The 225,354-nt window shown below is 64.2% G+C and carries 213 protein-coding genes, 1 tRNA gene and 7 pseudogenes (2 of these 221 only partly in view); 150 read left to right on the forward strand and 71 right to left on the reverse strand.

Annotated features, from left to right (window positions below):
* Positions 1–993, reverse strand: partial view of an ATP-binding protein gene (locus ACNJYB_RS16385; protein WP_439374881.1) — the 5' portion only. It extends 747 nt beyond the left edge of the window; 993 of the gene's 1,740 nt are visible here — the first part of the coding sequence; the start codon lies at positions 991–993; its stop codon lies beyond the left edge, outside the window.
* 430 nt (positions 994–1,423) lie between these two features.
* Here ACNJYB_RS16385 and ACNJYB_RS16390 point away from each other — a divergent pair, with 430 nt between their 5' ends.
* The gene (locus ACNJYB_RS16390) at positions 1,424–2,389 is read left to right on the forward strand and encodes a catechol 2,3-dioxygenase (protein ID WP_439374882.1); all 966 of its coding nucleotides are present in this window, start codon (positions 1,424–1,426) and stop codon (positions 2,387–2,389) included.
* A 209-nt stretch (positions 2,390–2,598) separates the two neighbouring features.
* On the opposite strand, the gene ACNJYB_RS16395 is transcribed toward ACNJYB_RS16390, so the two are convergent.
* Positions 2,599–6,120: a molybdopterin cofactor-binding domain-containing protein gene (locus ACNJYB_RS16395; protein WP_439374883.1), complete on the reverse strand. Its 3,522-nt coding sequence runs from the start codon at positions 6,118–6,120 to the stop codon at positions 2,599–2,601.
* The gene (locus ACNJYB_RS16400) at positions 6,120–6,602 is read right to left on the reverse strand and encodes a (2Fe-2S)-binding protein (RefSeq protein WP_439374884.1); all 483 of its coding nucleotides are present in this window, start codon (positions 6,600–6,602) and stop codon (positions 6,120–6,122) included. Before ACNJYB_RS16400 ends, ACNJYB_RS16395 begins: the two co-directional genes overlap by 1 nt.
* Positions 6,603–6,842: 240 nt before the next feature.
* Here ACNJYB_RS16400 and ACNJYB_RS16405 point away from each other — a divergent pair, with 240 nt between their 5' ends.
* From ACNJYB_RS16405 to ACNJYB_RS16440, 8 genes are all read left to right on the forward strand, one after another.
* Positions 6,843–8,300 (forward strand): 6-hydroxynicotinate reductase, encoded by a 1,458-nt coding sequence (locus ACNJYB_RS16405; RefSeq protein WP_439374885.1) that lies wholly within the window; start codon positions 6,843–6,845, stop codon positions 8,298–8,300.
* A complete protein-coding gene (locus ACNJYB_RS16410) occupies positions 8,297–9,193 on the forward strand; it encodes a UPF0280 family protein (protein ID WP_439374886.1) in 897 nt (298 codons plus the stop codon). Before ACNJYB_RS16405 ends, ACNJYB_RS16410 begins: the two co-directional genes overlap by 4 nt.
* A 15-nt stretch (positions 9,194–9,208) precedes the next feature.
* A complete protein-coding gene (locus ACNJYB_RS16415) occupies positions 9,209–9,793 on the forward strand; it encodes an amino acid synthesis family protein (RefSeq protein WP_439374887.1) in 585 nt (194 codons plus the stop codon).
* A gap of 79 nt (positions 9,794–9,872) precedes the next feature.
* Positions 9,873–11,075, forward strand: a complete 1,203-nt coding sequence (locus ACNJYB_RS16420) for an ABC transporter substrate-binding protein (RefSeq protein WP_439374888.1) — start codon at positions 9,873–9,875, stop codon at positions 11,073–11,075.
* A 199-nt stretch (positions 11,076–11,274) separates the two neighbouring features.
* Positions 11,275–13,164, forward strand: a complete 1,890-nt coding sequence (locus ACNJYB_RS16425) for an ABC transporter permease (protein ID WP_439374889.1) — start codon at positions 11,275–11,277, stop codon at positions 13,162–13,164.
* Entirely contained in the window at positions 13,161–13,952 is a 792-nt protein-coding gene (locus ACNJYB_RS16430) for an ABC transporter ATP-binding protein (RefSeq protein WP_439374890.1), read from the forward strand. Before ACNJYB_RS16425 ends, ACNJYB_RS16430 begins: the two co-directional genes overlap by 4 nt.
* On the forward strand, positions 13,949–14,653 hold the full coding sequence (locus ACNJYB_RS16435; protein WP_439374891.1) for an ABC transporter ATP-binding protein: 705 nt from the start codon (positions 13,949–13,951) through the stop codon (positions 14,651–14,653). Before ACNJYB_RS16430 ends, ACNJYB_RS16435 begins: the two co-directional genes overlap by 4 nt.
* A 25-nt stretch (positions 14,654–14,678) precedes the next feature.
* On the forward strand, positions 14,679–15,134 hold the full coding sequence (locus ACNJYB_RS16440) for a MarR family winged helix-turn-helix transcriptional regulator (protein ID WP_439374892.1): 456 nt from the start codon (positions 14,679–14,681) through the stop codon (positions 15,132–15,134).
* Positions 15,135–15,280: 146 nt separating this feature from the next.
* Here ACNJYB_RS16440 and ACNJYB_RS16445 read toward each other — a convergent pair whose 3' ends face one another.
* On the reverse strand, positions 15,281–16,477 hold the full coding sequence (locus ACNJYB_RS16445; RefSeq protein WP_439374893.1) for an amidohydrolase family protein: 1,197 nt from the start codon (positions 16,475–16,477) through the stop codon (positions 15,281–15,283).
* A 157-nt stretch (positions 16,478–16,634) separates the two neighbouring features.
* On the opposite strand from ACNJYB_RS16445, the gene ACNJYB_RS16450 reads away from it, so the two are divergent.
* The 7 genes from ACNJYB_RS16450 to ACNJYB_RS16480 all read left to right on the forward strand — a co-directional run bounded on the left by ACNJYB_RS16450 (position 16,635) and on the right by ACNJYB_RS16480 (position 20,298).
* A complete protein-coding gene (locus ACNJYB_RS16450; RefSeq protein ID WP_439374894.1) occupies positions 16,635–17,408 on the forward strand; it encodes a ferredoxin--NADP reductase in 774 nt (257 codons plus the stop codon).
* 106 nt (positions 17,409–17,514) lie between these two features.
* Complete coding sequence (locus ACNJYB_RS16455) at positions 17,515–17,841, forward strand: hypothetical protein (protein WP_439374895.1); 327 nt, start codon at positions 17,515–17,517, stop codon at positions 17,839–17,841.
* An 88-nt stretch (positions 17,842–17,929) separates the two neighbouring features.
* Entirely contained in the window at positions 17,930–19,201 is a 1,272-nt protein-coding gene (locus ACNJYB_RS16460) for a cytochrome P450 (RefSeq protein ID WP_439374896.1), read from the forward strand.
* A gap of 138 nt (positions 19,202–19,339) precedes the next feature.
* Complete coding sequence (locus ACNJYB_RS16465; protein ID WP_439375574.1) at positions 19,340–19,525, forward strand: hypothetical protein; 186 nt, start codon at positions 19,340–19,342, stop codon at positions 19,523–19,525.
* Between the two features lie 15 nt (positions 19,526–19,540).
* Positions 19,541–19,741 carry a hypothetical protein gene (locus ACNJYB_RS16470; protein ID WP_439374897.1) on the forward strand — a complete coding sequence of 67 codons (201 nt, stop codon included), beginning with the start codon at positions 19,541–19,543 and terminating at the stop codon, positions 19,739–19,741.
* Between the two features lie 16 nt (positions 19,742–19,757).
* Entirely contained in the window at positions 19,758–20,021 is a 264-nt protein-coding gene (locus ACNJYB_RS16475) for a hypothetical protein (RefSeq protein ID WP_439374898.1), read from the forward strand.
* Positions 20,022–20,055: 34 nt separating this feature from the next.
* A complete protein-coding gene (locus ACNJYB_RS16480; RefSeq protein WP_439374899.1) occupies positions 20,056–20,298 on the forward strand; it encodes a hypothetical protein in 243 nt (80 codons plus the stop codon).
* A gap of 34 nt (positions 20,299–20,332) precedes the next feature.
* Here ACNJYB_RS16480 and ACNJYB_RS16485 read toward each other — a convergent pair whose 3' ends face one another.
* Complete coding sequence (locus tag ACNJYB_RS16485) at positions 20,333–21,583, reverse strand: DUF763 domain-containing protein (RefSeq protein WP_439374900.1); 1,251 nt, start codon at positions 21,581–21,583, stop codon at positions 20,333–20,335.
* 126 nt (positions 21,584–21,709) lie between these two features.
* Here ACNJYB_RS16485 and ACNJYB_RS16490 point away from each other — a divergent pair, with 126 nt between their 5' ends.
* Positions 21,710–22,855 (forward strand): mechanosensitive ion channel family protein, encoded by a 1,146-nt coding sequence (locus tag ACNJYB_RS16490; RefSeq protein WP_439374901.1) that lies wholly within the window; start codon positions 21,710–21,712, stop codon positions 22,853–22,855.
* 114 nt (positions 22,856–22,969) lie between these two features.
* Here ACNJYB_RS16490 and ACNJYB_RS16495 read toward each other — a convergent pair whose 3' ends face one another.
* Positions 22,970–23,950 carry a tripartite tricarboxylate transporter substrate binding protein gene (locus ACNJYB_RS16495; protein WP_439374902.1) on the reverse strand — a complete coding sequence of 327 codons (981 nt, stop codon included), beginning with the start codon at positions 23,948–23,950 and terminating at the stop codon, positions 22,970–22,972.
* A 114-nt stretch (positions 23,951–24,064) separates the two neighbouring features.
* Between ACNJYB_RS16495 and ACNJYB_RS16500 the strand changes: the two genes are divergently transcribed.
* The 6 genes from ACNJYB_RS16500 (at position 24,065) to ACNJYB_RS16525 (ending at position 28,969) form a co-directional block, all read left to right on the forward strand.
* Positions 24,065–24,775 (forward strand): TetR/AcrR family transcriptional regulator, encoded by a 711-nt coding sequence (locus ACNJYB_RS16500; protein ID WP_439374903.1) that lies wholly within the window; start codon positions 24,065–24,067, stop codon positions 24,773–24,775.
* 30 nt (positions 24,776–24,805) lie between these two features.
* Positions 24,806–25,690: an amidohydrolase family protein gene (locus ACNJYB_RS16505; RefSeq protein ID WP_439374904.1), complete on the forward strand. Its 885-nt coding sequence runs from the start codon at positions 24,806–24,808 to the stop codon at positions 25,688–25,690.
* A 65-nt stretch (positions 25,691–25,755) separates the two neighbouring features.
* A complete protein-coding gene (locus tag ACNJYB_RS16510; RefSeq protein WP_439374905.1) occupies positions 25,756–26,469 on the forward strand; it encodes a PIG-L deacetylase family protein in 714 nt (237 codons plus the stop codon).
* The gene (locus ACNJYB_RS16515) at positions 26,466–27,149 is read left to right on the forward strand and encodes a 4-carboxy-4-hydroxy-2-oxoadipate aldolase/oxaloacetate decarboxylase (protein ID WP_439374906.1); all 684 of its coding nucleotides are present in this window, start codon (positions 26,466–26,468) and stop codon (positions 27,147–27,149) included. The genes ACNJYB_RS16510 and ACNJYB_RS16515 overlap by 4 nt, the downstream gene beginning before the upstream one ends.
* Positions 27,150–27,176: 27 nt before the next feature.
* Entirely contained in the window at positions 27,177–28,046 is an 870-nt protein-coding gene (locus ACNJYB_RS16520) for a hypothetical protein (RefSeq protein WP_439374907.1), read from the forward strand.
* Entirely contained in the window at positions 28,046–28,969 is a 924-nt protein-coding gene (locus tag ACNJYB_RS16525; protein WP_439374908.1) for a DUF1932 domain-containing protein, read from the forward strand. Before ACNJYB_RS16520 ends, ACNJYB_RS16525 begins: the two co-directional genes overlap by 1 nt.
* A gap of 12 nt (positions 28,970–28,981) precedes the next feature.
* On the opposite strand, the gene ACNJYB_RS16530 is transcribed toward ACNJYB_RS16525, so the two are convergent.
* Positions 28,982–29,299 (reverse strand): hypothetical protein, encoded by a 318-nt coding sequence (locus ACNJYB_RS16530; protein ID WP_439374909.1) that lies wholly within the window; start codon positions 29,297–29,299, stop codon positions 28,982–28,984.
* Between the two features lie 193 nt (positions 29,300–29,492).
* Entirely contained in the window at positions 29,493–30,734 is a 1,242-nt protein-coding gene (locus tag ACNJYB_RS16535; RefSeq protein ID WP_439374910.1) for an amidohydrolase family protein, read from the reverse strand.
* A gap of 149 nt (positions 30,735–30,883) precedes the next feature.
* Between ACNJYB_RS16535 and ACNJYB_RS16540 the strand changes: the two genes are divergently transcribed.
* Positions 30,884–31,300: a nuclear transport factor 2 family protein gene (locus tag ACNJYB_RS16540; RefSeq protein WP_439374911.1), complete on the forward strand. Its 417-nt coding sequence runs from the start codon at positions 30,884–30,886 to the stop codon at positions 31,298–31,300.
* Here ACNJYB_RS16540 and ACNJYB_RS16545 read toward each other — a convergent pair.
* Positions 31,297–32,055, reverse strand: a complete 759-nt coding sequence (locus ACNJYB_RS16545) for a GntR family transcriptional regulator (RefSeq protein WP_439374912.1) — start codon at positions 32,053–32,055, stop codon at positions 31,297–31,299. The two genes, ACNJYB_RS16540 and ACNJYB_RS16545, sit on opposite strands and share 4 nt — an antisense overlap.
* Positions 32,056–32,163: 108 nt before the next feature.
* Here ACNJYB_RS16545 and ACNJYB_RS16550 point away from each other — a divergent pair, with 108 nt between their 5' ends.
* The 6 genes from ACNJYB_RS16550 (at position 32,164) to ACNJYB_RS16575 (ending at position 37,328) form a co-directional block, all read left to right on the forward strand.
* Positions 32,164–32,517, forward strand: a complete 354-nt coding sequence (locus ACNJYB_RS16550; RefSeq protein ID WP_439374913.1) for a hypothetical protein — start codon at positions 32,164–32,166, stop codon at positions 32,515–32,517.
* Positions 32,518–32,658: 141 nt separating this feature from the next.
* Positions 32,659–33,567 (forward strand): amino acid ABC transporter substrate-binding protein, encoded by a 909-nt coding sequence (locus tag ACNJYB_RS16555; protein ID WP_439374914.1) that lies wholly within the window; start codon positions 32,659–32,661, stop codon positions 33,565–33,567.
* Positions 33,568–33,707: 140 nt separating this feature from the next.
* A complete protein-coding gene (locus tag ACNJYB_RS16560; protein ID WP_439374915.1) occupies positions 33,708–34,211 on the forward strand; it encodes a MarR family winged helix-turn-helix transcriptional regulator in 504 nt (167 codons plus the stop codon).
* A 2-nt stretch (positions 34,212–34,213) separates the two neighbouring features.
* On the forward strand, positions 34,214–36,262 hold the full coding sequence (locus ACNJYB_RS16565; RefSeq protein WP_439374916.1) for an FUSC family protein: 2,049 nt from the start codon (positions 34,214–34,216) through the stop codon (positions 36,260–36,262).
* Positions 36,259–36,465 carry a DUF1656 domain-containing protein gene (locus tag ACNJYB_RS16570; protein WP_211409282.1) on the forward strand — a complete coding sequence of 69 codons (207 nt, stop codon included), beginning with the start codon at positions 36,259–36,261 and terminating at the stop codon, positions 36,463–36,465. The genes ACNJYB_RS16565 and ACNJYB_RS16570 overlap by 4 nt, the downstream gene beginning before the upstream one ends.
* Positions 36,462–37,328 carry an efflux RND transporter periplasmic adaptor subunit gene (locus ACNJYB_RS16575; protein WP_439374917.1) on the forward strand — a complete coding sequence of 289 codons (867 nt, stop codon included), beginning with the start codon at positions 36,462–36,464 and terminating at the stop codon, positions 37,326–37,328. The genes ACNJYB_RS16570 and ACNJYB_RS16575 overlap by 4 nt, the downstream gene beginning before the upstream one ends.
* 745 nt (positions 37,329–38,073) lie before the next feature.
* Here ACNJYB_RS16575 and ACNJYB_RS16580 read toward each other — a convergent pair.
* The 3 genes from ACNJYB_RS16580 to ACNJYB_RS16590 all read right to left on the reverse strand — a co-directional run bounded on the left by ACNJYB_RS16580 (position 38,074) and on the right by ACNJYB_RS16590 (position 41,073).
* On the reverse strand, positions 38,074–38,196 hold the full coding sequence (locus tag ACNJYB_RS16580) for a hypothetical protein (RefSeq protein ID WP_439374918.1): 123 nt from the start codon (positions 38,194–38,196) through the stop codon (positions 38,074–38,076).
* 30 nt (positions 38,197–38,226) lie between these two features.
* Positions 38,227–39,345, reverse strand: a complete 1,119-nt coding sequence (locus ACNJYB_RS16585; RefSeq protein WP_439374919.1) for a glycoside hydrolase family 172 protein — start codon at positions 39,343–39,345, stop codon at positions 38,227–38,229.
* A gap of 102 nt (positions 39,346–39,447) precedes the next feature.
* Positions 39,448–41,073, reverse strand: coding sequence for a long-chain fatty acid--CoA ligase (locus ACNJYB_RS16590; RefSeq protein ID WP_439374920.1), 1,626 nt, complete (start codon positions 41,071–41,073; stop codon positions 39,448–39,450).
* Positions 41,074–41,253: 180 nt separating this feature from the next.
* Here ACNJYB_RS16590 and ACNJYB_RS16595 point away from each other — a divergent pair, with 180 nt between their 5' ends.
* The 6 genes from ACNJYB_RS16595 to ACNJYB_RS16620 all read left to right on the forward strand — a co-directional run bounded on the left by ACNJYB_RS16595 (position 41,254) and on the right by ACNJYB_RS16620 (position 46,486).
* Entirely contained in the window at positions 41,254–43,098 is a 1,845-nt protein-coding gene (locus ACNJYB_RS16595) for a flavin-containing monooxygenase (protein WP_439374921.1), read from the forward strand.
* 5 nt (positions 43,099–43,103) lie between these two features.
* Complete coding sequence (locus tag ACNJYB_RS16600) at positions 43,104–43,907, forward strand: shikimate dehydrogenase family protein (protein WP_439375575.1); 804 nt, start codon at positions 43,104–43,106, stop codon at positions 43,905–43,907.
* Between the two features lie 119 nt (positions 43,908–44,026).
* Entirely contained in the window at positions 44,027–44,842 is an 816-nt protein-coding gene (locus ACNJYB_RS16605) for a lytic murein transglycosylase (RefSeq protein WP_439374922.1), read from the forward strand.
* 151 nt (positions 44,843–44,993) lie between these two features.
* Positions 44,994–45,215, forward strand: a complete 222-nt coding sequence (locus ACNJYB_RS16610; protein WP_008137329.1) for a hypothetical protein — start codon at positions 44,994–44,996, stop codon at positions 45,213–45,215.
* Positions 45,216–45,227: 12 nt separating this feature from the next.
* Positions 45,228–45,650, forward strand: a complete 423-nt coding sequence (locus ACNJYB_RS16615; protein WP_439374923.1) for a hypothetical protein — start codon at positions 45,228–45,230, stop codon at positions 45,648–45,650.
* 389 nt (positions 45,651–46,039) lie between these two features.
* The gene (locus tag ACNJYB_RS16620; protein ID WP_439374924.1) at positions 46,040–46,486 is read left to right on the forward strand and encodes a MaoC family dehydratase; all 447 of its coding nucleotides are present in this window, start codon (positions 46,040–46,042) and stop codon (positions 46,484–46,486) included.
* A 164-nt stretch (positions 46,487–46,650) separates the two neighbouring features.
* Here the strand turns inward: ACNJYB_RS16620 and ACNJYB_RS16625 are convergent, their stop codons facing one another.
* Positions 46,651–49,851, reverse strand: coding sequence for an efflux RND transporter permease subunit (locus ACNJYB_RS16625; protein WP_439374925.1), 3,201 nt, complete (start codon positions 49,849–49,851; stop codon positions 46,651–46,653).
* 140 nt (positions 49,852–49,991) lie between these two features.
* On the reverse strand, positions 49,992–51,233 hold the full coding sequence (locus ACNJYB_RS16630) for an efflux RND transporter periplasmic adaptor subunit (RefSeq protein ID WP_439374926.1): 1,242 nt from the start codon (positions 51,231–51,233) through the stop codon (positions 49,992–49,994).
* Between the two features lie 200 nt (positions 51,234–51,433).
* On the opposite strand from ACNJYB_RS16630, the gene ACNJYB_RS16635 reads away from it, so the two are divergent.
* The 25 genes from ACNJYB_RS16635 (at position 51,434) to ACNJYB_RS16755 (ending at position 72,743) form a co-directional block, all read left to right on the forward strand.
* Positions 51,434–52,036 (forward strand): TetR/AcrR family transcriptional regulator, encoded by a 603-nt coding sequence (locus ACNJYB_RS16635; protein WP_439374927.1) that lies wholly within the window; start codon positions 51,434–51,436, stop codon positions 52,034–52,036.
* A gap of 640 nt (positions 52,037–52,676) precedes the next feature.
* Entirely contained in the window at positions 52,677–54,791 is a 2,115-nt protein-coding gene (locus ACNJYB_RS16640) for a methyl-accepting chemotaxis protein (RefSeq protein WP_439375576.1), read from the forward strand.
* Between the two features lie 288 nt (positions 54,792–55,079).
* Positions 55,080–56,297 carry an MFS transporter gene (locus ACNJYB_RS16645; protein WP_439374928.1) on the forward strand — a complete coding sequence of 406 codons (1,218 nt, stop codon included), beginning with the start codon at positions 55,080–55,082 and terminating at the stop codon, positions 56,295–56,297.
* 15 nt (positions 56,298–56,312) lie between these two features.
* Entirely contained in the window at positions 56,313–57,710 is a 1,398-nt protein-coding gene (gene guaD / locus ACNJYB_RS16650; RefSeq protein WP_439374929.1) for a guanine deaminase, read from the forward strand.
* Between the two features lie 11 nt (positions 57,711–57,721).
* On the forward strand, positions 57,722–58,705 hold the full coding sequence (locus ACNJYB_RS16655; protein WP_439374930.1) for an antibiotic biosynthesis monooxygenase: 984 nt from the start codon (positions 57,722–57,724) through the stop codon (positions 58,703–58,705).
* 52 nt (positions 58,706–58,757) lie between these two features.
* Positions 58,758–59,660, forward strand: coding sequence for a ribonuclease Z (rnz, locus tag ACNJYB_RS16660; RefSeq protein WP_439374931.1), 903 nt, complete (start codon positions 58,758–58,760; stop codon positions 59,658–59,660).
* Between the two features lie 404 nt (positions 59,661–60,064).
* A tRNA-Gln gene (locus ACNJYB_RS16665) sits at positions 60,065–60,138 on the forward strand.
* Positions 60,139–60,371: 233 nt separating this feature from the next.
* A complete protein-coding gene (locus ACNJYB_RS16670; RefSeq protein ID WP_439374932.1) occupies positions 60,372–61,619 on the forward strand; it encodes a phage portal protein in 1,248 nt (415 codons plus the stop codon).
* Positions 61,619–62,296: a hypothetical protein gene (locus tag ACNJYB_RS16675; RefSeq protein ID WP_439374933.1), complete on the forward strand. Its 678-nt coding sequence runs from the start codon at positions 61,619–61,621 to the stop codon at positions 62,294–62,296. The genes ACNJYB_RS16670 and ACNJYB_RS16675 overlap by 1 nt, the downstream gene beginning before the upstream one ends.
* Positions 62,296–62,613 carry a gene transfer agent family protein gene (locus tag ACNJYB_RS16680; RefSeq protein ID WP_439374934.1) on the forward strand — a complete coding sequence of 106 codons (318 nt, stop codon included), beginning with the start codon at positions 62,296–62,298 and terminating at the stop codon, positions 62,611–62,613. Before ACNJYB_RS16675 ends, ACNJYB_RS16680 begins: the two co-directional genes overlap by 1 nt.
* A complete protein-coding gene (locus ACNJYB_RS16685; protein WP_439374935.1) occupies positions 62,606–63,097 on the forward strand; it encodes an HK97 family phage prohead protease in 492 nt (163 codons plus the stop codon). Before ACNJYB_RS16680 ends, ACNJYB_RS16685 begins: the two co-directional genes overlap by 8 nt.
* A 29-nt stretch (positions 63,098–63,126) precedes the next feature.
* Positions 63,127–64,260, forward strand: a complete 1,134-nt coding sequence (locus ACNJYB_RS16690; protein ID WP_439374936.1) for a phage major capsid protein — start codon at positions 63,127–63,129, stop codon at positions 64,258–64,260.
* Between the two features lie 13 nt (positions 64,261–64,273).
* Positions 64,274–64,849: a hypothetical protein gene (locus ACNJYB_RS16695; protein WP_439374937.1), complete on the forward strand. Its 576-nt coding sequence runs from the start codon at positions 64,274–64,276 to the stop codon at positions 64,847–64,849.
* A complete protein-coding gene (locus tag ACNJYB_RS16700) occupies positions 64,849–65,190 on the forward strand; it encodes an HNH endonuclease (RefSeq protein WP_439374938.1) in 342 nt (113 codons plus the stop codon). Before ACNJYB_RS16695 ends, ACNJYB_RS16700 begins: the two co-directional genes overlap by 1 nt.
* Positions 65,187–65,519 (forward strand): hypothetical protein, encoded by a 333-nt coding sequence (locus ACNJYB_RS16705; RefSeq protein WP_439374939.1) that lies wholly within the window; start codon positions 65,187–65,189, stop codon positions 65,517–65,519. Before ACNJYB_RS16700 ends, ACNJYB_RS16705 begins: the two co-directional genes overlap by 4 nt.
* A gap of 17 nt (positions 65,520–65,536) precedes the next feature.
* Positions 65,537–65,824, forward strand: a complete 288-nt coding sequence (locus ACNJYB_RS16710; protein WP_439374940.1) for a head-tail connector protein — start codon at positions 65,537–65,539, stop codon at positions 65,822–65,824.
* A 1-nt stretch (position 65,825) separates the two neighbouring features.
* On the forward strand, positions 65,826–66,248 hold the full coding sequence (locus ACNJYB_RS16715; protein WP_439374941.1) for a DUF3168 domain-containing protein: 423 nt from the start codon (positions 65,826–65,828) through the stop codon (positions 66,246–66,248).
* A complete protein-coding gene (locus ACNJYB_RS16720; protein WP_439374942.1) occupies positions 66,245–66,562 on the forward strand; it encodes a phage head closure protein in 318 nt (105 codons plus the stop codon). Before ACNJYB_RS16715 ends, ACNJYB_RS16720 begins: the two co-directional genes overlap by 4 nt.
* A complete protein-coding gene (locus ACNJYB_RS16725) occupies positions 66,559–66,846 on the forward strand; it encodes an HNH endonuclease (protein ID WP_439374943.1) in 288 nt (95 codons plus the stop codon). Before ACNJYB_RS16720 ends, ACNJYB_RS16725 begins: the two co-directional genes overlap by 4 nt.
* On the forward strand, positions 66,843–67,217 hold the full coding sequence (locus ACNJYB_RS16730) for a phage terminase small subunit P27 family (RefSeq protein ID WP_439374944.1): 375 nt from the start codon (positions 66,843–66,845) through the stop codon (positions 67,215–67,217). Before ACNJYB_RS16725 ends, ACNJYB_RS16730 begins: the two co-directional genes overlap by 4 nt.
* Positions 67,195–68,802, forward strand: a complete 1,608-nt coding sequence (locus ACNJYB_RS16735; RefSeq protein ID WP_439374945.1) for a terminase large subunit — start codon at positions 67,195–67,197, stop codon at positions 68,800–68,802. Before ACNJYB_RS16730 ends, ACNJYB_RS16735 begins: the two co-directional genes overlap by 23 nt.
* A gap of 3 nt (positions 68,803–68,805) precedes the next feature.
* Positions 68,806–69,210 (forward strand): hypothetical protein, encoded by a 405-nt coding sequence (locus tag ACNJYB_RS16740; protein WP_439374946.1) that lies wholly within the window; start codon positions 68,806–68,808, stop codon positions 69,208–69,210.
* On the forward strand, positions 69,203–69,529 hold the full coding sequence (locus ACNJYB_RS16745) for a gene transfer agent family protein (RefSeq protein ID WP_439374947.1): 327 nt from the start codon (positions 69,203–69,205) through the stop codon (positions 69,527–69,529). Before ACNJYB_RS16740 ends, ACNJYB_RS16745 begins: the two co-directional genes overlap by 8 nt.
* Entirely contained in the window at positions 69,526–71,790 is a 2,265-nt protein-coding gene (locus tag ACNJYB_RS16750) for a hypothetical protein (protein WP_439374948.1), read from the forward strand. The genes ACNJYB_RS16745 and ACNJYB_RS16750 overlap by 4 nt, the downstream gene beginning before the upstream one ends.
* Positions 71,791–71,942: 152 nt before the next feature.
* Positions 71,943–72,743 carry a hypothetical protein gene (locus ACNJYB_RS16755; protein ID WP_439374949.1) on the forward strand — a complete coding sequence of 267 codons (801 nt, stop codon included), beginning with the start codon at positions 71,943–71,945 and terminating at the stop codon, positions 72,741–72,743.
* A 124-nt stretch (positions 72,744–72,867) separates the two neighbouring features.
* On the opposite strand, the gene ACNJYB_RS16760 is transcribed toward ACNJYB_RS16755, so the two are convergent.
* Positions 72,868–73,695, reverse strand: a complete 828-nt coding sequence (locus ACNJYB_RS16760) for a DUF3800 domain-containing protein (protein ID WP_439374950.1) — start codon at positions 73,693–73,695, stop codon at positions 72,868–72,870.
* A 235-nt stretch (positions 73,696–73,930) separates the two neighbouring features.
* Here ACNJYB_RS16760 and ACNJYB_RS16765 point away from each other — a divergent pair, with 235 nt between their 5' ends.
* Both ACNJYB_RS16765 and ACNJYB_RS16770 read left to right on the forward strand, forming a co-directional pair.
* Complete coding sequence (locus ACNJYB_RS16765) at positions 73,931–74,176, forward strand: hypothetical protein (protein ID WP_439374951.1); 246 nt, start codon at positions 73,931–73,933, stop codon at positions 74,174–74,176.
* 89 nt (positions 74,177–74,265) lie between these two features.
* Positions 74,266–75,888, forward strand: a complete 1,623-nt coding sequence (locus ACNJYB_RS16770) for a GIY-YIG nuclease family protein (protein ID WP_439374952.1) — start codon at positions 74,266–74,268, stop codon at positions 75,886–75,888.
* On the opposite strand, the gene ACNJYB_RS16775 is transcribed toward ACNJYB_RS16770, so the two are convergent.
* A complete protein-coding gene (locus ACNJYB_RS16775; RefSeq protein WP_439374953.1) occupies positions 75,881–77,683 on the reverse strand; it encodes a DUF6538 domain-containing protein in 1,803 nt (600 codons plus the stop codon). The two genes, ACNJYB_RS16770 and ACNJYB_RS16775, sit on opposite strands and share 8 nt — an antisense overlap.
* Before the next feature lie 287 nt (positions 77,684–77,970).
* On the opposite strand from ACNJYB_RS16775, the gene ACNJYB_RS16780 reads away from it, so the two are divergent.
* The 6 genes from ACNJYB_RS16780 (at position 77,971) to ACNJYB_RS16805 (ending at position 83,302) form a co-directional block, all read left to right on the forward strand.
* Complete coding sequence (locus ACNJYB_RS16780) at positions 77,971–78,333, forward strand: DUF1428 domain-containing protein (RefSeq protein ID WP_439374954.1); 363 nt, start codon at positions 77,971–77,973, stop codon at positions 78,331–78,333.
* 332 nt (positions 78,334–78,665) lie between these two features.
* Complete coding sequence (locus ACNJYB_RS16785) at positions 78,666–79,919, forward strand: ABC transporter substrate-binding protein (protein WP_439374955.1); 1,254 nt, start codon at positions 78,666–78,668, stop codon at positions 79,917–79,919.
* Positions 79,920–79,979: 60 nt separating this feature from the next.
* Positions 79,980–80,843, forward strand: coding sequence for a branched-chain amino acid ABC transporter permease (locus ACNJYB_RS16790; protein WP_212337636.1), 864 nt, complete (start codon positions 79,980–79,982; stop codon positions 80,841–80,843).
* Positions 80,843–81,829, forward strand: coding sequence for a branched-chain amino acid ABC transporter permease (locus tag ACNJYB_RS16795; RefSeq protein WP_439374956.1), 987 nt, complete (start codon positions 80,843–80,845; stop codon positions 81,827–81,829). The genes ACNJYB_RS16790 and ACNJYB_RS16795 overlap by 1 nt, the downstream gene beginning before the upstream one ends.
* Positions 81,819–82,586 (forward strand): ABC transporter ATP-binding protein, encoded by a 768-nt coding sequence (locus tag ACNJYB_RS16800; RefSeq protein WP_439374957.1) that lies wholly within the window; start codon positions 81,819–81,821, stop codon positions 82,584–82,586. The genes ACNJYB_RS16795 and ACNJYB_RS16800 overlap by 11 nt, the downstream gene beginning before the upstream one ends.
* Positions 82,583–83,302 carry an ABC transporter ATP-binding protein gene (locus tag ACNJYB_RS16805; RefSeq protein WP_439374958.1) on the forward strand — a complete coding sequence of 240 codons (720 nt, stop codon included), beginning with the start codon at positions 82,583–82,585 and terminating at the stop codon, positions 83,300–83,302. Before ACNJYB_RS16800 ends, ACNJYB_RS16805 begins: the two co-directional genes overlap by 4 nt.
* A gap of 50 nt (positions 83,303–83,352) precedes the next feature.
* On the opposite strand, the pseudogene ACNJYB_RS16810 reads toward ACNJYB_RS16805, so the two are convergent.
* The 3 genes and pseudogenes from ACNJYB_RS16810 to ACNJYB_RS16820 form a co-directional block, all read right to left on the reverse strand.
* A pseudogene (locus ACNJYB_RS16810) lies at positions 83,353–83,852 on the reverse strand (invasion associated locus B family protein).
* Complete coding sequence (locus tag ACNJYB_RS16815; protein WP_439374959.1) at positions 83,743–86,889, reverse strand: efflux RND transporter permease subunit; 3,147 nt, start codon at positions 86,887–86,889, stop codon at positions 83,743–83,745. Before ACNJYB_RS16815 ends, ACNJYB_RS16810 begins: the two are co-directional and overlap by 110 nt.
* A complete protein-coding gene (locus ACNJYB_RS16820) occupies positions 86,886–88,058 on the reverse strand; it encodes an efflux RND transporter periplasmic adaptor subunit (RefSeq protein ID WP_439374960.1) in 1,173 nt (390 codons plus the stop codon). The genes ACNJYB_RS16815 and ACNJYB_RS16820 overlap by 4 nt, the downstream gene beginning before the upstream one ends.
* Before the next feature lie 390 nt (positions 88,059–88,448).
* On the opposite strand from ACNJYB_RS16820, the gene ACNJYB_RS16825 reads away from it, so the two are divergent.
* From ACNJYB_RS16825 to ACNJYB_RS16850, 6 genes are all read left to right on the forward strand, one after another.
* Positions 88,449–88,688, forward strand: coding sequence for a hypothetical protein (locus ACNJYB_RS16825; protein ID WP_097661111.1), 240 nt, complete (start codon positions 88,449–88,451; stop codon positions 88,686–88,688).
* A gap of 227 nt (positions 88,689–88,915) precedes the next feature.
* Positions 88,916–91,450: a TonB-dependent receptor gene (locus tag ACNJYB_RS16830; RefSeq protein ID WP_439375577.1), complete on the forward strand. Its 2,535-nt coding sequence runs from the start codon at positions 88,916–88,918 to the stop codon at positions 91,448–91,450.
* A 19-nt stretch (positions 91,451–91,469) separates the two neighbouring features.
* Positions 91,470–92,159: a Fe2+-dependent dioxygenase gene (locus ACNJYB_RS16835; RefSeq protein WP_439374961.1), complete on the forward strand. Its 690-nt coding sequence runs from the start codon at positions 91,470–91,472 to the stop codon at positions 92,157–92,159.
* Complete coding sequence (gene exbB, locus ACNJYB_RS16840) at positions 92,156–93,148, forward strand: tonB-system energizer ExbB (RefSeq protein WP_439374962.1); 993 nt, start codon at positions 92,156–92,158, stop codon at positions 93,146–93,148. Before ACNJYB_RS16835 ends, exbB begins: the two co-directional genes overlap by 4 nt.
* 3 nt (positions 93,149–93,151) lie before the next feature.
* Positions 93,152–93,616, forward strand: coding sequence for a TonB system transport protein ExbD (exbD, locus tag ACNJYB_RS16845; protein WP_439374963.1), 465 nt, complete (start codon positions 93,152–93,154; stop codon positions 93,614–93,616).
* Positions 93,617–93,624: 8 nt separating this feature from the next.
* Positions 93,625–94,452, forward strand: coding sequence for a TonB family protein (locus tag ACNJYB_RS16850; protein ID WP_439374964.1), 828 nt, complete (start codon positions 93,625–93,627; stop codon positions 94,450–94,452).
* Here the strand turns inward: ACNJYB_RS16850 and ACNJYB_RS16855 are convergent.
* The 7 genes from ACNJYB_RS16855 to ACNJYB_RS16885 all read right to left on the reverse strand — a co-directional run bounded on the left by ACNJYB_RS16855 (position 94,440) and on the right by ACNJYB_RS16885 (position 100,983).
* Positions 94,440–94,862 carry a hypothetical protein gene (locus ACNJYB_RS16855; protein WP_439375578.1) on the reverse strand — a complete coding sequence of 141 codons (423 nt, stop codon included), beginning with the start codon at positions 94,860–94,862 and terminating at the stop codon, positions 94,440–94,442. The genes ACNJYB_RS16850 and ACNJYB_RS16855 overlap by 13 nt on opposite strands.
* Before the next feature lie 63 nt (positions 94,863–94,925).
* Positions 94,926–95,606, reverse strand: coding sequence for a site-2 protease family protein (locus tag ACNJYB_RS16860; RefSeq protein ID WP_439374965.1), 681 nt, complete (start codon positions 95,604–95,606; stop codon positions 94,926–94,928).
* A gap of 149 nt (positions 95,607–95,755) precedes the next feature.
* Positions 95,756–96,148: a GFA family protein gene (locus ACNJYB_RS16865; RefSeq protein ID WP_439374966.1), complete on the reverse strand. Its 393-nt coding sequence runs from the start codon at positions 96,146–96,148 to the stop codon at positions 95,756–95,758.
* A 7-nt stretch (positions 96,149–96,155) separates the two neighbouring features.
* Positions 96,156–96,902, reverse strand: a complete 747-nt coding sequence (locus ACNJYB_RS16870) for an SDR family NAD(P)-dependent oxidoreductase (RefSeq protein ID WP_439374967.1) — start codon at positions 96,900–96,902, stop codon at positions 96,156–96,158.
* Between the two features lie 121 nt (positions 96,903–97,023).
* On the reverse strand, positions 97,024–97,755 hold the full coding sequence (locus ACNJYB_RS16875; RefSeq protein WP_439374968.1) for an SDR family oxidoreductase: 732 nt from the start codon (positions 97,753–97,755) through the stop codon (positions 97,024–97,026).
* A 162-nt stretch (positions 97,756–97,917) separates the two neighbouring features.
* Positions 97,918–99,744, reverse strand: a complete 1,827-nt coding sequence (locus ACNJYB_RS16880; protein WP_439374969.1) for an IlvD/Edd family dehydratase — start codon at positions 99,742–99,744, stop codon at positions 97,918–97,920.
* Between the two features lie 138 nt (positions 99,745–99,882).
* Positions 99,883–100,983 carry a LacI family DNA-binding transcriptional regulator gene (locus ACNJYB_RS16885; protein ID WP_439374970.1) on the reverse strand — a complete coding sequence of 367 codons (1,101 nt, stop codon included), beginning with the start codon at positions 100,981–100,983 and terminating at the stop codon, positions 99,883–99,885.
* A gap of 206 nt (positions 100,984–101,189) precedes the next feature.
* Here ACNJYB_RS16885 and ACNJYB_RS16890 point away from each other — a divergent pair, with 206 nt between their 5' ends.
* The 14 genes and pseudogenes from ACNJYB_RS16890 to ACNJYB_RS16955 all read left to right on the forward strand — a co-directional run bounded on the left by ACNJYB_RS16890 (position 101,190) and on the right by ACNJYB_RS16955 (position 114,051).
* On the forward strand, positions 101,190–102,257 hold the full coding sequence (locus ACNJYB_RS16890; RefSeq protein WP_018645714.1) for an ABC transporter ATP-binding protein: 1,068 nt from the start codon (positions 101,190–101,192) through the stop codon (positions 102,255–102,257).
* Positions 102,258–102,309: 52 nt separating this feature from the next.
* On the forward strand, positions 102,310–103,629 hold the full coding sequence (locus tag ACNJYB_RS16895) for an ABC transporter substrate-binding protein (RefSeq protein WP_439374971.1): 1,320 nt from the start codon (positions 102,310–102,312) through the stop codon (positions 103,627–103,629).
* 101 nt (positions 103,630–103,730) lie between these two features.
* Positions 103,731–104,648 carry a carbohydrate ABC transporter permease gene (locus ACNJYB_RS16900; RefSeq protein WP_439375579.1) on the forward strand — a complete coding sequence of 306 codons (918 nt, stop codon included), beginning with the start codon at positions 103,731–103,733 and terminating at the stop codon, positions 104,646–104,648.
* A complete protein-coding gene (locus ACNJYB_RS16905; RefSeq protein WP_439374972.1) occupies positions 104,641–105,567 on the forward strand; it encodes a carbohydrate ABC transporter permease in 927 nt (308 codons plus the stop codon). Before ACNJYB_RS16900 ends, ACNJYB_RS16905 begins: the two co-directional genes overlap by 8 nt.
* Positions 105,568–105,633: 66 nt before the next feature.
* The gene (gene denD / locus ACNJYB_RS16910) at positions 105,634–106,620 is read left to right on the forward strand and encodes a D-erythronate dehydrogenase (RefSeq protein WP_439374973.1); all 987 of its coding nucleotides are present in this window, start codon (positions 105,634–105,636) and stop codon (positions 106,618–106,620) included.
* A 29-nt stretch (positions 106,621–106,649) separates the two neighbouring features.
* On the forward strand, positions 106,650–107,624 hold the full coding sequence (locus ACNJYB_RS16915) for a sugar kinase (protein WP_439374974.1): 975 nt from the start codon (positions 106,650–106,652) through the stop codon (positions 107,622–107,624).
* A 9-nt stretch (positions 107,625–107,633) separates the two neighbouring features.
* On the forward strand, positions 107,634–108,284 hold the full coding sequence (eda, locus tag ACNJYB_RS16920) for a bifunctional 4-hydroxy-2-oxoglutarate aldolase/2-dehydro-3-deoxy-phosphogluconate aldolase (protein WP_439374975.1): 651 nt from the start codon (positions 107,634–107,636) through the stop codon (positions 108,282–108,284).
* A 59-nt stretch (positions 108,285–108,343) separates the two neighbouring features.
* Positions 108,344–109,513 carry an acetyl-CoA acetyltransferase gene (locus ACNJYB_RS16925; RefSeq protein WP_439374976.1) on the forward strand — a complete coding sequence of 390 codons (1,170 nt, stop codon included), beginning with the start codon at positions 108,344–108,346 and terminating at the stop codon, positions 109,511–109,513.
* A 125-nt stretch (positions 109,514–109,638) separates the two neighbouring features.
* Positions 109,639–109,845, forward strand: a complete 207-nt coding sequence (locus ACNJYB_RS16930; protein WP_018645722.1) for a hypothetical protein — start codon at positions 109,639–109,641, stop codon at positions 109,843–109,845.
* Between the two features lie 126 nt (positions 109,846–109,971).
* Positions 109,972–111,171: a CaiB/BaiF CoA transferase family protein gene (locus tag ACNJYB_RS16935; RefSeq protein ID WP_439374977.1), complete on the forward strand. Its 1,200-nt coding sequence runs from the start codon at positions 109,972–109,974 to the stop codon at positions 111,169–111,171.
* 24 nt (positions 111,172–111,195) lie between these two features.
* Positions 111,196–112,331, forward strand: a pseudogene (locus ACNJYB_RS16940) (thiolase family protein).
* On the forward strand, positions 112,328–112,687 hold the full coding sequence (locus ACNJYB_RS16945) for a Zn-ribbon domain-containing OB-fold protein (RefSeq protein ID WP_439374978.1): 360 nt from the start codon (positions 112,328–112,330) through the stop codon (positions 112,685–112,687). The pseudogene ACNJYB_RS16940 and the gene ACNJYB_RS16945 overlap by 4 nt, the downstream one beginning before the upstream one ends.
* Before the next feature lie 507 nt (positions 112,688–113,194).
* Positions 113,195–113,722, forward strand: coding sequence for a carboxymuconolactone decarboxylase family protein (locus ACNJYB_RS16950; protein ID WP_439374979.1), 528 nt, complete (start codon positions 113,195–113,197; stop codon positions 113,720–113,722).
* Positions 113,723–113,748: 26 nt separating this feature from the next.
* Positions 113,749–114,051 (forward strand): nucleoside triphosphate pyrophosphohydrolase family protein, encoded by a 303-nt coding sequence (locus ACNJYB_RS16955; protein WP_439374980.1) that lies wholly within the window; start codon positions 113,749–113,751, stop codon positions 114,049–114,051.
* A gap of 201 nt (positions 114,052–114,252) precedes the next feature.
* On the opposite strand, the gene glsA is transcribed toward ACNJYB_RS16955, so the two are convergent.
* From glsA to ACNJYB_RS16975, 4 genes are all read right to left on the reverse strand, one after another.
* Complete coding sequence (gene glsA / locus ACNJYB_RS16960; protein ID WP_439374981.1) at positions 114,253–116,100, reverse strand: glutaminase A; 1,848 nt, start codon at positions 116,098–116,100, stop codon at positions 114,253–114,255.
* 21 nt (positions 116,101–116,121) lie between these two features.
* Positions 116,122–118,335: a TRAP transporter permease gene (locus tag ACNJYB_RS16965; RefSeq protein WP_439374982.1), complete on the reverse strand. Its 2,214-nt coding sequence runs from the start codon at positions 118,333–118,335 to the stop codon at positions 116,122–116,124.
* A 235-nt stretch (positions 118,336–118,570) separates the two neighbouring features.
* Positions 118,571–119,737: a TAXI family TRAP transporter solute-binding subunit gene (locus ACNJYB_RS16970; protein WP_439374983.1), complete on the reverse strand. Its 1,167-nt coding sequence runs from the start codon at positions 119,735–119,737 to the stop codon at positions 118,571–118,573.
* Positions 119,738–119,903: 166 nt separating this feature from the next.
* Complete coding sequence (locus ACNJYB_RS16975) at positions 119,904–120,125, reverse strand: biotin/lipoyl-containing protein (protein ID WP_014495968.1); 222 nt, start codon at positions 120,123–120,125, stop codon at positions 119,904–119,906.
* A gap of 94 nt (positions 120,126–120,219) precedes the next feature.
* Between ACNJYB_RS16975 and ACNJYB_RS16980 the strand changes: the two genes are divergently transcribed.
* From ACNJYB_RS16980 to ACNJYB_RS17005, 6 genes are all read left to right on the forward strand, one after another.
* The gene (locus ACNJYB_RS16980) at positions 120,220–121,194 is read left to right on the forward strand and encodes an IclR family transcriptional regulator (RefSeq protein ID WP_439374984.1); all 975 of its coding nucleotides are present in this window, start codon (positions 120,220–120,222) and stop codon (positions 121,192–121,194) included.
* A complete protein-coding gene (locus tag ACNJYB_RS16985; RefSeq protein ID WP_439374985.1) occupies positions 121,124–122,683 on the forward strand; it encodes an acyl-CoA carboxylase subunit beta in 1,560 nt (519 codons plus the stop codon). Before ACNJYB_RS16980 ends, ACNJYB_RS16985 begins: the two co-directional genes overlap by 71 nt.
* A gap of 581 nt (positions 122,684–123,264) precedes the next feature.
* Positions 123,265–124,644, forward strand: coding sequence for a group II intron reverse transcriptase/maturase (gene ltrA, locus ACNJYB_RS16990; RefSeq protein ID WP_439368145.1), 1,380 nt, complete (start codon positions 123,265–123,267; stop codon positions 124,642–124,644).
* Between the two features lie 445 nt (positions 124,645–125,089).
* Positions 125,090–126,517 carry a TadE/TadG family type IV pilus assembly protein gene (locus ACNJYB_RS16995; protein WP_439374986.1) on the forward strand — a complete coding sequence of 476 codons (1,428 nt, stop codon included), beginning with the start codon at positions 125,090–125,092 and terminating at the stop codon, positions 126,515–126,517.
* 12 nt (positions 126,518–126,529) lie between these two features.
* Complete coding sequence (locus ACNJYB_RS17000; protein ID WP_439374987.1) at positions 126,530–127,090, forward strand: TadE/TadG family type IV pilus assembly protein; 561 nt, start codon at positions 126,530–126,532, stop codon at positions 127,088–127,090.
* On the forward strand, positions 127,090–127,755 hold the full coding sequence (locus ACNJYB_RS17005) for a TadE/TadG family type IV pilus assembly protein (RefSeq protein WP_439374988.1): 666 nt from the start codon (positions 127,090–127,092) through the stop codon (positions 127,753–127,755). Before ACNJYB_RS17000 ends, ACNJYB_RS17005 begins: the two co-directional genes overlap by 1 nt.
* A gap of 197 nt (positions 127,756–127,952) precedes the next feature.
* Here the strand turns inward: ACNJYB_RS17005 and ACNJYB_RS17010 are convergent, their stop codons facing one another.
* The 3 genes from ACNJYB_RS17010 to ACNJYB_RS17020 form a co-directional block, all read right to left on the reverse strand.
* Entirely contained in the window at positions 127,953–129,248 is a 1,296-nt protein-coding gene (locus tag ACNJYB_RS17010) for an MFS transporter (protein ID WP_439374989.1), read from the reverse strand.
* 125 nt (positions 129,249–129,373) lie between these two features.
* Positions 129,374–130,570 carry an acetyl-CoA C-acyltransferase gene (locus tag ACNJYB_RS17015; RefSeq protein WP_439374990.1) on the reverse strand — a complete coding sequence of 399 codons (1,197 nt, stop codon included), beginning with the start codon at positions 130,568–130,570 and terminating at the stop codon, positions 129,374–129,376.
* A gap of 319 nt (positions 130,571–130,889) precedes the next feature.
* The gene (locus ACNJYB_RS17020) at positions 130,890–131,660 is read right to left on the reverse strand and encodes an enoyl-CoA hydratase (protein ID WP_439374991.1); all 771 of its coding nucleotides are present in this window, start codon (positions 131,658–131,660) and stop codon (positions 130,890–130,892) included.
* A gap of 156 nt (positions 131,661–131,816) precedes the next feature.
* On the opposite strand from ACNJYB_RS17020, the gene ACNJYB_RS17025 reads away from it, so the two are divergent.
* Complete coding sequence (locus ACNJYB_RS17025; RefSeq protein ID WP_439374992.1) at positions 131,817–132,344, forward strand: PaaI family thioesterase; 528 nt, start codon at positions 131,817–131,819, stop codon at positions 132,342–132,344.
* A gap of 70 nt (positions 132,345–132,414) precedes the next feature.
* Positions 132,415–133,035 carry a TetR/AcrR family transcriptional regulator gene (locus tag ACNJYB_RS17030; RefSeq protein ID WP_439374993.1) on the forward strand — a complete coding sequence of 207 codons (621 nt, stop codon included), beginning with the start codon at positions 132,415–132,417 and terminating at the stop codon, positions 133,033–133,035.
* A gap of 133 nt (positions 133,036–133,168) precedes the next feature.
* On the opposite strand, the gene ACNJYB_RS17035 is transcribed toward ACNJYB_RS17030, so the two are convergent.
* Positions 133,169–134,077 (reverse strand): LysR family transcriptional regulator, encoded by a 909-nt coding sequence (locus ACNJYB_RS17035; RefSeq protein ID WP_439374994.1) that lies wholly within the window; start codon positions 134,075–134,077, stop codon positions 133,169–133,171.
* A 102-nt stretch (positions 134,078–134,179) separates the two neighbouring features.
* On the opposite strand from ACNJYB_RS17035, the gene ACNJYB_RS17040 reads away from it, so the two are divergent.
* The 9 genes and pseudogenes from ACNJYB_RS17040 to ACNJYB_RS17080 form a co-directional block, all read left to right on the forward strand.
* A complete protein-coding gene (locus ACNJYB_RS17040; protein WP_439374995.1) occupies positions 134,180–135,676 on the forward strand; it encodes a CoA-acylating methylmalonate-semialdehyde dehydrogenase in 1,497 nt (498 codons plus the stop codon).
* A 120-nt stretch (positions 135,677–135,796) separates the two neighbouring features.
* Positions 135,797–136,942: an isobutyryl-CoA dehydrogenase gene (locus tag ACNJYB_RS17045; RefSeq protein WP_439374996.1), complete on the forward strand. Its 1,146-nt coding sequence runs from the start codon at positions 135,797–135,799 to the stop codon at positions 136,940–136,942.
* Positions 136,939–138,006, forward strand: a complete 1,068-nt coding sequence (locus tag ACNJYB_RS17050) for an enoyl-CoA hydratase/isomerase family protein (RefSeq protein ID WP_439374997.1) — start codon at positions 136,939–136,941, stop codon at positions 138,004–138,006. Before ACNJYB_RS17045 ends, ACNJYB_RS17050 begins: the two co-directional genes overlap by 4 nt.
* Before the next feature lie 26 nt (positions 138,007–138,032).
* Positions 138,033–138,920, forward strand: coding sequence for a 3-hydroxyisobutyrate dehydrogenase (gene mmsB, locus ACNJYB_RS17055; RefSeq protein WP_439374998.1), 888 nt, complete (start codon positions 138,033–138,035; stop codon positions 138,918–138,920).
* 131 nt (positions 138,921–139,051) lie between these two features.
* Positions 139,052–140,770, forward strand: a complete 1,719-nt coding sequence (locus ACNJYB_RS17060; RefSeq protein WP_439375580.1) for an AMP-binding protein — start codon at positions 139,052–139,054, stop codon at positions 140,768–140,770.
* Positions 140,771–141,250 (forward strand): MaoC family dehydratase, encoded by a 480-nt coding sequence (locus ACNJYB_RS17065; protein ID WP_027543107.1) that lies wholly within the window; start codon positions 140,771–140,773, stop codon positions 141,248–141,250.
* A 218-nt stretch (positions 141,251–141,468) separates the two neighbouring features.
* Positions 141,469–142,386 (forward strand): SDR family NAD(P)-dependent oxidoreductase, encoded by a 918-nt coding sequence (locus ACNJYB_RS17070; protein ID WP_439374999.1) that lies wholly within the window; start codon positions 141,469–141,471, stop codon positions 142,384–142,386.
* 38 nt (positions 142,387–142,424) lie between these two features.
* Positions 142,425–143,600, forward strand: coding sequence for an NAD(P)/FAD-dependent oxidoreductase (locus ACNJYB_RS17075; RefSeq protein ID WP_439375000.1), 1,176 nt, complete (start codon positions 142,425–142,427; stop codon positions 143,598–143,600).
* Positions 143,601–144,322: 722 nt separating this feature from the next.
* Positions 144,323–145,058 (forward strand): annotated as a pseudogene (locus ACNJYB_RS17080) (reverse transcriptase domain-containing protein); the annotation flags it as partial.
* On the opposite strand, the gene ACNJYB_RS17085 reads toward ACNJYB_RS17080, so the two are convergent.
* From ACNJYB_RS17085 to ACNJYB_RS17100, 4 genes are all read right to left on the reverse strand, one after another.
* Positions 145,005–145,451, reverse strand: a complete 447-nt coding sequence (locus tag ACNJYB_RS17085; protein WP_439375001.1) for a hypothetical protein — start codon at positions 145,449–145,451, stop codon at positions 145,005–145,007. The pseudogene ACNJYB_RS17080 and the gene ACNJYB_RS17085 overlap by 54 nt on opposite strands.
* A gap of 246 nt (positions 145,452–145,697) precedes the next feature.
* A complete protein-coding gene (locus ACNJYB_RS17090) occupies positions 145,698–146,777 on the reverse strand; it encodes a D-TA family PLP-dependent enzyme (protein WP_439375002.1) in 1,080 nt (359 codons plus the stop codon).
* A gap of 64 nt (positions 146,778–146,841) precedes the next feature.
* Positions 146,842–148,653 carry an ABC-F family ATP-binding cassette domain-containing protein gene (locus ACNJYB_RS17095; protein WP_439375003.1) on the reverse strand — a complete coding sequence of 604 codons (1,812 nt, stop codon included), beginning with the start codon at positions 148,651–148,653 and terminating at the stop codon, positions 146,842–146,844.
* Positions 148,654–148,655: 2 nt separating this feature from the next.
* Positions 148,656–149,147 carry a YaiI/YqxD family protein gene (locus tag ACNJYB_RS17100; RefSeq protein WP_439375004.1) on the reverse strand — a complete coding sequence of 164 codons (492 nt, stop codon included), beginning with the start codon at positions 149,145–149,147 and terminating at the stop codon, positions 148,656–148,658.
* Positions 149,148–149,254: 107 nt separating this feature from the next.
* On the opposite strand from ACNJYB_RS17100, the gene ACNJYB_RS17105 reads away from it, so the two are divergent.
* Together ACNJYB_RS17105 and ACNJYB_RS17110 are read left to right on the forward strand one after the other, a co-directional pair.
* Positions 149,255–150,055, forward strand: a complete 801-nt coding sequence (locus ACNJYB_RS17105) for a hypothetical protein (protein ID WP_439375005.1) — start codon at positions 149,255–149,257, stop codon at positions 150,053–150,055.
* 18 nt (positions 150,056–150,073) lie between these two features.
* Positions 150,074–151,498 carry a DUF5107 domain-containing protein gene (locus tag ACNJYB_RS17110; protein WP_439375006.1) on the forward strand — a complete coding sequence of 475 codons (1,425 nt, stop codon included), beginning with the start codon at positions 150,074–150,076 and terminating at the stop codon, positions 151,496–151,498.
* A gap of 54 nt (positions 151,499–151,552) precedes the next feature.
* Here the strand turns inward: ACNJYB_RS17110 and ACNJYB_RS17115 are convergent, their stop codons facing one another.
* Positions 151,553–153,925 carry a xanthine dehydrogenase family protein molybdopterin-binding subunit gene (locus ACNJYB_RS17115; protein ID WP_439375007.1) on the reverse strand — a complete coding sequence of 791 codons (2,373 nt, stop codon included), beginning with the start codon at positions 153,923–153,925 and terminating at the stop codon, positions 151,553–151,555.
* Positions 153,926–154,138: 213 nt separating this feature from the next.
* Here ACNJYB_RS17115 and ACNJYB_RS17120 point away from each other — a divergent pair, with 213 nt between their 5' ends.
* Positions 154,139–155,212 (forward strand): Ppx/GppA phosphatase family protein, encoded by a 1,074-nt coding sequence (locus tag ACNJYB_RS17120; protein WP_439375008.1) that lies wholly within the window; start codon positions 154,139–154,141, stop codon positions 155,210–155,212.
* A 1-nt stretch (position 155,213) separates the two neighbouring features.
* Entirely contained in the window at positions 155,214–155,900 is a 687-nt protein-coding gene (locus tag ACNJYB_RS17125; protein ID WP_439375009.1) for an RlmE family RNA methyltransferase, read from the forward strand.
* A gap of 52 nt (positions 155,901–155,952) precedes the next feature.
* Here the strand turns inward: ACNJYB_RS17125 and ACNJYB_RS17130 are convergent, their stop codons facing one another.
* Positions 155,953–157,443: an MFS transporter gene (locus tag ACNJYB_RS17130; protein ID WP_439375010.1), complete on the reverse strand. Its 1,491-nt coding sequence runs from the start codon at positions 157,441–157,443 to the stop codon at positions 155,953–155,955.
* A 456-nt stretch (positions 157,444–157,899) separates the two neighbouring features.
* Here ACNJYB_RS17130 and guaB point away from each other — a divergent pair, with 456 nt between their 5' ends.
* The 3 genes from guaB to ACNJYB_RS17145 all read left to right on the forward strand — a co-directional run bounded on the left by guaB (position 157,900) and on the right by ACNJYB_RS17145 (position 161,143).
* Positions 157,900–159,393: an IMP dehydrogenase gene (gene guaB / locus ACNJYB_RS17135; RefSeq protein ID WP_439375011.1), complete on the forward strand. Its 1,494-nt coding sequence runs from the start codon at positions 157,900–157,902 to the stop codon at positions 159,391–159,393.
* A 283-nt stretch (positions 159,394–159,676) separates the two neighbouring features.
* Positions 159,677–160,699: an NADP-dependent oxidoreductase gene (locus ACNJYB_RS17140; protein ID WP_439375012.1), complete on the forward strand. Its 1,023-nt coding sequence runs from the start codon at positions 159,677–159,679 to the stop codon at positions 160,697–160,699.
* 150 nt (positions 160,700–160,849) lie between these two features.
* The gene (locus ACNJYB_RS17145) at positions 160,850–161,143 is read left to right on the forward strand and encodes a hypothetical protein (protein ID WP_439375013.1); all 294 of its coding nucleotides are present in this window, start codon (positions 160,850–160,852) and stop codon (positions 161,141–161,143) included.
* Positions 161,144–161,152: 9 nt separating this feature from the next.
* Here the strand turns inward: ACNJYB_RS17145 and ACNJYB_RS17150 are convergent, their stop codons facing one another.
* The 10 genes and pseudogenes from ACNJYB_RS17150 to ACNJYB_RS17195 all read right to left on the reverse strand — a co-directional run.
* On the reverse strand, positions 161,153–162,217 hold the full coding sequence (locus ACNJYB_RS17150; protein ID WP_439375014.1) for a LacI family DNA-binding transcriptional regulator: 1,065 nt from the start codon (positions 162,215–162,217) through the stop codon (positions 161,153–161,155).
* 41 nt (positions 162,218–162,258) lie between these two features.
* Positions 162,259–163,287 (reverse strand): succinylglutamate desuccinylase/aspartoacylase family protein, encoded by a 1,029-nt coding sequence (locus ACNJYB_RS17155; RefSeq protein ID WP_439375015.1) that lies wholly within the window; start codon positions 163,285–163,287, stop codon positions 162,259–162,261.
* 119 nt (positions 163,288–163,406) lie between these two features.
* Positions 163,407–163,772: a RidA family protein gene (locus ACNJYB_RS17160; RefSeq protein ID WP_439375016.1), complete on the reverse strand. Its 366-nt coding sequence runs from the start codon at positions 163,770–163,772 to the stop codon at positions 163,407–163,409.
* A 54-nt stretch (positions 163,773–163,826) separates the two neighbouring features.
* Positions 163,827–164,624 (reverse strand): transporter substrate-binding domain-containing protein, encoded by a 798-nt coding sequence (locus tag ACNJYB_RS17165; protein WP_439375017.1) that lies wholly within the window; start codon positions 164,622–164,624, stop codon positions 163,827–163,829.
* 40 nt (positions 164,625–164,664) lie between these two features.
* Positions 164,665–165,393 (reverse strand): amino acid ABC transporter ATP-binding protein, encoded by a 729-nt coding sequence (locus tag ACNJYB_RS17170; RefSeq protein ID WP_439375018.1) that lies wholly within the window; start codon positions 165,391–165,393, stop codon positions 164,665–164,667.
* A complete protein-coding gene (locus tag ACNJYB_RS17175; RefSeq protein WP_439375019.1) occupies positions 165,380–166,030 on the reverse strand; it encodes an amino acid ABC transporter permease in 651 nt (216 codons plus the stop codon). Before ACNJYB_RS17175 ends, ACNJYB_RS17170 begins: the two co-directional genes overlap by 14 nt.
* Before the next feature lie 10 nt (positions 166,031–166,040).
* Entirely contained in the window at positions 166,041–166,700 is a 660-nt protein-coding gene (locus ACNJYB_RS17180) for an amino acid ABC transporter permease (protein WP_439375020.1), read from the reverse strand.
* A gap of 8 nt (positions 166,701–166,708) precedes the next feature.
* A complete protein-coding gene (locus ACNJYB_RS17185) occupies positions 166,709–168,004 on the reverse strand; it encodes an alanine racemase (RefSeq protein WP_439375021.1) in 1,296 nt (431 codons plus the stop codon).
* 140 nt (positions 168,005–168,144) lie between these two features.
* Positions 168,145–168,987: a metallophosphoesterase family protein gene (locus ACNJYB_RS17190; protein WP_439375022.1), complete on the reverse strand. Its 843-nt coding sequence runs from the start codon at positions 168,985–168,987 to the stop codon at positions 168,145–168,147.
* A 70-nt stretch (positions 168,988–169,057) separates the two neighbouring features.
* Positions 169,058–169,156: pseudogene (locus ACNJYB_RS17195) on the reverse strand (acriflavin resistance protein); the annotation flags it as partial.
* Positions 169,157–169,261: 105 nt separating this feature from the next.
* On the opposite strand from ACNJYB_RS17195, the gene ACNJYB_RS17200 reads away from it, so the two are divergent.
* Positions 169,262–169,684: an MAPEG family protein gene (locus tag ACNJYB_RS17200; RefSeq protein ID WP_439375023.1), complete on the forward strand. Its 423-nt coding sequence runs from the start codon at positions 169,262–169,264 to the stop codon at positions 169,682–169,684.
* Positions 169,685–169,719: 35 nt separating this feature from the next.
* Positions 169,720–171,018: an RsmB/NOP family class I SAM-dependent RNA methyltransferase gene (locus ACNJYB_RS17205; protein WP_439375024.1), complete on the forward strand. Its 1,299-nt coding sequence runs from the start codon at positions 169,720–169,722 to the stop codon at positions 171,016–171,018.
* Between the two features lie 214 nt (positions 171,019–171,232).
* Here ACNJYB_RS17205 and ACNJYB_RS17210 read toward each other — a convergent pair whose 3' ends face one another.
* The 3 genes from ACNJYB_RS17210 to ACNJYB_RS17220 form a co-directional block, all read right to left on the reverse strand.
* The gene (locus ACNJYB_RS17210; RefSeq protein WP_084805523.1) at positions 171,233–171,442 is read right to left on the reverse strand and encodes a cold-shock protein; all 210 of its coding nucleotides are present in this window, start codon (positions 171,440–171,442) and stop codon (positions 171,233–171,235) included.
* Positions 171,443–171,708: 266 nt separating this feature from the next.
* Positions 171,709–172,041: a DHCW motif cupin fold protein gene (locus ACNJYB_RS17215; protein WP_439375025.1), complete on the reverse strand. Its 333-nt coding sequence runs from the start codon at positions 172,039–172,041 to the stop codon at positions 171,709–171,711.
* Between the two features lie 215 nt (positions 172,042–172,256).
* Positions 172,257–172,628, reverse strand: a complete 372-nt coding sequence (locus ACNJYB_RS17220) for a nuclear transport factor 2 family protein (protein WP_439375026.1) — start codon at positions 172,626–172,628, stop codon at positions 172,257–172,259.
* Between the two features lie 150 nt (positions 172,629–172,778).
* On the opposite strand from ACNJYB_RS17220, the gene guaA reads away from it, so the two are divergent.
* Entirely contained in the window at positions 172,779–174,377 is a 1,599-nt protein-coding gene (gene guaA, locus ACNJYB_RS17225) for a glutamine-hydrolyzing GMP synthase (RefSeq protein ID WP_439375581.1), read from the forward strand.
* Positions 174,378–174,520: 143 nt separating this feature from the next.
* Here the strand turns inward: guaA and ACNJYB_RS17230 are convergent.
* Positions 174,521–175,022, reverse strand: a pseudogene (locus ACNJYB_RS17230) (peptide deformylase).
* Positions 175,023–175,099: 77 nt separating this feature from the next.
* On the opposite strand from ACNJYB_RS17230, the gene ACNJYB_RS17235 reads away from it, so the two are divergent.
* From ACNJYB_RS17235 to ltrA (ACNJYB_RS17245), 3 genes are all read left to right on the forward strand, one after another.
* Positions 175,100–175,684: a TetR/AcrR family transcriptional regulator gene (locus ACNJYB_RS17235; protein WP_439375027.1), complete on the forward strand. Its 585-nt coding sequence runs from the start codon at positions 175,100–175,102 to the stop codon at positions 175,682–175,684.
* A gap of 102 nt (positions 175,685–175,786) precedes the next feature.
* Positions 175,787–176,374 carry a DUF308 domain-containing protein gene (locus tag ACNJYB_RS17240; protein ID WP_439375028.1) on the forward strand — a complete coding sequence of 196 codons (588 nt, stop codon included), beginning with the start codon at positions 175,787–175,789 and terminating at the stop codon, positions 176,372–176,374.
* A 557-nt stretch (positions 176,375–176,931) separates the two neighbouring features.
* Complete coding sequence (gene ltrA, locus ACNJYB_RS17245) at positions 176,932–178,311, forward strand: group II intron reverse transcriptase/maturase (protein ID WP_439368749.1); 1,380 nt, start codon at positions 176,932–176,934, stop codon at positions 178,309–178,311.
* A 185-nt stretch (positions 178,312–178,496) separates the two neighbouring features.
* Here the strand turns inward: ltrA (ACNJYB_RS17245) and ACNJYB_RS17250 are convergent, their stop codons facing one another.
* Positions 178,497–179,093 (reverse strand): phasin family protein, encoded by a 597-nt coding sequence (locus ACNJYB_RS17250; protein ID WP_439375029.1) that lies wholly within the window; start codon positions 179,091–179,093, stop codon positions 178,497–178,499.
* A 234-nt stretch (positions 179,094–179,327) separates the two neighbouring features.
* Here ACNJYB_RS17250 and ACNJYB_RS17255 point away from each other — a divergent pair, with 234 nt between their 5' ends.
* The 3 genes from ACNJYB_RS17255 (at position 179,328) to ACNJYB_RS17265 (ending at position 183,465) form a co-directional block, all read left to right on the forward strand.
* A complete protein-coding gene (locus ACNJYB_RS17255; RefSeq protein ID WP_439375030.1) occupies positions 179,328–180,269 on the forward strand; it encodes an alpha/beta fold hydrolase in 942 nt (313 codons plus the stop codon).
* 407 nt (positions 180,270–180,676) lie between these two features.
* Complete coding sequence (locus tag ACNJYB_RS17260) at positions 180,677–182,464, forward strand: vanadium-dependent haloperoxidase (RefSeq protein ID WP_439375031.1); 1,788 nt, start codon at positions 180,677–180,679, stop codon at positions 182,462–182,464.
* A gap of 575 nt (positions 182,465–183,039) precedes the next feature.
* Positions 183,040–183,465 carry a hypothetical protein gene (locus ACNJYB_RS17265; RefSeq protein ID WP_439375032.1) on the forward strand — a complete coding sequence of 142 codons (426 nt, stop codon included), beginning with the start codon at positions 183,040–183,042 and terminating at the stop codon, positions 183,463–183,465.
* Positions 183,466–183,687: 222 nt separating this feature from the next.
* Here ACNJYB_RS17265 and ACNJYB_RS17270 read toward each other — a convergent pair whose 3' ends face one another.
* Together ACNJYB_RS17270 and ACNJYB_RS17275 are read right to left on the reverse strand one after the other, a co-directional pair.
* Entirely contained in the window at positions 183,688–184,674 is a 987-nt protein-coding gene (locus ACNJYB_RS17270; protein WP_439375033.1) for a VOC family protein, read from the reverse strand.
* A gap of 497 nt (positions 184,675–185,171) precedes the next feature.
* The gene (locus ACNJYB_RS17275; protein ID WP_439375582.1) at positions 185,172–186,401 is read right to left on the reverse strand and encodes an ABC transporter substrate-binding protein; all 1,230 of its coding nucleotides are present in this window, start codon (positions 186,399–186,401) and stop codon (positions 185,172–185,174) included.
* Between the two features lie 1,137 nt (positions 186,402–187,538).
* On the opposite strand from ACNJYB_RS17275, the gene ACNJYB_RS17280 reads away from it, so the two are divergent.
* Positions 187,539–188,714 (forward strand): OpgC family protein, encoded by a 1,176-nt coding sequence (locus ACNJYB_RS17280; RefSeq protein ID WP_439375034.1) that lies wholly within the window; start codon positions 187,539–187,541, stop codon positions 188,712–188,714.
* Between the two features lie 194 nt (positions 188,715–188,908).
* Here ACNJYB_RS17280 and ACNJYB_RS17285 read toward each other — a convergent pair whose 3' ends face one another.
* A complete protein-coding gene (locus ACNJYB_RS17285; RefSeq protein WP_439375035.1) occupies positions 188,909–189,922 on the reverse strand; it encodes an AraC family transcriptional regulator in 1,014 nt (337 codons plus the stop codon).
* Between the two features lie 846 nt (positions 189,923–190,768).
* On the opposite strand from ACNJYB_RS17285, the gene ACNJYB_RS17290 reads away from it, so the two are divergent.
* Positions 190,769–190,960 carry a hypothetical protein gene (locus ACNJYB_RS17290; RefSeq protein WP_439375036.1) on the forward strand — a complete coding sequence of 64 codons (192 nt, stop codon included), beginning with the start codon at positions 190,769–190,771 and terminating at the stop codon, positions 190,958–190,960.
* 92 nt (positions 190,961–191,052) lie between these two features.
* Here ACNJYB_RS17290 and ACNJYB_RS17295 read toward each other — a convergent pair.
* Positions 191,053–191,488 (reverse strand): annotated as a pseudogene (locus tag ACNJYB_RS17295) (cupin domain-containing protein).
* Positions 191,489–191,719: 231 nt separating this feature from the next.
* Between ACNJYB_RS17295 and ACNJYB_RS17300 the strand changes: the two are divergent.
* Positions 191,720–191,998 (forward strand): annotated as a pseudogene (locus ACNJYB_RS17300) (helicase-related protein); the annotation flags it as partial.
* Positions 191,999–192,280: 282 nt separating this feature from the next.
* Positions 192,281–193,501, forward strand: a complete 1,221-nt coding sequence (locus tag ACNJYB_RS17305; protein WP_439375037.1) for an MFS transporter — start codon at positions 192,281–192,283, stop codon at positions 193,499–193,501.
* Positions 193,502–193,644: 143 nt separating this feature from the next.
* On the opposite strand, the gene ACNJYB_RS17310 is transcribed toward ACNJYB_RS17305, so the two are convergent.
* The 3 genes from ACNJYB_RS17310 to ACNJYB_RS17320 form a co-directional block, all read right to left on the reverse strand.
* Positions 193,645–194,517, reverse strand: a complete 873-nt coding sequence (locus tag ACNJYB_RS17310) for a bifunctional helix-turn-helix transcriptional regulator/GNAT family N-acetyltransferase (protein ID WP_439375038.1) — start codon at positions 194,515–194,517, stop codon at positions 193,645–193,647.
* A 52-nt stretch (positions 194,518–194,569) separates the two neighbouring features.
* On the reverse strand, positions 194,570–194,983 hold the full coding sequence (locus tag ACNJYB_RS17315; protein WP_439375039.1) for a cupin domain-containing protein: 414 nt from the start codon (positions 194,981–194,983) through the stop codon (positions 194,570–194,572).
* A 76-nt stretch (positions 194,984–195,059) separates the two neighbouring features.
* Positions 195,060–195,461: an Ohr family peroxiredoxin gene (locus ACNJYB_RS17320; RefSeq protein ID WP_439375040.1), complete on the reverse strand. Its 402-nt coding sequence runs from the start codon at positions 195,459–195,461 to the stop codon at positions 195,060–195,062.
* Positions 195,462–195,604: 143 nt separating this feature from the next.
* Here ACNJYB_RS17320 and ACNJYB_RS17325 point away from each other — a divergent pair, with 143 nt between their 5' ends.
* The 7 genes from ACNJYB_RS17325 to ACNJYB_RS17355 all read left to right on the forward strand — a co-directional run bounded on the left by ACNJYB_RS17325 (position 195,605) and on the right by ACNJYB_RS17355 (position 201,856).
* On the forward strand, positions 195,605–196,057 hold the full coding sequence (locus tag ACNJYB_RS17325; protein WP_439375041.1) for a MarR family winged helix-turn-helix transcriptional regulator: 453 nt from the start codon (positions 195,605–195,607) through the stop codon (positions 196,055–196,057).
* Between the two features lie 79 nt (positions 196,058–196,136).
* Complete coding sequence (locus ACNJYB_RS17330) at positions 196,137–196,847, forward strand: hypothetical protein (RefSeq protein WP_439375042.1); 711 nt, start codon at positions 196,137–196,139, stop codon at positions 196,845–196,847.
* Between the two features lie 144 nt (positions 196,848–196,991).
* Complete coding sequence (locus ACNJYB_RS17335; protein WP_439375043.1) at positions 196,992–198,659, forward strand: acetolactate synthase large subunit; 1,668 nt, start codon at positions 196,992–196,994, stop codon at positions 198,657–198,659.
* Between the two features lie 208 nt (positions 198,660–198,867).
* The gene (locus tag ACNJYB_RS17340; RefSeq protein WP_018646107.1) at positions 198,868–199,215 is read left to right on the forward strand and encodes a Lin0512 family protein; all 348 of its coding nucleotides are present in this window, start codon (positions 198,868–198,870) and stop codon (positions 199,213–199,215) included.
* A 4-nt stretch (positions 199,216–199,219) separates the two neighbouring features.
* On the forward strand, positions 199,220–199,912 hold the full coding sequence (locus tag ACNJYB_RS17345) for a GNAT family N-acetyltransferase (RefSeq protein ID WP_439375044.1): 693 nt from the start codon (positions 199,220–199,222) through the stop codon (positions 199,910–199,912).
* Positions 199,913–199,986: 74 nt separating this feature from the next.
* Entirely contained in the window at positions 199,987–201,171 is a 1,185-nt protein-coding gene (locus tag ACNJYB_RS17350; protein ID WP_439375045.1) for a serine hydrolase domain-containing protein, read from the forward strand.
* 19 nt (positions 201,172–201,190) lie between these two features.
* A complete protein-coding gene (locus ACNJYB_RS17355) occupies positions 201,191–201,856 on the forward strand; it encodes a DUF429 domain-containing protein (protein WP_439375046.1) in 666 nt (221 codons plus the stop codon).
* A gap of 42 nt (positions 201,857–201,898) precedes the next feature.
* On the opposite strand, the gene ACNJYB_RS17360 is transcribed toward ACNJYB_RS17355, so the two are convergent.
* Positions 201,899–202,072, reverse strand: coding sequence for a hypothetical protein (locus tag ACNJYB_RS17360; RefSeq protein ID WP_439375047.1), 174 nt, complete (start codon positions 202,070–202,072; stop codon positions 201,899–201,901).
* 163 nt (positions 202,073–202,235) lie between these two features.
* On the opposite strand from ACNJYB_RS17360, the gene ACNJYB_RS17365 reads away from it, so the two are divergent.
* Both ACNJYB_RS17365 and ACNJYB_RS17370 read left to right on the forward strand, forming a co-directional pair.
* Positions 202,236–202,382 (forward strand): hypothetical protein, encoded by a 147-nt coding sequence (locus ACNJYB_RS17365; protein ID WP_439375048.1) that lies wholly within the window; start codon positions 202,236–202,238, stop codon positions 202,380–202,382.
* Between the two features lie 87 nt (positions 202,383–202,469).
* A complete protein-coding gene (locus ACNJYB_RS17370; protein WP_439375049.1) occupies positions 202,470–203,174 on the forward strand; it encodes a glutathione S-transferase family protein in 705 nt (234 codons plus the stop codon).
* Between the two features lie 163 nt (positions 203,175–203,337).
* On the opposite strand, the gene ACNJYB_RS17375 is transcribed toward ACNJYB_RS17370, so the two are convergent.
* On the reverse strand, positions 203,338–203,709 hold the full coding sequence (locus tag ACNJYB_RS17375; protein ID WP_439375583.1) for a tRNA-binding protein: 372 nt from the start codon (positions 203,707–203,709) through the stop codon (positions 203,338–203,340).
* Positions 203,710–203,814: 105 nt separating this feature from the next.
* Between ACNJYB_RS17375 and ACNJYB_RS17380 the strand changes: the two genes are divergently transcribed.
* A complete protein-coding gene (locus tag ACNJYB_RS17380; protein WP_439375050.1) occupies positions 203,815–204,168 on the forward strand; it encodes an ArsC family reductase in 354 nt (117 codons plus the stop codon).
* Between the two features lie 20 nt (positions 204,169–204,188).
* Here the strand turns inward: ACNJYB_RS17380 and ACNJYB_RS17385 are convergent, their stop codons facing one another.
* Positions 204,189–204,863 carry a PAS domain-containing protein gene (locus tag ACNJYB_RS17385; protein WP_439375051.1) on the reverse strand — a complete coding sequence of 225 codons (675 nt, stop codon included), beginning with the start codon at positions 204,861–204,863 and terminating at the stop codon, positions 204,189–204,191.
* Positions 204,864–205,173: 310 nt separating this feature from the next.
* On the opposite strand from ACNJYB_RS17385, the gene ACNJYB_RS17390 reads away from it, so the two are divergent.
* The 7 genes from ACNJYB_RS17390 (at position 205,174) to ACNJYB_RS17420 (ending at position 211,655) form a co-directional block, all read left to right on the forward strand.
* The gene (locus ACNJYB_RS17390) at positions 205,174–205,929 is read left to right on the forward strand and encodes an ABC transporter ATP-binding protein (protein ID WP_008551999.1); all 756 of its coding nucleotides are present in this window, start codon (positions 205,174–205,176) and stop codon (positions 205,927–205,929) included.
* Positions 205,922–206,668, forward strand: a complete 747-nt coding sequence (locus ACNJYB_RS17395; RefSeq protein WP_439375052.1) for an ABC transporter ATP-binding protein — start codon at positions 205,922–205,924, stop codon at positions 206,666–206,668. Before ACNJYB_RS17390 ends, ACNJYB_RS17395 begins: the two co-directional genes overlap by 8 nt.
* A 36-nt stretch (positions 206,669–206,704) precedes the next feature.
* Positions 206,705–207,928 carry an ABC transporter substrate-binding protein gene (locus tag ACNJYB_RS17400; protein ID WP_439375053.1) on the forward strand — a complete coding sequence of 408 codons (1,224 nt, stop codon included), beginning with the start codon at positions 206,705–206,707 and terminating at the stop codon, positions 207,926–207,928.
* Between the two features lie 72 nt (positions 207,929–208,000).
* Entirely contained in the window at positions 208,001–208,864 is an 864-nt protein-coding gene (locus ACNJYB_RS17405; RefSeq protein WP_008551982.1) for a branched-chain amino acid ABC transporter permease, read from the forward strand.
* Between the two features lies 1 nt (position 208,865).
* Positions 208,866–209,834, forward strand: a complete 969-nt coding sequence (locus ACNJYB_RS17410; RefSeq protein ID WP_439375054.1) for a branched-chain amino acid ABC transporter permease — start codon at positions 208,866–208,868, stop codon at positions 209,832–209,834.
* Between the two features lie 156 nt (positions 209,835–209,990).
* Complete coding sequence (locus ACNJYB_RS17415) at positions 209,991–210,635, forward strand: DUF47 domain-containing protein (protein WP_439375055.1); 645 nt, start codon at positions 209,991–209,993, stop codon at positions 210,633–210,635.
* 12 nt (positions 210,636–210,647) lie between these two features.
* Entirely contained in the window at positions 210,648–211,655 is a 1,008-nt protein-coding gene (locus ACNJYB_RS17420; RefSeq protein ID WP_439375056.1) for an inorganic phosphate transporter, read from the forward strand.
* On the opposite strand, the gene sugE is transcribed toward ACNJYB_RS17420, so the two are convergent.
* Positions 211,648–211,962 (reverse strand): quaternary ammonium compound efflux SMR transporter SugE, encoded by a 315-nt coding sequence (gene sugE, locus ACNJYB_RS17425; RefSeq protein ID WP_439375057.1) that lies wholly within the window; start codon positions 211,960–211,962, stop codon positions 211,648–211,650. The genes ACNJYB_RS17420 and sugE overlap by 8 nt on opposite strands.
* Positions 211,963–212,121: 159 nt before the next feature.
* Here sugE and ACNJYB_RS17430 point away from each other — a divergent pair, with 159 nt between their 5' ends.
* The 7 genes from ACNJYB_RS17430 (at position 212,122) to der (ending at position 219,821) form a co-directional block, all read left to right on the forward strand.
* Positions 212,122–213,744 (forward strand): peptide chain release factor 3, encoded by a 1,623-nt coding sequence (locus ACNJYB_RS17430; protein ID WP_439375058.1) that lies wholly within the window; start codon positions 212,122–212,124, stop codon positions 213,742–213,744.
* Positions 213,745–213,954: 210 nt separating this feature from the next.
* Positions 213,955–214,533, forward strand: coding sequence for a hypothetical protein (locus tag ACNJYB_RS17435; RefSeq protein WP_439375059.1), 579 nt, complete (start codon positions 213,955–213,957; stop codon positions 214,531–214,533).
* Positions 214,534–214,726: 193 nt separating this feature from the next.
* Entirely contained in the window at positions 214,727–215,311 is a 585-nt protein-coding gene (locus ACNJYB_RS17440) for an NnrU family protein (protein ID WP_439375060.1), read from the forward strand.
* 69 nt (positions 215,312–215,380) lie between these two features.
* Positions 215,381–216,973, forward strand: coding sequence for a class I adenylate-forming enzyme family protein (locus tag ACNJYB_RS17445; RefSeq protein ID WP_439375061.1), 1,593 nt, complete (start codon positions 215,381–215,383; stop codon positions 216,971–216,973).
* Between the two features lie 167 nt (positions 216,974–217,140).
* Complete coding sequence (locus ACNJYB_RS17450) at positions 217,141–217,794, forward strand: tetratricopeptide repeat protein (RefSeq protein WP_439375062.1); 654 nt, start codon at positions 217,141–217,143, stop codon at positions 217,792–217,794.
* 43 nt (positions 217,795–217,837) lie between these two features.
* The gene (locus ACNJYB_RS17455; protein WP_439375063.1) at positions 217,838–218,389 is read left to right on the forward strand and encodes a hypothetical protein; all 552 of its coding nucleotides are present in this window, start codon (positions 217,838–217,840) and stop codon (positions 218,387–218,389) included.
* A gap of 49 nt (positions 218,390–218,438) precedes the next feature.
* Positions 218,439–219,821, forward strand: coding sequence for a ribosome biogenesis GTPase Der (gene der, locus ACNJYB_RS17460; protein WP_439375064.1), 1,383 nt, complete (start codon positions 218,439–218,441; stop codon positions 219,819–219,821).
* Positions 219,822–219,950: 129 nt separating this feature from the next.
* Here the strand turns inward: der and ACNJYB_RS17465 are convergent, their stop codons facing one another.
* The 5 genes from ACNJYB_RS17465 to ACNJYB_RS17485 all read right to left on the reverse strand — a co-directional run.
* Positions 219,951–221,174 carry an ABC transporter substrate-binding protein gene (locus ACNJYB_RS17465; RefSeq protein WP_439375065.1) on the reverse strand — a complete coding sequence of 408 codons (1,224 nt, stop codon included), beginning with the start codon at positions 221,172–221,174 and terminating at the stop codon, positions 219,951–219,953.
* A gap of 268 nt (positions 221,175–221,442) precedes the next feature.
* Positions 221,443–222,591, reverse strand: a complete 1,149-nt coding sequence (locus tag ACNJYB_RS17470; RefSeq protein ID WP_439375066.1) for a hypothetical protein — start codon at positions 222,589–222,591, stop codon at positions 221,443–221,445.
* Positions 222,592–222,667: 76 nt separating this feature from the next.
* Complete coding sequence (locus tag ACNJYB_RS17475) at positions 222,668–223,408, reverse strand: SDR family NAD(P)-dependent oxidoreductase (RefSeq protein ID WP_439375067.1); 741 nt, start codon at positions 223,406–223,408, stop codon at positions 222,668–222,670.
* Positions 223,409–223,545: 137 nt separating this feature from the next.
* Positions 223,546–225,069, reverse strand: a complete 1,524-nt coding sequence (gene purF, locus ACNJYB_RS17480; RefSeq protein ID WP_439375068.1) for an amidophosphoribosyltransferase — start codon at positions 225,067–225,069, stop codon at positions 223,546–223,548.
* Positions 225,070–225,097: 28 nt separating this feature from the next.
* Positions 225,098–225,354, reverse strand: partial view of a CvpA family protein gene (locus ACNJYB_RS17485; RefSeq protein WP_011086837.1) — the 3' portion only. 373 nt of this gene lie beyond the right edge of the window; 257 of the gene's 630 nt are visible here — the last part of the coding sequence; the start codon falls outside the window, past its right edge; the stop codon is at positions 225,098–225,100.

The raw sequence follows: 225,354 nt of genomic DNA on the forward strand, positions 1-225,354 counted from the left end.
ATGGCTGATCACCTCGGCCATGGTGTCGCCGCCGACGTTGGCGTTGTCGAACATGAAGGCGTAGCGCGGGTCGTTACGCACGGCGTCGATGCGCGAGATCAGCTTGTGATAGATGATGCGCGAGGAGCGGTTCTCCAGCTTGCCCATGCGCTCGTCGATCAGCGAGACCAGGTCGACCAGGCGGTACGGCACCGGCGTGTCGACGGTGTAGCCGACCTGCTTGGGATCGATGCGCTTCAGACCGATGCGGTCGGCGTTCTGGTACTGGGTGTAGACGCCCTTGGCTATCGGGATCACCTCGGCGAGGATGTCGAGCTCCTCCGGCACGCCGGGGCGGCCCGCGAACAGCACGTCGACGATTTCCTCGAAGTTGAACAGCCAGAACGGCAGCTTCAGATTCCGCGGGTTCAGCACCAGCGCGCGGTCGCCGAAGCAGCGTCCATATTCGTTGTGGACGTCGAGCAGGAAGATGCGCAGGTTCGGCCGCGCCTTCAGTATCTCGTTGAGCAGCAGCGAGACGCCGGTGGACTTGCCGACGCCGGTCGAGCCCAGCACGGCGAAATGCTTGGACAGCATTTCCTCGACGTCGACATAGGCGACGACGGAGCGGTCCTGCTGGAGGAAGCCGACATTGATCTGGTCCGATCCGTTCGGCGCGTAGATCGTGCGCAGCTCCTGGCTCGTGATCAGTTCGACCGCGTCGCCGATGGTGGGATAATTGGTGACGCCGCGCTGGAATTTGGCCTTGTCGGCGGCGTTGAGGATCTCGCCGAGCAGGTCGACCGAGGCGATCGCGATGTAATTGTCCGAGCTCGACAGATTCTCGCAGGAGACCTCGGTGATCATCGCGACGATGACCGAGCTGGCGCAGCGAATGCTGACGAAGCGGCCGACGGTAGCCCGAACCTCCGAGATCGGCATCTGGCTGGTCGCCAGAAGCCCGACGCGGGCGAGCGACCCACGTACCGAAATCACGCGTCCAAAGGATGTCACGATGAATGAATCCGGCAAGAGCGAGGAATTTGTTCCAGACTATGCGCGGCCGTGGCTGGACAAACGGTTAAACGGCGGATGCGCCGGCTCCGTTAAATCCGCGGTAATTCGGTCTGAAGCCCTGTTGCAAATGCATCTTCATGGACGAAATCGCCGAGAAAACGCGGCAATTCCCGGCCGTTGGAGGCGAGGCGGCCTTTAAGGAAGATTTTACCATTCGGGCAGGCTGCCGTCCTGTAGCGAGACATGCGCCGGGCGCCATTCGCACAGAGGGTATTGTTTGATTTGTTGACGGGACCTAATCATTTGTACATTAGTACAAATGATTCGTCACCTTGGCGCCGCGCGGAAACCGTGTCCCGCGTCTCAATCGCGCCGTCGGTCAGGCGGAACGCAGCCACGCCTTACTGGACAAGCCTTGGAGGAAATCATGCAGCCGGAACCGATCCTCGATCTCGCCCATCTCGGCCACTTGGAACTGCTGACGCCGAAGCCGGACCAGAGCCTGAAGTTCTTCGTCGACGTGATGGGGATGACCGTCAGCGGGCAGAAGGGCGAGTCGGTCTATCTGCGCGGATGGGACGATTACGAGCGCTATTCGCTCAAGCTCACGGCGTCGAAGACGTCAGGCATGGAGCACATGGCGCTGCGCGCGCGCAGCCCGCAGGCGCTGGAGCGCCGCGTCGCGGCGCTGAAAGGATCCGGCTTCGACATCGGCTGGATCGACGGCGACATGGGGCAGGGGCCGACCTTCCGCTGCCGCGACCCCGACGGCCACATCGTCGAGCTCTACTACGAGACCGAATGGTATCAGGCGCCGCCGGAGCTGAAGCCCGCGCTGAAGAACCAGGCGCAACGCTTTCCCGCTCGCGGCGTCAATGTCCGCCGCCTCGATCACCTCAACTGTCTTGCCGTCGACATCAAGGCCAACCGCGAGTTCTTCGAAAACTATCTCGGCTGCCGGCTCACCGAGCAGATCGTTCTCAACGACGGCCGCGAGGCGGCGATGTGGCTGACGATGTCGAACAAGAGCTACGACTTCGCCTATTCGCTCGATCATTCCGGCACGCCCGGCCGCTTCCACCACGTCACCTACGCGCTCGACAGCCGCGAGGAGATCCTTCGCGCCGCCGATATTTTCCTCGAGAACGGCGTCCATATCGAGACCGGCCCGCACAAGCACGCGATCCAGCAGACCTTCTTCCTCTATGTCTACGAGCCCGGCGGCAACCGCGTCGAGGTCGCCAATGCCGGCGCGCGCCTCATCCTCGCGCCCGACTGGAAGCCGATCGTGTGGACCGAAGAGGAGCGCAAGAAGGGCCAGGCCTGGGGATTGAAGACGATCGAGTCCTTCCACACCCACGGCACGCCGCCGGTGGAAAATAAGCACGGGTGAGCTTTAGCATGTGAGCTTGGTGGAGTCCGAGCAAGCGCCTCGTCCTTCGAGACGACCGCTTCGCGGTCTCCTCAGGATGAGGCCAAGCGGTAGCTTTGCCTATCCAACTGCTGCCACGCACTCCGTCCTCGTCCTGAGGGCCCGCCGCAGGCGGGCGTCTCGAAGGATGGCCGCAGGCGAGCTTCCAGACATGTCTTCTTAGTCTTGTCTTAGTGGGTAGACGCCCGCACGCGTGCGATCGTCTCGCGCACGCCGGTCCAGGCCGGCTTGTCGGGTGCGAACTGTTGGCGCAGGAACGTGACGAGCTCCTCGACCTGTGCGTCGCTCATGCTGTTCCGGAAGGCCGGCATGTAGCCGAGGTCGCTCGAGGCGGGCTCGGCAATGCCGTGCAGGATCACCTGCACGAGATTGTCCGACGTCGGGCTGTGCAGATTGCTGTTGAGCGCGAGCGAGGGACGGCTGCCGAACAGCGGCAGGCCGCCGACCTCATGGCACACGGCGCAGGCGCCTTGATAGAGGCGCGCGCTCGTGGAGGAGGCGACGGTGACCTGCGTCGCCCGTTCCAGCCGTGCCGCAAGCGCGTCCGGCGTCTCGGCCGCGGCGTCGTTGAACGAGTTGAGATAGACCGCCATCGCACGGATGTCCTGGTCCGGCAGGGCTTTGAGATCCCTGACAACAGGTGCCATTGGGCCGGCCGCGACGCCGTGATGGCGTGAATGGCCGGTGCGCAAATAGGCGTATAGCTCGTCCTCGTTCCATGGAATCGGCGCGTGCGAGAGCGAGGTCAGTGGCGGCGCTTCCCAGCCCTCGGCAAAACCGCCGGCGAGATAGGAGTTGCGCTGCTCGGCGCCGAGTGCGTTGCGCGGTGAATGGCAGCCGCTGCAATGGCCGAGACCCTCGACGAGATAGGCGCCGCGATTCCACGCCTCGGATTTTGTCGGATCGGGCTTGAATTCGCTCGCCCCGTGGAACAGCGCATTCCAGCCCGCGAGCAGCGGGCGGAGGTTGAACGGGAAGGCGAGCGAGTTGGCGGGCGCTGACGCGCGCACCGCGGGCTGGGTCATCAGATACGCGTAGAGCGCCTGCATGTCGGCATCGCTGGTCTTCGCGAAATGCGTGTAGGGGAAGGCGGGATAGAGCTGCCGTCCGTCGCGGTGCAAGCCATCGCGCATGGCGCGCTCGAAGGCGGGATAGGACCAGGCACCGATGCCGGTCTCGACGTCGGGCGTGATGTTGGTTGAATAGATCGTGCCGAACGGCGTCGCAAGTGCCCGTCCGCCGGCATTGGACACGCCGCCAATGTTGGTGTGGCACTCCGCGCAATTGCCGAGCGCGGCAAGCTGCTCTCCGCGCGCGATCGTCGCTGCGGAATAGACCGATGCATCGGGCCGCGCGATCGGCGCAATGGCGCGCGCGGGCAGAAGCGCGGCGGCGATACCGATTGCGGCGGTACATAAGGCGGCGATCGTTGTGAAAATGCCGACACGTTTGGCGAACGGATTCTCCCAGATGCGCGACGGTGGTGGCGTGGCGGGAGCACGGAGCGCCTGCGGCGCAGGCGACGCTTCGCCGTGCAATCCCCTGAGGATGCGCTCCGGCGTAAATGGCGGTTCGCGGAAGCGCACGCCGGTGGCATCGAAGATCGCATTGGCGATCGCCGCGGCACTCGGCACGGACGCGGACTCGCCGACGCCGAGTGGCGGCTGGTCCGGCCGCGGTAGCATCAAGACGTCGATCTTGGGCACGTCGGGGAAGGGGATGATCGGATAGGCGCCCCATTCGCGCGCCGCCACCGCACCGCGCTCGAACGAGACCTCTTCCGTCAGCGCGCGGCTGGTGGACTGGATGACGTTGCCGTGGATCTGGTGGCGCACGCCGTCCGGATTGATCATCAATCCGGAATCCTGCCCGGCGACGACGCGCGTGACGCTGACATCGCCCGTCGTCTTGTTCACCGCGACGTCGGCGATCCAGGCCGACCACGCCGCGCCGTAGCCGGGAAACTTGCTATGGACGTAGAGCGCATAGGCAAAGCCGCGGCCGTGCACGACCTCGCCATCCTTCTCCTCGCGAACCGGTCGCGGCGTCCAGCCCGCGCGTTCGGCCACTGCATTGACGAGATCGACCGCGCGCGGGTCTTTCAGATAGCGCAGGCGATATGCGATCGGATCGACGCCGGCCTCGGTCGCGGCCTCGTCGATATAGGATTCATGGGCAAAGGTGTTCGGCAGCGCCGAGACGCCGCGAAACCATGAGGCGCGCACGATCGGCGCCATGTCGTGGGCGATGACGCGCATGTGGTCGTAATCGTAAGGCGGGATCGCGGTGCGGTCGCCCATCTGGAGCACGGCGGGATCGGGCGCGATGCGGCCGGTCAGCAGCAGCGCGAGCGTCGGTGCGGCGTTCGAGGGATAGCGCGTGGCGAGATCGTAGGCAGCGATGCCGCCGTCGGCATCGAGCCCACCATTGACGTCGATCAGCTGCGCGGTGCCCTTGGGCTCCCAGGCATGCTCCTGCTCGCGCGTCAGCTGCACGCGCACGGGCCGGCCGACCGCGCGCGAGAGCAGCAATGCGTCGGCTGTGACGTCGTCGGCGCAATTGCGGCCATAGCAGCCCGCCGCCTCCAAGCGGATCACCTCGATCTCGTTCTCGGGGCGCTCGATCAGCAGCGCCAGATCGCTGCGCAGCACATGCGGGTTCTGCGTGCCCGACCAGACGCGGATATTGCCGTCCTGAAAATCGGCAACGGCGCAGGACGGGCCGATCGAGGCGTGCATCTGATATGGCCAGACGTAAGTGCGCTGCATCGGCTTGGCCGCGCCGGCAATGGCAGCATCGACGTTGCCCTTGTCGATCAGCGTGCGCGGTGTCGAGGGATTGGCGCGCAGCGCGGTCTCGACGTCGGCTAAATCGGTGAGGGCGGGCGTCGGCTTCCAGCTCAGCTTGAGCTGTTCGGCGGCGCGAATCGCATTCTCCTCGCGCTCGGCAACGACACCGACGAAATCGCCGATGTGCACGACGGCGACGATGCCGGGAATGTCGCGCACCGAGGATCCATCGACCGCGATCAGGCTGGTGCCGACGAACGGGCCGGCATCGACGCCGGCATAGGGCGGGCGTACCACGCGGCCGTGCAGCATACCGGGCAGGCGGACATCGTGGACGAAGGTCAATTCGCCCGTTGCCTTGGCCGGCAGGTCGACCCGCGGTACGGATTGGCCGACGATCGCGTAATCGCCAACAGGCTTCACGATGACGTCGTCTTCGAGCTCGAGCCGGATCTCCTCGCCGCCGATCAGCTCGCCGTAGCTGACGCTGCGATTGCGTCCGCGCACGAGGCCGTCCTCGATCTCGAGGTCGGCGGCCGGCAGTTCCAGCCGCTCGGCCGCGCGTGCGACCAGGAAGTGCCGCGCCTGCGCTGCGGCCTTGCGCAGGGGAACCGCGGTGATTTGGATGGTCTCGCTGGCGATCGTCGCGCCCTGGTTCGGCACCACGGCCGTGTCGCCGAGCACGACCACGACGCGCGTAAAGGAGACGTCGAGCTCCTCGGCGACGATCTGGCCCAGCGCGGTGCGGATGCCGGTGCCGAGATCGACATGGCCGTTATAGGCGGTGACCGAGCCGTCCGCGGTGATGCGGACGAAGGTCTCGGATGTGATCTCGTCCACGCTGCGGGCGACGACGAGCGAACCCGATGGCCGCTCTGCTCCGTTCGAAACAGGGGAGGCCATCAATCTGCGGCCTCGGTGAGCTGGTCCGATGCGCGCATCACGGCGCGCAGGATCTCGACATGCGTGCCGCAGCGGCAGAGATTATAGCGCAGCGCCGCCAGCGCCTCCTGCTCGGTCGGACGCGGGTTGATCGCGAGCAGCGCCTTGGTGGTCATGATCATGCCGTTGAGGCAGTAGCCGCATTGTGCGGCCTGCTCGTCGATGAAGGCCTGCTGCACGACATCAGGCTTGTCGCTGGTGCCGAGGCCTTCGAGCGTCACGATGTCGCGCCCGGCGCAGCCGCCGACCGGAATCACGCAGGAGCGCGCAGCTTGGCCGTCGATCAGGACAGTACAGGTGCCGCATTCGCCGAGACCGCAACCATACTTCGGGCCGTTGAGTGCGAGATCGTTGCGCAGCACATAGAGCAGCGGCGTCTGGCGCTCTGCAGTGACCTCGTGGATCCTGCCGTTCACGGTGAGGCGGATCGGTGTTTGCGTCATCCCTGGTCCCAAGCCCGCAAAAATTCGACGTCGCGACGATACCGTTTGTACACAAACGTGCAAGCCGTGCATGCCGCACTGCAGCGCGAATGCCTTCTTTGTGGACAGAGCCGATAGGCAAATGAGGTTTTATGCGGCAGCGGCATCTTTTGCGCTGCACCGCCGCTTGACAGCCCCGGGGCACCGCGCGCAACATCGTTCGTATACGAATGATAACGACGTCTCCGCTGGCTTTTCGACATGGTGATGGAAACAACGAGCGCTGCCACCGACAAGATCCGCTGCGATGCCTGTCCGGTGATGTGCTACATCAAGCCGGGCGCGGCGGGCGCCTGCGACCGCTATGCCAACCACCAGGGCAAGCTGGTTCGCGTCGATCCTCATGTGATCCTGGAGCGCACCGTCTCGCATGGCGGCAAGCTCGTTCCGTTCAGCCGCACGGAAGACTGGGACGGCAAGATCGTCCATGAGCCCTCGACCTTCGTCACCGCGATCGGCGCGGGCACCACCTATCCCGACTACAAGCCGGCGCCGTTCATCGTCTCCGCGGAGGTCGACGGCGTCGACATGGTGACCGTGGTCACCGAGGGCATCTTCTCCTATTGCGGCATCAAGGTGAAGATCGACACCGACCGCTATCTCGGACCCGAGACCGCGACCGTGCGCGCGCAGGGCGAGGCGGTCGGCCATGTCACCACCAGCGAATACGGCTCGCAGATGCTGTCGCTCGGCGGCGTGCATCATCTGACCGGCGGCTCCAAGAAGGAGGGCCGTGTCACCTGCGACACGCTGATGGATCTCGCCAATTGCAAGGCGGTGGAGCTGACCATCGACGGCGGCGCGACCGTAATGGTGCAGGCCGGCCAGCCGCCGATCGTCAACGGCGTGAAAGAAGAGCGCATGCGCGTCGGCTGCGGCTCGGCGACGATCGGCATGTTCGCCAAGCAATGGCACGGCAAGGTGGATGAGGTCGTCGTGGTCGACGACCACATCACCGGCGTGCTTTCGGAGCATCAGGCAGGAAAACTGCTCGACATCGCCGATACCGGCATCAAGATGAAGGGCCGCCGCTCGACACCCGGCCGCTACTTCCAGGTGGCGGATCCCGGCACGGGCTGGGGCGGCACCAACATTTCCGATCCGCTCTCGATCCTGGGGCCCTTCGACAAGAAGGAGGCGAAGGCGGGGTTGACCATGCTGATGGTGTCCACGACCGGCGAGCATTCGTCCTATTACGTGCTCGACGAGGCCTTGAATCCGGTCGAGACCGAGATGCCTGCCGACCTCAAATTCTCCGTCGAGCGCATCAAGGAGAATTGCGAGCCGGCGCTGTGCACCGTGCTGTTCATGGCCGGAGCCGGAGGCTCGCTGCGTGCCGGCGTCACGGACAATCCGGTGCGGCTGACGCGTTCGGTGAAGGACGCGCTGACGCGCGTCACCAGCGGCGGTGCGCCGGTCTATGTCTGGCCGGGTGGCGGCATCACCTACATGGTCGACGTGACGCAGATGCCGGCTGGCGCGTTCGGCTATGTACCCACGCCCGCGCTGGTTGCGCCGATCGAGTTCACGATGAAGCTGACGGACTATGCCGCGCTGGGCGGACACATGGACTACGTCAAGCCGCTCTCCGAGGTGCAGAACGGCGACGATGTCCGTCAGCTGCCCTGGCAGAACCCGATCCCGGGACCTCGGGCATGACAAGGCTCCCGCAAATCGCATTGCTGGCTGATGGTCGGCGGCTGCATTTGCAGGATGGGCCGATTGATCTGATCGTCGAGGCGAGGGGGCGCGCGGACGCCGTGCGTGCGGCCTATGAGGCTGCGGCGCAGCGTTTCACGGGGCTGCTCGACGAGCTCTGTGCGGAACTACCGGGACTGCGCGCGGCGGCCGAGGAGAAGACCTCGCTGAAGGGCGTTGTCGCGCGCCGCATGCACGCCGCTGTCGCGCCCTATGCCTCCGGTTGCTTCGTTACGCCGATGGCTGCCGTAGCCGGTAGCGTGGCGGAGGAGATTCTGGGCGCAATGCTTGGCGCCGCGGAGTTCGACCAGGCCTATGTCAACAATGGCGGCGATATCGCGCTGCATCTCGGCAAGGGCGAGCATTTTTCGGTGGGCCTGATGGACCGGCCGGATCGTGGCGGCGTGATGCGGAGGGTGAGGGTCGACGCGGATGATCCGGTGCGCGGGATCGCGACCAGTGGACGGCATGGCCGCAGCTTTTCGCTCGGCATTGCCGACGCTGTGACGGTGCTTGCGGTGAAAGCGTCGCAGGCCGATGCGGCCGCCACTGTCATCGCCAATGCCGTCGATCTGCCCGGACATCCCGCCATCATCCGCAAGCCCGCGAGCGAGCTTCAGCCCGACAGCGATCTCGGCGCGCGTCTCGTCACCCGCCATGTCGGCGAATTGTCTCACAATGAGATCGCAGCCGCGCTGGAATCTGGCGCGGAATGTGCACGGCGATTGTTCGATCGCGGACTGATCGAGGGGGCTGTGCTCAGGCTTTGTGGTGATATGCTTGTGATCGGAACCAAGGATATAGAAGAGCAACGACCGCGACCGCTCGTGCTGGAGAACGCGGTCGATGGTTGAACAGGGAAGCGAAACATGAGCGCGATCATCCGCAAGATCGTCACCGTCGTCGAAGAGACGCAGATGGAGATGGGCCGCCAGGTCTCGCCGCCGACGCGGCGCGCCGCCGCGATCGCCGTGATCGAAAATCCCTTTGCCGGAAGATACGTTGAAGATCTCTCGCCGCTGATTGCGATCGGCGAGGAGCTCGGCGAACTCCTGTCCAAACGCGCGGTGGCGGCGCTCGGCATCGAGGGCGCGAAAGCACAAAGCTATGGCAAGGCCGCAGCGGTCGGCGAGAACGGCGAGCTCGAGCATGCCGCCGCCATCCTTCACCCCAAGATGGGCGCGCCGGTGCGCAAGGTTCTGGGCAAGGGCGCTGCACTGATCCCCTCGTCGAAGAAGCGCAGCGGGCCAGGCACGACGCTCGATATTCCGCTCGGGCACAAGGACGCCGCCTTCGTGCGCAGCCATTTCGACGGCATGGAGGTGCAGATCAACGATGCGCCGCGCGCCAACGAGATCATGGTCGCGGTCGCCGTGACCGACAGCGGCCGTCCGCTGCCGCGCGTGGGCGGGCTGACGGTTGCGGAAGTCAAGGGCGAAGACGGCCTGAGATAGGGGCATGATCCGGAAAAGTGGAAGCCGGTCTTCCGATAAGATCATGCTCAGGAAAGCGAGTTCAAAATTGGAGGTTGGGATGCGAGCAAGAAATTACTTCGTCGGCGCGGCCTTGGCGCTTCTGGCCGGCGGTATGGCCCATTCGGCCGTGGCGCAGGACATCAAGATCGGCGAGATCAACAGCTACTCGCTGCTGCCGGCATTCACCGAGCCCTATCGCAAGGGCTGGCAGCTCGCGGTGGAAGAGATCAACGCGGCCGGCGGCATCAACGGCAAGAAGCTCGTCGTCGTCTCCAAGGACGACGGCGGCAAGCCGGCTGATGCGCAGACCGCAGCCAACGAGCTCGTCTCCAGCGAAGGCGTTGCAATGCTGACCGGCACGTTCCTGTCGAACATCGGCCTCGCGGTCAGCGATTTCGCCAACCAGAAGAAGGTGTTCTTCCTCGCGGCCGAGCCGCTGACGGATGCGGTGACCTGGTCCAAGGGCAACAAGTACACGTTCCGCCTGCGCCCCTCCAACTACATGCAGGCCGCGATGCTGGTGGAGGCGGCGGCCAAGCTGCCCGCAAAACGCTGGGCGACGATCGCGCCGAACTACGAGTACGGCCAGTCGGCGGTTGCGGTGTTCAAGAAGCTGATGTCGGAGAAGCGCCCGGACATCCAGTGGGTCGACGAGCAGTGGCCGCCGCAGGGCAAGATCGATGCGGGTCCGGTGGTGCAGGCGGTTGCCGCGGCCAATCCCGAGGCGATCCTCAACGTCACCTTCGGCGCCGACCTCGTCAAGCTCGTGCGCGAAGGCAACACCCGCGGCCTGTTCAAGGGGCGCGAGGTCGTCTCCTTCCTGACCGGAGAGCCCGAATATCTCGATCCGCTCAAGGACGAGACGCCCGAGGGCTGGATCGTGACCGGCTATCCCTGGTACTCGATCAAGACCCCCGAGCATGATGCGTTCCTCAAGGCGTACCAGGCCAAGTACAACGACTATCCGCGCCTCGGCTCGATCGTCGGCTACCAGACCATCAAGTCGGCGGCCGCCATTCTCGCGAAAGCCGGCTCGACCGATCCGGAGAAGCTGATTGCCGCGGCTGAAGGTCTTTCGATGGGCTCGCCCTTCGGCGAGATCACTTTCCGCAAGATCGATCACCAGTCGACGCTCGGCGCCTATGTCGGCAAGACCGCGCTGAAGGACGGCAAGGGCGTGATGGTGGACTCGTCCTACAAGAAGGGCGCGGACTATCTGCCCAGCGACGCCGAAATCGAGAAGCTGCGGCCGAAGGATTGATGTCTTCCTCTCCCTCGCCCCGCTTGCGGGGAGAGGGGCGGGGTGAGGGGGAGCCTCCGCGAGGGAGGTGACAGTGAGCCCTGCGGAGACTCCCCCTCACCCGAATTTGCGCGTTGCGCAAACTCGACCTCTCCCTGCAAGCGGGGGAGGTGAACCAAGCCTCGCATGCCGCGGCATGCAAACCTAACCCGGACCGAAGATGGCCTTTTACATCGTACAGTTTCTCACCGGTCTCGCCAGCGCAGCGTCGCTGTTCCTGGTGGCGTCGGGCCTGTCGATCATCTTCGGCGTGACGCGGATCGTGAATTTCGCGCACGGCGCCTTCTACATGATCGGCGCCTACATCGCCTTCACACTGACGGAGCGCCTCTCCGGCGCGTTCGGGTTCTGGTGCAGCATCGTGCTGGCCGCGCTGGCGGTGGCCTTGATCGGCGTGCTGGTCGAGATGGTGCTGCTGCGCCGCATCTATCATGCGCCCGAACTATTCCAGCTGCTCGCGACCTTCGGCCTCACCTTGATGGTCGAGGATCTCGTCGTGCTGATCTGGGGACCCGACGATCTCGTCGGCCGCCGCGCGCCAGGCTTCAAGGGCGCCATCGATTTCTTCGGCCAGAACATCCCGAGCTATGACCTGTTCCTGATCGTGCTCGGCCCGGTCGTGCTCGGCATTCTCTGGCTGCTGTTCCAGCGCACGCGCTGGGGCGTGCTGGTGCGCGCGGCGACGCAGGACCGCGGCATGGTCGCAGCGCTCGGCGTCAATCAGAAATGGCTGTTCACATCGGTGTTCGCGGTCGGCGTCTTCCTCGCCGCCCTCGGCGGCGCGCTCCAGATTCCGCGCGATGCCGTGCATCACGCCATGGACCTGCGCATCATCGTCGAGGTGTTCGTCGTGGTCGTGATCGGCGGCCTCGGCAGCATCGTCGGCGCCTTCGTCGCCGCGGTTCTGGTCTCCGAGCTCAACGCCTTCGGCATCCTGATCTTCCCGAAGATCTCCATCATCCTGGTCTTCCTGGTGATGGCGGTGGTGCTGATCGTGCGGCCCTGGGGCCTGTTCGGCAAGCCGGAGGCGGCGGCGCGCAAGACGCCGGGTCTGACCGTCAATCCCTGGCGTCCGCTGACGTCGAACGAGCGGCTGGCCTCGCTCGCGGCGCTCGTCATCGCGGCGACGCTGCCGCTGTTCGCCGGCAACTACGCGCTCACCGTCGGTTCGGAGATCGCGATCTTCGTGATCTTCGCCGTCTCCTTGCATTTCCTGATGTCGGTCGGCGGGCTCGCCTCGTTCGGCCACGCCGCCTATTTCGGCCTCGGCGCCTACGGCATCGCCTTCCTCGCCAAGATGGCGGGGCTGCCGATGATCGTGTGCCTGCTTCTCGGGCCGCTGCTCGGCTGCATGGGCGCCGCGGTGTTCGGCTTCTTCGCCGTGCAGCTCTCCGGCGTCTATTTCGCGATGCTGACGCTGGCCTTCGCGCAGATCGTCTGGTCGATCGCGTTCCAATGGGTGAGCGTCACGGGCGGCGACAACGGCATTCTCGGCGTGTGGCCCGAAAAATGGGCCGCGAGCCCGTCGCATTTCTACTGGCTGGCTCTTGGCGTCGCCGCGCTCTTCACGATCGCGCTGCGGGTCATGGTGTTCTCGCCATTCGGCTATGCGCTCCGCGCCACGCGCGACTCGGCGCTGCGCAGCGAGGCCATCGGCATCGACGCCAAGCGCATCCAGTGGACCGCTTTCGTGATCGCGGGCACCACCGCCGGCATCGGCGGCGCGCTTTTCGCCTATCTCAAGGGCAGCGTCTTCCCCGACAACCTCGGCATATCGCTCTCGGTCGATGCGCTGGTCATGGTGCTGCTCGGCGGGGTCGAGACCGTATCGGGCGCGGTGATCGGCGCCATCGTCTACAAGGCGTTGAACATCTGGCTGGTCAGCCAGACTGATCTGTCAAAACTCGTGCTCGGCGGCTTCATCGTGCTGATCGTCGTCGTCTTCCCCAAAGGCATCGTCGGCATGCTGGAGATGCTGGCGCAGCGCCGCAGGAAGTCATCGCCGCCGGGATCCCCCTTGCTTGCCAAGCCGATCGAGTCCGCCGAATGAGCGTTGCACCCCCACTTCTCGCGGTCGAAGGCCTGACCAAATCCTATGGCGGCATCCATGCCGTGCGGGGCGTGTCGTTCTCGCTGCGCGCCGGCGAGATCCTGGCGCTGATCGGTCCGAACGGCGCGGGCAAGAGCACCTGCTTCGACATGCTCAACGGCCAGAACAAGCCTGACAGCGGGCATGTCCGCCTGCTCGGCGAAGAGACGACGGGCAAGAAGCCGCGCGAGATCTGGCGGATGGGCGTCGGGCGTACCTTCCAGATCACCGCGACCTTCGCCACCATGACCGTGCGTGAGAACGTCCAGGTCGCGCTGATCTCGCACGGGAAGCAGCTGTATAATGTCTTCGGCTCGGCGCCGAATTTCGACCGCGGCGAGGCCGGGCGGCTGCTCGAGCTGGTCGGCATGGGCGGCTACGCCGATCGTCCCTGCGGCGAACTCGCCTATGGCGACCTCAAGCGGCTCGAGCTCGCGGTCGCGCTCGCCAATGAGCCAAAGCTGCTGCTGATGGACGAGCCGACCGCCGGCATGGCGCCGCGCGAGCGCGTCGACCTGATGCGGCTGACCGCGCAGATCGCGCGTGAGAAGTCGATCGGCGTGCTTTTCACCGAGCACGACATGGACGTGGTGTTCGAGCATGCCGACCGCATCATCGTGCTCAACCGCGGCACGCTGATCGCCGAGGGGGCGCCAGCCGAAGTGCGCGGCAATCCGCAGGTGCAGGCGGTCTATCTCGGCGAAGGCCTCGTCTACGATGCCCGCCATCGCGAGGGGACCTCGGCATGAAGCTCACGGTGCAGGACCTCAACAGCCATTACGGCCCGGCGCATATCCTGTTCGACATCGGCTTCGAGGTCGGCGAGGGCGAGGTGGTGGCGCTGCTGGGACGCAACGGCGCCGGCAAGTCGACGACGTTCCGCTCGATCGTCGGCCTTGTCGCGCAGCGCTCCGGCCGCATCATGTTCGAGGGCAAGGACGTCTCGGCCAAGCCGACCCACGAGATCGTGCGCGAGGGCCTCGGCTACGTGCCGGAGGAGCGGCGCATCTTCACCGACCTGACGGTGGAAGAAAACCTCGAAGTCGGCCGGCAGCCGAAGCGGCCCAACGCGCCGCACTGGACGCGCGAAAAACTGTTCACGCTGTTTCCCAATCTCGGCGAGATGAAGAACCGCCCGGGCGGCCGCATGAGTGGCGGCGAGCAGCAGATGCTGACCATCGCGCGCACGCTGATGGGTAATCCGTCGCTGGTGCTGCTCGACGAGCCCTCGGAGGGCCTGTCGCCGAAGATCGTGGAACAGATGGTCGATGCCATCCTGACCATGAAGAAGGAGGGGGTCAGCATCGTCGTCTCCGAGCAGAACTTGCATTTCGCGCGGTTGATCTCCGATCGCGCCTACATCATCGAGCGCGGCCGCATCTGCTTCGGCGGTACCATGGCCGAGCTCGACGCGCGTCCGGACATCCGCGACGCGCATCTGTCGTTGTGAAGGCAAGGGGAAGGGCAGCGGGGGGATGGCGAGAAGCGTCGCGGCGAAGAAGAACGTCAAACCGGCAAAGCCGCCTTACGTGCTCGACGAGCAGGTCGGTTTCATCCTGCGCCAGGTCTGGCAGCGTCACAGCTCGATCTTCTCCCGAGACATAGGCACCAACCTGACGCCGACGCAATGGGCGGCGCTGTCAAAACTCGCCGAGACCGGGCCGTGCTCGCAGAACCAGCTCGGCCGGCTGACGGCGATGGACGTCGCCACCATCAAGGGCGTGATTGACCGGCTGACGGCGCGGGGCCTGACCGAGACCAGCCAGGATCCAGAGGACGGTCGCCGCCTGCTGGTCAGCCTGACCCGGGCCGGCCAGCAGCTCGCCGAGAAGCTCGCACCCAATGCGCTGGCGATCACCCGCGAGACGCTGGCCCCGCTCGATGCCAAGGAGCGCGAGACGCTGATGGCGCTGCTCAATAAGCTGAGGTGATCTCCGTTCTGTCACCGTCACCCTGAGGTGGCCGCCCCTCGAAGGGCGACGGCCCGGATGTGGCAGCTCGGTCGTTCATCCTTCGGGCCGGCCTTGCTTTGCAAGGCGAGCACCTCAGGATGGCGGGGCGGGCATTTGTGCGGTGACTACTTCGTCACCACCTCCGGCACCTTGCCGGCCGGGGGCGTATTGCGGCTGCGCTGGGTGCGCACGATGCCGTCGATGATGGTCATGCCGATGCCGGGGAGGTCGCCGAGCTGGACGCTCTCCAGGATGTTCTTGCCGGGCGAGTGCTGGGCCTTGTCCATGATGACGAAATCCGCGGAGCGGCCGACTTCAATGAGGCCGCAATCGAGCTGCCGCATCCGCGCGGTGTTGCCGGTGGCAAGGCAGAACGCGAGTTCGGCCGGCAGGTCGCCGAGCGAGGACAGCATCGAGACTATGCGCAGAATGCCGAGCGGCTGCACGCCGGAGCCGGCAGGCGCATCGGTGCCGAGGATGACGCGGTGCAGGTCGCCCATCTCGCGCGCGGTGCGCAACGTGAACAGGGCGGAGCGCTCGTTGCCGTTATGCACGAGCTCGAGGCCGCGCTTGCAGCCCTCGCAGATGCAGCGGATCTGGTCGTCGGGCAGCGCGGTGTGGCCGCCATTGATGTGGCCGACGACGTCGGTGTCGGCCTCCAGCACCACGTCCTTGTCGATCAGGCCCGAGCCGGGAATCGAGGGGCCGCCGGTGTGGATGGTGCTCTGGATGCCGTATTTGCGCGCCCAGCCGACCATTTTCCGAGCGGTGGGGCCGTCCTTGACGCCGCCGAGGCCGACCTCGCCGAGCAGCTTGACGCCGTTGGAGGCCATCTCCTTGAAGTCCTCCTCGACCATCTCGCATTCGATCACCGGCGCGCCGGCGTGAACCTTCACGCCGCCGGGACGCAAGGTCCAGAACGCGCGCTGGGCGAACACGGCCATCGCCTTGAGGCCGACGATGTCACGGGGCCGGCCGGGCATGTGCACTTCGCCGGCCGAGATCATGGTGGTGACGCCGCCATGCAGGTAGCTGTCGATCCAGTTGATCTGGTTCTGCCGCGGCGTCCAGTCACCGGCGACGGGGTGGACGTGGCTGTCGATCAGGCCCGGCGCCACGGTGGTGCCGTTAGCGTCGACGATCGTGGTGGCGCCTTCGGTGTTGCAGTCCTTGTAGCGGCCGATCGCGGTGATCTTGCCGTTCTCGGCGACGATGGTGTCGCCGTCCAGGATCGGCTTTTCCAGCGCGCCGGACAGGATCAGGCCGATATTCCGGATCACCAGCTTCGAGGGTCCGGTGGCCTGCGGTGCGTCATGCGCCATGGAAGGGGCTCCTTATTCGTAACTGCAACGCTTCCGATCTTGGGCAGCCTTGACCGCGGGATCAAGCCGGATTATTCATTTGCATACGAATGATCGTGTACAAACGACGCATAGCTGACCGCCTCGGAACCGCACGGAAGCGAAACGGAAGGGTGAGATGAGCAATTTCAATCAGGAAAGCGTTTTGAGCGTCCACCACTGGACCGACACGCTGTTCTCCTTCAAGACCACCCGCAGCCCGACCTTCCGCTTCCGCAACGGCGAATTCACCATGATCGGGCTCAAGGTCGGCGAGAAGCCGCTGCTGCGGGCCTACAGCGTCGCCAGCGCCAATTATGAGGACACGCTGGAGTTCTTCTCGATCAAGGTGCCGGACGGTCCGCTGACCTCGCGCCTCCAGCATCTGAAGGAAGGCGACGAGATCATCGTCAGCCGTAAGGCCACTGGTACGCTCGTCATCGACAACCTGGAGGAGGGGCGCAACCTCTACCTCATCGGCACGGGCACCGGCCTCGCGCCGTTTCTCAGCGTGATCAAGGACCCCGAGACCTATGAGCGGTTCGAGAAGGTCGTGCTGCTGCACGGCTGCCGCCACGTCAAGGAGCTCGCCTATGGCGAGATGATCACCGAGCATCTGCCGAAGGATGAACTGCTCGGCGAGTACATCCGCGACCAGCTGATCTACTACCCGACCGTGACGCGCGATCCCTTCCGTAACCGCGGCCGCATCACCGACCTCATTACGTCAGGCAAGCTGTTCACCGACATCGGCCTGCCGGTGCTGGAAGCCGCCCACGACCGCGTCATGATCTGCGGCAGCCCGGCGCTCGTGGCGGATACCCGCGTGCTGCTCGGCGAGCGCGGCTTCATCGAGGGCAATCACGGCGAGCCGGCCCAGTTCGTGGTCGAAAAGGCCTTTGCCGAGCGCTGATCACAGGATTCCGGCCAGATAAGACCGTATTTTCGCCGCGTGGCGCCCGTTGCGGCGCCGATTCGGCGCACGATACTATGTGGGACCGAATCAGCGGAGTTCCCACATGGTTGCGGACAGCGACAGCAACATCGCCTGGCACCGGGTTCAGTTGAAGAAGAACCGTGCCGAGTTGAAGGCGCTCGAAACCGCACGCTTCACGATGGGCGAGATCGCCTCGTCGAAGCGGAACGGCCAGACCCAGAAGACAATCGCGGAACTCAAGCGCAAGATCGCGCAGTCCGAGCGCGCCATCGCCGATCACGACAAGCGCACGCGTCGACCGCTTGGCACCGACCTGCAAAGCCTCAGCAACGGCAGCTGGAGCCATTGGGACTCCTACACCAACCGGCAGCAACGCAAGACCGGCCAGCGTTCGCCCGGACGCGGATAAACTCTCTTTGTCCTTCCGCCGGTTCCGGCTCTTGCACGCCGCCGCGCGCACACCATCTGGTTGAGGCGCCAACCACAACGGTGATCCCATGACGCCGCGCCTCGATTTCACCAGCGAGGCCTTCTTCCGCGATCCACCCAAGGCGATTGCGACGTTGCGCGCATGCGGCCCGGTGGTCGCGACGCGCTTTCCCCTGGTCGGCGAGGTCTGGATCACCACCACGCATGACGCCACGGCAGAGGTCCTGAAGGACAGCACCACCTTCACGCTGCGCAAGGAGGATGGCGACGTCGCGGGTCCGCGCTGGTGGATGCCAAAATATGTGAAGACCATCGCCAACAACATGCTGACGATGGACGAGCCGGATCACACGCGGCTGCGCAGCATCGTCGATGAAGCGTTTCGCCGCCGTGCCATCGTGGCGATGGAGCCGCGCATTCGCGCCATTGCGGACGGGCTTGCGGCCGAACTGTTCGCCGGCGGCAGCCCCGCCGATCTCGTGCAGCGGTATGCCCGCCTGCTGCCGCTGGCGGTCATCTGCGAGCTACTAGGCCTGCCGGCCGCCGATCGCCCAAGGTTCATCGCCTGGGCGAATTCAATGTCGTCTCTCACGAATGCCCTCAGCTTCTTTCGATTGCTGTTCGCGTTCCGCAAGATGCGGCGCTATCTCGAAGAGCAGTTGCAGATTGCGCGCGCGCAGGGCGGTGAGGGACTGATCGCCGAGCTGGTCCAGGTCGAGCGCGAAGGTGGCCGGATCACGCCGGACGAGATGGTTTCGATGGTGTTCCTGCTGCTCGCTGCGGGCTCGGAAACCACCACGCATCTCATCAGCGGTTCGGCCTATGAACTTCTTAAGGATCCGGCCTTGCGCGACTGGCTGGAGGAAGACTCCGGCCGCATCGGTCTCGCCGTCGAGGAGTTCCTGCGCTTCGTCTCGCCGGTGCAATTCTCCAAGCCGCGCTATGTACGGCGGGATACCGAGCTTGCGGGCGTGCGGCTGAAGAAGGGCGACCGTGTGATGGTCATGCTCGCCGCCGCGAACATGGATCCGGCGGTGCACGACCAGCCGGAACGGCTCGACCTTGCACGCAAGCCGAACCGCCACATGTCGTTCGGGACGGGAATTCATTTCTGCCTCGGCCATCAGCTCGCGCGTATCGAAGCGGCCTGCGCGCTCGCGGCGCTGCTGGAACGATGGCCCATCCTTGGTCTTGCCATCGATCCCGCGCAGGTTCGGTGGCGCAGGCGCCCGGGCCTGCGTGCGATCGCGAAGCTTCCTGTCGTCGCCGTCGGTGGTGGAACGCCAATTACGGCGTCAGATGACGAACGATTCGATCGTTCGCTTGCCGCAGCGAACTGACGGTTGCGCTTCTTCGGAAAATCGTCGCCGGTTGCGATCAGCCAGGAACGGTCTGCGGTTCTTCCTGTTGTCAGCGAGACCTCGGAAGCGGCGATGAGTTCCTTGGCGCTGCTTTCTTCTTTGCAGGAGAGAGGGATCATGACCAGCAAGATGCCACCTGTTCCACCAGAGAACCAGAGCCGGAAGGGAACTGGCGATAGCAAGCAGACGTCGGCCGATCAGACTCCGCACGGCCAGCACCGCGCGCAGAACCCGGACCAGCAGGGCCAGCAAGGCAACATCAAGCAGAACACCACCAATCAGGGTTATCAGCAGGACCGCTGAGAAGGACGACGTTTCATGTCGACATCCACCAAGACACCGAACAGCATCCGGCAGGGCGGACCGGGCGCATCGCACGAGAACGCAAAGGCGCCGCTGGAGATCAAGAAGCCTCCTGCCGACGATCCACAGCGAAGCCATAGCCGCGTCTCGGGTGGCGGAGGCGAGCACGACTCCCATCACACGCACGACAAGGCCGGCAAGGGCGGAGGCGGGTGAAGACCGGAGACCCATCATGCAAGGCAAAAAGACCCACGAGCAGCAGGTCCGCATTCTCGAGCGCAAGCCTGATCTCCCCGACGCACGAGAGCTGGATCAGGCGCTGGCAGGTAATCCCGTAGACGCGGCCGCTCACCACGCGCGGGCGGAGGCGCGACAGAGCGAATTTCCCGTGAGCCGGGGTGGTCTCAATCAGGAGAGCGACCACAACAAGCACAACAATCCCGGACAGAGCGGCCACAAGCCGCCGAAGCCGACGCCGGCGCAGCAGAAGCACTGAAGCTTCACAAGATAACCGCAACAGGAGAGATCGAATGCCAGGTGGGAATGGCAGCAAAACGCATTTCAGGTCCGGCATGCATGGCAAGGGTGACGGCACCGGAGCCATGACGGAGGTACCCAAGGACAAGATCGGCGACAACATGGTGCTGTCCAACCGCGACAAGAAACAGCATTCGGACATTCGCGGCATGGACAGCAAATCCATTCAGACCGAACAGTATCAGGATCATGCGGCCAACCGGCTCGACGAAGGGCCGGGGACCGACGAGAGCTGAGAAGGGGGCCTCCCGACCAACTGCGGACCGGTGTTCAGCCGGTCCGCTTTTGTGTCGGCGCAAGCTCGCGCTCCCAGCCGAACACGGAGCGACCGTCGAGATCGGGCGAGGCCGCACGTTCGCCTGCGATGAACGACTCCACCGGCGGTCCACTCGCGGTCCGCTCCAGCCGCCGCGCCTGGTCGTCAAGGCGCCTGATCGCCTGCATCTCTTCCTCGCGCCCGAGCTTTGCGTTCTGAATCGCACCTTTCAGCACGCGGATGGTCTCGTCATAGACCTTGATCGGGACGGGGTAGGGATGCCGGTCCTTGCCGCCATGGGCGAGCGAGAAGCGCGCGGGATCCGTGAAGCGGTACGGCGCGCCGTGCACGACTTCGGCCACCATCGCCAGCGAGCGTACCGTGCGCGCGCCGACGCCGGGCGTCAGCAGCAGTTCCGGGAAGTCGACCGGACCGCGCTCTGCGGCGGCGGCGAGTGTGCCGTGCAGGCGCCGCGCGAACACGTCCTTGGGCCTGACGTCGTGATGCGCGGGCATGATCAGATGCGGCAGCATCGCCTGCGCGGGCTCGGGCGCCGTTCCGGTGAGCCGCTCGAATTCGGAGACGATGCGATCGGGGCCGAGATCGGAGAGCAGCTCGAGCTGCGCGGTGCGCGAGACGTCGGCGCGGTGGTCGGTGAGATTGACGATCTCGCCCTGCTGCGGGCCGTCGATCGCGCTGTGGGGCGCATCGACAAAGCTCTTCAGCGCCTCGGAATGCCAATGATAGCGGCGGGCCTGGCGCTTGTCGCCGTTCATGCCCTGCTGCACCACGGTCCACTTGCCCTCAGTGGTGACGAAGAAGCCGTGGAGATAGAGATCGAAACCGTCCTGCACCGCGGCGCTGTCGACCTTGGCCACCAGACGGCTGGCGCGAGTCAGCTCTAAGCCATCGAAGCCGATGCGGTCGCCGAGCTGCAACAGCTCGTCCGGCGTCTTGCGCGAATGCTGGCCGCGGCCGCCGCAGACATAGATGCCGAGCTCGTCCTGGAGCGGGCCAAGCCCGCGCTTCAGCGCGCCGATCACCGCCGTGGTGATCCCGGAGGAGTGCCAATCCATCCCCATCACCGCGCCGAACGACTGGAACCAGAACGGATGCGAGAGGCGCTGAAGGAATGCATCGCGTCCATAATGATGAACGACCGCCTGGGTCACGATCGCGCCGAGCGTTGCCATGCGGCTCGCGAGCCACGGCGGAACCCGTCCGGTGTGGAGAGGAAGGTCGGCGCTGCCGGTTCGTCTGGTCATGCGAACCACAAACTAGCGCAGGTCGGCGACAGTTGCACCAGCGGAATGCTGCGTTGCACGAGGCGGGGGAGCGAAGCCGGCCCGGGGGGCGTTGAGCGCTGACGCGAATTCAAGACGGGGACAGCAATGAATTGGCAGGCTCTCATGGCCGACATCGACAAGATGCTCGGGTGGATACCATCATGGTTCATCGGTCTCGGCCTGGTCGCCGGGGCGATGCTGCTTGCCCTGTCGTTTTATCGATTTGCCGTTTGGCTGCTGAAACGCGCTTTCGGGAGCCGATTTCCGCTTCTGAGCGTGTTCATGGAGCGCACCTCCGGTCCGGCCCAGCTGGCGCTGTGTCTTGCCGCCGTCGCCCTGGTCCTGCCGCTCGCGCCGCTCGACGACACCATTCGTATGCCACTCACGCGCCTGTTCGTCGTCGCCTTCATCGCGTTGATCGGCTGGATCTCGATCCGCGTCGTGGACATGAGCGCGGCGCGCTATTTGCAAAATTTTCGGGATGTCACCGAGAATTTCGTCGCGCGCAAGCACGTCACGCAGGTGCGCGTGTTCAAGCGCGTCACCGACACCATCATCGTCATCATCACGATATCAACAGCGCTGATGACGTTCGATTCGGTGAGGCAATATGGCGTCAGCCTGTTCGCCTCCGCGGGCGCTGCCGGTATCATCGTCGGTCTTGCCGCGCGGCCGCTGCTCAGCAACCTGATCGCCGGCTTGCAGATCGCGATCACCCAGCCGATCCGGATCGAGGATGCCGTGATCATCGAGAACGAGTGGGGCTGGGTCGAGGACATCGCATCGACCTATGTGGTGATCCGGCTCTGGGACTGGCGCCGCATGGTGGTGCCGCTGTCCTACTTCATCGAAAAGCCGTTCCAGAACTGGACCCGCGACACCGCCTCCCTGATCGGCGTCATCGCGCTCCATGTCGACTATCGCGCCGACGTGCCGCGCATCCGGCGCTGGCTGGAGGAGGCGGTGAAGGAGTCCAAGCTCTGGGACGGCGCCGTCGTCAATCTCCAGGTGATCGACGCGGATTCACGTACCATCGAGCTGCGCGCGCTGGTCAGCGCGCGGAATGCGCCGCAGTCCTGGGACCTGCGCTGCGAGATTCGAGAGAAGCTGATCGCCTTCATCCGTGACGAGATGCCGGAAGCGCTGCCGCGCGAACGCGCGATCCTGATGCCGCAAGGAGGGGACGACGATATCGAAGTCCTGCAGCAATCTATCGCACCGGAGAAAATGCGGGCGAGCGCCCACAATTGACCGGTGCGGTGCTGCGTTTACGAGCCTCGGTCGCGCCGCCAGGCCAACTGCGGCTGTCACCGCGAGCAGGGCGATGTGCGCAGGCGTGCGGACAAGGTCTTTATCTGAAGACCCCTACTGCGCGCGGATGTTGGCGGCCTTCAGCACCGGCTCCCATTTGGTTGCCTCGGCACGCATGTAGGCGTCAAAATCCCTGGCGGAGGAGCCGACGGGGGCTGCGCCGATCTTGGCGAGCGTCGACAGCACGTTTGGGTCGTGCAGCGCGGCCTTGAGGTCGGTCTCGAGCTTCGCGACAATCTCCGGCGGCATCTTGGCCGGACCCAGCACGCCCCACCAGACCGAGACGTCGTAGCCAGGCACGCCGGCCTCGGCGATGGTCGGAACATCTGGCAGCGCCTTGGAACGCTCGGCCGAGGTCACCGCGAGCGCGCGCACCGGGCCGCCTTCGAGCTGACCGATGGCTTCCGCGAGCGGATTGATGCTGAGTGGGATCTCGCCCGCGATCACGGCCGTCAGCGCCGGCGCGCCGCCCTTGTAGGGGATCGCGACGATCTTGGTGCCGGACATGTATTTGAGCAGCTCGCCGGCGAGATGCGCCGAAGTGCCGTTGCCGGACATGCCATAGGAGAGCTTGTCCGGATCCTTCTTGGCGGCGGCGAGGAGATCGTCGAGCGTCTTGTAAGGGCTGTCCTTGGCCACGACGATTGCGAGCGGGGAGCAGGCGACTTCGGTGATCGCGGTGAAATCCCTGAACGTGTCGTAGGGCACGCTCGGATAGATGAACTGGTTGAGCGGATGGCCGCTGGCGACCAGGATCAGCGTGTAGCCGTCAGGCGCAGCCTGCGCCAGCGTTTGCGAGGCGACGATGCCGCCGGCGCCGGGACGATTGTCGATCACCGGCTGCTGGCCCCAGGTCTTGGCCAGCGCCTGGCCGAGGGTACGCGCGAGCAGGTCGACCGCGCCGCCGGCCGCATAGGGCACCAGGATGTGGACCGGCTTGCTCGGATAAGTGTCCACAGCCTGCGCGGCGCTCGCCGCCAGCAGCATGCCTGCACCGACCGCGAGCCGACCGATTGTCGTGTTCAAACCCAGCATTCCCAGCACTCCTTGGGGCATTCCGTCCCCTGACGGCAGTCTATCGTCCGCTCCGGACGATGCCCATGGTTCTTGTTGACGAGACCTGATCTTTTGTACGATAGTACAAATCACATGGTACGCAAGCCCACCAGCAAGGAAACGGTCCGCAAGCCGAACATGCGCGAGGCGATCCTCGCCGCGGCCGAGGAACTGTTCGCCACCAACGGCTTCAATGCCGTCTCAGTGCGCGACATCGCACAGGCGGCCGGGGCCAATCCCGGCAGCGTCACCTATCATTTCAAGACCAAGGACAGCCTGCTGCTGGAGATCTACCGGCGCCATTGCGGGCCGATGAACCTGCGCCGCTCCGAACTGCTCGCCGCCGCAAAACGCGTGCGCGATCTCCAGGACCGGCTGGAGGCGATCGTGCGCGCCTATGTGGTGCCGGCCTTCACCTCGGGCAGCGATCTCGCCGGCGGGGGCGCGCGCTTCACGCGGCTGCGCGCGGTGATGTCGGCCGAGGGCAACGAAGTCGCGCGAAAGATCATCGCGCAGACCTTTGACGACACCAGTCACGCCTTCATCGATGCGGTCCACGAGAGCCTGCCGCACATTCCGCGCACCGACATCGTCTGGCGCAGCCATTTCCTGCTCGGTGCACTCTATTACTCGCTGGTGACGCCGGACCGCGTCTCGCGCCTGTCGCGCGGCGAGGCCGACGGCAGCGATCCTGCCAATGCCATCGAGCAATTGGTGCAGGCCACCGTAGCCGGCTTCCAGGCGCCTGCACTCGATCAGGCCGCGCCGGCGCGGCGGCGGCCGGCCGTCAGCAGCAAGACTTGAACCAAACAGTCTCGCTCGGCGATTCAAGTGATGACGATGATGTACACGCCGACCATTCCGCCGCCCGACCCAGATACGCGCGCGCCGAAGTTCAAGCTGCCAAAGCGGTCCTGCGACGCGCACTGCCACATCTTCGGGCCCGGCTGGAAATACCCTTTCGCGCCGGAACGCTCCTACACGCCGCCCGACGCGCCACTGGGCGACTTTCGCGCGCTGCACGCCAAGCTCGGCGTGGAGCGCGCGGTCATCGTCAATGCCAGCGTGCATGGCACCGACAACACGGTGGCGCTCGATGCGATCGCTGAGAGCAACGGCGCCTATCGCGCGGTCGCCAATATTGACGACACCATCACCGACCGCGAGCTGCGCATCCTGCACGAGGGCGGCTTCCGCGGCTGCCGCTTCAATTTCGTCCGCCATCTCGGCGGCGTGCCCGACAAGCGCGTGTTCGACCGCATCATCGCGATGGTCGCCCCGCTCGGCTGGCACATCGACCTGCATTTCGACGCGATCGACCTGCCTGAATATGCCGACATGCTGACCAGGGTGCCGCTGAGCTACACCATCGACCATATGGGCCGGGTGAAGGCGGCGGACGGGCTCGATCAGCTCCCGTTCAGGATCCTGATCGAGTTGATGCAGCGCGACGAGAAGTGCTGGGTGAAGATCTGCGGCTCGGAGCGGGTGTCCTCGGCCGGTCCGCCATTCACGGACGCGGTGCCGTTCGCACGCAAGATTGTCGAGACTGCCCCCGACCGAGTCATCTGGGGCACCGACTGGCCGCATCCCAACGTCAAGGTGATGCCGAATGACGGCGATCTCGTCGATTTGATCCCGCTGTTCGCGCCGGAGCCGGAGTTCCAGCAAAAAATCCTCATCGAGAATCCGGCGCGCCTGTTCGAGTTCGAGGGGTGACGACGATTGCGCGATCGACAAGCTGTGCGGACATGCGTTGTGGACGCAACGAAAAGGAGTAGCCCATGAAAACAGGTCTCGTCGTCACCGCCCATCCCGGCGATTTCGTCTGGCGCGCCGGCGGCGCCATCGCGCTGCACGCGAAGAAGGGCTATCGCATGAAGATCGTGTGCCTGTCCTTCGGCGAGCGCGGCGAGAGCCAGTTCGCGTGGAAGGAAAAGGGCGCGACGCTGGAATCGGTCAAGGCCGGCCGCAAGGACGAGGCGGAGCGGGCGGCGAAGCTGTTAGGTGCCGAGATCGAGTTCTTCGACTGCGGCGACTATCCCCTGAAGCTGACCGAGGCGCATTTCGACCGCATGGTCGACATCTACCGCGAACTCAACCCGAGCTTCGTGCTGACGCACGCGCTGGAGGACCCCTATAATTTCGACCACCCGAACGCTGCGCATTTCGCCCAGGAGACGCGCGTGGTCGCGCAGGCGATGGGCCACAAGCCCGGCGCGCAGTACAAATATTCCGCGCCGCCGGTGTTCCTGTTCGAGCCGCACCAGCCCGAGCAGTGCAACTACAAGCCGGACCTGCTGCTCAAGATCGACGAGGTCTGGGCGCAGAAGTACGAAGCGTTCCAGATCCTCGCCGCGCAGAAGCACCTGTGGGGTTATTACGAGCGTGTCGCGCTCAACCGCGGCATCCAGGGCAGCCGCAATACCGGCGTGGCCATGACCTATGGCGAGGCCTATCAGCGCCTGTTCCCGACCGTCGCGGAGGAGCTGGCATGAAGCCCGTCGTCGTCCGCAATATTGAGCGAGCCGATCCCGCCGGGATGGCGGAGTACGGCGTCTCGACCGTGCACGAGGCCTATGGCCGCTTCGGCCTCATGAAGCCTTATCTGCGTCCGGTCTGGGCGGGTGCGTCGATCGCCGGCCCCGCCGTCACCGTGCTGGCACAGCCCGGCGACAACTGGATGATCCATGTCGCCGTCGAGCAGTGCAGGAAGGGCGACATCCTCGTCGTCGGCTGCACCACCGACAATACCGACGGCATGTTCGGCGAGCTGCTCGCGACCTCGCTTCAGGCGCGCGGCGTGCAGGGGCTGATCATCGATGCCGGCTGCCGCGACGTCAAAGCGCTGCATGAGATGAACTTTCCGGTGTGGTCGCGCGCCGTCTCGGCCAAGGGCACGGTGAAGGCCACGCTCGGCTCGGTCAACGTCCCCGTGGTCTGCGCCGGCGTCAATGTCGATCCCGGCGATCTCGTCGTCGCCGATGACGACGGTGTCGTCGTGGTGCCGAAGCGCTATGCGGCCGAGGTCGCCGAGAAGGCCAGGAAGCGCAACGCGGATGAAGGCGGCAAACGCAAGCGCCTCGCCTCGGGCGAGCTCGGCCTCGACATGTACAGCATGCGCGAGGCGCTGGCCAAGGCAGGCCTCGTCCATGTCGACAATCCCGAGGACGTCTGAGCGAAACAAGAGAAGCGGAGCGGGCGGATGAATCGTCTCAAGCTGAAGGCCGTGCTCGGCAGTCATCCTCATGTGCAGGCGGTGAAGAGCGGCGCGCTTTGTTCCGACCTCTTCGACCTCGACTTCATCGAATACACGCCGACCAACACCGCGTTCAAGCGGATGGTGCGCGAGCAGGCGTTTGACGTCTGCGAGATGGCGATCGTCACCTATCTGATGGCGAAAGCGCACGGCAAGCCGCTGGTAATGCTGCCGGCGACCATGATGGGCCGCTTCCAGCATTCCTATGCGCTCTATAGTCCCGCGCATGGGACGCTCGTGCCCTCCGATCTGGAAGGCAAGCGCGTCGGCGTCCGCTCGTTCACGACCACGACGGGCGCATGGATCAGGGGCATCCTGGCCAACGACTGCGGCGTCGATCTCGACAAGATCAAATGGGTCACGTTCGAGGATCCGCACGTCGCCGAATATGTCGACAGCACCGAGCGCGCGCCGCAGGACAAGAAGATCCTGCAGATGCTGCTCGACGGCGAGCTCGACGCCGTGCTCGGCGAGACCTCTGACAATCCCAGGCTGAAACCGCTGTTTCCCGATCCGGCCGCGGAGGCTGCCAAGTGGTATGCCCGTCGCGGCGTCGTTCCGGTCAACCATCTCGTTGTCGTGACCGAGCAACTCGCGAAATCGCGCCCCGACGTGGTCGCGGGCGTCTATGATCTGCTCCGGCGGAACAAGGAGCAGGCGGGGCCTGTGGCGACGCCCGACCTCGTTCCGTTCGGGATCGAGGCCAACAGGAAACCGCTCGAGCTGATCATCGACTACGCATTCCAGCAGGCGCTGATCCCGCGCCGCTATGCGGTCGAAGAACTGTTCGATGAGACGACGCGAGGATTGAATTGATGGCGGGTAATCCCAGGCGCTGGCAGATCGGGCTGGTCGGCTATGGCGAGGTCGGCAGGATTCTGGCCGAGGATCTGCGCCAGCAGGACATCAAGGTGTCAGCCTATGACATCAAGCTCGGTGGCGCGCAGGGCACGCCGCTAAGGGAGCATGGGGCGAGGTTCGGCGTGACGCTCGCGGCGTCTCATGCCGAGTTGACGGCGAAGTCCGACTTCATCATCTCCGCCGTCACGGCGAGCCAGGCCGTGCCGGTGGCAAAGGCCTGCGCGGCCGCGATCAACCAGGGCACCTGGTTCCTCGACTTCAACTCGGCCTCTCCCGGCGCCAAGCAGCGCGCCGCCGCACTGATCGACGGCGCGGCCGGACGATATGTCGAGGGCGCGGTGATGACCTCGGTGCCGCCGCACCGAATCAAGGTGCCGCTGCTGCTCGGCGGGCCAGGCGCGAAGGAACTGGAGCCGCTGCTGAACGCGATCGGCTTTGCGGCGAAGGTTGCCAGCGACAAGCTAGGGGTGTCCTCGGCGGTGAAGATGTGCCGCAGCATCATGATCAAGGGCCTCGAGGCCATGGTCATCGAGAGCTTTACGACCGCGCGCGCCTATGGTGTCGAAGATGCCGTGCTGGCGTCACTCACCGAGACATTCCCCGCCATCGACTGGGAGAAGCAGGGCGCCTATTTCTTCCAGCGCGTGATCGAGCACGGCCGCCGCCGGGCCGAGGAGGTGCGCGAGGTTGCGGAGACTGTGCGCGAGGCGGGACTGACGCCGTGGTCGGCGCAGGGCACGGCCGAGCGTCAGGCCTGGGTGGCTGATCTTGCCGATGAGGGGCTGTTCGGACCCAAGGGGACCAAGGAGTTCGCCCGCAGCGCGGACTGGCGCACCGAAGCGGATCGGATCCTGGCGAAGATCAATCGCGCGAAATAGGGCGGCTCCGGTTCAGGAACTCGCCGCGCAACAGCCATTGAGCTCGTCGCGGGCGCGGTCGATCAAATCCATCAGGCTTTTGGCTTCACGGACGACTTCGGTCGTGTGCTCAGTGCGGAACTCGGCGAGGATCATGCGAATGCACTTGTCGGCGGTCTCGAGCGTCCACAGCATGCGCGCCATCTCGTCCTCGGTGCGGATCGCCGCGGTATCGAGGCCCGACAGGACTTGGCCGATGCCGTTCAGCCGCTTGATGGCGGTCTCGGCGGGCGGCGTCCCGGCCCGAACAGAATGAGACTTGATGCTGCTGAATGCGTCGAACACGTCCATGCTTCCCGGTTGAATGCGGTCATCAGTGCGGCCTGGCCATGACCGGCACCGCGGGACTTGCAATGCACGCACCTATCGGGAATCGGGGAGCATCTACTATCCGGAAGAGTACCGGATTCGGAATTTTGGAGCTCTGGGCGGTAACATCGGACGTAATCCGGCTCCTTGCAATGCAGATATGCGTTGGAAGCGTTCACGGGCCTGGGCGGAAGAGCGTGGCCCGCTGCCGCGTAAAGGTCTGCCGGCCGCCTCTAAAGCCCATCATGACGTCAGGCAGCTCGGCGATGGCGAATCGGCCGTCCCTGGTATCAAGCACGATCAGATCGGCGGGATTGCCGACCTTGATGCCGTAGTCGCCGAGATTCATCAACCGCGCCGGCAGGTCCGTGACGAGGTCGAGGCAGATGTCGAAGTCGCTGACCGAGGCGTGCGCGACGTTGGCGTAGAAGTTCGCCATCCGCAGCAGCGAGGCGTCGCCAAACGGCGTGAAGGGATTGAGCACGTTGTTGGTCGCAACCGAGCACAGCACGCCGTCGCCGGCGAGCTTGTGGGCGAGCGTCAGCCCGCGCGGCGCATTGTGGGTGGCTTCGCGGCCCATCAGATAGAGATCGGTCGCTGGCAGAACGGTGACGGCAACGCCGGCCTTCGCCAACTGCGCCGTGGCAGCTTTCATCCGCTCCGGCGGCAATGCCGAGAGTTTCGTGGCATGGCCGATCGCGACGCGTCCCCCGTAGTTGCGGCGCTCGGTCTGGCGGCAGACTTCGTCGAGATGCCACCATGAGGGGTCGAGGTCGAAATCGAGATGGAGGTCGACATCGACGTCGAACTGCTCAGCGAGGTCGAAAATGCCCGCGAGATGGGCGTTTGGGTCAGTGTCCATGTAAGGGCAGCCGCCGATGACCTCGCCGCCGTCGCGCAGCGCCTGGATCAGCAGCTCCTCACTGCCGGGATCGTTGGTCAGGCCTTCCTGCGGGAAGACGCAGAGTTCGAGGTCGATCGCCCAGGCGTAGTCGCGCTTGAGCGCCTTGACCGCCTCGAAGCCGCGCAAGCCGATGCGCGGGTCAATTTCAACATGGGTGCGCATCCGCGTCGTGCCGTGCACGATGGCGCGCTCGAGCACTTTTGCGCCGCGCGCGTAGACGTCCTCGAAGGTAAAATCCTTCTTCATGCCGGCCACGGCGCGGATGGCCTCCGAGACGCTGCCGTGGTCGTGCCCGCAGCGGCCGAGGAGGCAGGCCTTGTCGAGATGGATGTGGCTATCGACGAAGCCGGGCAGGGCGAGGTGCCCGCCGAGGTCGACCTCGACGCCGTCGCAGGCCAGCTTGGGCTCGATCGCGGCGATGCGTCCGCCCTTCACGCCGATGTCGACGGGTGCGGCGGAAGAGCGCAACAGCGTGTTGCGGAAGATCAGGTCGAAGGCGGCTTGGGTGGTCATGGCGTCGGGTTTAGGTGTGGCAGCCTAGCGGAAGCTGTGGGAGCGGGCAGCTCCAGATTGTGGGCGACCAATACGTCGAATTGTCCAAAAAATATGCATGCACTTTGAGGTCTGGATTGTAGAATGCCGTGACCCCGGAGAACCCAACGATGTCCGCTCCTGTCAAAGCCGAACGCCCGATGACCGACGCCGAGATCGTGGAGGCTTACCTGACCGCTTCGATGATACCCGATCCCGATGCCGCCGCGGCCTATATGAAGCCGGGCACGCTGATCACGTTCACCGGCGGGCGCGAGTTCGATCATCCGCGCGGGCCGACCGGCTTCAATGCCAAGCGCTATCGGTGGGTGAAGAAGAAGATGGCCCGGTTCGACGTGTGTCCGGGCGCAGATGAGACCGTGGTCTACAGCGTGGGCACGCTCTATGGCGAGTGGATCGACGGCACGCCGTTCGAGGGCAACCGCTATGTCGACCGCTTCGTCGTGAGAGACGGCCAGATCGTGAAGATGGACGTGTGGAACGATAGCGCCGAGCGCATTCTGGTTCAGCGCGGAATTGAAGCCTAACCGCGCCTCGCGACTTTCGGCAGCTTGACCACGCGGTCGCTCGTCACTTCCTCCGCATACGGCGCGAGAATATCGAGGAGATCGCGGGCGCGCTGCGGGGTGGGGGCCACCAGCGCGCGATTGGCCACGGAATCCAGGTGATGATGCATCAAGTCCATCACCTTGGCCTCGTTCCCCTTGGCGAGCGCCGAGATGATGGCACGGTGCTCGTTGATGCCGCATTCGGTGGAATGCGGCCGGCTGTAGAGCGACAGCGTCAGGCAGCAGCGATAGGCGACCTCGCTGACGTAGCGCACCAGGATCGGGCTGTTCGTCATGTGCGCGAGCAGGATGTGGAATTCGGTGGCGAGCCGGATCGAGACCGCGTCCGTGCCGCCGAGGGCGCGATCCTCGGCGTCGACATGGGCGTTCAGCTCGGCAATCTGCGTCTTGGTCAGCTTGCCCGCGAGCTGGCGGACGACGAGACGCTCGAGCTCGATGCGGATGTCGAAGGCATCGCGCGCCTCCTGCCAGCTCGGCGTCGCCACCACCGCGATCCGGTTACGGCGCAGTTCGACCAGGCCTTCGGCGGCGAGCTGTCCCAGCGCATGACGGGCAATGGTGCGGCTGACGCCAAAGCGCTCGCCAAGTGCATCCTCCGGCAGCTTGGCGCCGGGCTCGAGCGCTTGCTCGATGATGGCGCGCCGGAGCGCGCGGCAGATCACGCTGACCTTGTCCGACGATTCGGAAGTCTTGCTGCTTGCGCGCGCCGCCATCGGCGAATCCTGTAGGGGTGACACCATTCCTTAGCACAGGCTCGCGCCAATTCCGCGCTCCAATTGCATGCAGTTTGGCGCCCGGACTGCCTAAATCGAATCCGGCCATTGGGTGCGACGTTTCACCAGGCCGTTGGTTTCGCGGGCCGTGAAGGCTGGCATTCAGCTGGCTTGCACTTTTGGGGTGATGTGCATGCAAGCCAATATCAGTTTGACGGCCAGCCCGTTCCCGAAGGTGCTGCCGCGACCGCCATCGAGCTGTCCGAGGGTGGCGACTTTTTCGCACTGGTCGGCCCGTCCGGATGCGCGCTCGTCGTCGAGGGCTATCAACTCGCCCGCGCGCCGAGAGTTGCGGGCGATGTACCGCGCCAACTCGGCAAGCTCGAAGGCTTCCAGCTTGTGTGGCAGCCCTTGTCGGATCGGCTCGGCGGCTGGTTCGAGCAGCAGCTGAGCTGTGAATGAGGCGGCGGTCCTCGACCGGATCTAGCTAAAAAGGCGATAGCTGGTAAACCCTGCCTCGTCTGGCGCCCGCTGCATTGATGCGTTATCAGCTCCGCGATTGCGTCTCGACACCGGTCGATGACCCCCTTGAGGAGCCCTCCGATGCGTCTTCCCATCATTGTTCTGGCCGTGACATGTCTTGCCGGCGCAGCCTCAGCCGAAGACCTCACGGGCACGCTCCAGAAGGTGAAGGAGACCCGGAAGATCACGCTGGGCTACCAGGAGGCCTCGGTCCCGTTCAGCTATCTCGACGGCAACCAGAAACCGGTCGGCTTTGCCATGGATATCTGCCTCAGGATCGTCGAGGCCATGAAGAAGCAGCTCGGCATGCCCGACATTTCGGTCGAGACTCTCGCGGTGACGTCGTCGAACCGCATCCCGCTGATGGTCAACGGCACGCTCGACCTGCATTGCTCGGCGACGACGAACAACGCGGACCGCCAGAAGCAGGTCGCCTTCACCAACACGCATTTCCTCAGCGCGACCCGATTCGCGGCCAGGAAAGCCGCGAAGATCAACACCATCGACGATCTCAAGGGCAAGGCGGTCACGGCAGTGGCCGGCTCGGTCAACCTGACCCAGCTCGCCAAGGTCAATACCGAGCGCAATCTCGGCATCAACATCATGCCGGCCAAGGACCAGGCCGAGGCCTTCCTGCTGCTGGAGACCGACCGCGCCCAGGCCTACGCGCTCGACGACGTCCAGCTCGCGGTCGCGATCGCGCGCTCGAAGGAGCCGCAATCGTTCATGATCAGCGAGGAGGCCTTCTCCAAGCCCGAGCCCTACGGCATCATGCTGCGGCGGGAGGATGCACCATTCAAGGCACTGGTGGATCGTGCAACGGCAGAGCTCTATGCGAGCCCGGAAATCGAGGCGCTCTACAGGAAGTGGCTGGAATCGCCAACGCCGCCCAACGGCCTCAACTACAACGTCCCGATGTCGCCGGCCTTGCGCAACGCTTTCAAGAAGCCGAGCTCCAGCGCCGATCCTGACGTTTACGTGGTGAATTGAGGCGAGCGCGATCGCGGGCGGCGTGCCGCCTGGCGGCACGCCGGCGTTCGGGAATTCCACCAGAATCCGCCGAGACCTTGTCGCCATTTCGTGATCGGCTCATGATTGCGAGTTATTAGATAGCATCCTATCTAATTTGAATGGCTCCCTCGCAGGCTCACATCCACGCCGAAATCGCCCGGCTGATCGCGCGTCTCGGGCGGATGTGGCGGCGCGAATCGGATTCTGCGCTGTCCGAGCACGGCTTGTCCTATGCCACCGCGATTCCGCTGCTGGTGCTGTCGCGCCAGGGCGAGAATGTCCGCCAAGGCGTGCTCGCGGACGAGCTCGGCATCGAGGGGCCGTCGCTGGTGCGCCTGATCGACCTGCTCCAGGCCGACGGCCTGGTCGAACGCCGCGAGGATCCCACCGATCGTCGTGCCAAAACGCTACATTCGACAAAAGCGGGCGTGGCCAAGGTCGAGGAGACCAAACGGGTGCTGCGCCGGGTACGGGCCAGCCTCCTGAAGGATATCGGCCCCGAGGAACTTGCGATAACATTCGAGACTCTTCGGCGCATCGAACAGCGGGCCAGTCGCTTGCAAGACCTCAAGACCGGTCTTGAGAAGACTGGTCCCGAGAAGACTGGTCCCGAGGCGAAATAGCCATGCGCGAAGACGAGCCGTTCCTGGTCCGCCACGCGGACCTCATTTTTGCTTTGAAGACGTTCGCCGCGTCGATGCTGGCGCTCGTCATCGCGCTGGCGATGGATTTGCCACGGCCTTATTGGGCAATGGCGACCGTCTACATCACCTCGCAGCCGCTGGCGGGGGCCACCAGCTCGAAGGCGTTCTTCCGCGTCATGGGCACGCTGGTCGGCGCCGTCATGACGGTGGCGCTGGTGCCGAACCTGATCGACGCGCCGGAACTGCTCTGCCTTGCCATCGCGCTCTGGGTCGGGCTTTGCCTCTATCTGTCGCTGCTCGATGGGACGCCGCGCAGCTACGTCTTCATGCTGGCCGGATACACGGTGGCGCTGATCGGTTTTCCGGCGGTCTCCGAGCCCGGTGCCATCTTCGACACCGCGGTGGCAAGGCTCGAGGAGATCTCGCTCGGCATCATCTGTGCAAGCCTGGTCTCCACCATCGTCTTTCCCCGCAGCGTCGCGCCGGCGGTCGCCCACCGCGTCGATAGTTGGCTGGCGGACGCGCGCCGCCTTAGCCAGGTCGTGCTGTTGCGGCAAGGTACTGCCGAGACCCGCCGCGGCAAGCGCCTCAAGCTTGCGACCGACATCGTCGAGATCGACACGCTCTCCACCCATCTTGCCTATGACCGCTTGACCGACCGCAACGCGGTGACGGGCCTTGGCGAAATCCGGCTCCGGATGTTGACGCTGCTGCCGGTTATCGCCTCGATCGAGGATCGACTGGCCGCCCTGGGCGAAGAAGCCCTGGGCCGGCAGCCCGAGCTGAAGCGGCTGCTGGAGGATCTGGCGCAATGGGTCGTGAGCGACGTCGGTGCACGGCAACCGGCCGAGCGGATCCGCGCCGCAATTGCGGAGCAGCAGGCGGTACTCGATGACAGCGCTGACTGGGAACGGATCATCACGACAAGTCTGCTGTTGCGGTTGCGCGAACTCGTCGATCTCTCGCGCGATTGCCGCGAGCTGACCGAGGCGATCGCCGACAACCGCAACGTCTCGACGCTTGAACTGGCTTTCCATTCCGAGGCCGGCGCCGCGCCGGTGCGCCACAGGGATCGCGGCCTCGCGTTGTGGTCGGCAGCCGGAGCGGCCGCGGCCATCCTGATCTGCTGCGCATTCTGGATCGGCACCGGCTGGCCGGACGGCGCCTCGGCGCCGATGATGGCGGCGGTCGCCTGCTCGTTCTTCGCCGCGCAGGACGAGCCGGCGCGCTTCATCCGCAGCTTCGGCCTGTGGTCGCTGGTCGCGATCGTCGTCGTCGCGATCTACCTGTTCGCACTGGTGCCCGCGATCTCCCATCTCGAGGTCCTGGTCCTCGCGCTGGCGCCGACCTTCCTGCTCTATGGCTTCCTGATCAGCCGGCCGGCGACGGCGGGCGCAGGCATGGCGCTCGCGGCGAACACCGCGACGCTGCTGGCAATTCAGTCGACCTACAACGCGGATTTTGCCGCCTATGCCAATTCCGCGGTCGCCTTCTTCGTCGGCGTTCTCATCGCCGAGATCGTGACCAGGATCGCGCGTGGGGTGGGCGCGGAGTGGATTGCCAACCGCCTGGTGCTGTCGAACTGGAAGACGCTTGCGGTCGCAGCCGAACGCCGCGGCGGGCGCGACCGAGCGGAGTTCGCCGGCCTCATGCTGCACCGGCTCGGGCTGCTGGTGCAGCGTATCGCCTTTCTCTCGGAGAGCGACCGGCGCGACGCCGACAGTCTGGTCCAGCTCCGCATCGGCATCAACATCATCGACCTGCGCCGCGCCCGCTACGGCCTTGCGGCATCCACCATTGCCGTCATCGACGACATGCTCGATCAGCTCGCCATGGCCTGCCGCAGCTACGCGGGTAACGGGATGCCGGCCCAGCTGCTGACGAGCGTCGACCGGGCACTGGTCCAGGCGGTGAAGGATCCCAATGACAGTGCGCGCGAAGACGCCCTGATCGGTCTCGTGGGCATCCGCCGTGGCCTGTTTCCGGACGCGCCGGCCTACCGGCCGCGCGCAGAAAGTGTTGCGGCATGAGATATGTGATCGACATCTACGGTGTGCTGGTGCCGGCGCTACTGCTCTGGATCATCGTCGCCTACGTCCTGAGCGCGCTACTGCGCCGGCTGATGCAGCGCTTCGACCTCTACCGGCTGGTGTGGCACCGCGCGCTTTTCGATTTCGCGATTTTCGTCTGCCTGCTCGGCGGCGTCGTCTATCTCTCGGAGTACCTCACATGAAGGGCAATCTTGCCTTGTTCGGTCGCATTGCGCTGACCGTCCTTGCCGTCGTCGCCGCGCTCGTCGTCGGCCGCGAGCTCTGGGTCTACTACATGGAGTCGCCCTGGACCCGCGACGGCCGCGTGCGCGCCGATGTGGTCCAGGTTGCTCCTGATGTCTCCGGCTTCGTCACCGAGGTGCTGGTCAAGGACAACCAGAAGGTCGGTCGCGGCGACGTTCTGTTCCGGATCGATCGGGAGCGCTTTGCGCTGGCGCTGCGGCAGGCCGATGCATCGGTGGCCGGTCATCAGGCCACGCTCGACCAGGCCAATGCCGATCTGAAACGCTACAGCACGCTGACGACCGATGCAGTCTCGCAGCAGAAGCAGGAGCAGGTCCTGGCCACCCAGCTCCAGGCCAAGGCTGCCTTCGATGCGGCCGTCGCCGATCGCGCCGTGGCGCAGCTCAACCTCGATCGCAGCGAGATCCGTGCCTCCGTCAACGGCGTGATCACCAACATGGATTTGCGCCCCGGCGCCTACGTCACCGCGGGCAAGGGCGTGATGGCGCTGGTCGACACCGACACGCTGCATGTCGAAGGCTATTTCGAGGAGACCAAGCTCGCGCGCATCCGCGTCGGCGACAGGGTCCAGGTCCGCCTGATGGGCGAGAAGACCACCCTCGCGGGTCACGTCGAGAGCATCGCCGCCGGTATCGAGGACCGCGACCGTGCGGAAGGCGCGAGCCTTCTCGCCAACGTCAACCCGACGTTCAGCTGGGTGCGGCTCGCCCAGCGCGTGCCGGTGCGGATTGCGCTCGACCCGAAGCCCGAAGCCTTGTCACTGGTGGCGGGGCGTTCCGCGACGGTAGAGGTATTGGACTAACGCAGCGAGCGGCTGATCGTGCTTGGGCTGGGGAAAACCGGCAACAAGCGTTTCAATGCCAAACCGTAACGCTAATCCTGACTCGCTTGTGTTGAGTCGGGGGACTGTATGGGCGTTTGGTTTTTAGTCCTGGCAGCCTGTGTCGTGGGCGCGTTGCTCCTCTTGGCGTTCTGCCGATAGCGCCGATAGCAGATGCAATTGTTGCTGCGAAGCATCAGCGAGCCGCGGAATAGCGGTTCCAGAGCAATGGTTTTTGACTGTGCATGGATGAACGCGTTCACTTCCGGGATCGGAGGCGGACGTGAGCTGGTTGTTTGTGTTTCTCATTGCCGCAAGCGCAGTCGTTCTGATCGCCCATGCGATTGACGCGATGCGTTCTTGAAAGGGCCTTTGATTCGGTTTCGTCGGTAGCTCGGTAAGCGCCGAAATGTTCCGAGGCGGGCAAGCATCAATTTGAGGAACCTGGCCCTGCGAGCCAAGGTTGTCACAGCAGGAGGAATACGATCATGCTTGCGTTCTATCTGCCGTTCATCATTTTCGGGGCGATCTTCGAAGCGATTTCGAATCAGAATGTATCTGCGCCGATCCAGGAGCCGCCAAGCTTCGACTAAACCCCCTGCGCCAAAGCGAGGCGTATTCGAGGTTGGTGAGCCCGGCGCCGTGGCTGGACTGCGGCAGGAACAGATTCCGGAGGCCTTCGGCACGGGCCAGCGGCTTCAGCTCCCTCGACGACGGGATAGACTTTTCACGGACCGAGCTCCTCCGCCTCGCGATAGAACCGTTCCTCGTTCGGATAGATGTGCCGGTCCATGAAGCTCTCGAGCTTGCGCTTGAGTTCGACGACCTTGGGCGACATCGAATAGAGCATCTTTCGTCCCCTTGACCGGGTAGGGCGGGCCTACGCGATTTCGAGATAGTCGGGGCCGGGAAGTGTCGGGAAGGGTGCCGTCGGGAGCGTCTGGTACCAGAATGCGACCGAGGCGATGTCGTCCTGCAACGGAAGATATTTTCCGTCCCTCGCGCCAGGCAGCCAGCCCAGCGCCTGGATGGTCACGCGCAGATCGCTGCGGAAGCGCACGGGATCGGGGATGTGCCAGCGATAGAGGCCAAAGCGCTGCTGCGATCTGTAGACGCCGTCGGGGCGGATCACCTGCGGCAGGCCAGCATAGGGCGTGGTGAATTCCTGGTAGCGCGATTGCTGGAACGGGGCCTGGCCGGCATGGGCGACATGGGGATCGAAATTGTAGGCGCCGCAGAAGTAATCCTCGGTGCCGGTGCCGCAGATGGTCGGGAACGCGCCGTCGCCGTCGATGAAGAACTTGATCTCGCCTTCGCCCCACCAGCCGTTGTTGTGGACGCCCCAGGCCATGTAGGTGCCGACATAATGGCCCGCGCCCCTGGCGCCATCGAGGATGGTGTAGACCTCCTTGTAAGCCAGCGGGTTGGTGCGACGGAATTGCGCATGGAAATAGGCGCAGTCCTCAGGCACGTCGGTCAGCGTGTAGTTGATCTGGTAATAGATGGTGAGTGCTTCATCGCTGCGGTTCTCCAGCGTGAACCGCGCGCGCTTGCGGAACGGCATCTCCCAGTAGCAGTTGAAGGCGCGGCCGGGATTGACGCAGACGGCGAGCGAGGAGACCTGGGCGAACTCCTCCCAGCCGCAGGTAAAGAAATCGCCGGCCGGACATTCCACGCTCGGCTGCTGCTGGTCATCCCAGTAGATGCGCAGGATCGAGTGGCGCAGGCGTCCGCGTGCCAGCGTCATCCAGATCTGCTGGATCGCCCCCTGGCCCTCGATGTCGGCGAGGGTGAAGGTCGTACCGGGCTCGATGACGACGTAAGGAGAGATCTTCCAGCCCTGGCCGAGATCGCGGGCCTGGCGCGCGGCGGGGCCGTCGACCGACATGCCGCCCTTGCCCTTCTCGCCGGTGAAATTCTCCGGGCTGATCGAGCGCGTCAGCGCATTCGAGAGGCGCGACAGATTGCCGAGATGCATGCCCAGTCCGGAAAACGTCATGATGTCCTCGATCCAAGGTGAGCGAGGCCTTGCTATATCGCTCCCGAACTGACCAAAACATGAAGACCGCACGCAGAATTGTCCGCACGCGGTCGAGGGGCGTCATGCGACGCGATATTCCTTGAACTTCTCGCGCAGCGCCGATTTCAGCACCTTGCCGGTGCCGGTCATCGGGAATTCGTCGAGGAATTCGACGGCATCCGGCAGCCACCAGCTCGCGATCCTCGGGCGCATGTGGTCGAGCAGCGTCTTGCCGTCGACGGTCGCGCCCTTCTTGCGGACGACGAGGAGCAGGGGGCGCTCCTGCCATTTCTCGTGCGCGATGGCGACCACGGCGGCCTGCAGCACGTCGGGGTGAGACAGGGCGATATCCTCGAGCTGGATCGAGGAGATCCACTCGCCGCCGGACTTGATCACGTCCTTGGAGCGGTCGGTGAGGGTGACGTGGCCCTGCGGGTCGATCACGGCCATGTCGCCGGTCATCAGCCAGCCGTCGCTGTCGAGGCCTTCATCGAGCTTCATGTAGCCCGACGCGACCCAGGGACCGCGGGCCCGCAGATGGCCGACGGTCTTGCCGTCGCGCGGCAGCTCAACGCCGGCATCGTCGACGATGCGCAAGGCCGTGCCGAAACAGGCGCGGCCCGAGACCTGGCGCCGGTCGAATTTCTCCTTCTCGCTGAGATGCTCCGAGCCGGGCCGCAGGCCCGGCATCGAGCAGCCCAGCGCCTCGGTCATGCCCCAGGCCTGGATGTAGTCGACATCGTACTCGCGCTTGAGCTTCTCGACCATCGCGCGCGGCGGGGCTGAGCCCGACGACAACGTTGCGCGCAGCGTCGTGAACTTGTTGCCGGTGCGCCCGAGCCAGTCGAGCAGGATCAGCCAGAAGCTCGGCACGCCCGCCGAGAGCGTTACCTTCTCGCCTTCCAGCAGTTCGTAGAGCTTGTCGGGCTCGTAGTTGCGGCCGGGCAGCACCAGCTTGGAGCCGGTATAGGGCGCGGTGAACGGCATGTTCCAGCCATTGCCGTGAAACAGCGGCGCCATCGGCATCATCACCTCGCGCACGCCTTCAACGTGGCCCGGCAGGAAGTCGAAATTGCAGCAGGTCATGGTCTGCAGGATCGCGGCGCGGTGCGAATAGATCACGCCCTTGGGATTGCCCGTCGTGCCCGAGGTGTAGCAGATGGTGGAGGCGGACTTTTCGTCGAACTCCGGCCAGGCGAAGCCGGCCTCGTCTTCCTTCTCCAGCAATTCCTCGTAGCAATGCACGTTGGCAAGCGTCGTCTCCGGCATCCGCTCGCGCGCGGACATCACGACATAGGCCTCGACCGTCTTCAGCTGCGGCGCGATCGCCTCGATGATCGGCAGCGTGGCACGGTCGATGAACAGCAGCCGGTCTTCGGCGTGGTTGATGATGTAGACGAGTTGCTCGGGAAACAGCCTCGGATTGACGGTGTGCAGCACGTAGCCCATGCCCGGTGCCGCATAGAACATCTCGAAATGGCGGTGGGTATTCCAGGCCAGCGTGCCGACGCGATCGCCTTGCGTCATGCCGAACCGCTTTAAGGCCAGGGCCATGCGCTTGATGCGGGGATGGGCGTCGGCATAAGTATAGCGGTGGATGTCGCCCTCGATCTCGCGCGCGACGATTTCCGCTTCGCCGTGATAATCGGCGGCGTACTGGATCAGGCCGCTGATCAGCAGCGGCATGTCCATCATCAATCCCTGCATGGCCTCCTCCGGATTTGCCACGTCGCCGCATGGCGTAGGCTTGTGATTTGCGCGGAGGGTAGCGGAACGTCACGCGGCGTTCACGCAAAAAACAGCTGCCGTGATTGCATGCATCTCTTTTTCAGGGCTAACGTGCGGTTGAGCTGCCTTGCGAAGCAGCATCCGCCGTGGAGAGAACGAATGTCAGCGGAAAGACACAAGACCGGCACGGCCGGCGAGCCTACGCTCGATATTTCCGCGCTCCGCGCGCGCTATCGCGACGAGCGCGACCGCCGTCTGCGCGCCGAGGGCAAAGCCCAGTACGTCGAGGTCACCGGCGAATTCGGCCGCTATCTCGACGATCCCTGGGCCGATCCGGGCTTTGTGCGCGAGCCTGTCAGCGAACAGACCGAGGTGCTCATCGTCGGTGGCGGTTTTGGCGGCCTGCTCTGTGGTGCGCGTCTGCGCGAAGCAGGCATCGTGGATTTTCGTATCGTGGAAAAGGCCGCCGATTTCGGCGGCACCTGGTACTGGAATCGCTACCCTGGAGCGGCCTGCGATACCGAGAGCTATATCTATTTGCCGCTCCTGGAGGAGACCGGCTACATGCCGGTGCGCAAATATGCGCGAGCGCCCGAGATCTATGAGCATTCCCGCCGTATCGGCCGTCACTTCTCGCTCTATGGGCGCGCGCTGTTTCAGACCGTGATCTCGCGCATGACCTGGCAGGAGCAGGAGGCGCGTTGGCTGGTCGAGACAGATCGTGGCGACCGCATCCGCGCGCGCTTCGTCATTCTCGCCGGCGGACCGCTGAGCCGTCCGAAGCTGCCGGGCATCCCCGGCATCGAGACGTTCAGAGGCAACAGCTTCCACACCAGCCGGTGGGACTACGCCTACACCGGCGGCAGCGCCGAGGGCGGCCTGACTGGACTCGCCGACAAGCGCGTCGGCATCATCGGCACCGGCGCCACCGCCGTGCAATGCGTGCCTCATCTCGGCCGCTCCGCGAAGAAACTCTACGTCTTCCAGCGCACGCCCTCCGCGATCGGCGTGCGCGATGACCGTCCGACGGATCGAGCCTGGGCGGACAGCCTCAAGCCGGGCTGGCAGCGCGAGCGCATGGACAATTTCACTGCCGTGATCTCGGGCGAGCCGTTCGAGCAGGACCTGGTGCAGGACGGCTGGACCGGCCTGCTCGGCGAGATCCTGCTGGCGCCGCGCCGGCAACCGCAGCCGATGACCTCGATGGAGGAGGCGCTGAAGGTCATCGAGCAGGCCGACTACCGGAAGATGGAAGAGATCCGCGCCCGCGTCGACGCGGTGGTGAAGGACGAAGCAGCCGCGGCCGCGCTGAAGCCCTGGTACAAGGCGTTCTGCAAGCGGCCGTGCTTCCACGACGAATATCTCGACACTTTTAATCAACCCAATGTGCATCTCGTCGACACCAAAGGGCAGGGCGTCGAGCACATCACGGAGAATGCCGTCGTCGTCGACGGCAAGGCCTACGAGCTCGACTGCCTGATCTATGCCAGCGGCTTCGAGGTCGGCACCGATTACGCGCGCCGCATGGGGTTCGAGGTCTACGGCCGCGATGGCACCAGCCTGTCCGAGCGCTGGCGCGACGGCGTCAAGACGATGCACGGCTTCTACAGCCGCGGTTTTCCGAACTGCTTCCTCATCGTCACGGTGCAGGCCGGCCAGAGCGCCAACTTCCCGCACATCATCGACGAGCAGTCGCAGCACATCGCCTATGTCATCGACCAGGCGCGCCAGCGCGGCGCCAGGACGCTGGAGCCCACCGTCGCCGCCGAGAACGCCTGGGTCGAGGAGGTGGTCAAGGCCGCGATCGGCCGCCAGACCTATCTCGCCGAATGCACGCCCGGCTATTACAACAACGAGGGCGTGTTCGATCCCATCGCCGCCAGAAACAGCCAGTACTGGCGCGGCCCGGTGGCGTTCCTCCGGATGCTCGACAGATGGCGCAAGGAGGGCAATCTGGACGGCCTGGAATTGACTTACGGGACCGCTGCGGAGGTCAGGGCTTGAGCGACATGATCCCGTCGCCGACAGGCGCCACGCGGCTCCACGTCATCGTCGGCGATCCCATCGCGCAGGTGCGCTCGCCCGCGGGCGTGTCGGCTGCCTTTGCTGCGCGCGGGCACGACAGCATTCTCGTGCCTGTTCAGGTGGCGCCAGGGGATTTGGCCGATTTCCTCTCGGTGGCAACGCGGCTGAAGAACCTCGACGGCATCGTCGTGACCATCCCGCACAAGTTCGCCTGCTATCAAGCCTGCGCAAGCGCGACGGCGCGGGCGCATTTTCTGCGGACCGTGAACCTGATGCGCCGGCGCCCCGACCGCGCATGGCATGGCGACATGGTCGACGGCCTCGGCTTCATCGGCGCGGCGCGGGCGAAGGGGATCGACCCTGCGGGCATGAGGGCGCTGCTTGTCGGCGCGGGCGGTGCGGGCTCGGCGATCGCTCTTGAACTGGTCGAGGCCGGGGTAAGCGAACTGGCGATCCATGACAGCCTAGCCGAGCGCCGCAACGCCCTGATCGACCGGCTCAGCGGCCTCGGCAAGGCGCCCGTGCGGGCCGGCACCATGGACCCCGCAGGCTTCGATTTCGTCGCCAATGCGACGCCTGCAGGGATGAATGATGGCGATCCGCTTCCGGTCGATGTGGTGCGGCTTGCGCGATCGGCCTATTGCGGCTGTGTCATCACAAAGCCCGAGGTCTCGCCGTTCATCGCGGCCGCCCGCACGCTCGGCTGCGTCACCGGGACTGGCACGGACATGTACCGGCAGCACCAGAGCATCATGGTGGATTTCCTGCTGGGAACGGACGAGGCGTGAGCGCTGGTGTCAAGGATTTTGCTTGCATTGATTGTATCATCCGGGACTTGAGCGATTGCAACTGACGTAGGATCATGCGCTTGCGCGAGCCGGTCGCGCAGCAGCAAGAGGAAAGCGCAATGATCAAGGGCAGGACAGTCGCAAGGGCGGTGATTGGCGCGACCGCGCTGCTGCTCTCCCTGCCTTCGGCCGAGGCCGCGCAATGCGGCAGCTCGCCGGCTGGCTTCGAGGCCTGGAAGCGCGAGTTCAGCGCGGAGGCGCAAGGCAAGGGGATCGGCCCCACCGCGCTGTCGGCGCTGATGCAGACCAATTACGCCAGCGCCACCATTGCTGCCGACCGCGGCCAGCGCAGCTTCTCGCTGACGCTGGACCAGTTCCTCGCCAAGCGCGGCGCCACCACAATCGTCGCCAAGGGGCGGCAACTCAAGCAGTCGCAGGCCGCCTTGTTCGCCTCGATCCAGCAGCGCTATGGCGTCCCGCCCGGGCCGCTGATCGCGATCTGGGGCATGGAGACCGGCTTCGGCAGCCAGCGCGGCAACCAGAACATGCTGTCGTCGATCGCGACGCTCGCTTATGATTGCCGCCGTCCCGAATTCTTCACGGACCAGCTCTATGCAGCGCTGAAGCTGATCGACCGCGGCACCCTGTCGGGATCGACCCGCGGGTCCATGCATGGCGAGGTCGGCCAGACCCAGTTCATGCCCAAGAACATCCTGGCCTATGGCACCGGTAATCTCGATGTCGCCGCCAATGCGCTGAACTCGACGGCCAATTTCCTCAAGGCCCATGGCTGGCGTGCGGGAGCCGGTTACCAGCCGGGCGAGCCGAATTTCGCAGCGATCGAGGCCTGGAATGCCGCCGGCGTCTATCAGAGGGCAATTGCGCTGATGGGCCGGCAGATCGACGAGGGAGGAGGGGCGGCGGCCTCGCGCTGATGAGTTGCGCGAACCGGCGTCCACTTCGCTCGAAAACGCTCTCGCTCAGCAAGGCGTGATGCACTGGTGCGAGAAAGTTGTTGCACTTGGGAACCGACGGCACGAGGTTTGCTTTGATCCGTTTCAGGGCTGGGAATGAGGAGACTCAACTATGGCAACCCAGATCGTGATGGACCAGACTGGCGACACCCGCCACGAGTTTGATCCTGGCAATGCCGAAGCGCTAGCGCGAGCCGAGCAGCGCTTTCGGGAGCTGACCGGAGCCGGCTTCACCGCTGCCTTCCGAACCGGACCCGGCGAAGTCACCCGGATCAAGTCGTTCGATCCGACCGCGCAGGAAACGCTGTTCTATCCCCGCTTGGTCGGCGGTTGATCTGAGCTGCTCATGTTCGCGGCACTGTGGTTCCGCGCGCCCGCGCGTGCCCGTTTGCACGCGCTGCGCGAACTCTACCGGCGCTTCTTCGGCGAGAACACGCCCGATGCGCGGGGCCGCCGGCTTCTGGCCGAGTGGCTGACGCCGGAGCAGCGCGCACAGTTCGAGCAGCACCGGTATTTCGACGTCATCGGCTGCGATACCGGCAAGAAGTACCGCATTCACTACGGCACCGCCGCCAACGTCCACGAGGTCGACGATGCCGGTCACGCGACCATGGGGTGGTGCTTCGTCCCCTCAGGCTTCCTCGTGCCCGGCGACGTGATGCTCGCGCAGAAGATCGCGCTCGAGACGGATGAAAAGAGCGCACTCGCGCTCGCCAACCGGTTTCCGCCGGCGACGCATTCAGAGCACTTTTACCGGCGGCCGTTTTAGGGACGCCGGTGCGATGCACTCAGTAATGCGTGGTGCGATAGGCATCCAGCGCATGCGCCGCAAAGATGCCGATGCTGCAAAGGGCGAGGACCGCGGAGATCAGTTCAATCATAGCTCGGCCTCCTGTCGCGGCTGCGCGGCCAGGTTCTGGCAGCAGGCATAGTCGTAGATCAGGTCGAGGAGGAATTGCATGGTAGCCGACCCTGTATTTATTTTGATAACGACTTAACCGGCCATCTGTTTCAGGGGTGTTTCGTCGCATCGGGAAAGAGGTTTCGCGGGGAACCCTGGGCTGGTTTGTGCGCCGCGGACCCGTTACATCGCAATTTCGCTAAATCCCTTGAGCCGCGCACTCTTGGCGGCGGCGCACCACGTTGCGAGGCAAAATCATGGCGCAGGTCGAGTGGTTCGACGATCTCACCATCGGAATGCGGTTCAAGTCGCCGGAGGTGGTGGTCACCGAGGCCGATATTAAGCGCTTCGCCGCCGAGTACGATCCGCAGCCGATGCACCTCGACCATGAGGCGGCCAAGGCGACCCTGTTCAAGGGGCTGGCTGCCTCGGGATGGCACACCGCCGCGATTGCCATGAACCTCGCGATCCAGGCCCGCCCGTTCGGCCCGCATCCCCTGATCGGCGCCGGTGTCGACGGGCTGCGCTGGACCATGCCGGTGCGGCCCAACGACCGTCTGCATCTGGTTGGGGAGGTCATGAGCCTGACGCCTTCGAAGTCGAAGCCGCAGGGCATCGCGCTGGTGAAATGGACCATGTTCAACCAGAACGGCGAGGAGGTTTACACGTTCACTCCGATTGCGATCGTGCCGCGACGGGGATAGGGCCGGGCGCTGGCCGTTGTCTCGTGGAGAACCGGAAGTAACTTGCCGCGCCAGCCGTCAGGATCGGCGTGATCGCCTTTCACCGGCTCAACGACACGGTCTTTCGCAAGACCGTGCTCGTTCCGTTGCTGATCTTAGGGATTTCCCTGATCTAATGCCCTTGACTAGTGCCCTTGGGCTTCGTGAAGTCCCTGGACGGGTGCCGCGCTGGTGTCGCTGCCGTGATGCAGCAGCGGCTTGTTGCCGGTGATGGTTCTGAGCAGCACGTAGAACACCGGCGTCAGGAACAGGCCGAACACGGTGACGCCGATCATGCCGGAGAACACCGCAACCCCCATCGCCCGCCGCATCTCCGAGCCCGCGCCGGTCGAGAGCACCAGCGGCAGCACGCCCATGATGAACGCCATCGACGTCATCAGGATCGGACGCAGCCGCAGCCGGCTCGCCTCGATCGCGGCGCGGATCGGCGTGCGTCCGGTGAATTCGAGCTCGCGCGCGAATTCGACGATCAGGATCGCGTTCTTGGCGGAGAGCCCGACCAGCACGATCAAGCCGATCTGGGTGAAGACGTTGTTGTCGCCCTTGGAGATCCAGACGCCGAACATTGCAGCGAGCAGGCCCATCGGCACGATCATGATGATCGAGAGCGGCAGGGTCAGGCTCTCATAGAGCGCGGCGAGCACGAGGAACACCAGCAGGATCGCCAGCGGGAACACCCAGATGCCGGAATTGCCGGCGATGAACTCCTGATAGGTCAGGTCGGTCCATTCGAAAGCGAAGCCGGGTGGAAGCACCTCCGCCGCGATCCGCGTCGCCGCCTCCTGCGCCTGGCCGGAGGAGAAGCCCGGCGCGGCGGCCGCGTTGATGTCGGAGGACAGGAAGCCGTTGTAGCGGATCGCGCGCTCCGGCCCCGCGCTCTGGCGGATCTTGAGCAGCGCCGACAGCGGCACCATGTCGCCGGATGACGAGCGCACCTTCAACTGCCTGATGTCGTCGGCACGGGCGCGGAACGGCGCGTCGGCCTGGACCCGGACCGAGTAGGTGCGGCCAAACTTGTTGAAGTCGTTGACGTAGTAGGACCCCAGGTAGATCTGCAGCGTGTTGAACACTTCCGTCACCGGCACGCCCAATTGCAGCGCCTTGGTGCGGTCGATATCGGCGAACAGCTGGGGCACGTTGACCTGGAAGCTCGAGAACACGCCGGCGATCTCAGGCGCCTTCTGCATCGCCGCCATGAACGCTTTCGTCGCCTCGTTCAGCGCGTCATAGCCGAGACCGGCGCGATCCTCGATCTGCAGCTTGAAGCCGCCGATGGTGCCGAGGCCGTTGACCGGCGGCGGCGGGAACATGGCGATGAAGGCCTCCTGGATACCCGCATACTTCTTGTTCAGCTCGGCCGCGATCGCGGGACCGCTGAGCGAGGGATCCTTGCGTTCGTCGAACGGTTTCAGCGTCGAGAACACGATGCCGGCGTTGGATGAGTTGGTGAAGCCGGAGATCGACAGGCCCGGGAAGGCGACCGAGCTCTCGACACCGGGCTGGGTCAGCGCGATGTCGCTCATCTTGCGGATCACCTCTTCGGTGCGGTCCAGCGTTGCGCCATCGGGCAGGCGGGCGAAGCCGACGAGGTACTGCTTGTCCTGGCCAGGCACGAAGCCGCTCGGCACCTGCTGGAACAGGAAGGCGGTGAGGCCGACCAGCACCACATAGAGGCCCATCACCGCGGCCTTGCCCGAGATCACCTTGGTGACGGTGCCGCTGTAGCTCTCCGAGGAGTAGGTGAACGCCCGATTGAAGCGGCGGAAGAACCAGCCGAGGCTCTTCTCCATGATGATCGTCAGCTTGTCCTTCGGCTCGTTATGGCCCTTGAGCAGCAGGGCCGACAGCGCCGGCGACAGCGTCAGCGAATTCACCGCCGAGATCACGGTCGAGATCGCGATGGTCAGCGCGAACTGCTTGTAGAACTGGCCGGTGAGGCCGGAGATGAAGGCCAGCGGCACGAACACCGCGATCAGCACCATCGCGATCGCGATGATCGGCCCGGACACCTCGCGCATCGCCTGATAGGTGGCATCGCGCGGCGAGAGCCCGGCCTCGATGTTGCGCTCGACGTTCTCGACCACGACGATGGCATCGTCGACGACGATGCCTATGGCGAGCACGAGGCCAAACAGGCTGAGCGCGTTGATGGAGAAGCCGAACGCGTGCATCACCGCGAACGTGCCGACGATCGACACCGGCACTGCGAGCAGCGGGATGATCGAGGCGCGCCAGGTCTGCAGGAACAGGATCACGACCAGCACCACCAGCGCGATCGCCTCCAGCAGCGTGTGGATCACGGCCTCGATCGAGGAGCGCACGAACTGGGTGGGGTCGTAGACGATCTGGTAGGATACGCCTTCCGGCATGTTCTTCTTGATCTCGTTCATGGTGGCGCGGACGTTGTCGGAGATCTGCAGCGCGTTGGAGCCGGGCGCCTGGAAGATCGGGATCGCCACCGCCTGCTTGTTGTCGAGCAGCGAGCGCAGGCCGTATTCGGAGGCCCCGAGCTCGATGCGCGCGAGGTCGCGCAGGCGGACGACTTCACCGCGGGTGCCCGTCTTCACCACGATGTCGCCGAACTGTTCCTCGTTGGCGAGCCGTCCTTCTGCGTTGACCGAGAGCTGGAGGTCGATACCCCTGACGTTCGGGGAGGAGCCGACCACGCCGGCGGCGGCCTCGACGTTCTGCGCCTGGATCGCCTTGACGATGTCGCTTGCGGTGAGCCCATGCTCGGCCGCCTTCTGCGGATCGACCCACACCCGCATGGAATAGTCACCGGCGCCGTAGAGCTGGACGTCGCCGACACCGTCGATCCGCGCCAGCCGGTCCTTGACGTTGAGCACCGCATAGTTGCGCAAATACGTCATGTCGTAGCGGCCGTTGGGCGACAACAGATGCACGACCATCGTGAGGTCGGGCGAGGACTTCTTGGTGATGATGCCGAGCTGGCGCACCACGGCGGGGAGGCGGGGCTCGGCCTGCTGCACGCGGTTCTGCACCAGCTGCGTCGCCTTGTCGGGGTCGGTGCCGAGGCGGAACGTCACCGTCAGCGTCATCGCGCCGTCGGTGGTCGCCTGGCTCGACATGTAGAGCATGCCTTCGACGCCGTTGATCTGTTCCTCGATGGGCGTAGCCACCGTTTCCGCGATCACCTTGGGATTGGCGCCGGGATAGGTTGCCCGCACCAGCACCGAAGGGGGCACGACATCGGGATATTCCGAGATCGGCATCGCGAATAGCGAGATCAGGCCGGCAAGGAAGATCAGCACCGACAGCACGCCGGCAAAGATCGGACGATCGATGAAGAACTTTGAGAGATTCATGGCTTTGCCCCTGCGCGAAACAGCTCTCCCGTCATTCCGGGAGGGGGCTGAGCCCGCGCCCGGAATCGAGAAGTGTTGTCCTGGTCGGTCTAGACGTCGTCCTTCCGGGCTCGCGTGGTGCGCGGCCCGGCAGGACGTGGCTAACGTTGCACCACGTCCTGGTTGCTGTGGTTCGAGGCCTGTTGCCCGCGTGCACCCATTGCCGCGACCTCCGTCTTGAGGAGGGCGCCGGGACGCACGCGCTGCAGACCATTCACGACGATGCGGTCGCCGGGCTTCAGCCCCTCGGTCACGATGCGAAGTCCGTCGACCGCGCCGCCGAGCGTGATCGGCCGGTACACCGCGCGGCTATCGTCGCCGACCGCCATCACGAACTTCTTGTCCTGGTCGGTGCCGATCGCGCGCTCGTCGATCATCACCAGGGTCTGCTGCTTCGGCTGTCCCATGCGCACTCGGGCGAACTGGCCGGGAATGAGACGCCCGTCATCGTTCCGGAACACAGCGCGGACGCGGATGGTGCCGCTCTGGCCGTTGACCTGGTTGTCGATGAGCTGGATGTGGCCCTTCGCCGAGAGGCCGCCCGAGGTCGCCATCTCGACCGGGATCTGGTCGAGCTTGCCGCGTTGACCCGAGCCGTCCGCGATCGAGTTCAGCGCGCGCAGCACGACCTCTTCATCCGCATCGAAGGACGCGTAGATCGGATTGACCGAGACCAGCGAGGTCAGCACCGGGGAGGCGGTGCCGGCGGCGACGAGATTGCCGACGGTGACCTCGATCTTGCCAACGCGGCCGTCCACCGGAGCGCGCACCTCGGTGTAGTCGAGATTGAGCTTGGCGGTCTGAAGCGTCGCTTCCGCCGCCTTGACGTTGGCGATCGCCTCGCGATTGGCGTTGTCGCGCTGGTCGTAGTCACGCCGGGTGACGACGGCGTTGCCGACGAGCTGCGCTCCGCGCTCGAGCTCGCTCTGGGTGAACACGACGCGCGCCTTGGCGGCCTCGAGCTGGGCGGCGGCCTTGTCGACCTCGGCCGCGTAAGGCGCCGGATCGATCTTGAACAGCACGTCGCCGGCCTTCACCAGCGCGCCCTCGGTGAACTTGGTGGAGAGGATCGCTCCCGCAACCCGCGGGCGCAGCTCGACGCGTTGGATCGCCTCGAGCCGGCCGGAGAAATCATCCCAGAGCACGGTCTGCTTGGGTTCGATGAGGGCCACCGTCACAGGGACGGCTTGCTCGGCCGCGGCCGCCGTTGCGGTCGCCCGCGCGGCATGGAAGTAGTGGTCGGTCGCGATCGAGCCGGCCACGGCGAGGGCGCCCACGATGGCGGCCCCGCCGAGAAGGCGGCGGATACGGCCGGCGCGGGAGGTGTTTTGGGAGGGGGGCATTTGCGCGCTCCAGATCTGTAGTGTTCACTACAGATGTAGAGCTGGATATCCCCGCGCAAGATACTTATGTACCGATCGCTAAGAAAATTGTAGATGTTACCGCAAGAACGGGAAGGCCAAAGAGAAAATAAAGCAAGAACAAGCAGATAACGTCTGCTGTTGATGTGGGGCGAAGCGCCGATTGTGAGGAGACCGAAGACATGGGCATCGGACGCCCCCGCGAATTCGATGCCGATCTGGCATTGGACCAGGCGATGGAAGTGTTTTGGCGCCATGGCTATGAGGGCGCCACGATCGCCCAGCTCACCGAGGCCATGGGCATCAACCCGCCGAGCCTCTATGCCTGCTTCGGCAACAAGGAAGGCCTGCTGAAGGCCGCGCTCGACCGTTATACCAAGCTGCGCGGCGCCTGGATGGACGAGGTGGTCGCAGCCCCCACCGCCCGCGAGGTTGTCGAGCGGATGCTGATGGGCATCGCGGACAAACAGACAGATCCCGCCAACCCGCCCGGCTGCCTGCTCGTGCAGGGCGGCATCGCCTGCGGCACCGGCTCCGAGAACGTCCCCTTCGAGCTCGCCGCCCGCAGAGCCCAGAACCAGGACCAGCTCCGCGACCGTTTCGTCCGGGCCAAGGCGGAAGGCGATCTCAGGGAAAGCGCCGACCCCGCCGCGCTCGCGCGCTATGTCTCGGCTGTCTCCGTCGGCATGGGCGTGATGGCGTCTTCGGGTTCGGACCGAGAGGCGCTGCGGCAGGTGGCCAGTGTCGCGGTGCAGGCCGTCGAGGCGCAGTCGGTGCGGAAGTAGACCGTGAGTAACGCGCAACCGCGCCTTGTTGTTGGTCGTGAGCTCGTCGTAGCAGGAAGGCCCAATGAGCCCGCGCCAGCGAATTGGTCGCGATGTGCCCGGAAGCAGGCGCATTATGTTCGCTTTGAGTTCTGTTGTGCTTGACCCTGCGCGAGCTTTCACTCAAGGCAGCGGACTCTCCAAAGCATGATCCGGAAAAGTGCGAAGCGGTTTTCCGAAAGATATTGCTCAAACAATAACCTAAAGCGCATTCATCCTAATCTCGTTGCGCGCGAGCGCCTTGCAGGCCTCGAGCTGTCCTCGGTTCACCGCACCCAAAAGCGCCGGCCAACCCGTGAGCCGGAGGAATGCCGTTGGTAGGGGCGGCCTCGCGATGAGCAGGCATTGGACATTGGGATCGCCCGTTAAAGATCGTCGCGGACGCCAGTCGTTTTTGCGTTCGGTCGATGATCGGCATCGGCAAAGGCTGGCCTGAGGCGGAAACGCGCCGACAAGGTGGTCGCGCCGCGCGGACCATGTCCGCGCCGCAGATTAGTACCAAACAATTAAGGGGTTGGTTGCGATTGCGAAGTATTGTGATCGGCGAACCTCCCATCGTTCCCTTCCACAGCTAAATCGCGCGATTTGCCTGGGTGCTATGATGTCAGATCCTTCCTTTCCGCCGGAGCGCTCATCCGTCAGTCGACAGAAGGGCATCAGCCTGCGATGGCGGTTACTGGCCGGCAATCTGATCACAAGTCTTCTCGCGGTGGCTTTCGCGGGAGCAATCGCCTGGAACGGATGGGGCGATCTCCGCAAGAGCGAAGCCGCGGCGCGCGCGCTGTCCGCATTCGAGCTGGTGATGAAAGCCAACAGCCGGATCCCGGCCGAACGCTCCGCCTGGTTCGCTCTCATGGGTCTGGCCGACGCGGCCACGCCCGAGAACCTGTCCGCTCTGGACAAGGCACTCGCCACCACGGATGCCGCGATCGGTGCCGCAAAGCAGGCCATTCGCGCGGCTGAGCTGCCGGCGGGATCGATCGAAGCCGCCGAGACAGCCTTGCAGAATACTCGCAATGTCGCGCGTCAGGCGGCAATGCAGCCCAAGGCGCAGCGCCCCGCCAACAGCCAGTCGGCCATCGTCGACGGTCTGGCCCGCGCGGTCGATGCGCTCACGGCGGCGACAAGTGAAGCCTTGATCAGCCTGTCGCGCGCCGGAAGTGACATCGAAAATCTGCTGCCCTCGGCGGAACTCGCACAAAGAGCACAAGGCATGCGCGCGATCAACGGTTCCCGTGCGGCCGTCCTCGGCCTTCTGGTCCGTAAACAGCCCATGTCCGCGGCGCAGATCGTCGAAGCGACCGAGCTGAGCGGCCAGGTCGCGCTGATCTGGAAGCAGATCGAGCAAGGTGTGCACAATGCCGGAGATGCGCCTGAGCTCGTGAACGCCATCAAGCAGGTGCGCACGACACTGATGGATGAAGGCGAACCACGGTTTCGCGACGTCGCCGCGGCCGCACGCGAGGGGCGTCCCTCCCCGGTCGGCGAGGCCGACTGGGGGACCGTCCTGAACAGTGTGCTGGGTCTGCGCGACGCCGCCTTAAGCTTCGCCCACAGGGCCAATGACGCAGCGATCGCGCAGGCGCAGACGCGGCTCGTCTGGGCGCTTGCGGCTCTCTTCGTCGTGCTCGCCACCTCGCTCGCAGTAGTCGTCGCGGTGATGCGCCAGGTAATCCGCCCGCTGACGCGACTGACGGGTGTGACGCTGCGGCTTGCCGACCGCGACCTCGATGTCACAATTCCGGACGGACATCGCGGGGACGAGATCGGTACCATGGCAAACGCGCTACAGATCTTCAAGGATGCGCTGATCGCGAAGAAACTCGCGGACGAGGCAGCGGCGCGTGACGCCGAAGCACAGATCGCGCGCAGCCGCCGCGTCGACATCATCACGCGCAATTTCGAGGCCATGGTCGGCGAGATCGTGAACACGGTTTCGTCCGCAGCGACCGAACTCGAGGCTTCCGCCGGTACACTGAACACCACGGCCGATCGGTCGAAGGTGCTGACGATGGCTGTCGCAGACGCCTCAAATGAAGCCTCCGCCAACGTGCAGTCGGTAGCCTCCGCCACCGAGGAACTGACCTCCTCAGTCAACGAGATCAGCCGCCAGGTTCAGGAATCCGCACGCATCGCCGGAGACGCAGTTGAGCAGGCTTGCCGCACCAATGAACGCGTCAGCGAATTGTCGCAGGCCGCGGGTCGGATCGGTGACGTCGTGGAACTGATCGACTCGATCGCCAGCCAAACCAATCTGCTCGCGCTGAACGCCACCATCGAGGCGGCGCGCGCCGGCGATACCGGCCGCGGCTTTGCCGTGGTCGCCTCCGAGGTGAAAGCGCTGGCGCAGCAGACGGCGAAAGCAACCGAGGAAATCCGTCAACAGATTACCAGCGTCCAGTCCGCGACACAGGAATCGGTCGGCGCTATCAGGGAGATCACCGGCACGATCGAGAAGCTGTCGGAAATCTCCTCGACCATCGCTGCCGCCGTCGAAGAGCAAGGCGCGGCCACGCAGGAAATCGCCCGCAACGTGCAGCAGGCGGCGAACGGCACCCAGCAGGTCTCCGCAAACGTCACCGACGTCCGGCACGGCGCCAGCGCGACCGGCTCGGCCTCCTCGCATGTGTTGGCCACCGCCCAGTTGCTCGCCGCAGACTCCGGCCGGCTCAAGCTCGAGGTCGGGAAGTTCCTGGCAGACATGCGCGCGGCGTAACCGCATTCCGGGCCGTTGCGATGTCGTCGGTCGGCCGGCGAGCGCCATTCCCATAGGCGATCTCGACAGGAAATTAGCTCATCAAGACATTCAAAGAGTCTACTCCCCCCGCACTTCAAACGTGAGGGGAGCAGTTCGTCGAGAGAGCCGCTTTAGCTGCCTCTCTAAGAGTTTCTACATAAAGTTGTGGCACGTTGCCGCGCGTCAAGACCCGCAATTCCCATCGTCGCGTCTCATTGCGCGCACGAAACGACGGGCCCGCGGGCACGCATCATGGGGGCGTTGCTGATGACTGCACTTGCTTCGGACGCCGGTCGGGCCAGGGGTGGGATCGTGCCGATCCTGTTGTGCGTCGTGCCCTTCAGCCAGATTCCGCTCGATGCCTACACGCCGGGCCTGCCGCAGATGGTGGTGGATCTCGCCGCTGACGCGGCGTCGATGCAGAACACCGTCACCGCCTACATGCTCGGCATGAGCCTGGCGCTGGTGCCGGTCGGCATCGCCTCCGACACGCTCGGCCGCCGCAAGGTCCTGCTCGCGGGGCTGTCGGTGCTGATCGCGATGAGCGTCGCCTGCGCGCTCGCCACCAGCGCCGCGCTGCTGCTCGGCTTGCGCTTCCTGCAAGGCATCGGCGGCTGCACCTGTCTCGTCGTCGCCTATGCGGTCGCCGCCGATTGTTTCCGCGGCCGCGAGCTCACTGCCATCTCCGGCCTGCTAGGCGCGGCGTGGGGACTTGCACCTGTGCTGGCGCCCGCGGCCGGCGGCTTCATCGTCGAGTTGACCTCGTGGCGTGGCGTCTTCGTCATCATCGCCGTCGCCGCTGCGATCGTTGCCGCGATCGTCGTGTTCCTTCTGCCCGAGACGTTGCCGGCCGAGCGGCGCGCGCCGTTCGATCCGCGCCATACCGCCGGCATCCTGCGCGATGCACTCGTGCGACCGGGCTTCCTGGCTTTCGTGCTGGTCTTCGCTGCAGCCGCGAGTGCGCAACTGGCGTTTGGCGTGGTCGCGCCGTTCTTCTACCAGACCGGTCTTGGCTATTCGGCCGCCATCTACGGTCTCGTCGCGCTCGGCCTTGGCGGCGTCAATCTCGCCGGCGAGCTCGGCTGCGCGCATTTCGCGCGCTTCATGCCGGCCCGCGTGATGGGCTTCGGCGCCTTCGCGCTGTTCCTTGCCGGTGCGGTGGCCCTGACCGCAACAGGCATGACCCTCGGTCTCGATTTCATGTCGATCACGATCGGCGGCGCGCTGGTGCTCGCCGGCTGCGGCGTGCTGTGCCCGATGATGTACGGCATGGCGCTCGGCCTGTTCGAACGCAACCATGGCCTGATCGGCGGCCTCATCAGTGCGCTCTGCTATCTCGCGGTCAGCGGCGCCATGGCGATTGCGGCGGTGTTGCCCGAGGCAACGCAGGCGCCGATCGGGTGGCTCTATCTCGGCCTCTGCGCCGTCGCCGGCACGCTGCTTGCGATCTCGCTGCCTGCGGCGGGGCAGGCCACAAAGACATAAGGAAGGAACCAGATCATGACCACTGTTGGCATTCGCGGCACGTTCTTCGACTTCGTTGACGATCCCTGGAAGCACCTCGGCAACGAGCAGGCGGCAGCGCGCTTTCACCAGGACGGCCTCATGGTCGTCACGGACGGCGTCATCAAGGCGTTTGGTCCTCACGACAAGATCGCCGCCGCCCATCCGGGCGTCGAGATCACCCATATCAAGGACCGCATCATCCTGCCCGGCTTCATCGACGGCCACATCCATCTGCCGCAGACCCGCGTGCTCGGTGCCTATGGCGAGCAGCTGCTGCCGTGGCTGCAGAAGTCGATCTACCCCGAGGAGATCAAGTACAAGGATCGCAACTACGCGCGTGAGGGCGTGAAGCGCTTTCTCGACGCGCTGCTCGCCGCCGGCACCACCACCTGCCAGGCCTTCACCAGCTCTTCGTCGGTCTCGACCGAAGAGCTGTTCGAGGAAGCGAGCAGGCGCAACATGCGCGTGATCGCGGGCCTCACCGGCATCGACCGCAACGCGCCGGCCGAATTCATCGACACGCCCGAAAACTTCTATCGCGACAGCAAGCGGCTGATCGCGCAGTACCACGACAAGGGCCGCAACCTCTACGCCATTACGCCGCGCTTCGCCTTCGGCGCCTCGCCGGAGCTGCTCAAGGCGTGTCAGCGCCTCAAACACGAGCATCCGGACTGCTGGGTCAACACCCACATCTCCGAGAACCCGGCCGAATGCACCGGCGTGCTGGTCGAGCATCCGGACTGCCAGGACTATCTCGGCGTCTATGAGAAGTTCGATCTGGTGGGGCCGAAATTCTCCGGCGGCCACGGCGTCTATCTCTCGAACAACGAGTTCCGGCGGATGTCGAAGAAGGGCGCGGCGGTGGTGTTCTGCCCTTGCTCGAACCTGTTCCTCGGCAGCGGCCTGTTCCGCCTCGGCCGCGCCACCGATCCCGAGCACCGCGTCAAGATGTCGTTCGGCACCGATGTCGGCGGCGGCAACCGCTTCTCGATGATCGCCGTGCTCGACGACGCCTACAAGGTCGGCATGTGCAACAACACGATGCTCGACGGCAGCATCGATCCTGCGCGCAAGGACCTCGCTGAAGCCGAGCGCAACAAGCTCTCGCCCTATCGCGGCTTCTGGTCGGTCACGCTCGGCGGTGCCGAAGGCCTCTACATCGACGACAAGCTCGGCAATTTCGAGCCCGGCAAGGAGGCTGATTTCGTCGCGCTCGATCCGAATGCCGGCCAGCTGGCGCAGCCCTGGCACCAGTCGCTGGTCGCCGATGGTGCTGGTCCGCGCACAGTCGACGAAGCCGCGAACATGCTGTTCGCCGTCATGATGGTCGGCGACGACCGCTGTGTCGACGAGACCTGGGTGATGGGCAAGCGTCTCTACAAGAAGAGCTGAGACGGCAGCTCATGAGCACATCTCCTGATCCAGCCAGCCAGCCGGTCGCCCTCGTCATCCAGCGTCGCATCGCCGACGATGGCTTTGCCGCGTTCGCGCGATGGAACGGCGAGGTCGGCGAGGTGCTCAAGACCTGGCCCGGATTCCTCGGTCAGGAGGTGGTGCCACCGCAGCCCCCGGCGCACGTGGACTGGGTGACGATCCTGCGTTTTGCGAGTCCGGCCGCAGCACGGGCCTGGCTCCAGAGCGAGGTGCGGGCGAAGCTGATCGCGGAGATACAGCGATTCTTCGTCGGTTCGGAGGACGTCCATATTCTGCCGGATACCGGCGTTCAGCGCGACAGCGCAGTCTCCGCCGTCATATCCTTCAAGGTACCTGCAGGGCTGGAAGACGCTTTTCTCACATGGCAGCAGCGCATCCAGGCCGCCGAGGCCGAGTTCAAGGGCTTCCTTCGCCACAAGATCGAACGGCCGATTCCGGGCCTGCATGACGAGTGGATCATCATCCTGTCGTTCGACAGCGATGCCAATCTCAATGCCTGGCTCGACTCGCCGTTGCGGCAGAGGCTGCTGAAGGAGGGCGCGCGCTTCAACGCGGGCATGAATGTGAAGCGGGCGAGCTACGGCTTCAATTTCTGGTTTCCCGCCGGCAAGACGCAGGCTCCGGAGCAGGGGCCGGGCTTCATCTGGAAGAGCAACCTGATCGTCCTGCTGGTGCTCTATCCCGTGGTCTACCTCTGGGGCCATTTCATCAGCAGGCCGCTGATCGACAGCCACGGCGTTCCGGTCTGGCTGTCGCTGTTCGTCGGCAATTTCGTCAGCACCCAGCTGCTCGGCTGGTGGCTCGTGCCCGCCGCCTTCAAGGCGCTCGACTGGTGGGTGACGCCGAAGGCGACGATCAGCCGCCAGATCGCGGGCTATGTGCTGCTTGCCGCGCTCTACGCCGCCTCGATGGGCCTGTACGCGCTGCTGCTCGCGTGGCATTGGGGACGGTGAGACCGTCCACCGTGCTGTCGCGGAGAGGGGCGGTCGCTGGACATCGAGGACCATGTTCGCCCTGACATTTCTCGGCACCTCGGCAAGCGTTCCCTCGGCGGAGCGCAACCATCCGGCTCTTCTGGTGGAGGCCGCGGGCCAGCGCCTCCTGGTGGATTGCGGTGAGGGCACGCAGCGCCAGCTGCTGCGCAGCGGCGCCGGTTTTCGGCGGCTGGATCGCATCCTGCTCACCCACGCGCATCTCGATCACGTGCTCGGCATCCCCGGCCTGTTCTCGACGCTGGGCTTGCGGCAGACCTCCGACGTGATGACCGTTCATGGCGGAGAAGGCACGCTCGATCTCGTCATCCGCATGCTGGCGGGCCTGTGGGGTGCGGGCAGGGCGCCGATCCCTGTGGAGTTCGCAGCCCTGTCCGAAGGCCAGGTCATCGACGCCGGTGACTTCACCACCGACTGCTTCCCGGTTCGCCATCGCGACACCGACAGTTTTGGCTTCGTTTTCAAAAGCCCGGCGCGCCGCCATCTTCAGTCCGATCGCCTTGCGGCGTTCGGTGTCCCCGATGGTCCCTTGCGCGGCGAGCTGGCCGCCGGCCGGTCAATCGTCATCGATGGCCGCGCGATTGACCCGGAGGATGTGCTGGGACCGCCGAGCGGCGGCAGAAAGCTCGTCGTGATCGGCGATACCGAGACCACGGATGGACTCTCCAAACATGTCGCTGACGCCGACATGTTGGTGATCGAGGCAACGTTCCTCGATCGCGATGCGCCGACCGCGCGGAATTACGGTCATCTGACCGCGGCAGAGGCGGCTTCCTTTGCCGCCGCGAACAACGTCGGCCAGCTTGTGCTGACCCACATGTCAGGGCGTTACGAAGACGAGGAGATCCTGGCGGAGGCAACTAGCATCTTTCCGAACAGCCGGATCGCCGCCGACTTCGACCATGTGGTCATCTAGTCGCGGCAGCCCCGTGTTCAGCTCGACAATCCCGACTTGATCGCGAGATCCTGCGCCTCTCTCGTCACCTGCACCAGCCGCGACAGCGCCTGGTCGCGAAAGGCCGGCATGTCCGCATCGACTATGCCAAGCGGCTCGCCGCCGGCGCCTCAGCGGCCAAATCATGAGATCGAGCGCACGATGACCAACGTCTTCACGCCCATGGACATCCAACGCCCCACCATCTTGGAGTTCGGCGACGGCACGACCCGCCATTGGGCTGGCGAGCCATCCACCGGAGCGCTTGCCAGCCCAGATGCGAGCGGGTAGAACGCTGCCACGCCTGAGCCGTGATTTGCGCCAAACGCGCTTCCGGCCACAGCTGGACAAGTCAGTAAGGTATTGAATTTGTTCGGCTATTCCGTTGGGGAATGGTGTAACGGTAGCACAACAGACTCTGACTCTGTTTGTCTTGGTTCGAATCCAGGTTCCCCAGCCACATGGGCGTTTCTACCGCAAAATCAGCTAATTAGGGCGTTTTGTTCGCCCTTAAACCGGTGCCACTCGTAACCGCTTTTCGTGCCCGCAGAACGTAACCGCGACTCAATTCTGCCACAAAGCCCCTCCATCATAATGTGACGTTTCGAGCCCTTTTCTCGAAATAAAATTGCGCAGCACACAGAGAATCGTTCCTCGCTCGCCTTACCGGCGGGCCAACTCTTGTGTGCCTGTTTGTCGTTCGCCGCTCGCCTAAAGTCCTTTCTCGGTATCGAGATCAAAGCCGCGCCCAGCCTTGCTGAAGCGAGCGGCTACTATTTCGACCTCTTCGGCGCGAGCCCGACCTTGGCCGGCGTCACCGTCACGCCTTACAGCGCCATGACGTGCGCGCCCGTGGCGTGCGCTGTGCGGTCGATCTCCGAGGCGGCCGGCTCGCTTCCCCTTCACGTCTACAAGCGGCTTCCGGACGGCGGCAAAGAGAAGGCCACCGATCATCCGCTTTACAAGCTTCTCCACGACGCGCCGAATAGCTTTGCGCCCGCCGCGCTATTTCGCACCCAGCTCATGGCCGACGCGCTGCTCCAGCCTTACGGGGGCTTCGCGCAAATTGTCCGCGTTGACAGCAAACCGTATGAGCTGCTCCGGCTCGACCCCAGGCTGTCCTCGATCGTCGTCGATTATAGCAACTTCGAGCCGCTCTATGTGATCAAGGCGGACGGCAAGAATTCCGCCCGCGAGATCCCGGCAGCGGACATCCTCCACATTCCGACGCCGGCCTATGACCCTACGCGGGGCCTTGTCGGCGAAGGTCGTGAAGCCATTGCGCTCGCCCTGGTGCTTGAGCGCCATGCATCGCGCTTGTTCGGCAACGCTGCGCGCCCCAGCGGCGTGCTGAGCCTCAAGGGGAATATGACGCCCGACGCGCTCAAGAATGCGAAGCTCGCATGGCAAGCGTCACAGGGCGGCGATAATGCCGGCGGGACCGCAGTGGTCCCGGCGGATGCATCCTGGCAGGCGCTCACGTTCAACAGCGTCGATAGCCAGTTCCTGGAGATGCGGACCTACGCCGTGGCAGAGATCGCGCGGCTGTTTCGCGTGCCGCTGCACATGCTGATGCAGGTCGATCGCGCCCAGCCGCGCAGCGTTGAGGCCATCGGTCAGGAATTCCTCTCGCAAGCTTTGCTCCCCCGGCTCAAGTCCTTTGAGCAGGAACTGGAGCTGAAACTCCTCACTCCGGAAGAGCGCAAGCAGTATTGCATCGAATTCAACATCGATGGTTTCGCCCGCGCCGACCTGCTCGCGCGCGCCCAAGCGCTCAGTGCTGCCGTCTCTGCACGCATCCTCAATCCGAACGAGGCCCGCCAGATCGGCTTTGGCCTGCCGGCCTACACTGGCGGCGACGTGTTCGAAAACTTCAACACCTCATCGGCGCATGCGGGCGGCAAGCTCAACGGCGCCGCCGACGACCAGGAGCCCGCTTGATGCTTCGCACCGTTCACCTGCACGGTCGGCTCGGCAAGGAGTTCGGCCAGTCCCATCGCTTCGACGTTATGACTGCCGGTGAAGCGATGCGCGCCCTCAATTGCGCCTTTCCCGGACGTTTCGTGAAGGCACTTGAACAGGGCTATTACAAGATCGTCCGGGGCGACAAGCGCAATGGGATGCAGCTCGACCTGGACCTAGTGAACCAGCTCAAGCTGGGCGTTGCCGATCTGCACATCATCCCGGTCGCGAAGGGCGCGGCGTCGAATACAGCGAAGGGCACCACCAAGGTTGTGCTCGGTGCAGCCCTGGTGGGCGGCGCAATCTTCCTGAGCGGCGGCATGCTCGCCACACCCATCGGTGCGCTTAGCGGCGCCCCGCTCCTGGGCGGCACGAGCTACGGCACGGTTGCCGCGATCGGCCTGGGCCTCGCTCTCGCTGGCGCATCAACGCTGCTCACCAAGCCGGCGGGCCAGCCGACGCAGGCGTCCAATGGCCTCAGCGTCAACGGCGGCAACATCGGCAACTCTGGCAAGCAGGGCGATGCAATCCCGCTGATCTATGGCGAGGTCATGGTGGGATCGACGCCGATCGAAGCCTGGACGGACGTCGAAGACATCAACGTCTACGCCCAGAACGCCGGCTCGATCGAGACCGCATTCGGGGAGCGCGGCTGATGGCGCTCACTGCATTCTTTGGCGACCAGGACCACGAATTCCAGCTTACGCCGGCGCTGATCCGCGAGCTTGAGACCAAGTGCGGCTCCGGTATCGGCGCGATCGCCAACCGCGTGTTCTCGCGCAACTTCGCCCAGACCGACCTCTCGGAGACCATTCGGCTCGCGCTCATCGGCGGCGGCATCACACCCAAGCGCGCCGCTGAATTGATCGCTGCTTATGCCGATGGCCGTCCACTGGTCGAGGCTTACGAGCTCGCCGCCAGGATCCTTGAACGCGCGCTGTTCGGCAATCCGAATGAGACCATCAATGGATAAACTCGAGATCAAAGCCACGCTTGCCGTCACCGACGCGGGCGAGATTGTCGGCACCGCATGGCCGTTCAATGCCGGCCCTGACACGACCGGCGATCTCATCACCAAGGGAGCCTTCAATTTCGTCTCGAACGAGCTGCCGATCCTGTTCCAGCACAATCCCGCCGACCTGATCGGCACCTGGACCGACGCCGCGGAGACCAATGACGGCCTGGTCGTGAAGGGCAAGCTCCACATGGACCAGCCACGCGCACGCACCGTGCTCAGCATGGTCAAGAGTGGCTTGGTGTCCGGCTTGTCGATCGGCTTCAAGACGAAGTCCTCGACACAGCAGGGGCGTAACCGCGTGATCGCGGCGCTCGACCTCTATGAGATCAGCGTTGTCCGAAATCCGGCGCATCCTCGCGCCCGCATCTCATCAGCAAAAGAATATGACCGCGCATCCGCCGTGGCGTCGGTCATCCGCGACTTCACGGCAAATCTCTGATCTCCATCAAAGGAAAGTTGAACCACCCAATGAAGCATCTCTCCACCCTCGAACTCAAAGAAGCGCCGGAGCTTTCGCCGGAAGAGTTGGTCAAGAAGGAACTGGCCGACCTGCAAGCGAAGCTCGAAAAGAAGTCGGCCGACGAACATGCAGCGCTGAAGCGCCGCATCGATGAACTGGAAGCCAAGGCATCGCGCCTGCCCATGGGCAGCGGTAATGGTAGCGCCGACGCCGAGCTCGAAACCAAGGCGTTCGATGCGTTCCTGCGCCGTGGTGCCGACAAGCTCGACGATCTCGAACGCAAGACGCTCGCTCTGTCCGGCAATACCGCGATCACGCCGCCGGAATTCGGCAGAGAGATCATCAAGCTTCTGCGTCTGTTTTCACCGATCCGCCAATATGCGCGTGTCGTGACCATCGGATCTTCCCAGGTGAAGTATCCGCGCCGCACCGGCAGCACCGCGGCGACCTGGGTGGACGATACGGGCGATCGCACCGAGAGCGAGCCGTCCTATGAGCAGGTCACGCTGACGCCTTACGAGGCCGCGACCTACACCGACATCAGCAATCAGTTGCTGGAAGACAACGCCTACGATCTGGCCGGCGAACTCGCCTCTGATCTCGCCGAGAGCTTTGGCATCGCTGAAGGTTCGGCCTTTGTGACCGGCGACGGCAACGGCAAGCCGAAGGGTATCATGAATGCCACTGGCATCCAGACCATGATCACCGGCGCCGCTGCCAACTTCCCGACCAGCAATCCGGCCGACGTGCTGATCAACATGTTCCACAAGCTGCCGGCCGTTCACGCCCAGAACGGCGCTTGGCTGATGAACCGCAACACGCTGTCTGTGATCCGCCAGTTCAAGGACGGCATGGGCCGCTATCTGGTCCTGGACGGCATTTCCAGCGGTGCACCGGTCACGCTGCTCGGTCGTCCGATCGTTGAGGCGGTGGACATGGCTGACATTGCGGCCAACGCATTCCCGATCCTGTTCGGCGATCTCGCCGGCTACCGGATCGTGGACCGCGTCAGCTTCGAAATGCTCCGTGATCCCTACACGGTCGCGACCAAGGGCCAGACCCGATTCCACGCGCGCAAGCGCGTCGGCGCCGACGTCACCCATCCCGACCGCTTTGTGAAGCTCAAGGTCTCGGCGACCTAATCGGACAACAGTCATGCGGCTTGCAGCGAATACGTTTAGATTGACACTTGGCGACTTCACCGCCGAGCTAAAGCCTTCGCTGCGGGCCGCATTCGTCCTATGGGAACGCTATGACGGCTTCCATAATCTCTCGCGCCACCTCGCCGAAGGCAGCATCACAACTGCCGTCGATCTCATCAACGCAACCATCGTCGATCAGAAGGCTTGGGCTAAATATGCGCTCGCGCCCAATAGCACCGTTGTCCGCGACCTCTACGCCGCGACGCCGGATCTGATCGAATTCGTCCTGGTGCTTGCAGGCGCCGACAACAAGGCCAGCACCAAGGCCGATAACGGCACGCCCATGCGATTCGATCGATACTTCACCCAGCTCTTCGAGATTGCGACGGGATGGTTGGGCTGGTCTCCGACTCAGACGTGGGACGCAACCATTGCCGAGATTCACGCGGCCCAGCGCGGCCGCATGGCGATGCTCAAGGCTCTGTTCGGGAGCAAAGAGCAGTCGGCCGACGTCGCAGACGTCTCCAGTATCAAGGACGATCTTAATTCTATCGGCGATTTGACTAACAACCATATGAGGCCACGCTGATGGCCTGGAAACCGCGCCGCGTATGTCGCTGCGGCAAGATCATTGCGGCAACCGATCTTTGTGAATGTCAGATCAAACGGAAGGCCGAGACTGATCGTCTCCGACCCAATGCGACCATGCGTGGTTATGACAGCAAGTGGCGGCGCGAGAGTAAGGAATTCCTGGCTCAACCTCAGAACCGGTTCTGTGCCTGTGGCTGTGGTCGCATTGCTGACTGTGTTGACCACAAGATCCCTCATCGCGGCGACATGAAGCTGTTTTGGGACCGAAAGAACTGGCAGCCGCTAGCCAGCTCACCTTGTCACGCCAGCCGCAAGCAACGTCAGGAACGCCGATCATGATCAGTCAGGAAGCCAAGCTGTGGTGCGCCGTGATCACTCAAGCCATCACCGACGCAACGTTACCCCTCGACGTCAAGACCAAGAGCGAGCGCATCGAGCGACAGCGCGCACGAGACTGGTTTACCAGCGACGATCGTAACTTCCGAGATGCCTGTCACCGAGCAGGTCTCGAACCTGATCGCGTGCGCAGCTACGTGCTGCCCCTCATCGCCAAGGCATCAGCGCAGGATCTTCCAGCGCCAGAACGTAAGCCTGCCCCCGGGGCCGGTCGAAGCATCTCAACAAACGCGAACGACCGGCACATTCCCCAGGCACAAGATAGAATCTAAAAGGAGATTTTCTGACCATGGCCGCAGTAACCCTGGCCGACCTCAAGGCCCATCTGAACCTCACCACCGACCAGGACGATCAGCTCCTGACCGGCAAGTTGGAGGCCGCGAGCGTGTGGGTTGCCGCCTATACCGGGGCAGATCCCGGCTTGGACGCCACTCCGGCCGCGATCAATGAAGCAATCCTTCAGATTGCAGCTGGCCTTTACGAAAATCGCGAGTCTTCCCTCGTGGGCGCTACAGCTCAGCAATTACCCTTTTCGGCGCTCGACCTTTTGGCCCCTTACCGCGCTTTTTCGTTCTGAAATGACCGTTTCCGACCCCTCTTTGAGCCTGCAAAAGGCCATCCGCGAGCGCCTGATTGCCAGCCCGGAGCTGATGGCCCTGGTGCAGGCTGACCATGTGATCGACGCCAATGGCCGGCCGGAGATCACGCCAGCGGTCTACATCGGCGAGGGCCAGAGCGTGTTGCGGCGCTTTGATGCGACGACATACGCCACCCTGCATGTTTGGTTCGCTGAGCCCGGCTTGGTCCAGTGCAAAGAGGCGGTATCGGCCGTCGTCACGGCGCTGCGGATCGACGCCCAGGCGGATGGCGTGCTGCCGATCGACGGTTTCACCGTGCTCGATATGCAAGCCACCCAAACCCGCTACCTCAGAGATCCCCAAGGTCCCTACAGCCACGGCATCGTCACGGTCGCGGCGATCGTCAAACCGAGGGCTGCATGAAGGCCGCCGACCTCGATCGTGTCATCCAGATTCAGCGCCGCGCCGCCGGCCTGGACCTCTACGGCACGCCCGTAGAGACCTGGGCACTGGTTGCGACCATGCGCGCGCAGCTCCTCCAGCACGCCACCGACGACAAGGAAGGTGCTCGCGGCCACACCACGGACGCGGTCAGGATCTTCCGGACCCGCTGGCTTGATGGCGTCAGTCTTGAGAACCGCGTCACGTATGACGGTCAACAGTATCAGATCACCCAGATCAAAGAGCTTGGCCGGCGGCGCGGCCTGGACCTCACAGTCGAGAAGGTCGGGCTATGATCACAGCTGACCGACTCCGACAACTGCTCGATTACGATCCCGCCACCGGCATTTTCCGTTGGAAGGCCAACACCAATCCTCGCCACCCCAAAAAGGGCGAGATCGCCGGCAACATCAACAGCGTTGGCCATCGCCGGATTTGCATTGACGGGCGGTTCTATCAGGCCTCGCGTCTGTGCTGGCTCTACATGACCGGCTGCTGGCCGACGGGGTATCGCGTGCGCCGCATCAACGGCATCGTCGACGACAATCGATGGGCCAATCTGTGTCTGAGGCTCGCGTGAAGGGCCGCAAACCAGAGCTACAAGCCGACGCCAACGCGCTCGACGCCTCGACCAAGCCGCCGACCTGGATGAACCGGCACGGGAAGGCCGAATGGCGCCGCGTCATGCCGGTGCTTGCCCACCGCCGCATCCTCACGCCGGCCGATCTGGGCTGTCTGGAAAGCTACTGCATCGCGATCGGCCGCATCCGCGACCTGGAGCTACTGCTACGCGCCGGTATCGATCCCAAGCTGTGCCGCATGCAGGACAAGGCAATGGTGACGGCCCGCCAGCTCGCCGCCGAACTCGGTTTGACGCCGGTCTCGCGCTCGCGGCCGGCCGTGCGTGAAGACAACGTCGAGAGTGACGATGATCCGCTCGCCGTATCCTGATTGGCTGTTTGACGACAGTCCGATCGAGGACCCGCTGGGATGTGGCGAACGAGCCGTCACTTTCCTGCGCCGCCTTCGTCATCCCAAAAGCACCGCGCCACGTCGGTCATTCCAGCTCGACAAGTGGCAGGAACGCATCGTGCGCCGCGTGTATGGAGCGCGCCACGCGAATGGAAATCGGATCATCAAGACGGTCGTGCTGGTTCTGCCTCGCGGGAACCGCAAGACCTCATTGGCCGGCGCTCTCTCCCTACTTCACACGATCGGACCAGAACGGCGCCCAGGCGGCGAGGCAATCTTTGCTGCATCCGACCGCCAGCAAGCAGGATTTGGGTTCCGTGAAGCGGCCGGCATCATCAGGCAGGACGCGCGCCTTGTTAAAGCCACACGCATCTATGACGCTCACAACAGCGTCAAAAAGATCGAATTTAAGCTAGATGGCTCTTTTCTTGAGGCAATTTCTGGCGAGGGTGCACCTGCACATGGTCGCACGCCGGCTTTCGTCTTCGTTGACGAGCTCCACATCTGGAAGAATGCTGAGCTCTGGAAGGCGCTAACCTCGGCGCTTCCGAAGACGCAAGGTTCGCTAATGGTCGTCGCCACGACAGCGGGGCGCGGCCAAGAAAACATCGCGTATGAGATCGTTGAACGCGCGCGCAAGGTCGCGAGCGGCGAAATCGAAGATCCGAGCCTACTTCCTATTTTGCTCGAGACGCCGGCTGATGCCGACTGGACCGATGAAAGTCTCTGGTATCGAGCTAATCCCGGATTGGCACTCGGCTATCAAGACATCGAAGGTCTGAGACAACTCGCACATGAGGGCGCAACCAGCGTCACCGCGCGGGAAACGTTTCGCCAGTATAATTTGAACGTCTGGCTCGACCATTCGACCTCGCCCTTTGTCGACATGGCGACCTACGACCAGGGCGCCGCACCGGTCGACTATGAGGCCTTGCGCGGTGCGCCGTGCTGGGTTGGCGTCGACATGTCCAAGACTACCGACCTATCCGCCGTCGTCGCATGCTTCCGGGACGGCGATACCTATACTGTTCTGCCGCACTTCTTTTGCCCGGAAGCCGATATCCGAAAACGCGGCGACCTGGATGGCGTGAACTACGTCTCATGGGCCAAGGACGGCTTCATCACCCCGACGCCCGGGAACGTCATCGATAACGCCGCCGTCGCGGACTACATTCGGTCTCTCGCGGAACGCTTCCAGGTCCAGGAGATCGGCTTTGACGTGGCGTTTGCCCAGGGTGTCATGGCGCCCCTGGTCGACGAAGGTTACCCAGTTGTGACGATCCGGCAAGGGTGGGTGACGCAAAGTCCCGCCCTTAACGTCCTGGAGCGAGCGATCATCAGCGGCAACTTCCGGCACAGCGGACATCCCGTGTTGCGCTGGAACTTCTCCAACGTCGCAATCCACAAAGACGCCAACGACAACCGGATCATTCACAAGAGCAAGTCGACCGATCGGATCGACGGCGCAGCGGCGACCTGGATGGCCGTGTCGCGCGCGGCGGCCGGCGAAAGCACGCGCTCGCTCTATGACCTCCCTAACGCTGTTGAGCTTCTTTCGTGGTGACCAATGGCCGATAACGACAACCTCGACGCATACCTTCAATCGCTGCCGGACAAGATCACCGAGCAGTTATTGGACGTCTTGCGGGAGCAAGCATTCCGCCTTTCAGACGCACAGCGCGAGGCATTGCGAGGACTTGAGCAGTCGCCAGAGAGCGGCGCTTTGGAAGCGTCGTGCACGGTGGCCAAGGGCGAGAGCGAGCTCGAATACCTCGTCCAGGCCGGCGGCGACATGACGACCAAGGAAGTCCGGGAAGGCAGTGGCGTGGAATACGACTACGCGCTCGCCTTCGAGTTTGGGACCAGTCGACAGCCGGCGCGGCCCTTCTTTTTCAACACCTACAACGCCATGCGGGACGACATGCAGCAGGCAATCGACGATGCAGTGAACGAGGTTCTAGACAATGACTGACGACAAATGCGCGCGCGAAATCAACTGGGCCGGCGGCACCCACACTCTCACCTTGGCCGATCGCTGGGTGCAGCGCGTAGTCTCTTGGCGCGGCATCAATGGCTACTCGCCGTCTGCCGCGCTCGCGCGGTTTGAAACCGGCAGCTACACCGCCGACGACGTGGAGCGCGTCATAGAGCTGGGCCTTTTGGGAGGCCAAACGCCCGAACGCGAGGTGGAAGCGCTGCTTGATACCCACGTGCGCGGGAAGCCGCTGGCGCCCAATGTGCTCATAGCCCACCAAGTCTTGGCAGCCCTCTTTGTTGGGGACGCACAATGACACGCGGTCTCGAGATCCCGGTCAGCGTCAACCTGGACAAGCTGAAGGAAGGCTTGAAGCAGACCAGTTCGCTGACCCAATCGGCCGCGCGCGCCGCCGCGAAGCAGTTTTTGGATATGAACAGCGCCATTACCGACACGGTTGTCGGCGGCGCGGCCCGCATGGCTCTTGGCGTCGCTGGCAGGGTGGCCCTTATGGTGGGATCATTCAAGCTCATGTCGGCGGCGATCGACGGCGCGCGGCAACAGCTCCAAGACATGGTTTCGATTGCCGACAAGGCCGGCAACGTCGGGGTGTCGCCTGTCTTTTTCCAGAGCTTCACCGCTGAAGCCAAAAAGCTCAAGGTTGAGGCCGGCGAACTCGAATCCGCCCTCGACCATGCGTTCCAGGCGACCAAAGAGAAGTCCCCGATCGACATCGGCGAATGGACCGTCGGAGAGGAGAAGATCACCGACGTCGAAAAGACCCTTCGGGTCCTAAACGCGACGATGGAGAAGGGCCAGCACCTCGAAGGCTTGGTTTTGTTCCGGGATGCAGACACCCAGGAGGGCCGAATCCAAGCGGTGCTCAAGGCCATGATCCAGCTCGACCAGATCGGCCGGCATGCCGAGAGCCTGAACCTCGGCGAGCAGATGTTCGGCACCCAGCTGATCGACAGGATGAGGCAGGGAAAAACCTCCGCAGAGAGCATGCTGACCACGATCAAAGAGGCCTCTGCGAACTCGGACGGCATTTTCAGCAACGATCTTGTGAACCGCGCCAAGGAAATGGACCAGCAGCTTCAGCTCGCCCAGCAACGGCTCACCAGCGCGCTCAAACCGAGTTGGGACGATCTCGCGTCGGTCCTGCTCACAATCAAGGGCTATTGGTCCGATACCGTCGATCTCATCGCACGCGCCGTCGAATACACCAACAAGCTCGGTCTCACGTCTGAGACGGCTCGGAAGCGTAACGAACTCGCGGCGATCAATGACGCGATCAAGAACGGGACCGCGCTGGGTGGCTTGCCCCAGGTCACGAACATTCCCGGCGTCAGCAAGATCTATGACGCGATTGGTGCCGAGAAGCCCCAGGACGCCTTGAAGCGGCGCCGCGACCAGCTACAGGCTGAGATCGACGCTTCGGAGCGCGGCGTTCCGGAAGGACCAGAGGCTCCGACGAAGTCGCGAGGCACCGGCGCGGCGCCAACAAAGATCAGCACCGGCACCGATCGGGACCGGTTCGATACGTCCGCCGACACCATTGAGAAACGGACTGCCGCGCTCAAGGCGGAGGCGGACAGCCTCGATTTGAGCACCGCCGCTCGCGAGCGGGCAAAGATCGCGGCGCAATTGATGGAAGTTGCGATGCAGGCCAATAGCGCGGCCGGCCTGGGCGAGAAGGTCGTTACCGACGAACAGCGGAAGAGGATCGAGGAAGTCACCGAGGCCTACGGCAAGGCCACCGAGGCCATCGAGAGGGCCACCGTGGCGCAGTCGATCCGGCGCGGCCGACAGACCTCGCTGCTCGATCCCCAGGACGTGCAGATCGCCGAAAAGCTCAAGGGTCTCTATCCCGACGTCGCCACGGCCCTGAATTCGGTTGAGGCGTCGGCCATGCGGACCAATGAGGCCATGCGGTCGGTTGGCTCGACCATGTCGAGCAGCCTTACCAGCGTCCTCGCGGACATCCTGGACGGCACCAAATCCGTCAGTGATGGCTTCGCCAACATGTCCAGGGTCATCGTCCGGGCGATAGAGGAAGCCATGATCAAGATGCTGGTCGTGGCGCCGATCATGCGCTCCATGGGCGGCATGTTCGGGTTCGCCGATGGCGGGCTTGTGGGCTCCGGCGGCGCTGCATCCACCATCATGGTCGGAGACTACAGCATGCCGAAATTTGCGGCCGGCGGCTACATCAACGGACCAGGAGGGCCGCGCGACGACAAGATCCCCGCGAGGCTCAGCAATGGCGAGTTTGTCGTGAACGCCGCCGCGACCGCGAAGCACAGGGCCGTCCTGGAGCAAATCAACCGAGGCGTGCCCAGGTTTGCCGATGGCGGGCTGGTCGGCGGCGGCTCGCCGGCCGCGCCTATGATCGCCAGCCATCAGAACGTCATAGCGCCGCAGATCGCCGTTACGGTGCAGGGTTCGCCTGGCATGTCGGCCCAGGACCACGAACGGATGGGCAAGACGGTCGCGGAGTCTGCCCAGCACCACATCAAGACGCTAATCGCCCAGGAGCTACGCACCCAGCGGCGGCCTGGAGGCATCCTCCGATAGAGTCTTGCTACAAATCTATCCAATAGCAATGCAACGCAAAATTGCATCAAATTTGCATCCCAACTCACGGCGTGACATACTAAACGTGAACCCACTTTGAATGCGAAAGCCACCCGGCGGCGAACCCGGGTGGCTTTCTGGAGGACCCGAACGTGCCGTTGCTTAAGAGAACGTCCGAAGATCATCATGAATCTAGCCAGACCGACTCTATCTCTCAAGATAACCGGTCTCGAAAGCGGTCGAAAAAAGTCCCCGAAAGGGTTCGACAGTCGGCCTTCAAAGACAAGCAAATCATCGGGAAAATGCGGTCTTTTCGCGTTCCGGCTCACATGCTGGACGAAGAGACTTCAGTTGCACACCCCACACCTTCTATTCCTGCTCCTCTAACAGCCTCTACAGACACCGCGAAAGCCGACAACGACAACATACCCGTGTGGGCTCTTACCGGTGACGTAGTCAAAGCTGTGGCCGCGACAGCGGCCCTTCAGATCGCAGAGGAGCCCGCTTATCCGTTTGTCTTCAATCTGACTCAGGAAGCCGAGGCGAAGGCTCTGGCGCATCCCAGGAGCTTCCTAGAGTCACTGAAGCGGTCGTTCGACAAGCAGCTCGCGCGAGCTGGCATTCGCTTGCCTTACTGGTTCGCGATCGACATCAGCGACCAGGGGCGGCTGCATATCCAGGGCGTTTGTGCTGCGGTCGCCGAGAACGAGGTCCTGAAAGAGGTGATGCGTCGAGCCTGGGGAAGGTGGCCTGGGGCCGGGGCTCAGTTTCAGATTTGGATTGACCGCAAACCCTGCGATGACGGGTGGGCTACTTACTGCCTGCGTAGGCACCGCCGGGTATCGAAGAAGATCGGCCAGACCTTCACCGTGACCCGGCCGCTGCAACGGGATGCCCAATGGACCTACGAGGAGATAAGAAGGATCATGGCTGCTAGCTGCAATTTCACGTAGCGGCTCATAAGTTCCGCGCGCATTAAGAAAAAATTAAGCTTGCAAAACCGGCCAGAATCTCCAATATCAGCGCATGGGCAATGCCCCGGGGTCTGCCTCTACGCAGGCCGCCAAGAGGCTCGGATCACTCCGAGCCTTTTGTTTTTTTGAAGTCAAAACAACTGTATTTGACGCCCCGGAGGGCCACTTGGTCGCTCTCCAGCACGCAATCAACGATTTTCTTGTTCTCAAGAAGCTTGACGTAGGGCGCATAGGTCTCGTCATACCCGCCCTTGATGATGGGATATAAGAACAGATCGGCGACCTGGGCCAGTCCGTGTGTCTTGGTGATCCGGTGAGGCTCGCCCAAAATGATTTTCTTGAATTCGTCTGGCGCCAGCGAACCGTAAGACGCCGAATTGCCCTGGTCGAACGGCATCCCGTTCGATTTCAGCGAACGGACGTATTCCAATATGTCACGGTCTTCTCGTCTCCCGGACTGCTCGAACAAGATCTTCAACTGGGCTCCTTGAGAAGCGGCATACTTCGCCGCACGCTCGGCCAAAATCGCGGCGGCCGTCTTGCACATCTTCCATCGGTTAGGACCGTGGGCCTCTTTATAGCGCTCATTGTAGCCGGGGCGGTGCATTACGCAGGCAATGCCGAGCACCGGAATTCCGAGCAAGAACTCCTCCAGCTCCGCAAAAAACGCGTCCTGCTGAGGGTTGTTTCGGAGAAAACGGAATTGATCGCGTAGTCCGCGCAATTTCGTTGAATGAAGCGGACCGGACAGCTGCCATTTAGCAACGAACGCCGCATGCCGTTTGTTGACGTCTAACACCTCTTCCTCATTGACGAGAACCCCGCCAAGAGCAAACCCGTTGATGCCATCGTTGCGGTCTACTTCGTCTTGATCGGGAAGTCGGTTACCCGAATCGTCGAAATACAAACGAATGATCTTCTTCCCATCCATCGCGCACACGCTTATCCGCGGCCACCTGGCGAATCAGGCAAGGCCTCACTGCAACCACAAAACACCTGAGCATCCTGCTCGCGCAACGCACACGTGTGCGTTGCCGCCAGTTACGAACATACCGATGGTCAGGCTGTGTGTAAGTCAGTGCTGACTTATGATAGAATTACGTGGTTGACGCAACCTTACGAGCATGAATCTATGGCGGGTGCACCACACCAACCATGGGGCTGATATGTCCGCTGCATCTGGAACGTTCATTCCGACCTCGACCTACAACGATCTCGTCACCGCGCTGATGGAGATCGACGACCGCAATCCCTTCAGCGAGGGCAGCCGATCCGCCCGCGACTGGCGCGAGAACGAGATCAAGCTCGTGCTCGGCATGACCGGCGATATTTGGCCCCTGGAAATCCGCGGCGACCTCGTGGTTGACGCATTGCTTGCGCGGGGCAAGGCAGCCTTGAAGTCAAAGGTATAGGATGCCTATAACGCCGTTGCTCAAAGCGCTCCCTCCCGCTTAATTTGCGCGAGGGGCAGCCTCACCATCGCGCGGCTTCGGGGGACGATATGATTTCAGACGACGCCCTACGACGACGTGCGCGATTCGCAGATTTCGCTCGTATGGCGGACTTTGGTCCGGAACATCCAGACTATACAAAGCTATCTGAGGCGCTCAAATCTGGCGAGGACCCAGATTTCGAGCGGCTTCTGAAGGCGCAAACACAGCGTGCCGGCGATTTGAATTATGCCTACCACCTAAACGGACCAGGGCTATACATCGACACGTATTTGCGCAACTTTCTACTGGAGTATAACGGCCGCATCTTTAAGGGCAAAGGTAATGAGCAGCCAACTTCATTCAATATTCTTCGGTCTTTTGTCACTCCGGATGACAGGGCGTATGTCCTAAAGCTTTTGGAAGAAAAGTTCTTCCAGCTCAATCTTCTGGACTACATTGATTTTGTTACGGGGCCATCTTGCAAGTCTTCGGTCGAGCTTGACAGCTTCGAAGAGCTGGCGATCTACGAGCTCAATAGCGCCGGGTCCTTTGCTCAGGTCGTGCTTCCGGGTTTCGACAATTTGGTGTTTTGTGGTGCGGCGATTGTTCGCGAGGATAGCGAGATCGCTATAGTGGGTGTATTTGGCAACAGTCGCTCTCTGTTCGTTCAAGGCGATCCGCTGACGGCTGACATGATACGTCCTGCAAAAAGACAATTTGTTGGAGACGGTCCGTGGGACCTTGGCGCCGAAAAGCTTTTCGATAGCGAGGCATATTATCCGTTGATCGCCATGACGCGGATCGATGCGCGCAAGCGGCGCATAGAAGCGCGCTATATTATGCACGAAACTAAAGACACCTTCAGGGTAACGACCGATGACCCCGCAGTTATGCTCGATGCTGCATTCTTTGCTCGCGGCGTGGATCTTAAGGCCGCTTTTCAAACGGCGATTTCAGAGCTTTCTCAGTATCGGCATGTTTTCGACCTGCTGCACAACCTGCTCCACTTCCCCGAGTTCGTGCAGCATCGCGAGGATGAATTCTACATCGAGCGACACCCTACTCAACTCAGGTTAAAACCTCCGACGACCCGCATAAGAAAACTTCGTAGCTCTCTTGAGAGCAAATATGTCTCGAATTACCGAGAGGTGTTGACACTCGGTCAGTCCAGCGAAATCAAAGCTGCGACACTTGCTAACTTGGACCTGAAGTTCGAAACATCAGGCTACTGGCGCACATTGCCGATGGACAAACTCGGAGCCGACAAGCAAGGCAATACGATACATGGCAAAACGTGGGTAGAGCAGCAACTCAGTTGGCGAGAGACGGGATACAACGATGCGGACAAGCAGCCGACATCGGTAGTGCCGGTTTCTCGGGACGAAGATGTGGGATACGTCTACGTCATGCGGTCACCGGCGCACCAGCGCAATATATACAAGGTGGGATTTACCAGCAGGGATCCCGAAGATCGGGCAAATGACTTGTCCGCGACTAGCGGTCAGCCGGACGCATTGGTGGTCATGCAGAGTTGGAAGGTATACGAACCGCGACGTGTGGAGCAGGCCATACACCGCGAACTAGAGCAATTGCGCATTAATAGTCGCCGGGAATTCTTCAAGGCGAACTTCGAAAAGCTTCGAGAGACTATCGAGAATGTAATTCTGGGCCTTAACGCCCGCGTCACGTAACCAGGGTTGCCACTAGCTCGTAGCCGATGGATTCAATCATCGTCACGCGGTCTCGCAGTGGGCCTTCTGGCAGCACACCGTAGCGACCAGTTGTGCTTGCCTTCGTGTGCCCCAGCAGCACGCCATGCTGTTCATCAAGATAGCCGGCAGCGCGGAAGGCATCAGTGACGTTGTGCCGGAAGCTGTGGAAGTTTACGCGCCTATCCACCTTCACGCCCACAGCTTTGAAGTAGCCGTTGAAAAACTTCGAGGCCTCGCCGAAATAGCCCCGCTTGTCGCGCTCGACTTCCGCAAACAGTCGCCGTTCGCCGCGTGCGACCGCGCCGGCATGGTAATCCAGGAACCCTAATTCGATCAGCCTAGAGTGCACCGGCACGACACGCATTGAGCCGTCTGTCTTCGTGGACTTGGCGGAGCCGTCCTCATCCTCGTCCCCGACCTCGGTGATATGGAAGATCCAAACTCCATGAAGCTGCCGCACGTCTGCGGTCAGCAACTGGCACAGCTCACCTAAGCGTGCGCCGGAATAGATTGCGATCAACGGAATCCAGTAGCGCCAATCCCTGACTGCGGCATTGCCCGGCTTGTGCTCAGCGCCGTCGCCGAGGCATGTGCCGAACAGCGGCGAATTGAAGATCGTTTTGAGCTGATCGCCGGTGAACGGGAAGCGGCTTTTCCGTCGCTTGTCGATCGACAGATACATTCCGCTCATCACGTCATCGTCGATATACTCGTTCTGCAACAGCCAGCGAGCGAAGCTGCCGAGCGCTGCTAGATATTTGTTGATCGACTTCTGGCTGATCGTCGGTTTTTTTACTGTCTCGTTAGTCTCAATCACCTTGCGGAACGACATGCCTTCGAATGCCTTACTGTCCGCCGCTTTCACGGGCCAGCGCGCCAGCTCTTGCTTCCAGTTGCGCACCGCCTTACGCGTGATCACCGAAACGTGCGAGGCCTCGCCGACGAACTCGGCAAAGAGCTTCACAATCTTGCGGTTCTGATCCCAGGTGTCCGGCCGCGCGTCTCCAATCCGCTCGGCTTTGAACTTGTCGTAAAGCTCTATTAGCGTTTCGCCCGGCGCCGCAACCCGCTTGCCATGGGTGAGATCAGCCGGCACCACGATCGGATCAGACGGGATGCCGGCCCAATTGCCGGCATCGCGTTCGGCGGCACGCTCCAACACCTCGATTTGAGCGCGCTGCAATCGCTGGCAAAGATCGCGGTATGTCGGCGAGCCCTTGACGATCAGAAGCTGCCCGCTCTGGATCACCTCATCAGCTTTCCATTCGATTAAGGCCGTCTCGCCGGTTGCAAGGTGCTTCCGCAGCGCTGCAAGCTGGATACCCCGCCGCTCGCGGTCGAGCTTCGCGGCGTCTCTCATGACGATCAGGTCTATGGTCGCGTTGAGCTGCACCAAAGGATCGCCGGACCAGGGCACCCGGCCAGCCTCGATATCGCTCGCCAGCTTGTCGGTTGCCTCACGCAACGCCGCGTTTGTCGGCAGCGCGGCGCGTGCGTGCGCGTCCTGGGCCAACTCAGTTTCATAGTGCGACCACACGGCGGTCTGGAAATCTGAAGGGGAGGGCTCTCGGCGCTGCTCCAGATCAGCGAAGCGCGCACGGAATGAGGCGATCACCGGCGCCGCTCTGTCACGCGCTTGCCGGGGGTCACTCGTCTTGAGCGACTGCCAAATCTCCTTGCGCTTGAGAACCGGCTGGAGCTTCAGCGGGACGCCAACGCGGACGTAGTAGGACGTGCGACCAGGACGTTTTTGGATGTTCGTGGCGATCGACATTCGAGTCCTCGTAACCGTGACTCGTAACCACTACTCGTAACCGCTCGGCCTGAAAAGCTGTTTTGAATCATGCCATTATTGAAATCATTGAATTTTTGCTGGGGGTCCCCAGGGTCCAGGTTCCCCAGCCAGTTCCGGGCGCTTTTCTGAAGACTGACACAGTGTCGGCCCCGGCGCCGTGCCATGGCGTGTCGCGACGGTTTGCCTCAGTGCAAATGGTTTCTTCGGCGTCGGCCCGCCGCGCGCCCCGCCGTCCTTGGGACACATACAACCCAAGGAGATCAGGAATGCCCTATGTCGATGGTTTCGTGCTGGCCGTGCCGAAGGACAAGATCGAGGCCTACAACGCCCTGGCGCGAACGGCCTGTGCGGTCTGGATGGAGCACGGCGCGCTCGACTATGTCGAATGCATCGGTGACGACGTTCCCTACGGCGAGCTGACGTCGTTCCCGCGTGCGGTGATGGCGAAGGAGGAGGAGGTCGTGGTGTTCTCCTGGATCGTCTATCACGATCGGGAGACGCGCGACGCCGTCAACAAGAAGGTGATGGCGGACTCGCGGCTCAAGCACGGCGACATGCCGTTCGACGGCAAGCGCATGATCTATGGTGGCTTCACGACGCTGCTGCGGGCGAGCGACGTAATTAGTTGAGCGATGTAGAGCGGGGAGACCCGTAGACTGGATGAGCGAAGCGACACCCGGCGATGCCGTCGTTATTGTCCCGGTGTCGCTTTGCTCAGCGGGGCTACACGTTCTTGCACCGACGATCCTCTCAAGATTGTCACGATCACACCAAGCGACGTTTGATTGAATGCGCGAGCCGCTGCATGCCCATGCAGGATCGTCGCAGCCGTCTTGCCTTGCCGGTCGTCAGTCGGCATGCCATCCTCCCGCAGCCAGGCATAATCAAACGGAGGCGGGCGTTTCGCCCAGGCTCTCCAAAAAATCTTGGTTGGGGAAACCCCTTTGGGAGGTCTGATTTCATGACATTGAAGCACGTCACGCGGCTGCTTTGCGCGGCCGCGATGTCCGTTGCGCTCGTCTCGGGCGCAACGGCACAGGACAAGGTCGTCAAGATCGGCGTGATCCTGCCGATGTCCGGCGGCACGGCCTCGATCGGCGCGCACGCCAAGGCGGCGCTCGAGGTCGCCATGGACATCATCAACAACGCCCATCCCGAGCTTGCCAGTCTACCGCTGGCGAAAAATGCCGGCCTTGCCGGCCTCGGCGGCGCCAAGGTCGACGTCATCATCGCCGACAACCAGGGCAACCCCGCAACCGGCCAGAACCAGGCGCTGCGCCTGATCACGGAAGAGAAGGTCGCGGCCGTGTTCGGCTCCTATCAGTCCGGCGTGACGCTGACCTCGAGCGCCATCGCCGAGAAGTACGGCGTTCCGTTCCTGAACTCCGAGTCGGTCGCCGCCAACCTGACCGAGCGCGGCTTCAAATGGTTCTTCCGAACCACCCCGATCGCCACCGATTTCGCCAAGATCTATGTCGACTTCCTCGCCGACATAAAGGCGCAGGGCGCCAAGACCGACAGCGTCGCGGTGGTCCACGACAACACCGAATATGGCACCTCGGTCGCGAACACGATTTCCGGCGCCTTCAAGGAGAAGGGCCTGCCGATCGCGCTCGACGTCGCCTATCCAGTCAACGCGACGGACGTGCAGGGGCAGGTGCTTCAGCTCAAGGACAAGAAGCCCGACGTCGTCATCATGATCAGCTACACGTCTGACGCGATCCTGTTCGCCAAGACCATGCAGTCGCTCGACTACAAGCCTGCCGTGCTGCTGGCCGATGATGCCGGCTACTCCGATCCGTCCTTCACCAAGGCGGTCGGCAAGATCTCGCAAGGCGTCTTCAATCGCTCGTCCTGGGTCGTGGGTCCCGCCGGCTCGCCGTCCGCCATCATCGCCGACATGTACAAGAAGAAGAGCGGCGAGGAGATGGATGACACGGTCGCCCGCCAGATGCAGGGCTTCTTCGTGCTGGCTGATGCGATCGATCGCGCCGGCTCGACCGAGCCCGCCAAGATTCAGGCTGCGCTGAAGGCCACGGACCTCAAGCCCGAGCAGCTCTTGATCGGCTACAAGGGCGTGAAGTTCGACGACAAGGGCCAGAACACCCTGGCCTCGGGCGCCATCATCCAGCTTCAGGATGGCGAGAATTACGTCTCGGTGTGGCCGAAGGCGAATGCCGAGAAGGCGCCGATGTTGCCCTACAAGGGCTGGTGATCGCGAGGCGGGACCTGCAGTCCCGCCTTTTTCACAAGGGTTGGTAGAGCGGCGCAGCTCATGTCCTTCGTTCTCGTGCAGGTGATCGTCGGCGGCCTTCTACTTGGCGCCGTCTACGCCCTGTTCTCCTCGGGCCTCACGCTGGTGTGGGGCATGATGAACATCGTTAACTTCGCACATGGCGATTTCGTCATGCTCGGCATGTACGTCGCCTATGTCGTCTATACCCTGATGGGAGGAGGGCCCCTGCTCGGCGCCCCGCTGGCGACGCTGGTGCTCGCCACGCTCGGCATCGTGGTCTATTTCGGCCTGATCCGCGACATCATGAAAGGGCCGATGCTGGCGCAGATCCTCGGCACCTTCGGCCTTGCGTTGCTGCTGCGCTATTCCGTGTTCTGGTGGTTCGGCGCCAATTTCCTCTCGATGCCGCCGAACATCGTGGGCGGTACCTATGCCTTTGCCGGTCTGCGCATCGAGGCCTCGCGGCTGCTCGCGGGCGTCGTCGCGCTGCTGGTGACGCTCGGCCTGCATCTGCTCCTGACGCGCACCTCGCTCGGCTCGAAAATGCTGGCGGTGGCCGAGGATCAGACCGCGGCCCAGCTCATGGGCATCCGGCCCGACACCATGCAGGCGATCGCCTGGGCGATCGCGGCCGGCGCCACTGGGCTCGCCGGCGCACTGATCGCGAATTTCTTCTACATCGTGCCGACCGTCGGCGAGACGCTCGGCATCGTCGCCTTCGTCACGGTCTCGCTCGGCGGCTTTGGCAGCGTGCCGGGCGCGCTGGTTGCGGGTCTTCTGATCGGCGTCATCGAGTCGCTTTCGGGCTATCTGATCGGCGCGATCTACAAGGACATCGTCGTCTATGTCCTGTTCCTTTTCTTCCTCTGGTTCCGGCCACAGGGCCTGATGGGGAAGATGTGATGCGGCGCTGGATCTGGCTCTCGGTCGTCGCAGCCTTTGCGATCGCCTATCCGCTGCTGCTGTCCTCGCCATTCCAGCAGCGCCTCGGCGCGCTGGTGCTGCTTTATGCCATCGCGGCGTCCGCCTGGAACATCGTCGGCGGCTATGCCGGGCAGGTGTCGGTGGGGCATGTGGTGTTCTTCGGCTGCGGCGCCTATGCCGCGATGGGCGCTTACGCCAAGTTCGGCCTGTCGCCGCTGTTCGGCATTCCCGGCGGCATCGTGCTCGCGGTCGGGCTCGCCGCGATCGTCGGGGTGCCGACGCTGCGGCTGTCCGGCCACTATTTCAGCATGGCGACGATCGCGGTCGCCGAAACGATGCGGCTGATCGTGACCAACACCGAATGGCTGGGCGCGGCCGTCGGCCTCTCCGGTCCGACCGTGCCGCGCAACGTCTTCGATCTCTCGTTCCTGTCGGCGCTGCCCTACTACTATCTCTTCCTCGCTGTCCTCGCGATCACGCTTGCGATCACCTGGTGGATGACCAACAGCCGCATGGGATTTTACCTGCGGGCGATCAAGGACTCCGAGCGTGCCGCGCGCTCCCTCGGCGCGCCGGCGAGCCGCACCAAGCTCTACGCCTATATGCTGAGCGCGGCGCTGACCAGCGTCGCTGGCGCGCTCTACGCGATGATGTTCGGCTTCGTCGATCCCGAGTCCGGGCTCGGCATCCTGATCTCGGTGAAGATCCTGATCATGTCGGCGCTCGGCGGGGCGGGGCTGCTGTTCGGGCCATTGGTGGGCGCGGCGATCCTGGTGCCGCTGGAGGAGATCTCCAACAGCTGGCTCGGCGGCAAGGGCGCGGGGCTCACCTTCGTGGTGTACGGCGCGATCATCGTGCTGATCGCGCGCTTCCAGCCCGGCGGCCTGCTCAGCCTGCTCACCCGGCGCGGCAAGCTCAAGACTGACACGTCGAAGACCGACGCGGGAGCCAGCCATGCTCCTTGAAGCACGTGGCATCACGAGGGCGTTCGGCAGCTTCAAGGCGGTGGACGACGCCTCCGTGACGCTGGAGCAGGGCGACATCCTCGGCCTGATCGGCCCGAACGGCGCGGGGAAATCCACCTTCTTCAACTGCCTCACGGGCGACCTCAAGACCACCTCCGGCCGCGTGCTGTTCGAGGGCAGCGACATCACCGACTTTACGCCGGAGCAGCGCGCCGGCCTCGGGCTCGCCCGCACGTTCCAGGTGCCGCAGACGTTCGAGGGCATGACGGTGCTCGAGAATGTGATGATCGGCGCCTTCCTGCGCACCTCGCATCGCAAGGAGGCCGAGGCCAAGGCGCGCGCGGTACTCGAACGTGTCGGCATGAGCCGCCTTGCGGATGCGCCGGCGCGCTCGCTCGGCACGCCCGGCCGCAAGCGGCTGGAGATCGCACGCGCACTTGCGACCGAGCCGAAGGTGCTGCTGCTCGACGAGGCCATGGCGGGCCTCAACGCGCACGAGGTGAGGCTCGCGATCGATCTCGTTCGCGACATCCACCGCTCCGGCATCACGCTGGTCATCGTCGAGCACATCATGGAAGTGATCATGTCGCTGGCGAGCCGCGTGATGGTGTTCCATCAGGGCAAGGAGATCGCGCACGGTAACCCACGCGAGGTCACGTCCAATCCCGCCGTGATCGCGGCCTATCTCGGTACGCGCGCGGCGAAGGCCGCCGCCGGCCATACGCCGGTCGAATTGATGGGCGGGCCGGACCTATGAGCGGGGCGCTGCTGCGGATCGAGCACCTCGAGGTGCGCTACGGCGACCTCATCGGTGTCTCCGACGTCTCGCTGGAGGTGCCGGAAGGCAGCGTCGTCGCGCTGCTCGGCTCCAATGGCGGCGGCAAGACCACGACGCTGAACGCGATCGCCGGTCTCATCCCCGTGCATTCCGGCTCGATCAGCTTTCGCGGCGAGGAGATCGCGGGGCAGAAGGCCTTTGCGATCGTGCGCAAGGGCCTTGCGCTGTCGCCGGAGGGCTGGCGGCTGTTCGTGCAGCAGAGCGTCGAGAATAACCTCATGCTCGGGGCGACCCCGCTGCACGACAAGTCGCGTCAGGCAGCGCTGCTCGAGCGCGTCTACGAGGTGTTCCCGCGCCTGAAGGAGCGGCGCAACCAGCGTGCCGGCACCATGTCCGGCGGCGAGCGACAGATGCTTGCGGTCGGCCGCGCGCTGATGAGCGATCCGAAGCTGCTGATGCTCGATGAGCCGTCGCTTGGCCTTGCCCCGGCCGTGGTCGAATCCATGTACGAGACCTTCGGTCGCCTGCATCGCGGGGGCTTGACGATCCTGCTCGCCGAGCAGTCGATCGAGCTGGCATTGGAGGTCTCGGATTTCGCGACGGTGCTCCAGGTCGGCAAGAGCGTGCTGTCCGGGACGGCCGCGGCGCTCGCGCAGGATCCGCAGGTGCAAAAGGCCTATCTCGGCGTGGATTGATCGATCTCGGCCTGAAGCAGCAGCAACAGGCGATCGGCGCGCCGTATCCGTTACTTGATCTTGTCGTAGGCCGCCGCGAAATCACCGAGCGGCATCGGGATCGCGATCGTCTCCTTGGCCAAGTTCTGAAAGGAAACCTTGAGCTGCTGGCCCGACCGCAAGGCAGGTCCGCTGCGATCGGCGTCGAGGCGTACCAGCCGCGGCTCTCGCACGCCTGGATCTGCAGGTCGAACGTCTTGCCCTCGTCGACCTGGAGCTTGGCGCCGACGGGAAGGTTGAGGCCGAGCGGCAATTGCAGCAGCGCGATGGGCGTGCGGGGGTTGGGCGCGATGCGGATATTGATCAGGATGACGGTCTGGCCGGTCTTGGTCAGCACCGCGTTCTGCTCCATCGCGCATCCGAGCGGCGCGCTGTAGCGTCGCGGGAGCCGCGGCGCAAGGCTACTCGGCGGCTTCCTTGACGGTGCGGTGCTCGTGCGTCTCGTCGCCTTCGCCGTCACCCGTGCGGCCCCAGCCCGAGAACCAGTTGTTGAGCTCGTCGAGATAGAGATAGACGACGGGCGTGGTGAACAGCGTCAGCGCCTGGCTGACGATCAGACCGCCGACCATGGCGTAGCCGAGCGGCTGGCGGATTTCGGCGCCGGTGCCGTGGCCGAGCATCAGCGGCACGCCGCCGAGCAGCGCGGCCATCGTCGTCATCATGATCGGGCGGAAGCGCAGCAGCGCGGCCTGACGGATCGATTCCGCCGGCGTCTTGTGCTCGTCGCGTTCGGCGGCAATCGCGAAGTCGACCATCATGATGCCGTTCTTCTTCACGATGCCGATCAACAGGATGATGCCGATCAGCGCGATCAGGCTGAAGTCGAAGCCGGCCGCCATCAGGATCGCGAGCGCGCCGACGCCGGCCGAGGGCAGGGTCGACAGAATCGTGATCGGATGGATGTAGCTCTCGTAGAGGATGCCGAGGATCAGATAGACCACGACCAGCGCCGCGAGGATCAGCAGCGGCACGGTGCCGAGCGATTGCTGGAACGCCTGGGCGGTGCCCTGGAAGCTCGAGTTCAGCGTCGGCGGCGCGCCGAGCTCGGCCATCGCCTTTTGCACGGCCTCGGTGGCCTGGCCGAGCGCGACGCCCTGCGCGAGGTTGAAGCTGATCGTGATTGCCGGAAACTGCCCCTGGTGGCTGATCGAGAGCGGGCGGACCGGATCGGTGGTCCAGGTCGCGAAGGTCGATAGCGGTACCTGGTCGCCGGTCAGCGGCGATTTCAGATAGAGCTTGTTCAGGCTGTCGAGATTGCCCTGCAGCTCCGGCAGGATCTCGAGGATCACCTTGTAGGTGTTGAGCTGGGTGAAATACTGCGTGACCTGCCGCTGTCCGAAGGCGTCATACAGCGTGTCGTCGATCAGCTGCGGCTGGATACCGTAGCGCGAGGCGGTGTCGCGGTTGATCTTGAGCTGGACCGTGGTGCCCTGGGTCTGCTGGTCGGTGGCGACGTCGCGCAGCTCCGGCAGCGTCTGCATCTTTGCGAGGATCTTCGGCGCCCACTCGTTGAGCTCGGCAAGATCGGCATCCTGCAGGGTGAACTCGAACTGCGTCCGCGTCGGCCGGCCGCCGAGGCGGACGTCCTGGGCCGCCTGCATGTAGAGGCGGGCGTCGGACACCTTCTCGAGCTTGGGACGCAGCCGCGCGATGATCTGCTGCGCAGAGGCCTCGCGCTCGTTGCGCGGCTTCAGTGTGATGAACATGTTGCCGTTGTTGCCGGCGCGGCCGCTGCCGCCGATGTTCATCGCGATGGTGGCGACATCGGGGTCTTCCATCACGATCTTGCCGAGCTCGACCTGGCGGCGCTGCATCTCCTTGAACGAAATGTCCTGCGAGGCTTCCGAGGTCGCGGTGATCAGGCCGACGTCCTGCTGCGGGAAGAAGCCCTTCGGGATCAGGACGAACAGGTAGATCGACAGGCCGAGCGTGGCGAAGAAGATCGCGAGCGTGGTGCGCCGCCAGGCGAGGGCATGGTCGAGCACGTATTCGTAGCCGCGCAGCATGCCGTCGAAGGCGCGCTCGCTCCATTGATAGAAGCGGCCGTGGCGTACCTCGCCGTGGGCGCGCAGGAAACGCGAGGCCATCATCGGTGTCAGGGTCAGCGACACGAACATCGAGACGAAGATCGTCATCGCCAGCACGACCGCGAATTCGCGGAACAGGCGGCCGATGATGCCGCCCATCAGCAGCAGCGGGATCAGCACGGCGACCAGCGAGATGCTGATCGACACGATGGTGAAGCCGATTTCCTTGGAACCGCGGAAGGCCGCCGCCATCGGCGATTCGCCTTCCTCGATATAGCGCGTGATGTTCTCGAGCATCACGATAGCGTCGTCGACGACGAAGCCGACCGCGATCGTGAGCGCCATCAGCGACAGATTGTCGAGCGAATAGCCGACGACCCACATCAAGGCGCACGCGCCCAACAGCGCCAGTGGAACCGTGACGGTGGGGATGACGGTGGCCCAGAAGCTGCGCAGGAAGATGAAGATGACCATGACCACGAGGGCGATGGTCAGCAGCAGGGTGAACTGGACGTCCTCGACTGCGGCGCGGATGGTGGTGGTGCGGTCGCTGATGAGCTCGATCTTGATCGCGGGCGGGATCGCCGCCACGAGGCGGGGCAGGGTCGCCTTGATCCTGTCGACGGTCTCTATGACGTTGGCGCCCGGCTGCTTGAAGATCACCAGAAAGACGCCGCGCTTGCCGTTGGCCCAGGCCGCCTGCTTGGCGTCCTCGGCGCCGCTGACCGCCTGGCCGATGTCGCGGATTCGCAAGGGGGCGCCATTGCGATAGGCGATGATGACGTCGTTCCAGTCCTTGGACTGGGTCAGCTGGTCGTTGGCGTAGATCGTGTAGGCGCGTTTCTCGCCGTCGATATTGCCCTTGGGGCTGTCGACCGTGGTGATCGCGATCTGGCTGCGCACGTCCTCCATCGACAGGCCCTTGGCGACGAGCTTCGCCGGGTCGACCTGGATGCGGATGGAAGGCTTCTGCTGGCCGCCGATGAAGACTTGCGCGACGCCGGAGAGCTGGCTGATCTGCTGGGCGAGCTGGGCGTCGACCGCGTCGCTGACGCTGGTCAGAGGCAGTGTATCGGAGGTTGCCGACAGCAGCAGGATCGGGGCGTCGGCCGGGTTGACCTTGCGGTAGGTCGGCGGCGAGGGCAGGTTCTTCGGCAGCTGGCCGCTGGCGGCGTTGATGGCGCCCTGCACGTCATTGGCGGCGCCGTCGATGCTGCGGTTGAGGTCGAACTGGATCGTGATCGACGCGGTGCCGAGATAACTCGTCGAGGTCATCTGGGCGATGCCCGGGATCTGGGCGAACTGGCGCTCCAGCGGCTGGGCCACCGAAGAGGCCATTGTCTCGGGGCTGCCGCCCGGCAAATTGGCGGTGATCTGGATGGTCGGGAAGTCCACCTGCGGCAGCGGCGCGACCGGCAGCAGGGGATAGGCGACGAGACCGACAAAGAGGATACCGGCCATCAGCAGCGAGGTGCCGATGGGATAACGGATGAAAGGTGCCGAAATCCCGCGTTCGGTCATTCCTGTCGTACCTTGTTCTGGGCCGGATCCGAACTTGCCACCGCCGTCGAGACGAGGCTTCCGGGCTGCACCTTGAATTGACCGCCAGTGATCACCTGCTGCCCGGGCATGAGCCCTTCGTCGACGACGGAACGGCCGTCGATGCCGTAGCTGACCTTGATCTTGTGCACTTCGGCCTTGTTGTCCGGATTGACGGTGTAGGCGTAGAGGCCATTGGTGGAATGCTGGACAGCGTCATCGGGAACCACGGTGGCATCCTTCAGCGTCCGCACCAGAAGGCGCGTCGAGACCGACTGTCCCGGCCACAACGTGTGGTCCTTGTTGTCGAACACCGCCTTGAGCCGAATAGTCCCGCTGGCGGTGTCGACCTGGTTGTTGATCACTGCGAGCTTGCCCTCGGCCAGCGTCTTCTTGCCGTCGGTGGTGAACGCGATCACCTTGAGCGCGCCGGCCTTCTGGCCTTCGCTGATGTAGGGAAGCTGGTCTTCCGGCGCGGTGAAGATCACCGAGATCGGCTCGACCTGCGCGATCGTGACGATGCCGGTCTGTGTGGAGGCGTTGACGATGTTGCCGACGTCGACCTGGCGAAGGCCGGCGACGCCGGTGATCGGCGCCTTGACCTGGGTGTAGTCCAGCTGGGTCTGGGCGTTGTCGATCGCGGCTTCGTCGGCGGCGATCTGGGCGGTGAGCTGGGCGACGGTGGAGCGCTGCGTATCGACCCGCTGCGCGGTGGCGAACTCGCCGAGCTTCATGGCGCGCTGGAGCTCGAGATTGGCGTTGGCCAGATTCGCCTCGTCCTGCGCCTTCTTGGCCTTGGCCTGGTCGAGCGTGGCTTGATAGGGGCGGGGATCGATCGAGGCCAGCAGCTCGCCCTCCTTGGCGATCTGGCCTTCGGTGAAGGCGATCTTGTCGATCTGGCCGTCCACCCGGGTGCGGACCTGGACGGTGTTGAAGCCCTGAACCGTGCCGAGACCGCTCAGATAGACCGGGAAATCGACCTTCTGGACCGGCGCCACGCTCACGGAAATGGCGGGCGCGCGGGGCGGACCTTTCTGCGCTGTCTGGGATTTTCCGGCGTCCGGCGAGCCGTACTTCTGCCAACCATAGTAACCCGCGGAGGCCACGGCCGCGAGGATCAGAATCCAGAGGATCGGCCGTGTTTTTTTCATGTCGGCTCGTGTCGGCTTCTTGTGCCCTAGGTTACGAATTTTGGGGCAATCATAGGGTTCCAGGGCGCTTGTATAATACACGCCAAGTTCTAGTGTAAACAGCACTATCCGGTGAGAAATCTAAACAATTGGAAAGCTTTGCACCGCCTGGGCAGCGCACTGGCGCGCCGGTGTGCAGTGCTGCATTTTCTTCCGACGTGAGATCAGCGAGTGAGAATTAAGCAATGCTCGCGGAGGATGTGAGGCGCATGAGGGGGCTGGCGAGGCATGTTGGTCAGGCCGTGGGAATGCACGCTTTTGCAAGAACGGTTCTAAATCGCGCCAGCCGCGTTTCGGTTGTCAGGAAAATCCGTATCGTCCATATCGGCGCCGCCACACGGGGAGCGCAGGATGGACGAATTGAACGGCAAGCTGATCGCGTGCCAGATTCTGATCACGGGATTGATCGCGCGCGTCGCGAACGAGCAGCGCGATCCCTTGCGCTTCCTCACGGACTTCCGCGACGAGATCAAGGCCGTGGTCAATGGCGTCAACATTGCCGGCATGGACAGCACCGATCGCGTGCGCGCCATCGCGCAGAAGACGGTCGACGAATTGTTCTCGCTGATGAAGCCGCCGAGCAGCGATTGACGCCGTGAGCATCAGCGCTGATTTCGCGGTGTTTTTCGCGCGCGTTTTAGAACAAGTCCAAGCTATCTTTAGAGCCGTTTCAAACTTCAGATTAGAATCGTTTTGATCTGGACTTATTCAAGGGTTCTCGCGGCTTGCGCGCATTGACCCACTATTTTGCCGCCGATACCAACAGCCCCATCGCTCGTCGAAGTGAATGAGCGAACATGAAGATGGGGCGTGTTGAGATGGGGCAGGTGGTCGCACCGAAATCGTTGCGTTCGGTGTCAGCATTCGATCCGGTGGATGAAAAGTCTTCTGGTATTTCCGGCAAGAAAGTCTCGGCGGTTGCAAGCTTGATCGCGGTGGCGTCGGTCTCGAGCGGCGCAGAGGCGCAGCAGTCGAACCTGCCGCCGGTGACGGTCGATGCTCCGGTGCAGCGGCCGCGTCCGACGGCGTCGAAGCCGACACCTGACCAGGTCCGCGCCCGCAACGCGCTTCGCCGCGCCGCGCAGCGGCAGCAGGCGTCCCAGCAGGCTGCTCCGGCGACGCCGGCCGGCCCGGCCGATGCGGATCCTTATGCGGACCCGGCCGCGCCCTACAAGGTCGACCACGTTCAGGCCGGCGGCAAGTTTCCGGAGAAGCTGGTCGACACGCCGAAGTCGATCACGGTGCTCAGCAAGGAAGTGCTCGAGGACAAGAACGCCACGACGCTGAAGCAGGCGATCCTGAGCACGGCCGGCGTGACGCTCGGAACGGGCGAGGGCGGCAACGCGTTCGGTGACCGCTTCTTCATCCGCGGCTTCGACGCGCGCAACGACATCTTCATCGATGGTGTGCGCGACGCCGGCGTCAGCGTGCGCGAGAACTTCTTCACCGAGCAGGTCGAGATCCTGCGCGGACCGGCGTCGTCCTTTGCGGGCCGCGGCACGGCTGGCGGCGCGATCAACATCGTCACCAAGCAGGCGACGACCGCCGGCAGCTTTTACAACATGGACACCACGTTAGGCACCGACCAGACCAAGCGGGTCACGCTCGACGTCAACCAGGTGATCGATCCGACGCTCGCCGTGCGCGTGGGCGGTTTGTTTCAGGACGCAAATGTCGCTGGCCGAGACTATGTCAGCGATAATCGAAACGGCGCCTTCGTCGCCACGACCTGGAAGCCAACCGATGCTGTCAAGGTCACCGGCAACTACATCCATACCGAGTTGACCGGCCGCCCGGACTTTGGGGTGCCGTACTATCGGCCGAGCACGGCGTCGACGGCCGGCGGTCCGTTCCCGGACTTCGGCGTCAACCGCAACAATTGGTATGGCTTCGTCAACCGGGACTTCTTCCGCACCGGCCAGGACCTCGGTACCATCAATGCGGAAGTGCAGATCACGCCCGACCTGATGGTCAGCAACAAGATCCGCGCGTCCCGCTCGACGCAGAATTACATTGGTACGCTTCCTGAAGCGCCGAAGCTTGCCGATCCGCTCTCGGCGTCGACGCTGAGTGCAAATCCTCAGAGCCGATTCCAGATCACGGACGTGTTCGCCAACCAGACCGAGGCAACTTACAAGTTCAATGACGATGTAGGCTTCAGACACACCTTGCTCGGCGGCGTCGAGTACGACCGCGAGAGGTCGTCGATCGACAATTATATCGGGCTCAGCTCGGAGCTGACGACCGGTACGCCGTTTACCGGTAGCGGATCGAAAACCGACGTCAGCGTGTTCGCTCCGCAATACACCAATCTTCCCTTCGGGATTCCGAGCCTCACCGGAAGCCCCACCAAGATCGGCATCGATACTGTCAGCGGCTACGTCATGGATAGCGCAAACTATCGTGACTTGGTGATCCTGAACGGCGGTTTCCGCTATGACGATTACAGCATCAACACGCGGAAGGTCGGCAGTCCTGGCCAGCAGTCGGCGGAGTTTCTCATTCCGAACTTCAACCTCGGCCTGACGTTGAAGCCGGCGCCGAACGGTAGTGTCTATGTGGCGTATGCGACCTCGGCGAACCCGGTTGGCGCCGAATTCGACGGCACCAGCACGGCCTATGGCGGCCTCAACCCGAACCTGCCGGGCGGCAATACGCAGATATTCGGCCCCGAGAAGAACAAAGCCATCGAAATCGGCACCAAATGGGAGCTGTTCGATCGCCATCTGCTTCTGACCGCAGCGTTGTTCCAGACGACGAAAGAGAACGCACGCGAGTCGCAGAATGTCGGCAGTGCCGCCGCTGCAGCTCCCCTGGGATGCGTCTATCCGACCGGAACGACCGGCAACATATCGTGTATCACGGCCGGGGCGGCTTACCGCATTCGCGGTATCGATCTCGGTGTGGGCGGCAAGATCACGGACAGGTGGAGCGTCTTTGGCGGGCTCGTGCTCATGGAGTCGGAGGTTACGCAGTCGCTGGCCCCGTCGGCCAACAAGGCACTGTATCCGACCAATGTCGGTCGTCCGCTCGCCAACATTGCGCATCAGTCCTTCAGCCTGCTGTCGAAATATCAGCTCAACGACACCTGGGAGCTGGGCGGGCAGGCGGTGTATCGCTCGAAAATTTACGGCGGCACTTTGCTCGCGGCCAACCAGGGCACGTCGATTCCGAGCTATTGGCGCTTCGACATGTTCGCGGAAGCCAAGATCAACAAGAACTGGCAGCTGAAGCTGTTCGTAAACAACATCTTCGACAAGCGCTACTACGACGCGTTGTACCAGAGCGTGGCACCGTTCGTGCTGGAAGCACCAGGCCGCGCCGCCTATGTGGTGCTCTCGGCGCGTTACTGACGGAGCGAGAACCAGTTTCATGCTGACATGCATCGAAAACGTTCTCAGCAAAGATGATGTGGCGGATTTCCGCCGCATCATGGATGCCAGCGAATGGGAGGACGGCCGCTCCACGGCGGGCTCGCAGTCGGCCATGGTCAAGCGCAACGAGCAATTGCGACCGGACAGCGAGGTCGCGCGCAAGCTCGGCAACCGCATCATCTCGGCGCTGACGTCCACCCCGCGCTTCATCGCAGCGGCGATCCCGCTCCGGATCTTCCCGCCGCTGTTCAACCGCTATGCGGCCGACAGCGGCCACCATTTCGGTCTGCACGTCGACAACGCGATCCGCGGCGACCCTCTGACCGGCCTTCGCATCCGCACAGACCTGTCGGTCACCCTGTTCCTCGCCGAGCCGGAGGAATACGACGGTGGCGAACTTGTGATCGAGGACACCTACGGTTCGCACGAAGTCAAGTTGCCAGCCGGCGACTGCGTGCTCTATCCCTCGACCAGCCTGCACCTCGTCACGCCCGTGAGGAGGGGAACGCGGGTTGCGTCTTTCTTCTGGCTTCAGAGCATGATACGGGACGATCAAGCCCGGAGCATGATCTTTGACCTCGACACCGCGATACAGGCGCTGGTGGAACGGCTCGGGCGCGACGATCCCGAAACGGTCAAATTGACGGGTATCTATCATAATCTCATTCGCTACTGGGCCGAAGTATGAAGTGCACCACCTTCCAAGCCAGCCTTGCCGCAGCCGTCCTTCTGGCCGCCGCCTGGCTCGCATCGCCTGTTTCTGCCCAGACACAAACCCAGCCGGCGGCGCCCGCACCGGCCCAGAAGGCTCTGCCTGCTGCGCCCGGTCCGGCGACAGTGCCATCGGCGCCTGCGGCTGCGCCCGTGACCGCCCCGGTCGCGGCTGCGCCAGCGACGGCGGCGCCAGCAGCTCCCTCGGTCGCGGCGGCTCCCACGGCCGCCGCACCGGCGGCTGCGAAATCCGAGGCCGTATCCACGGCCCCGGCCATGAAGGAATTGTCGCCCTGGGTGATGTTCATGTCGGCCGACGTCATCGTGAAGGCGGTGATGATCGGCCTCGCTTTTGCCTCGCTCATGACCTGGACCGTCCTGATCGCGAAGTCGATCGAGCTGTCGGTCGCCTCGGCCAGGCTTCGTTCGGCGCTGAAGAAGATCGCGGAGGCGCGCTCGCTCGCCGAAGCCCAGATGGCGCTCGGCGCCAAGGAGGGCATCCTGCCAGCGTTCCTGGCGGCGGCGCTGCGCGAGGCGCGGATGTCGGCCGGCCTGTCCAGCGATGCCGGCATCAAGGAGCGCGCAGCCTCGAGCTTCCAGGAGATCGTGCGCGCGGAGGCGCGACGCATCCGCATCGGCATGGGCGTGCTTGCGACGATCGGCTCCACGTCCCCCTTCGTCGGCCTGTTCGGCACGGTCTGGGGCATCATGAACAGCTTCATCGGCATCTCGAAGTCCCAGACCACGAACCTCGCCGTGGTCGCGCCCGGTATCGCCGAAGCACTGCTCGCCACCGCGATCGGCCTCGTCGCCGCCATTCCCGCGGTCATCATCTACAACCACTTCTCGCGCGTGACGAAGGGCTATCTCGAGCTGGTCAGCCGTGCCTCGGGCGCGGCGGCTCGGCTACTCTCGCGCGATCTCGACCGCAGCCACGGCAGCGTGCATTCGCGCGCAGCGGAGTGAACCATGGCAGTCTCGCTCGCAGACAATGATGACGACGACGATTTCTCGGAAACGCATGACATCAACGTCACGCCGTTCATCGACGTCATCCTGGTGCTGCTGATCATCTTCATGGTCGCAGCGCCGCTCTCAACGGTCGATCTGCCGATCGACCTGCCGACCTCGAGCGCGACGCCGCAGAAGAAGCCGGACAAGCCCACCTATCTCAGCATCAAGCGGGATCTGACGCTGGCCATCGGAGAGGACTCCGTGCACCGGGCCGAGCTGATCATGACGCTGGACTCTATGTCCGACATGAGCAAGGACAAGTACCTCTTCCTGCGCGCCGATCGCTCCGTGCCTTATGGCGAGTTGATGGGCGTCATGGAGCTGTTGCGCTCCGGCGGCTACACACGGGTGAAGCTGGTTGCGCTGGAAGGTCCGGCCGGGCAGGCGGGACCGGCCGCCGCGGGCACAGTGCAGCCATAGGGATTGCCATGTCCGACCCCGAGCACGAACCCAGACCATCCCGGAGGCTGTGGATCCTGGCCGCGATCGCGGCGGTCGCTCTCCATGTGGGCGGGGCCGCACTCGCGCTCGCAAACCTGCAGGCCAACGACGGTGACGAAGGGCTGGGCGCTGCGGGAGCTGAGTTCGCGGTCGAGATGGCGTCGCCGCCGGTTCAGGAGTCCGACAGGCCAACCGGGCCTAACGACAGCGAAGCGCAAGAGGAGCGTCCCGAGCTTCCTGAGCAAAAGGCCGAGGTCAAGGAAACGGATCTTCCTCAGGATCGGCCGCAACAGGTCGAGGATGCCGACCAGATCGTCACAGAGAACAAGCCGAAGAAGGAACAGGACGACGATCCGAAGATCGCTGCCGTCGAAACGCCGGCCATGGAGGCAGCCCCGAAACAGATCGACCAGGAGCGCCAAACCTTCGAGGACGCCACGCGCGAGGCCGAGAAGGCCATGGCCCCTGTGCTCGGCATCGGCAAGGACCTCCTGAAGCTGACGGCCGACTGGAACCGGAAGGTCAGCGCGCATCTTTCGGCGCACAAGGTCAATCCGGAGGGCAAGGCGCCCAATAACCAGACGGCAAAGGTGAGTTTCGCGCTAAACCGACGCGGCAACGTGCTGTCGGTCGACGTGGTGCAGTCGTCGGGGGACGCAGCCTACGATGCGGCAGCGATCTCCATGGTCCACAAGTCCGACCCGTTCCCGCAGCCGCCGGCCGCGCTGACCGAGGATCGGATCGAGCGCACCGTAGACATCGTGTTCAAGCCGGCTGACGAGAAGAAAAAGAAAAAGTCGGCTCAGCGCCAGTAAAACCTGATCCCGACATAGACCACCACCAGGCAGGCGAAGATCAGCGCCACCGGCAACGGTCGTTTCTGGCTTCCAGCGGCTGTGCCGGCCCCGAAAAAGCCCGTCGTCCTCGGTTTCGGTGCGGGGCGCCGGAAGGCGGTAACATTGTCCGCTGCCGGCTCGGCCTGGCGGGGGCGGACGTCGGGCGGAGTTCCCCCGCCGCCCATTTCGGCGTAATAGGCCTTGTAGATCGCAACGATGGTGGCCTCGGTGGCCTTGCTCTCGCTCATCCGGGTCAGCAGGTTCTGGTAGCTGCTCAGGAACTCCTGGGCCTCCGGAGGCAGCGCGGACGCCCCGTTGAGCTTGGCCATCATCTTCCAGGTCGCAAAATCGGCGCGGGCACGGGTGTCCGCGCGTCGCGCGATCAGCATATCGGCAGCTTTGACCAAGTTGGCCTCTGGCCCTTCGGCGTGTGTTCGGAGTCGTCTGTTCAACTACGCATTGCCGGTCAGGAAGAGAACAGCCTGAATCACATAACCGGTCAACGCTCGCAGTATTGCTGAAATAACATCAAGATTTAGACCGAACTGCGAGCCCGCCAGCGGCAGCAGGATCAACAAGCCGATCAGGATCAGCATACCGAACGGCTCGAGCCGGGCGAGCGGCAGAGCGAGGGGGCGCGGCAGCAGCCCGACCGCGACGCGCCCGCCGTCGAGCGGCGGGATCGGCATCATGTTGAAGACGGCGAGGATCGCGTTGATGACCAGCGCATTCTTGAGATTGTCGAGGATCCACTGCGCCGACCCCGCCGGTGCCAAGGGCAGGGCGTGAAGGGCGAGGGCCGCCGCGAGCGCCAGCAGGATATTGGTCGCAGGCCCCGCCAGCGCCACCCAGACCATGTCGAGCCTGGGGTTGTTGAGCTTGCGGAAATTCACCGGCACCGGCTTGGCATAGCCGAACAGGAACGGCGAATGCGCGAACAGCAGCATCGCCGGCAGGATCAGGGTGCCGAAGGGATCGATGTGGCGCAACGGGTTGAAACTGACGCGGCCGAGCTGCCAGGCCGTGTTGTCGCCGAGCCGATGCGCGACGAAGGCGTGGGCGGCTTCGTGGAAGGTGATGGCCAGTACCAGCGGCAGGACCCACACCGACACGTCATAAAGCGAAATGTTCACGACTCGTCTATCCCGGTTTGCTCGCGGCCTTGCAGCGTCCAGCCAAACCGGCGGTGCAGCAACGCTTCGGCTCAACATAGGGTGGCCGGTTCCGGAATGCCACGCTGCAAGAGATCGGCGGGCCGACCCCGCCGTGCAGTCGTGCAAATCTATGTCGGGATCGTCCCCGGATATTGCACCAGGCCGTCATCGAGCTTCACCCAGGCGAGCTTCTCGCTGACCCAGATGTGCTCGGTCGGCACGAAGGCGTTGCGATCGTCGAACGTCGCCAGCGCTACGCCCGCCAGCGTACCGTTGCGGCGCCAGGCGAACAGCCGGGTGCCGCAGCGTGTGCAGAACACACGGTCGATGTTTTCGGACGAGGCGTAATGCCGGGTCTCGCCCTCGACGGTGAGCGCACGCTGGTCGAACTGCGCGCGGGCAAAATAGGGCGAGCCCATCGCCTTCTGGCAGATGCGGCAATGACAGATGCGGACGTTGAGCGGCTCGCCCTCCGCCTTGAACCGCACGGCGCCGCATAGGCATCCACCTTCCCGGATCATGGCTGCCTCAATAGGTTGCCCGTCCGCCGGAAATGTCGAACACGGCGCCGGTGGAGAAGCCGCAGTCTTCCGAGGCAAGCCACGCCACCATCGCGGCGAGCTCTTCCACCTGCACGAAGCGGCCCTTCGGGATCTTCGACAGCATGAAGTCGATATGCTGCTGCGTCATCTGGTCGAAGATCGCGGTTTTCGCCGCCGCGGGCGTCACCGCGTTCACGAGAATGTCGTGCGCCGCGAGCTCCTTGCCGAGCGACTTCGTCAGCGCGATCAGGCCGGCCTTGGATGCCGAATAATGCGATGCGTTGGGATTGCCTTCCTTGCCGGCGATCGAGGCGATGTTCACGATGCGCCCGTATTTCTGCTTGAGCATCTCGGGCACGATCGCCTTGCTGACGATGAAGGGGCCGTCGAGGTTGATGCGCAGCACCTTGCGCCATTCCTCGAGGTCGGTCTCCCAGACCGGCTTGTTGACCCCGGCGATGCCGGCATTGTTGACGAGGATGTCGATCTTGCCGAAGGCTTTGAGCGTTGCATCGCGCGCCTGCTCGACGGCCGCTGTATCGGTGACGTCGACCTTGGAGACTTTTGTATCGCCGCCAACTTCCTTGGCGGTCTTCTCGGCCAGCGCGGCGTCGAAATCCCAGATCGCGACCTTCGCGCCTGACGCGACGAAGCGCTCGGTGATGGCGCGGCCAAAACCCTGCGCGCCGCCGGTAACGACGGCCACGCGACCGTTGAGATCGATCTTGTTCATCGAGAAACCCTCCCTATCGCTCATGGTGAGGAGCGCGCACTTGGCGCGCGTCTCGAACCAGCGAGCCCGTGGCCCATCCCTCGAGACGGCGCTCGCGCGCCCTCCTCGGGATGAGGAGTGATCAGAGCATGTAGCCGCCGTCGACGACGAGGTCGACACCGGTGGTGAAGGCGCTCTCGTCGCTGCCGAGATAGACCGCCATGCTTGCGATCTCCTCGGCGGTGCCGAGCCGGCCCATCTTCTGGCGGGAGATGAACATCTCCTTGCCCTGCGGTCCTTGCGCCGCGGCGCGGTCGAGCATCGAGGGGGTCTCGACGGTGCCGGGGCAGATCGAGTTGCAGCGGATGCCCTTGGTGATGAAGTCGAGCGCGACTGCGCGCGACAGCAGCGACACCGCCGCCTTCGACGAGCTGTAGACGTAGCGGTTGGCCGGCGGCCTCAAGGCCGCGCAGGACGAGATGTTCACGATGCTGCCGCCGCCGCCCGCGATCATGTCGGGCAGGAAGGCCTTGATGGTCCGGTGCATCGACTTGACGTTGAGGTCGAACGAGAAGTCGAAATCCTCTTCCGAACACTCCAGGATGGTGCCGTGGTGCACGAAGCCGGCCGCATTGAGCAGGATGTCGATCTTGCCGATGCGCTTGGCAAAGGCGTTGACGTCGGCGGTGTTGCGGACGTCGAGTTTTGCCACTTCGGCGATGCCTTCCTTCGTCAGGCCCGCGATGCCAGCCTCGTTGATGTCGGTGGCGATGACGGTTGCGCCTTCATGCGCGAACGCGACGGCGCAGGCGCGCCCGATGCCTGCCGCCGCTGCCGTGACGACGGCGCGCTTTCCCTTGAGGCGGTCTGCCATTTTCTTCTCCCTCGTGTTGTCGAATGCCAACCCCACGTCATTGCGAGGAGCCGGTGACAAAATTGTGTAGCAATTTTGCACTGGTGCGACGAAGCAATCCAGACTGTCTCCGCGGAGATATTTCCGGATTGCTTCGCTTCGCTCGCAATGACGGTGTGGCTGTCAGTGATTATCCCGCGCCACACCAAAGGTGCCGGCGACGTTCTGGTAGCGCGTGGCGAGCTCCATGCAGGCGCCGGTCGATTGCTGGCCGACGGTGTTGCGGTAGATCTCCTGCCACGGCGTCTGGTTCGGCGGATGCTTGAAGCCGCCATTGGCCTTGAGCTCGGCGTGGCGCTTCTTCAGCTCCTCGTCCGAGATCAGGATATTGGCGCTGCCCTTGTTGAGGTCGATGCGCACCTTGTCGCCGGTCTTGAGGATCGCGAGCCCGCCATTGGCGGCGGCTTCCGGCGAGGCATTGAGGATCGACGGCGAGCCCGAGGTGCCGGACTGACGGCCGTCGCCGATGCAGGGCAGGGACAGGATGCCGCGTTTGATCAGCGCCGCCGGCGGCTGCATGTTGACGACCTCGGCCCCGCCGGGATAGCCGATCGGCCCGGTACCGCGGATGAACAGCACGCAGTGCTCGTCGATGTCGAGCGAGGGGTCGTCGATCCGCTCGTGATAGTCCTCCGGACCTTCGAACACGATGGCGCGGCCCTCGAAGGCGTTCGGATCCTTGGGGTTGCTGAGATAGCGATCGCGAAACTCCCTGGAGATCACGCTGGTCTTCATGATCGCGGAGTCGAACAGGTTGCCCTTCAGCACCAGGAAGCCGGCATCCTTCACCAGCGGCTTGTCGTAGGCCCAGATCACGTCGTTGTCGGGCTTGGGCGCATCCTTGCAGTTCTCGCCGATCCCGCGGCCGTTGACGGTGAGGGCGTCCTCATGGATGCGCTTGTGCTTCATCAATTCGCGCACCACGGCCGGCACGCCGCCGGCGCGGTGGAATTCCTCGCCGAGATAGAAGCCGGCCGGCTGCATGTTGACCAGCAGCGGCACGTCGTGACCGACCTTCTGCCAGTCGTCGATCGACAGCTCGACGCCGATGTGGCGGGCCAGCGCGTTGATGTGGATCGGCGCGTTGGTCGAGCCGCCGATCGCCGAATTGATCACGATGCAGTTCTCGAACGCCTTGCGGGTCAGGATGTCCGAGGGCTTGAGATCTTCCCAGACCATCTCGACGATGCGCTTGCCCGTCTCATAGGCGATCTGGCCGCGCTCGCGATAGGGGGCGGGGATCGCCGCGCAGCCCGGCAGCGAGAAGCCGAGCGCTTCGGCAAGCCCGTTCATGGTCGAGGCCGTGCCCATGGTGTTGCAATGGCCGACCGAGGGCGCCGAGGAGGCCACGATCTCCATGAACTCCTCATAGTCGATCTCGCCGGCGGCGAGCCGTTCGCGCGACTTCCAGACGATGGTGCCGGAGCCGGTACGCTCGCCGTCGTGCCAGCCGTTCAGCATCGGGCCGCCGGACAGCACGATCGCGGGCAGGTTGACGGTCGCGGCCGCCATCATGCAGGCCGGCGTCGTCTTGTCGCAGCCGGTGGTCAGCACCACGCCGTCGAGCGGATAGCCGTAGAGGATCTCGACCAGGCCGAGATAAGCGAGGTTGCGGTCGAGCGCCGCGGTCGGGCGCTTGCCGGTCTCCTGGATAGGGTGGGTCGGGAATTCCATGGCAATGCCGCCGGCCTCGCGGATGCCTTCGCGGACGCGGTGGGCGAGCTCGATATGGTGGCGGTTGCAGGGGGAGAGGTCGTTGCCCGTCTGGGCGATGCCGATGATCGGCTTGCCGGACTGCAGTTCAGCGCGGGTGAGGCCGTAGTTCAGGTAGCGCTCCATGTAGAGCGCGGTCATGCCCGGATTATGCGGATTGTTGAACCAGTCCTGCGAGCGAAGGTGGCGGCGGGTGCCGTTGCCGGGCGCGTGCCCATTGGTTGGCTTTTTTGTCATTGTTGTTTTCTCCTGCAATGCAAACGCACTGGCGTCAGTCACCGGCGTAAATCCTGGGCTGTCGGCTTGTGCGATGCCCAACGGCGTGAGCAATGGTCTGCCTGCCCGTTGGCGGGTCGTTTCCTCACAAGTTCGATATTAGTCATGGCTGCTTGGTAACGCTACCATTTTGTTCGGTGCGGCGCCGCCCGATAGGGCGGGCCTATTGTCCGGCTGCCGCGACGACGAGCTTTGCCGCTCGATCACCTTGAAGCCGAGGTCGAGCACCGGCTGCTCCGGTCGCCGTCCCTCGATCGCCTCGATCAGCATGGCGGCGGCCGTCCTGCCCATCTCGTAGCGGTTGGTGCGCACGCTGGTGAGGGTGGGGACGGCGGAGGCCATGAATTCGAGGTCATTGAAGCCGACGATCGCGATCTGCTCGGGGACGCCGATCTCGCGGCGGCGGCATTCGAACAGCACGCCGAGCGCAAGGTCGTCATTGGCGCAGAACACCGCGTCGAGGTCGGGCTCGCGCGCCAGCAGATCGGCGAACAGGGCGCCGCCGAGCGTCACCGAGGTCGGCGTCGCTGTCGTCACGACGAGGCGCTGCTCGAACAGGCCGGCGTCCTTCATGGCGGAGACATATCCGTCCAGCCGCCGCTGCACCCTGGGATCCATCCGCGCGCCAACGAAACCGATCTTGCGGTGACCTTGCGCAAACAGGTGCGCAATCGCCGCGCGTGCTGCATCATAGTGGGAAAAGCCGATCATCATGTCGACCGGATGGGGCCCGATCTCCATGATCTGCACGATCGGGCAGTCGGCCGCCTCCAGCATCGCGCGCGATTCCGCGGCCTGGTCGATGCCGGTGACGATCAGCCCGGCCGGCTTCTGCGCCAGAAACAGACGCAGCAGCTTCTCCTCCTGGAGAATACTGTAGCGGGTGTTGGACAGCTGGATCGAGTAACGACTGCCTTCGGAGGCGTCGTAGATGCCGCGCAGCACGTCGGAAAACACGTTGTTGGTGAGCGACGGAATCAAGACACCGATCACCTCGGTGCGCTGCGAGGCGAGGGCGCGTGCCGCAAGATTGGGCACGTAGCCGAGCTCCTTGGCCGCGCTTTCGACCCGCGTCCGCTTGGCAACCGACAGTGCTTCGGGATTGCGGAAGAAACGGGACGCTGTAATGGGGCTCACACCGGCAAGCTCGGCGACTTCCGCCAGCCGGATTTTGCCTGACTTGGTGCGTTTTCGACCCATTTGCTGCTCTTAGCATAGCCACTGTCGCAAACAAAGGATCGTTGACAGCGCTACCAGCAACGACTAACCAAAGACAAATTGCCAAAGCCGCGCAAACTGCCGACAATGTCGCCCGCCATAGCGTGGGCTTCAGTTCGGCGAAGTTCGGAAAAACAAGACGGTGGCGGCGCGAGGGTTGCGTCGCCTGAGTCGGAGGAGGGAGCGAGATGTCGTCTGTGCAAATCCGCGACGTGCGGAAATCGTTCGGCAATTTTGAAGTCCTGCACGGCGTCACGATTCCGATCGAGGACGGCCAGTTCGTCGTCCTGGTTGGCCCCTCCGGCTGCGGCAAGTCGACGCTTCTGCGCATGCTCGCCGGCCTCGAGAACATCACCTCCGGCACGATCTCCATCGGCGACCGTGTCGTCAACAATGTCCAGCCCAAGGAGCGGGACATTGCGATGGTGTTCCAGAACTATGCGCTCTATCCGCACATGACGGTCGCGGACAACATGGGCTTCTCGCTGAAGCTGCGGAATGCCGGCTCCGACGAGATCAACAAGCGCGTCAAGCGCGCCGCCGAGATCCTCGCGCTGTCGCCGCTGCTCGATCGCTATCCGCGCCAGCTCTCCGGCGGCCAGCGCCAGCGCGTCGCGATGGGCCGCGCCATCGTGCGCGATCCCCAGGTCTTCCTGTTCGACGAGCCTCTGTCGAACCTCGACGCCAAGCTGCGCGTCGCCATGCGCACCGAGATCAAGGAGCTGCACCAGCGGCTGAAGACGACCACCGTCTACGTCACTCACGACCAGATCGAGGCCATGACCATGGCCGACAAGATCGTCGTCATGCATGACGGCATCGTCGAGCAGATGGGCACGCCGCTCGAACTCTACGACAAGCCGGAGAACCAGTTCGTGGCCGGCTTCATCGGCTCACCCGCAATGAACTTCCTGAAGGGGCATGTGCGCGTCAACGGCGTTGCGACCTTCGAGGGGCCGAACGGCGTCAAGCTCCCGCTCAAGACTGCGCCGGCGGCCTCCGACGGCCGTCCCGCCGTCTACGGCGTGCGGCCCGAGCATTTCACCATCGCCGATGACGGTGCCGAGGCCGAGATCATCGTGGTCGAGCCGACCGGCTCGGAGACGCAGGTGTTCGCCAAGCTCGGCGGCGAGCAGGTCGTCGCCGTCTTCCGCGAGCGTCATCAGTTCAATCCGGGCGACAAGGTGCGGCTGAAGCCCGATCCGTCGCTGGTCCATCTGTTCGACGATGCGACGGGCAAGCGCATGAACGCCTAGCGCACAAGACGACAACTAATAAGACAACAAGAAGCATTACAGGGAGGACGACATGCAAGACTTCACCCGCCGGGCTCTGCTTCAAGGCGGAACGGCTCTGGCTGCCACCGGCATGCTGACCGGGCCGGCGCTGTTCGACTTCGCCAGGGCCTGGGCACAGAGCGCGCCCTGGAAGGCCGAGCCGAGCGCCAAGCTGACCGTGATGCGGTGGAAGCGCTTCGTGCCGGCGGAAGACGATGCGTTCAACGCGATGGTGGCGGCGTTCAAGGCCGCGACCGGCACCGAGATGAACGTGTTCAGCGAGTCCTTCGAGGACGTGCAGCCGAAGGCCTCGGTCGCGGCCAACACCGGTTCCGGTCTCGATCTCGCCTGGGGTCTGCACACGCTGCCGCAGCTGTTCCCCACCAAAGTCCTGAAGATGAACGACGTCGCCGATTATCTCGGCAAGAAATACGGCGGCTGGACCGATGCGGCCGCCAAGACCTGCAAGCTCGGCGACGACTGGCTCGGCATTCCCGTTGCGACCAACGGCGGCTACATGACCTACCGCAAGTCGGCGCTCGACAAGGCCGGGTTTAAGGAATTCCCGAAGGACTTCCCCGGCTTCCTCGAGATGTGCAAGGCCCTGAAGGCGAACAATACGCCTGCCGGCTTTGCGCTCGGGCACGCCTCGGGCGACGGCAATTCGTGGCTGCACTGGGTGCTGTGGGGCCACGGCGCCTACACGGTCGACCAGAACGACAAGATCATCATCAATTCGCCGGAGACGGCGAAGGCGCTGGAATATTGCAAGTCGCTGTATGAGAGCTTCATCCCGGGCACCCCGTCCTGGAACGACTCGTCCAACAACAAGGCGTACCTTGCCGGCGAGCTCTATTGCACGGCGAACGGCATCTCGATCTACGTGGCCGCCAAGACCGATCCGACCAAGAAGGAGCTTGCCGAGGACACCTATCACGCGCTCTGGCCGGTCGGCCCGGTCGGCAAGCCGACCGAGCTGCAGCTCGCGCTGCCTATCCTCGCCTTCAACTTCACCAAATATCCGAACGCGGCAAAGGCCTTCGTCGCCTTCATGCTGGAGAAGGAGAACTACGAGAAGTGGCTTGACGGCGCGCAAGGCTATCTCACGCAGACCTTGAACGCCTACGAGTCGGCGCCGATCTGGACCGCCGATCCCAAGAACTACGTGTTCTCGCAGGCCTCGAAGCGCACGCTGCCGGCGTCCGGCATCGGCACGGTCGGTGAGAAGGCGGCGACCGCGATCGCCGATTTCATCGTGGTCGACATGTTCGCCAACTACTGCACCGGCGCCAAGGATGCGAAGGGCGCGATGACGGAAGCCGAGCGCCAGCTGAAGCGAATCTATCGCTGACGGTCACGGGGCGGGCGGCCATCCCGGCCGCCCGCTCATCAACATTTCGATCAGGGATATAGGGCATGGCTGATGTCGCAATTCCCCGGGCCAAGCCTCAGATGAGCGAGGACAGCGCCTGGACCCAGCTCAAACACAATCGCAACTGGCTCGGCTTCTGGTTCATGGTGCCGGCCATGGCGTTCCTGATCTTCTTCCTGGCCTATCCGCTGGGGCTCGGCATCTGGCTGTCCTTCACGGACACCCGCATCGGCAGGGTGGGTCGCTTCGTCGCGACCGAGAACTATGAGTGGCTGTGGGACGATTCCATCTTCTGGCTGTCGGTGTTCAACACGCTGCTCTACACCTTCGTCGCCAGCGCCCTCAAATTCGCGATCGGGCTTTATCTCGCGCTGCTGCTGAACGAGAACATGCCGTTCAAGGCGATGTTGCGCGCGATGGTCCTGATCCCCTTCATCGTGCCGACGGTGCTTTCGGCGCTGGCGTTCTGGTGGATCTTCGACTCGCAATTCTCGATCATCTCGTGGTCGCTGAAGCACCTCGGCTTGATCGACCAGAACATCAACTTCCTTGGTGACACGACCTGGGCGCGCATCTGCGTGATCTTTGCCAATATCTGGCGCGGCGTTCCCTTCGTGGCGATCACGCTGCTTGCGGGCCTGCAGACCGTCTCGCCCTCGCTCTACGAGGCTGCAACCCTCGACGGCGCCACGCGCTGGCAGAATTTCCGGTACATCACCTATCCGCTGCTGACGCCGATCATCGCCGTCGTGATGACCTTCTCGGTGCTGTTCACCTTCACCGACTTCCAGCTGATCTGGGCGATGACCCGCGGCGGCCCGGTCAACGCCACCCATCTGATGGCGACCCTGTCGTACCAGCGCGCGATCATCGCCGGGCAGCTGGGCGAGGGGGCCGCGATCTCCAGCGCCATGATTCCGTTCCTGCTGGCTGCGATCATGGTGTCCTGGTTCGGCCTGCAGCGTCGCAAGTGGCAGCAGGGAGAGAGCAATGACTGACCTGCCCACCAGATCCATCGATCTCAAGAATGTGCTGTCGGGCTCGGCGCCTACGGCCGATCACAGCGAGGGCATGAGCTACCTGCAGTCGGTGCCGCGCCGGATCGTGACGCTCTATCTGCCGCTCGCGATCATCGTCTTCATCCTGCTGTTCCCGTTCTACTGGATGGGACTGACGTCGGTGAAGCCGGACGAGCAACTGCTCGATCTCGACAGGTACAATCCGTTCTGGACCTGGAATCCGACGTTCAAGCACTTCCACAAGCTGCTGTTCGAGAGCTACTACCCGCACTGGCTCTGGAACACGATGTACGTGGCCGTCTGTGCGACGGTGCTTTCGATCATCGCATCTGTACTCGCGGCCTACGCCATTGTGCGCTTGCGCTACAAGGGCGCCAATCTCGTCGGCGGGCTGATCTTCCTCGCCTATCTGGTGCCGCCCTCGATCCTGTTCATTCCGCTCGCCACCGTCGTGTTCCAGTACGGCCTGTTCGATTCGCCGCTGGCGCTGATCCTGACCTATCCGACCATCCTGATCCCGTTCTCGACCTGGCTGTTGATGGGCTATTTCAAGACCATCCCGTTCGAGCTCGAGGAATGCGCCCTGATCGACGGGGCGAGCCGCTGGCAGATCCTGCTCAAGATCGTGCTGCCGCTCGCCATTCCCGGCCTGATCTCGGCCTTCATCTTCTGCTTCACCCTGTGCTGGAACGAGTTCATCTACGCCCTGACATTCCTGCAATCGACCAGCAACAAGACGGTGCCGGTGGCGATCGTCAACGAGTTCGTTGACGGCGACATCTACCGCTGGGGCTCGCTGATGGCGGGGGCCTTGGCCGGCTCGCTGCCGCTCGTCATCCTTTACGCCTTCTTCGTGGAGCATTATGTGTCGGCGATGACCGGCGCCGTGAAGGAATGATCGCGGGGCTTGCCTGAGGGCGCGCCAGGAGCGGCGCGTTCCGGCCAATAAGAAGGAGTTAAGCTCTTGCACATTCTGGTTCTCGGCGCCGCCGGCATGGTCGGCCGCAAATTGTGTGAACGGCTGCTGCGTGACGGCCGGCTCGGCAAGACCGACATCACCAAGCTGACCATGCATGACGTGGTCGAGCCGAAGAAGCCGGAGAAGCCCGGTTTTCCCGTCGAGACCGTCTCGGGCGATTTCGCAGTCCCGGGCGCGGCCGAGAAGCTGATCGCCGGCCGTCCTGACGTGATCTTCCATCTCGCCGCGATCGTTTCTGGCGAGGCCGAGCTCGATTTCGACAAGGGCTACCGCATCAATCTCGACGGCACGCGGATGCTGCTCGACGCGATCAGGCTCGTCGGCGGCGGCTACAAGCCGCGCGTGGTGTTCACGTCCTCGATCGCGGTGTTCGGCGCGCCGTTCCCGGATGCGATCGGCGACGAGTTCTTCCACACCCCGCTACTCAGCTACGGCACCCAGAAGGCGATCGGCGAACTCCTGCTCGCCGACTATTCGCGTCGCGGCTTCCTCGACGGCATCGGCATCCGCCTGCCGACCATCTGCATCCGGCCCGGCCTGCCCAACAAGGCGGCATCGGGCTTCTTCTCCAACATCCTGCGTGAGCCGCTGGCCGGCAAGGAAGCCGTGCTCCCGGTCTCCGAGGACGTGCGCCACTGGCACGCCACGCCGCGCTCCGCGGTCGGCTTCCTGCTCCACGCCGGCACGATGGATCTCGCCACCGTCGGCCCGCGCCGCAACCTGACCATGCCGGGCCTGTCGGCCACCGTCGGCGAGCAGATCGAAGCGTTGAAGCGCGTTGCCGGCGAAAAGGTCGCCGCCCGCATCAAGCGCGAACCCGATCCCTTCATCGTCGGCATCGTCGGCGGCTGGCCGCGCAATTTCGACGCGAAGCGGTCGCGCGAGCTCGGCTTCACCACCGCCGAGAAGACTTTCGACGATATTATCCGCATTCACATCGAAGACGAGCTCGGCGGTAATTTCGTCGCCTGACCTAACCGATGAACAGCGTGGATATGACGATGGCGAGCGTTGCTTGCATCGGCGAATGCATGGTCGAGCTCCGGCAGGCCCAGGGTGGTGCTTCTGCCGGGCAGGGGCAGGGCGGCGGGCTGTACTCGCGCGGCTTCGGCGGCGACACCCTCAACACGGCCGTGTATCTCGCGCGGCTCGAGGTCAAGGTCGATTACCTCACGGCACTCGGCGACGATGCCCTGAGCGATGAGATGATCGCGGCCTGGAATGCGGAGAGCGTCGGCACGCGGCGCGTGGTGCGGCTGCCGGGCAAGCTGCCCGGCCTCTACATGATCCAGACGGATGCCAAGGGCGAGCGCCAGTTCTTCCACTGGCGCGACAGCGCGGCGGCGCGGCAACTGATGAGCCTGCCGGAGACCGAAGAGCTGCTCAACTCGCTGATGAGCTACGACATCGTTTATCTCTCGGCGATCACACTCTCGATCTACGATGCGGCCGGGCGCGATCGCCTGTTCGCGGCGATCAAGCGCGCGCGCCTGCTCGGCACCCGTTTCGTGTTCGACACCAATTTCCGCGCGCGCGGCTGGCCCGATCGCGACGTGGCCCGCGAGGTGTTTGCCGCGGCCTTCGCGGCGGCCGACATCGTGCTGACCTCTACCGAGGATCTGCTCGCGCTTTACCCCGGCGAGAGTCACGGGCAACTGATGGCGCGCATTCCCACGCCCGAGCTTGTGTTCCGGCTGGCCGAGCCCGTGAGCCTGCTGCGCTTCCCCGGCGGGACCAGCGAAGTCCGTGCCGAACAAATGACAAAACCTGTCGTTGACACCACGGCGGCCGGCGACAGCTTTGCGGCCGCCTATATCGCGGCCCGGCTCGCCGGCGCCGAGCCGGCGGAGGCGGCCCAGGCCGGCCATCGCCTCGCCAGCCTCGTGATCTGCTATCCCGGCGCCATCATTCCGGGCTATGCCATGCCGCCGAAGAAGCGGCACCGGCCGGCGGCCTCTCGCCAAGCGACCAAGTGAATCGAGACCATGACCACGACTGCTCAACAGAACCACCTCGTCGCGCTGTTCAAGACGGCGACCGTCATCCCCGTCCTCACCATCGAGCGGATCCAGGACGCCGTGCCGCTGGCGCGTGCGCTGGTCGCCGGCGGCGTCCGCACGCTGGAGGTGACCCTGCGCACCCCCGTTGCGATCGAGGCGGCGCGGGCGGTGATGGCAGAGGTCCCCGAAGCGATCGTCGGCATCGGCACGATACTCAATCCGGCCGACTTCACCCGCGTCGAGAAGCTCGGCGTCGCGTTCGGCATCAGCCCGGGCCTGACCCCGGATCTTCTCAAGGCCGCGGCCCACAGCTCCCTGCCATTCGCGCCGGGCATTGCCACGGCGTCCGAGTTGATGATGGCGCTGTCCCACGGCTTCGACGTCGCAAAGTTCTTCCCGGCCGAGCAGGCCGGCGGCATCAAGGGCCTGCGCGCCCTTGGCGGCCCGTTCCCGAACGTGCGGTTCTGCCCTACCGGCGGGGTCGGCGAGGCCAATGCGGCGACCTGGCTCGCCGAGCCCAATGTGGTGGCGGTCGGCGGTTCCTGGCTGTGCCCGACAGCGGAGATCAGGGCGGGGAACTGGGCCGGCATAACTGCCATCTGCCAGCGCACTCTCCAGGCCCTTAAACCTGCGTGAAGTCTTGCCATCCCTGGGCTAAGACTTAGGTCAGGCAGAGACCGCTAGGGAGAAAAGCCATGACCGCCAGCATCGTCGGATGGGCGCATACGCCGTTCGGCAAGTTCGACACCGAAACCGTCGAAAGCCTCGTCACCCGCGTCGCCAACGAGGCGCTGGCGGATGCCGGCATTTCCGCTTCCGACGTCGACGAGATCGTGCTCGGCCATTTCAACGCCGGCTTCTCGCCGCAGGATTTTACCGCCTCGCTGGTGCTCCAGGCCGACCCGAAGCTGCGCTTCAAGCCGGCGACCCGCGTCGAGAACGCCTGCGCCACCGGTTCTGCCGCGGTGCATCAGGGCCTGCGAGCGATTGCCGCAGGCGCCGCCAAGATCGTGCTCGTCGTCGGCGTCGAGCAGATGACGCGGACGCCGGGGCCGGAGATCGGCAAGAACCTGCTCAAGGCCTCCTATCTGCCCGAGGACGGCGACACGGTCGGCGGCTTCGCCGGCGTGTTCGGCAAGATCGCCAGCTCCTATTTCCAGAAATACGGCGACCAGTCCGATGCGCTGGCCCTGATCGCGGCCAAGAACCACAAGAACGGTGTCGCCAATCCCTTCGCCCAGATGCGCAAGGACTTTGGCTTCGACTTCTGCCGTGCCGAGAGCGAGAAGAATCCGTATGTCGCCGGTCCCCTGAAGCGCACCGACTGCTCGCTGGTCTCCGACGGCGCCGCGGCGCTGGTTTTGGCCGATGCCGAGACCGCCAAGGGCATGAGCAAGTCGATCGGCTTCCGCGCCACCGCGCACGCCCAGGACTTCCTGCCGATGTCCAAGCGCGACATCCTGCAGTTCGAGGGCTGCACCGTCGCCTGGCAGCGCGCGCTGGAGAGGGCCGGTGTGACGCTGTCCGATCTCTCCTTCGTCGAGACCCATGACTGCTTCACCGTTGCCGAGCTGATCGAATATGAAGCGATGGGCCTGACGCCGAAGGGGCAGGGCGCACGCGCCATCAAGGAGGGCTGGACGCTCAAGGACGGCAAGCTGCCGGTCAATCCGTCCGGCGGCCTGAAGGCCAAGGGCCACCCGATCGGCGCCACCGGCGTCTCCATGCATGTGATGACCGCGATGCAGCTCGCCGGCCAGGCGCCCGAGGGCATGCAGCTCAAAAATGCAAAACTCGGCGGCATCTTCAACATGGGCGGCGCGGCCGTCGCCAACTATGTTTCGGTGCTCGAGCCGCTCAAGTAAGCTCTCGTGGGGGTGGGCAAAGGCGAGAAAGCGCCGTGCCCACCTTTTCCTTGCGCTAGATCATGGTGGGCACGCTTCGCTTTGCCCACCTTAACGCTCCTGATTGATTTGCGGAAAAAAGCATCATGAGCAATGCATACGAAGATTCACTTTCTCTCGAAGCACTGAACGACCGTATCGCAATCCTTGAGGACAATATCCGCCAGCTCATCGAGCAGGCTGCGGCCGCTTCCGGCGAGCAGAACGAGTCGCGCATCGCCGACCGAATCAATCAGCAGAATGACGAGCTGGAACGGCTCTTGAAGATCCGGGAATCCCGCCAGAAGAAATAGCGGCCGATATCGCCGCGCGGCGCATGCGGCCATACCCCGGCCGCCCTTGCGCGCGCGGCGTCCCTGTCTTTAGCTGGACTGAAATCGCTGGGCCGCCTCCAGAGCCCGCGCAATCGGGAGCGAACGATGGGGCCGCTGAAGGGCATCAAGGTCATCGATATGACCACCGTGCTGATGGGGCCCTACGCAACCCAGATGCTCGGCGACTACGGCGCTGACGTCATCAAGGTGGAATCGCTCGACGGCGACGTCACCCGCCTGATCGGCCCGATGCGCCATGCCGGCATGGGCCCGGTGTTCCTCAACACCAACCGCAGCAAGCGCTCGATCTGCCTCGACCTGAAGAAGCCCGCAGGCCGGGAAGCCGTGCTGCGGCTGCTGAAGGATGCCGACGTGCTGGTCTACAACGTCCGTCCGCAGGCGATGGCGCGGCTGCAGCTCGGCTACGATGTCGTCTCCGAGATCAACCCGCGCCTCGTCTATGCCGGTGTGTTCGGCTTCGGCCAGGACGGGCCCTATGCCGCAAAGCCCGCTTATGACGATCTGATCCAGGGCGCGACCGCACTGCCGGCGCTGATGGCCCAGACCGGCGACGGCGTGCCGCGCTACGTGCCGAACGCGCTGGTTGACCGCATCGTCGGCCTCACCGCGGTCGGCGCGATCTGCGCCAGCCTCGTGCATCGCGATCGCACCGGCCGCGGCCAGCGCGTCGACATTCCGATGTTCGAGACCATGGCCGGCTTCGTGATGGGCGACCATATGGGCGGGCTCACCTATGAGCCGCCGCTCGACAAGGGCGGCTACGCCCGCCATCTCTCGCGCGACCGCCGGCCGTACAAGACCTCGGACGGCTATCTCAGCGTCATCGTCTACAACGACAAGCAGTGGGAGAATTTCTTCAAGGCGACGGGCCGTGACGATCTGCGCGCCGATGCGAAGTTCGCCACCTTCGCCGGCCGTGCCGCCAATATCGATGTCGTCTATGCCGAGCTCGCGCGCATCTTCGAGACTCGCACCACGGCGGAATGGATCGAGCTGCTCACCAGGGCCGACGTGCCGGTGATGCCGATGCACGATCTCGCCTCGATCCTGCACGATGAGCATCTGGAGGCGACCGGATTTTTCCCGGTGGTCACGCATCCGACCGAAGGTCCGATCCGCAGCATGAAGGTGACGGCGAGCTGGTCGGAGACCGAGGCCGAGCCGGTGCGGCTGGCGCCGCGGCTCAACGAGCACGGCGCGGAGATTCTTCGCGAGATCGGCTACTCCGAGGACGAGATCGCGGCCTTGGTCCGCGAAGGCGTCACGCGTTCGGCGCCGGAGTAGGGGGAATGGCGAGGAGGAGAGACCATGAGCTTCATTACCGGCGTCGGCCTCACGCCATTCGGCAAGCACGAGGGCTCGTCCTCGCTCGACCTGATGAGCAAGGCCGCGCAAGCCGCGCTCGACGATGCCGGGCTGAAGCGCACTGAGATCGACGGCGTCCTCTGCGGCTATTCCACCGTCTCGCCCCACATCATGCTCGCCACCGTGTTCGCCGAGCATTTTGGCATTCGCCCGTCCTACGCCCATGCCGTGCAGGTCGGCGGCGCCACGGGGCTGGCGATGACCATGCTCGCGCATCATCTGCTCCAGGCGGGAGTCGCAAAGCACGTGCTGGTCGTCGCCGGCGAGAACCGCCTCACCGGGCAGAGCCGCGATGCCTCGATCCAGGCGCTGGCGCAAGTCGGCCATCCCGACTACGAGGTGCCGCTGGGCCCGACCATCCCGGCCTATTACGGCCTCGTCGCCAACCGCTACATGCACGAATACGGCGTGAGCGAAGAGGACCTCGCCGAATTCGCCGTGCTGATGCGCAGCCACGCCTGCACCCATCCCGGCGCGCAATTCCACGATCCCATCACGGTCGCCAACGTCATGGCCTCGAAGCCGGTGGCGATGCCGCTCAAGCTGCTCGACTGCTGCCCGGTGTCGGATGGCGGCGCGGCCTTCGTTATCAGCGGCGAGCGAACGGGCGAGGCCGGCGTGCGCATCCGCGGTTGCACCCAGGCCCACACCCATCAGCATGTCACCGCCGCGCCTGCCCTCAGCGAGCTTGGCGCCGAGATCTCCATCGCCCGTGCGAAGAAAGCCACGGCCTTGCGATCTCCGACGTGCGCTACGCCGCCATCTACGACAGTTTCACCATCACGCTCGCCATGCTGCTGGAGGATCTCGGTCTCGCGGGCCGCGGCGAGGCGGCCGCCCGCGTGCGATCGGGGCATTTCGGCCGCGACGGCGCGATGCCGCTGAACAGCCATGGCGGTCTGCTCAGCTATGGCCATTGTGGTGTCGGCGGCGCCATGGCGCATCTGGTCGAGGCGCATTTGCAGATGACTGGGCGGGCATCGAATCGCCAGGTGCGCGATGCGTCCATAGCGCTGCTGCACGGCGACGGCGGCGTGCTGTCGTCCCATGTCAGCATGTTTCTGGAGCGGGTGCGATGAGCAATCGTCTAGGAGACTGGACCGAGGGCGAGCAGGCGATCACCTACCAGACCTGCACCTCCTGCGGCCATGTGCAGTATTTCCATCGCGCTTTCTGCGCGGCCTGCGGGGCGTCCGATCCGCGCGAGGCGCGCGCCAGCGGCAAGGGCAGGGTGTACGCGACCTCGCTGGTCTGCCGCGCCGCCACGCCCGAGACGCGCGCGCACGTGCCCTACAACATCCTGCTGGTCGATTGCGCCGAGGGATTCCGCATGATGGGGCATGGCGAGAATGGGCTCGCCATCGGCGAATCGGTTGTCGCGAGATTCGAGCCGTTCGCCGGAAAGCTCGTGCCGTACTTCGCCAAGAGCAAATAGGGGGATCCGTCATTCGGGGGCGGTCCGAAGACCGGGCCGGGAACGGGATTCTGGGCTTGGCCTGCTAGGGCCGCGCTACGCGCGGTCCCGTGAGGGCCACCCCGGAATGACGAAAACTCTTGGAACGCGTAACTCAACGCCCGTAGAACAAGATGCTGGCGATGACGAGCATCGCCGTCACCGCCAGCATATGCGCGAGCGCTCCCGAGGCCGCCCCCTTGGTGGCTTCCTTCATGCCGTTTTCTCCCTAGACTTGGGCATGACTCATCGTTGCGCGGCGAGCGCGCACGACGGCCAATTGTTTTACTCGGAACACCCCTTGCGAGTATCCGCCGCGATTTGTCCCCACGCGGCGAATATCGACTGTCTCAGGGTCGATCAGCAATGCGGCGGCATTTTGACTCGATGATGTTGCTCATGCGTCCGCTCGCAATTAGAGTTTCAGGGACCTCTCGCCGATGGCGACAAAAAGCATCAAAAAGTCAGGGAAAAAACTTCAGGAAAATCATGGCCCGCATTCAGTACAGCAACCCGTCCAAGGCCTCCGATCGCACCCGCGAAATTCTCGACAAGAACCGCCACGCCAACATCTTCCGGATGATGGCGCACTCGCCGAGCTACTTTGAGCAGTACTGCCGCTTGGGTGGCGCGATCAGGCACAAGGGGGAACTCGATCCGGTCGTGCGCGAGCTCGCGATCACGCGCACCGGTATCCTGTGCCAGGCGCCGTACGAGATCGTCGCGCACAAGCGCATCGGAAAGAATGTCGGCGTCACCGACGAGCAGAACGAGGCGCTCGAGAATTGGCAGGCCGCGACCTGTTTCAACGAGGTGCAGCGCGCGGCGCTCGCCTTCACCGACGAGGTCGTGAAACTGAACAAGCCGACTGACCCGACCTTCGAGGCGATCGCGTCGAAGCTGACGCCGGCCGCGCTGGTGGAGCTCCAGCTCTCTGTCGGCTTCTACATCATGACTTCAAAGTTCTTGGAAACGTTCGAGATCGATCTCCAGCCCGTCACCGAAGTGGTGGGCTGATCCGACACAAACGGCGAGGGATGCTCATGACGATCGATGAATATGCGGTCTGGGCCGCGAGCATTGCGAAAGTCGACGAGCATCCGTCCAACGAGCGGCTGTCCTATCTCGGCCTCGGCCTTGCCGGCGAATCCGGCGAGGTCGCCGACCACATCAAGAAGCTGTTGCGCGATGACTGGCTCGACAAGGCGGGTCTCGTCGACGAGCTCGGCGACGTCATCTACTACTGGGCCTGCCTGTGCGCGGCGACCGGACAGAAGCCGTCCAAGCTGCTCGAAGCGAGCGCAGCGAAAATCAAGCGGCGGTTGAGCGAAGCCGCGAGCCGCTGAAGCAAGCTGTGAGCTGTAGGCCCGGATCACCTCTCCGGAGGGAGAGGTCGGATCGCATCGAAGATGCGGTCCGGGTGAGGGGTTACAACCTTGGTTGAACGCTGCGGCCCCTTCCCCGGATCGCACTGGACGATGCTTCGCATCGCCAGGCGAAATCCGACCTCTCCCCGACAGGGAGAGGTGAAGAGCCTCGTTCAGCGCTCACGTCGACGTCAAAATATCCACCTTCGCATTCGCGACGATCAGGCGGTCGGCGAGCAGCCGGGCGAGGTTGCGCATGATGCACTCGCTGGCGCGCGGATGCTGCTCGCGGAAACGCTCGAAATCCTTCAGCGGCACTTCGAACGCCGTCGCCGCCATGTCGGCGAACACATCGGCCGAGCGGGTCTGCTCCAGCAGCGCCATCTCACCGAACGCCATGCCGGCGGTGAGCGTTGCCAGCCGCACGCCGTCGGGCAGCGTGACATGCACCGCGCCGCTGCGCAGGAAGAACAGGGCATCGGCGGGATCGCCTGTGGCGAGGATTTTTGCGCCGGACTGATAGGTCCTGACGGTGCAGATGGCGCCGAGCTCGGTCAGCTCTTCCGCGCCGAGGCCCTCGAGCAGCGGCTGTTCGGCCAGTTCGGTGGTCTCATGAAAATCGATGGAGCCGCCATAGCGGTACACGATCTGGTCCTCGGCCCATTCGATCGCCGCGTCGAGCAGGTAGAAGTCGCGCACGTTCTTCAGCTCCGCCGTCCATTCGCGCAGGCTGTTCCACTCCTTGGAGGCGCGCCGGACGCCCGACAGGACAACGGTGACATTGAGTGCAGCGAGCTCCTGGAATGCTTCGGCCACGAGTCGCGCGCCGGCGCGCGTGGTCGAGGTGACGCGGTGGAGATCGAAGATCACGAACTGCGGCCGCGGCCGCCCCGCCAGCCGCCGCGAGACGTAATCGACCGCCGACAGCGACAGCGTGCCGACCAGCTCGATGATCCGCACCTCCTGCTCATGCGCGGCGAGGATCTCGCGCTCCTGCGGGCGGCGGACGCGGCGGGACGGGCTCTTGCCGATGTCGTAGTCGGCGATGACGGCGTTGCGCGCGTCGTCGCTGCGGTTGAGCATGTGCAGGTCGTAGTGCGAGGACAGCGCCTCGCAGACCTTGATGCCGCGCACGCTGTTGCCGTGCTTGTCGAGCTTTGGCGAATAGCTGCCGAGGCCGAGACGCGCGGGCAGGGCGGCCAGAATGCCGCCACCTACGCCGCTCTTGGCGGGAATGCCGATCCGGTAGATCCATTCGCCGGCATAGTCGTACATGCCCGACGACGTCATCACCGACAGCGTGCGCGAGATCGCGTAGGGCGTCAGCACCTGCTCGCCCGTCACAGGATTGACGCCGCGGTTGGCGAGGGTGGCCGCCATCACCGCGATGTCGCGCGCGGTGACCAGCACCGCGCATTGCCGGAAATAGACGTCGAGCACGGCAGCGACGTTGTCGGAGATCACCGCGTTGGTCTTGAGCAGATAGCCGATGGCCCGGTTGCGGTCGCCGGTCTGGCTCTCCGAGGTGTAGACGGCTTCGTCCACGGCGAGGTCGCGGCCGGCAAAACGGCCGAGGGCGAGCCGGATCTGCTCAAAGGCGTCTGCGCCCTTGTTGTCGTAGATCAGCCCGGTGCAGGCGATCGCGCCGGCATTCACCATCGGGTTGAACGGATGATTGTCGGAATTGAGCCGGATCGAATTGAAGGGATCGCCCGAGGGCTCGACGCCGATCGCGCTCTCGACCTTGCTTGCACCGAGCAGATCCAGCGCCAGCGCGAACACGAACGGCTTCGACATCGACTGGATGGTGAAGTGCACCCTGGAGTCGCCGACCTCGTAGACATGGCCGTCCAGCGTGGCGAGGCTGATGCCGAAATAGGCAGGGTCGGCCTTGCTCAGCTCGGGAATATAGTCGGGCACGTTGCCTGACGTTTCGGCAGAGAACTCATCGAGGCAATTGTCCAGAAACCGCAGCAAGGGCGGTTTCGAACGGGTCCAGACGGTGGCGGCGGGCGAGAGCGGTTTCATCGCCTCTGTTGTGCAACGCAATCAGGGCGCGCGCAACCCGTCAGGGACCACGGCCTGCCGCCGGACCAGCAGCAGGGCGATCAAAACCGTGGGCCCGAGGATGGCAAGCCCGAGCAGCGTCACCTGCATTTGCGACAGCGGCATGATCCCGCCACCGGGCGTGGCGACCACGAAGCCGCCGATCACCAGCAGCACGCGGATTGGCCATTCCAGCATCCCCGCGCCGCGCAAGTCGCCGACGAACGACTGGTAGCCCTGGATCCCGCCGCAGATGAAGAGGATGCCGAAACAGGCAAGTCCCGTGAGCCCGAACGCCTCCAGATACGGATTCGGGCCCTGGAGCAGCAGCGCCGGATTGAGCACGAAGAAGAACGGGATGAAGTAGATGATGCTGCCGACCCACATGCTCTCCCAGCCCGTCTTCATCGCGGGCGCGCCGGCAATGCCGGCCGCCGCGAAGGAGGCGATCGCCACCGGCGGGGTGATCGAGGACAGCATGCCCCAGTAGAAGATGAACATGTGCACCGCCATCTTGTTCAGCCCGAGCTTCTCCAGCGCGGGCGCGACCAGAATGGCGAGGAAGATGTAACAGGAGGTCGTGGTCAGCCCGAGCCCGAGGATCAGGCTGGTGATCGCGCACATGATCAGCAGCAGGAAGGCATCGCCGCCCGCGATGCTGAGCAAGTCGTTCGCGAGGCTCGAGATCACGCCGGTGAGCGAGAAGGCGCCGATCAACAGCCCGCAGCCTGCGAGGATCGCGATCAGCTCGACGAAGGTCTTGCCGTTGAGCTCGAGGAACTGCAGCCAGCGCGCGCCGCCCCAGTTCTTGCCGGGGAAGAATTCGTTCAGCGCCGCCAGAAGGCACATGCCCCACAGCGCAGCGTTGAGCACGCCGTACCAGAACATCGCCGCCGTCGCCGCGATCGAGCCGGCGAGGACGAGCGTGTTGCCGAGCTTCCAGCGCGCCGGTCCCGACCATTGGTGCAGGATCACCAGCAGCACGGAGGCATAGAACGGCGCATGGCTCTCGCGCTTGAAATAGAGCAGCATCACCACCAGCACGACGATCACGAACAGATAGTACCAGCCGTCCTTGAAGGCATCCCAGAACCGCGGCAGCTCGGCGCGCGGCAGGCCTTTCAGCTTGTGGCGGGCAGCATAGGCATCGACCTGCGCGAACAGGCCGACGTAGTAGAGGATCGAGGGAATGGTCGCGGCGAGCGCGACGTCGGCATAGCCCGTGTTCATGAACTGCGCCATGACGAAGGCGGTGGCCCCGAGCACGGGAGGGGCCAGCACCGCGCCGGTCGAGGCGCAGGCCTCGATCGCGCCGGAATAGGACGGCGTGAAGCCGGTCTTCTTCATGGCGGGGATCGTCATCGTGCCGGCGGTGAGCACGTTGGAGACGATGCTGCCGCCGACGGTGCCGAGCAGGCCGGAGGCGAACACGCAGACTTTCGCCGCGCCGCCGCGGAAGGTGCCGCACATCGCAAACGCGATGTTGATGAAGAACTTTCCCGCACCAGTCATCATCAGCGCGGTGCCGAACACCAGGAAGCCGATCACGGTGTCGGCAAAGGCCTGGATCGGAATCCCCAGCAGGCTCTCGCCGGAGAGCATGTGGTAGGAGGTGGTCTGCTGCAGCGTCGATTGCGTGCCGCGGAACGGCCCGAGCCAGGGAGAATCCGCAAACAGCGGATAGAGCGTGAACGGCAATACGCTGAGCAGCAGGCTCCAGCCGCCGGTGCGGCGCAGCGCCTCCATCAGCACGAACCACATCACGAGGCCGGCGGCGATGATGTTGGTGGGCGCGCCATCAAACTCCCAGCCAAGCTGCGCAGCTTTCCGGATATTGAGCATCAGCCAGATCGCCGAGCCGAAGGTGGCCGCGAACAGCAGAAGATCGTACCAGGGGATGCGATCGAGCGGCGCCTTCTCCGATCCCGGAAAGATCAGAAAGGTGAACGGCAGCATCAACGCGATCAACAGATAGAAGTATTCGGTGTTGAGCTGGGTATAGTCGATGAAGAACCGCAGCGAGAATTGCTGGTTCACACACAACATAATCGTGGCCGCGGTGGCCGCCATCAGCACCCAGCGCCATGCGCCCTTCAAGGTGCGGACGCGCGTGACCTCGGCCTCCTGCAGGTCGGCGGCGGCGCCGAGATGCGGGTCCTCGATCACGACGCGCTTGGCGTCGTCCTGCGGGCCGGTGGAGATGGAAGCAGACGACATGTTCGACACCGCGCGTGGGCAGCTAAAGCGAATGGCTGTTGGCTGAATTGAATGCGGCCGCGGCGATGCTTAACCTCTCCCGCTTGTGGGTGAGGTCGGCGCGCAGCGCCGGGCTAGGGCTTTCTCCTCTGCGGGAGTCTTTCTGCGGAGACACCCTCTCCCCAGCCCTCTCCCGCAAGCGGGAGAGGGAGCGCACTTTTCCTGGGGCAGAGATCAAACCCGACAGCATCTCGCTCTAGTCCTCGAACCCGTTCGGCATGTCGGCCTTGGCGAGCGCCGCGGCGCGCGCCTTCATCCAGCCGTCGAGAAATGCCTTCTCGTCCGACGACGGGTTGGACTTGCCGTAATCGGCCCAGGCCGCAGCTAGCACCTCCTGCCGCTTGAACAGCTTGTTGTTGTGCGCCTCCTGGGCGTCGCTCCATTGCCCAGCTTCTTTCAAAGCCTTCACGGCGCCGGGATGCACCGGCACCACCCAGTTCTTGGTCTGGCGATCGGCGGCAAGGCCGCCGGCGCCGGGCGCCGAGTCCTTGTAGGCGTCGTAGTTGACGATCATCGCCTTGGTGATGGCGTAGACCTGGTTGGCCGGTTGGGAGGCGTAGGCGACGAAGATCGGGTACGGATAGTTGCCGAGCTCGACCGGTTTCTCCGGCGAGATACCGGCACCGCAGGTCGCGACCTGCGGGAAGAAGAACGAGCCGACCTTCTGCATCCGCGCCCAGCCCTCCTTGTCCTTGGCCGGCAGCGGCGGCCAGATCAGGCCGCGCGGCGAGGTCTCGGCTTCCTTGGCGGGGCCTGTGATGGTGGTGCCGAAGGCGGCATCGACGTCGTTGTTGATCAGGCCCTTCCACATTGCGCCGTAGCTCGCGAACTCGACGGCCTTGACGTCCTTCTGCGTCAGTCCGGCGAAGGCGAGCACCGCGAGCGAATTCTGGTTCAGCGCGGGCGAGCCGACCACGAACCCGACGCGCTTGCCTTTCAGGTCCTTCAGTTCTTTCACGCCGGTGTCGGCTGCGACGCCAAGCGAACCGCAATTGCAGTCGACGGTCGAGAGCAGGATCTGGAGCGGCTGCGGCCCCCATTCCTTCGAGCCGAACTCGAATACGCCTTCCTGCGCGAAATAGGTGCCTGATCCCATCGCCGCGGAGGCCGCGCGCTTGGCGCGCAGCGGCGCGAGGCGGGCGACGTCGTTGCCGGCGGGCAGCACGCGCACGTCGGTGCTGTATTTGTCCTTCATCATCTTGCCGACGCCGACCGCGATGTTGAAGCCGGCGGTGCCGGTGTCGTAGGTGGTGAACGTCAATGTCGGCGGCAGCTTGATGTCTTCGGCGAATGCATAGCGCGTAGACGCAAAAGAAATGCCTGCCATCAAGGCAGGCGCGAGCATGAGCAGCCCACGAACCATGTTTTCCCTCCAATGATCCTCGCTTTGCCGCGAGGATTTCTCTCTTTGTTTGAAACAACGTTTTGTTTGAATCGGATCATGTCATCCGTATCAGGCGATGGCAACGAAGTACCGCGCATGCAGGAATGCGCCTGACAGATTGTCGCAGAAACCCGGGATAACGCAGTCAGTTCGCGACGATTGCGATCGCCTGTCCCTCGGCAACGACATCGTCCAGCTTCACCAGCAGCGATGTGATCGTACCGCTCGCGGGCGACGGCACCGGGATCTCCATCTTCATGGCTTCGACGACCACAACGTCATCACCATCTGCGACGGTTCCTCCAACTTGCACGGGAGTTGCGCAGATGCGCCCCGCGACTTCGGTGACGATCTTTATTTCTGGCATGCCATCGCCTTTTTGTTGTCGTGGCAAAATGCCTGAGGTAGCGTCGTCTGCAAGTGGAATTTAATTCCGCAGAGCGGAACAAACGGTAGGGATCATGGGACGACGTTCGGAGCGGTTGAGTAGGCAGGGTGCGCTCGCTGGCGAAGCCGGCGATGGTGACGTCATCCAGGTGGTGTCGCGCGCGTTCGACGTGTTGCGATGCTTCGAGGGCCATGAGGCCCGGCTCGGCAATCTTGAGATTTCAAATCGCTGCGGCCTGCCGCGCTCGACGGTGTCGCGGCTCACGCACACACTGACGCGCATGGGCCAGCTGGTCTATCTGCCGCGCGATCAGAAATATCGCATCGGCCCGAGCGCAGTGGCGATGAGCGCCTCGATGATGAAGGGTGCGCAGCTCCGCAGCATGATCCGCCAGCGGCTTCAGGAAGTCGCCGAGCAATTGCCGGGCACGGTCGGCTTCGTCGTGCCGGACCGTTTCCATCTCGTCTACCTCCAGTTCGCGCGCTCGGCCTCTGCGCTCGGCTTGCACGAGGGCACCGGCAGCCGCATCTCGATGGCATCGACCGCGGCGGGCGCGGCCTACACCGCTGCGCTGGCGCCGGAAGTCGGCGATGCCTTCATTGCGGAGATGGAGCGCGAAGCGCCCGAGGCCGCCAAGATCCTCAAGCCTCGCATCGAGGCCAACCGGCAGTCGCTGCGCGAGCGCGGCTATGTCGTGGCCTGCGGCCTGTGGAGCCCGCACATCAACGGCCTCGCGGTGCCGATCTGGTCGCCGCAGTACCAGACCTTCGTCGTGATCACGATCGGCCTCTTGTCCGCGATGTATGACGAGCAGCGTCTGCATGAGGAGGTCGCCCCGCTCATGCTTGCGCTCGGCCGTTCGCTCGGCAGCCTCATGGAGGGAGCGGAAGGCGACGTCTTCAACAACCGCATCTCGCGCAAACCGGTCGCCATGGCCGTGCACAACAATAACAAGCCGATCAATTCGGAGGGAGTGAATGAACTGGAAGCCGGAACTCGACGAGCTCGCCCGGCGCGAAGCCTTCGCGCGGGAGATGGGCGGCGTTGACAAGGTCAAGCGACAGCATGACCAGGGCCGGCTGACTGTTCGGGAGCGTATCGACAGACTGATCGACAAAGGCAGCTTCCACGAGATCGGCGCCGTCTCCGGCATCGGTGAGTACGATTCCAGCGGCGATCTGAAGAAACTGACGCCGGCGAACTGCGTGTTCGGCCGCGCGCGCGTCGACGGCCGCACCGTCGTCGTGGTTGGTGACGATTTCACCGTGCGCGGCGGCTCAGCGGATGCGTCGATCTCCGCCAAGCCGCTGATGGCGGAGGAGATGGCGCACGACTTCCGCCTGCCCATCGTCCGCATCATCGAGGGCTCCGGCGGCGGCGGCTCGGTCAAGACCATCGAGACCAAGGGCGCGGCGAACCTGCCGGGCGGTATCGGTGGCACGCGCTGGTATCGCTTCACGACGGAGAATTTGTCGCGCGTGCCCGTGGTCGCGCTCGGCCTCGGCTCGGTTGCGGGCTTAGGTGCCGCGCGGCTTGCCGCCAGCCACTATTCCATCATGACGCGGAAGTCCGCGATGTTCGTCGCCGGGCCGCCGGTGGTGAAGGCGCTGGGTCAGGACCTCTCGAAGGAGGAGCTCGGCGGCGCCGAGATCCAGACCCGCGCCGGTGCGGTCGATCACGCCGTTGACACCGAAGAAGAGGCATTTGCCTGCGCGCGCCGTTTCCTCTCTTATCTGCCGTCGTCGGTCTACGAGCTGCCGCCGACCTTGCCCTGCGCGGACAGTCCAGAGCGCGGCGACGAGGCGCTGATGAACGCGGTGCCGCGCAACCGCAAGCAGGTCTACAAGATGCGGCCCATCATCGAGTCGGTCGTCGACAAGGGCTCGTTCTTCGAGGTCGCCAGGAATTTCGGCAAGCCGATCATCGTCGCCCTCGCGCGGCTCGAGGGCCGGGCGGTGCTGGTGCTCGCCAGCGACAGCTTTCATTATGGCGGCTCCTGGACGGCGGATGCCTGCCAGAAGGTGGTGCGCTGGGTCGACTTCGCCGAGACCTTCCATCTGCCGGTCGTCTATCTCATGGACTGCCCCGGCTTCATGATCGGGCTCGACGCCGAGAAGGCCGCGACCATCCGCCACGGCGTTCGCGCCATGGCCGCGGTGAACCAGACCACGGTGCCCTGGTGCACCGTGATTCTGCGCAACGCCTTCGGCGTCGCCGGCGTCGTGCATCAGCCCGCCGACCGCTTCTCGATCCGCTACGCCTGGCCGTCGGCCTATTGGGGCTCGCTGCCGCTCGAAGGCGGCATCGAAGCCGCCTACCGCGCCGACATTGAAGCGGCCGAGGACAAGGCGGCGAAGCTGCGGGAGATCGAGGAGCGGCTGAACAAGCTGCGCTCGCCGTTCCGCTCGGCCGAAAAGTTCTGGGTCGAGGAGATCATCGACCCCAGGAAGACGCGTTCGCTTTTGTGCGAGTTCGCCCGGCTGGCCGAGCCGCTGCGCAAGGCCGGGCCGCCGCAGAATTTTTCGATCAGGCCCTAGGTCCGGCTGTCACCACCGTCATTGCGAGCGCAGCGAAGCAACCCAGAGTCCGTCGGCATCTGGATTGCTTGTGCGCCAGGCAAGCTGGCGTGGTCCAACCGGTGGAAGTCCGGTCCGGGTAAGCGGTAGCGAGCGCCCGGTAGTGAGTGTTGCGTGGCCGTCGGCAACGGCGGCTGCGAAGCGTACACAACGATGCTGTGGGGTGGGCTATTGAGCCGCGAAAGACAGAAACTCGCAGAGGCCGAGCCGGTAAGCAACGTCGAAGGCAACATGTGCGGCGCCGTTATGCGAGGCGCTGACGCTCTGCCGTGGTCGAAGACCCCATCACGCAGCAAAGGACCGCGTCGGAACCTGGGAGGTCCCGCATCTGACCGATGGCAACATGCCCCCAAGGTCCGCATCGGGAAGGCGAGGAGCCAAAGCCGATGACGAACGGATGCGGGAAGTCGGAGGCGGCCGTAGTAGCGTCGAAGCCTGCGAACGAAGCGGAGCGATCCGCGGAGGAGTTGGTGGAGCGAAGGGCCGCGACCAAGGGGAATGCGGACCAGCAAAGCACGCCCCGGACGCCGAGCCGGACAAGCGTGACACAGGCGTTGGAACGCATACGGCGAACTGCAAGGGAAAGGAAGAAGGAGAGGTTCACTGCGCTGCTTCACCACATCACGCCTGAACTGCTCGAGGCGGAGTTCTTCGCGCTGAAGAAGCATGCCGCGCCGGGTGTGGACGGAATGATGTGGCGGGACTACGAGCAAGACCTCAAGGCCAATCTTGAGGACCTGCATGCTCGTGTTCACCGGGGAGCGTACCGGCCGCAGCCGTCGCGGCGGGTCCATATCCCGAAGCAGGATGGGCGGCAGCGACCGCTGGCGATTGCGTCCCTCGAGGACAAGATCGTTCAGCGGGCAACCGCTACGGTGCTCAACGCGATCTACGAGGAGGACTTCCTCGGGTTCTCGTATGGGTTCCGGCCCGGGCGCAGCGCGCACGATGCGATGGATGCGCTGCTGGTCGGAATCGAGAGCCGGCGGGTGAACTTCATTGTTGACGCCGATATCCGCTCGTTCTTCGACATGGTGGACCAGGAATGGCTCATCCGCTTCGTCGAACATCGGACCGGCGACCAGCGTATCATCCGTCTGATCCGCAAATGGCTCAAGGCGGGTGTTCTCGAAGAAGGAACGGTCAGGGTCAGCGAACAGGGGACGGCACAAGGGGCGGTGATCTCGCCGCTGCTTGCCAACATCTACCTGCACTATGCCCTCGATCTGTGGGCCGAACGCTTCAGACGGCGCGAGGCCGCGGGCGACATGATCATCGTGCGCTACGCTGACGACTTCATCGTCGGCTTCGAGCATGAGAATGAGGCCCGGCACTTCCTCGAAGAATTGCGCAAACGGCTGCAGGAGTTCGCGCTGTCACTGCACCCTGAGAAAACCCGGCTGATCGAGTTCGGACGTCATGCGGAGGACAACCGCAGGCGGCGCGGGCTCGGCAAGCCGGAGACCTTCAACTTCCTCGGCTTCACCTTCATCTGCAGCCGATCCAAGCAAGGCAAGTTCCAGATCAGGCGCAAGTCTCGCAAAGACCGCATGCGGGCGAAACTGCAAGCCGTGAAGCAGGGAATGCGACGGCGTATGCACCAGTCGGTGCTCGAACAGGGCAAATGGCTGCGGCAGGTCGTTACCGGGTACTTCAACTACCACGCGGTACCGACCAACAGCCGAGCGCTCAGCGCCTTCCGCTACTTCGTCACCGAACAATGGAGGCGGATGCTTCGGCGCCGCAGCCAGATTGACGGGACCACGTGGCAGCGGGTCGCGCGGCTTGCCTCCGACTTGCTCCCCAAGCCACAAATCCTCCATCCTTGGCCCCGAACACGCTTCACCGCTACTCACCCGAGGTGGGAGCCGTATGCGGGAAAGCCGCACGTACGGATCTGTGCGGGGGGCGCCCAGCAATGAGCGTCCCTACCGCGACCGCTGCGCTCGCAATGACGGTTGAATTGAACAAGGAAGCGAATTCCTCGCTCTCCGCCTGCGCGGAGGCGCCTCGCCGTTCGGCGCCCGATCAAGCTGGGCAGGGCTCTCCGTAGCCCCCATGCGGCGATGTCCTTGATGCGCGCCTCGAAGCCGCCCGGCGACCACCCGTATTACGTGCCCCTGCACTCCATCGCCCCAATCTCCGGGCACCCGTTTAATTGGCGTTAATGATGCCTTCTCAATAAGAGACATCTCAATTTGTTGCAGTCCATGTTTATGGATGGCCCGTAAGCGTTGATTAAGAAGCCCATCCTCATAGTCCGCCCGTGATCGGCGCGGAATGGGCTGAAAACCCCTTCTTCCGCCTCGATCTCACCAGTTCAGGGATGTGTCGCTGCCGCAACGACGGCAATCAGGGTTAAGGGCAATGCTCCGCCGCGCAGTGGTTCGTTTCGCGAGAGACCGGAAGGCCAATGTCGCCATCATCTTCGCCCTGATGATGGTTCCGGTCATCTTTCTGCTTGGCATGACGCTCGACTATACGCTGGCCTTGCGCAAGCGGGAGCAATTGAACGCGGCTGCCGACGCCGCCGCGATCGCGGCCGTCAGGCCGGCGATGCTGACGCAGACCGATAGCGCCGTGGTCAAGGCGACCGCGGAAGCCGTGTTCGCAGCCAAGGCGAACCTCCCCGGCCTGTCGGCCGTTCCGATGCCGACGGTCACTGTCACCGATTCCGGCCTCGCGCGGACCATCACCGTGTCCTATACCGCGCAGTCCGTGAACAATTTCCCCGGCGTTCTCGGCAAGCAGACCTGGCAGATCGGCGGCTCCTCGACGGCGAAGGCCTCGAGCGCGCCCAACATGAATTTCTATCTGCTGCTGGATGACTCGCCGTCGATGGCGATTGCCGCGACCCAGACCGACATCAACAACATGATCACGGCCACGAAGAACCAGCCTTCGGGGTCGAAGAACTGTGCGTTCGCCTGTCACGAGACAAATCCGCAAAAGGACAGCGGCGCATTGTCCACGACCAAGGACAACCTCTACATCGCCCGCGCGAACAACATCAAGCTGCGCATCGACCTCGTGCAGAATGCCGTCACGCAGTTGATGGTCGGACCCTGGACCTGCCCGCAGTCGGGTGTGTCGGGCGGCGTCATGCAGTGCATGGCTGCGCTCAACAACACGACCTACAATGCCGCGATCTACACCTTCGACTACGGCCTGAACACGATCCAGACGCTGACCACCCCGACCAGCGCCGGCACCAAGATCTCCAACATCCAGCTGATGACGGTCGACCACCAGAACTGCATCATCACCAACAGCTCGGGCAACTGCGTCTACACAACCGACTACGGCACGGATATCTCGGGCGGGCTCACGGGCGTCAATGCGGTGATGCCGACGCCGGGCACCGGCACCAACCAGTCGGGCGATACGCCGCAGGAGGTCGTCTTCCTCGTCACCGACGGCGTCGAAGACAAGCTGATGCCGAAGCCAGGCACCTGCGATGCCAATGCCACCTATCCGCTTCCGACGGGCAGCAGCACGACCGTGCGCTGCCAGCAGCCGCTCGACACGACGATCTGCACGACGATCAAGAACCGCGGCATTCGCATCGCGGTCCTCTACACCGAGTACCTGCAACTGCCGACCGACAGCTGGTACAACAGCCGCATCGCGCAATTCAACAATCCGTCCTCGTCTTCCGGCATGATCGCACAACGGCTGCAGTCGTGCGCATCGCCTGGTCTGTATGCGAGTGTGCAGACGGGGGGCGACATTTCCGCGGCGCTGACCAATCTTTTCATCAAGGTCGCGTCCAGCACAGCCAGCCTCGTACAGTAGAGAAAAAGCGCCATGACGGGGCCGGGTGTTGCAACAACGAAGAGACGCCGCAATCGTTGCGCTGCTTTCGCGCGCGACAGCAAGGGCGCCACGGCCGTCGAGTTCGCGCTCGTCGCCGCGCCGTTCCTCGCCCTCATCATCGCGCTCATTCAGACGTTTATCGTCTTCTTCGCCCAACAATTGCTCGAGAACATCACGCGTCAATCCGCGCGCCTTGTCATGACGGGACAGGTGCAGTCCGCGCAGATGACCCAGGCCGCCTTCAAGCAGAAGGTCTGCGACCAGATCTCGATCCTGTTCACCTGCAGTGGTCTGATGGTTGACCTGCAGGTGGCCAATTCCTGGTCCTCCGCCAATACGGGCATGCCGACCTTGACCTTCGACAGTTCGGGAGCCGTCACGAACACCTGGCAATACAATCCGGGAGATGCCGGCGACATCGTCGTTCTCCGGGTGATGTACATATGGCCCGTGACGCTCGGGCCGCTCGGTTTCAACCTCTCGAACCTTTCGACCGGCAACCGGCTGCTCATGTCGTCGGCCGCGTTCCAGAACGAGCCAGGAGCTTCCTGATGATCGCCGCCTTGTCGTTTCGCGCTCGGGGCCTGTTGACCGATGTCCGCGCTGTTGCAGCGACGGAGTTCGCCATCGTGGCGCCGTTCATGCTGGTGCTCTACATCGGCGGCGTCGAGCTCGGGAACGGGCTGGCGATGAACGTCAAGGTCAGCGCCACCGCGCACAGTGTCGTCGACATGGTCACGCAGAACACGTCGATCAGCACGGCCCGCATGCAGGCCATCCTCGGTTCGGCGCAGGCAATCATGGCGCCTTTTCCCGTCAAGGATGCTAGCGGCGCCTCCCTCATTACGATCACGGTGTCCGAAGTCTCAACCGACGGCAGTGGCAACGCGACTGTCCAATGGAGCGAGTCGACCAATTCGTCGGCAGCGAGAAAGAAGGGTGATCCGATGACATTGTCGTCGTTCACCGCGCCTGATCCGAAGAATCCCAGCAATGCGAACATTTCGCTCATTCTGAGCGAGGTGACCTATAATTACACGACGAACCTCGGTTACACCATCACCGGCACCGTGAAGCTGAGCGACAGCTATTACCTTTTCCCGCGCTGCTCGACGAACAGCCCGGCCTTGTCGAGCTTTCCGTACTACGACGTCAAGTACTCGTCGTCCTCGACGACCTGCACATGCATCCAGCATCTGCAGCAGAAGACCTGCTGAGGCGTGGTCCGGAATAGCGCACGGCAGCCGCCGGGCTGGCTGATTGCACCTTAGGACGACATCCCGAACCGAACGATCCGACCGGTGTCTCGCGGATTGGTGACGCCGCGGCGTTCGGCGTCACCACCACGATGAGGTACTAGGCATGATCCGGAAGTTCGCAGCGGTTTTCCGAAGATCAGGCTTAATAGAACAACCTAGGCCATCGCGGGCCTTGCTTGCGGCTTCGGCTGTCGCGACAGCGCCAGCACGATCAGCGCGGCGAACACGCAGAGCGCGCCGGCGATGAAGAACGCAGGCAGATAGCTCTGGTAGACCGTCCGCGAGAAGCCGGCGCCGAACGCTGCGGTGCCCGCGCCGAGCTGATGGCCGGCAAAAATCCAGCCAAACACCAGATTGGCGCGCTCGGGCCCGAATTTCTGCGCTGTGAGGCGCACCGTCGGCGGCACCGTCGCGATCCAGTCGAGACCGTAGAACATCGCGAAGATCGATAGTCCATAGAACGAGAAATCGCTGAATGGCAGGAAGATCAGCGAGAGCCCGCGCAGGCCGTAATACCAGAACAGCAGCCAGCGATTGTCGTAGCGGTCGGACAGCCAGCCCGACATGATGGTGCCGAAGAAATCGAATATGCCCATCGCGGCGAGCAGGCTTGCGGCCTGCACCTGCGGGATGCCGAAATCGAGGCACATCGGGATCAAATGGACCTGAACGAGGCCGTTGGTCGAGGCGCCGCAGACGAAGAAGGTCGCAAACAGGATCCAGAACGCGGTCGACTTGGAGGCGTCACGCAGCGTGCCGAGCGCCACCGTCGTGATCGCGCCGTGATTGACCGGCGGGGCGGGCAGGGGCTCGGTGCCCTCGTCACCGAATGGGCGCAGGCCCACATCGCTCGGCCGGTCGCGCATCGCGAGCAGCACCGCGAGCGCGGAGACGCCCAGCATGATGCAGACGAAGCCGAGCGCAAGCCGCCAGCCGAAGCGTTCGGTCAGGCTTGCGAGCAGCGGCAGGAACACGAGCTGGCCGGTGGCGACGCTCGCGGTCATGATGCCGACCACGAGGCCGCGCCGTGCCGCAAACCAGCGCGTGGCGATGGTTGCGCCCAGCACCAGCGCCGTCATGCCGGTGCCGATGCCGATCACGACGCCCCACAGCGCGATGAGCTGCCAGATCTCGGTCATGCCGAGCGAGAGCACCAGCGCCGAGACGACGATGAGCTGCGCGGTCAGGGTGACGTTGCGCAATCCGTAGCGATTGAGCAGGGCGGCGGCGAACGGCGCCATCAGCCCGAACAGGATGAAGCGGATCGACAGCGCGGAGGAGATCTGCGCCGTGCTCCAGCCGAACTCCTTCTGCAGGGGAACGATGAATACGCCGGGCGCGCCGACCGTGCCGGCGCTGATCAGCGCGGCAAGGAATGTCACGCCGACCATCACCCAGCCATAATGGATGTTGCGGCGGGACAGCGCTGCCGCGAGCCAGTTCGAGATCATTGGGCCTCAATATTGTTGGCGAGCACCAGTGGGACCCGCGTCATGTTTACTATTTGACACAGTTGAGGGAAGTCTAAAATGCCAGACTTCCCTTAATTTCGGACATTGGCGTCGTGAGATTGGCGTCAGTGAGTCAGACGCTCCACCGCGATCGCGGTGGCTTCGCCGCCTCCGATGCAGAGCGCCGCGACGCCGCGCTTGAGGTTCTGCGCCTCCAATGCGTGCAGCAGCGTCACGATCAGCCGCGCGCCCGTGGCGCCAATGGGATGGCCGAGCGCGCAGGCGCCGCCCTTGACGTTCAGTCTGTCGCGGGGAATGCCGAGATCGCGCTGCGCCGCCATCGCCACCACGGCAAAAGCCTCGTTGATCTCGAACAGGTCGACGTCGGCGGCAGCCCAGCCGATCTTGTCCAGCAGCTTGCGAATCGCCGGGATCGGCGCCGTGGTGAACCATTGCGGCTCCTGGCTGTGGGTGGCATGGCCCTTGATCTCGGCGAGAACAGGCAGACCGCTCCGATCGGCAAGCGAGCGCTTCGTCAGCACCAGCGCGGCGGCGCCGTCGGCATTGGCCGAGGAAGCCGCCGGCGTGATGGTGCCGTTGGCGCGGAACGCGGGCTTCAGCCCGGGGATCTTTGCGGGGTCGACCTTCAGCGGATGCTCGTCGTTGGCGACGACACGCGGACCTGCCTTTTCCGCCAGCGTGATCGGCGCAATCTCGGCCTTGAACGCGCCGCCCTCGACCGCCTTGCGCGCTCGGCTCAGCGTCTCCATCGCATAGGCGTCCTGGTCCTTGCGGGTGAGCTGATAGGCCTCAGCAGTGGCCTCGCCGAAATCGCCCATTGAGCGGCCGGTCTCGTAGGCGTCTTCCAGGCCGTCCATCATCATGTGATCGATGATGCGGTCGTGGCCGACGCGGTAGCCGCCGCGCGCCTTTGCCAGCAGATAAGGCGCGTTGCTCATGCTCTCCATGCCGCCGGAGACGACGATCTCGGCCGAGCCGGCGCGGATGATATCGTGCGCCAGCATGGTCGCCTTCATGCCGGAGCCGCAGACCTTGTTGACCGTGGTGGCGCCGGTGGCATCGGGAAGGCCTGCCGCGCGCGCCGCTTGCCGCGCCGGTGCCTGGCCTTGCCCTGCCGGCAGCACGCAGCCCATGAAGACCTCGTCGACCTTCTCGGGCGCCAGCTTGGCGCGCTCCAGCGCCGCGCCGATCACGTGCGAGCCGAGCTTGTATGCGGGAAGTGTCGAGAGCTCGCCCATGAAGCGACCGAGCGGGGTGCGGGCGGCGGAGACGATGACGACGGGATCGGCGGCTTCGGCCATGATGAGGTTCCCTGGCGATGATATGTTAGATTATGATCATCATATGATGCGACGCAAAAAATGCAACCGCGCCTGGGATGAGAAAATCTTGCGGTCCGCATGAGATTTGGTCGTGTGAGCGGGCAGGGAGGTTGTGCCGGCGGCGTTGCGAGCGCGGTGGTCGGTCCACACACCGCTGTCATCGCCCGGCTTGAGCGGGCGATGACAGTATTCCAGAGACGGCTGTGATGAGCCGAGAGGCCGCGGCGCACTGGATGGCCCGGTCAAGCCGGGGCATGACACGTTAAGAGTGGGGAGAGCCTAACTCAGGTAGCGCGGCCTAGCGCTTCCGGTTGACAAACGCCTGCATCAACCGTGTCGGTTCGTCCGTCAAAAACGACTCGCCGAACACCTTCACGCTGAGATTCACCGACTCGGTCAGCGGCAGTTCCTCCCACTGGCGCAGCAATGCCTTCTGCGACCGCAGCGCCTCGGGACCGCATTCGAGCAAGGTCTTCACCAGGTGCTCGATCTCCGCGTCAAGCCCGCCCGGTGCTGCGACCTTGTCGATCAGTCCCCACGCCAGCGCGGTGGATGCGTCGATGTTCTCCGCCGTCATCACCAGCCAGCGGGCGCGGGCCCAGCCGATCAGACGCGGCAGCAGCGCGGCGTGGATCACCGAGGGGATGCCGACGCGGACCTCCGGCATGCCGAAATGCGCGTCATGCGCCGCGATCCTGAAATCGCAGGCGGCCGCGACTTCGAGCCCGCCGCCGAGGCACCAGCCGGGCATGCGCGCGATCACCGGGGCAGGGAACTGGCGCACGGCCTCGCAGAGATCGCGAAGGCGGCTGATGAACGCTTCTGCCGATTTCTGGTCGAGGCTGGCCATCTCCTTGATGTCGGCACCGCCGATCATGCTCTTCTCGCTCTGGCCGCGCAGCACCACGACGCGGATGCTGCGATCGGAGCTGAGCTGCTGCAAACCTTCGCGCACCGCGTCGGTCACGGGCGAGCCCAGGATGTTCAGTGTGCCGGCGTTGCAGATTGCGACGTGAACGACGCCGCGCGCGTCGCGCCTGATGCCGCAGTGGTTGTTGAGCATTTCCATCTTGGGATCTCGAAAGGTTTCGTGGACATGCGCGAGGTGCGCCGGTCGGGATCAGTTCCGGACCGAAACACCCGGCTTGTCAAGCGGGCAGGGCAGCGGCGTTGCCAGCGTGAAGTCCGTGGCATAGTATGATATATGTCATCTAAAGAGGCTGCCATGACCCGTGACGATCAACTCGGCCTGTTTTCGCCGGCGCAACGGCGCGAGCGCGTGGTGGACTGGCAGGTGCCCGCGCCGGTCGCCAAGGTGGCCACGGGCCTGTCAGGCATTGACGCCATGCTGGGCATCCGCGATGGCCGCCTGCCTCCGCCGCCGTTCGCAAAACTGATCGGCTTCACCATGGCCGTGGTCGAACCGGGCCGGATCGTCATGGAACTGGAGCCGCGCGAGGATCTCGAAAATACCATCGGCCTGCTGCACGGCGCGACCGCCGCGGCGCTGATCGACACGGCCATGGGCTGCGCGATTTCGACCCGGCTGGAGGCCGGGCAGTCCTCCGTGACCCTCGACCTGAAAATGACCTTCCTGCGCCCGCTGTCCGTGCGTTCCGGGCTGATCTCGGCCGAAGGCAAGATCATCAAGCTGGGGCGCCAGACCAGCTACACCGAGGGCTTCGTCCGAGACGGCAAGGGGGCGCTGGCGGTCCATGCAACTGCAACCTTCTCCATGATCGGCAATGTCTGAACGCGAATTAATTCACCGCCCGGTCCACTTCTGTGTTATGAGATGATCTCCGACATGCAATGAGACGTCCATGCGCTATTCCCGGGAACACAAGCAGGAAACCCACGACCGGATCGTGAAGAAGGCCTCGGTGCGGCTGCGTGAAAAGGGCGCCCACGGCATTGGCGTCGCCGACCTCATGAAGGAGGCGGGCCTGACCCATGGCGGCTTCTACGCGCATTTCGATTCCCGCGAGGCGCTGGTGATCGAGGCGTTTGCCTACGCGATGGACCGCTCGATGGAGCATTGGCGCAAGATCACCGGCGAGGCCTCGCCCGAGAAGCGCCTGGCGCTGATTGCGGAGGCCTATCTGTCGGCGTTGCATCGCGACAATCCCGGCCATGGCTGCTCGATTCCTGCGCTGGGCGCGGAGATCGCCCGCGAGAGCCCGAAGACTCGTAAAGCCTTTGCCGGCAAGCTCGACGAGATGATCGAGATGATGACCGACTACGTCCCGAACCAGCCGCGCAAAGCGGCGCGCAAGCAGGCGATCGCGACGCTGGCGACGATGGCCGGCACCATGCTGCTCGCGCGCATCGCCGGCTCCAGCGAGTTGTCCGACGAGGTGCTGAAGGCGGGCCGCGACAGCGCGCTCGAGAGCGCGAAGCGTGAGCCGAAGGCGGCGGCCGCGAAGAAGGCGAAGCAGAACTAGGCGAGATGTCTTGGCGTGAGTTAGCAAGCAATTGCGCGAAGCGCATTCGCTTGGCGTAACCGCCACTGTGTTCGTCCGCGGAGGACGGAAGAGGTGGGTTACGCCTTCGGCTAACCCGCCCACGAGACCGCGTTCACCGCCCCGCAAACAGCGCCCGCTCGCGTTCCACGATCTCGCCGATGTAATCCGCCACGGCCCTGATCCGCGCCAGGTCCTTGCTGTCGGCATGCATCAGCATCCAGAACGTCCGCGTGATCGAGATTTCCTCGGGCAGCACGGCCTTGAGCTGCGGATAGTCGCTCGCCATGAAATGCGGTAGCACGGCGATACCGAAGCCGGAGAGGGTGGCGTTGAGCTGCGCGATCAGATTGGCGCTGCGGAAGCGCGCGGAGATCCGCGGTGACACCTGCGGCAGATAGTCGAGCTCCGGCGTGAACAAGAGCTCCTCGATGTAGCCGACGAAGCGATGCTGCACCAGATCCTGCCGGGAGATGATCTCTGGGAAGCGGTCGAGATAGGCGGGGGCGGCATAGAGCCCGAGGCGGTAGTCGAGCAGCTTGCGGCCGACGATGCGGCCTTCCTTCGGCATGGTCAGGCTGATCGCGATGTCGGCCTCGCGCTTGGAGAGGCTGAACAGCCGCGCGGTGGCCACAAGTTGTAGATCGAGATCGGGGTACCGGTCTGCGAACGGCGCCAGCCGCGGCGCCAGGAACGCGGTGCCGAAGCCATCAGGGGCGCCGATCCGCACCGTTCCGGTCAGCCGCGCCACAGAGCCGCCGACCTGCTCCTGGTTGGCGACGATGGTCGATTCCATCGCTTCGGCGCTATCGGCGACGCGCTGACCGGCCTCGGTGAGGAGGTAGCCGGTCTTGCGCCGGTCAAACAGCTTGGCCGAGAGGTGCTTTTCGAGCCGGTCGACGCGGCGGATCACCGTGGCATGGTCGACGCCGAGCTGTTTTGCCGCAGCCGAGACCGAGCCGCCCCGCACGATGGCCAGCACGAAGCGAAAGTCGTCCCAGTCGATAGCGCCTTGATCCGGCATTTTCGCACATCTATGGTGCATTATCTCAGACTTGAATCCTATAAAATGCAGGTCAATAGGATTTGTCAAAGCGACCACGCTCGGCCTGTAGGAGACCATTCCATGCGTTCAATCGGACATTTCATCGGTGGCAAGGAGGTCAAGGGCACCTCTGGCCGCACTGCCGACGTTTTCGAGCCGATGACCGGCGACGTGCAGGCCAAGGTGGCGCTGGCGTCCAAGGCCGAGGTCCGTGCCGCCGTCGAGAACGCGCGCGCCGCACAGCCGGAATGGGCTGCGACCAATCCGCAGCGCCGCGCCCGCGTCATGATGAAGTTCCTGGAGCTGATCCAGCGCGACTACGACAAGCTCGCCGAGCTGCTCGCGCGCGAGCACGGCAAGACCGTGCCCGACGCCAAGGGCGACATCCAGCGCGGCCTCGAGGTCGTCGAGTTCGCCTGCGGCATCCCGCACCTGATGAAGGGCGAATACACGGAAGGAGCGGGCCCCGGCATCGACATCTATTCCATGCGCCAGGCGCTCGGCGTCGTCGCCGGCATCACGCCGTTCAACTTCCCGGCGATGATCCCGATGTGGAAGTTCGCTCCCGCCATCGCCTGCGGCAACGCCTTCATCCTCAAGCCGTCCGAGCGCGATCCCGGCGTGCCGATGAAGCTCGCCGAGCTCATGATCGAGGCGGGCCTGCCTGCCGGCATCCTCAACGTCGTCAACGGCGACAAGGAAGCGGTCGACGCCATCCTCGACGATCCCGACATCAAGGCCGTCGGCTTCGTCGGCTCGACGCCGATCGCGCAATACATCTACGAGCGCGCGGCTCAGACCGGCAAGCGCTGCCAATGCTTCGGCGGCGCCAAGAACCACGCCATCGTCATGCCCGACGCCGACATGGACCAGGCCGTCGATGCGCTGATCGGCGCCGGCTACGGCTCGGCCGGCGAGCGCTGCATGGCGGTCTCCGTCGCCGTGCCCGTCGGCAAGTCCACCGCCGACCGTCTCATGGAAAAGCTGATCCCGCGCGTCGAGTCGCTCAAGATCGGCACCTCGATCGATCCGTCCGCCGATTACGGTCCGCTGGTCACGCGCGAGGCGGTCGAGAAGGTGAAGAGCTACATCGACATCGGCATCAAGGAAGGCGCAACCCTCGCCGTCGACGGCCGCGGCTTCAAGATGCAGGGCTACGAGAACGGCTTCTATCTCGGCGGTTCGCTGTTCGACAACGTCACCAAGGACATGCGGATCTACAAGGAAGAGATCTTTGGTCCAGTGCTCTCGGTCGTGCGCGCGCACGACTACAAGGAAGCGCTGGCGCTGCCGTCCGACCATGACTACGGCAACGGCGTTGCCATCTTCACCCGCGACGGCGACGCCGCGCGCGACTTCGCGGCCAAGGTCAACGTCGGCATGGTCGGCATCAACGTGCCGATCCCGGTGCCGATCGCTTACTACACCTTCGGCGGCTGGAAGAAGTCGGGCTTCGGCGATCTCAACCAGCACGGCCCGGATTCGGTCCGCTTCTACACCAAGACCAAGACGGTGACCTCGCGTTGGCCGTCCGGCGTCAAGGAAGGTGCGGAGTTCTCGATCCCACTGATGAAGTAATCTCCTCAGCCGTCATTGCGAGGAGCCCTTGCGACGAAGCAATCCAGACTATCTCTGCGGTGGGATGCTGGATTGCTTCTGCGCTCGCAATGACGATGGAGTGAAAGGGTAGGCGGCGGCGTGCAGTTCGCTCTGAACGAGGATCAGGTTGCGGTTCGCGACATGGCGTTGGCGTTTGCGGCGGAGAAGATCGCGCCGCATGCGCTGCGCTGGGACGAGGAGAAGCATTTCCCCGTCGACGTGATGCGCGAGGCGGCAATGCTCGGCATGGGCGGCATTTACATCCGCGACGACGTCGGCGGCTCGGCGATGTCGCGGTTCGACGCGGCGCTGATCTTCGAGGCGCTGGCGACGGGCTGCCCGACCACCTCGGCCTTCATCTCCATCCACAACATGGCGAGCTGGATGATCGATGCCTTCGGCAACGACACCCAGCGCCATCAATGGTTGCCGAAGCTCTGCACCATGGAGCTGATCGCGAGCTATTGCCTGACCGAGCCCGGCGCCGGCTCGGACGCGGCAGCGCTCCGCACCCGCGCGGTGCGCGACGGCGACCATTACGTGCTCAACGGCCAGAAGCAGTTCATCTCCGGCGCCGGCGGCACCGACCTGCTGGTGGCGATGGTCCGGACCGGCGGCGATGGCCCCGGTGGCATCTCGACGCTCGTCATCGACGGCAAGACGCCCGGCGTCTCCTTCGGCGCCAACGAGCGCAAGATGGGCTGGAACGCGCAGCCGACCCGCGCCGTCATGTTCGAGAACGCCCGCGTGCCTGTTACCAACCGCTTGAGCGAAGAGGGCGTCGGCTTCAAGATCGCGATGGCCGGCCTCGACGGCGGCCGCCTCAACATCACGGCTTGCTCGCTCGGCGGCGCGCAGGCCGCGCTCGACAAGGCCCGCGCCTACATGAAGGAACGCAAGGCGTTCGGAAAGCGCCTCAACGAATTTCAGGCGCTGCAGTTCCGTCTCGCCGACATGGCGATCGAGCTGGAGGCCGCGCGCACCTTCCTGTGGCGTGCTGCGGCGGCGCTCGACCGCAAGGACCCCGACGCCACAATGCTGTGCGCGATGGCAAAACGCTTCGGCACCGATGTCGGCTTCGAGGTCGCCAACCACGCGCTTCAGCTGCACGGCGGCTACGGGTACTTGAGCGAATACGGCATCGAGAAGATCGTGCGCGATCTGCGCGTGCACCAGATCCTCGAAGGCACCAATGAAATCATGCGGCTCATCGTGGCGCGCAAACTGATCGAGGGCGCGCGATGAGTGGCGTGGAAGAGGGCGATCTGGTCGCCCGCGTCGAGGGCGCCGCTGGCATCATCAGGCTGAACCGTCCCAAGGCGATCAACGCCGTGACGCTGGAGATGTTTCGCGACATCGAGAAGGCGCTCGACCGCTTCGAGGCCGATCCCGCCGTTGCCTTGATCCTGCTGGAGGGCGCCGGCGAGCGCGGCCTCTGCGCCGGCGGCGACATCCGCACGCTCTGGGAGAGCTCGAAGGCTGGTGGCGACCTCGGCAAGATCCTGTGGCGCGAGGAATACATCCTCAATGCCCGCATCAAGAAATTCCCAAAACCCTATGTTGCCTTCATGGACGGCATCGTGATGGGCGGCGGCGTGGGCCTTTCGGCGCATGCCAGTCATCGCGTGGTCACCGACCGGACCAAGCTGGCGATGCCCGAAGTCGGGCTCGGCTTCTTTCCTGATGTCGGCGGCACCTATCTGCTGTCGCGCTCGCCCGGCGAGATCGGCACCTATTTTGGCCTGACCGGCCAGACCATGAACGGGCCGGACGCGATCCACGCCAAATTTGCCGATTGGGTCGTGCCTGCAGCGAAGCTGCCCGAGCTGCGCGAAGCGCTGACGATGGTTCGTCCCGGTGCGACCGCCGCCGAGGTCGGAAAGCTGATCGACGGTTTTGCAACCGGCGAGACGGCGGGGCCGGTCGCGGCAAAGGAGCCGGCGATCGACGCGCTGTTCGGCTTTGACCGCATGGAAGACATCGTCGCTGCGCTCAAGCGCGATGGTTCCGACTTCGCCCAGGCCACGCTGAAGACGCTCAACGAAAAATCGCCGCGCGGCATGGTGGTGACGCTGAAGCTGCTGCGCCTCGCGCGCAAATCGTCGAGCCTGGAGGAGTGCCTGGTGCGCGAATATCGCGCCGCGCTGGAGGTCTTCCGCAGCGACGATTTCCGCGAAGGCGTCCGCGCCGCCGTGATCGACAAGGACCGCAACCCGACCTGGTCGCCGCCGCGGATCGAGGATGTGACGCCGGACATGCTTGCGCCGTATCTCGCCGAGATCGGCGTGGACGAGCTGAAGTTCAACTAATCAACGCTACAGCGGAGGAAACGACAATGGCCACGATCGCATTCATCGGTCTCGGCAACATGGGCGGCCCGATGGCCGCCAACCTCGTCAAGGCCGGCCACAAGGTGGTCGCGTTCGATCTCGTCGAGGCCTCCCGCAACCAGGCCAGGGCCGACGGCGCCAGCATCGCCGACAGCTCCGCAGGTGCGGTGAAGGGCGCCGATGTCGTGGTCACCATGCTGCCGGCCGGCAAGCACGTGCTTGGCGTCTGGAACGAGGTCGTGCCTGCCATGGCCAAGGGCGCGCTGATCATCGATAGCTCCACCATCGATGTCGAAAGCGCGCGCCAGGCGCATGCACTGGCCGCCAGGAATGGCGTGCTCTCGGTCGATGCGCCGGTCTCCGGCGGCACCGGCGGCGCCAAGGGGGCGACGCTCACCTTCATGTGCGGCGGTGACGACAAGGCATTTGCGGCGGCTAAGCCCGTGCTCGAGAACATGGGCAAGAAGATCGTGCATTGCGGCGGCGCCGGCGCGGGGCAGGCGGCAAAAATCTGCAACAACATGATCCTGGGCATTTCCATGATCGCGGTCAGCGAGGCCTTTGCGCTCGGTGAGAAGCTCGGGCTCTCGCACCAGGCGCTGTTCGACGTCGCCTCGACCTCGTCGGGTCAGTGCTGGTCGCTGACCACCTATTGCCCGGTTCCCGGACCGGTGCCGACCTCGCCGGCCAACAACGATTACAAGCCGGGCTTCGCCTCGGCGCTGATGGTGAAGGACCTGACGCTGGCGCAGGACGCCGCCAAGGCGGCGGGCGCGGCCACGCCGCTCGGCAAGCATGCACAGGAGATCTATCAGTCTTTCGAAGCAGCCGGGCAGGGCGGGGTGGATTTTTCCGGAATTATCAAGCACGTTAGAGCACTGGCCGGAAAATAGCCTTCGCTTGGTGCCCGGATGAAGCGAAGCGAAATCCGGGACGGCTCTTTCAATCGGCGCGACCGGCCTTCGGATTGCGCTTCGCTCCATCCGGGCGACGCTCCATGTTCAATTCGACGGGCCCGGACACCATGACGACATTTCAGGACGCCCGCGCGTTTCTGCTGGCCAATCGGACGGATTACGAGACAGCGGTCAAAGGCTTCCGCTGGCCCGATCCGGCTCCCTTCAACTGGGCGCTCGACTGGTTCGACGCCGAGCTCGCGGCCAATGCGGACAGCAAGGACCGTCCCGCGCTCTGGATTGTAGACGGGGCGCAGGACAAACAGACGAAACTGTCTTTTGCGGCGCTGTCGCGCCGCTCCAACCGGGTCGCGAACTTCCTCCGCGCGCAGGGCTTGAGGCGCGGCGATCATCTTCTGCTGCTGCTCGGCAATGTAGTTCCGTTGTGGGAGACGATGCTCGCCGCTATGAAGCTCGGCGTCGTCGTTATTCCCGCAACCACGCTGCTCACCGCCGACGAACTGCGTGACCGGCTCGATCGCGGCAAGGCGAGGGCGGTCGTCGCGGCGCAGGATCAGGTGGCAAAATTCGCAAGCTTAGGTGCCGACAATGTCGTCCGCATCGTCGTCGGTGCGACTTCGGATGGCTGGCTCGCCTATGACGAAGCGGCGAAGGCGCCCGAAAGCTTCACGCCCGACGGTCCGACCCAAGCCGACGACCCGATGCTGCTCTATTTCACCTCGGGCACCACGGCAAAACCAAAGCTCGTCCGGCATAGCCAGCGCAGCTACCCGGTCGGTCATCTCTCGACGATGTACTGGATCGGCCTGAAGCCCGGCGATGTCCATCTCAACATCTCCTCGCCCGGGTGGGCCAAGCATGCCTGGAGCTGCTTCTTCGCGCCGTGGAACGCGGGCGCCACCGTGTTCGTGGTCAACCAGCCGCGCTTCGATGCCAAGGCCCTGCTCGCCACCATCGGCCGCTGCGGCGTCACCACGCTGTGCGCGCCGCCGACGGTGTGGCGGCTGTTCATCCAGGAGAACCTCGCCTCGTTCAAGGTGGCGTTGCGCGAAGTTTGCGGCGCCGGCGAGCCGCTCAATCCTGAAGTGATCGACCAGGTGCAGGCTGCCTGGGGCCTCACCATCCGCGACGGCTACGGCCAGACCGAGACCACCGCGCTCGCCGGCAACTCGCCGGGGCAAAAGATCAAGGTCGGCTCGATGGGCCGGCCGCTGCCGGGCTATCGTGTCCAGATCAGCGATGCCGACGGCAATCCCGCGAAGGAAGGGGAGGTGACGCTCGTGCTGGGCGATGACCGTCCAGCCGGCCTGATGCAGGGTTATCAGGGCGACGAGGGCAAATTGTCCGGCGCTGAAGGCGCGCTCTATCGCAGCGGCGACGTCGTGTTCGAAGACGCGGACGGCTATCTCACCTTCGTCGGCCGCTCCGACGACGTGTTCAAATCCTCCGACTATCGCATCAGCCCGTTCGAGCTGGAGAGCGTGCTGCTCGAGCATGAACTCGTCGCCGAAGCCGCGGTGGTGCCGAGCCCCGATCCGATCCGGCTCGCGGTCCCCAAGGCCTTCGTGCTGCTGATTTCGGGCGCGGAACGTTCGCCGGAAACCGCGCTGTCCATCTTCAAGCACCTGCACACGCGCCTGGCGCCGTTCAAGCGCATCCGCCGCCTCGAAATCGTCACCGAGCTGCCGAAGACGATCTCTGGCAAAATCCGTCGCGTACAGCTACGACGGCTGGAACGCGACGATGATCGGAGCGATCCGCTGCGCGGCCGGGAATTCCGCGAGGAGGATTTTCCAGAGCTGCCGACAACACGGAGTGAGACCTAAGTGAACGAAGTCTGGAAGAAGCCGCCGATTGCGCTCGAGGCCTATCAGGCCATGGTCGGCAAGGAGATCGGCGTGTCCTCATGGCACCTGATCGACCAGCCCCGCATCGACACCTATGCCGACGTGATCGAGGATCACCAGTTCATCCACGTCGATCCGGAACGCGCGAAGAAGGAGACCGCCTTCGGCACCACCATCGCGCACGGCTTTCTCACGATGTCGCTGCTGTCGATCATGTCCTATGAGGTGATGCCCGTGATCGCCGGCACCACGATGGGCGTGAATTACGGCTTCGACAAGCTGCGCTTCATCTCGCCGGTGCGCTCCGGCAAGCGCGTCCGCGGCCGTTTCGTGCTGGCGGAAGCGAAGCTGCGCAAGCCCAATGAGCTGCAGTCCCGCACCAACGTCACGGTCGAGATCGAGGGCGAGGACAAGCCCGCGCTGGTCGCCGACTGGCTCGGCCTGATCTATTTCGCCTGACCTGAGGCATCGTTGCCGGGCTTGACCCGGCAACCCATCGCTGCTCAAAAAGCGACCCACTGGGTTTCACCCTCTCCCCTTGTGGGAGAGGGTGGCTTCGCGAAGCGAAGCCGGGTGAGGGGTATCTCTCCGCGAGCTCCGCTTTTGACAGATACCCTCATCCGGCGCTTCGCGCCACCTTGTCCCGCAAGGGGAGAAGGAAGAAAGGAAACGCACTCATGGCAATCAGGTTCGACGGACGCGTCGCTATCGTCACCGGCGCAGGCAATGGTCTCGGACGCGCGCATGCGCTGGGGCTTGCCAGCCGCGGCGCCAAGGTCGTGGTCAACGATTTCGGCGGCGCGCGCGACGGCACCGGCGGCTCGCTGTCGCCGGCGGAGGCCGTGGTCGAGGAGATCCGCAAGGCCGGCGGCACCGCGATGGCCGACGGCGCCGACGTCTCCAGTTTCGAGCAGGTCACCGCCATGGTCGAGCGCGCCACGAGGGAGTGGGGCAGCGTTGACCTCTTGTGCGCCAATGCCGGCATCCTGCGCGACAAGTCGTTCGCCAAAATGGAAGCCGCCGATTTCCAGAAGGTGCTCGACGTGCATCTCGTCGGCACGTTCTATTGCTGCAAGGCGGCCTGGGCCGGCATGCGCGACCGCAATTACGGCCGCATCGTGCTGACGACATCGTCCTCGGGCCTCTACGGCAATTTCGGCCAGGCCAATTACGGCGCGGCGAAGTCGGGCATGGTCGGACTGATGAACGTCCTGGCCGAGGAAGGACGCAAGAACAACATCCGCGTCAACATCATCTCGCCGACGGCGGCGACCCGCATGACCGAGGAGCTGCTGCCGCCGCAGGCGCTGCAGCTGATGAAGCCGAACGCGATCACGCCGGCGGTCGAGTACATGCTGAGTGAGGACGCTCCGACCCGTACCATCATGGGCGCTGGTGCCGGCTCCTTCGCCGTGATCAAGATCGTGGAGAGCGAAGGCATCAACCTGCCGGAGAGTGAGTGGACGCCGGACGCGATCGCCGCGCATTTCGCCGAGATCAGCGACATGTCGAAGGCGAGGGCTCTGCTGGGCGCCTTCGAGCAGACGCAGAAATACGTCGCGCAGGCCGCGGCGCGGGCGGGGATCAAGCTCTGACTGACGCGGCCGTCATCGGTGCCGGTCCCGCCGGGCTGATGGCGGCGGAGGTGCTGGCGCAAGGCGGTGCCCGAGTCACCGTCTATGACGCCATGCCGTCGGCAGGCCGCAAATTCCTCATGGCGGGCCGCGGGGGGCTCAACCTCACCCACAGCGAGCCGCTGCCCCAGTTCATGACGCGCTATCGCGAAGCGGCACCGAGGCTGCAAGCCGCGATCGAGGCATTTTCACCCGACGCGTTGCGGGCCTGGAGCGAGGCCTTGGGCGAGCCGACTTTTGTCGGCAGCAGCGGGCGGGTGTTTCCCAAGGCGTTCAAGGCGTCTCCGCTGCTGCGCGCCTGGTTGCGGCGGCTCGATGCCGCCGGCGTGCAATTCGCCTTTCGTCATCGCTGGAGCGGCTGGGACGGCGAAGGGCGGCTGCTGTTTCGAACACCAGATGGCGCATCGGCCGCAGACGTTTGCGGCACCGTGCTCGCGCTCGGGGGCGCAAGCTGGCCACGTCTGGGTTCGGATGGCGGCTGGGTCGACATCCTCGCGGCAAAAGGCGTTGCCATCTCAAAACTGCGGCCGGCCAATTCCGGCTTCACGGTCGCATGGTCCGATCTCTTCCGCGACCGGTTCGAAGGGCAGCCGCTCAAGGGCGTGGCGCTGACGATCGGCGCACACACGGTGCGCGGCGAAGCCATGATCACCCGCAGCGGCATCGAAGGGGGAGCGATCTACGCGCTCTCGGCGGAGCTGCGCGAGGCGGTGCTCGGGCTCGGGCAGGCGACTCTGACCATCGCGTTGCGGCCCGACCTCGACGCCGCCGCACTGACCAGGCGGCTGTCAGGCACGCGCGGCAAGCAGTCGCTGGCGAACTTCCTGCGCAAAGCGGCACAACTGTCGCCAGTCGGCATCGGCCTGATGCAGGAGGCGGCCATTGCGTCGGGCCGGTCGCTAGCGGCGTTGTCGCCGGCCGAACTGGCGCAGCTGATCAATGCCATTCCGCTTCAGCTCACCGGCACAGCCCCGCTCGATCGCGCCATCTCGACCGCGGGCGGGATCGCCATCGACGAGCTCGACGAGCACTTCATGCTGAGCAAATTGCCCGGCGTGTTCGCCGCCGGCGAGATGCTGGACTGGGAGGCGCCAACCGGCGGCTATCTATTGCAGGCCTCGTTTGCGACGGGCGTCTCGGCGGGCACGGGTGCGCTGGAGTGGCTAAAGCGCTAACCACCGTCATTGCGAGCGTAGCGAAGCAATCCAGAATCCCTCCGCGGAAGCTGGATTGCTTGTGCGCCAGGCAAGCTGGCGTGGTCCAACCGGTGGAAGTCCGGTCCGGGTAAGCGGTAGCGAGCGCCCGGTAGTGAGTGTTGCGTGGCCGTCGGCAACGGCGGCTGCGAAGCGTACACAACGATGCTGTGGGGTGGGCTATTGAGCCGCGAAAGACAGAAACTCGCAGAGGCCGAGCCGGTAAGCAACGTCGAAGGCAACATGTGCGGCGCCGTTATGCGAGGCGCTGACGCTCTGCCGTGGTCGAAGACCCCATCACGCAGCAAAGGACCGCGTCGGAACCTGGGAGGTCCCGCATCTGACCGATGGCAACATGCCCCCAAGGTCCGCATCGGGAAGGCGAGGAGCCAAAGCCGATGACGAACGGATGCGGGAAGTCGGAGGCGGCCGTAGTAGCGTCGAAGCCTGCGAACGAAGCGGAGCGATCCGCGGAGGAGTTGGTGGAGCGAAGGGCCGCGACCAAGGGGAATGCGGACCAGCAAAGCACGCCCCGGACGCCGAGCCGGACAAGCGTGACACAGGCGTTGGAACGCATACGGCGAACTGCAAGGGAAAGGAAGAAGGAGAGGTTCACTGCGCTGCTTCACCACATCACGCCTGAACTGCTCGAGGCGGAGTTCTTCGCGCTGAAGAAGCATGCCGCGCCGGGTGTGGACGGAATGATGTGGCGGGACTACGAGCAAGACCTCAAGGCCAATCTTGAGGACCTGCATGCTCGTGTTCACCGGGGAGCGTACCGGCCGCAGCCGTCGCGGCGGGTCCATATCCCGAAGCAGGATGGGCGGCAGCGACCGCTGGCGATTGCGTCCCTCGAGGACAAGATCGTTCAGCGGGCAACCGCTACGGTGCTCAACGCGATCTACGAGGAGGACTTCCTCGGGTTCTCGTATGGGTTCCGGCCCGGGCGCAGCGCGCACGATGCGATGGATGCGCTGCTGGTCGGAATCGAGAGCCGGCGGGTGAACTTCATTGTTGACGCCGATATCCGCTCGTTCTTCGACATGGTGGACCAGGAATGGCTCATCCGCTTCGTCGAACATCGGACCGGCGACCAGCGTATCATCCGTCTGATCCGCAAATGGCTCAAGGCGGGTGTTCTCGAAGAAGGAACGGTCAGGGTCAGCGAACAGGGGACGGCACAAGGCGGTGATCTCGCCGCTGCTTGCCAACATCTACCTGCACTATGCCCTCGATCTGTGGGCCGAACGCTTCAGACGGCGCGAGGCCGCGGGTGACATGATCATCGTGCGCTACGCTGACGACTTCATCGTCGGCTTCGAGCATGAGAATGAGGCCCGGCACTTCCTCGAAGAATTGCGCAAACGGCTGCAGGAGTTCGCGCTGTCACTGCACCCTGAGAAAACCCGGCTGATCGAGTTCGGACGTCATGCGGAGGACAACCGCAGGCGGCGCGGGCTCGGCAAGCCGGAGACCTTCAACTTCCTCGGCTTCACCTTCATCTGCAGCCGATCCAAGCAAGGCAAGTTCCAGATCAGGCGCAAGTCTCGCAAAGACCGCATGCGGGCGAAACTGCAAGCCGTGAAGCAGGGAATGCGACGGCGTATGCACCAGTCGGTGCTCGAACAGGGCAAATGGCTGCGGCAGGTCGTTACCGGGTACTTCAACTACCACGCGGTACCGACCAACAGCCGAGCGCTCAGCGCCTTCCGCTACTTCGTCACCGAACAATGGAGGCGGATGCTTCGGCGCCGCAGCCAGACTGACGGGACCACGTGGCAGCGGGTCGCGCGGCTTGCCTCCGACTTGCTCCCCAAGCCACAAATCCTCCATCCTTGGCCCCGAACACGCTTCACCGCTACTCACCCGAGGTGGGAGCCGTATGCGGGAAAGCCGCACGTACGGATCTGTGCGGGGGGGCGCCCAGCAATGAGCGTCCCTACCGCGACCGTCGCAAGAGCTCCTCGCAATGACGGTTGGGAGAGATGCGCCGCCTATCTCAGAAATCGTTGGTGGGCAAAGGCGAAGCGCCGTGCCCAGGGCGGACAAGTCGCTTTGCCTGCCCTACGGCACCGCCGCCTACCGCAGCTTCCCGCGCGCAGCCACCGGCAGCGTGCCGATGATCTCCTCGCCGCGCACCATCACCACCTCGTCCATCATGTTGACGACGACGCAGACGTGGTTCGGCACGATGCGGACGACATCGCCGACATTGGGTCGCGTGTTGCTGCGGGAGAGGTCGAGGAAGCCGTGCTCCTCGGCGAACTTCGCGATTCTAGCCTCGGGGTGCTCCAGGATCAGGCCGTGGCCGTCGAGACCGCCGGTGTCCGTGGTCAGAGTCTTCGAGCCGGCATCCAGAATGCCGCGCTCGGGTGCGGCGCGGCTCACCACGGTCGAATAGATGTACAGCGCGCAATCGTCCCAGGTGGCGGAGCCGGCCGCGACCTGCATGCGGTCGTTGTAGATGTAGGTGCCGAAGCGGTGCTCGGTGCCGCCCTTGAGCTTGCCGATGTTGACGAGGTTCGGCGTGCCGCCGGTCGAGACGATCTTTGCATCCAGCCCATGCGCGCGCACGCCGGCCAGCGCCTCGTCGTAGAATTTCTGCGCGTCCGCCCAGCCGGTCTCGGTCGGATAGAGCATGAAGCCCGCGAATTGAAGCCCCTTGGACGCGGCGATCTCGCGTGCCAGCGCGATCGCCTCGCCGGGCGTCTCGACGCCGGCGCGCTTGCGGCCCGTGTCGCACTCGACCACGACCGAGAGCGGACGGCCGGACGCCGCAGCCGCCTTCGGCAGGCCGGCGACGACGGTCGAGTTGTCGGCAGCGACCGTCATGTTGGTGCTGGCATTCAGCGCGCCGAGACGCGCCATCTTTTCCTCGCCCAGCAGGTTGTAGCTGATCAGGATGTCGTCGATGCCGGCATTGGCCATGATCTCGGCCTCGCCGATCTTCTGGCAGGTGATGCCCTTGGCGCCGGCCGCGACCTGCATCTTCGCAATCGTTGGGTTCTTGTGCGTCTTGATGTGCGGACGGTTGGCGATGCCGGCGTCGTCGCAGGCCTTCTGGATCCGCGCGATGTTGCGCTCGACCCTGTCCATGTCGATGACGGCGCAGGGCGTGCCGTATTCGCGGGCGATCTTGGCGGCGAGGGGAGTGGTCATGGGAGTCTCTTAGTTGGCGCGCATTCCGATTGCAAAACCGGTACCTACTTTTGCGGAATACGCGCTAGGCCTGTTCTATCTCTTCGCGGAGCATTTCAAGTTCGAGCCAGCGCTCTTCGGCGGCGGACAGTTCTTCGTGCGCCTTGGCGATCGCGGCCGATGCCGCGTCGAATTTCTTGCGATCCTTGGCATAGAGGTTGGGATCGTCCAGCACGCGCTGCAATTTTGCAATATCGGCGTGAAGGGTCTCCATCTTCTTCGGCAACGTTTCCAGCGCGTGCTTCTCGTTGAAGCTGAGCTTGCGCTTCGGCGCGGACGAAGGAGCAGCGCCGCGCTCTTCCTTCTTTTCCACAGCCGGTTGCGCCTTCGCCGTCTCGCGCTTCAGGTCCGCGCCGCGCTGGCTCAGCATGTCGCTGTAGCCGCCGGCATACTCGATCCACTTGCCGTCGCCTTCGGGTGCGATCACGGAGGTGACGATGCGGTCGAGGAAGTCGCGGTCATGGCTGATCAGGATGACGGTGCCTTCGTAATCGCCGAGCATCTCCTCGAGCACGTCGAGCGTCTCGAGGTCGAGATCGTTGGTCGGCTCGTCCAGCACCACAAGGTTCGACGGTTTCGCCAGTGCGCGTGCCAGCATCAGCCGGCCGCGCTCGCCGCCGGAGAGCACCTCCACCGGCGTGCCGCGCTGCTCCTGCGCGAACAGGAAGTCCTTCATGTAGCCGACCACATGCTTCGGCTTGCCGCCGACCATGATTTGGTCGCCACGTCCGCCGGTCAGCGCCTCGGCCAGTGTCGACTTGGGATCGAGGCTTTCCCGGTGCTGGTCGAGCGTGGCCGTCTCCAGATTGGCACCCAGCCGCACGGTACCGGAATCGGGCTCCGCGCCGCCGGTGAGGAGATTGACCAGCGTGGTCTTGCCGGCGCCATTCGGGCCGATGATGCCAAGCCGGTCGCCGCGCTGGATGCGCGTCGAGAAATTCTCGACGATTTTCCTCTCGCCGTAGGCCTTGGTGATGCCCTTGGCTTCGATTACCAGCTTGCCGGATTGTTCCGCCTCCGCCGCCGCGAGACTGGCGGTGCCGGCGGTGCCGCGATAGTTGCGGCGCTGGTCGCGCAGCGCATGCAGATTGGCGAGCCGCTTGACGTTGCGCTTGCGCCGGCCGGAGACGCCGTGGCGCAGCCAGTGCTCCTCGTCGACGATCTTGCGGTCGAGCTTGTGCTGGTCGCGCTCTTCTTCCGCGAGCACCTCGTCGCGCCAGCTCTCGAACGAGGCAAAGCCGCGATCGATCTGCTTGATCCTGCCGCGGTCGAGCCATGCCGTGGAGCGCGAGAGATTGGTCAGGAAGCGGCGGTCGTGGCTGATCAGCACCAGCGCGCTACGGCGGCTGTCGAGCTCCTGTTCCAGCCACTCGATGGTGGAGAGGTCGAGATGGTTGGTGGGCTCGTCCAGCAGCAGGATATCGGGCGAGGGCGCCAGCACGCAGGCGAGCGCGGCGCGACGCGCCTCGCCGCCGGAGAGATTGTGCGGGCTCTCCTCGCCGGTGAGGCCAAGCTGCTCGAGGAGGTAGCGCGCCTGGTGATGGTCGTCACCAGGCGCAAGGCCCGCCTCGACATAGGCGAGCGTGGTCTTGTGGTCGCCGAAGTCGGGCTCCTGCGGCAAATAGCGGACGGTCGCGCCGGGCTGCACGAACCGCGTGCCGCCGTCGGGCTCGACAAGGCCCGCCGCGATTCTGAGCAGCGTCGACTTGCCCGAGCCGTTGCGGCCGATCAGGCAGACGCGCTCGCCTGGCGCGACATTGAGCTCGACACCCGACAGCAGCGGCGTGCCGCCAAAAGTCAGCCTGATGTCTTTCAATTGGATCAGCGGCGGCGCCATGATCAGCTCTGGCTCGTGGCGGCTTGGTCGGCGCGGCGGCGCTGGATCCGGCGCAGCGTCTGGTCCAGCGCGGAGAGGAAGGCGGAGCGGTCGCGCGGCGCGAACGAGCGAGGACCGCCGGTGACTTCGCCCGCCGAGCGCAGATCCGTCATCAGATTGCGCACCGCCAGCGTCATGCCGATAGACTCTTCCGTGAACGGCTTGCCGTTCGGGGCGATCACATCGGCTCCTCGCTTGACGCAGCGGCTCGCCAGCGGAATGTCCGATGTCACGACGACGTCGCCGGGCCTGGCCCGCTCCGCGATCCAGTCATCGGCCGCGTCCATGCCGCTACCTGCGGCGATCCGCTCGATCAGAGGATCGTGGGGCACGCGGATAAAATTGCCGGCGACCACGCTTACGGGCACGCCGTGCCGGATCGCGACGCGGTAGATCTCGTCCTTCACCGGGCAGGCGTCGGCGTCGACATAGATGCGGGTAGGGGTCTCGGTCATTCCGCCGCGTGGTACCCCATTCGGGCCGCAAAGGCGAGGGGATTGACCGTTGTTCCCCGCGGCCTACGATTGGCCCTGAAACAACAAGAATTTGGGGAAAGGCCCACATGCCGAACCGGCTCGAAACCTACCGCGTCGAGGCCTACAACACCGCAAAACAGTCCGAGAACAGGATGCACGACGACACGGTGGCCCGCCGCTTCGGCTTCAAGGGCGGGCTGGTCCCGGGCGTCGACGTGTTCGCCTACATGATGCATGTGCCGCTGGCCCGCTGGGGCCGCGATTTCCTGTCACGCGGGCTGGTTGAGGCCCGCTTCATCAAACCGGTCTACGACGGTGAGGCCGCAGACATCGACGCGACCGAGCACAACGGCCTGCTCACGATCGAGGTGTTCAGCCGCACCGAACTGTGCGCGACGGGGACGGCCTCACTGCCTGCGGCCGTGCCCGCGGTTTTGCTGAGCGATTATGTCGAGGTCCCGGCGATCGCCGAGCGCAAGCCGGTCGGCCCCGCCACCTTCGAGACCGGCAAGTGGCTCGGAACGGCGCCGCGCCGCTGGGCCGGGCAGGCGGCGACAGAGTATCTCGCTGACATCAGGGAATCCAACCCGGTCTTCGCGAGCGAGGGCCTCGGCCATCCCGGCCTGATCCAGCGGGTCATGAACTGCGTCCTCGTCGACAACACCATTCTGGGCCCGTGGATCCACGTCGGCAGCCGCATGCAGCTCTTGTCGGCCGTGCGCGCTGGCGACGAGATCACCGCACGGGCCAAGGTGACCGCGAACTACGAGAAGAAGGGCCACCGCTTCGTCGAGCTGGACGCGCTGGTCGTCGCCAACGGCACCACGCCGCTGGCGCATTGCCAACACGCTGCGATCTACCAGCCGCGCGAGCAGGCGGCGGCCTGAACATCAGTTGAGGTTTCCTTGCGTGCCCTCGTTTGTTTCGGAACAGCACTCCTTTTATCGCTCCATGCGCATTGCGTCGTGCATGCCGCCGCACCGGCGCCCGATGGCGTCTCACTCAGCGAGCAGACGACGACGTGGAGCACCGTCAGGTTCGCCGTCGATGCGGAGAATGGCTTTGTCAGCGGGTCGCTCGACAAAAGCGTGATCGTCGAACACAGTTTCAGATCGTACGTGCTTGAGAACCGATATCTGAAGGTAACGCTCGTGCCCGAATTCGGAGGGCGTATTCTTTCCATGGTCTACAAGCCGACTGGCCACGAGCAGCTTTATCGAACGGAAGTCGGAGTGCCCTACGGCATGAAGGCCGGAAATTTCTACTACGACTGGTTGATGGTGTACGGTGGGATATTCCCAACGTTCCCGGATGCCGAGCACGGCAAGACCTGGCTGAAGCCGTGGGCCTTTCGGGTGGTGAAGGAGGGCGCCGACGAAGTCACGGTCGTGATGTCGTTCCAGGATGACTTCGACTATTCCGCGCGCCCGGGAAAGTTCAGGGGGGCGACCGGCATAGAGGCGAACTACTACGTTACGCTGAAAGCCGATCGTGCCGCACTCGATGCGCGCGTGGTGCTGAAGAATCCGCACGACGAGGCTGTCCAGTACGAGTACTGGACGTGCACGACGCTCGCTCCGGGATCGGAGCCGAAAAATCCCAGGGCAACGGGCGGCGCCGAAATCATCGCGCCGATCCGAACTTACACGACGCCTGCCTGGTCGACCGGTCTGGCAGACGGCGACGAGAGCGCGGGTATGGGCAAGCGGCGCTTTGAAAAGCTGCGCTACTTCAAGAATTGGCCGACGATGGGCATCGCCTATGCTGCACCAGATATGCAGGGCGAGAATTTCTGGGGCGTCATCAACCATGACAATGCAGAAGGAATTATTCGCATTGCGGACAATACCCTCACGCGGGGCTTGAAAATGTGGACGTGGGGATATCCGTCGCTCACCGGCGAAACCGATGCCCGGAAGGATCCGAACGAGTGGCGGCCATATGTCGAATTATGGGCGGGCGTGTCGGACCAGTTTTTCCACAGCACAGATTTTCCCGCACGCAGTGAGGTGTCCATTCCGGAAACCTACAGCCCGACCGTCGGCATGAGCAACGTGACGCATGCAAACGAGGAAATCCTGATCAATTTCTCCGCCGGGGCGTCTCGCGCAATTGTCGAGTTCTTCAGCATCGAACCGGCCATCCCGTTGCTTGTCACGTTGAAACAGGGGGATACGGCTCTGTTCAGCGGGGTCGTGAGCGCCGACCCGAACAACGGAAATCGCGTTTCGGCGGCGATTGCCGACGGCCGCAGCGGGGAAAAGATAAGGCTAACGATCACGACCGCGGACGGAAAAGAGTTGATCGCCGCCGAAACGGCGGTCAAGTGATCTCTTTCGAAATGCCAGTCGAAGCCGCCGGCGTTGCCACGGTCGTGGAACTCCCTAGGCGGCCTTGCCCTTCGCATCCTGGATCGCCCGCCACACCCGCTCCGGGGTCAGCGGCATGTCGATGTGCTTGATGCCGTACTCGGAGAGCGCATCGAGCACGGCGTTCACCACGGTCGACAGGCTGCCGGCGCAGCCGGCTTCGCCGCAGCCCTTGCTGCCGAGCGGATTGGTCGTGGCTGGCACCGGCTGATCGCCGACCGTCATGAACGGCACGTCCTCGGCGCGGGGCAGGGCGTAGTCCATCAGCGAGCCCGTGATCGGCTGGCCGCTCTCGTCGTAACGGACATGCTCCATCAGCGCCTGGCCGATGCCCTGGACCACGCCGCCATGGAGCTGGCCCGCGACCAGCAGCGGATTGATCACCGTGCCGAAATCGTTGACGGCGCTGTAGCGCACGATCTGCACCACGCCCGTCTCCGGGTCGATCTCGACCTCGGCGACATGGCAGCCGTTCGGGAAGGCGGATGCGACCGGTTCGCTGGTGTGGTCGACGTCGAGCGAGTCGGGCACGCCGTCCGGCACCTTGCCGTCATGAAGCTTTTTGGCGAGCTCCATGATGTCGATGCTGCGGTCGGTGCCGGCGATCGTAAAGCTGCCGTCGGCGAACTCGATGTCCGCCTCGGACGCCTCCAGCACATACGCGGCCGCACGCTTGCCTTTTTCGATGACGAGCTTGGCGGCTCCCACGATAGCCTGGCCGCTGGCCATGATCGAGCGCGAGCCGCCGGTGCCGTTGCCGGTGTGGACGATGTCGCTGTCGCCCTGCACCAGCTTCACGCTCTCGAAGGGCACCCCTAGCTGTTCGCACAGCACCTGCGCGAACGGCGTGGCGTGGCCCTGACCGTAATCGAGCGTGCCGGTGATGAGCTGCACGGTCCCGTCGGGATCGAACACGATCTTGCCGAGCTCGGGGCTCGGCGGCGCGGTGACCTCGAGATAGGAGCCGACCGCGATGCCGCGCAGCTTGCCGGCCTTCCGGCTCTCCTTCTTGCGCTTGGCGAAATTCTCGTGGTCGGAGATCTCGAGTGCCTTGTTGAACACCGCCTGGAAGTCGCCGCTGTCATAGGTGACGCCGGAGGAGGCCGGGAACGGCATCTGGTTCTGCTTGATGAAGTTGCGCTTGCGCAGCGTCAGGCGATTGATGCCCATCTCGTCGGCGGCGCGGTCGATCAGCCGCTCCATGTAGTAGTTCGCCTCGGGCCGGCCGGCACCGCGATAGGCGCCCATCAGCGTGGTGTTGGTCAGCACCGTCTTGATGTCGACGCCCATCAGCGGCGTACGGTAGACGCTGGAGAAGTTCTTGCCGGTGTTCAGCGAGAGCGGCCCCGGCGCGACACCCGTGATGTAGGCGCCGAGATTGCCATAGCCGGACAGCTTGGCCGCAAGGAAATGCCCCTCGGCATCGAGCGCGAGCTCGGCATGGATTTTCTGCGCGCGGCCGTGGCTGTCGGAGAGGAAGCTGGTGGAGCGCTCGTCGAGCCACTTCACCGGACGCCCCAGTGCCTTCGCCGCGTACAGGATGCACATGTATTCGGGATAGTTGATGTTCTTCATGCCGAAGGAGCCGCCGACATTGGCGGTGAGGATGCGCACTTTCTCGTTCGGCACTTTCAGGTTCTTGGCGAGGTTGGCGCGGTTGCCCGCGACGCCCTGCGTCGGCACGTGGAGCGTATAGCGCTCGGTCCTCTTGTCGTAGGAGGCGAGCCCAACCCGCGGCTCCATCGAGACCACCGCGACGCGGGTGTTCTCGATGTCGAGCCGGGTGACGTGGGCGGCGCTCGCAAAGGCCGCATTGACCTTGTCCATGTCGCCGTAGTGGTAGTCGAGCGCGACATTGTTCGGGATGTGGTCGTAGAGCTGCGGCGCGCCGGGCTGGGCGGCTTCTTCGGGATCGGTCACCGCCGGCAGCGGCTCGATGTCGAGTTCGACCGCCTCGGCCGCGTCGCGCGCCTGAGCCAGCGTCTCGGCCACCACGAAGGCAACGGGATCGCCGACGAAGCGGACCTTGTCGGTCGCCAGCGGCTGGCGGTTGGTCTGGAGCAGGGGCGAGCCGTCGCGGCTCTTCAGCGGCAGGCCGCAGGTGAAGGGGCCGTAGCCGGCGGCATCGAGGTCCTTGCCGGTCCACACCCCCAGCACGCCCGGCATCGCCCTGGCGGCGTCGATACCGATGCCGCGGATGACGCCATGGGCATGGGTCGAGCGGACCACCACGGCATAAGCCTGGCCGGGCAGGTTGAAATCGTCGGTGTAGCGGCCCTTGCCGCGGACCAGGGTGTCGTCCTCCTTGCGGCGGACGGGCTGACCGACACCATATTTTTGCAGTGCAATAGCGTTTTCGAGCGTGGACGATTTTGTGTGTTCTTGCATGGAATCGACCTGAAAAGCCGGCAAATGCGCGATTTCGCGGGCGCCTGGAGGGGGCCGGACCCCATTCAGATAGCCCACGGACCCGTTCACGACAACGCACGAATGGGCATGGTCCTATGTGATGCGATGTTGCGCAGACCTGCCGCGCTGCTAATGTTTCAGGCGAAAAAGCAATTCCAGATCGGCCCGACCGGCCGCGGAAAGACAGTTTGTATGAATGACCACACGCGGCTCCGCGACGGCCATGCGCCGCACGATGGGCTGGAGGGGTCGATGGCGGCGGTGGCGTTGGCCGCCGGACCGGCCGTCCCCGCGCAAGTGACCGGAACCGGCGTCTACGCGGCGCTGGACCTCGGCACCAACAATTGCAGGCTGCTGATCGCCTGTCCGACCCAGGACGGCTTTCGTGTGGTCGATTCCTTCTCGCGCATCATCCGGCTCGGCGAGGGGGTCTCGGCGACCGGCTCGATCAGCGAGGCCGCAATCGAGCGCGCCATTGCGGCGCTCAGCATCTGCCGGGACAAGATCAATCTGCGCAAGGCGCGGCGGTTGCGGCTGATCGCCACCGAAGCCTGCCGCGCGGCGGCGAATGCGGAGGGGTTTCGCAGCCGCGTCGCGGCCGAGACCGGCATCGAGCTCGAGGTGATCGACCGCGAGACCGAGGCCTCGCTCGCCGTGCTCGGCTGCTCGCCGCTGGTCGATCCGAGGGGGCGCGGCGCAATCCTGTTCGACATCGGCGGCGGTTCCACCGAGCTGGTGCGGATCGAGCGTGACCCACAAAATCCGGAACCGCGCATCAAGGCCTGGATGTCGATCCCGTATGGCGTGGTCACGCTCGCCGAGCAGTTCGGCGGCCGCGACGTGTCGCCGGAGATCTATGCTGCGATGGAGCGCGAGGTCGCGAGCCATGTCGCGCCGTTCGCCGAGGAGCACGGCCGCGATCTCACTGGGATGCATCTGCTCGGCACGTCGGGCACGGTGACGACGCTCGCCGGCATCCATCTCAATCTGCCGCGGTACGACCGCCGACGCATCGACAGCATCTGGATGAACGATGCCGACATCACCGCGACCATCAACAAGCTGCTCGGCATGAGCTACGAGGAGCGCGCCAACAACAGCTGCATCAGCGTCGAGCGCGCCGATCTCGTGCTCGCCGGCTGCGCCATCCTCGATGCCATCAGGCACGCCTTCCCGCTGCCGCGCCTGCGCGTCGCCGATCGTGGCCTGCGCGAGGGCATGCTGGTCGAGATGATGCGCGAGGACGGCGCGCTCAGGAGCTGGTGAGATGGCGAAGGACACCACCGGCCGCTTGCACGTCCAGGTCAAGACCGGCGGCAAGCGCAAGCTGTCGTCGAAGCTGTGGCTGGAGCGGCAGCTCAACGATCCCTATGTCGCCAAGGCCAAGGCTGCGGGCTATCGCTCGCGTGCCGCGTTCAAGCTGCTCGAGATGGACGACAAGTTCCGGCTCTTGAAGCCCGGCATGGCCGTGGTCGACCTTGGCGCCGCGCCCGGCGGCTGGAGCCAGATCGCGGCCAAGCGCGTCGGCTCGGTGGAAGGCAAGGGCAAGGTCGTCGCCATCGACCTCTTGGAGATGCCCGAGATTCCCGGCGTCGACTTCGCCCAGCTCGATTTCATGGACAATGACGCGCCGGAAAAGCTCGCCGCGATGCTCGGCGGCGGCGCCGATGTCGTGATGTCCGACATGGCCGCCAATACCACCGGCCACCGCAAGACCGACCAGCTCCGCATCGTCGGCCTCGTCGAGACCGCGGCGGCCTTCGCCTGCGACGTGCTCAAGCCCGGCGGCACATTCCTCGCCAAGACGTTCCAAAGCGGCGCCGATGCCGATCTGCTCGCCCAGCTCAAGCGCGACTTCGCAACGGTGCGTCACGTCAAGCCCGCCGCGAGCCGGCAGGATTCGTCGGAACGCTACGTGCTCGCGACGGGATTTCGCGGCGAAGCGCAGGCGTAGCCCGTACGCCGTCATTGCGAGCGCAGCGAAGCAATCCAGAATCGAAGCAAAACTACCCCAGCCGCTGATCGCGCACGTCTTGCGTATCTTCCGTTGCCGCCTTCACGGCGGCCTTCTCCGCGCCCTTGCCGGCGCCTTTGCGGCTCGCGATCTCCACCGCCTTGCGGCCGGAGATCTCGTGGCCGGCGTCGGCCGGCATCTGCCAGAAGAACCAGCTCGAGGCTGCCGAGGTCAGCGCGACCACGACGAAGGCGGGCGCGAACACGGTGGCGTTGAGCTCGCTGACATGGCTGAGCCACATCGTCGTCTCCACCGAGGCGGCGCCGACGGCAACGCCGGCGGACACCGCGAGCTGCTGGTTGACGCTGACCAGCGTGGTGGCGCGGCTCATCTGCGGACTTTCCACGTCGGCATAGGCGACGGTGTTGATGGCGGTGAACTCGAGCGAGCGGAAGAAGCCGCCGACCACCAGGATCACCATGATGATCAGCAGCGGCGTCGTCACCGTGAACAGCGCGCAGACGCCGAGGAAGAACGCGCTGATGATCGCGTTCACGGTCATCAAATTGCGGAAGCCGAAGGTGCGGATGATGCGCGCCGCCAGCGTCTTCATGCCCATGGCCCCGAGCGAGGAGGCGAAGGTGACGAGGCCGGAATGGAACGGCGACAGGCCGAAGCCGATCTGCATCAGGAGCGGCAGCAGGAACGGCAGCGCGCCGATGCCGAGCCGGAACAGGAAGCCGCCGAGGATCGCCGCGCGCAGCGTCGGCAGCTTGAGCAGCGAGAAGTCCAGCACCGGGGATCCGGTCCGCCGCGCGTGCAACACGTACAACGTCATCGAGATCGCGCCGCCCACGACCAGCGCGGCCACCGTGCTCCAGGGCAGCAGGTTGAGCCCGGCGACGGAGAGGCCGAAGGCGATGCCGGCAAGGCCGATGCCGGCGAGCACCATGCCGTAGAGATCGAACGGCTCCTGCGTCTCGCTCTTGATCGGATCGATGAACTTCAAGGCCATGAAGATGCCGAGCAGCCCGATCGGGATGTTGATCAGGAAGATCCAGTGCCAGGACGCGTAGGTCGTGATGAAACCGCCGAGCGGTGGTCCGATCACCGGCCCGATCAGGGCAGGGACTGTCACCCAGGCCATGGCATTGACCAGCGCGCTCTTGTCGACGGAGCGCAGCAGCACGAGGCGCCCGACCGGCGTCATCATCGCCCCGCCCATGCCTTGCAGGATGCGCGCGAACACGAAATCGGTTACCGAGGTCGACAGCGCGCAGCCGACCGAGCCGACCATGAACACGCCGACCGCGATGGCGAACACCATCCGCGCGCCGAAGCGGTCGGCGGTCCAGCCGCTCGCCGGGATGAACACCGCGAGCGACAGCAGGTAGGACGTGATCGCAAGCTTCAGCGTCAGCGGGCTGGTGCCGATGTCGGCTGCAATCGCCGGCAGCGAGGTGGCGATGACGGTCGAATCCATGTTCTCCATGAAGAGAGCAGTGGCCACGATCAGCGGAATGATGCGTTGCTTGTCGACCATGACGGATTGGTAATGAAAATCGGAAGGAAGGGCGAGACTTGCGGCTTATCACCGCCACCCGACGGGGACCATTGCGGATCGACGCATAGCACCTAGATCCCGCGTAACAACGGTGTGACCCTGCTCGTTATTCCCTGGCGCGCCTCTCGGCGCGGACCCGGAATCCGTGGGGTCGCAGGGATCGCTGCGGGATGGAGTCCGGGCTCGCGACTTCGTCGCAGCCGGAATCACGGTGGCCAACCCCGCCGCCCGGCCATCGCCGCCGAATTTACCCTAAAAAAGCCTGTGCATGGCTGGCCGGCGGCTCGAATTGCTTTGATTCGTCACGCGGGCGTGCTATCGACCCGCGTCAACCCCACCGATGGGCTCCGATTCTCAAGGCGATGCCGCAAGGTTCGCCGAGGGCGGCGCTCATCCTTAGCTATTTGCGGCAGGGCCGCAGGAAGGAGTTGGCAGATGGCCACGGTGCAACTTCAGGGCATCCGCGAAGCCTTTACGTTCGACGACGTGCTGTTGAAGCCGGGCCTGTCGGACGTCATGCCGGGCGAGGTCGATATCCGCTCGCGCGTCACCCGCGCCATTCCGCTCAACATTCCGATCATGGCCTCTGCGATGGATACCGTCACCGAGGCGCGCATGGCAATCGCCATGGCGCAGGCCGGCGGCCTCGGCGTCATCCACCGCAATTTCGATCCCGAGGGGCAGGCCGCCCAGGTCAGGCAGGTCAAGCGCTACGAGTCGGGCATGGTGGTGAACCCGCTCACCATCAGCCCCGAGGCGACGCTCGAAGACGCGCTCAAGCTGATGAGCGATCACGGCATCTCGGGCATTCCCGTCGTCACGGGCGCCGGCAAGAATACGCCCGGCAAGCTGGTCGGCATCCTCACCAACCGTGACGTGCGCTTTGCCACCGACCGCCGTCAAAAAGTCTCCGAGCTGATGACGCATGAGGGTCTCGTTACTGTGCGCGAGAATGTCAGCCAGGACGAGGCGCGCCGGATGCTGCACCAGCATCGCATCGAGAAGCTGCTGGTGGTTGACGAGCAATATCGCTGCGTCGGCCTGATCACCGTGAAGGACATGGAGAAGGCAGTCGCCCATCCGCTCGCCTGCAAGGACGCGCAAGGGCGCCTGCGTGTCGCCGCCGCCACCTCGGTCGGCGACACCGGCTTCGAGCGCACCGAGCGGCTGATCGATGCCGGCGTCGATCTCGTCGTGGTCGACACGGCGCACGGCCATTCCCGCCACGTGCTGCATGCGGTGAACCGCATCAAGCGTCTCTCGAATTCGGTGCAGGTCGTCGCCGGCAACGTCGCGACATCGGAGGGTGCGCAGGCGCTGATCGATTCCGGTGCGGATTGCATCAAGGTCGGCATCGGCCCGGGCTCGATCTGCACCACGCGCATCGTCGCCGGCGTCGGCGTGCCCCAGCTCACCGCGATCATGGATGCGGTCGAGGCGGCCAAGAAGTCCGACATTCCCGTCATCGCCGACGGCGGCATCAAGTTCTCCGGCGATCTTGCAAAAGCGCTCGCCGCCGGCGCCGACATCGCCATGGTCGGCTCGCTGCTCGCCGGCACCGACGAGACGCCGGGCGAAGTGTTTCTCTGGCAGGGCCGTTCCTACAAGGCCTATCGCGGCATGGGCTCGGTCGGCGCGATGGCGCGCGGCTCGGCCGACCGCTACTTCCAGCAGGACATCAAGGACTCGCTCAAGCTCGTGCCTGAAGGCATCGAGGGCCAGGTGCCCTACAAGGGCCCGGTCGGCAACGTCATGCACCAGCTCGCCGGCGGCCTGCGCGCCGCCATGGGCTATGTCGGCGCCAAGGACATGAAGGAGCTGCACGAGAAGGCGAACTTCGTCCGCATCACCGGCGCGGGCCTGCGCGAAAGCCACGTGCACGACGTGACCATCACGCGCGAGGCCCCGAACTATCCGGGCGGGGGTTAGTTACTCCACCCAACGCTGTCATGCCCCGGCTTGACGCGGTATCCGGTACGCCGCGGCTTCTCGGCTCAATCACTGCCGTCTCTGGAATACTGGATCGCCCGATCAAGTCGGGCGATGACAGTGAGTATGTAGCGTGAGCTTCGTCGACTTCGTCATTGCGAGGAGCTCGCGACAAAATCGCGTGGCAATCTTGTGCTGATCCGACGAAGCAATCCAGTCCTTTTGTGTTGACGCGGCTGGATTGCTTCGCTTCGCTCGCAATGACAGAAAAGTGGAGGAAGCCATGTCCCAAGGCAAACGCATCGTTCTCGCCGCGCGTCCCGTCGGCGAACCCAAGCCGTCAGATTTCCGCATCGAGGAATTCGCCGTTCCAACGCCAGGGCAGGGCGAAGTCCTGCTGCGCACGATCTGGCTGTCGCTCGATCCCTACATGCGCGGGCGCATGAGCGAAGGGCCGTCCTACGCTGCGCCGGTGCCGATCGGCGGCGTGATGGAAGGCGAGGCGGTCAGCGAGGTCGCAGCCTCCAACAATCCCGACTTTGCGGTAGGCGACATCGTGCGCATCCGCTCCGGCTGGCAGACGCATGCGATCTCGAACGGCAAGGGCCTGATCAAGGTCGATCCGAAGCTTGGTCCGATCTCGACCTCCATCGGCGTGCTCGGCATGCCTGGCATGACCGCGTACACGGGCCTGCTCGACATCGGCAAACCGCAACCGGGCGAGACCGTCGTGGTCGCCGGCGCTTCCGGTGCGGTCGGCTCGGCCGTCGGCCAGATCGCGAAGATCAAGGGCGCCCGCGCAGTCGGCATCGCCGGCGGCAAGGACAAGTGCGACTACGTGGTGAAGGAGCTCGGCTTCGATGCCTGCATCGATCACCGCGATCCTGATCTCGCTGCGAAGCTGAAGGGCGCCTGTCCGAATGGCATCGACGTCTATTTCGAGAATGTCGGCGGCGCGGTGTTCGAGGCGGTGTTTCCGCTGCTCAACCCGTTCGCCCGCGTGCCGGTCTGCGGCCTGATCGCCCATTACAACGATACCGAGGCCAAGCCGCCGAAATGGGCCGCCAGCATGATGCGCGCGACCCTGACCAAGCGGCTGACCTTCCGCGGCTTCATCGTCTCCGACTTCGCCGCCCGGCATGGCGACTTCCTGCGCGACATGTCGGCCTGGGTCCGCGAGGGCAAGGTCAAGTACAAGGAGTTCGTCACCGACGGCCTGGAAAGCGCCCCCGGCGCCTTCATAGGCCTGCTGAAGGGGGCCAATTTCGGCAAGCAGTTGGTTCGGGTGGGCCCGGATAGGGCCTGATCCGGCCGCATCCAGCCCCCATGGGCGCTGGATGGTTAAGAAAGAGTCACCCAATGGTCACACCTGCCCGCAAAAGCCGCAGGTGTGACCGTCTGTTCATTGACGGGCCGGCGAAGGGATTGAATCATCGCGCATATTTCAGGTGCTGCGATGTTAGAGATTGTTCTTTTCTGTGTAATCCTCCTGGCCGCCGGCTATTGGGCGACGATGTTCGTCATGGGCCGCCGCGACGATGTCATCCATGGCAAGTTCGTTCATGCCGAGGAGGAGGGCGATTTCGCGCCAGCCACGATGCCTGCGCCACCGCCGTTCCCGAAGCGTCCCGTCAAAGCTGTGCAGCCCACCAGCGTTCAGCCTGCGAGCACCGAGACCAAGCCCGTGAACAGCGCGGCGCTGCAATCCCTGCTGGCCGCGATCCAGCAGGACCTCAAGAGTGTCGCTTAAATCCCGCGCTCAGACGCTGCCGCGCTCGATCAGGGACAATTCGACCGCGAGCCGCTGCTCCGCTGCCGGCGTGCCGGAGAGCCGCGCCAACAGCATTTCCCCCGCAATCCGCCCCAGGGCAGCCGCATCGAACGAGATGGTGGTGAGGCCGGGCGTGATCTGATCGGCAACGTCGTTGTCGCCGAAGCCGAGCACGGCGAGATCGCGCGGCACCGACAGGCCGCGGGCGCGGGCCTCGATCAGTGCGCCGGTCGCGAGCAAATCGTTGGCGCAGAACACGGCATCGACCTCGCCGCCGCCCGCGAGCAGGGCAGTGAAGGCGGCGCGGCCGTCGACGAGGCCCGTGATCTCGCCGACACCGATCTCGTGGACGATATCAAGACCAAGCTTTGCCGCTGCCGTCCGAAAACCGTCGCGGCGGAGCGCGCCACGGCCGCTGCTGCGGCCGATGAAGGCGACGCGACGATGTCCGGCCTCCGCCAGCCTGCGCGCCGCCATGGCGCCGGCATCCGCATTGGGCAGGCCGACCAGCATGTCGATGGGATCGCGCGGGAACGCCCAGGTCTCGATCACGGGAATGCCGAGCTCGGCGAGCGCTGTGCGGTTCTCCTCGAGCTCGATGACGCCGGTGAACATCACCGCGGCGGGGCGGATGCCGCGCAGCGATTGAATCATCGCGACCTCCTTGGTATAGGAGTAGGAGGTCTGGCCGACCAGCACTTCGAAGCCTTCCGGCTCCAGCGTCGCGGCAAAGCTGCGCACCGCGAGGCCAAACTGCTGGCTGAGGATGTTGGAGACGAAGGCGACGACGACGTTCGACCGGCCCGAGCGCAGCGCGCGCGCGTGCGGGTTGGAGGCGTAGCCGGTCGCCTCGATCACCTCGAGGATGCGCTCCCGGGTCTTGCGATTGACCTTCTCGGGGTGGCGCAGCACCCGCGACACCGTGATCGGCGCGACGCCGGCGCGCTCGGCGACCTCCTCGATGCGTGGCGGCCGTCCGGTCGCATTGCTGCGGCCCGGCGGCGCCGGAATGCGCACGACGTCGTCGTAACCTGGCTTTGCCGGATCGGTCATCGAATCCCGAGGTTAGTCCAAGTCGGTATCGTCTCCGAAGTTCAGCGAGTGGGCAACTCGTCGCGCGACAATGCTCGGCCGACCTGGACCAGGCAGTCGCCGCTCTGGCTGTCGGTGTGCAGCCGCTGCGAGATCACGATGCCGTCGGCGGGGAAGCGCAGCACCTCTTCGGCAAGCTCGGGGCGCTCGAAGTCGTGATACCAGCCGGCCACGTCGCCCGCCTTGACGCGCGCACCGACGGTGACAGCGGGCTCGAACCAGCCGCGGCGCGTCGCAAACACCGCCTGGGCGTGGCTCTGCAGGGCCAGCAGTTCAGTCGCGCGCTCGACCGGAGCATGCGGCCCCAGCACGGGCGCCTGGACCAGGCCAAGCGCGAGCAGCAGCCGGTCGATCGCGCGCGCGGTGAACGCCATCGTCTGCGGCGTGACGGTACCACCACCGCCGAATTCACCGGAGAGCCCGATCGCGCCGGCGCGTGCGGCCGCGGCCATCGACGTCGGCGCCGTGGCGCCGTTCTCGGCGACGAAGGCGAAGGGCATGCCGAGCCCTTCCATCAGGTGCAGCGCGTGGCCGAACATCTCGGGCGGTCCCTGCCGCTCGATCAGCGCGCAAGGCACATGCGCCATCGAGGTGCCGCCGGAATGGATGTCGAAGACGACGTCATGGCGCGGAAACAGCTCGTGCTCGAGGAAGTGCGCCAGGCGGAAGGTCGGCGTGCCCGCGGCATCGCCCGGGAAGGCGCGGTTGAGATTGCCCTCGTCGAGCGGCGAGCGGCGGCGCGCCGCCATCACCGCGGGCAGGTTGGCGAAGGGCAGGATGGTGATCTCGCCCTTGACGTCCTTTGCATCGAGCCGACGATACAGCCGCGTCAGCGTGATCTCGCCCTCATATTCGTCGCCGTGATTGCCGGCCATCAACAGCAGCTTCGGCCCGGCGCCGTTCTTGATCCGGAAGATCGGGATCTTGAGCTGGAAGTAGGGGGAACGATCGATCGAGAAGGGGATGCCGAGATGGCCGGACCATTTCTGGTCCTTCTCGAAGTCGATCTCGTGAAACAGTCCGGTATGCATGGCTTGCCTCGGGGCCGCGCCGTCGCCGGCGCCGGCTGAAAGTTAATGAAAGGGCGGCGCCTTCGCGGTTCACCTCTCCCTACGGGAGAGGTGACTCGAGTTCCGGGGCCCGCATCGATTCAAACAGGACGGATCTCGTTCTGGAGCAAGGCGACCGCGGTCATCTCGACGCGCAAATCGGGATCGGCGAGACGGGCTTCGACGCAGGCGCGCGCCGGCGGGTTGGCCGGATCGATCCAGGCGTCATAGACCGAGTTCATGGTGTCGAAGTCGGTGATGTGCGGCAGGAAGACGTTGACCGCGATCAGCCCGGAGCGATCGGTGCCGGCTTCCTTCAGCAGCGCGTCGATCTTGGCCAGCACCTGCTGGGTCTGCGACACGATGCCGGCCTCGCGGTCATCGGCGACCTGACCTGCGATGTGCACCATGCCGCCAGCGGCGACGGCCTGGCTCATGCGCGATCCCACCCTGTAACGTCTGATCATCTCAATTCTCCTCGTGAAGGTCGGCTCCCGCTGATGCGGGAGCCGTGTGCGGACTCACAGCGTCGGCAGCGACTGCTCTTCCTTGAACAACTTCAGCTGAAGTGCGCCGAGCTTGCCGTTGAGCTTGTTGAAGAAGATGTCCGTGTTGATCCAGTTGAGCAGGTTCTGCTCACCCTGGCGCACGCCGACATGGGCCGGCGACTGGCGGATCAGGAATTTCAGCTCGACCTCCTTGGTCGGGTTCTGGTCCTGGACCTTGAGCGCGATGGCGCTGTTTTCGGCGAAGGTGTCGGCCTGTCCGGCGAGGAAGGCCGCGATCGCGGCCGGGGTGTCCTCGAAGCGCACCAGCTTCACCTTCGGCGCGTTGTCGGTGAGCCAGACGTCGAGCGTCGTGCCCTTGGCGACTGCCACCGTGCGGCCCTCGAGATTGTCGGGCTTCTTGCCGGTCGCGGCGGCAAGCGACTTCGCGCCATAGACGCCGAGATTCACCACGGCATAGGGCTGCGAGAACATCACCTGCTGCGCACGCTCGGGCGTCGCGCCGAGACCGGCGATCAAAATGTCGAGCTTGTCCGAGAGCAGGCTCGGGATGCGAGATGGACCAGTCACCGGCACGATCTCGAGCTTCACGCCCATGTCGGCGGCGATCAGCTTGGCGAGATCGGCGTCGAGACCAGCGATCTCGCCCTTGTCGTCCTTGAAGCCCCAGGGCGCGGCGTCGGTGAGAATGCCGACGCGAATCTTGCCGGCGCCGAGCACGTCCTGGAGCTTGTCGGCCTCGGCGAGGTTCGGTGCGGCGAGGGCGGCGAGCGCGGTCGCCGCAATGGTGAAGAGGGACTTCAACTTTCTCATGACTCTCTCCTTGAAGGGGAAGGCTCTCACTTGGAAGGTTTCACTTGGCAGATGCGATGAAGCTTGCGAGCTCGGGGGTCTCAGGATTGGCGAACAGCTTGGCCGGCGGTCCCTGTTCCCAGACGCGGCCCTGATGCATGAAGACGATGCGGTTGGCGACGTTGCGGGCAAAGCCCATCTCGTGGGTGACCAGGATCATGGTCATGCCCTGCTTCGCCATCGCCTCCATCACCTTCAGCACCTCGCCGACGAGCTCGGGATCGAGCGCCGAGGTCACCTCGTCGAACAGCATGAGGTGAGGGGCCATGGCGAGGCAGCGCGCGATGGCGACGCGCTGCTGCTGGCCGCCGGAGAGCTGCTCGGGCCAGGCGTCGATCTTGTCGGCAAGGCCGACGCGGGTCAGCACATCCTCGGCCAGCGCACGCGCTTTCGCCGTGTCGATGCGGCCGGTGAGCAGCGGGGCCAGCGTGATGTTGCGCTCGACCTTCAGATGCGGAAACAAATTGAAGGCCTGGAACACGATGCCGACGCGCTGACGGAACTTCTTCAGGTCCGGCATCCTGGCGTGGACCTTCTGGCCTTCGACCCGGATCTCGCCGGAATCCACGCTCTCCAGAGCGTTGATGCAGCGGAGAAGTGTCGACTTGCCCGAGCCCGAGCGGCCGATGATGGTGACGATCTCGCCTTCCTCGACATCGAGCGACACGCCCTTGAGCACCTCGACCTCGCCGAATGTCTTGTGCACGTCGCGGATTTCAACGAGAGCCATCGAGGCGGGCCTCCAGGGAGCGGGACCAGAGCGTGAGCGGCAGGCACAGCGCGAAATAGATCGCGGCGACCAGCGCGTAGGTGAGGAGCGGCTGGAAGGTCGCCGCGCTCACCACCTGCCCGGCGCGGGCGAGCTCGACGAAGCCGAGGATCGAGGCGAGCGAGGTGCCCTTGATGAGCTGCACCAGGAAGCCGACGGTCGGCGGCAGCGACAGCCGCAGCGCCTGCGGCGCGATGATGTGGCGGAACTGCTGCCAGGCGGAGAGGCCGAGACAGGCGCCGGCTTCCCACTGCGCCTGCTTCACGGCCTCGAGGCCGCCGCGCCAGATCTCGCCGAGGAAGGCGGCGGTGTAGAGTGTGTAGGCGACGGTCACGGCGACAAGCGCCGGTACCTGGATCCCCAGAAACACCGGCATGCCGAAATAGAAGAAGAACAAAAGGCCGAGCAGCGGCACGCTCTGGATCACCTGGATGCACGCCGCCATCGCCCAGCGCAGGCCTTTGAGGCGGCTGATGCGGCCGAGTGCGAGGCCAAGCGCCAGCGGCGCACCGAACGCGAGCGCAAGCACGACGAGGGCGACGGTCCAGCGCAGCGCCGCGAACAGCGAGACGAAATCGATGAGAGAGAAGGATCGCATCGCTCGTCCCTCAGCGCCGCCGCGGCCAGCGGAAGGCCGCCAGACCGACAATGGCGAACAGCGCCTTGAACGACATCGCCATCGCGAAATAGACCGCGCAGATCACCGCATAGACCTCGAAGCTGCGATAGGTGCGGCTCTCGATGAATCCGGCGACATGAAACAGCTCGTCGGCCGCAACCTGCGAGGCGAGCGAGGTACCGAGCAGCAGCAGCACGAACTGGCTGGTCACGGCCGGATAGGCGTTGCGCAGCGCCGGCGGCAGGATGATGTGGCGGAACACCTGCCAGCCTGAGAGGCCGAGGCACTGTCCGGCCTCGACCTGGCTGCGTGGAATGGAATCGAGGCCGGCGCGGATGATCTCGACCGAATAGGCGCCGAAATAGAGCGACAGCGCGACGGCGGCGGCCTCGAAGGCCGGCAGCTTCAGGCCGAAGTTCGGCAGCACGAAGAACACGATGAAGATCTGGATCAGCGACGGCGTGTTGCGGAACAGCTCGATGTAACCACGCACCAGCCAGCGCAGCGGCGTGATGCGGCCCTTCAGCGCGACCGCGCCGGCGATGCCGATCACGAGCCCGGCCAGTGCCGAGATCACCGTCAACTCCAGCGTGACGATGGCCCCGTCAATGAGCTGGTTCTGGTAGCGCCAGAGCGGCAGGAAGTTCATCGCCCCTCTCAGCCGAACTGGGTGGGGAGGGCGCGCGTCACGACGCCGTCGGGATCGAGACCGAAGATCACGCGCCAGCGATCGAGGCAGGTGCAGGGATGCGAGATGCCGAAGGCGATGATGTCGCCGACCGCAAGCGCGGCGTCGGGCGCAACGGCGAGGAATGCATGCTGGTCGTTGAGGCGCGTCACTGTGAGCGCCGGGGCGGGCCCTTGCCGCTCGACGCCGTCGCGGAACACGCGCAGCGGCACGGGCAATCCCTGGTCGAACGAGGCATCGCGCATGCCGAAGCCGGCGATCGCAAGTCCGTCTTCGGGACGCGACAGCACCTCGGCCCAGAGCGTCAGCGCAGGCCGAAAGCCTTCGACGGCGGAGTGGTGCAGACCGTCGACCAGCAGCCCGCCGCGGCGATCGATCTGCGCGAATGCGCGCGCATAGATGCCGTGATCGGCGAAGAACAGCGCGCCGGAGCGCAGGATCACGCTGGCATTTCCATCGTACCAGGCCACCGGCGCCAGCGCGTGCGCGACCAAATCGAAATAGGCGGAGCCACCCGCGCTCATGATCAACGGCCGCTGCGAGGTGGCGGAGCGCACCAGCGCGAAGGTTTCGATGGTGCGCTCCATCAGGGCCGAGATCGCGCGCAACGTGGCGTCGGCATCCGGCGTTGCGACCGCACCTTCGTAAGTGGCGACACCGCCGAGAACGAGCCGATCGGCGGCAAGCACGGCCGCTATCGTGGCCTCGACCGCAGCACGATCGCGCGCGCCGGCGCGACCTGCACCGAGTTCGATCAGCACGGACAATTCGCTGCGGTCTGCGATCCGCGCCGCCTCCGCAAGCGCTGCGGCCGCGGCCGGTGAATCCGCGAAGGCGTGAAATTCGACATCGGGATGGGCGCTGAGCAGCGTGCCGAGCCGCCGGCCGGCCGCGAGCCCGCCGATCTCGTTGGCCAGCAGCAGGCGCCGCTCGCCGCTTGCGAGCAGCACGGCAGCCTGCTGGATGTTGGCAACGGTCGTGCCCCAGGCGCCGGCTGCGCGCAGCGAGCGCGCCAGCTCCGGCGACATCGGCGTCTTGGCGTGCGGCGCGACGCTGACGCCGGCGCTCTTGCACCATCTCAGGAAGAGGTCGCGGTTGGCCGCGAAGGCGGCTTCATCAAGGGTGAGTGCGGGCAGGGCGAGATCGCCGCGCGCAGGTGACCAGCGCTGGCTGCCGATGTCCTCAGTGGCGACGCCGTCGACCAGGGGAATGCCCCGAATGGTCGTCGAAAGGCGTTGGCTCTCCCACCGGGACAAGAACTGCATCGTCACTCCCTCAGCGGCTCGACCGCTGGATTCGAACGATACGTTTGAATGACAACGTTGTCATCAGGCAAGTTATAGGCAACTGGGGACAAATTCGATGCATTCGGTATTTTGATAGGGATAAATGCCGTCGGATTGAGCTAGTGCGCGCCGCACATCTGGGCGAGGACTTCCTCGACGTCGATATCGCCCTGGCCGGCCGCCCTGACATGGCGGACTTCGAGACTGTCGGGCCGGAAGCGGTACTCGACGAAGCCCGTCTCCTTGATCGCGATGCGGTCCTGACGCGCGTCGTTGATCCTGAAGCCGACCGACGGCGCCCAGACGTGGCGCGTATGGCGATAGGTGAAGTCGCGGCGCTGATGCACGTGGCCGCTGGCGATCAGGCGCAGGTCGACACGCGCGAACATCTCGATCAGCCGCGCCCGCGCCGGCTGCGGCACGTAGCGGATCGAAGTCTCCGGCGTCTCTGGATCGTCGGGCAGGTTGAAAAACAGCGGCTTGTGCAGGAACAGCGCGACGGGCCTGCCGTTCGCGCGCGAGACTTCCTGTGACAGCCAGTCGAACTGCTCGGCCTCGAAGGCGAGGCCTGAATTCATCACCAGCGTGTTGAGTCCGATGAAGCGCCATCCGGCGGCTTCGAACGACCAATGGTCCTCGCCGATGATCTCGCAGAATTGCCGGCGGTGCGCTTCGGCGATCGGCGGCTTCGGCACAGGTCCGATCGCAGTCGGATTGTCGCCGATGTCGTGATTGCCGGGGATGTAGCGGCAGGGAACGGGCAGGGCGTCGTGCAGGCCCTTCGCGAATTCGACATCGTCGCGGCTGGTCGGCCCGTCGAAGGAGACGTCGCCCGTGTTGATGACGAGATCGGGCCGCTCGGTGTCGATGTGCTCGCAGACGCGGTTGAAGTTTTCGATCAGGCCGGACAAGCGCCGGCCGAGATGGGTGTCGGAAATCTGCGTGAGGCGAAATTCGGACATGGCCTCAGGATATGCGCTGCCACACGTCGAAACGATGACACGCGCGCCACGTTTGGCGCCCGAACAAAGTTTAAAGCACGCGATAGCGGATCGTGTAGGCGTCCTGCGGAGCTACGCTGCCAGCCACCGGCGAGGCAATGCGGTCGGCGAGGTGCCAGGGGCCGAACTCTACGGTGCGACAAGATCGGGAACACCGGTTCAACTCGCTGATTGTCAGCGTGAGAAGTCGCGGCTAATGACGGTCCGCGGCGATCCGCCCTACGGGAAAGTTCCGATGTCCGTCCAAATGGTCCTGCTGCCTGTCTTCGTGCAGGTCGGTCTCACCTTCGCGCTCCTGATCGGCATGGCCGTGGCGCGCCGCCGCTCGCTGGTTTCGGGCGAGACCAAGATCCGCGACATTGCGCTGGGCGAGCCGAACTGGCCAAAGGGCGCCACCCAGATCGCCAATTGCTACCGCAACCAGTTCGAGCTGCCGGTGCTGTTCTACGCCCTGATCGCGCTGGCGCTGCCGTTACGTCATGCCGATCTCTTCATCGTGCTGATGTCCTGGGTGTTCGTGGTGACGCGTTTTGCCCACGCCGGCGTGTTCGTCTCCTCCAACGATCTCGGCCGCCGCTCCACGATCTGGCTGGCCGGCGTGCTGGTGCTGCTGGCGATGTGGATCTACTTCGCGCTGAGAATGCTCCTGGTGATCTGACGGTTAGCCGTCGGCTCTAATCTGAAAGATTTGAAATGACCCCCGCTGCCCGGCTGTCCGCAGCCATTGAACTGATCGACACCATCGAGAGAGACCGCGTGCCCGCGGCCAAGGCGCTGAAGGAGTGGGGCACGGCGCACCGCTTCGCCGGCTCCGGCGACCGCGCCGCCATCGCCGGCCTCGTCTGGGACGTGCTGCGCCGCTACGCCTCGAGCGCGTACCTGATGGACGCCGACACCGCGCGTGCCAGGCTGATCGGCATGCTCCGCCTCGAGCGCGACATGGACACGGCCACCATGGCCGCGCTGTTCGACGGCAGCCGCTTTGCGCCGGCGCCGCTGACCGGGGCCGAAGAGGCGGCGCTCAGCCATCGCTCCCTGAAGGACGCGCCCGCTTCCGTCGCCGGCGACTACCCGGAATGGCTCGATTCGCACTTCGCAAGAGTGTTCGGCGATACCCGCGCGGCGGAGGCGGCCGCGATGGCGAGCCGGGCGCCGCTCGACTTGCGCGTCAACACGCTAAAATCCAATCGCGACAAGGTGCTGAAGGCGCTTGCTCATCTTCATGCGAAACCGACGCAATGGTCGGCAACCGGCCTGCGCATCGAGCTTTCGGCCGATGCGCGCAACCCCGGCATCCAGGCGGAAGAGGATTTCATCAAGGGCGCAATTGAAGTGCAGGATGAAGGATCGCAGCTTGCGGCCCAGTTCACCGCGGCAAAACCCGGCGAGCAGGTGATCGATCTCTGTGCCGGCGCCGGCGGCAAGACGCTGGCGCTCGCCGCCCTGATGCAGGGCAAGGGCCGGCTGATCGCGACCGATCGTGACAAGCGCCAGCTCGCCCCGATCCACGAGCGGCTGTCGCGCGCCGGCGTCCACAATGCCGAAATCCGCACGCCCAAGGGCGAGGCCGATCCGCTCGCCGATATCCGCAGCTCCGCCGACCTCGTGGTGATCGACGCGCCCTGCACGGGAACCGGAACCTGGCGCCGCAATCCCGACGCCAAATGGCGCATGCGCCCGGGCGCGCTCGAGATCCGCCTGCGCGACCAGGCCGAGGTGCTGGAGCGTGCGGTTCCCCTGGTGAAGCCGGGCGGCCGCATCGCCTACATCACCTGTTCGGTGCTGTCGGAAGAGAACGGCGAACAGGTGAGGGCGTTCGTCGGCCGCCACCCCGAATTTGCAGTGGTGCCGCCCGAGCAGACCGCGAGCGTGCTCTGGGACAAAGCCGAGGCCTTTGCCGACGCCGCGCTACAGTCGGACGAGGGCTGGCTGATGACGCCGCGGCGGACGGGAACCGATGGGTTCTTCGTGTCGGTGCTGAACAAGACATGATCAACGTTGTCATTCCGGGGGCGCGCGTAGCGCGAGCCCGGAATCCATCGAGCGGCGGTCTCGGCGGGTGCATGGATTCCGGGCTCTTGCTTCGCAAGCCCCGGAATGACAGGCGTACCCCAAAGCAAAAGCCCCGCAGACCGGTCGCGGTCGCGGGGCTTTCGAGTTCTGGCGTTCTGCCGGTACGTCCGCGGTCAGAACGTTGCGCTGGCGGTTAGCCGACGCGGAGATTGTCAGCCGACGACTTGCCGCTGCGGCGGTCGGCGACGACGTCGAACGAGACCTTCTGGCCCTCGTTGAGGGTCGACAGGCCGGCACGCTCGACGGCGCTGATATGGACGAAAACATCCTTGTTGCCGTCGTCCGGCTGGATGAAACCATAACCCTTTTGGGTGTTGAACCACTTCACGGTACCCATAGCCATGGGGAACTTCCTTTAGTTAGTTAGAGACAGTACGCACGCGGACCGGTACGCGACGCTGCGCCCATGGTCCTGATGAGTCGATGTTTGGAGAATTCATCTGAAGCGTGCGCGCCCGTCTTGGACGAGGCGAAGCGGCCCAGTCGTTCGGCCAAGTATCGATGATCACAATATAGCGAGATAATTGGACTTCTTCAAGGCACCACCCGTGGCCCGGCACGTCGCGCGGCTTTGCTATTTTGCGGTGCGAATGCACCGCGCGTCAGCCCTCAATCGACGATGAAAAGCGTCGCGCCGGTGGCCGTCGAGGACCGGTGCGCGGCATCGCCGAAGTCCGAGACCTGGTAGCTCATTCCTGCCGTCAGCTTGAACTTGCGGCCGTCGCGCAGTTCCGAATCGAGCTCGCCCTTGACCACGAAAATAACGTGGCCGCGGTCGCACCAATGGTCGGCGAGGTAGCCCGGCGAATACTCGACCATCCGCACCCGCAAGTCGCCGATATTGAGCATGCGCCACAGGGCTTCTCCGGTCTCACCGGCATGCGTCGTCGGCGCAACCTTGCTCCAGTCGGTGACGGTGAAGGGGGAGGTCGGGAGTTTCATCGGGGGATCCTGTCTGAGAGCCGGCGGTGCTGTTGTTAGCGCACGCGGCCGCGCCCGTCTCCGTCATTGCGAGCGTAGCGAAGCAAATCCAGAAATGCACCCGCGGAAAGAGTCTGGATTGCTTCGTTAGGTGGCAGGGTCGCGCCTCACTCTCATTGTCATCGCCCGGCTCGCGCACGGCGCAAGTGCGCCGAGTACTCATCAAGAGGCGGCGCTCAATACTGCAAATGGTTCGCCGATCCCTGCACGATCAGCCCGGCATCGTTCACCCGCAGATATTCGCAGATCTCCCTGCCGCGCTCGTTCGCATAGAACACCACGACGCTGTCAGGGCTGACGAACACATCGATCAGCGAAAAATGCAGCTCCGGCAAAAGCCCCAGCGCCTTGCCCCAATAGGCCCGAAGCGCATCCTTGCCGCGCACGGTGCCACTGCCGTCGAACCCCATCATCGGAATCCGGTCCGAGGTCATCACGGCCGCCTCGTCATAGAGGGCGAGGACGCGCTCGAGATCGCGCGCGTTCCAGGCCTCGACCCAGGTCCGGCCGAGCGCGGCGAGCGTTGATGGCTGATGGTGCCGTGACATGAGCGTTTTCCCTGATCGGCCCCTGTTTCCTAGTGGAGCAAATTAGATCAATAATATTGACATATATCGATTTGTCCATGCCCAAAGAAGCATGTGGGCGTTCGGGCCAGCGCGGTTGCGGGCAGGAGCGTGGTCGCGTATCTGCTTGCCATGACAGCAGCACAGCACGACCGCTCCGCGTCGACGCCCTCCGTGGCCTCGGCGCATGACAAGATTCTCATCGTCGACTTCGGCAGCCAGGTGACGCAGCTGATCGCGCGTCGCGTGCGCGAGGACGGCGTCTATTGCGAGATCGTCCCGTTCAACAAGGCCGAAGAAGCCTTCAAGGAGATGAAGCCGAAGGCGGTGATCCTCTCCGGCGGCCCGGAATCGGTGCATGAAGCCGGCTCGCCCCGTGCCCCGCAATTGATCTTCGATTCCGGCGTGCCCGTGATGGGCATTTGCTATGGCCAGATGACCATGGCGGCCCAGCTCGGCGGTGAGGTCGAAGGCGGCCATCACCGCGAATTCGGCCGCGCCGATGTCGAGGTCAGGGCCGAGAGCAAGCTGTTCGAGGATGTCTGGACATCAGGCAGCAAGAACCAGGTCTGGATGAGCCATGGCGACCGCATCACCAAGATGCCGCCGGGCTTCTCTGTCGCCGGCACTTCGCCGAACGCGCCCTTCGCGATCATCCAGGACGAGAAGCGCAAATATTACGGCCTGATGTTCCACCCCGAAGTGGTGCACACGCCCGACGGCGCGAAACTGATCCGCAACTTCGTGCGCAAGATCGCCGGCCTCACCGGCGACTGGACCATGCGCGCCTTCCGCGAGGAGGAGATCGCAAAGATCCGCCAGCAGGTCGGCAAGGGCAGGGTGATCTGCGGCCTCTCCGGCGGCGTCGATTCAGCGGTCGCGGCCGTCTTGATCCACGAAGCCATCGGCGACCAGCTCACCTGCGTCTTCGTCGACCACGGCCTGATGCGCCTCAACGAGGCCGAGCAGGTCGTCGACCTCTTTCGCCACCACTACAACATCCCGCTCGTGCACGTGGATGCCTCCAAGCAATTCCTCGGCGAGCTCGAAGGCGTCACCGACCCCGAAGTGAAGCGCAAGACCATCGGCCGCCTCTTCATCGAGGTGTTCGAGGCGGAAGCCAAGAAGATCGGCGGCGCCGACTTCCTCGCGCAAGGCACGCTCTACCCCGACGTGATCGAGAGCGTCTCCTTCACCGGCGGACCTTCAGTCACCATCAAGTCGCACCACAATGTCGGCGGTCTTCCCGAGCGCATGAACATGAAGCTCGTCGAGCCCTTGCGCGAGCTGTTCAAGGACGAGGTGCGCAAGCTCGGCCGTGAGCTGGGCCTCCCCGAAATCTTCGTCGGCCGCCACCCGTTCCCGGGCCCGGGCCTCGCCATCCGCTGCCCCGGCGACATCACGAAGGACAAGCTCGACATCCTGCGCAAGGCCGACGCCGTCTACATCGACCAGATCAGGAAGCACGGCCTCTACGACGAGATCTGGCAGGCCTTCGCGGTGCTGCTCCCGGTGAAGACCGTCGGCGTCATGGGCGATGGCCGCACCTACGACTACGTCGTGGGCCTCCGCGCCGTCACCTCCACCGACGGCATGACCGCTGACTTCTACCAGTTCGACATGAAGTTCCTGGGCGAGACCGCCACGCGCATCATCAACGAGGTGAAGGGCGTGAACCGGGTGGTGTACGACGTGACCAGCAAGCCGCCGGGGACGATTGAGTGGGAGTAGGGGTGATGGCGGGAGACGGGGCGCCGTCGCAATCAATGGTGGGTCACGCACTACGCCCACGGCGCCTACATGGCGCGCGGCGTCTACGGCCAGGCCATCTATGTCGATCCCAGCGCGGCCGCGGGCTGACCGTTCCGATAGACCTACGGTCCCCGCGACATCTTCTCGAACTTCTTCACCAGCCGCTCCCGCTTCAGCCGCGATAGCCGCTGGATCCAGAATAGGCCGTCGAGCTGGTCGATCTCGTGCTGATGGCAGACCGCGCGCAAGGCTTCGGACTCTTCGGTCTGCGGATTGCCGTCGAGATCCTGATAGCTGATGCGCACGCGGGCGTGGCGCTGCACATCGTCGTTGACGCCGGGCATGGAGACGCTGCCCTCGCGGTGCATGATCATCTCGGGCGAGGCCCATTCGATCGCCGGATTGACGTAGGTCTGCGGCCCCGCCTTGGGGTCGAGCTCGAGCACGACGACGCGCAAGGGTACGCCGATATGCGGCGCGGTGATGCCGATGCCGGGCGCGGCGCGCATGGTGTCGAGCAAATCTGTCGCAAGCTCGCGCAAGCCGTCGTCGAATGCGGTGACGGGGCGGGCCGGCATTGCGAGCCGGCGGTCGGGGTTAGCGGACGATCGGACGAAGGGTCATGCACGGCTCCTACCACTCACGGATGGTTGAAGCACTCCATTCTTGACTCCCTACCAACTAGAAGGTAGCTAACCCCCATGACCAACCTCTCCTCGACCGCCGACGACATCCTGGCCTGCGCGCGCAGCCTGATCATCGCGGGCGGCTATAACGGCTTCAGCTATGCCGACATCGCCGACGTCGTCGGCATCCGCAAGCCGAGCATCCACCACCATTTTGCCAGCAAGGTCGATCTGGTCCGCACCCTGGTGTCGCGCTATCGCGAAGAAGCGGAGGCGGGACTGGCTGCCCTGGAGCGCAATGTCCCCGACCCACGCGACCAGCTCAAAAGCTATGTCGGGTACTGGGAAGCGTGCATCGCCGATGCGACGGCGCCATTCTGCGTCTGTGCGCTGCTCGCCAGCGAGCTTCCGATCCTGCCGGAGGAAGTGGCGCTCGAAGTCCGTGCGCATTTTCGCGCACTGGCGTCGTGGCTGACGTCGGTGATGGAGCGCGGCAAGCGGAAAGGGCGGCTTCACCTCTCGAGCTCAGCCAAGATCGAAGCTGAAGGATTCATGGCAACCATTCACGGTGCGATGCTGTCGGCGCGCGCCTATGGCGATCCCAAAATGTTCGGTGTGATCACCAGCCCGCTGCTGGACCGGCTGTCCACCAGGCACTGAAAACATTGGCGAGACGCGACGGCGACACGCCCGCAGGCGAGCTGGGCGCGGGGTGATTTGCGGCGTGAAAACTACCAACTAGTAGGTAAAGGAGAAGGTGCAATGGCATATCATCAACAGGATCTCGTTCGTGCCGACCGCGAGCGATGGCTGAAGCAATACTACTTCATCCGGGCGGCGTTCTCAGTCGCCTGGGTCGTTGCCGCGTTTGCCGTCGGGCCGTCATCCGCGGTCGCCGGCGTCTTGCTCGTCCTCTATCCCGCATGGGATGCGGCGGCGAATGCGGTGGACGCGCTTCGCAGCGGCGGCCTGAAGCAAAACCGCACGCAGGCGCTCAACGCTCTGGTCAGCCTGGCGACCAGCGTCGCGGTCCTCCTCGCCTTGCAGATGAGCATGCACCTTGTGCTCGCGGTGCTCGGGGCCTGGGCGATCCTGTCCGGATTGCTCCAGCTCGGCACGGCAATCCGGCGCTGGAGGAGTTTCGGCGCACAGTGGGCCATGGTGCTCAGTGGTGGTCAGTCAGCGCTGGCGGGCGGCTTCTTCATCTTTCAAGCCTCGACGCCCGCGGTGCCGTCGATCGCGACCGTCACAGGCTATGCTGCCGTTGGCGCGGCCTACTTCCTGGTCTCGGCGATCTGGCTCACCGTCACCGAATGGCGACATCGTGCGAGGCAAGCTCAATTGGGATGATTGTGTACAATCCAGACTGTCTCGGCGGAAAGACTCTGGATTGCTTGTGCGCCAGGCAAGCTGGCGTGGTCCAACCGGTGGAAGTCCGGTCCGGGTAAGCGGTAGCGAGCGCCCGGTAGTGAGTGTTGCGTGGCCGTCGGCAACGGCGGCTGCGAAGCGTACACAACGATGCTGTGGGGTGGGCTATTGAGCCGCGAAAGACAGAAACTCGCAGAGGCCGAGCCGGTAAGCAACGTCGAAGGCAACATGTGCGGCGCCGTTATGCGAGGCGCTGACGCTCTGCCGTGGTCGAAGACCCCATCACGCAGCAAAGGACCGCGTCGGAACCTGGGAGGTCCCGCATCTGACCGATGGCAACATGCCCCCAAGGTCCGCATCGGGAAGGCGAGGAGCCAAAGCCGATGACGAACGGATGCGGGAAGTCGGACGCGGCCGTAGTAGCGTCGAAGCCTGCGAACGAAGCGGAGCGATCCGCGGAGGAGTTGGTGGAGCGAAGGGCCGCGACCAAGGGGAATGCGGACCAGCAAAGCACGCCCCGGACGCCGAGCCGGACAAGCGTGACACAGGCGTTGGAACGCATACGGCGAACTGCAAGGGAAAGGAAGAAGGAGAGGTTCACTGCGCTGCTTCACCACATCACGCCTGAACTGCTCGAGGCGGAGTTCTTCGCGCTGAAGAAGCATGCCGCGCCGGGTGTGGACGGAATGATGTGGCGGAACTACGAGCAAGACCTCAAGGCCAATCTTGAGGACCTGCATGCTCGTGTTCACCGGGGAGCGTACCGGCCGCAGCCGTCGCGGCGGGTCCATATCCCGAAGCAGGATGGGCGGCAGCGACCGCTGGCGATTGCGTCCCTCGAGGACAAGATCGTTCAGCGGGCAACCGCTACGGTGCTCAACGCGATCTACGAGGAGGACTTCCTCGGGTTCTCGTATGGGTTCCGGCCCGGGCGCAGCGCGCACGATGCGATGGATGCGCTGCTGGTCGGAATCGAGAGCCGGCGGGTGAACTTCATTGTTGACGCCGATATCCGCTCGTTCTTCGACATGGTGGACCAGGAATGGCTCATCCGCTTCGTCGAACATCGGACCGGCGACCAGCGTATCATCCGTCTGATCCGCAAATGGCTCAAGGCGGGTGTTCTCGAAGAAGGAACGGTCAGGGTCAGCGAACAGGGGACGGCACAAGGGGCGGTGATCTCGCCGCTGCTTGCCAACATCTACCTGCACTATGCCCTCGATCTGTGGGCCGAACGCTTCAGACGGCGCGAGGCCGCGGGTGACATGATCATCGTGCGCTACGCTGACGACTTCATCGTCGGCTTCGAGCATGAGAATGAGGCCCGGCACTTCCTCGAAGAATTGCGCAAACGGCTGCAGGAGTTCGCGCTGTCACTGCACCCTGAGAAAACCCGGCTGATCGAGTTCGGACGTCATGCGGAGGACAACCGCAGGCGGCGCGGGCTCGGCAAGCCGGAGACCTTCAACTTCCTCGGCTTCACCTTCATCTGCAGCCGATCCAAGCAAGGCAAGTTCCAGATCAGGCGCAAGTCTCGCAAAGACCGCATGCGGGCGAAACTGCAAGCCGTGAAGCAGGGAATGCGACGGCGTATGCACCAGTCGGTGCTCGAACAGGGCAAATGGCTGCGGCAGGTCGTTACCGGGTACTTCAACTACCACGCGGTACCGACCAACAGCCGAGCGCTCAGCGCCTTCCGCTACTTCGTCACCGAACAATGGAGGCGGATGCTTCGGCGCCGCAGCCAGATTGACGGGACCACGTGGCAGCGGGTCGCGCGGCTTGCCTCCGACTTGCTCCCCAAGCCACAAATCCTCCATCCTTGGCCCCGAACACGCTTCACCGCTACTCACCCGAGGTGGGAGCCGTATGCGGGAAAGCCGCACGTACGGATCTGTGCGGGGGGCGCCCAGCAATGAGCGTCCCTACCGCGACCGCTGCGCTCGCAATGACGAGGTTGATACAGCGCGCGCTCGCATCTGTCACCGTCACCCTGAGCTGCGTGCTGCAGGCTAGGCCAGTTGGATCCTAGTCGCGGGCGTCAGACGCACAGGCGCGGCTGAGAGTCCCACCGCGCCCGTGCGTCCATGATTGCGTAGCCGCCCTAAGCAGCCTGCCGCATGCGTTCGATGCCCTGAGTTATATGATTTCCGGCATCGTCAGCCACCTTCTGAGACATGTCCGCGATGCGGCGGCTTGCTTCCATGGCTCTGCTGATTGAGTCGCGCATCAGATCGGTCTGCACAGCCGCGAAATCGTGAGGAGTCCGGCAGCGCCCGAGTTCGCTCATGCAATCCATGGTCCTCTCGAACTGCTGCCGAACGAAATCGAAGTACTCGCGCGACGCACCGTTCATTCCCTTGGCGACTGCGGTCGTAGAGTACATGATTGCTTCGGCATTGCGGACCGAGCGTTCCGCTGCCTGCTGCGCTTCGTTGCCGGTCAAACCGAACGTGCGACCTAGCTGATCAGTCGAGCGACCCATCATCGCCGCGGCCATCTCAACGCCGAATCGCCAAGTGTTTTGCAACATCTCCGTATTTTGTCGCAGGAGATGGCTGCTGGCTTGCGCCACCTCTTCCCCGGCCTCGGCGGTCGCCAAGCCGATCCGTCTGGTCTGCTCAGCGGTCCTCTCGCCGGCGCGGCGGATTGTGTCCTCAGCGCTTTGGGTGGACTTTTCCTCCTGGCGTGGATTGGCCATTCGTTGCTCCATCGTTTTTGTTGGTGAGGTCGGATCCTCTGCTCTCCTTCACAGGTGGGGTCCTTAGCGAGCAAACGTGGGCATTCCTGGACCGTTCCGGGGCGGGAATCTTTTAATCAATTCTCCGCCATTGCGCGCAGGAACGAGGGCTTCAACTTCCAATTATTGCATGGTGGCTCGTCTGCTCCGCGCTGCGGGCCGGATGTTCGTGGCCCTGCATCTCAAGGCTCAGTCATGTCGACCGCCGAAACCGTACTGCTCATCGCTGCCTTGTTTTTGGCACTTCTCGTCATCGGGAACATCGGCTTTTCCAGACTGGCCGAGCGAAGGAATCCACCAATCGGCAAGTTTCTCGAGTGCGACGGCGTAATACTCCACTACATGGAGCGGGGCGATCCCGCGGCTCCTTGCGTCGTGCTGCTCCATGGCAACGGATCCATGATGCAAGACTTCACAACCAGCGGGCTGGTCGATCTTCTTGCTCGCAGCAACCGCGTGGTGTGCTTCGACCGCCCGGGCTTTGGCTATAGTCGGAGGCCGCGGCTCCGCATATGGAGCGCAGCGGCTCAGGCAGCTCTGTTGGTGAAGGCGCTCGAGCAGCTCGGGATCCGCGAGCCCGTGGTGCTCGGCCATTCCTGGGGTGCCTTGGTCGCCATCGCTCTCGCTATGCGGAACGATTATCCGATCCGTGGCCTTGTGCTTGCGTCCGGGTACTACTTCCCGACCGCGCGATTGGACGTGTGGTTGATGTCAGGTCCAGCCATACCGGTCCTGGGCGACTTGGTCAGCTACACTGTCGCGCCCATCATTTCGTCGGCCGTCTTGCCGGGAGCCCTCCGCAAGATCTTCGCGCCCCGGTCGGTGCCGCTGACGTTCAGGAACGGTTTTCCAGCATCTCTGGTTCTCAGGCCCACACAGTTGAGGGCGGCCGCGGAGGAAAGTGCACTCCTGATTTCGACCGCAGCACAATTCCAGGCCCATTATTCGACCTTGGGCCACCAGGTGCAAATATTCCACGGAGTGGAGGACCAGGTGATCGAACTCAAACAAGCGCGAGATTTACATAAAGCGCTGCCTCGGTCCGATCTTCACCTTGTGCCCAATGCGGGACACATGGTCACGCACGCAGACCCGGCGGCCATTGCGGAAGCCGTCAATTCAATAACGACCTCTTGAGGCCGGCAGCACGCCGGCTTCGCCCCGTCAATGCGCCTCGGCCCCCGCTCGGAATTTCCCGATGGTCCTTTCGGGAGCCTGGAGGGTGAGGGTAGTGGCCGACGCCGCGCAAGCACGTTCAGTTCCGCGCGGATGCGTTCGGCGAGCTCGACGCCCATGTCCTTCCTGATGCAGAGGTCGTCGCCGCCCCACACCACCTTCACCGGCGTCGGTGAACGAGGCATAGTAGTGATAGAAGGCATCCACGACGGTCATCCCGTCGCGGCTCCATGCAAGCGTGCACAATTGGTCTGCTCGACTCACCATTGATCTGAGTCAATCTGCTCTGCGTTCTCTCATTTCGACTGCAGCATGCAAGTAATCGAACGGCTCCGGCGCAATCTGCCGAACGCGAGGGAGGAGGCCCCATGGTTGACCATTCCACCGTTCCAACTGAATCCTCTTCGGCGTCGCAGGGCCCGTCGACCGCGATCACTCGCCGCTCGCTGCTTGGCGGGACCGGCATTGCGGTGGGCGCCGCCGTGCTTGCGTCTCCGCCGAGCATGTCCGGGTTCGCTCCGGCGCTGGCGCAGCCTGCGAGCTCGGACGCCCGACCGCTCGACGCGGCGTTCAAGCAACGGGCCTTCGAAGTCCGCGGGGTCTGTGCGGGCAACGCCGAGAAAATTCCCATTGCGCCCCACCCGACGAATGGCGACGAAGCGCGCTACAGTAACAAGATCGGTTCCGATTCACGTGGCCTGCCGCACGACAAACGCGGCGAAGTGGCACCAGAAGCTTGGCAGGCTCTTTATACCGCCTGCCAGTCGGGCGATCCTGCCGATTTCGAGAAGATCCCGCTCGGCGGCACTCGCAAGCTGGTCAATCCCTTGGGCACGTTGGCCGTCAGTCTGAGCGGCATCAACCCTACTCAGATTGGAATACCCCCGGCACCGGCTCTTGCAAGTGCGGAGCGCGCCGGCGAGGCGGTCGAGGTATATTGGCAATCCCTGCTTCGTGATGTCCCGCTGACCGAGTTGCGCGACGACACCTCCAATCGGGATGTGCTTGCAGCAACCGAGGAGATCAACAAGCTTGCCGATTTCCGAGGGCCGAAGTCTGGTGGGCGGGTCACGCCTGGCACACTGTTCCGCGCCAATGCGCTTTATTTCGACGCAGGCGACCCGAAGGGCCGCTCCGTCACGCCTCCGGGCGTTTTGGACGGCCCGCTGATCTCGCAGTTCCTGCTCAGGGACGCGCCCTATGCCTCACAGTGGATCAGCGCTCAGATTCGTACCGCGTCGCCCGCCAGCGAATTCCTGACCGACTACGAGGAGTGGCTGGCAATCCAGAATGGCGCCGCACCGAAGCGCCAGTTGCAGTTCGACGCGACGCCGCGATATATCGCGACGGGAAGAGATCTCGCGGAGTATATCCACACTGGTCCTGCACTTGGGTGGGCGGCAGCATTGATCCTTGCGACGCCCGGCGGGGGCACGGACAAGCGCTACTCGGGCATGTATCCACCGGCAGAGCCCGTATCATACCCATCGAACCCGTATCGGAAATCGAAAACCCAAACCCCTGCGGGTGCCACCTTCGGGCTGCCCTACGTGCAGGCACTACTCGCCACGGGAATCAGTAACTCCGTCCGCGCGGCCTACTGGCAGAAGTATTTCGTGCACCGGACTGTGCGGCCGGAAGCCTACGGCGCTCTCGCGCACCATCGCCTCGCCAATGGCGTGAGCGACTACCCGCTGCCCGATGAGTTTCTGAAATCCGAAGCCCTCGCTCGCAGCAAGGCCAAATACGGCACCCATCTGTTGTCGCAAACCTATCCGGAGGGCGCGCCCTTGCACTCCACCTACCCGGGCGGGGCCACCAGCGTTGGTGCCGTCACAGCAACCATATTGAAGGCGTTCTTCGACGAGAGTCGCGTCATCGCCAACCCGGTGCAGCCCGATCCGGCCGACCCGACGAGGCTGGTGCCCTATGACGGCTCACCGCTCACTGTCGGCGGAGAGTTGAACAAGCTCGCCGTGAATTTCGGTTTCGGACGAAATTGGGCGGGCATCCACTGGCGTTCCGACGCCTCCGCCTCTATGGCAATCGGTGAGGAAGTGGCTATCTGCATGTTGCGGGACGAGCGCGCGACCCTTCGCGAGCCGTTCGACGGCTTCTCCTTCACGCGTTTCGACGGCAGCCGCGTGACGATCTGACAGCAGACGGGCGGCATGCCTGCCGTGGGGCGCCGGCGCCCACTTCGGGATAGACGGCCCTGCCTTGGAGTCTGGTGACGCGGCTGACTCCGTAGCAGACATCACCGACGTATAGCGGATGTCGGCTACGGGCGCGAATAGTCGAACGGCACAACTTGCTCGCGCGCCCTTCACCCAAATCGTGGAGGCCGTTGCGCAAGCTTTTTGGGTGGCCGCAAGCACATTATCTATCAGAGGCTTTGGGCGTCCCTGACGGGGACCCTCCGTGCTTCGATTGCGCGCGACGAAAAGTATTGGAAGCAAGCTGATCGCATCAATCGCCGCTGACGTTGCGAGGAGGCTGCGCCTGGTGGATGAACGGGAGATTGCGGTCTCCCGTTTAGGTCTGCTTCGCAGAATTCGGCAAACGCGAACTGCTCGCGTTGAGCTTTTCTCAATTGGACCCAATTGAGACGTCGTTCCGCGCGGCCGCCTACTTGCTCGTTCCCAAGAAATTGACCCAGGTCAACATGGCTCGCACCAGAGCGAGTTACTTGCGAGCCGGTTCGGGAGGCGTTTACCTAAAGGAGGAGCAAATGAAGCCACTTTCTGAACAACTCGCCGAATTGTCGGTGCGCGCAAAAAATACCGAAACTGCCTTTGCTGCTGCACAAAAGGAGGCGCATGACAAGATCGAGGCGCGGAAGGCAGAGGCACTTTCGGCTGCAAAGAGGGCAGTCGAAAAGGTGAGCCAGCAGATCAAGTCGGTCGGCGAGTCTGCCGGCAGAGACAGGCAAGCGCTGCAAGCAAAAATCACCGCGGACGTGAGCACCTTGAAGGCGTACGCGCTGCAAGCAAAGCATGATATCAAGGCCCACCTTGCCGAGGACCGCGCAACGCTTCTGGAAGAAGACGCCGGTTTCGCGATCGAATACGCCATAGCCTCGGTTGAACAGGCACAACTCGCCGTTCTCGACGCGATCGACGCCCGCCGCGCCGCAGAGCAAGCTAGGCGCAGTTAGCATCAGGAACTCAGCAAACCGAGGCCGTCTCGGTTGGCGGCCTCTTTCATATCGGGCCAAGCTGCGAGGGTCGCCTATTAGCCCAAGGCTGCCCTTCGCGGAGATCTCCGCAGCGTCTGCTCTTCGGGATGAATAGGACGCACGACAGGACCGGCCGTTACAGCCGATTTCGACCCGACCAAGACATCGAGGTCCGCAATGCTTTCAGCGCCGGGCACGGCATTAGCGGGTCTTGCCACGTATCGCATCCCACCACGGACAGGTACCCGCCATGCGTTCGTAGTTGCCTTCCATCACCTGAACAGGGGCGCGACGTGGACCGATCTCCGGCGCGGCCGAGGGAGGCGCGCCAATATCTTCAAACAGGCCCTTGTGGCCCCAGAAGCTACCGACACTGGTCATCTCCACCGGCGACGTTGTGTCGTCGACCTCCTTGCCGCCCCAGCCGCACTCCACGTAGATCTCCGACGGAGTGCGCATGTAATACGACGTCATGAGATCATTCGGGTGGCGGCCGAGAGTGGCGACGATTTTCTCCGGGCTACCCTGTAGCAGGTCATACCCCTGACCGACGTCGTCGAGCAGATAATATTCGACAAGCAGGTGGTGCATGCTGCGCACAGGCGCGGCCACGAGAGCCACGCTGTGGTGGCGTGCGTTGACATGCATGAAGTAAGCCTTCAGCGGGGCAACGATGAAGTCGCTAATGCGAAACCCCAGCAGGTCCTTGTAGAAGGCGAGGGCGACATCGATGTCTGGGAATGTCAGAAGGGTGTGGCCCATGCCTAGCGGGCCGGTACGGAAGCCGGAGACGTCGCGGCCAGGCTTAAAGACCGTGTCAGCTACCTGGGCGCCGTGGAAAGCTTCCAAACGATTGCCGGCGGGATCGGCAAACGAGATCAGCTCCGTCACACAGCGCTGGTCCGCCAGCTCTACGGGTTCGCGCTTCACGGCGACGCCAGCGGTTTCGAGGCGGGCAGCGAGTGAGTCGAGAGCCGCGGCATTGCCGACTTCCCAGCCGAAGACCTGAGCGCCTGGCTCGATGGCTCGGTCGATGAACAGGCGCTGCTTGCGGTCGTCCATACGGAAGGCACGCAACGAGCTGGCGCGGTCCACGGCCTGCATGCCAATGTTTGATGTGGCGAATGCGGCCCAATCATCGAGGTTCGACGCGCCGACGCCGAGATAACCGAAGGCCTGGATTTCCATGGTGTATCCTCCCCGGTTGTTTTCTTGACAAGGGTAAGAGGCAGCGAGCGCTATTGCAATTGGAGTTTTGGGGCGTTCGCTCGTCACAGGACAGCTAAAATTCCGGTGGTCGCGACAGCCGGAATGGCGAACGTCACGAATTCACGCCGCCAAGGTGGCAGGGCCCAGGCTTGTGTGAGAACCCGACCTCGACGCTGCTTAGGGGTCTGTTGTTCTCGGCGTACAGCATCGAAATAATCAAGCCGCGGTTGCGGAGTCGCCTTCCGGCCGACGCGCAAGGCCGGATTACGTACAGCGCTGGCGCCAACACGATCAAGCAACGAGTTCCGGTTGACCCCATGTCGCAATTGTTCGTCGCATTTGACGGTGAGCAACCGTGAGCACGATGGAGTCTGGATTCGGCCCGTTGCCGACGTTGCAGCGAAGCTCGCCAGCGGTCAGCTTTTGGACCCGGAGCAGACCTCACCGGGCCTCCCTATCAAGTTTCGCCGTGACGGCTATTGAGTTCCAATCTCTCCGGCGATCACGGATCCGAACAGTTCGCCGTGTTCACCATTGAATCGCGACATCTGCATCTGCTCGACCGGAAAATAGTCGGTGGGGCTTGTGTTGATCTTGATGCCCGGCAACAACAACCCAGGTTCGAAGTCCTTGAGGTTAGCGGCCTGTCTCATGACGTTCTCGCGGGTGAGTTCGTCGCCGCATTGCTTGAGCACCTGGACAATGGTTTGCGCTGTTAGATAGCCGTAGACGCTGAACGTGCTCGTCTTATCTCCTTCGGGGAAATACTTATCCATGAAATCGGCCCATTCCTTGATCGCGGAATCTTCCTTCCAAGTTGGATCGGTGGGGTCCTTTAAATAGTTGGTCGACAGAATACCCTTCGCATTCTCAAGTCCGGCGGGCTTGAGCACGGAGCCCACCGAGTTCGAAATGCTGGCGAGAAGCTGAACGGGCTTCCATCCGATCTCTGCCGCCTTCCTAATCGCCTGTGCGGCGAACTTCGGGGAACTCTCGTTGAAAAAAATGTCGGCGCCCGAGGTTTTGAGCGTAACAATCTGCGAATCGACAGTCGGCTGCGAGGGATCGTAGGGCACTTCTGCCACGATCATGCGCTTCGCGGCGTCGGCACCAAGGCCGTCTTTGAGGCCCTTGATATAGTCGCGACCGGAATCGTCGTTTTGGTAGAGAATGCCGATCTTGCCCTCCGGTAGGTTCTGCAGGATGTATTTTGCATAGATCCGCCCCTCGGTCTGATAGGTCGGCTGCCAGCCCATCGTCCATGGAAAGCTCTTCCAATCGCCAAACTGGGTCGCGCCGGTGGCGACGAAGAGCTGTGGCACCCTCTTTAGATTCATGTACTGGCGAATGGCATTGTTGGTCGGTGTACCGAGGCTCTGGAAGATGAGCAGCACTTCGTCGCTCTCCACTAGTTTGCGTGCTTGCTCGACAGTCTTGGGTGGGCTGAAGGCGTCGTCGTAGGTGATAAAATTGATCTTCCTTCCGTTGATACCGCCCTCGGCGTTGATCTTGTTAAAAAAAGCCGCTTCCGTCCGGCCTATCAGCGCGTAGGCCGACAACGGCCCGCTGTAAGGCATGATATTACCGATCTTGATTTCGCTGTCGGTGGCGCCGGGGTCGTATTTCTTCTCGGCCGCCGCAGGATTTGTGCCGACGCAAAGACCGAGCAGGAGAGATGCCAGTAGAATGCCTCGCGTCTGCGCCATGTCGACCTCCCCTGATGCCGTCGGCTGCTTGCCGATCATGCCGCAGTCTAGGGTTTAGGCGCTGAAGTTGTCCAGCAACGGCCACTTCCGTTCTTTTGGGCCCGAAGCTGCTGATCGCCGCTAAGCAGAGCATGTCTGCTATGCCCGAGTGATTCAGGCATCAACTTGTTCGGCAATAACGTCACCAGGCGCTGTACATAGCGAGGTGAAATGCCTTGGCGATAAGCGACCTGCGCGACGCTGAGCCTAGGCTTCTGAAAGTCTGCCGCGATGCAGTCGAGCAGGCGCTGTGGCGCGCGGCCACGACCGCACTCGCATCGCTCTCGCCCAAAGCGGGTGCACTCGCTGCAACGAGATCACAGGTGTGATCTATGACGCATCCGCTCAGGATGTTGGCGCGTCGAGAACCGATGCGATACGAAATTGGCTGCGTCCGTAGACATGGGGACCTCCAGCCTTGTTAAGCCACTGGGTCGAAATGCTGCCGCAGGGCCAGTCTGCCGGTATCCGTATTTTGCAATTCGCGCACCGACCGTTTTCTCAGGTACGCAGGATTCCAAGAGGGTACTTCATTTGTCTGCTAGTATCATTCACCTGTAATTGATGCTGATGTGAACTGGTTCACGTGGCGACCAGAAAATTGCGACAATTTTTGATTGCAAATGCCGCGTGCAAATGTCTCCTTTAAGATCGTGATGGCTCTATTTCAAATTGCTGCCATAGGATCCATTGAACAACAATGTCCGCTAATACCGGCTTCCTATCGTGCCTTGATCGCTGCATCACCTTAAGGTTCGTCGGACCCAAATTACTTCCCGGCACCCCCTTTTAGTTGCCGGTTGAAATGGTCGAAATCTGTCACAGGACGTCAACCCTGGTGAGCAGGAAGAGGTTCGATCATGTCCACCATACTCGACATGCTTTATCGCGAGTACTGCCGGGCCCGCCTCACCGAAATGCGAAAGCAGCTGTTGATACGGGGCGTTGGCGATAAAATCCTGGAAGCGCCTTGGGAGGATGATGATCCTTCCGAATCTGGCGCTCGAAGGAGTAGCTGGGCGACGAAGGAGCCCCCATCATCCATCGGATAGCTGGAGCGCGTTATCACCCCTATGAGGCGCGAGCGCGGGCCGACAGATGGACGATCGAAGTCAAACCTCGACGCGATTGTTCGGCGAAACTCCGCCGGAGTTCAGAGCGGCCGGCCGCGATCTACGTATCGACGTCTGTCGCGGGATCGCGCTATGGTGGATCTTTCTCGATCATGTTCCCAATAACATCGGCAGCTGGCTGACGCCGCGCAACTACGGTTTCTGCGATGCCGCCGAGATCTTCATGTTCCTTTCGGGCGTGACCTGTGCGCTGGCCTACGGCAGAGCGCGTGAGCGCGAGGGCTGGAGCGGCATGATCGGCCGTTCGCTGCTCCGGGGATGGGACATCTACGCTGCGTTTCTACTGCTTACACTCGCTTGCGCCATCCTCGTCTACGTCGCGAACAGCGATGGTCTCGCTGACGAGAGCAATACGCGAATTCTGCTCGAACGACCGGGCGCGACGCTTGCGCACGCCGCAATCCTGCAATATCGGCCTGTCAACACTGACGTCCTGCCGGTTTTTGTGATTTTTCACGTGCTGTTCGCGCCGCTGCTGTATCTGCTGCTGCGCGCGCCGAACGTCACGCTTGGAGTGTCCTTGTTGCTCTACGCGCTCGTGCACGTGTTTGGTTGGCGAGTTCCCGCTTGGCCCAACGGCGTCTGGTTCTTCAATCCGCTGGCTTGGCAGTTTCTGATCGTGCTGGGCGCATGGTGCGTCATTGAGGGAGACAAATTCCGGCCGTGGATGATGTCGCGCTTGACGCTTGTTCTGGCCGTTCTCTATCTAGTTTTCGCCCTAGTCCTTGCACAGAGTTGGAGCATCGAGCCACTGGTCTCGCAAATCGTGAGGGACCGGCTACTTCCATTGGATAAATCGAATCTAAGTCCGGTACGGCTGTTGCATTTTGTGGCGCTTGCAATTGTGACGCTACGATTCATTCCGCGGAATTGTGAGGGCCTATCGACGACAGTGCTGAGCTGCGCGAAGTGCTGTGGCGAGAATTCGCTGCCGATCTATTGTCTCGGCGTCCTTCTGGCGCTCGCCAGCCAACTTACGCTGCTCGACCTCTGGCAAGGGCTTCCGATGCAGATCGTGGTTAGTGTTGCCGGAGTGCTGATGATGATCGGCGTCGCGCGGTTACTGAACGCGATCGGCATCCAGCGCGAGCGGAAGTCAGCAGGGATGCCGTCGATCGGGAAAGTTCCGCCGGTTCGCTAAACAGGTGGATTGCGCGTGAGCGCGGAGAGCCGCTGTTGGCCTCTGCTGACTTTCGCGGAGAGTGCCGCAACGTCGGCTGCCGAGCGACGAACGGATCTAGGTCAGCCGGGCAAGAAGGGCAGCTAGTGACCCAGCCAAGACCCATAGCGGTCGTGCTGCAGAAAGTTGCTCGAGAGCCCGCAAATGCCCGCGTTTCAGTGACCGTCGCCCGCGCATTGTTGGGGGGCGCAGAATGACTTCTGCCGCATGATCGATGCAGCGCGCACCCCCGATGGCGTGTCGCCGAAGCGTCGGCGAAACAAGCGATTGAAATGAGAAACATCACCAAAGCCGACTGCAAACGCGATATCGATGATGGCCAATTGCAGATGGTGCGGGTCGGTCAACATCGCGAAGGCACGCTCAAGCCGGCACTCGGCAAGGTGCTCGGTAAACGACTTTCCGGTCCCTTCGAGCAATTTTTGCACGTATCGCCGCGACATACCGAGCGCTCCAGCAACATTGTCCAGATCGAAATTGGGATCGTTGAAACGTTGCGCGACCTCTGTCAGGATTGCCTGCAGCTTGGCTGCCTTCACACCACGCTCCGTAACCATGTCTGCAGCTTCGGCGGTCGGCCCGAGCGTCGCGGCCACGAGATCGAGGAGATGTACGCCGACGGTGGACGCCAGTTTTGATGACGGAGGTTCTTTGAAGGATGCGAGCGACCGCAGGTAGCGACCGAGCAATCTAAGCGCCGGTCCCCGATGCACCGGCCGACCTGAAAGATCTTCCGGCTGGGCAACCAGAGACCTAAGGGCAGCAGCCTGCACGGTCACGAATTTGACGCTGCCGCCGCGCGGCCCAAACACGCGCAACGGCCTTCCCCGGTCAATCAAACAAGCGGAGCCAGCGTCATTGACATGTTCCTGGCCAGCATTTGCAAATTGGACCGGTCCAGCCTCGACGATGTTCAGTCCGAATTGGTCACGGCTATCCCTGAGGTGGTGCTTGCAACGGATGAACTCCACCGGCGTGGTGACAATGCTACAAACGCCAACCGCGCCGAGCGACAAGTAGGTGACGTCGATACGTGGGCGGCCGCCGTTGTGATCGATCACGTCTAAGGCAAGGTTCAGCCGCGCAAACTCCTCACGGAACGTGGAGAACCGCGCGCGCTCCGGCAGCATCTCGGTCGACCATCGCAAGAACTGAGATGACGTTGGCATCCGAGCCTCCCGCTTGGGTACCCCTTATATATCATATCGGACGGTACTTCGCTGCATGTGTGAAATGGATCATAGATGGGAAATCGCTGCGCGACATGACCGCGCGCGACCACGTTGCGCGCTGCACGCGATGAGTTGGTACGCGCCCCGCGCAGATTGTGGCGGCTAACGACGGATCGCAGCTTCCAATCAGCCTCTAGCGGCGATCGTCGCAATTGCGGTGTCGGCTTGTCGTGCGCAGAAATCGGTCAGTGATTGGAGGCGGCATTTGGCCCGACGGCGATGTCTCTCGGAGCGGACATCGCCGCGCTCTGGGCTGAGGTCAGGCCGCTCGCGCGGTAGAACGCCGCGGCTGGCGACAGGGCGAAGCAATAGGCGACAGGCCATCGTGACGAGCGGTGCAATTAGCCCCTGGCAATGATCGGATGATCGAGGATCAGCTGATCTGAAAGTTCGTGGCGTAGCACCCCCCATTGCACAAGAGCCAACTCGAGCCCGGCATTCTCGACCGTGATTGCGTGCACTACGGAATGAGAACGGTCAAAGGTCCCTGTCAGGGTCACTCGCGTTAATGTGGCCGCGTCGCGGCTATGTCCGGTCTGGCCTCGATTGTGATAGGGACGGCCTCCGAAGTGCCAACAGAGGCAGGCAGCCTTTGACCCTAGGCGGACCTGAGGCGGCCGACCAATCATAGGCTATGATCAATTTCAGTACGGTCTGCGGGAGCGGAAAAGGAACAATGCCCAGGCGATCTGATTAGAAATTTACAGCTGAGCGGGGATAGACAAGGAAGTTAGACAAGAAAGTGTTCCTGGAGGAGCGTCCTCATTAGAAAGGGAGCAGCAAATGGATGACGGACGAAAATCATCAAAAAAAGCGGGGGAACGGGCCGCTGAAGGCTTGCGCGAGGCAACTGCCAAGGAAGAAGCGAAAAGCGAGAGCAAGACCGGGCACGATCTAGCTAAGGGGGCTGATCGCTTCGAAGAACGCTCAAGAAGCTCCGATGGAAGAAGCGCAGAAGAAAAACAAAAAGGATAGATGCAAACAGCGCCCGCCACCGCGACATCCTGCGCTGCCGCGCGAAATCGGTCGCTGAGCAAAGCGGAGGCACTCACCAGTTACATTTATAGCTATACGGCCTGGTCCGGGTAGGGCGTGCCGTCCTTGTGCACGAAGCGGCCGTCGGAATTGGCGCGCATCATGTCGATGTCCGAGCATGTCGTGAGATCGGCAGGCGCGCGAGCCGACTTCGAGATAGACGGCAACCGCATTTGAGCGGTTGACGATCATGTGGTGTCCGTTGCCGTTTGCCCTCGGGAAGTCGGCGCAGTCGCCCGCGCGCAGCCTCGACTTCGAGCACGACGACGAATTCGTCCCCATGCGAATGCCAGTGCCGCTGGCTCGACCAGCTGCCCGGCGGCAGGCGCATCAGGTTGACGCCGAAATCGGAAAGGCCGCCGGCATTGCCGGGCCGCTTGCGGATGCGCTCGGCGCACGGCGCGTCGAAGGCGCTGGATAGCCCGAGCCCTTGCGGGCCGGGACGTTCGCGACGTCGATCTTTGGCATGAACGCGTCCCGAAATTTCGCATCGAACTTAGGTGGGGCAGGTCGGGTCTGCCAGAGGCTGCCGGGGATTTGCATGCCCGCGCGGTCACGCGAGCCGGAGAGTCGAACTCCCATCGCCGCGCTCAGTTGCCGGATCCCCGTTCTCTAGCTTCGCAGGCATTCCTCGATCGGCCGTACCGACCGCCTCTCCACGATGCGTATCCGCTACAATGCCCGGATCGAAACGCCTAGGCAGGCGGGGTCGGCCTGAACCTGACCGCTGCCGATACCGTCATCATTTTCGACCCGTGGTGGAATCCCGCAGTCGAGCAGGCGATCGATCGGGCTTATCGGATCGGACAGCTCAAGGCCGTTTTCGTTTACAGGCTGATGACCGCCGGAACCATCGAGGAAAAGATGGATGAGCTGAAGGCCAGAAAGCGCGCGCTTGCCGATGGCCTCGTTGATCGCGATGGCGGGATTGCGTCGGCCCTCACGGAGAGCGACGTGAACTGCCTGTTCGACACGTAATCGCGCGCAACGCCGCTGCCCCTGCGGCGTGATTCGATCGAGATGTCCCTGGATGATGACATCATGCCCCTGTTTTGCCCGACGGAGCAACCGTTTCCCGCCAACGCAAGCCAGGGACCTCGTAAGTCATTGATCCCAGACCTGTCGGCTACTGTGCATGGGGTTGTTTTCGAAAGTTTTGCTGGCGGGTCACAAAAGCGTGCGGCAAAAATGATGTGCCGCTGTCGGCCGGCGCAGTTCCCATTCGTCTTCCACCCAGAGAAGTCTGACGGGAGACCAAAAATGCTTCGTTCCCACTATCGCTGGGTGATCGTCGCCGCAGGCGGCCTGCTCGGCTGCGTCGCGATCGGCGGCATGTTTTCGTTGCCGGTGTTCCTGCAGCCGATCGCCAAGGACACCGGCTGGTCGGTGACCGGCATCTCCAGCGCGATGACGATCGGCTTTCTGGCGATGGCCTTCACCAGCATGGCCTGGGGCACGGCGACCGACAGGTTAGGGCCGCTGCCGGTGGTGCTGACCGGATCGACCGTGCTGGCGCTGAGCCTGTTCGCCGCGAGCCATGCGACCTCGCTGATCGTGTTCCAGTTCGTGTTCGGCCTCCTGGTCGGCGCGTCCTGCGCGGCGATCTTCGCGCCAATGATGGCGACCGTCACCGGCTGGTTCGACACCAATCGCAGCCTCGCGGTCTCGCTGGTCTCGGCCGGCATGGGCATGGCGCCGATGACGATGGCGCCGCTGGCGGCCTGGCTGGTCTCCGGCCACGACTGGCGCACCTCGATGCAGATCATCGCGCTGGTGGTCGCCGCCATCATGATCCCGGTCTCGCTCCTGGTGCGCCGTCCGCCGGCGCTCGCACAGGCCGCGGCCGCGCCAATGGCGGAGGGGGCTGCGCGAAACGAGATGTCGGTGGGCGAGGCGCTGCGCTCGCCGCAATTCTTCATTCTGCTCGCCACCAACTTCTTCTGCTGCGCCACCCATTCCGGTCCGATCATCCATACCGTCTCCTACGCCATAAGCTGTGGCATTCCGCTGGTCGCGGCGGTGACGATCTACAGCATCGAGGGGTTTGCCGGCCTCGGCGGGCGCATCGCCTTCGGCCTGATGGGCGACCGGTTCGGCGCCAAGCGCGTGCTGGTCTCGGGCCTGCTGCTGCAGGCGTTCGGCGCGCTGGCCTACGTCTTCGCCCACCAGCTCGCAACCTTCTACGCGGTCGGCGCCATCTTCGGCTTCATCTATGCCGGCACCATGCCGCTCTACGCGGTGCTGGTGCGCGAAAACTTTCCGCTGCGGATGATGGGTACGGTGATCGGCGGCACGGCGATGGCCGGCAGCCTCGGCATGGCGACGGGCCCGCTTGCCGGCGGCCTGATCTACGATGCGTTCTCCAGCTACGCCTGGCTCTACATCGCCTCCTGGGCGATGGGCTTGGGGGCCTTCCTGATGGCGATGACGTTCCGCCCCTTTACGAAGCCGCAAGGCGAGGTGGCGCCCGTGGCCGCATGAACGTGCGAACTGTCCGAGCGCCGGCCAATCCAGCCGGTTCAGGCAGGCGATGTAGGCGTGATAAAGGGCGGCAAGATCGTCTCTGGTCACGTTGAAGCTCCCGAGGCTTCGATGATGACGCAGACCAGGGAAACGGGCTCAGCTCAAAGCCACTTCTCGAAGAACAGGTCGGGATAGGGATCGTCGTTGAAGCGCGGAATCTCACGCCAGCCTGTGCTGCGGTAGAGCTGGGCGGCCTCGGGCAGCGCGCTGTTGGTGTCGAGCCGCAGCAGGGCGATGCCGAGCTCGCGCGCTGTGGCCTCAGTCGCGTCCATCAGACGCCGTCCGAGCCGCAGCCCGCGCGCGGCAGGGGCGACCCACAGCCGCTTGATCTCGGCATAGCCGCGATCGGTTCCCTTAAGGCCCACGCACCCGATCGGCAGCGTGTCCGACATCGCGACGATGAACGTACCGCGCGGCCGGCGCATGTCCTTGGCGTCAGGGTCACGGGATAAAGAGACGTCAAAGCCTTGCTTGAAGCGGCGACCGAGCTCGGCATAGTACTCGCCGAGGCAATAGCGCGCCTGTTCGCTCCGCGGATCCATCTCGTCCAGCGCGATGCGTTCGCGCGTCAATGCGGAGGCGATCATGTCCATCGCCGCCAGCAGTGCTTCGGCTTGCGAATGCTGCGCGAGGAATCCCTCGGCCTGCGCGTTCGAGAGCGCTTCATAGGCCGCGAACTCGCGCCGGCCCGTGCGCGTCAGCCGTGCCACGCGGCGGCGGGCGTCGTCCGGATGCGCGGCGGTCTCGACCACTCCCTCGTCCTCGAGACTGCGGAGCAGCCGGCTCATCAGCCCGGAGTCAAGCCCAAGATAGTCGCGAATATCGGCGACGTCCGAACGCCCGTGCCCGATCGCATTGAGAACGCGCGCGGCACCAAGCGGGCGCCCGCGTCCCAGGAAAGACGTATCGAGCGCTCCGACGGCGGAGGTGACGGCACGGTTGAAACGGCGGACGCGGGAAACGGGATCAAGCATGGTCTCTGACTTTAGTCAGATATCATGCGCGGGTCAATCTGAGCGACCCGCCTCACTCCGCCAGCGTCAGCAGTGGCTTGTCCTTGGCGACGATATAGGTCGCAAGCTCGCTGGCAGTCTCAGCGCCGACATTCTTCGCCGCATGCACCGTGCCGGCGGGGATGAACAGCACGTCGCCGGCTTTCAGCGTGACCGGCGGCTTGCCCTCGACGTCGTATTCGATGGCGCCCGCCAGCACGTAGATGATCTCTTCGCCCGGATGGGTGTGCCGGCCGAACGCGACGCCCGGGGCGAGGTCGACACGCACCTGCACGGCCTCGCGCCCCGGAGCGCTGAGATCGTGGCGCTGGAGATCGGTGCGCCTGACGCCGGCCTGCGCCGCCGCGGCCGGCAGGGTGAACAGGTTTGCCGCGAGCAGGACCGCGCTCGACAGCACGCGGAGGGTTCGCAGATGACGACGGCTCATGATCGGCTCCTTGTGGTGCGTACGTTGTCCGCGCCGCGCCGGCCGGCCGATGCCGGCCGGTCCGCTTCGTGCGGTTTCAGATGAGGGTGGTGGTCACCTCGATGTTGCCGTGCACGGCCTTGGAATAGGGGCAGATTTCATGTGCGGCCTCGATCAGCTCCTGCGCGACCGCGCGGTCGACGCCGGGGACGCTGACGTCGAGACGGGCACGCAGGAAAAACGCGCCGCCGGCGTTGTTCAGGTCGATCGCGGTGTCGACCGACGGCTCGCTCGGAAGCTTGACCTTGCGCTGCGCGGCGGCGAGCCCGAGCGCGCCGAGATAGCAGGCCGACCAGGCGGCGGCGAACAGGTTTTCGGCGGCCGGGTGCGGCTGGGCCAGCTTGACGTTCAGGAAGCCGTCGCTGGAGTGCGCAGCGCCGCCGGCGCCCGAGGTGACGTGGGTCTTGCCCGTGAAGAGAACCTTTGCAGCGGAGGTCATGGTCTTGTCCTTCGTATTATGATCGTATCCGATCTAATCGGATGCGTCTGGAAATAGTCCCGCCGAACGTCGCAGTCAAGCTCTTCCGATTTAATCGCATGCGATTTATATGGGTGCGCAGATCACGTATTGCGGAGGTTCCAATGGCTCACCCCCCAACCACCGGCAAAGGCCGGAAACTGTCGAATTTCCTCTGCTTTGCCGTCTATTCAGCCAATCTGGCCTTTGGCCGCGCCTACAAGCCCCTGCTGGACAAGGTCGGGCTCACCTACACCCAGTACATCGCCCTGGTGGCGCTGTCCGACGAGGACGAGCAGACCGTCAGCGCGCTCGGCGAGAGGTTGTTCCTGGAATCCAACACGCTGACGCCGATCCTGAAAAAGCTCGAGCAGATGGGGCTGATCAAGCGCCACCGCGATCCCGCCGACGAGCGGCAGGTGCGCCTGAGCCTGACGCCTGCGGGGCGCAAGCTGATCGAGCAGGATCTCGGCGGGTCGCTGATCGAGGCGACAGGTCTTGGCGACGATTTTCCGGTGGTGCAGAAGACGGTGAGCCGTTTGCGTGACAATCTGCTGCGCGCGACCAAGGACGACTAACGCATCGAGACACACAAATCGGGAGTTACCGCCGCGGCGGGCCCGCCGTCCAGGCCAGACCCCCACATGGAAGGACATCGTGAGCATTGCGAGTGAAGTGGCGGACCGGTTGGTCGCAGCGAGAGGCGGCGGTCGGGCGGTCGCCTGGCGCGACATCCTTCCGCCGGATCGTGCCGGCGCCTACGCCATCCAGCATGCCACGCTTGCCCGGATCGGTCCGGTCGGCGGCTGGAAGGTCGGCGCGTCGGGCCCGGATGCCGAGCCCGTCTGCGCGCCGCTGCCGGCGTCCGGCCTGCTTGCCTCCGGCGCGCGGCTCGGTCCGGAATTCCGCCTGCGCGGTGTCGAAGTGGAGGTCGCGCTCCGGGTCGGGCGCGCGCTCACGGCTGAAGACGTCGCATTGCCCGATCGCGAACTGGCACGTGCCTTCGACGCCGTCTATCCCGCCATCGAGGTGCGCGCCTTCCGAGTTTCGGCGAGGTCGCCGTCGACCTTTGAGAATCTTGGTGCCGGCGGGCAGGCGCAGGCAGCGTGCTTCGAATATCTTGGGTGTCATGCGATCACTATCGAGGCGCAGGCAGAGCCCTTGTGGCAGTATGCGCGTTCCAACCAGGCCAACGCCTGGAACAAGACGCGGGACGAGATCTCTGATCGCCTCCGCGCGCATTTCTCGGAAGCGCAGATCGTCGAGCTGACCTGGCGCATCGCACTCTGCGGTGCCTTCAACCGCTTCAACGACATCCTGCAGCTCGAGGTCGAGCAGGGCGTGCCCCATAGCGAAGCCGCCGAGTAAGGCTGACGCAGGACAGGTCCCGGAGCGAGGCTCGGCGGCCGATGCAATTGTGCGCCTCTTTGTGAGTTGTGCCGGCGCCGTAGACCGCTACCATGCATCTGCTTCCGTGGAAAACGGGAGATCGCACAACGACCGGGAGGCGATATGAGCGGGCAGGACCACAAGGTGAAGGGATCGGACCTGTTTGTCGCGGCGCTGGAGAATGAAGGCGTCGACCGCATTTTTGGCGTGCCTGGCGAAGAGAATCTCGATCTGGTCGAATCGCTGCGCAACTCCAGGATCGAGCTGGTGCTGACCCGCCACGAGCAGGCCGCAGCCTTCATGGCCGCGACGCACGGCCGGCTCACCGGCAAGCCCGGTGTTTGTCTGTCCACGCTCGGCCCCGGTGCGCTCAACCTGTCCACCGGAGCTGCCTATGCGCATCTCGGCGCGATGCCGATGATCCTGATCACCGGGCAGAAAGCGATCATGAGCAGCCGGCAGGCGCGCTTCCAGATCGTGGACGTGGTCGCCACCATGAAGCCGCTGACCAAACTGTCGCGGCAGATCGTCAGTGCCTCCAGCATCCCGACCGTGGTGCGCGACGCTTTTCGCGTGGCGATGGAAGAGCGGCCGGGACCGGTGCATGTCGAGCTGCCAGAGGACATTGCCGGCGACGAGGTGTCCGCCGTCCCCGTCATCCCGATCCATCCAATCGAGATCCCGGTCGCCCATCGTGCCGCGCTCGACCGAGCCGCCGAGATGATTTTGTCCGCGAAGCGCCCGCTGGTGATGATGGGTGCGGCAACGAGCCGGCCGCGCTCGACGCACGGCATCGCGAGCTTCGTGCGGCGCACCGGCATTCCCTTCTTCACCACGCAGATGGGCAAGGGCACCGTGCCCGGCGGCACCAATCTCTACATGGGCACCGCCGCGCTGTCCGAGCGCGACTACGTCCATGATGCCATCGACGCCGCCGACCTGATCGTCGCGATCGGTCACGACCCGATCGAGAAGCCGCCCTTCATCATGGGGCCGTCGGGGCCGAAGGTCATTCACGTCAGCTACACGTCGGCCAGCGTCGAGCAGGTCTATTTCCCAGACGCCGAGGTCGTCGGCGATGTCGGCCCGAGCCTGGAGCTCTTGGCCGACCGTCTCGAAGGCAAGTTGCCGCAGGCCGCGGCGCTCCTGCCGCTCAGGGAGGAAATCCTCAGCCACATCGCCGATCGCGCCACCGAGGCACGCTGGCCGCCGACGCCGCAGCGCATCGTGCACGACATCCGCCAGGTCATTCCAGAGAACGGCATCGTCGCGCTCGACAACGGCATGTACAAGATCTGGTTCGCGCGCAACTACCGCACCCGTGTCGCCAACACGCTGCTGCTCGACAACGCGCTGGCGACCATGGGCGCAGGCCTGCCGTCGGCGATGATGGCCGCGATGCTCTATCCCGATCGCCGCGTGCTCGCAGTCGCCGGCGACGGCGGCTTCATGATGAACAGCCAGGAGATGGAGACCGCGGTCCGTCTGAAGCTCAACCTGGTCGTGCTGGTGCTGGAGGACAACGCCTACGGCATGATCCGCTGGAAGCAGGCGGTCGACCACTTCGCAGATTACGGCATGACCTTCGGCAATCCGGATTTTGCGCTGTACGCAAAATCGTACGGAGCCAAGGGGCATCGCATCGCAAGCATCGACAGCTTCGGCCCGACGCTCGAGGCGGCCTTCAGAGAAGGCGGCGTGCATCTGGTCTCGATCCCGATCGACTATTCGGAGAACGTGCGGGTGCTCGTCGAGGAGCTCCGCGCGCATGAGAAATCGAAGCGTGATTGATGCGGGCCGAGGCTGTCTCCACATCGTCATTGCGAGCGCAGCGAAGCAATCCAGACTGTGTCCGCGCGAAGATTCTGGATTGCTTCGCTGCGCTCGCAATGACGGAGGCCCCGGCGGGACCTGCAGCCAACATGAGCGCCGTACTTGTATTGCGACCACCGATCGCCGAGATTCGTAACATTCACCCAACCAGCCACAGGACTATGAAATGACTCGCGTTCGTTGCGTCACCGAGATGGGCATGGGCGTCGACGTCCACGGCAGGGACGCGACCAAGGCGGCCAAGCGGGCGGTGTCCGATGCCATCCGGCATTCCAGCCTCGGCTTCTTCCGCATGATCGGCAAGACGGCGAACGACATGTTCGTCGACGTCACGATCGGCGTGCCCAACCCCGAGGCGGTGGACAAGGAAGCGGTTGCGAAGGAGCTGCCTTACGGCACCGTGACCGTGACTGCGGTCAAGGGCGGGCTGGAGATTCCCTCGGCCACGGAAGTCGCCAACGACCCCATCCTCATCGCCAATGCCGCTGTCATCGTCAGCTTCGACAAGGACTAGTCCGGTGTCCGACAATGATGTGGCGCTGCTGGATCGTCCGATCTGGAGCGCGTTGACGACCAGCCAGAAGCACCTGGCTGAGGGCAGCCCGAAAGCGCTGCGTTATCCCGTGGACATGACGCCCTTTGCCGACATGGCCGACATGTCCGCGGCAAGCTTTGCCGCGCTCGGCGATCTCATGTCGCTCTCGCAGGTCGCCGTGCTGTTCACGCCGGAGCCGGTCGAAATTCCCGCCGGCTTCAAGGTGGTGCTCGCCGACACCGGCGAGCAGATGATCGGCTCGCCCGCTGACAGTCCGCTTCGCGACGTCGAGATTGTCACGCTCGGGGCCGCCGACGTTCCTGCCATGATGGCGCTGGCGGAGTTGACCAAGCCCGGCCCGTTCGCGTTGCGGACCCATGAGCTCGGCACGTTCCTCGGCATCCGCGCCGGCGGCGAGCTGGTCGCGATGACGGGCGAGCGAATGAAGCCGGGAAAGTTCGTCGAGATGACGGCCGTCTGCGTGCATCCGGACTATCGCGGGCGCGGCTATGCGCAGGCACTGCTCGCGGCGGTCGCGCGCCGGATCGAGGCGCGTGGCGAATTTCCGTTCCTGCACGTGTTTTCGAACAATAGGTCTGCGATCGCGCTCTACCGGCGGCAGGGCATGCGGATCCGGCGTCGCCTGCACGTCACCGCGCTGATGAGGCAGGGCTGAGCGTTTTTTCGGCGGGGGCTTCATGTCCGCCGAATTCGCGCTATATCCATCCGAACCAAATTCGGGGGAAACACGTGGACGCCAGAACGACAGATTTTTCCGCCGCACGGACGGCGATGCAGCGCTACGTCGATCAGGAGATCATTCCGGGCGTGTCCTGGGCGGTTCTGCGGGGCCGCCAGGTGGTCGATCAGCAATGCGTCGGCTTTGCCGACCGCGAGGCGAAGACGCCGCTCCGGCCCGACCATATCTTCCGTGCGTTTTCCAATACCAAGATCTTCGTCACCTGCGCGATCATGCTGCTGGTCGAGGAAGGTCGCATCGGGCTCGACGACGCGATCGAGAAATTCCTGCCGCAGCTCGGCAACCGCAAGGTCCTGAAGCAGGGCGCAACAAGCCTTGCCGATGTCGAGCCGGCAAAGGGCCCGATCACGATCCGCCAGCTTCTGACCCACACCTCCGGCCTCAGCTACGGCATCTTCGATCCCGGCACGGTGCTGTTCAAGGGGTACAACGAAGCGCTCGTGCTCAATCCGCTGACGCCGCTCTCCGACATGATCGACCGGCTTGCCGATCTGCCGCTGTCCTATCATCCCGGTACGGGGTGGGAATATTCGGTCGCGACCGACGTGCTCGGACGCATCGTGGAGGTCGTCTCGGGCAAGTCACTCGATGCCTCCCTCAAGGCGCGCATCTTCGATCCCCTCGGCATGAGCGACACCGGCTTCCACGTCCCTGAGGCGCAGCAAGGCAGGCTGGTTGCGCTCTACAATGGCGCCGACGTGCTCGATCCGATGAAGCCGGGCCTCACGCGCGCCGACCATCTGCCATATCCGCAGGCCTATCGGCGGCCGTTCCCGCGCCTATCGGGCGGCGGCGGTCTGGTCTCGACCCTGCCGGATATGCTTGCGCTGGTGCGCGCATTGTTACCCGGGTCGGATGCGCTGCTGGAGCCGGAGACGCTGCGGCAGATGATGACCAACCAGCTGCCTGCGGGGCAGACCATCCGCTTTGCCAATCTCGGCCCGATCCCCGGCAAGGGCTTTGGCCTCGGCGGCGCCGTGACCTTCGCGCCGACGCCGTTCGATCCGCCGAACTCCGTCGGCGAATTCCAGTGGGGCGGGCTTGCCGGCACCCATTGGTGGATCTGCCCAGAGGCCAACACGGCCGGCGTGTTGATGGCCCAGCGCTACATGGGCTTCTGGAATCCGTTCTTCTTCGAATTCAAGCGCCTGGCCTACCAGGCGGCTGGAGGCTGAGGCAGTCCATTCGGGTGACATGCCAACCTATCTCGGCCTCGACGGATTTCGCTTCGGCTGGGTCGCAGCCTGGATCGACGATCACGGCGATCACGGCTTCGATTATTCACCGGGCTTGATGCGCCTGCTTGCGATCCCGCACATACGCACGATGATCGACATGCCGATCGGATTGCCCGTGAGCGGCTATCGCGAATGCGATCTGCGTGCGCGCAAACTTGTCGGGCCCGCCGTGTTTCTCGGCGCGCGCCGGGACCTCTGGATCTTCCCGGACATGCCCGCGGCCAATCGCCATTACTGGGAGCACGAAGGCAAGGGCAGGGGCGTCTCTGCGCAGCTCTGGAACATCAGGGACAAGTTGAGAGAGATCGACGACGTCATGACGCCGGCGCGGCAGGCGGCGATCGGCGAAGCGCATCCGGAGTTGATCTTCTGGAATCTCGCGGGGCGCGTCCAGCTCGCAAGGAAGACGTCGGCGTACGGTCGCGAACAGCGCATCGCGCTGCTGGAGCAACGCGGCTTCACGCGTCTGCCGAAATGGTTGACGTTGCGTCACGGCACGGGCATCGGCCGCGACGATCTGATCGATGCCTGCGCCTGCGCCGTCGCGGCACGCGACAGTACGCAGCGTATCGGTGGGGAGGAGATCGATCCGCGCGGATTGCGGATGGAGATCAATTTTTGAGGCCGATCGGCCCTCCTGATCGCCTTTGCCCCGTGGCAGCGACTATTGCGAACCGGATTCGAGGGAGGCGCCCTCGTCGTCCAGCCTTGTTGCTCGCGCTTCATACTCGTCGGCCATCGCTCGCAACCGTTGTGCGGCTTCGTGATGAGCGAGTTCGTCCGCGACGCGGCGACAGCGTTCAGCGTGGTCGAGCAGGGCCCGCTTCTCGATGTTCATGCCGCGACAACGCTCGAACGGGCCATTGGTCCCTGCGCGGCTGCCGGAACCGCGCGATGGCCTCGCAGCGGTCGACGGGAAAATCTGGCAATATTGTCATGTCGCCTCGGAACGTGGCGCTGGAGCCGGCGTTTACGTCAAAGGCTGCTGAGGGACAAAATCCATGTACGACGTGTGCCAATTGGCGACCGCGGTTCTCGCGATTGCCTTTACGGCCCTGCTGTTGGTCACGGGTCAACGGTTCATCGAGTATCGACTCCAGCATGAAGCAATGACCCCGATCGTGGCGTTGGCAACGCTGCCGCGATAGCGGTGGGTCGCCGGGACGAATCGTGACTTGCGCGGTGCGGCATCTCGCCTAGATTGAGCGCGCTCAGTCCATGCACCAAAGGTCCCGATGTCCGATCTCTCCGACTTTCACATCACCAAGCGTTGGCCGGCCAGGAATCCCGAACTGCTTCAGCTCTATTCGTTGCCGACGCCGAACGGCGTCAAAGTCTCGATCATGCTGGAGGAGACCGGGCTGCCATACGAAGTCCACCTCGTCGATTTCGGCAAGGACGACCAGAAGACGCCGGAATTCCTCTCCCTCAATCCGAACGGCAAGATCCCGGCGATGCTCGATCCCAACGGTCCAGGCGGCAGGCCGTTGGCGCTGTTCGAATCCGGAGCGATCCTGCAATACCTCGCGGAAAAGACCGGCAAGCTGCTGCCGCAGGATGCCGCGCGCCGCTACCAGACGCTCCAGTGGCTGCATTTTCAGATGGGCGGTATCGGGCCGATGTTCGGCCAGGTCGGCTTCTTCCACAAATTCGCCGGCAAGGATTTTGGGAACAAGCGGCCGCTGCAGCGCTATGTCGACGAGTCGAAGCGGCTGCTCGGCGTCATGGAGACGCATCTTTCCGGCCGGCAGTGGTTCATGGATGACGACTACACCATCGCCGACATCTCCATGCTCGGCTGGGTGCGCAACCTTATCGGCTTTTACGGCGCGGGCGAGTTGGTCGCGTTCAGCCAGTTCAAGTCGGTTGCCGCCTGGCTCGAATGCGGATTGGCGCGGCCGGCAGTGCAGCGCGGCCTGAACATTCCGAAGCGGCCGTAAGATCAGCCCAGCGCCGTTGGCCATGTAAGCGCCATCAGCGCGACGAGGGCGATCATGGCCCGGCGTTGGTCAAGTCCGGGCCGTCGGAGGCGAGAAACAGCCGGGGATTGTGCTGTTGCGACGCGGGCAGGAGCGGGGCTTCGGTCCGGTGGTCGCGTTGCGGCTAGAACAGCCGTCCGCCGTTCGGCACGGGCTTGCTCGGCTGCACCAGGACGACCTTGCCGTCGGCATCGGGAAAGCCGAGCGTCAGCACCTCGGAGACGACAGGCCCGATCTGGCGCGGCGGAAAGTTGACGACCGCCGCGACCTGTTGGCCCACCAGCGTCTCGAGCAGATGGTTCTCGGTGATCTGGGCCGAGCTCTTGCGCACGCCGATCGCGGGCCCGAAGTCGATCCAGAGACGCCAGGCCGGCTTGCGCGCCTCCGGGAACGGCTTGGCGTCGACGATGGTGCCGACGCGGATATCGACCGCGAGGAAGCTGTTGAAATCGATGGTCGGCAAGGCGGCCGCCGCGGGATCGTGGGTGACGTGCATCATCTGTCCGTTTTGCAGAGCGGGCTTCGTTTGCAATATTGTCGCGCGAAGCGGAGTTTCGTACAACGCCGCTGCCGAAGCATCACGCATGCGCGAGGAGCTGCCTTGCCCAACATCATCTATGGCATCAAGAACTGCGACACCATGAAGAAGGCGCGCACCTGGCTCGACGATCATGGCGTGGCTTACGACTTCCACGACTACAAGGCAGCGGGCGTCGAGAAGGACAAGCTCAAGCAGTGGAGCGACAAGGTCGGCTGGGAGACGCTGCTCAATCGCGCCGGCACGACCTTCAAGAAGCTCCCCGATTCCGACAAGGAAGGCCTCACCGAGAAGAAGGCGCTGGCGTTGATGCTGGCGCAGCCGTCGATGATCAAGCGGCCGGTGCTGGAAGTCGGCGGCAAGCTGCTGGTCGGCTTCAAGCCCGACATCTATGCCAAGGAAGTCAAGGGCAAGTAGTCGGGCCGAGTAGGCCGGCGCTAGTTCAGCTCGATGATCTCGGCGGCCTCACCAGGCTGATCGGCGAAGTCGGCGACGTCCGCGGCCGCGATGCGGCCGGGTACGCGATGAAAGAGGTCGCGGTCGATCACGGCGCACAATTTGGGGCGCGGCAGCGCGTCATTTCCGCGCATCAGATTCCTGATCTCGAAGCCGCCATCCTCGCAGAAGGTCTTGAGCGAGCCGATGACGTGACAGACCTTGCCGTCGGTCAGGAACGGCAGCAGCAGGCGCTCATAGGCGACGACCCGCCCATAGACGTCGGCGACGTCGGCGACGCTGTAGACCGGAAGCCCGCGTGCGACGCATTCGTGGTAGACCGGCATCACCAGCGGCACGAGCCGCGGCCCGATATATTCGTCCAGCGGCACGCCCTTGCCGGTGTGCCCGTAGGCATGCGAGATGCGTGTGCCTTCGCTCTGGATGATGAGGCGCGGGAGGGCGGCCGAGTTGTCCACCGCATAATAGATGAGATCGGACAGCTCCTCCTCGAGCCGCGCCGGCTGGTAATCCCAGATCGCCGGTGCGATCTCCTGGCGCGCATAGAGCCGCAGCCACGTGTTCAACAGATCACGCTGCCTGATCGACTTGACGACGGAGGGGGCGGCGCTTGCGAAATCCAAAACAACATTCCCGAAAGAACATACCCGCAGCATGATGCCGCCCACGGGAAAATTTTTGATGAAGGCTGGTGCGCGGGGCGAAAGACCGTTAACGACGGCTTGATGGCCGGTGCTTTTGCGAACCGGGAGGCCGGGCAGGCACGACATCAAAACATCTCCGACTAAGGGAGCATTTGTTTCCCGGCCGGAGGCCTGATCTGCTCAGCTTTCCGCCTTGCCTAACCCCCGTCACCTCCGGCATATTCCGCGCCCGGAGGCGGCGTTCCGGACGGGCTCCAGGACCTCCGGGATGGCGAAGCAACAAGGACAGCGCGGCGCGTCGCGCGGGCAGGGGGAAATCTGTTTGGCCGATGAGTTCATTCTCGAAACGGAAGGCTTGACCAAGGAGTTCGCGGGCTTCTTCGCCGTCCGCGACGTTGCGCTCAAGGTTCGCCGTGGGAGCATTCATGCGTTGATCGGCCCGAACGGCGCCGGCAAGACGACGTGTTTCAATCTTCTGACCAAGTTCCTCAAACCGTCTGCCGGTAAGATCCTGTACAAGGGGCAGGACATCACCGCGATGGCGCCGGCCGACGTCGCCCGCATGGGACTTGTCCGTTCGTTCCAGATCTCGGCGGTATTTCCGCATCTCACCGCGCTGGAAAACGTCCGCGTCGCGCTGCAGCGCCAGCACGGCAGTTCCTTCGATTTCTGGCGCTCGAAGTCGGTGCTCAACCGTTTCAACGATCGCGCCCGCGAGCTGCTGAACGATGTCGGCCTCAGCGAGTTTGCCAATACGCCCGCGGTCGAAATGCCCTATGGGCGCAAGCGTGCACTGGAGATCGCAACCACGCTCGCGCTCGACCCGGAGATGATGCTGCTGGACGAGCCGATGGCCGGCATGGGCCACGAGGACATCGACAAGATCGCGGCACTGATCAAGCGCATCTCCGCGAAATACACCATCCTGATGGTCGAGCATAATTTGAGCGTCGTGGCCAATCTCTCCGACATCATCACGGTGCTGACGCGCGGGCAGGTGCTCGCGCAAGGTCATTACAGCGAGCTCACCAAGGACGAGCGCGTCAAGGAAGCCTACCTGGGAGCCGGTCATGCCTGACACTGCGATCGCCGAGGCTCCGGCAAGGGCTGCGACCGGCGGAAACATCCTCCAGGTCCGCAACCTCGAAGCATGGTACGGCGAGTCCCACATCCTGCACGGGATCAACTTCGACGTGAATGCGGGCGAGGTCGTCACCCTGCTCGGGCGTAACGGCGCCGGCAAGACCACCACGCTGAAGTCGATCATGGGCATCATCGGCAAGCGTGCCGGTTCGGTGAAGTTCAACAACCAGGAGATCATTCGCGCCACCTCCGACAAGATCGCGCGGATGGGCATCGCGTTCTGCCCGGAAGAGCGGGGGATATTCGCCAGCCTCGACGTGCGAGAGAATTTGATGCTGCCGCCGGTGGTCCGCGAGGGCGGACTGCCGCTGGAGCAGATCTTCGATCTGTTTCCGAACCTGAAGGAGCGGCTGAACAGCCAGGGCACGAAGCTGTCCGGCGGCGAGCAGCAGATGCTCGCGATCGCGCGCATCCTGCGCACCGGCGCGAGCTTCCTGATGCTGGACGAGCCGACCGAGGGCCTTGCGCCGGTCATCATCCAGCAGATCGGTCATACCATTGCGCGGCTCAAGAAGGAGGGCTTCACGATCCTCCTGGTCGAGCAGAACTTCCGCTTCGCATCCACCGTCGCCGATCGTTATTATGTGGTCGAGCACGGCAAGATCATTGACGGGTTCTCCAATTCGGAGCTCCCCGCCAACATGGACAAGCTCCACGCCTATCTCGGCGTCTAGAACTGCCAGAGAAGACTTCAAAAAAAGGAAAGTTGCATGAAGACCAGGTCGATTGCGTCATTGCTGCTGACCACCGCGCTCACCTTCGCCGCAGCAGGCGTCGCGTCCGCGCAGGACAAGGCCGTCAAGATCGGCGCGCTGTCCGATCAATCCGGCCTGTACGCCGATCTCGGCGGCCCCGGCTCGACGCTCGCCGCGCAGATGGCGGTTGAGGATTCCGGCCTTGCCTCGAAGGGCTGGAAGATCGACATCATCTCCGGCGATCACCAGAACAAGCCGGACATCGGCACCGCGATCGCGCGGCAGTGGTTCGACGTGGACAAGGTCGACGTCATCGTCGACGTGCCGAATTCCGGCGTGGCGCTCGCCGTCAACAACGTCATCAAGGAGAAGAACGGCGTCTACATCAACTCGGGCGCAGCGACCTCGGACCTCACCAATGCGCAGTGCTCGCCCAACACCGTGCACTGGACCTACGACACCTACATGCTGGCTCATACCACGGGCCAGGCGCTGGTGAAGGCCGGTGGCGACAGCTGGTTCTTCCTGACCGCGGACTACGCCTTCGGTGCGGCGCTCGAGCGCGACACCACGTCCGTCGTCACCGCCAACGGCGGCAAGGTCGTCGGCGGCGTCAAGCATCCGCTGAACACGCCGGACTTCTCCTCCTTCCTGCTGCAGGCGCAGGCTTCCAAGGCCAAGATCATCGGCCTCGCCAATGCCGGCGGCGATACCACCAACACGATCAAGCAGGCGGCCGAGTTCGGCATCGTCAAGGGCGGCCAGAAGCTCGCGGCGCTGCTGCTGTTCCTCACCGACGTCAAGGCGATCGGTCTGGAGACGGCGCAGGGCCTCAACTTCACCGAGACCTTCTACTGGGACATGGACGACAAGACCCGGGCCTTCTCCAAGCGCTTCTCCGGGAAGATGAAGAACAACGCGCCGCCGACCATGGTGCAGGCGGGCGTCTATGCGGGCGTGCGCCACTATCTCAAGGCGCTGGAAGCCCTCGGCGGCAATCCTCATGACGGCGTCAAGGTCGTCGAGAAGATGAAGTCGATGCCGACCGAGGACGATCTGTTCGGCAAGGGCGAGATCCAGCCCAACGGCCGCACCATCCACAACGCCTATCTGTTCGAGGTGAAGAAGCCCTCGGAGTCCAAGGGGCCGTGGGACTTCTACAAGCTGGTCGGAACGGTGTCGGGCGATCAGGCCTTCACGCCGCTGGCCGAAAGCAAGTGTGCGCTGCTCAAGAAGTAGGATAACCGCCCGCGGGCCTTGGAGCCTGCGGGCGACTTTCAGGGAACGCCGAAGGGACCGGGTGCGGGATCGATGCAGGCTCTTTACGCTCAGCTACTGGTGGGACTGATCAACGGCTCGTTCTACGCGCTGCTCAGTCTCGGGCTTGCCGTGATCTTCGGCATGCTCAACATCATCAACTTCGCCCATGGCGCGCTCTATATGATGGGCGCTTTCGTCGCCTATTTCCTGCTGAACCTCGGCGGTATCAATTACTGGTGGGCGTTGCTGCTGGCCCCGATCATCGTGGGCATCTTCGGCATGATCCTGGAGCGGACCATGCTGCAATGGCTGACCGGGCTCGACCATCTCTATGGCCTGCTCTTGACCTTCGGCATCGCGCTGATCGTGCAAGGCGTGTTCCAGAACTATTTCGGCTCCTCTGGCCTGCCTTACGCCATTCCGGACCAGCTCAAGGGCGGCATGAATCTCGGCTTCATGTTCCTGCCGATCTATCGCGGCTGGGTCGTCGTGTTCTCGCTGGTGGTGTGTCTTGCCACCTGGTTCCTGATCGAGAAGACGCAGCTCGGCGCTTACCTGCGCGCCGCCACCGAAAACCCGACGCTGGTCCGCGCCTTCGGCATCAACGTGCCGCGCATGATCACGCTGACCTACGGGCTCGGCGTCGGCCTTGCCGCGCTCGCCGGCGTGCTCTCGGCGCCGATCAACCAGGTGCGCCCGCTGATGGGCGCCGACCTCATCATCGTGGTGTTCGCCGTGGTCGTGATCGGCGGCATGGGATCGATCATGGGCTCCATCATCACCGGCTTCGCGCTGGGGGTGATCGAGGGCCTGACCAAGTATTTCTACCCCGAGGCCTCCAACACCGTCGTGTTCGTGCTGATGGTGCTGGTGCTGCTGGTGAAGCCGACGGGATTGACGGGAAGGGCGGCCTGACATGACAACCCTGACGGACGATACGCTGCAGGCAACCCCGCGCGCAGTGCGCGACGAGATGATCGTATTCGCAGTGATGGCGCTGCTGCTGGCGGCGGTGCCCTTCACCGGCGTCTATCCGTTCTTCGTGATGCAGGCGCTGTGCTTTGCGTTGCTCGCCTGCGCCTTCAATCTTCTGATCGGCTATGGTGGCCTGTTGTCGTTCGGCCACGCCATGTTCTTAGGGACCGCCGGCTATTGCAGCGCGCATGCCCTGAAGGTGTGGGGCCTGCCGCCGGAACTCGGCATCCTCGTCGGCGTCGCCGCGGCTTTCGCGCTCTCGATCGTGACCGGCTACGTTTCGATCCGCCGCCAGGGCATCTATTTCTCGATGATCACGCTGGCGCTGTCGCAGCTGCTGTATTTCATCTACCTCCAGGCGCCGTTCACCCATGGCGAGGACGGCATCCAGGGCATTCCGCAGGGACGCATGTTCGGGGTGCTCGATCTCTCCAACCCGACGGTTCTGTATTACGTCGTGCTGGTCGGCTTCCTCGCCGGCTTCCTGCTGATCTTCCGCATCATCAATTCGCCGTTCGGTGAGGTCCTGAAGGCGATCCGCGAGAACGAGCAGCGCGCCATCTCGCTGGGCTACCGCACCGACCAGTACAAGTTCCTGGCCTTCGTCCTGTCCGGCACGCTGGCGGGCTTCGCGGGAGCGCTGAAGGTGTTCGTGGCCCAGAACGCCTCGCTCACCGACGTGCATTGGTCGATGTCGGGCGAAGTCGTGCTGATGACGCTGGTCGGCGGTCTCGGCACCATCTTCGGCCCCGTGGTCGGCGCCTTCGTGATCATCGCCATGCAGCAATATCTGGCGAGCTTCGGCCAGTGGGTGACGGTGATCCAGGGCTCGATCTTCGTGATCTGCGTGCTCACCTTCCGCCGCGGCGTCATCGGTGAAATCGCCCATTACTTCAGGCGTTCGCTCTAAGTCGTTGATTCGACGAAAAGTTAGCCATCGGCTGAAAGCGGTGGATGATCCGGCTCCGCGGGCGCGAGGTAGCACGCGCGCGGACCGAAAATGGTCTATGACAGTTTCATGACGGCCCATCCGGGCCCGGCCATTATCCAACCGGTAGCCTGCCCCATGATGCGATGGTTTCGCGCGTTCCTGCCCAAGGAAGAACGGTTCTTCGACCTGTTCGACCGCCATGCCCAGACGGTGATCCAGGGCGCGATCGCGCTCCAGGGCGTGCTCAACGGGGGTGAGGAGACGCCGGTCTATTGCCAGCGCGTCAACCAGTTCGAGAACGATGCCGACAACATCACCCGCGAGGTGTTGACGGCGGTGCGCCGCACCTTCATCACCCCGTTCGATCGGGGCGACATCAAGAACCTCATCACCTCGCTGGACGATGCCATCGACCAGATGCAGCAGACGGCCAAGGCCGTGATGCTGTTCGAGGTCCGCACCTTCGAGCCGCCGATGCGGGAGATCGGCGCGCTTCTGATCGAATGCGCCAATCTGGTCGGCCGCGCGCTGCCGCTGATGCAGTCGATCGGCAAGAACGTCGCCATGCTGACTGCGATCACGGAGGAACTCGGCAAGCTCGAGGGCCGCGTCGACGATCTCCACGACATCGGGCTGAAGGAGCTGTTCCTCAAGCATCGCGACGGCAACGCGATGGACTTCATCGTCGGCGTCGAGATCTACGACCACCTCGAGAAGGTGGCCGACCGCTTCGATGACGTCGCGAACGAGATCAACAGCATCGTCATTGAGCAGGTATAGGGCGGGGCTGCCGTGGATGCTGCGTTGGGTGTTCCCGTCCTGGTCGGATTGATCGCCGTCGCGCTGCTGTTCGACTTCCTGAACGGCCTGCACGACGCCGCCAATTCGATCGCGACCATCGTCTCGACCCGCGTGCTGCGGCCGCAATTCGCGGTGTTCTGGGCCGCGTTCTTCAATTTCGTTGCCTTCATGGTGTTCGGCCTGCACGTCGCCCAGACCATCGGCACCGGCATCATCGATCCCTCGATCGTCGACGCCCAGGTGATCTTCGCAGCCCTCGTCGGTGCCATCGTCTGGAACATCGTCACCTGGGCGCTCGGCATCCCATCCTCGTCCTCGCATGCGCTGATCGGCGGCCTCGTCGGCGGCGGCATGGCCAAAGCGGGGATTTCGGCGGCGGTGTGGAGCGGTCTGTCGAAGACGGTGCTGGCGATCGTGCTGTCGCCGCTGGTCGGTTTCCTGCTCGCGATGATGCTGGTCGCGATCGTATCGTGGCTGTCGGTGCGCTCGACGCCGTTCGCGGTCGACCGCGCCTTCCGCATCCTGCAATTCGCCTCCGCCTCGCTCTACTCGCTCGGCCATGGCGGCAACGATGCACAGAAGACGATGGGCATCATCGCCGTGCTGCTGTACTCGCAGGGCCATCTCGGCAATGAGTTCTCGGTGCCGTTCTGGGTGGTGCTGTCCTGCCAGGCGGCGATGGCGCTGGGCACGCTGATGGGCGGCTGGCGCATCGTCCGCACCATGGGCCTGCGCATCACCAAGCTGACGCCGATGCAAGGTTTTTGCGCCGAGACCGGGGGCGCTGCGACCCTGTTCATGGCGACCTTCCTCGGGGTTCCCGTCTCGACCACCCACACCATCACCGGCGCCATCGTCGGCGTCGGCGCGGCCCGGCGCGTCTCGGCGGTGCGCTGGAACGTCGCAAGCTCGATCGTCTATGCCTGGGTGATCACGATCCCGGCCTCGGCCATCGTGGCCGCGCTGACCTGGTGGGCGGTCAGGATCTTCGTCAGGTGACGTGCTTCAACCCGACGATGCCGGCCACGATCAGCCCGATGCTGGCGAGGCGGAACGCCGTCGCCGGCTCCCCGAACAGGACGATGCCGAGCGTGGCGGTGCCGACCGCGCCGATCCCGGTCCAGACCGCATAGGCGGTCCCGACGGGCAGCGATTTGAGTGCTACTCCGAGCAGGATCACGCTGCCGGCCATCGCCGCGAGCGTGATGACGGAGGGAACAAGCCTGCTGAAACCCTCGGTGTATTTCAGCCCGATCGCCCAGGTGATCTCGAGAAGACCGGCGACGAACAGGATGCTCCAGGCCATGACGACCCTCCATTCACGGCAGGGTCGTCCCCGCGGCTGATATGCTGGTGGGATAGGAGGGCCGTCCCTCCCAGCGGCCGATATGGGGCTGGCCGGAGGGCTCTGCAATCACCAAATGAGGCTTGATCAGGCCCATTTTCCCTGCCAAACGCTCCCGCCATGTCCGACATCGCCACCACCGCAGCCGAATCGCCGGCCCGTTCCCCGCTCGCCACCGAGGTGGCGCGGCGGCGGACCTTTGCGATCATCTCCCATCCCGACGCCGGCAAGACCACGCTGACCGAGAAGCTGCTGCTGTTCGGCGGCGCCATCAATCTCGCCGGCCAGGTCAAGGCCAAGGGCGAGCGGCGCAACACGCGTTCGGACTGGATGAAGATCGAGCGCGAACGCGGCATCTCGGTCGTGACCTCGGTCATGACCTTCGAGTTCGAGGGTCTCGTGTTCAACCTGCTGGACACGCCGGGCCACGAGGACTTTTCGGAAGACACCTATCGCACGCTCACGGCGGTCGATTCCGCGGTGATGGTGATCGACGCCGCCAAGGGCATCGAGGCGCGCACCCGGAAGCTGTTCGAGGTGTGCCGTCTGCGCGACATCCCGATCATCACCTTCATCAACAAGATGGACCGCGAGAGCCGCGACGTGTTCGAGCTGCTCGACGAGATCGAGAAGACGCTGGCGCTCGACACCACGCCGATGACCTGGCCGGTCGGCCGCGGCCGCGACTTCCTCGGCACCTATGACGTCGTCAATGGCGGCGTGCGCCTGCTCGAAGGCGGCGGCGCCAAGACCGGCGCGGCGCAGCAGATCGAGATCGCCGAGCTCGCCAAGCTCAACGCCAACCTCGATGTCGGCGCAGTAAAGGACGAGCTCGAGCTCGTCACCGAGGCCTCGAAACCGTTCGAGCTCGGCGCCTTCCGCGAGGGCCATCTGACGCCGGTCTATTTCGGCAGCGCGCTGCGCAATTTCGGCGTCGGCGATTTGCTGGAAGGTCTCGGCAGGTTTGCGCCCGAGCCGCGCGCGCAGGAGAGCGACCAGCGCAAGGTCGAGGCCACCGATCCGCGCATGAGCGCCTTCGTGTTCAAGATCCAGGCCAACATGGATCCGAACCACCGCGACCGCATTGCGTTTGCGCGCCTTTGCTCGGGCAAGCTCAGCCGCGGCATGAAGGCCAAGCTGGTGCGCACCGGCAAGAGCATGCCGCTGTCGAGCCCGCAATTCTTCTTCGCGCAGGACCGGTCCGTGGCGGACGAGGCCTTCGCCGGCGACGTCGTCGGCATTCCCAACCACGGCACGCTGCGCATCGGCGACACGCTGACCGAAGGCGAGGACTTCACCTTCGTCGGGGTGCCGAGCTTTGCCCCGGAAATCGTCCGCCGCGTCCGTCTCACCGACGCGATGAAGGCGAAGAAGCTGAAGGAAGCGCTGCAGCAGATGTCGGAAGAGGGCGTGGTGCAGGTGTTCCGCCCGCGCGACGGCGCCCCGGCGCTGGTCGGCGTGGTCGGCGCGCTCCAGCTCGACGTGCTGAAGGCGCGGCTGGAGGCGGAATATTCGCTGCCCGTCGAGTTCGAGGTCAGCGAGTTCCAGCTGGCGCGCTGGGTCTCCTCGGAGGACCGCAAGAAGCTCGACACTTTTATTGCCGCCAACACCTCGAGCATCGCCGACGACGTCGACGGCGATCCTGTGTACCTGGCGAGAAACGAGTTCTATCTCGGCTACACAAGGGAACGGGCCGAGGGCATCGAGTTCACCAACGTCAAGGACGTCAAAAAGAAGGGATAGGGGCTGCTCCCTCCAGTGCTGCATTGAGCCCCAGCCTCCGCCGTCATGCCCCGGCTTGACCGGGGCATCCAGTACGCCGCAGCCCATCGATTCAATCACGACGTCTTGGAGTACTGGGTCGCCCGGTCAAGCCGGGCGACGAGTGCCTGAACGCGAGCACGTGAACAGCCGCAGGCTTGACGTGGTCGGAGGCGATGCCACCTTCATTCCATGTGGCGCGGCATTCTCGTTCTCATCCTTCTGACGATCTCGCCGATCGCTGCCGAAGCGCAGCGACGCCAGATCAATCCGATTCCGTTCGCGCACGAGCCGTGCAGTGTGCTCGACTATCGGCCCTGCACGCCGTCCTATTGCAGTCCGCTCGAGCCCGGCCCCTGCATTCCCGAGATGGACTATCCCTATGGGCAAAATCTCCAGCTGACGATTGAGAGCGTCCCGTCCGAAGCCGATCGCGCAAGATACCAGAAGCCGGATCACGATCTCGACACGATCGGCGACCTCTTCGCCGAGCTGCGCACTTGCTGGTCGCCGCCAGCGGACAATGCGAGGGCGGGCATGCAGATGGCGGTGCGCTTCAGCTTCAACAAGGCGGGCGGCCTGATCGGGCCGCCGCGCTTGACCTTTGCGACCGCGGGCGTGCCGGCAGATATCCGAACCACCTATCTTAACGCGATCAATTCATCGCTGAAGGCCTGCCTGCCGCTGAAATTCACCAGCGGTCTCGGTGACGCCCTGGCCGGCCGGCCGATCGCGATCCGCTATGTCGACAACCGGGAGCTCGGAAAATAGCTCCATCCCCTCATCCTGAGGAGCGCGTTCTTCACGCGCGTCTCGAAGGATGAAGGCCGAGGTGCGACGGCCGGGCCTTCATGGTTCGAGGCGCCGCGCAAAGGCACCGCTCCTCACCATGAGGGGTGAGAGTTGCGAGCGGCCGCCAATCGATGATACCTCGGGGGCGGGGCTGCTTTGCGGGGAGGATGTCGTGGGTCTGCTGGTCATGATCCTGGGGCTCGTGCTGTTTTTCGGGGCCCATGTTTTTACGACGAAACGCGAGGCGCGCGCGCAGGCCATCGCAAGCCTGGGCGAGGGGACCTACAAGATCCTTTATTCGGTGGTCTCGCTTGCGGGGCTGGCGCTGATCATCTGGGGCTTCTCCCACTATCGCAGCTCCGGCTGGATCGACGTCTGGCATCCGCCGAAGGCGTTCAAGCACATCACGCTCGCGCTGATGCTGCCCGCCGCCATCCTGGTGGTCGCCTCCTATTTGCGCGGCCGCATCTATGCGACGCTCAAGCACCCGATGCTGGCCGGCATCAAGCTGTGGGCGGCCGCGCATCTTCTGGCCAACGGCGATCTCGGCTCCATCATCCTGTTCGGCTCGTTCCTGGGCTGGGCGGTCTATGACCGCATCTCGCTGAAGCATCGCAAGGATGCCGGCGGCCCGCCGATCCCGGTCGGCGGCGTCACCAATGATCTGATCGCGGTTGCCGTCGGCGTCGTTGCCTATCTGGCGCTGGCCTTTGCGTTCCATCCCGTCGTGATCGGAGTTCCCGTGGTGGGTGTCTAGCCGATCAGCGCAAGACGGCTCCCCGTCCCCATGCACGGAAGGTGACAAAGCAACGAGCCGAGGCCTCCGATGGACTGGTCGCAATCAAAAATCCCGCCAATGCATCTCGAGGCGCGCTTTGGCGATCGGGTGGTGCCGGCGTTCTGCGACCGGCCGGACAGTCTCTGGGCAATGATCGCGGAGGCCTGCGCCCGCAATCCCGATGGCGAAGCGCTGATCGCAGGTGATGTCCGGCTGAGCTGGCGCCAAGCGCTGGCGCGGGCCGCGCGGATCGCGGCGGGCTTTCGCAAGCTCGGCCTGCAGCGCGGCGATCGCGTCGGGATCCTGCTCGGCAACCGCATCGAATTTCCGCTGCTGCTGTTCGCCGCCGCCCATGAGGGCCTCGTCACGGTGCTGCTCAGCACGCGGCAGCAGAAGCCGGAGATCGCCTATGTCCTCGCCGATTGCGGCGCCAAGATCCTGATCCACGAAGCGGGGCTCGCCGAGCGGCTGCCCGCATCGCCTGATGTCCCCGACGTGATCCACCGCATCGCCGTCAACGACGATCCGCATCGGTCACGTTTCGCGGTGCTCGCGGACAATGCTCCGGCGGAGGCTCCAGTCGAGACGGGGGAGGAGGACACCGCGATGATCCTCTACACCTCGGGCACCACAGGCAAGCCGAAGGGCGCGATGCTGGCCCATTGCAACATCGTCCATTCCTCGATGGTGTTCGTGTCCTGCCTGCAATTGACGCAAGCGGACCGGTCGATCGCAGCCGTGCCGCTCGGCCATGTCACCGGCGTCGTCGCCAACATCACCACCATGATCCGTTGCGCCGGCGCGCTGATCATCATGCCGGAATTCAAGGCGGCGGAATATCTCAAGCTCGCGGCGCGTGAGCGCGTCACCTACACGGTGATGGTGCCGGCGATGTACAATCTCTGCCTGCTCCAGCCCGACTTCGACAGCTATGATCTGTCGAGCTGGCGCATCGGCGGTTTTGGCGGCGCGCCGATGCCCGTTGCTACCATCGAGAAGCTCAAGGCGACGATTCCCGGCCTCAAGCTGATGAATTGCTACGGCGCGACCGAGACGACGTCGCCCTCGACCATCATGCCGGGCGAATTGACGGCAAGCCATATCGACAGCGTCGGGCTGCCGTGTCCCGGCGCGCGCATCGTCGCGATGGATGCGGACGGGCGCGAGCTTCCTCCTGGCGAGATCGGCGAGCTCTGGGTCCAGAGCGCCTCCGTCATCAAGGGCTACTGGAACAACCCGAAGGCGACGGCCGAAAGCTTCACGGCGGGTTTCTGGCACTCGGGCGATCTCGGCTCGGTTGACGCCCAAGGCTTCGTCCGCGTGTTCGATCGGCAGAAGGACATGATCAATCGCGGCGGCCTGAAGATCTATTCGGCCGAGGTTGAATCCGTTCTGGCCGGCCATCCCGCGGTGATCGAGAGCGCGATCGTCGCCAGGGCCTGCCCGGTGCTGGGCGAGCGCGTCCACGCCGTGGTGGTGACGCGCGCACCCGTTGCCGAGGCCGACTTGCGCGCCTGGTGCGCCGAGCGGCTGTCCGACTACAAGGTCCCCGAGACCATGGCCATCACATCTGAGCCGCTGCCGCGCAATGCCAATGGCAAGGTGCTCAAGCGGCAGCTGCGGGAGCGCCTGGGAACCTGAGCCGGGCAGGCGGCCTCCGGGCTTCGGCCGGGTGGTTAACGCCTTGATCGGGCTCGCTTTGCCTTGCCACCGCCATATCGTTAGGGTACCTCGCCGCCACACGGGGACGGGATTCCTGACGCGAACGCTTTGGCGCGCGCACCCGGACGGGCATGGGATTAGCATAAGTGTCTGAATTATTTGACGAAGTCGACGAGGAAGTACGTCGCGAACAGCTCAAGAAGCTGTGGGACAAGTATTCCATCTACTTCATCGCCCTGATGGTGCTGATCGTGGCCGCCGTCGGCGGCTGGCGCGGATATCAATATCTGGAGGCCAAGAAGGCCGCCGAGGCCGGCGCGGCCTTTGAGAAGGCCGTCGAGCTGTCCGAGCAGGGCAAGCACGCCGAGGCCGAGACCGCCTTCACCGAGCTCGCCGCCAAGGCCCCCTTCGGCTATCGCACCCTGGCGCGGCTGCGCGCTGCGGCCGAGGCTGCCAGCCGCGATCCCAAGGCCGCCGCCAAGCTGTATGACGACATTGCCGCCGACCGCGGCGTGGGCGGCGAATGGCAGGATCTGGCCAGGATGCGTGCCGCCGGCCTCCTGGTCGACAGCGCCTCCTATGCCGACATGCAGCAGCGGCTGGAGGCCTCCGCCACCCCCAAATCGACCTTCCGCCACACTGCGCGCGAGATGCTGGCGCTGTCGGCCTGGCGCAACAACGACATGACCGCGGCCCGCAAATGGCTCGACACGATTGCCGAGGACGGCGAAACGCCATCCGGCCTGCGTTCTCGTGCCGAGGCGCTGGCGGCCCTGCTGCCGCCCGTCGCCAAAAGCTGACCAAGAGCTGACCGACGGGCTCTCTGACCTGACGAGATAAGATATGCGCCGCACGCCACGCTTGATCGCAGCCGCCGTCCTGATCGCCTTCACCGGCGTCCTGGGCGGCTGCTCCAGCTTCGATCCAAGCGACATGCTCGACTTCCTCGACACCAAGAAGAAGCTGCCGGGCGATCGCAAGCCGGTCTTCCCCGAGGGCGTTCCGGGCCTCGAGCAGGGCGTCCCGAAGGAAATGTACAAGGGCGCCCAGCAGCCAAATCCGAATGCGCCCGCCGTCGCGGCTCTGCCGACCGAGCCGCCCCCAGCCGAGCCGGCCAAACCGGCCAAGGGTGCCAAGGCGAAGAAGACCCATCAGCCGGCGGCGGCTGCCGCCGCACCGGCTGAGGCGCCTGCCGGCGAGGCCGATGGCGAGGTCCAGCCCGAGGCCGCGCCGCCCACCGCTGCGCCCGCGCCCAAGCAGAAGATCGTGCGCAAGCGCACCACCGCGCCGCCGCCGGATCAGCCGGTCCAGCAGGCGCAACCGACCCAGACCACACAGCAGCAATCGCAGGGCGGCTTCCCGGCGCCGCTGCCGAGCGGCAGCTTCTCGCGCTGATTTTTCCATTGCATTGACAGGCGCGGCCTTCGCAGCGCACGAATGACCGATGTCCTTCACGATCGCCATCATCGGCCGGCCCAATGTCGGCAAATCGACGCTGTTCAACCGCCTGGTTGGGCAGAAGCTCGCGCTCGTCGATGACCTGCCCGGCGTCACCCGCGACCGCCGCGAGGGTGAGGCCAAGCTCGGCGATCTCCAGTTCACCATCATCGACACCGCCGGCCTCGACGAGGGCGCCAGGGGCTCGCTGACCGCGCGCATGCAGGAGCAGACCGAGACCGCGATCGCGCAGGCCGATGCGCTGTTCTTCGTCATCGATGCCCGCATCGGCCTCACGCCCACCGATCGCGCCTTCGCCGATTTCGCCCGCAAGGCCAACAAGCCGGTGCTGCTCATCGCCAACAAGAGCGAAGGCAAGCACGGCGATGCCGGCGCGATGGAATCCTTCGCGCTCGGCCTCGGCGATCCCATCCAGATCTCGGCGGAGCATGGCGAGGGCATGGGCGAGCTCTACGACGCGCTCGCCAGGCTGATGCCGGAGCCGGTCGAGGACGACGAGCTCGATGACGACGAGCCACTCTCCGAGGAGGAGGCCGCGACGCGCCCGATCCGGGTCGCCATCGTTGGCCGGCCCAATGCCGGCAAGTCGACGCTGATCAACCATCTGCTCGGCGAAGAACGTTTGTTGACCAGCCCGGAAGCGGGCACCACGCGCGATTCCATCGCGGTCGAGATCAACTGGAAGGGCCGCGATTTCCGCGTGTTCGACACCGCGGGCCTGCGCCGGCGCTCGCGCATCGAAGAGAAGCTGGAAAAGCTCTCGGTCGCCGACGCGCTGCGCGCCGTGCGCTTTGCCGAAGTCGTCGTGCTGATGATGGACACCCAGAACCGCTTTGAGGAGCAGGACCTCCGTATCGCGGATCTGATCGAGCGCGAGGGCCGCGCAATCGTGCTTGCCGCCAACAAATGGGACCTGATGGAGACCAAGGGCGGCGGCGCCATCTCGAACTTGCGCCGCGATGCCGATCACTGGCTGCCGCAGGTCAAGGGCGTGCCGATCGTTGCGGTCTCGGGCCTGATGGGCGAGGGCATCGACCGCCTGATGCAGGCGATCCAGGACGCCTACGCGATCTGGAACAGGCGCGTGCCGACCGCGGCGCTCAATCGTTGGTTCGAGCAGGCGATCCAGGCCAATCCGCCGCCCGCGGTGTCCGGCCGCAGGCTGAAGCTGAACTACATCACGCAGACCAAGGCGCGTCCGCCGAGCTTCGTGCTGTTCTGTTCGCGCGCCGACGCGGTGCCGCAATCTTACCTGCGCTACCTCACCAATTCGATGCGCGAGACCTTCGAACTGCCGGGCACGCCGGTGCGCATCACCCTTCGCGAGAAGGCCAATCCCTTCGCGCACAAGCGCAAGCGGCCGTCATGAGCGCCGGCGAGGCGATGGCGCAGGGCGCAGCTTACATCGTTGGACTGGCGCCGAACGATTAGAAGCGGCCCACCACGTCTGATCTGCGGAAATGAAAGAGGTGGATTGCGCCTCGCACCGAACGACTTCCTATTTCTTCACCAGCGGGCAATCGCTCGCTTCGAGCGGCTTGGCCGCGTCTTCCGGCGCGATGGCGGCGACCAGCTTGTAATAGTCCCACGGTCCCTTCGACTCCTCCGGCTTCTTCACCTCGAACAGATAGGCCGGGATGAGACGGCGGCCGTCGGCGCGCAGCGGGCCCTTGCCGAACAGCGGATCGTCGGTCGGCAGCTCCTTCATCTTGGCGACGACCTTGGCGCCGTCATGCGGATTGGCGCCGAGCGCGTCCATCGCCTTCAGGTAATGCAGGATGCCGGCATAGAGCCCCGCGACCGTCATCGACGGCATCGAGCCCTTGGGCGAAACCTTCTGGAAGCGCTTCGACCATTCGCGGGTCTGGTCGTTGAGGTCCCAGTAGAAGGACTCGGTGAAGGTCAGGCCCTGCGCGGTCTTCAGGCCCAGCGAGTGCACGTCGTTGATGAACAGCAGCAGCGCGGCGAGCTTCTGACCGCCGGAGACGATGCCGAACTCGGCGGCCTGCTTGATGGCGTTGGTGGTGTCGCCGCCTGCATTGGCGAGGCCGATGATCTTCGCCTTGGACGACTGCGCCTGCAGCAGGAAGGACGAAAAATCGGAGCTGTTGAGCGGGTGCTTGACGCCGCCGAGCACCTTGCCGCCATTGGCCGTGACGACGGCGCTGGTGTCGCGCTCGAGCGCATGGCCGAACGCGTAGTCGGCGGTCAGGAAGAACCAGCTGTCGCCGCCGGCCTTGGTCAGCGCCTTGCCGGTGCCGTTGGCGAGCATGTAGGTGTCGTAAGTGTAGGAGACCGTGTTCGGGGTGCAGGCCTTGCCGGTGAGATCAGCGGTGGCCGCGCCCGAATTGAGCAGCACCGAGTTCTTTTCCTTGACGAGGTTGTTCACTGCCAGCGCCACGCCCGAGCTCGGCGTGTCCGAGATGACGTCGACCTTGTCGTTGTCGATCCATTGCCGGGCGATGTTGACGCCGATGTCGGGCTTGTTCTGGTGATCGCCCGAAAGGACCTCGATGGTCCAGCCCTTGGCCTTCAGGCCGGAATCCTCGACCGCCATTTTCACGGCGGCGACCGAGTTCGGGCCGCCGATGTCGGCATAGAGGCTCGACATGTCGTTGAGCACGCCGATCTTGATGGTCTTGTCCTGGGCGTAGGCGGATGTTGCAAAACCGAAAGTGGCGCATGCCAGAAAAGCCGCAGTGCGGCGCGCGAATGTCGTCATGAAAGGTCTCCTCCATTGTCAAATATTCGGACGGCTCTCTTGCGGAGCCTTGTTCCTGTCGATGGCTCTACCGTGTCCCACGGCCGGCGGCAATGCACCTAAAGCCGGATGGCGCTGCGTCCTGGAGCATGATCCGGGAAAGTGTGAAGCGGTCTTCCGAAAAGATCATGCTCAAATAATAAGCTAAAGCGCGATGACTATTCGTCGCAATCTCATCGCGCTTTAGCGTCATCCATCGGTTAACTTTTGGGCAAAATGCGTTGAGACGCTATTTGAGCGCGTCCGATGTCAGCTTGAACTTCTGGATGCGCTTTCCGGTATCGACCTCGGCGGTATAGACGTTACCCTTGGCGTCGATCGCCATGGCATGTACCCAGTGGAACTGGCCGGCGTTGCGGCCGCTGTGGCCGAAGCTGCCGGCCACGCTGCCGTCGTCGCGCTTGATGACCCGGATCTCGTTGTTCTCGCCGTCGGCGCTGAGCAAATAGGTCTGCTTCGGATCGGGCCAGATCGCGACGTCCCACACGGCGCCGTTGCCGAGCGTGTTCTTCTCGAAGAAAAACTCCTTCACGAAGGTGCCGTCCTTCCTGAACACCTGGATGCGGTTGTTGATGCGGTCGCAGACATAGACGAGGCCGTCATTGGCGAGCTTCACGCAGTGGACGGGATTTCCGAATTGCTGCGCAACCGGGGCCTTGGGATCGTAGGGACCCTGCTTGTCGTCGTTGGGCTTGTTGCCATAGGCGCCCCAGTGTCGCTTGTAGGCGAGCGTCGTCGCGTCGAACACGATGACGCGGCGGTTGCCATAGCCGTCGGCGACGTAGATCTCGTTCGCCTCCTTGTCGATCGCGGTCTCCGCGGGCTTGCCGAGCTGCGTCGTGTCGTTGCTGCCGAGGCTCGGCGCGATCTTGCCGATCTGGGCGACGAACTTGCCGTCGAGCGTGAACTTCAAAATGGCGTTGTCGTTGTCGGCATTGCCGCCGACCCAGACGAAGCCGCGCTCGTCGACCTCGATGCCGTGCTCGCGGCCGACCCATTCATAGCCTTCGCCTGCGCCGCCCCATGAGCGCAGCAGATTGCCGTCGCTGTCGAATTCGAGCACGGGCGGCGCCGACACGCAGCATTTCGAGCGCGGCGGGTTGAGGCTCGCACCCTTCTCGTCGTCGGTGAGCGAGCGCGGGCGATGGATCACCCAGATGTGGCCCTGCCAATCGACGGTGATGCCGCCGACCTGGCCCAGGATCCAGTTGTTCGGCAGTGGCTTTGGCCAGGAGGCATCGACGGCGAAAGTCGGCGCGTCACCCGCAGTCGCCGGACCCGGAAGCACGAATGCGATGGCCGCGATCAGGATGGAAAGGGCGTGAGAGATATATGCGAGCGCACGCGCAGAGCCTGCGCGATCATGCCATGGCGCCATGGCAACCTCCCTTTTTGTTGGCTTGCGGCTTGCTGCCGAGCGCGGGCAGTCAATCGCGGGGAGGGCCTCAAGTCAATCAGGCGGGCGAGCGGAAGCTCATCAGGCTGCGGGTCTTGTAGTCGTAGAACCTGCCGGTCTCGGTCCAGTCGGGCGCGCACAGCGGCACGATGAACTCCGCGACCTGCTCGGGCGTGTCGAGCGTCTCGGGGTCTTCGCCCGGCATCAGGGTGGCGCGCATGCGGGTGCGGATCGGCCCCGGGTTGAACAGGTTGACGCGCAGCTTCGTGTTCGCGGTCTCCTGGGCCCAGGCGCGCGCCAGCGTTTCCAGCGCGGCCTTTGACGCCGCGTAGGGGCTCACATAGGCGGTCGCCTTGTTGGCGGCGCCCGAGGTGATGAAGACGGCGCGGCCAGCGTCGGACTGCTTCAGCAGCGGCTCCATGCAGCGGATCAGCTGGAAGTTCGCGGAGACGTTGACGGCCATCACGTCGTTGAAGGCCTTCAGCTCGATATGGCCGATCGGCGAGGAGGGCCCGAGCACGCCGGCATTGCCGACGAGGATGTCGAGCCTGCCATAGCGCTCGTGCAGGCCGGCGCCGAGGCGCGCGATGCCATCGGAGTCGGTGAGGTTGAGCGGGACCAGCGTGGCGCTGCCGCCCTCCTTGCGGATCTCGTCATCGAGCTCTTCCAGGCCGCCCTGCGTCCGCGCGGTGGCCACGATATGCGCGCCGGCTTTGGCCAGGGCCTTTGCCGTGGCGAAACCGATGCCGCGCGAGGCGCCGGTGACGAGAGCGATGCGGTCGGCGAGGGGTTTTGTCATGGCGGGGTTTTACAGGCGTGGACGGCCGGGACAAGCCCCAGCGCCCTGTCATTCCGGGGCGGTCCGCAGAACCGAACCCGGAATCTCGAGATCCCTGGTTCGATGCTTCGCATCGTCCGGGGATGACGCCGTCGGCGTCAGCTCGCCTCCGCCAGTAGCGACAGCTGCCGCGGCTGCGGCTCGGTCTGGGTCTGGTCGGTGAGATGGGTCGGATAGGCCCCGGTGAAGCAGTGGTCCGAGAACTTCGGATTGGCGGGGTCGCGGCCGGGCTCGCCCATGGCGCGGTACATGCCGTCGATCGACAGGAAGGCGAGCGAGTCGGCGCCGATGATCTCGCGCATCTCCTCCAGCGAATGCGTCGCTGCGAGAAGGCCGCCGCGATCGGGCAGGTCGATGCCATAATAATCGGGATAGAGGATCGGCGGCGAGGCGAGGCGGAAATGCACTTCCTTGGCGCCGGCATCGCGCATCATGCGCACGATCTTCTTCGAGGTGGTGCCGCGCACCAGCGAGTCGTCGATCAGGATGATGCGCTTGCCTTCGATCGCGGCGCGGTTGGCCGAGTGCTTCATGCGCACGCCGGACTCGCGGATGGCCTGGGTCGGCTGGATGAAGGTGCGGCCGACATAGTGGTTGCGGATGATGCCGAGCTCGAACGGCACGCCGGAATACTGGCTGTAGCCGACCGCGGCGGGCACGCCGGAATCCGGCACCGGCACCACGACGTCGATCGGTACGTGGCTCTCGCGCGCGAGCTGCGCACCGAAGGCCTTGCGCACTTCGTAGACCGAGCGGCCGTGGACGATGGAATCCGGCCGCGAGAAGTAGATGTATTCGAAGATGCAGGGGCGCGGCGCCATCGGCGGGAACGGCTTGTGGATGTCCTGGCCGTTCTCGTCGAACACGATGACCTCGCCGGGCTCGATGTCGCGCACGAATCGCGCGCCAATGATGTCGAGCGCGCAGGTTTCCGAGGTCAGGATCGGGCAGCCGTCGAGCTCGCCGAGCACCAGCGGGCGGATGCCGCGCGGATCGCGCGCGCCGACCAGCTTCTTGTTGGTCAGCGAGACCAGCGCATAGGCGCCCTCGATCTCGCGCAGCGCGTCGATATAGCGTTCGATGAAGCGGGCGCGCTTGGAGCGCGCGACCAGGTGCAGGATCACCTCGGTGTCGGTGGTCGACTGCATCATCGCGCCGTGCTTCACGAGCTCGCGGCGCAGCGTCAGGCCGTTGGTGAGGTTGCCGTTATGGGCGACCGCGAGGCCGCCGGCATTGAGCTCGGCGAACAGCGGCTGCACGTTGCGCAGGATGGTGGCGCCGGTGGTGGAATAGCGGACATGGCCGACCGCGACACTGCCGGGCAGGCGGTCGATCACCTCGCGGCGGGAGAAGGTGTCGCCGACGAGCCCAAGGCGGCGTTCCGAGTGGAAGCGGCTGCCGTCATAGGAGACGATGCCGGCGGCTTCCTGGCCGCGATGCTGGAGGGCGTGGAGGCCGAGCGCGGTGATGGCGGCGGCGTCGGGATGGCCGTAGATGCCGAACACGCCGCATTCCTCGCGCAGTGTATCCCCTTCCAGATCGTCCTGAAGCTCCAGCGCGGACGGGCCCAAACCGGCCTTGGCGTCGAGATCAAGTTGAGCGTCCTGGTCAGGGTGTCGCATCTCGTTCGCGCCTCTCTCTGGGCTCAAGTCAACGTGCCGCGGGTTTCTCGATCAGCTTTTTCAAACTGTCACGAGCCGGTTTACTGTATCCGTCGCCACTGCCCGAAGGCTGCTGCTCGGAATCAGCTTGATCATCATCTGGTTTGTTTTTCTTGAATCTCTTCAAGATGGTGTTCTCGGGGTCGTCAGGCAAGAGGGCCATCAGCCAATCCCCGGTTCCCTGGAGCACCACGCGGGACTTCGCCCCGGTGACCCAGTCCGGGCGCTGCTTGTCCGGGACCAGCC

The sequence above is a fragment of the Bradyrhizobium sp. SMVTL-02 genome (assembly GCF_051853005.1).
Lineage (GTDB): Bacteria > Pseudomonadota > Alphaproteobacteria > Rhizobiales > Xanthobacteraceae > Bradyrhizobium.

Excerpts from the sequence above, each read along its gene's own strand:
- ACNJYB_RS16995 (WP_439374986.1), top strand. The coding sequence starts at position 125,090 with ATGCTCCGCCGCGCAGTGGTTCGTTTCGCGAGAGACCGGAAGGCCAAT.
- ACNJYB_RS16775 (WP_439374953.1), bottom strand. The coding sequence starts at position 77,683 with ATGTCGATCGCCACGAACATCCAAAAACGTCCTGGTCGCACGTCCTAC.
- ACNJYB_RS16785 (WP_439374955.1), top strand. The coding sequence starts at position 78,666 with ATGACATTGAAGCACGTCACGCGGCTGCTTTGCGCGGCCGCGATGTCC.
- ACNJYB_RS17040 (WP_439374995.1), top strand. The coding sequence starts at position 134,180 with ATGCGTTCAATCGGACATTTCATCGGTGGCAAGGAGGTCAAGGGCACC.
- ACNJYB_RS16590 (WP_439374920.1), bottom strand. The coding sequence starts at position 41,073 with ATGCAGGGATTGATGATGGACATGCCGCTGCTGATCAGCGGCCTGATC.
- ACNJYB_RS17165 (WP_439375017.1), bottom strand. The coding sequence starts at position 164,624 with ATGAGAAAGTTGAAGTCCCTCTTCACCATTGCGGCGACCGCGCTCGCC.
- ACNJYB_RS17020 (WP_439374991.1), bottom strand. The coding sequence starts at position 131,660 with ATGGAAATGCTCAACAACCACTGCGGCATCAGGCGCGACGCGCGCGGC.
- eda (WP_439374975.1), top strand. The coding sequence starts at position 107,634 with ATGACCACGACTGCTCAACAGAACCACCTCGTCGCGCTGTTCAAGACG.
- ACNJYB_RS17140 (WP_439375012.1), top strand. The coding sequence starts at position 159,677 with ATGTCCCAAGGCAAACGCATCGTTCTCGCCGCGCGTCCCGTCGGCGAA.
- ACNJYB_RS16715 (WP_439374941.1), top strand. The coding sequence starts at position 65,826 with ATGACCGTTTCCGACCCCTCTTTGAGCCTGCAAAAGGCCATCCGCGAG.
- ACNJYB_RS16815 (WP_439374959.1), bottom strand. The coding sequence starts at position 86,889 with ATGACCGAACGCGGGATTTCGGCACCTTTCATCCGTTATCCCATCGGC.
- ACNJYB_RS17415 (WP_439375055.1), top strand. The coding sequence starts at position 209,991 with ATGATGCGATGGTTTCGCGCGTTCCTGCCCAAGGAAGAACGGTTCTTC.
- ACNJYB_RS17200 (WP_439375023.1), top strand. The coding sequence starts at position 169,262 with ATGTCCGTCCAAATGGTCCTGCTGCCTGTCTTCGTGCAGGTCGGTCTC.
- ACNJYB_RS16855 (WP_439375578.1), bottom strand. The coding sequence starts at position 94,862 with ATGCTGATCGCGCGACGCGCGGACACCCGTGCCCGCGCCGATTTTGCG.
- ACNJYB_RS16585 (WP_439374919.1), bottom strand. The coding sequence starts at position 39,345 with ATGACGTTTTCCGGACTGGGCATGCATCTCGGCAATCTGTCGCGCCTC.
- ACNJYB_RS16640 (WP_439375576.1), top strand. The coding sequence starts at position 52,677 with ATGTCAGATCCTTCCTTTCCGCCGGAGCGCTCATCCGTCAGTCGACAG.
- ACNJYB_RS17075 (WP_439375000.1), top strand. The coding sequence starts at position 142,425 with ATGGCGGCGGAGGTGCTGGCGCAAGGCGGTGCCCGAGTCACCGTCTAT.
- ACNJYB_RS16895 (WP_439374971.1), top strand. The coding sequence starts at position 102,310 with ATGCAAGACTTCACCCGCCGGGCTCTGCTTCAAGGCGGAACGGCTCTG.
- ACNJYB_RS16745 (WP_439374947.1), top strand. The coding sequence starts at position 69,203 with ATGACTGACGACAAATGCGCGCGCGAAATCAACTGGGCCGGCGGCACC.
- ACNJYB_RS16525 (WP_439374908.1), top strand. The coding sequence starts at position 28,046 with ATGGCGGGTAATCCCAGGCGCTGGCAGATCGGGCTGGTCGGCTATGGC.
- ACNJYB_RS17325 (WP_439375041.1), top strand. The coding sequence starts at position 195,605 with ATGGCTCACCCCCCAACCACCGGCAAAGGCCGGAAACTGTCGAATTTC.
- ACNJYB_RS16405 (WP_439374885.1), top strand. The coding sequence starts at position 6,843 with ATGGTGATGGAAACAACGAGCGCTGCCACCGACAAGATCCGCTGCGAT.
- ACNJYB_RS17090 (WP_439375002.1), bottom strand. The coding sequence starts at position 146,777 with ATGACCACTCCCCTCGCCGCCAAGATCGCCCGCGAATACGGCACGCCC.
- ACNJYB_RS17360 (WP_439375047.1), bottom strand. The coding sequence starts at position 202,072 with ATGAACATCGAGAAGCGGGCCCTGCTCGACCACGCTGAACGCTGTCGC.
- ACNJYB_RS17210 (WP_084805523.1), bottom strand. The coding sequence starts at position 171,442 with ATGGCTATGGGTACCGTGAAGTGGTTCAACACCCAAAAGGGTTATGGT.
- ACNJYB_RS17215 (WP_439375025.1), bottom strand. The coding sequence starts at position 172,041 with ATGAAACTCCCGACCTCCCCCTTCACCGTCACCGACTGGAGCAAGGTT.
- ACNJYB_RS16605 (WP_439374922.1), top strand. The coding sequence starts at position 44,027 with ATGATCAAGGGCAGGACAGTCGCAAGGGCGGTGATTGGCGCGACCGCG.
- ACNJYB_RS16710 (WP_439374940.1), top strand. The coding sequence starts at position 65,537 with ATGGCCGCAGTAACCCTGGCCGACCTCAAGGCCCATCTGAACCTCACC.
- ACNJYB_RS17405 (WP_008551982.1), top strand. The coding sequence starts at position 208,001 with ATGCAGGCTCTTTACGCTCAGCTACTGGTGGGACTGATCAACGGCTCG.
- ACNJYB_RS17095 (WP_439375003.1), bottom strand. The coding sequence starts at position 148,653 with ATGGCGCCGCCGCTGATCCAATTGAAAGACATCAGGCTGACTTTTGGC.
- ACNJYB_RS17240 (WP_439375028.1), top strand. The coding sequence starts at position 175,787 with ATGGCATATCATCAACAGGATCTCGTTCGTGCCGACCGCGAGCGATGG.
- ACNJYB_RS16435 (WP_439374891.1), top strand. The coding sequence starts at position 13,949 with ATGAAGCTCACGGTGCAGGACCTCAACAGCCATTACGGCCCGGCGCAT.
- ACNJYB_RS16485 (WP_439374900.1), bottom strand. The coding sequence starts at position 21,583 with ATGACCAGACGAACCGGCAGCGCCGACCTTCCTCTCCACACCGGACGG.
- ACNJYB_RS16905 (WP_439374972.1), top strand. The coding sequence starts at position 104,641 with ATGACTGACCTGCCCACCAGATCCATCGATCTCAAGAATGTGCTGTCG.
- ACNJYB_RS17365 (WP_439375048.1), top strand. The coding sequence starts at position 202,236 with ATGTACGACGTGTGCCAATTGGCGACCGCGGTTCTCGCGATTGCCTTT.
- ACNJYB_RS17355 (WP_439375046.1), top strand. The coding sequence starts at position 201,191 with ATGCCAACCTATCTCGGCCTCGACGGATTTCGCTTCGGCTGGGTCGCA.
- ACNJYB_RS16750 (WP_439374948.1), top strand. The coding sequence starts at position 69,526 with ATGACACGCGGTCTCGAGATCCCGGTCAGCGTCAACCTGGACAAGCTG.
- ACNJYB_RS17475 (WP_439375067.1), bottom strand. The coding sequence starts at position 223,408 with ATGACAAAACCCCTCGCCGACCGCATCGCTCTCGTCACCGGCGCCTCG.
- ACNJYB_RS17155 (WP_439375015.1), bottom strand. The coding sequence starts at position 163,287 with ATGCATACCGGACTGTTTCACGAGATCGACTTCGAGAAGGACCAGAAA.
- ACNJYB_RS16930 (WP_018645722.1), top strand. The coding sequence starts at position 109,639 with ATGAGCAATGCATACGAAGATTCACTTTCTCTCGAAGCACTGAACGAC.
- ACNJYB_RS16535 (WP_439374910.1), bottom strand. The coding sequence starts at position 30,734 with ATGACCACCCAAGCCGCCTTCGACCTGATCTTCCGCAACACGCTGTTG.
- ACNJYB_RS16595 (WP_439374921.1), top strand. The coding sequence starts at position 41,254 with ATGTCAGCGGAAAGACACAAGACCGGCACGGCCGGCGAGCCTACGCTC.
- ACNJYB_RS17285 (WP_439375035.1), bottom strand. The coding sequence starts at position 189,922 with ATGCCAACGTCATCTCAGTTCTTGCGATGGTCGACCGAGATGCTGCCG.
- ACNJYB_RS17465 (WP_439375065.1), bottom strand. The coding sequence starts at position 221,174 with ATGACGACATTCGCGCGCCGCACTGCGGCTTTTCTGGCATGCGCCACT.
- ACNJYB_RS16690 (WP_439374936.1), top strand. The coding sequence starts at position 63,127 with ATGAAGCATCTCTCCACCCTCGAACTCAAAGAAGCGCCGGAGCTTTCG.
- ACNJYB_RS16600 (WP_439375575.1), top strand. The coding sequence starts at position 43,104 with ATGATCCCGTCGCCGACAGGCGCCACGCGGCTCCACGTCATCGTCGGC.
- ACNJYB_RS16505 (WP_439374904.1), top strand. The coding sequence starts at position 24,806 with ATGACGATGATGTACACGCCGACCATTCCGCCGCCCGACCCAGATACG.
- ACNJYB_RS16450 (WP_439374894.1), top strand. The coding sequence starts at position 16,635 with ATGAGCAATTTCAATCAGGAAAGCGTTTTGAGCGTCCACCACTGGACC.
- ACNJYB_RS16725 (WP_439374943.1), top strand. The coding sequence starts at position 66,559 with ATGATCACAGCTGACCGACTCCGACAACTGCTCGATTACGATCCCGCC.
- ACNJYB_RS17100 (WP_439375004.1), bottom strand. The coding sequence starts at position 149,147 with ATGACCGAGACCCCTACCCGCATCTATGTCGACGCCGACGCCTGCCCG.
- ACNJYB_RS16510 (WP_439374905.1), top strand. The coding sequence starts at position 25,756 with ATGAAAACAGGTCTCGTCGTCACCGCCCATCCCGGCGATTTCGTCTGG.
- ACNJYB_RS16925 (WP_439374976.1), top strand. The coding sequence starts at position 108,344 with ATGACCGCCAGCATCGTCGGATGGGCGCATACGCCGTTCGGCAAGTTC.
- ACNJYB_RS17335 (WP_439375043.1), top strand. The coding sequence starts at position 196,992 with ATGAGCGGGCAGGACCACAAGGTGAAGGGATCGGACCTGTTTGTCGCG.
- ACNJYB_RS17085 (WP_439375001.1), bottom strand. The coding sequence starts at position 145,451 with ATGGAGGATTTGTGGCTTGGGGAGCAAGTCGGAGGCAAGCCGCGCGAC.
- ACNJYB_RS16545 (WP_439374912.1), bottom strand. The coding sequence starts at position 32,055 with ATGGCGGCGCGCGCAAGCAGCAAGACTTCCGAATCGTCGGACAAGGTC.
- ACNJYB_RS16950 (WP_439374979.1), top strand. The coding sequence starts at position 113,195 with ATGGCCCGCATTCAGTACAGCAACCCGTCCAAGGCCTCCGATCGCACC.
- ACNJYB_RS17410 (WP_439375054.1), top strand. The coding sequence starts at position 208,866 with ATGACAACCCTGACGGACGATACGCTGCAGGCAACCCCGCGCGCAGTG.
- ACNJYB_RS17050 (WP_439374997.1), top strand. The coding sequence starts at position 136,939 with ATGAGTGGCGTGGAAGAGGGCGATCTGGTCGCCCGCGTCGAGGGCGCC.
- ACNJYB_RS16885 (WP_439374970.1), bottom strand. The coding sequence starts at position 100,983 with ATGGGTCGAAAACGCACCAAGTCAGGCAAAATCCGGCTGGCGGAAGTC.
- ACNJYB_RS17455 (WP_439375063.1), top strand. The coding sequence starts at position 217,838 with ATGCGCCGCACGCCACGCTTGATCGCAGCCGCCGTCCTGATCGCCTTC.
- ACNJYB_RS17145 (WP_439375013.1), top strand. The coding sequence starts at position 160,850 with ATGTTAGAGATTGTTCTTTTCTGTGTAATCCTCCTGGCCGCCGGCTAT.
- ACNJYB_RS17290 (WP_439375036.1), top strand. The coding sequence starts at position 190,769 with ATGGATGACGGACGAAAATCATCAAAAAAAGCGGGGGAACGGGCCGCT.
- ACNJYB_RS17005 (WP_439374988.1), top strand. The coding sequence starts at position 127,090 with ATGATCGCCGCCTTGTCGTTTCGCGCTCGGGGCCTGTTGACCGATGTC.
- ACNJYB_RS16540 (WP_439374911.1), top strand. The coding sequence starts at position 30,884 with ATGTCCGCTCCTGTCAAAGCCGAACGCCCGATGACCGACGCCGAGATC.
- ACNJYB_RS17070 (WP_439374999.1), top strand. The coding sequence starts at position 141,469 with ATGGCAATCAGGTTCGACGGACGCGTCGCTATCGTCACCGGCGCAGGC.
- ACNJYB_RS16555 (WP_439374914.1), top strand. The coding sequence starts at position 32,659 with ATGCGTCTTCCCATCATTGTTCTGGCCGTGACATGTCTTGCCGGCGCA.
- ACNJYB_RS17150 (WP_439375014.1), bottom strand. The coding sequence starts at position 162,217 with ATGACCGATCCGGCAAAGCCAGGTTACGACGACGTCGTGCGCATTCCG.
- ACNJYB_RS16480 (WP_439374899.1), top strand. The coding sequence starts at position 20,056 with ATGCCAGGTGGGAATGGCAGCAAAACGCATTTCAGGTCCGGCATGCAT.
- guaD (WP_439374929.1), top strand. The coding sequence starts at position 56,313 with ATGACCACTGTTGGCATTCGCGGCACGTTCTTCGACTTCGTTGACGAT.
- ACNJYB_RS16770 (WP_439374952.1), top strand. The coding sequence starts at position 74,266 with ATGATTTCAGACGACGCCCTACGACGACGTGCGCGATTCGCAGATTTC.
- ACNJYB_RS16530 (WP_439374909.1), bottom strand. The coding sequence starts at position 29,299 with ATGGACGTGTTCGACGCATTCAGCAGCATCAAGTCTCATTCTGTTCGG.
- ACNJYB_RS16985 (WP_439374985.1), top strand. The coding sequence starts at position 121,124 with ATGAACTGGAAGCCGGAACTCGACGAGCTCGCCCGGCGCGAAGCCTTC.
- ACNJYB_RS16970 (WP_439374983.1), bottom strand. The coding sequence starts at position 119,737 with ATGGTTCGTGGGCTGCTCATGCTCGCGCCTGCCTTGATGGCAGGCATT.
- ACNJYB_RS16610 (WP_008137329.1), top strand. The coding sequence starts at position 44,994 with ATGGCAACCCAGATCGTGATGGACCAGACTGGCGACACCCGCCACGAG.
- ACNJYB_RS16935 (WP_439374977.1), top strand. The coding sequence starts at position 109,972 with ATGGGGCCGCTGAAGGGCATCAAGGTCATCGATATGACCACCGTGCTG.
- ACNJYB_RS17305 (WP_439375037.1), top strand. The coding sequence starts at position 192,281 with ATGCTTCGTTCCCACTATCGCTGGGTGATCGTCGCCGCAGGCGGCCTG.
- ACNJYB_RS17445 (WP_439375061.1), top strand. The coding sequence starts at position 215,381 with ATGGACTGGTCGCAATCAAAAATCCCGCCAATGCATCTCGAGGCGCGC.
- ACNJYB_RS17430 (WP_439375058.1), top strand. The coding sequence starts at position 212,122 with ATGTCCGACATCGCCACCACCGCAGCCGAATCGCCGGCCCGTTCCCCG.
- ACNJYB_RS17260 (WP_439375031.1), top strand. The coding sequence starts at position 180,677 with ATGGTTGACCATTCCACCGTTCCAACTGAATCCTCTTCGGCGTCGCAG.
- mmsB (WP_439374998.1), top strand. The coding sequence starts at position 138,033 with ATGGCCACGATCGCATTCATCGGTCTCGGCAACATGGGCGGCCCGATG.
- ACNJYB_RS17375 (WP_439375583.1), bottom strand. The coding sequence starts at position 203,709 with ATGCACGTCACCCACGATCCCGCGGCGGCCGCCTTGCCGACCATCGAT.
- ACNJYB_RS16760 (WP_439374950.1), bottom strand. The coding sequence starts at position 73,695 with ATGGATGGGAAGAAGATCATTCGTTTGTATTTCGACGATTCGGGTAAC.
- ACNJYB_RS17250 (WP_439375029.1), bottom strand. The coding sequence starts at position 179,093 with ATGGCCAATCCACGCCAGGAGGAAAAGTCCACCCAAAGCGCTGAGGAC.
- ACNJYB_RS16835 (WP_439374961.1), top strand. The coding sequence starts at position 91,470 with ATGCTGACATGCATCGAAAACGTTCTCAGCAAAGATGATGTGGCGGAT.
- ACNJYB_RS17470 (WP_439375066.1), bottom strand. The coding sequence starts at position 222,591 with ATGGCGCCATGGCATGATCGCGCAGGCTCTGCGCGTGCGCTCGCATAT.
- ACNJYB_RS17000 (WP_439374987.1), top strand. The coding sequence starts at position 126,530 with ATGACGGGGCCGGGTGTTGCAACAACGAAGAGACGCCGCAATCGTTGC.
- ACNJYB_RS16410 (WP_439374886.1), top strand. The coding sequence starts at position 8,297 with ATGACAAGGCTCCCGCAAATCGCATTGCTGGCTGATGGTCGGCGGCTG.
- ACNJYB_RS16795 (WP_439374956.1), top strand. The coding sequence starts at position 80,843 with ATGCGGCGCTGGATCTGGCTCTCGGTCGTCGCAGCCTTTGCGATCGCC.
- ACNJYB_RS17185 (WP_439375021.1), bottom strand. The coding sequence starts at position 168,004 with ATGCAGTTCTTGTCCCGGTGGGAGAGCCAACGCCTTTCGACGACCATT.
- ACNJYB_RS17320 (WP_439375040.1), bottom strand. The coding sequence starts at position 195,461 with ATGACCTCCGCTGCAAAGGTTCTCTTCACGGGCAAGACCCACGTCACC.
- guaB (WP_439375011.1), top strand. The coding sequence starts at position 157,900 with ATGGCCACGGTGCAACTTCAGGGCATCCGCGAAGCCTTTACGTTCGAC.
- ACNJYB_RS16455 (WP_439374895.1), top strand. The coding sequence starts at position 17,515 with ATGGTTGCGGACAGCGACAGCAACATCGCCTGGCACCGGGTTCAGTTG.
- ACNJYB_RS17190 (WP_439375022.1), bottom strand. The coding sequence starts at position 168,987 with ATGTCCGAATTTCGCCTCACGCAGATTTCCGACACCCATCTCGGCCGG.
- exbB (WP_439374962.1), top strand. The coding sequence starts at position 92,156 with ATGAAGTGCACCACCTTCCAAGCCAGCCTTGCCGCAGCCGTCCTTCTG.
- ACNJYB_RS17035 (WP_439374994.1), bottom strand. The coding sequence starts at position 134,077 with ATGCCGGATCAAGGCGCTATCGACTGGGACGACTTTCGCTTCGTGCTG.
- ACNJYB_RS16900 (WP_439375579.1), top strand. The coding sequence starts at position 103,731 with ATGAGCGAGGACAGCGCCTGGACCCAGCTCAAACACAATCGCAACTGG.
- ACNJYB_RS17280 (WP_439375034.1), top strand. The coding sequence starts at position 187,539 with ATGGACGATCGAAGTCAAACCTCGACGCGATTGTTCGGCGAAACTCCG.
- ACNJYB_RS16490 (WP_439374901.1), top strand. The coding sequence starts at position 21,710 with ATGAATTGGCAGGCTCTCATGGCCGACATCGACAAGATGCTCGGGTGG.
- ACNJYB_RS16570 (WP_211409282.1), top strand. The coding sequence starts at position 36,259 with ATGAGATATGTGATCGACATCTACGGTGTGCTGGTGCCGGCGCTACTG.
- ACNJYB_RS17310 (WP_439375038.1), bottom strand. The coding sequence starts at position 194,517 with ATGCTTGATCCCGTTTCCCGCGTCCGCCGTTTCAACCGTGCCGTCACC.
- ACNJYB_RS16580 (WP_439374918.1), bottom strand. The coding sequence starts at position 38,196 with ATGCTCTATTCGATGTCGCCCAAGGTCGTCGAACTCAAGCGCAAGCTC.
- ACNJYB_RS17010 (WP_439374989.1), bottom strand. The coding sequence starts at position 129,248 with ATGATCTCGAACTGGCTCGCGGCAGCGCTGTCCCGCCGCAACATCCAT.
- ACNJYB_RS17220 (WP_439375026.1), bottom strand. The coding sequence starts at position 172,628 with ATGTCACGGCACCATCAGCCATCAACGCTCGCCGCGCTCGGCCGGACC.
- ACNJYB_RS16735 (WP_439374945.1), top strand. The coding sequence starts at position 67,195 with ATGATCCGCTCGCCGTATCCTGATTGGCTGTTTGACGACAGTCCGATC.
- ACNJYB_RS16870 (WP_439374967.1), bottom strand. The coding sequence starts at position 96,902 with ATGAACAAGATCGATCTCAACGGTCGCGTGGCCGTCGTTACCGGCGGC.
- glsA (WP_439374981.1), bottom strand. The coding sequence starts at position 116,100 with ATGAAACCGCTCTCGCCCGCCGCCACCGTCTGGACCCGTTCGAAACCG.
- rnz (WP_439374931.1), top strand. The coding sequence starts at position 58,758 with ATGTTCGCCCTGACATTTCTCGGCACCTCGGCAAGCGTTCCCTCGGCG.
- sugE (WP_439375057.1), bottom strand. The coding sequence starts at position 211,962 with ATGGCCTGGAGCATCCTGTTCGTCGCCGGTCTTCTCGAGATCACCTGG.
- ACNJYB_RS17105 (WP_439375005.1), top strand. The coding sequence starts at position 149,255 with ATGCCGAACCGGCTCGAAACCTACCGCGTCGAGGCCTACAACACCGCA.
- ACNJYB_RS16460 (WP_439374896.1), top strand. The coding sequence starts at position 17,930 with ATGACGCCGCGCCTCGATTTCACCAGCGAGGCCTTCTTCCGCGATCCA.
- ACNJYB_RS16655 (WP_439374930.1), top strand. The coding sequence starts at position 57,722 with ATGAGCACATCTCCTGATCCAGCCAGCCAGCCGGTCGCCCTCGTCATC.
- ACNJYB_RS17170 (WP_439375018.1), bottom strand. The coding sequence starts at position 165,393 with ATGGCTCTCGTTGAAATCCGCGACGTGCACAAGACATTCGGCGAGGTC.
- ACNJYB_RS16465 (WP_439375574.1), top strand. The coding sequence starts at position 19,340 with ATGACCAGCAAGATGCCACCTGTTCCACCAGAGAACCAGAGCCGGAAG.
- ACNJYB_RS17270 (WP_439375033.1), bottom strand. The coding sequence starts at position 184,674 with ATGGAAATCCAGGCCTTCGGTTATCTCGGCGTCGGCGCGTCGAACCTC.
- ACNJYB_RS16575 (WP_439374917.1), top strand. The coding sequence starts at position 36,462 with ATGAAGGGCAATCTTGCCTTGTTCGGTCGCATTGCGCTGACCGTCCTT.
- ACNJYB_RS17115 (WP_439375007.1), bottom strand. The coding sequence starts at position 153,925 with ATGCAAGAACACACAAAATCGTCCACGCTCGAAAACGCTATTGCACTG.
- ACNJYB_RS16425 (WP_439374889.1), top strand. The coding sequence starts at position 11,275 with ATGGCCTTTTACATCGTACAGTTTCTCACCGGTCTCGCCAGCGCAGCG.
- ACNJYB_RS16615 (WP_439374923.1), top strand. The coding sequence starts at position 45,228 with ATGTTCGCGGCACTGTGGTTCCGCGCGCCCGCGCGTGCCCGTTTGCAC.
- ACNJYB_RS16720 (WP_439374942.1), top strand. The coding sequence starts at position 66,245 with ATGAAGGCCGCCGACCTCGATCGTGTCATCCAGATTCAGCGCCGCGCC.
- ACNJYB_RS16765 (WP_439374951.1), top strand. The coding sequence starts at position 73,931 with ATGTCCGCTGCATCTGGAACGTTCATTCCGACCTCGACCTACAACGAT.
- ACNJYB_RS16395 (WP_439374883.1), bottom strand. The coding sequence starts at position 6,120 with ATGGCCTCCCCTGTTTCGAACGGAGCAGAGCGGCCATCGGGTTCGCTC.
- ACNJYB_RS16420 (WP_439374888.1), top strand. The coding sequence starts at position 9,873 with ATGCGAGCAAGAAATTACTTCGTCGGCGCGGCCTTGGCGCTTCTGGCC.
- ACNJYB_RS17125 (WP_439375009.1), top strand. The coding sequence starts at position 155,214 with ATGGCGAAGGACACCACCGGCCGCTTGCACGTCCAGGTCAAGACCGGC.
- ACNJYB_RS16975 (WP_014495968.1), bottom strand. The coding sequence starts at position 120,125 with ATGCCAGAAATAAAGATCGTCACCGAAGTCGCGGGGCGCATCTGCGCA.
- ACNJYB_RS17120 (WP_439375008.1), top strand. The coding sequence starts at position 154,139 with ATGAATGACCACACGCGGCTCCGCGACGGCCATGCGCCGCACGATGGG.
- ACNJYB_RS16865 (WP_439374966.1), bottom strand. The coding sequence starts at position 96,148 with ATGATCCGGGAAGGTGGATGCCTATGCGGCGCCGTGCGGTTCAAGGCG.
- ACNJYB_RS17265 (WP_439375032.1), top strand. The coding sequence starts at position 183,040 with ATGAAGCCACTTTCTGAACAACTCGCCGAATTGTCGGTGCGCGCAAAA.
- ACNJYB_RS17255 (WP_439375030.1), top strand. The coding sequence starts at position 179,328 with ATGTCGACCGCCGAAACCGTACTGCTCATCGCTGCCTTGTTTTTGGCA.
- ACNJYB_RS16825 (WP_097661111.1), top strand. The coding sequence starts at position 88,449 with ATGGACGAATTGAACGGCAAGCTGATCGCGTGCCAGATTCTGATCACG.
- ACNJYB_RS17435 (WP_439375059.1), top strand. The coding sequence starts at position 213,955 with ATGTGGCGCGGCATTCTCGTTCTCATCCTTCTGACGATCTCGCCGATC.
- ACNJYB_RS16955 (WP_439374980.1), top strand. The coding sequence starts at position 113,749 with ATGACGATCGATGAATATGCGGTCTGGGCCGCGAGCATTGCGAAAGTC.
- ACNJYB_RS17160 (WP_439375016.1), bottom strand. The coding sequence starts at position 163,772 with ATGATCAGACGTTACAGGGTGGGATCGCGCATGAGCCAGGCCGTCGCC.
- ACNJYB_RS16980 (WP_439374984.1), top strand. The coding sequence starts at position 120,220 with ATGGGACGACGTTCGGAGCGGTTGAGTAGGCAGGGTGCGCTCGCTGGC.
- ACNJYB_RS16685 (WP_439374935.1), top strand. The coding sequence starts at position 62,606 with ATGGATAAACTCGAGATCAAAGCCACGCTTGCCGTCACCGACGCGGGC.
- ACNJYB_RS17025 (WP_439374992.1), top strand. The coding sequence starts at position 131,817 with ATGACCCGTGACGATCAACTCGGCCTGTTTTCGCCGGCGCAACGGCGC.
- der (WP_439375064.1), top strand. The coding sequence starts at position 218,439 with ATGTCCTTCACGATCGCCATCATCGGCCGGCCCAATGTCGGCAAATCG.
- ACNJYB_RS16695 (WP_439374937.1), top strand. The coding sequence starts at position 64,274 with ATGCGGCTTGCAGCGAATACGTTTAGATTGACACTTGGCGACTTCACC.
- ACNJYB_RS17130 (WP_439375010.1), bottom strand. The coding sequence starts at position 157,443 with ATGGTCGACAAGCAACGCATCATTCCGCTGATCGTGGCCACTGCTCTC.
- ACNJYB_RS16645 (WP_439374928.1), top strand. The coding sequence starts at position 55,080 with ATGACTGCACTTGCTTCGGACGCCGGTCGGGCCAGGGGTGGGATCGTG.
- ACNJYB_RS17385 (WP_439375051.1), bottom strand. The coding sequence starts at position 204,863 with ATGCTGCGGGTATGTTCTTTCGGGAATGTTGTTTTGGATTTCGCAAGC.
- ACNJYB_RS16850 (WP_439374964.1), top strand. The coding sequence starts at position 93,625 with ATGTCCGACCCCGAGCACGAACCCAGACCATCCCGGAGGCTGTGGATC.
- ACNJYB_RS16705 (WP_439374939.1), top strand. The coding sequence starts at position 65,187 with ATGATCAGTCAGGAAGCCAAGCTGTGGTGCGCCGTGATCACTCAAGCC.
- ACNJYB_RS16790 (WP_212337636.1), top strand. The coding sequence starts at position 79,980 with ATGTCCTTCGTTCTCGTGCAGGTGATCGTCGGCGGCCTTCTACTTGGC.
- ACNJYB_RS17235 (WP_439375027.1), top strand. The coding sequence starts at position 175,100 with ATGACCAACCTCTCCTCGACCGCCGACGACATCCTGGCCTGCGCGCGC.
- ACNJYB_RS17315 (WP_439375039.1), bottom strand. The coding sequence starts at position 194,983 with ATGAGCCGTCGTCATCTGCGAACCCTCCGCGTGCTGTCGAGCGCGGTC.
- ACNJYB_RS16440 (WP_439374892.1), top strand. The coding sequence starts at position 14,679 with ATGGCGAGAAGCGTCGCGGCGAAGAAGAACGTCAAACCGGCAAAGCCG.
- ACNJYB_RS16805 (WP_439374958.1), top strand. The coding sequence starts at position 82,583 with ATGAGCGGGGCGCTGCTGCGGATCGAGCACCTCGAGGTGCGCTACGGC.
- ACNJYB_RS16390 (WP_439374882.1), top strand. The coding sequence starts at position 1,424 with ATGCAGCCGGAACCGATCCTCGATCTCGCCCATCTCGGCCACTTGGAA.
- ACNJYB_RS17400 (WP_439375053.1), top strand. The coding sequence starts at position 206,705 with ATGAAGACCAGGTCGATTGCGTCATTGCTGCTGACCACCGCGCTCACC.
- ACNJYB_RS17060 (WP_439375580.1), top strand. The coding sequence starts at position 139,052 with ATGACGACATTTCAGGACGCCCGCGCGTTTCTGCTGGCCAATCGGACG.
- ACNJYB_RS16415 (WP_439374887.1), top strand. The coding sequence starts at position 9,209 with ATGAGCGCGATCATCCGCAAGATCGTCACCGTCGTCGAAGAGACGCAG.
- ACNJYB_RS17205 (WP_439375024.1), top strand. The coding sequence starts at position 169,720 with ATGACCCCCGCTGCCCGGCTGTCCGCAGCCATTGAACTGATCGACACC.
- ACNJYB_RS16515 (WP_439374906.1), top strand. The coding sequence starts at position 26,466 with ATGAAGCCCGTCGTCGTCCGCAATATTGAGCGAGCCGATCCCGCCGGG.
- ACNJYB_RS16945 (WP_439374978.1), top strand. The coding sequence starts at position 112,328 with ATGAGCAATCGTCTAGGAGACTGGACCGAGGGCGAGCAGGCGATCACC.
- ACNJYB_RS16475 (WP_439374898.1), top strand. The coding sequence starts at position 19,758 with ATGCAAGGCAAAAAGACCCACGAGCAGCAGGTCCGCATTCTCGAGCGC.
- ACNJYB_RS16915 (WP_439374974.1), top strand. The coding sequence starts at position 106,650 with ATGGCGAGCGTTGCTTGCATCGGCGAATGCATGGTCGAGCTCCGGCAG.
- ACNJYB_RS17180 (WP_439375020.1), bottom strand. The coding sequence starts at position 166,700 with ATGAACTTCCTGCCGCTCTGGCGCTACCAGAACCAGCTCATTGACGGG.
- purF (WP_439375068.1), bottom strand. The coding sequence starts at position 225,069 with ATGCGACACCCTGACCAGGACGCTCAACTTGATCTCGACGCCAAGGCC.
- ACNJYB_RS16965 (WP_439374982.1), bottom strand. The coding sequence starts at position 118,335 with ATGTCGTCTGCTTCCATCTCCACCGGCCCGCAGGACGACGCCAAGCGC.
- exbD (WP_439374963.1), top strand. The coding sequence starts at position 93,152 with ATGGCAGTCTCGCTCGCAGACAATGATGACGACGACGATTTCTCGGAA.
- ACNJYB_RS16700 (WP_439374938.1), top strand. The coding sequence starts at position 64,849 with ATGGCCTGGAAACCGCGCCGCGTATGTCGCTGCGGCAAGATCATTGCG.
- ACNJYB_RS16635 (WP_439374927.1), top strand. The coding sequence starts at position 51,434 with ATGGGCATCGGACGCCCCCGCGAATTCGATGCCGATCTGGCATTGGAC.
- ACNJYB_RS16740 (WP_439374946.1), top strand. The coding sequence starts at position 68,806 with ATGGCCGATAACGACAACCTCGACGCATACCTTCAATCGCTGCCGGAC.
- guaA (WP_439375581.1), top strand. The coding sequence starts at position 172,779 with ATGACAGCAGCACAGCACGACCGCTCCGCGTCGACGCCCTCCGTGGCC.
- ACNJYB_RS16875 (WP_439374968.1), bottom strand. The coding sequence starts at position 97,755 with ATGGCAGACCGCCTCAAGGGAAAGCGCGCCGTCGTCACGGCAGCGGCG.
- ACNJYB_RS16520 (WP_439374907.1), top strand. The coding sequence starts at position 27,177 with ATGAATCGTCTCAAGCTGAAGGCCGTGCTCGGCAGTCATCCTCATGTG.
- ACNJYB_RS17175 (WP_439375019.1), bottom strand. The coding sequence starts at position 166,030 with ATGCGATCCTTCTCTCTCATCGATTTCGTCTCGCTGTTCGCGGCGCTG.
- ACNJYB_RS16470 (WP_439374897.1), top strand. The coding sequence starts at position 19,541 with ATGTCGACATCCACCAAGACACCGAACAGCATCCGGCAGGGCGGACCG.
- ACNJYB_RS16680 (WP_439374934.1), top strand. The coding sequence starts at position 62,296 with ATGGCGCTCACTGCATTCTTTGGCGACCAGGACCACGAATTCCAGCTT.
- ACNJYB_RS17395 (WP_439375052.1), top strand. The coding sequence starts at position 205,922 with ATGCCTGACACTGCGATCGCCGAGGCTCCGGCAAGGGCTGCGACCGGC.
- ACNJYB_RS17015 (WP_439374990.1), bottom strand. The coding sequence starts at position 130,570 with ATGGCCGAAGCCGCCGATCCCGTCGTCATCGTCTCCGCCGCCCGCACC.
- ACNJYB_RS16445 (WP_439374893.1), bottom strand. The coding sequence starts at position 16,477 with ATGGCGCATGACGCACCGCAGGCCACCGGACCCTCGAAGCTGGTGATC.
- ACNJYB_RS16560 (WP_439374915.1), top strand. The coding sequence starts at position 33,708 with ATGGCTCCCTCGCAGGCTCACATCCACGCCGAAATCGCCCGGCTGATC.
- ACNJYB_RS16500 (WP_439374903.1), top strand. The coding sequence starts at position 24,065 with ATGGTACGCAAGCCCACCAGCAAGGAAACGGTCCGCAAGCCGAACATG.
- ACNJYB_RS16800 (WP_439374957.1), top strand. The coding sequence starts at position 81,819 with ATGCTCCTTGAAGCACGTGGCATCACGAGGGCGTTCGGCAGCTTCAAG.
- ACNJYB_RS16565 (WP_439374916.1), top strand. The coding sequence starts at position 34,214 with ATGCGCGAAGACGAGCCGTTCCTGGTCCGCCACGCGGACCTCATTTTT.
- ACNJYB_RS16890 (WP_018645714.1), top strand. The coding sequence starts at position 101,190 with ATGTCGTCTGTGCAAATCCGCGACGTGCGGAAATCGTTCGGCAATTTT.
- ACNJYB_RS16400 (WP_439374884.1), bottom strand. The coding sequence starts at position 6,602 with ATGACGCAAACACCGATCCGCCTCACCGTGAACGGCAGGATCCACGAG.
- ACNJYB_RS16630 (WP_439374926.1), bottom strand. The coding sequence starts at position 51,233 with ATGCCCCCCTCCCAAAACACCTCCCGCGCCGGCCGTATCCGCCGCCTT.
- ACNJYB_RS16675 (WP_439374933.1), top strand. The coding sequence starts at position 61,619 with ATGCTTCGCACCGTTCACCTGCACGGTCGGCTCGGCAAGGAGTTCGGC.
- ACNJYB_RS16625 (WP_439374925.1), bottom strand. The coding sequence starts at position 49,851 with ATGAATCTCTCAAAGTTCTTCATCGATCGTCCGATCTTTGCCGGCGTG.
- ACNJYB_RS16495 (WP_439374902.1), bottom strand. The coding sequence starts at position 23,950 with ATGCTGGGTTTGAACACGACAATCGGTCGGCTCGCGGTCGGTGCAGGC.
- ACNJYB_RS17030 (WP_439374993.1), top strand. The coding sequence starts at position 132,415 with ATGCGCTATTCCCGGGAACACAAGCAGGAAACCCACGACCGGATCGTG.
- ACNJYB_RS16820 (WP_439374960.1), bottom strand. The coding sequence starts at position 88,058 with ATGAAAAAAACACGGCCGATCCTCTGGATTCTGATCCTCGCGGCCGTG.
- ACNJYB_RS17340 (WP_018646107.1), top strand. The coding sequence starts at position 198,868 with ATGACTCGCGTTCGTTGCGTCACCGAGATGGGCATGGGCGTCGACGTC.
- ACNJYB_RS16620 (WP_439374924.1), top strand. The coding sequence starts at position 46,040 with ATGGCGCAGGTCGAGTGGTTCGACGATCTCACCATCGGAATGCGGTTC.
- ACNJYB_RS16830 (WP_439375577.1), top strand. The coding sequence starts at position 88,916 with ATGGGGCAGGTGGTCGCACCGAAATCGTTGCGTTCGGTGTCAGCATTC.
- ACNJYB_RS17370 (WP_439375049.1), top strand. The coding sequence starts at position 202,470 with ATGTCCGATCTCTCCGACTTTCACATCACCAAGCGTTGGCCGGCCAGG.
- ACNJYB_RS17275 (WP_439375582.1), bottom strand. The coding sequence starts at position 186,401 with ATGGCGCAGACGCGAGGCATTCTACTGGCATCTCTCCTGCTCGGTCTT.
- ACNJYB_RS16880 (WP_439374969.1), bottom strand. The coding sequence starts at position 99,744 with ATGACAAAAAAGCCAACCAATGGGCACGCGCCCGGCAACGGCACCCGC.
- ACNJYB_RS16430 (WP_439374890.1), top strand. The coding sequence starts at position 13,161 with ATGAGCGTTGCACCCCCACTTCTCGCGGTCGAAGGCCTGACCAAATCC.
- ACNJYB_RS16780 (WP_439374954.1), top strand. The coding sequence starts at position 77,971 with ATGCCCTATGTCGATGGTTTCGTGCTGGCCGTGCCGAAGGACAAGATC.